Source organism: Paenibacillus sp. L3-i20, assembly GCF_022180385.2.
GTDB lineage: Bacteria > Bacillota > Bacilli > Paenibacillales > Paenibacillaceae > Pristimantibacillus.
In genome coordinates this window covers 57,672-288,357 of the sequence record NZ_BQME02000001.1, presented here as the reverse complement: position 1 = coordinate 288,357, position 230,686 = coordinate 57,672, and the positions used below count along the sequence as shown (strand labels likewise).

General features: G+C 42.2%; 215 protein-coding genes, 1 tRNA gene, 2 riboswitches and 3 other annotated features (1 of these 221 running past the window's edge). Of the genes, 169 read left to right on the top strand and 47 right to left on the bottom strand.

Going from position 1 to position 230,686, the window contains the following annotated elements; all coding sequences use genetic code 11:
* Together MFF31_RS01380 and MFF31_RS01375 are read left to right on the top strand one after the other, a co-directional pair.
* A protein-coding gene (locus MFF31_RS01380) for an ABC transporter permease (RefSeq protein ID WP_238186390.1) crosses the window boundary here: on the top strand, positions 1-389 show its final stretch. The gene continues 415 nt to the left of window position 1, outside the view; only the last 389 of its 804 coding nucleotides appear in the window; its start codon lies off the left edge, out of view; it ends in the stop codon at positions 387-389.
* A gap of 4 nt (positions 390-393) precedes the next feature.
* Positions 394-1,176 carry an ABC transporter permease gene (locus tag MFF31_RS01375; protein ID WP_238186389.1) on the top strand — a complete coding sequence of 261 codons (783 nt, stop codon included), beginning with the start codon at positions 394-396 and terminating at the stop codon, positions 1,174-1,176.
* A 109-nt stretch (positions 1,177-1,285) separates the two neighbouring features.
* On the opposite strand, the gene MFF31_RS01370 is transcribed toward MFF31_RS01375, so the two are convergent.
* Positions 1,286-1,732, bottom strand: coding sequence for a hypothetical protein (locus MFF31_RS01370; protein WP_238186388.1), 447 nt, complete (start codon positions 1,730-1,732; stop codon positions 1,286-1,288).
* Positions 1,733-1,736: 4 nt separating this feature from the next.
* Positions 1,737-1,913, bottom strand: a riboswitch (cyclic di-AMP (ydaO/yuaA leader).
* Between the two features lie 169 nt (positions 1,914-2,082).
* Between MFF31_RS01370 and MFF31_RS01365 the strand changes: the two genes are divergently transcribed.
* Positions 2,083-3,039 (top strand): aldolase catalytic domain-containing protein, encoded by a 957-nt coding sequence (locus tag MFF31_RS01365; RefSeq protein WP_238186387.1) that lies wholly within the window; start codon positions 2,083-2,085, stop codon positions 3,037-3,039.
* Between the two features lie 65 nt (positions 3,040-3,104).
* Here the strand turns inward: MFF31_RS01365 and MFF31_RS01360 are convergent, their stop codons facing one another.
* Complete coding sequence (locus MFF31_RS01360) at positions 3,105-3,419, bottom strand: hypothetical protein (RefSeq protein WP_238186386.1); 315 nt, start codon at positions 3,417-3,419, stop codon at positions 3,105-3,107.
* Between the two features lie 69 nt (positions 3,420-3,488).
* Positions 3,489-4,868: a Glu/Leu/Phe/Val family dehydrogenase gene (locus tag MFF31_RS01355; protein WP_238186385.1), complete on the bottom strand. Its 1,380-nt coding sequence runs from the start codon at positions 4,866-4,868 to the stop codon at positions 3,489-3,491.
* Positions 4,869-5,121: 253 nt separating this feature from the next.
* Here MFF31_RS01355 and MFF31_RS01350 point away from each other — a divergent pair, with 253 nt between their 5' ends.
* The 3 genes from MFF31_RS01350 to MFF31_RS01340 are packed head-to-tail and all read left to right on the top strand — an operon-like array spanning position 5,122 to position 8,024.
* The gene (locus MFF31_RS01350) at positions 5,122-6,420 is read left to right on the top strand and encodes a copper resistance D family protein (RefSeq protein WP_248565374.1); all 1,299 of its coding nucleotides are present in this window, start codon (positions 5,122-5,124) and stop codon (positions 6,418-6,420) included.
* Between the two features lie 33 nt (positions 6,421-6,453).
* On the top strand, positions 6,454-7,299 hold the full coding sequence (locus MFF31_RS01345; RefSeq protein WP_238186383.1) for a sensor histidine kinase: 846 nt from the start codon (positions 6,454-6,456) through the stop codon (positions 7,297-7,299).
* Positions 7,300-7,304: 5 nt separating this feature from the next.
* Positions 7,305-8,024 (top strand): response regulator, encoded by a 720-nt coding sequence (locus MFF31_RS01340; protein ID WP_238186382.1) that lies wholly within the window; start codon positions 7,305-7,307, stop codon positions 8,022-8,024.
* A 111-nt stretch (positions 8,025-8,135) separates the two neighbouring features.
* Here the strand turns inward: MFF31_RS01340 and MFF31_RS01335 are convergent, their stop codons facing one another.
* Positions 8,136-8,642, bottom strand: a complete 507-nt coding sequence (locus MFF31_RS01335; RefSeq protein WP_248565373.1) for a hypothetical protein — start codon at positions 8,640-8,642, stop codon at positions 8,136-8,138.
* A gap of 228 nt (positions 8,643-8,870) precedes the next feature.
* Positions 8,871-9,121 (top strand) — a binding site (T-box leader).
* A 72-nt stretch (positions 9,122-9,193) separates the two neighbouring features.
* Here MFF31_RS01335 and pheS point away from each other — a divergent pair.
* From pheS to MFF31_RS01320, 3 genes are all read left to right on the top strand, one after another.
* Positions 9,194-10,228, top strand: a complete 1,035-nt coding sequence (gene pheS, locus MFF31_RS01330) for a phenylalanine--tRNA ligase subunit alpha (RefSeq protein ID WP_238186380.1) — start codon at positions 9,194-9,196, stop codon at positions 10,226-10,228.
* Between the two features lie 24 nt (positions 10,229-10,252).
* Entirely contained in the window at positions 10,253-12,694 is a 2,442-nt protein-coding gene (gene pheT, locus MFF31_RS01325) for a phenylalanine--tRNA ligase subunit beta (protein WP_238186379.1), read from the top strand.
* Positions 12,695-12,841: 147 nt separating this feature from the next.
* Positions 12,842-16,009, top strand: a complete 3,168-nt coding sequence (locus MFF31_RS01320; RefSeq protein WP_238186378.1) for a cell division protein ZapA — start codon at positions 12,842-12,844, stop codon at positions 16,007-16,009.
* A gap of 141 nt (positions 16,010-16,150) precedes the next feature.
* Here MFF31_RS01320 and MFF31_RS01315 read toward each other — a convergent pair whose 3' ends face one another.
* The 4 genes from MFF31_RS01315 to MFF31_RS01300 all read right to left on the bottom strand — a co-directional run bounded on the left by MFF31_RS01315 (position 16,151) and on the right by MFF31_RS01300 (position 19,242).
* Entirely contained in the window at positions 16,151-16,831 is a 681-nt protein-coding gene (locus MFF31_RS01315; protein ID WP_238186377.1) for an SDR family NAD(P)-dependent oxidoreductase, read from the bottom strand.
* A gap of 141 nt (positions 16,832-16,972) precedes the next feature.
* The gene (locus MFF31_RS01310; protein ID WP_238186376.1) at positions 16,973-17,956 is read right to left on the bottom strand and encodes an ABC transporter substrate-binding protein; all 984 of its coding nucleotides are present in this window, start codon (positions 17,954-17,956) and stop codon (positions 16,973-16,975) included.
* 276 nt (positions 17,957-18,232) lie between these two features.
* Positions 18,233-18,625, bottom strand: coding sequence for a cupredoxin domain-containing protein (locus MFF31_RS01305; protein ID WP_238186375.1), 393 nt, complete (start codon positions 18,623-18,625; stop codon positions 18,233-18,235).
* Positions 18,626-18,882: 257 nt separating this feature from the next.
* Entirely contained in the window at positions 18,883-19,242 is a 360-nt protein-coding gene (locus tag MFF31_RS01300; RefSeq protein WP_238186374.1) for a phage holin family protein, read from the bottom strand.
* A 191-nt stretch (positions 19,243-19,433) separates the two neighbouring features.
* Here MFF31_RS01300 and MFF31_RS01295 point away from each other — a divergent pair, with 191 nt between their 5' ends.
* From MFF31_RS01295 to MFF31_RS01170, 26 genes are all read left to right on the top strand, one after another.
* Positions 19,434-21,800 (top strand): endonuclease MutS2, encoded by a 2,367-nt coding sequence (locus MFF31_RS01295; protein WP_238186373.1) that lies wholly within the window; start codon positions 19,434-19,436, stop codon positions 21,798-21,800.
* Positions 21,801-21,863: 63 nt separating this feature from the next.
* A complete protein-coding gene (locus MFF31_RS01290) occupies positions 21,864-22,286 on the top strand; it encodes a DUF350 domain-containing protein (RefSeq protein WP_238186372.1) in 423 nt (140 codons plus the stop codon).
* A 112-nt stretch (positions 22,287-22,398) separates the two neighbouring features.
* A complete protein-coding gene (locus MFF31_RS01285; RefSeq protein WP_238186371.1) occupies positions 22,399-22,950 on the top strand; it encodes a hypothetical protein in 552 nt (183 codons plus the stop codon).
* Between the two features lie 99 nt (positions 22,951-23,049).
* A complete protein-coding gene (locus tag MFF31_RS01280) occupies positions 23,050-24,270 on the top strand; it encodes an MFS transporter (protein WP_238186370.1) in 1,221 nt (406 codons plus the stop codon).
* Between the two features lie 23 nt (positions 24,271-24,293).
* On the top strand, positions 24,294-25,211 hold the full coding sequence (gene cysK, locus MFF31_RS01275; RefSeq protein ID WP_238186369.1) for a cysteine synthase A: 918 nt from the start codon (positions 24,294-24,296) through the stop codon (positions 25,209-25,211).
* A 346-nt stretch (positions 25,212-25,557) separates the two neighbouring features.
* Positions 25,558-25,782: a hypothetical protein gene (locus MFF31_RS01270; protein ID WP_238186368.1), complete on the top strand. Its 225-nt coding sequence runs from the start codon at positions 25,558-25,560 to the stop codon at positions 25,780-25,782.
* A 44-nt stretch (positions 25,783-25,826) separates the two neighbouring features.
* Entirely contained in the window at positions 25,827-26,219 is a 393-nt protein-coding gene (locus MFF31_RS01265; RefSeq protein WP_238186367.1) for a spore coat protein, read from the top strand.
* Positions 26,220-26,369: 150 nt separating this feature from the next.
* Positions 26,370-26,861, top strand: a complete 492-nt coding sequence (locus MFF31_RS01260; protein WP_238186366.1) for an Lrp/AsnC family transcriptional regulator — start codon at positions 26,370-26,372, stop codon at positions 26,859-26,861.
* Between the two features lie 17 nt (positions 26,862-26,878).
* Positions 26,879-28,093, top strand: coding sequence for an aminotransferase class I/II-fold pyridoxal phosphate-dependent enzyme (locus tag MFF31_RS01255; RefSeq protein ID WP_282570460.1), 1,215 nt, complete (start codon positions 26,879-26,881; stop codon positions 28,091-28,093).
* A 95-nt stretch (positions 28,094-28,188) separates the two neighbouring features.
* A complete protein-coding gene (locus tag MFF31_RS01250; RefSeq protein WP_238186365.1) occupies positions 28,189-28,761 on the top strand; it encodes a cob(I)yrinic acid a,c-diamide adenosyltransferase in 573 nt (190 codons plus the stop codon).
* Positions 28,762-28,780: 19 nt separating this feature from the next.
* Complete coding sequence (locus MFF31_RS01245; protein WP_238186364.1) at positions 28,781-29,761, top strand: RluA family pseudouridine synthase; 981 nt, start codon at positions 28,781-28,783, stop codon at positions 29,759-29,761.
* A gap of 291 nt (positions 29,762-30,052) precedes the next feature.
* The gene (locus MFF31_RS01240) at positions 30,053-30,430 is read left to right on the top strand and encodes an arsenate reductase family protein (RefSeq protein WP_238186363.1); all 378 of its coding nucleotides are present in this window, start codon (positions 30,053-30,055) and stop codon (positions 30,428-30,430) included.
* Positions 30,423-31,655: an aminotransferase class I/II-fold pyridoxal phosphate-dependent enzyme gene (locus MFF31_RS01235; protein ID WP_238186362.1), complete on the top strand. Its 1,233-nt coding sequence runs from the start codon at positions 30,423-30,425 to the stop codon at positions 31,653-31,655. The genes MFF31_RS01240 and MFF31_RS01235 overlap by 8 nt, the downstream gene beginning before the upstream one ends.
* A 74-nt stretch (positions 31,656-31,729) precedes the next feature.
* Positions 31,730-32,596, top strand: a complete 867-nt coding sequence (locus MFF31_RS01230; RefSeq protein WP_238186361.1) for a 5'-3' exonuclease — start codon at positions 31,730-31,732, stop codon at positions 32,594-32,596.
* Between the two features lie 571 nt (positions 32,597-33,167).
* Positions 33,168-33,581, top strand: a complete 414-nt coding sequence (locus MFF31_RS01225; protein ID WP_238186360.1) for an XRE family transcriptional regulator — start codon at positions 33,168-33,170, stop codon at positions 33,579-33,581.
* 103 nt (positions 33,582-33,684) lie between these two features.
* Complete coding sequence (locus MFF31_RS01220) at positions 33,685-34,416, top strand: YveK family protein (RefSeq protein ID WP_238186359.1); 732 nt, start codon at positions 33,685-33,687, stop codon at positions 34,414-34,416.
* Positions 34,406-35,071 carry a CpsD/CapB family tyrosine-protein kinase gene (locus MFF31_RS01215; protein WP_238186358.1) on the top strand — a complete coding sequence of 222 codons (666 nt, stop codon included), beginning with the start codon at positions 34,406-34,408 and terminating at the stop codon, positions 35,069-35,071. The genes MFF31_RS01220 and MFF31_RS01215 overlap by 11 nt, the downstream gene beginning before the upstream one ends.
* A gap of 102 nt (positions 35,072-35,173) precedes the next feature.
* Entirely contained in the window at positions 35,174-37,003 is a 1,830-nt protein-coding gene (locus MFF31_RS01210; protein WP_238186357.1) for a polysaccharide biosynthesis protein, read from the top strand.
* A gap of 25 nt (positions 37,004-37,028) precedes the next feature.
* Entirely contained in the window at positions 37,029-37,916 is an 888-nt protein-coding gene (gene galU / locus MFF31_RS01205; RefSeq protein ID WP_238186356.1) for a UTP--glucose-1-phosphate uridylyltransferase GalU, read from the top strand.
* Positions 37,906-39,069 carry a glycosyltransferase family 4 protein gene (locus MFF31_RS01200; RefSeq protein WP_238186355.1) on the top strand — a complete coding sequence of 388 codons (1,164 nt, stop codon included), beginning with the start codon at positions 37,906-37,908 and terminating at the stop codon, positions 39,067-39,069. The genes galU and MFF31_RS01200 overlap by 11 nt, the downstream gene beginning before the upstream one ends.
* Positions 39,054-40,202: a glycosyltransferase family 1 protein gene (locus tag MFF31_RS01195; RefSeq protein ID WP_238186354.1), complete on the top strand. Its 1,149-nt coding sequence runs from the start codon at positions 39,054-39,056 to the stop codon at positions 40,200-40,202. The genes MFF31_RS01200 and MFF31_RS01195 overlap by 16 nt, the downstream gene beginning before the upstream one ends.
* Positions 40,168-41,091, top strand: coding sequence for a glycosyltransferase family 2 protein (locus tag MFF31_RS01190; protein ID WP_238186353.1), 924 nt, complete (start codon positions 40,168-40,170; stop codon positions 41,089-41,091). The genes MFF31_RS01195 and MFF31_RS01190 overlap by 35 nt, the downstream gene beginning before the upstream one ends.
* Entirely contained in the window at positions 41,072-42,145 is a 1,074-nt protein-coding gene (locus MFF31_RS01185; RefSeq protein WP_238186352.1) for an EpsG family protein, read from the top strand. The genes MFF31_RS01190 and MFF31_RS01185 overlap by 20 nt, the downstream gene beginning before the upstream one ends.
* 54 nt (positions 42,146-42,199) lie before the next feature.
* A complete protein-coding gene (locus MFF31_RS01180; protein ID WP_238186351.1) occupies positions 42,200-42,946 on the top strand; it encodes a glycosyltransferase family 32 protein in 747 nt (248 codons plus the stop codon).
* 30 nt (positions 42,947-42,976) lie between these two features.
* On the top strand, positions 42,977-43,582 hold the full coding sequence (locus MFF31_RS01175; protein ID WP_282570459.1) for a sugar transferase: 606 nt from the start codon (positions 42,977-42,979) through the stop codon (positions 43,580-43,582).
* Positions 43,583-43,644: 62 nt separating this feature from the next.
* Complete coding sequence (locus MFF31_RS01170; RefSeq protein ID WP_238188438.1) at positions 43,645-44,787, top strand: aminotransferase class I/II-fold pyridoxal phosphate-dependent enzyme; 1,143 nt, start codon at positions 43,645-43,647, stop codon at positions 44,785-44,787.
* A gap of 97 nt (positions 44,788-44,884) precedes the next feature.
* Here MFF31_RS01170 and MFF31_RS01165 read toward each other — a convergent pair whose 3' ends face one another.
* A complete protein-coding gene (locus MFF31_RS01165) occupies positions 44,885-45,544 on the bottom strand; it encodes an acetyltransferase (protein ID WP_238186349.1) in 660 nt (219 codons plus the stop codon).
* Between the two features lie 193 nt (positions 45,545-45,737).
* Here MFF31_RS01165 and MFF31_RS01160 point away from each other — a divergent pair, with 193 nt between their 5' ends.
* From MFF31_RS01160 to MFF31_RS01130, 7 genes are read left to right on the top strand one after another with little or no spacing between them, the layout of a single operon-like run.
* On the top strand, positions 45,738-46,922 hold the full coding sequence (locus MFF31_RS01160) for a nucleotidyltransferase domain-containing protein (protein WP_238186348.1): 1,185 nt from the start codon (positions 45,738-45,740) through the stop codon (positions 46,920-46,922).
* Positions 46,923-46,947: 25 nt separating this feature from the next.
* On the top strand, positions 46,948-48,141 hold the full coding sequence (locus MFF31_RS01155) for a glycosyltransferase (protein ID WP_238186347.1): 1,194 nt from the start codon (positions 46,948-46,950) through the stop codon (positions 48,139-48,141).
* A 3-nt stretch (positions 48,142-48,144) separates the two neighbouring features.
* A complete protein-coding gene (locus MFF31_RS01150) occupies positions 48,145-49,305 on the top strand; it encodes a glycosyltransferase (protein ID WP_238186346.1) in 1,161 nt (386 codons plus the stop codon).
* Positions 49,306-49,317: 12 nt separating this feature from the next.
* Positions 49,318-50,346, top strand: coding sequence for a glycosyltransferase family 2 protein (locus MFF31_RS01145; protein WP_238186345.1), 1,029 nt, complete (start codon positions 49,318-49,320; stop codon positions 50,344-50,346).
* Positions 50,343-51,452, top strand: coding sequence for a glycosyltransferase (locus MFF31_RS01140; RefSeq protein WP_238186344.1), 1,110 nt, complete (start codon positions 50,343-50,345; stop codon positions 51,450-51,452). The genes MFF31_RS01145 and MFF31_RS01140 overlap by 4 nt, the downstream gene beginning before the upstream one ends.
* 6 nt (positions 51,453-51,458) lie before the next feature.
* Positions 51,459-52,649 carry a polysaccharide pyruvyl transferase family protein gene (locus tag MFF31_RS01135; protein WP_238186343.1) on the top strand — a complete coding sequence of 397 codons (1,191 nt, stop codon included), beginning with the start codon at positions 51,459-51,461 and terminating at the stop codon, positions 52,647-52,649.
* Positions 52,649-54,190 carry a lipopolysaccharide biosynthesis protein gene (locus MFF31_RS01130; RefSeq protein ID WP_238186342.1) on the top strand — a complete coding sequence of 514 codons (1,542 nt, stop codon included), beginning with the start codon at positions 52,649-52,651 and terminating at the stop codon, positions 54,188-54,190. The genes MFF31_RS01135 and MFF31_RS01130 overlap by 1 nt, the downstream gene beginning before the upstream one ends.
* A 230-nt stretch (positions 54,191-54,420) precedes the next feature.
* Here the strand turns inward: MFF31_RS01130 and MFF31_RS25130 are convergent, their stop codons facing one another.
* Positions 54,421-57,246 (bottom strand): right-handed parallel beta-helix repeat-containing protein, encoded by a 2,826-nt coding sequence (locus MFF31_RS25130; RefSeq protein WP_282570404.1) that lies wholly within the window; start codon positions 57,244-57,246, stop codon positions 54,421-54,423.
* Between the two features lie 217 nt (positions 57,247-57,463).
* Here MFF31_RS25130 and galE point away from each other — a divergent pair, with 217 nt between their 5' ends.
* From galE to sinI, 3 genes are all read left to right on the top strand, one after another.
* On the top strand, positions 57,464-58,501 hold the full coding sequence (gene galE, locus MFF31_RS01115) for a UDP-glucose 4-epimerase GalE (RefSeq protein ID WP_238186341.1): 1,038 nt from the start codon (positions 57,464-57,466) through the stop codon (positions 58,499-58,501).
* A gap of 72 nt (positions 58,502-58,573) precedes the next feature.
* Positions 58,574-59,632 carry a glycosyltransferase family 2 protein gene (locus MFF31_RS01110; protein WP_238186340.1) on the top strand — a complete coding sequence of 353 codons (1,059 nt, stop codon included), beginning with the start codon at positions 58,574-58,576 and terminating at the stop codon, positions 59,630-59,632.
* A 101-nt stretch (positions 59,633-59,733) separates the two neighbouring features.
* Positions 59,734-59,817, top strand: a riboswitch (cyclic di-GMP riboswitch).
* A 14-nt stretch (positions 59,818-59,831) separates the two neighbouring features.
* The gene (sinI, locus tag MFF31_RS01105; RefSeq protein WP_238186339.1) at positions 59,832-59,993 is read left to right on the top strand and encodes a DNA-binding anti-repressor SinI; all 162 of its coding nucleotides are present in this window, start codon (positions 59,832-59,834) and stop codon (positions 59,991-59,993) included.
* Positions 59,994-60,003: 10 nt separating this feature from the next.
* Here sinI and MFF31_RS01100 read toward each other — a convergent pair whose 3' ends face one another.
* From MFF31_RS01100 to MFF31_RS01070, 7 genes are all read right to left on the bottom strand, one after another.
* On the bottom strand, positions 60,004-60,333 hold the full coding sequence (locus MFF31_RS01100; RefSeq protein ID WP_238186338.1) for a helix-turn-helix domain-containing protein: 330 nt from the start codon (positions 60,331-60,333) through the stop codon (positions 60,004-60,006).
* Between the two features lie 97 nt (positions 60,334-60,430).
* Positions 60,431-62,236, bottom strand: coding sequence for an ABC transporter ATP-binding protein (locus MFF31_RS01095; RefSeq protein WP_238186337.1), 1,806 nt, complete (start codon positions 62,234-62,236; stop codon positions 60,431-60,433).
* 40 nt (positions 62,237-62,276) lie between these two features.
* A complete protein-coding gene (locus tag MFF31_RS01090; RefSeq protein ID WP_238186336.1) occupies positions 62,277-62,732 on the bottom strand; it encodes a lasso peptide biosynthesis B2 protein in 456 nt (151 codons plus the stop codon).
* Complete coding sequence (locus tag MFF31_RS01085; RefSeq protein WP_238186335.1) at positions 62,701-63,015, bottom strand: lasso peptide biosynthesis PqqD family chaperone; 315 nt, start codon at positions 63,013-63,015, stop codon at positions 62,701-62,703. The genes MFF31_RS01090 and MFF31_RS01085 overlap by 32 nt, the downstream gene beginning before the upstream one ends.
* A gap of 3 nt (positions 63,016-63,018) precedes the next feature.
* Positions 63,019-63,948 carry a phosphoenolpyruvate carboxykinase (ATP) gene (locus tag MFF31_RS01080; RefSeq protein ID WP_238186334.1) on the bottom strand — a complete coding sequence of 310 codons (930 nt, stop codon included), beginning with the start codon at positions 63,946-63,948 and terminating at the stop codon, positions 63,019-63,021.
* Positions 63,949-64,064: 116 nt separating this feature from the next.
* Entirely contained in the window at positions 64,065-64,190 is a 126-nt protein-coding gene (locus MFF31_RS01075; protein ID WP_238186333.1) for a paeninodin family lasso peptide, read from the bottom strand.
* Positions 64,191-64,204: 14 nt separating this feature from the next.
* On the bottom strand, positions 64,205-66,148 hold the full coding sequence (locus tag MFF31_RS01070) for an asparagine synthase-related protein (RefSeq protein WP_238186332.1): 1,944 nt from the start codon (positions 66,146-66,148) through the stop codon (positions 64,205-64,207).
* A gap of 442 nt (positions 66,149-66,590) precedes the next feature.
* Between MFF31_RS01070 and MFF31_RS01065 the strand changes: the two genes are divergently transcribed.
* From MFF31_RS01065 to MFF31_RS01055, 3 genes are all read left to right on the top strand, one after another.
* A complete protein-coding gene (locus MFF31_RS01065; protein WP_238186331.1) occupies positions 66,591-66,917 on the top strand; it encodes a PqqD family peptide modification chaperone in 327 nt (108 codons plus the stop codon).
* A 77-nt stretch (positions 66,918-66,994) separates the two neighbouring features.
* Positions 66,995-67,789, top strand: a complete 795-nt coding sequence (locus MFF31_RS01060) for a metallophosphoesterase (RefSeq protein ID WP_248565372.1) — start codon at positions 66,995-66,997, stop codon at positions 67,787-67,789.
* A 344-nt stretch (positions 67,790-68,133) separates the two neighbouring features.
* Positions 68,134-69,489: a dicarboxylate/amino acid:cation symporter gene (locus tag MFF31_RS01055; protein WP_238186329.1), complete on the top strand. Its 1,356-nt coding sequence runs from the start codon at positions 68,134-68,136 to the stop codon at positions 69,487-69,489.
* A gap of 575 nt (positions 69,490-70,064) precedes the next feature.
* Here MFF31_RS01055 and MFF31_RS01050 read toward each other — a convergent pair.
* A complete protein-coding gene (locus MFF31_RS01050) occupies positions 70,065-70,343 on the bottom strand; it encodes a hypothetical protein (RefSeq protein ID WP_238186328.1) in 279 nt (92 codons plus the stop codon).
* 52 nt (positions 70,344-70,395) lie between these two features.
* Entirely contained in the window at positions 70,396-70,692 is a 297-nt protein-coding gene (locus tag MFF31_RS01045) for a DUF3055 domain-containing protein (protein WP_238186327.1), read from the bottom strand.
* 238 nt (positions 70,693-70,930) lie between these two features.
* Between MFF31_RS01045 and MFF31_RS01040 the strand changes: the two genes are divergently transcribed.
* From MFF31_RS01040 to MFF31_RS01005, 8 genes are all read left to right on the top strand, one after another.
* Positions 70,931-71,938, top strand: coding sequence for an HRDC domain-containing protein (locus tag MFF31_RS01040; RefSeq protein WP_238186326.1), 1,008 nt, complete (start codon positions 70,931-70,933; stop codon positions 71,936-71,938).
* A 143-nt stretch (positions 71,939-72,081) separates the two neighbouring features.
* On the top strand, positions 72,082-72,543 hold the full coding sequence (locus tag MFF31_RS01035; protein ID WP_238186325.1) for a chemotaxis protein CheX: 462 nt from the start codon (positions 72,082-72,084) through the stop codon (positions 72,541-72,543).
* A 78-nt stretch (positions 72,544-72,621) separates the two neighbouring features.
* The gene (locus tag MFF31_RS01030; RefSeq protein WP_238186324.1) at positions 72,622-73,395 is read left to right on the top strand and encodes an SDR family NAD(P)-dependent oxidoreductase; all 774 of its coding nucleotides are present in this window, start codon (positions 72,622-72,624) and stop codon (positions 73,393-73,395) included.
* Positions 73,396-73,421: 26 nt separating this feature from the next.
* Positions 73,422-74,918: a DEAD/DEAH box helicase gene (locus MFF31_RS01025; RefSeq protein WP_238186323.1), complete on the top strand. Its 1,497-nt coding sequence runs from the start codon at positions 73,422-73,424 to the stop codon at positions 74,916-74,918.
* 110 nt (positions 74,919-75,028) lie between these two features.
* Entirely contained in the window at positions 75,029-76,237 is a 1,209-nt protein-coding gene (locus MFF31_RS01020) for an S-layer homology domain-containing protein (protein ID WP_238186322.1), read from the top strand.
* Between the two features lie 191 nt (positions 76,238-76,428).
* Complete coding sequence (locus tag MFF31_RS01015; RefSeq protein ID WP_238186321.1) at positions 76,429-78,489, top strand: methyl-accepting chemotaxis protein; 2,061 nt, start codon at positions 76,429-76,431, stop codon at positions 78,487-78,489.
* A gap of 115 nt (positions 78,490-78,604) precedes the next feature.
* Positions 78,605-79,354 carry an ABC transporter ATP-binding protein gene (locus tag MFF31_RS01010; RefSeq protein WP_238186320.1) on the top strand — a complete coding sequence of 250 codons (750 nt, stop codon included), beginning with the start codon at positions 78,605-78,607 and terminating at the stop codon, positions 79,352-79,354.
* Entirely contained in the window at positions 79,354-80,601 is a 1,248-nt protein-coding gene (locus MFF31_RS01005) for an ABC transporter permease (RefSeq protein ID WP_238186319.1), read from the top strand. The genes MFF31_RS01010 and MFF31_RS01005 overlap by 1 nt, the downstream gene beginning before the upstream one ends.
* Before the next feature lie 201 nt (positions 80,602-80,802).
* On the opposite strand, the gene MFF31_RS01000 is transcribed toward MFF31_RS01005, so the two are convergent.
* Positions 80,803-82,101 carry an aminotransferase class I/II-fold pyridoxal phosphate-dependent enzyme gene (locus MFF31_RS01000; protein ID WP_238188436.1) on the bottom strand — a complete coding sequence of 433 codons (1,299 nt, stop codon included), beginning with the start codon at positions 82,099-82,101 and terminating at the stop codon, positions 80,803-80,805.
* 241 nt (positions 82,102-82,342) lie between these two features.
* Between MFF31_RS01000 and MFF31_RS00995 the strand changes: the two genes are divergently transcribed.
* Entirely contained in the window at positions 82,343-83,128 is a 786-nt protein-coding gene (locus tag MFF31_RS00995; protein ID WP_238186318.1) for a helix-turn-helix domain-containing protein, read from the top strand.
* A gap of 109 nt (positions 83,129-83,237) precedes the next feature.
* On the opposite strand, the gene asd is transcribed toward MFF31_RS00995, so the two are convergent.
* The gene (gene asd, locus MFF31_RS00990; protein ID WP_238186317.1) at positions 83,238-84,023 is read right to left on the bottom strand and encodes an archaetidylserine decarboxylase; all 786 of its coding nucleotides are present in this window, start codon (positions 84,021-84,023) and stop codon (positions 83,238-83,240) included.
* Positions 84,024-84,168: 145 nt separating this feature from the next.
* On the opposite strand from asd, the gene MFF31_RS00985 reads away from it, so the two are divergent.
* From MFF31_RS00985 to MFF31_RS00975, 3 genes are all read left to right on the top strand, one after another.
* Positions 84,169-84,450, top strand: coding sequence for a hypothetical protein (locus tag MFF31_RS00985; protein ID WP_238186316.1), 282 nt, complete (start codon positions 84,169-84,171; stop codon positions 84,448-84,450).
* 93 nt (positions 84,451-84,543) lie between these two features.
* Positions 84,544-85,212 carry an HAD family hydrolase gene (locus MFF31_RS00980; protein ID WP_238186315.1) on the top strand — a complete coding sequence of 223 codons (669 nt, stop codon included), beginning with the start codon at positions 84,544-84,546 and terminating at the stop codon, positions 85,210-85,212.
* 335 nt (positions 85,213-85,547) lie between these two features.
* Positions 85,548-86,810 (top strand): chitinase, encoded by a 1,263-nt coding sequence (locus MFF31_RS00975; RefSeq protein ID WP_238186314.1) that lies wholly within the window; start codon positions 85,548-85,550, stop codon positions 86,808-86,810.
* Positions 86,811-86,854: 44 nt separating this feature from the next.
* Here MFF31_RS00975 and MFF31_RS00970 read toward each other — a convergent pair whose 3' ends face one another.
* Genes MFF31_RS00970 through MFF31_RS00945 form a run of 6 tightly spaced genes read right to left on the bottom strand, consistent with a single transcriptional unit; the run spans position 86,855 to position 93,602 of the window.
* A complete protein-coding gene (locus MFF31_RS00970; RefSeq protein ID WP_238186313.1) occupies positions 86,855-87,988 on the bottom strand; it encodes a YheC/YheD family endospore coat-associated protein in 1,134 nt (377 codons plus the stop codon).
* On the bottom strand, positions 87,945-88,442 hold the full coding sequence (locus MFF31_RS00965) for a GNAT family N-acetyltransferase (RefSeq protein ID WP_238186312.1): 498 nt from the start codon (positions 88,440-88,442) through the stop codon (positions 87,945-87,947). Before MFF31_RS00965 ends, MFF31_RS00970 begins: the two co-directional genes overlap by 44 nt.
* Before the next feature lies 1 nt (position 88,443).
* Positions 88,444-89,601, bottom strand: a complete 1,158-nt coding sequence (locus tag MFF31_RS00960) for a YheC/YheD family endospore coat-associated protein (RefSeq protein ID WP_238186311.1) — start codon at positions 89,599-89,601, stop codon at positions 88,444-88,446.
* Complete coding sequence (locus tag MFF31_RS00955) at positions 89,598-90,974, bottom strand: YheC/YheD family endospore coat-associated protein (protein WP_238186310.1); 1,377 nt, start codon at positions 90,972-90,974, stop codon at positions 89,598-89,600. Before MFF31_RS00955 ends, MFF31_RS00960 begins: the two co-directional genes overlap by 4 nt.
* A gap of 28 nt (positions 90,975-91,002) precedes the next feature.
* Entirely contained in the window at positions 91,003-92,208 is a 1,206-nt protein-coding gene (locus MFF31_RS00950; RefSeq protein WP_238186309.1) for a YheC/YheD family endospore coat-associated protein, read from the bottom strand.
* 11 nt (positions 92,209-92,219) lie between these two features.
* Positions 92,220-93,602 (bottom strand): YheC/YheD family endospore coat-associated protein, encoded by a 1,383-nt coding sequence (locus MFF31_RS00945; RefSeq protein WP_238186308.1) that lies wholly within the window; start codon positions 93,600-93,602, stop codon positions 92,220-92,222.
* Between the two features lie 220 nt (positions 93,603-93,822).
* On the opposite strand from MFF31_RS00945, the gene MFF31_RS00940 reads away from it, so the two are divergent.
* Positions 93,823-94,140 carry a hypothetical protein gene (locus MFF31_RS00940; RefSeq protein WP_238186307.1) on the top strand — a complete coding sequence of 106 codons (318 nt, stop codon included), beginning with the start codon at positions 93,823-93,825 and terminating at the stop codon, positions 94,138-94,140.
* A gap of 178 nt (positions 94,141-94,318) precedes the next feature.
* On the opposite strand, the gene MFF31_RS00935 is transcribed toward MFF31_RS00940, so the two are convergent.
* Positions 94,319-94,666: a helix-turn-helix domain-containing protein gene (locus MFF31_RS00935; RefSeq protein ID WP_238186306.1), complete on the bottom strand. Its 348-nt coding sequence runs from the start codon at positions 94,664-94,666 to the stop codon at positions 94,319-94,321.
* Positions 94,667-94,822: 156 nt separating this feature from the next.
* Here MFF31_RS00935 and MFF31_RS00930 point away from each other — a divergent pair, with 156 nt between their 5' ends.
* A complete protein-coding gene (locus tag MFF31_RS00930; protein WP_238186305.1) occupies positions 94,823-95,317 on the top strand; it encodes a hypothetical protein in 495 nt (164 codons plus the stop codon).
* Positions 95,318-95,367: 50 nt separating this feature from the next.
* Positions 95,368-96,723, top strand: coding sequence for a DRTGG domain-containing protein (locus MFF31_RS00925; protein ID WP_238186304.1), 1,356 nt, complete (start codon positions 95,368-95,370; stop codon positions 96,721-96,723).
* A gap of 6 nt (positions 96,724-96,729) precedes the next feature.
* On the opposite strand, the gene MFF31_RS00920 is transcribed toward MFF31_RS00925, so the two are convergent.
* From MFF31_RS00920 to MFF31_RS00910, 3 genes are all read right to left on the bottom strand, one after another.
* Positions 96,730-97,044: a YtpI family protein gene (locus MFF31_RS00920; RefSeq protein ID WP_238186303.1), complete on the bottom strand. Its 315-nt coding sequence runs from the start codon at positions 97,042-97,044 to the stop codon at positions 96,730-96,732.
* An 89-nt stretch (positions 97,045-97,133) separates the two neighbouring features.
* Positions 97,134-97,652, bottom strand: coding sequence for a sporulation membrane protein YtrI (locus MFF31_RS00915; RefSeq protein WP_238186302.1), 519 nt, complete (start codon positions 97,650-97,652; stop codon positions 97,134-97,136).
* A 3-nt stretch (positions 97,653-97,655) separates the two neighbouring features.
* Positions 97,656-97,982: a YtrH family sporulation protein gene (locus MFF31_RS00910; protein ID WP_238186301.1), complete on the bottom strand. Its 327-nt coding sequence runs from the start codon at positions 97,980-97,982 to the stop codon at positions 97,656-97,658.
* 112 nt (positions 97,983-98,094) lie between these two features.
* Here MFF31_RS00910 and MFF31_RS00905 point away from each other — a divergent pair, with 112 nt between their 5' ends.
* The 9 genes from MFF31_RS00905 (at position 98,095) to ppk1 (ending at position 109,668) form a co-directional block, all read left to right on the top strand.
* Complete coding sequence (locus MFF31_RS00905; protein WP_238186300.1) at positions 98,095-101,697, top strand: DNA polymerase III subunit alpha; 3,603 nt, start codon at positions 98,095-98,097, stop codon at positions 101,695-101,697.
* An 85-nt stretch (positions 101,698-101,782) separates the two neighbouring features.
* Positions 101,783-102,280 carry a phosphatidylglycerophosphatase A family protein gene (locus MFF31_RS00900; protein WP_238188435.1) on the top strand — a complete coding sequence of 166 codons (498 nt, stop codon included), beginning with the start codon at positions 101,783-101,785 and terminating at the stop codon, positions 102,278-102,280.
* A gap of 97 nt (positions 102,281-102,377) precedes the next feature.
* Positions 102,378-102,566: a glutamate decarboxylase gene (locus MFF31_RS00895; RefSeq protein WP_238188434.1), complete on the top strand. Its 189-nt coding sequence runs from the start codon at positions 102,378-102,380 to the stop codon at positions 102,564-102,566.
* A gap of 42 nt (positions 102,567-102,608) precedes the next feature.
* Positions 102,609-103,478, top strand: a complete 870-nt coding sequence (accD, locus tag MFF31_RS00890) for an acetyl-CoA carboxylase, carboxyltransferase subunit beta (RefSeq protein ID WP_238186299.1) — start codon at positions 102,609-102,611, stop codon at positions 103,476-103,478.
* Entirely contained in the window at positions 103,468-104,541 is a 1,074-nt protein-coding gene (locus MFF31_RS00885; protein ID WP_238186298.1) for an acetyl-CoA carboxylase carboxyltransferase subunit alpha, read from the top strand. Before accD ends, MFF31_RS00885 begins: the two co-directional genes overlap by 11 nt.
* A 100-nt stretch (positions 104,542-104,641) precedes the next feature.
* Positions 104,642-106,396 (top strand): pyruvate kinase, encoded by a 1,755-nt coding sequence (gene pyk, locus MFF31_RS00880; protein WP_238186297.1) that lies wholly within the window; start codon positions 104,642-104,644, stop codon positions 106,394-106,396.
* 110 nt (positions 106,397-106,506) lie between these two features.
* A complete protein-coding gene (locus MFF31_RS00875) occupies positions 106,507-106,971 on the top strand; it encodes an acyl-CoA thioesterase (RefSeq protein WP_282570403.1) in 465 nt (154 codons plus the stop codon).
* Between the two features lie 47 nt (positions 106,972-107,018).
* On the top strand, positions 107,019-107,411 hold the full coding sequence (locus tag MFF31_RS00870) for an FxsA family protein (RefSeq protein ID WP_238186296.1): 393 nt from the start codon (positions 107,019-107,021) through the stop codon (positions 107,409-107,411).
* A gap of 190 nt (positions 107,412-107,601) precedes the next feature.
* On the top strand, positions 107,602-109,668 hold the full coding sequence (gene ppk1 / locus MFF31_RS00865) for a polyphosphate kinase 1 (RefSeq protein WP_238186295.1): 2,067 nt from the start codon (positions 107,602-107,604) through the stop codon (positions 109,666-109,668).
* On the opposite strand, the gene MFF31_RS00860 is transcribed toward ppk1, so the two are convergent.
* Positions 109,665-111,197 (bottom strand): Ppx/GppA phosphatase family protein, encoded by a 1,533-nt coding sequence (locus tag MFF31_RS00860; protein WP_238186294.1) that lies wholly within the window; start codon positions 111,195-111,197, stop codon positions 109,665-109,667. The genes ppk1 and MFF31_RS00860 overlap by 4 nt on opposite strands.
* Before the next feature lie 309 nt (positions 111,198-111,506).
* On the opposite strand from MFF31_RS00860, the gene citZ reads away from it, so the two are divergent.
* The 7 genes from citZ to MFF31_RS00825 all read left to right on the top strand — a co-directional run bounded on the left by citZ (position 111,507) and on the right by MFF31_RS00825 (position 120,240).
* Positions 111,507-112,619 (top strand): citrate synthase, encoded by a 1,113-nt coding sequence (gene citZ / locus MFF31_RS00855; RefSeq protein ID WP_238186293.1) that lies wholly within the window; start codon positions 111,507-111,509, stop codon positions 112,617-112,619.
* Between the two features lie 231 nt (positions 112,620-112,850).
* Positions 112,851-114,146: an NADP-dependent isocitrate dehydrogenase gene (gene icd, locus MFF31_RS00850; protein ID WP_238186292.1), complete on the top strand. Its 1,296-nt coding sequence runs from the start codon at positions 112,851-112,853 to the stop codon at positions 114,144-114,146.
* Between the two features lie 471 nt (positions 114,147-114,617).
* Positions 114,618-115,562 carry a malate dehydrogenase gene (mdh, locus tag MFF31_RS00845; RefSeq protein ID WP_238186291.1) on the top strand — a complete coding sequence of 315 codons (945 nt, stop codon included), beginning with the start codon at positions 114,618-114,620 and terminating at the stop codon, positions 115,560-115,562.
* A 106-nt stretch (positions 115,563-115,668) separates the two neighbouring features.
* Entirely contained in the window at positions 115,669-117,825 is a 2,157-nt protein-coding gene (gene recQ / locus MFF31_RS00840; protein WP_238186290.1) for a DNA helicase RecQ, read from the top strand.
* A 172-nt stretch (positions 117,826-117,997) separates the two neighbouring features.
* Complete coding sequence (locus MFF31_RS00835; protein ID WP_238186289.1) at positions 117,998-118,429, top strand: hypothetical protein; 432 nt, start codon at positions 117,998-118,000, stop codon at positions 118,427-118,429.
* Positions 118,430-118,498: 69 nt separating this feature from the next.
* Complete coding sequence (locus MFF31_RS00830; RefSeq protein WP_238186288.1) at positions 118,499-119,455, top strand: sugar kinase; 957 nt, start codon at positions 118,499-118,501, stop codon at positions 119,453-119,455.
* Between the two features lie 2 nt (positions 119,456-119,457).
* Positions 119,458-120,240: a DeoR/GlpR family DNA-binding transcription regulator gene (locus MFF31_RS00825; RefSeq protein WP_238186287.1), complete on the top strand. Its 783-nt coding sequence runs from the start codon at positions 119,458-119,460 to the stop codon at positions 120,238-120,240.
* A gap of 170 nt (positions 120,241-120,410) precedes the next feature.
* Here the strand turns inward: MFF31_RS00825 and nagA are convergent, their stop codons facing one another.
* Together nagA and nagB are read right to left on the bottom strand one after the other, a co-directional pair.
* Positions 120,411-121,592 (bottom strand): N-acetylglucosamine-6-phosphate deacetylase, encoded by a 1,182-nt coding sequence (gene nagA / locus MFF31_RS00820; protein WP_238186286.1) that lies wholly within the window; start codon positions 121,590-121,592, stop codon positions 120,411-120,413.
* Positions 121,593-122,318 carry a glucosamine-6-phosphate deaminase gene (gene nagB, locus MFF31_RS00815; RefSeq protein ID WP_238186285.1) on the bottom strand — a complete coding sequence of 242 codons (726 nt, stop codon included), beginning with the start codon at positions 122,316-122,318 and terminating at the stop codon, positions 121,593-121,595.
* A gap of 321 nt (positions 122,319-122,639) precedes the next feature.
* On the opposite strand from nagB, the gene fni reads away from it, so the two are divergent.
* Positions 122,640-123,701: a type 2 isopentenyl-diphosphate Delta-isomerase gene (fni, locus tag MFF31_RS00810; protein ID WP_238186284.1), complete on the top strand. Its 1,062-nt coding sequence runs from the start codon at positions 122,640-122,642 to the stop codon at positions 123,699-123,701.
* Between the two features lie 63 nt (positions 123,702-123,764).
* Here the strand turns inward: fni and MFF31_RS00805 are convergent, their stop codons facing one another.
* From MFF31_RS00805 to MFF31_RS00795, 3 genes are read right to left on the bottom strand one after another with little or no spacing between them, the layout of a single operon-like run.
* The gene (locus tag MFF31_RS00805) at positions 123,765-124,856 is read right to left on the bottom strand and encodes a Ger(x)C family spore germination protein (RefSeq protein WP_238186283.1); all 1,092 of its coding nucleotides are present in this window, start codon (positions 124,854-124,856) and stop codon (positions 123,765-123,767) included.
* Positions 124,853-125,953: a GerAB/ArcD/ProY family transporter gene (locus tag MFF31_RS00800; protein ID WP_238186282.1), complete on the bottom strand. Its 1,101-nt coding sequence runs from the start codon at positions 125,951-125,953 to the stop codon at positions 124,853-124,855. Before MFF31_RS00800 ends, MFF31_RS00805 begins: the two co-directional genes overlap by 4 nt.
* Positions 125,950-127,281 carry a spore germination protein gene (locus tag MFF31_RS00795; RefSeq protein ID WP_238186281.1) on the bottom strand — a complete coding sequence of 444 codons (1,332 nt, stop codon included), beginning with the start codon at positions 127,279-127,281 and terminating at the stop codon, positions 125,950-125,952. Before MFF31_RS00795 ends, MFF31_RS00800 begins: the two co-directional genes overlap by 4 nt.
* A gap of 150 nt (positions 127,282-127,431) precedes the next feature.
* Here MFF31_RS00795 and MFF31_RS00790 point away from each other — a divergent pair, with 150 nt between their 5' ends.
* From MFF31_RS00790 to glpX, 3 genes are all read left to right on the top strand, one after another.
* Entirely contained in the window at positions 127,432-128,178 is a 747-nt protein-coding gene (locus MFF31_RS00790) for a class I SAM-dependent methyltransferase (protein ID WP_238186280.1), read from the top strand.
* Entirely contained in the window at positions 128,175-129,158 is a 984-nt protein-coding gene (locus tag MFF31_RS00785) for an MBL fold metallo-hydrolase (RefSeq protein ID WP_238186279.1), read from the top strand. Before MFF31_RS00790 ends, MFF31_RS00785 begins: the two co-directional genes overlap by 4 nt.
* Positions 129,159-129,391: 233 nt before the next feature.
* Positions 129,392-130,360, top strand: coding sequence for a class II fructose-bisphosphatase (gene glpX / locus MFF31_RS00780; protein ID WP_238186278.1), 969 nt, complete (start codon positions 129,392-129,394; stop codon positions 130,358-130,360).
* Between the two features lie 105 nt (positions 130,361-130,465).
* Here the strand turns inward: glpX and MFF31_RS00775 are convergent, their stop codons facing one another.
* Positions 130,466-131,005 carry a phosphatidylglycerophosphatase A family protein gene (locus tag MFF31_RS00775; RefSeq protein ID WP_238186277.1) on the bottom strand — a complete coding sequence of 180 codons (540 nt, stop codon included), beginning with the start codon at positions 131,003-131,005 and terminating at the stop codon, positions 130,466-130,468.
* A gap of 132 nt (positions 131,006-131,137) precedes the next feature.
* Here MFF31_RS00775 and MFF31_RS00770 point away from each other — a divergent pair, with 132 nt between their 5' ends.
* The 3 genes from MFF31_RS00770 to rdgB all read left to right on the top strand — a co-directional run bounded on the left by MFF31_RS00770 (position 131,138) and on the right by rdgB (position 133,739).
* Entirely contained in the window at positions 131,138-132,193 is a 1,056-nt protein-coding gene (locus MFF31_RS00770; protein ID WP_238186276.1) for a GerMN domain-containing protein, read from the top strand.
* A 137-nt stretch (positions 132,194-132,330) separates the two neighbouring features.
* Positions 132,331-133,068 (top strand): ribonuclease PH, encoded by a 738-nt coding sequence (rph, locus tag MFF31_RS00765; protein ID WP_238186275.1) that lies wholly within the window; start codon positions 132,331-132,333, stop codon positions 133,066-133,068.
* Between the two features lie 8 nt (positions 133,069-133,076).
* Entirely contained in the window at positions 133,077-133,739 is a 663-nt protein-coding gene (gene rdgB / locus MFF31_RS00760) for an RdgB/HAM1 family non-canonical purine NTP pyrophosphatase (protein WP_248565371.1), read from the top strand.
* A 91-nt stretch (positions 133,740-133,830) separates the two neighbouring features.
* On the opposite strand, the gene asnB is transcribed toward rdgB, so the two are convergent.
* On the bottom strand, positions 133,831-135,675 hold the full coding sequence (gene asnB / locus MFF31_RS00755; protein ID WP_238186273.1) for an asparagine synthase (glutamine-hydrolyzing): 1,845 nt from the start codon (positions 135,673-135,675) through the stop codon (positions 133,831-133,833).
* 148 nt (positions 135,676-135,823) lie between these two features.
* Here asnB and MFF31_RS00750 point away from each other — a divergent pair, with 148 nt between their 5' ends.
* From MFF31_RS00750 to MFF31_RS00740, 3 genes are all read left to right on the top strand, one after another.
* On the top strand, positions 135,824-136,165 hold the full coding sequence (locus MFF31_RS00750) for a hypothetical protein (protein ID WP_238186272.1): 342 nt from the start codon (positions 135,824-135,826) through the stop codon (positions 136,163-136,165).
* A gap of 114 nt (positions 136,166-136,279) precedes the next feature.
* The gene (locus tag MFF31_RS00745) at positions 136,280-136,870 is read left to right on the top strand and encodes a P-loop nucleotide/nucleoside kinase family protein (protein ID WP_238186271.1); all 591 of its coding nucleotides are present in this window, start codon (positions 136,280-136,282) and stop codon (positions 136,868-136,870) included.
* A gap of 264 nt (positions 136,871-137,134) precedes the next feature.
* A complete protein-coding gene (locus tag MFF31_RS00740; protein WP_375541262.1) occupies positions 137,135-137,377 on the top strand; it encodes a YolD-like family protein in 243 nt (80 codons plus the stop codon).
* Positions 137,378-137,491: 114 nt separating this feature from the next.
* Here MFF31_RS00740 and MFF31_RS00735 read toward each other — a convergent pair.
* A tRNA-Arg gene (locus MFF31_RS00735) sits at positions 137,492-137,568 on the bottom strand.
* A 219-nt stretch (positions 137,569-137,787) separates the two neighbouring features.
* Here MFF31_RS00735 and MFF31_RS00730 point away from each other — a divergent pair.
* From MFF31_RS00730 to yajC, 55 genes are all read left to right on the top strand, one after another.
* Complete coding sequence (locus MFF31_RS00730; protein WP_248565370.1) at positions 137,788-138,669, top strand: hypothetical protein; 882 nt, start codon at positions 137,788-137,790, stop codon at positions 138,667-138,669.
* A gap of 88 nt (positions 138,670-138,757) precedes the next feature.
* Positions 138,758-140,047, top strand: a complete 1,290-nt coding sequence (gene tig, locus MFF31_RS00725) for a trigger factor (RefSeq protein WP_238186269.1) — start codon at positions 138,758-138,760, stop codon at positions 140,045-140,047.
* A 240-nt stretch (positions 140,048-140,287) separates the two neighbouring features.
* Complete coding sequence (clpP, locus tag MFF31_RS00720) at positions 140,288-140,884, top strand: ATP-dependent Clp endopeptidase proteolytic subunit ClpP (protein ID WP_197934382.1); 597 nt, start codon at positions 140,288-140,290, stop codon at positions 140,882-140,884.
* Positions 140,885-140,900: 16 nt separating this feature from the next.
* Positions 140,901-142,157 (top strand): ATP-dependent protease ATP-binding subunit ClpX, encoded by a 1,257-nt coding sequence (clpX, locus tag MFF31_RS00715; protein WP_238186268.1) that lies wholly within the window; start codon positions 140,901-140,903, stop codon positions 142,155-142,157.
* Positions 142,158-142,348: 191 nt separating this feature from the next.
* Positions 142,349-143,458, top strand: a complete 1,110-nt coding sequence (gene ispG / locus MFF31_RS00710; RefSeq protein WP_238186267.1) for a flavodoxin-dependent (E)-4-hydroxy-3-methylbut-2-enyl-diphosphate synthase — start codon at positions 142,349-142,351, stop codon at positions 143,456-143,458.
* Positions 143,459-143,662: 204 nt separating this feature from the next.
* A complete protein-coding gene (lonB, locus tag MFF31_RS00705; protein ID WP_238186266.1) occupies positions 143,663-145,366 on the top strand; it encodes an ATP-dependent protease LonB in 1,704 nt (567 codons plus the stop codon).
* A 37-nt stretch (positions 145,367-145,403) separates the two neighbouring features.
* Positions 145,404-147,764, top strand: a complete 2,361-nt coding sequence (gene lon, locus MFF31_RS00700; RefSeq protein ID WP_238186265.1) for an endopeptidase La — start codon at positions 145,404-145,406, stop codon at positions 147,762-147,764.
* Complete coding sequence (yihA, locus tag MFF31_RS00695; RefSeq protein WP_238186264.1) at positions 147,761-148,348, top strand: ribosome biogenesis GTP-binding protein YihA/YsxC; 588 nt, start codon at positions 147,761-147,763, stop codon at positions 148,346-148,348. Before lon ends, yihA begins: the two co-directional genes overlap by 4 nt.
* Before the next feature lie 215 nt (positions 148,349-148,563).
* Positions 148,564-149,154, top strand: a complete 591-nt coding sequence (locus tag MFF31_RS00690) for a non-ribosomal peptide synthetase module (RefSeq protein WP_238186263.1) — start codon at positions 148,564-148,566, stop codon at positions 149,152-149,154.
* Between the two features lie 336 nt (positions 149,155-149,490).
* A complete protein-coding gene (gene speD / locus MFF31_RS00685; protein WP_238186262.1) occupies positions 149,491-149,889 on the top strand; it encodes an adenosylmethionine decarboxylase in 399 nt (132 codons plus the stop codon).
* Positions 149,890-150,087: 198 nt separating this feature from the next.
* Positions 150,088-151,464 (top strand): glutamyl-tRNA reductase, encoded by a 1,377-nt coding sequence (hemA, locus tag MFF31_RS00680; RefSeq protein ID WP_238186261.1) that lies wholly within the window; start codon positions 150,088-150,090, stop codon positions 151,462-151,464.
* A gap of 66 nt (positions 151,465-151,530) precedes the next feature.
* Complete coding sequence (gene ccsA, locus MFF31_RS00675) at positions 151,531-152,343, top strand: cytochrome c biogenesis protein CcsA (RefSeq protein WP_238186260.1); 813 nt, start codon at positions 151,531-151,533, stop codon at positions 152,341-152,343.
* A 25-nt stretch (positions 152,344-152,368) separates the two neighbouring features.
* Positions 152,369-153,031 (top strand): precorrin-2 dehydrogenase/sirohydrochlorin ferrochelatase family protein, encoded by a 663-nt coding sequence (locus MFF31_RS00670; RefSeq protein WP_238186259.1) that lies wholly within the window; start codon positions 152,369-152,371, stop codon positions 153,029-153,031.
* A complete protein-coding gene (hemC, locus tag MFF31_RS00665) occupies positions 153,028-153,990 on the top strand; it encodes a hydroxymethylbilane synthase (protein WP_282570402.1) in 963 nt (320 codons plus the stop codon). The genes MFF31_RS00670 and hemC overlap by 4 nt, the downstream gene beginning before the upstream one ends.
* Before the next feature lie 3 nt (positions 153,991-153,993).
* Positions 153,994-155,541, top strand: a complete 1,548-nt coding sequence (gene cobA, locus MFF31_RS00660) for a uroporphyrinogen-III C-methyltransferase (protein WP_238186258.1) — start codon at positions 153,994-153,996, stop codon at positions 155,539-155,541.
* Between the two features lie 2 nt (positions 155,542-155,543).
* The gene (gene hemB / locus MFF31_RS00655) at positions 155,544-156,542 is read left to right on the top strand and encodes a porphobilinogen synthase (RefSeq protein WP_238186257.1); all 999 of its coding nucleotides are present in this window, start codon (positions 155,544-155,546) and stop codon (positions 156,540-156,542) included.
* A 2-nt stretch (positions 156,543-156,544) separates the two neighbouring features.
* Positions 156,545-157,846, top strand: a complete 1,302-nt coding sequence (hemL, locus tag MFF31_RS00650; protein ID WP_238186256.1) for a glutamate-1-semialdehyde 2,1-aminomutase — start codon at positions 156,545-156,547, stop codon at positions 157,844-157,846.
* Positions 157,847-157,870: 24 nt separating this feature from the next.
* Positions 157,871-158,842 carry an RluA family pseudouridine synthase gene (locus tag MFF31_RS00645; RefSeq protein ID WP_238186255.1) on the top strand — a complete coding sequence of 324 codons (972 nt, stop codon included), beginning with the start codon at positions 157,871-157,873 and terminating at the stop codon, positions 158,840-158,842.
* 98 nt (positions 158,843-158,940) lie between these two features.
* Positions 158,941-160,221, top strand: coding sequence for a LysM peptidoglycan-binding domain-containing protein (locus MFF31_RS00640; RefSeq protein WP_238186254.1), 1,281 nt, complete (start codon positions 158,941-158,943; stop codon positions 160,219-160,221).
* 184 nt (positions 160,222-160,405) lie between these two features.
* Positions 160,406-160,630: a hypothetical protein gene (locus MFF31_RS00635; protein ID WP_238186253.1), complete on the top strand. Its 225-nt coding sequence runs from the start codon at positions 160,406-160,408 to the stop codon at positions 160,628-160,630.
* 137 nt (positions 160,631-160,767) lie between these two features.
* Positions 160,768-161,009: a binding site (T-box leader), on the top strand.
* Between the two features lie 57 nt (positions 161,010-161,066).
* Positions 161,067-163,709, top strand: a complete 2,643-nt coding sequence (locus tag MFF31_RS00630) for a valine--tRNA ligase (protein WP_238186252.1) — start codon at positions 161,067-161,069, stop codon at positions 163,707-163,709.
* A gap of 29 nt (positions 163,710-163,738) precedes the next feature.
* Complete coding sequence (locus MFF31_RS00625) at positions 163,739-165,130, top strand: bifunctional folylpolyglutamate synthase/dihydrofolate synthase (RefSeq protein ID WP_238186251.1); 1,392 nt, start codon at positions 163,739-163,741, stop codon at positions 165,128-165,130.
* A gap of 7 nt (positions 165,131-165,137) precedes the next feature.
* Positions 165,138-166,538, top strand: coding sequence for a UDP-N-acetylmuramate--L-alanine ligase (gene murC / locus MFF31_RS00620; protein ID WP_238186250.1), 1,401 nt, complete (start codon positions 165,138-165,140; stop codon positions 166,536-166,538).
* 148 nt (positions 166,539-166,686) lie between these two features.
* On the top strand, positions 166,687-168,045 hold the full coding sequence (locus tag MFF31_RS00615) for a hypothetical protein (RefSeq protein ID WP_238186249.1): 1,359 nt from the start codon (positions 166,687-166,689) through the stop codon (positions 168,043-168,045).
* 61 nt (positions 168,046-168,106) lie between these two features.
* On the top strand, positions 168,107-168,349 hold the full coding sequence (locus MFF31_RS00610) for a DUF4321 domain-containing protein (protein ID WP_238186248.1): 243 nt from the start codon (positions 168,107-168,109) through the stop codon (positions 168,347-168,349).
* Between the two features lie 52 nt (positions 168,350-168,401).
* On the top strand, positions 168,402-169,040 hold the full coding sequence (locus MFF31_RS00605; protein WP_238186247.1) for a Maf family protein: 639 nt from the start codon (positions 168,402-168,404) through the stop codon (positions 169,038-169,040).
* A 55-nt stretch (positions 169,041-169,095) separates the two neighbouring features.
* Entirely contained in the window at positions 169,096-169,785 is a 690-nt protein-coding gene (radC, locus tag MFF31_RS00600; RefSeq protein WP_238186246.1) for a RadC family protein, read from the top strand.
* A gap of 41 nt (positions 169,786-169,826) precedes the next feature.
* A complete protein-coding gene (locus MFF31_RS00595) occupies positions 169,827-170,855 on the top strand; it encodes a rod shape-determining protein (RefSeq protein ID WP_238186245.1) in 1,029 nt (342 codons plus the stop codon).
* A 58-nt stretch (positions 170,856-170,913) separates the two neighbouring features.
* Complete coding sequence (gene mreC, locus MFF31_RS00590; protein ID WP_248565369.1) at positions 170,914-171,777, top strand: rod shape-determining protein MreC; 864 nt, start codon at positions 170,914-170,916, stop codon at positions 171,775-171,777.
* Positions 171,774-172,298 (top strand): rod shape-determining protein MreD, encoded by a 525-nt coding sequence (gene mreD / locus MFF31_RS00585; protein ID WP_238186243.1) that lies wholly within the window; start codon positions 171,774-171,776, stop codon positions 172,296-172,298. The genes mreC and mreD overlap by 4 nt, the downstream gene beginning before the upstream one ends.
* Before the next feature lie 62 nt (positions 172,299-172,360).
* A complete protein-coding gene (gene minC, locus MFF31_RS00580) occupies positions 172,361-173,029 on the top strand; it encodes a septum site-determining protein MinC (protein ID WP_375541292.1) in 669 nt (222 codons plus the stop codon).
* Positions 173,030-173,032: 3 nt separating this feature from the next.
* A complete protein-coding gene (gene minD / locus MFF31_RS00575) occupies positions 173,033-173,824 on the top strand; it encodes a septum site-determining protein MinD (RefSeq protein ID WP_238186242.1) in 792 nt (263 codons plus the stop codon).
* Between the two features lie 7 nt (positions 173,825-173,831).
* A complete protein-coding gene (locus MFF31_RS00570) occupies positions 173,832-174,983 on the top strand; it encodes an FtsW/RodA/SpoVE family cell cycle protein (protein ID WP_238186241.1) in 1,152 nt (383 codons plus the stop codon).
* 160 nt (positions 174,984-175,143) lie between these two features.
* On the top strand, positions 175,144-176,130 hold the full coding sequence (locus MFF31_RS00565; RefSeq protein ID WP_238186240.1) for a M23 family metallopeptidase: 987 nt from the start codon (positions 175,144-175,146) through the stop codon (positions 176,128-176,130).
* Positions 176,123-177,004, top strand: a complete 882-nt coding sequence (locus MFF31_RS00560; RefSeq protein ID WP_238186239.1) for a M50 family metallopeptidase — start codon at positions 176,123-176,125, stop codon at positions 177,002-177,004. The genes MFF31_RS00565 and MFF31_RS00560 overlap by 8 nt, the downstream gene beginning before the upstream one ends.
* A 38-nt stretch (positions 177,005-177,042) precedes the next feature.
* Positions 177,043-178,290, top strand: a complete 1,248-nt coding sequence (locus MFF31_RS00555) for an Rne/Rng family ribonuclease (protein ID WP_238186238.1) — start codon at positions 177,043-177,045, stop codon at positions 178,288-178,290.
* Between the two features lie 138 nt (positions 178,291-178,428).
* Positions 178,429-178,511: a sequence feature (ribosomal protein L21 leader region), on the top strand.
* Positions 178,512-178,526: 15 nt separating this feature from the next.
* Positions 178,527-178,838: a 50S ribosomal protein L21 gene (rplU, locus tag MFF31_RS00550; RefSeq protein WP_238186237.1), complete on the top strand. Its 312-nt coding sequence runs from the start codon at positions 178,527-178,529 to the stop codon at positions 178,836-178,838.
* Positions 178,839-178,850: 12 nt separating this feature from the next.
* Positions 178,851-179,186 (top strand): ribosomal-processing cysteine protease Prp, encoded by a 336-nt coding sequence (locus MFF31_RS00545; RefSeq protein WP_238186236.1) that lies wholly within the window; start codon positions 178,851-178,853, stop codon positions 179,184-179,186.
* 46 nt (positions 179,187-179,232) lie between these two features.
* Positions 179,233-179,544, top strand: a complete 312-nt coding sequence (rpmA, locus tag MFF31_RS00540) for a 50S ribosomal protein L27 (protein WP_238186235.1) — start codon at positions 179,233-179,235, stop codon at positions 179,542-179,544.
* Positions 179,545-179,669: 125 nt separating this feature from the next.
* Positions 179,670-180,407, top strand: coding sequence for a Spo0B domain-containing protein (locus tag MFF31_RS00535; protein ID WP_238186234.1), 738 nt, complete (start codon positions 179,670-179,672; stop codon positions 180,405-180,407).
* Positions 180,408-180,420: 13 nt separating this feature from the next.
* Entirely contained in the window at positions 180,421-181,746 is a 1,326-nt protein-coding gene (gene obgE, locus MFF31_RS00530; protein WP_238186233.1) for a GTPase ObgE, read from the top strand.
* A gap of 202 nt (positions 181,747-181,948) precedes the next feature.
* Positions 181,949-182,386: an ACT domain-containing protein gene (locus MFF31_RS00525; protein WP_238186232.1), complete on the top strand. Its 438-nt coding sequence runs from the start codon at positions 181,949-181,951 to the stop codon at positions 182,384-182,386.
* Positions 182,387-182,409: 23 nt separating this feature from the next.
* The gene (locus MFF31_RS00520; protein WP_238186231.1) at positions 182,410-183,696 is read left to right on the top strand and encodes a homoserine dehydrogenase; all 1,287 of its coding nucleotides are present in this window, start codon (positions 182,410-182,412) and stop codon (positions 183,694-183,696) included.
* A gap of 4 nt (positions 183,697-183,700) precedes the next feature.
* A complete protein-coding gene (thrB, locus tag MFF31_RS00515) occupies positions 183,701-184,702 on the top strand; it encodes a homoserine kinase (RefSeq protein ID WP_238186230.1) in 1,002 nt (333 codons plus the stop codon).
* Entirely contained in the window at positions 184,699-185,574 is an 876-nt protein-coding gene (gene pheA, locus MFF31_RS00510; protein ID WP_238186229.1) for a prephenate dehydratase, read from the top strand. Before thrB ends, pheA begins: the two co-directional genes overlap by 4 nt.
* Positions 185,575-185,609: 35 nt before the next feature.
* Positions 185,610-186,491, top strand: a complete 882-nt coding sequence (gene ilvE / locus MFF31_RS00505; RefSeq protein ID WP_238186228.1) for a branched-chain-amino-acid transaminase — start codon at positions 185,610-185,612, stop codon at positions 186,489-186,491.
* Between the two features lie 479 nt (positions 186,492-186,970).
* Positions 186,971-189,238: a LysM peptidoglycan-binding domain-containing protein gene (locus tag MFF31_RS00500; RefSeq protein ID WP_238186227.1), complete on the top strand. Its 2,268-nt coding sequence runs from the start codon at positions 186,971-186,973 to the stop codon at positions 189,236-189,238.
* Positions 189,239-189,565: 327 nt separating this feature from the next.
* Positions 189,566-190,267: a BofC C-terminal domain-containing protein gene (locus MFF31_RS00495; protein ID WP_238186226.1), complete on the top strand. Its 702-nt coding sequence runs from the start codon at positions 189,566-189,568 to the stop codon at positions 190,265-190,267.
* Positions 190,268-190,474: 207 nt separating this feature from the next.
* The gene (ruvC, locus tag MFF31_RS00490; RefSeq protein ID WP_238186225.1) at positions 190,475-190,978 is read left to right on the top strand and encodes a crossover junction endodeoxyribonuclease RuvC; all 504 of its coding nucleotides are present in this window, start codon (positions 190,475-190,477) and stop codon (positions 190,976-190,978) included.
* On the top strand, positions 190,975-191,610 hold the full coding sequence (ruvA, locus tag MFF31_RS00485) for a Holliday junction branch migration protein RuvA (RefSeq protein WP_238186224.1): 636 nt from the start codon (positions 190,975-190,977) through the stop codon (positions 191,608-191,610). The genes ruvC and ruvA overlap by 4 nt, the downstream gene beginning before the upstream one ends.
* A 20-nt stretch (positions 191,611-191,630) precedes the next feature.
* Positions 191,631-192,635, top strand: a complete 1,005-nt coding sequence (gene ruvB / locus MFF31_RS00480) for a Holliday junction branch migration DNA helicase RuvB (protein ID WP_238186223.1) — start codon at positions 191,631-191,633, stop codon at positions 192,633-192,635.
* 41 nt (positions 192,636-192,676) lie between these two features.
* Positions 192,677-194,797 (top strand): SpoIID/LytB domain-containing protein, encoded by a 2,121-nt coding sequence (locus MFF31_RS00475; protein WP_238186222.1) that lies wholly within the window; start codon positions 192,677-192,679, stop codon positions 194,795-194,797.
* A gap of 10 nt (positions 194,798-194,807) precedes the next feature.
* Positions 194,808-195,854 (top strand): tRNA preQ1(34) S-adenosylmethionine ribosyltransferase-isomerase QueA, encoded by a 1,047-nt coding sequence (gene queA / locus MFF31_RS00470; protein WP_238186221.1) that lies wholly within the window; start codon positions 194,808-194,810, stop codon positions 195,852-195,854.
* Between the two features lie 21 nt (positions 195,855-195,875).
* Positions 195,876-197,012, top strand: a complete 1,137-nt coding sequence (gene tgt / locus MFF31_RS00465) for a tRNA guanosine(34) transglycosylase Tgt (protein WP_238188429.1) — start codon at positions 195,876-195,878, stop codon at positions 197,010-197,012.
* A gap of 14 nt (positions 197,013-197,026) precedes the next feature.
* Complete coding sequence (gene yajC, locus MFF31_RS00460) at positions 197,027-197,344, top strand: preprotein translocase subunit YajC (protein WP_238186220.1); 318 nt, start codon at positions 197,027-197,029, stop codon at positions 197,342-197,344.
* Positions 197,345-197,456: 112 nt separating this feature from the next.
* Here yajC and MFF31_RS00455 read toward each other — a convergent pair whose 3' ends face one another.
* Positions 197,457-197,849 (bottom strand): TIGR04086 family membrane protein, encoded by a 393-nt coding sequence (locus MFF31_RS00455; protein ID WP_238186219.1) that lies wholly within the window; start codon positions 197,847-197,849, stop codon positions 197,457-197,459.
* A gap of 240 nt (positions 197,850-198,089) precedes the next feature.
* On the opposite strand from MFF31_RS00455, the gene MFF31_RS00450 reads away from it, so the two are divergent.
* The gene (locus MFF31_RS00450; protein ID WP_238186218.1) at positions 198,090-198,815 is read left to right on the top strand and encodes a DUF421 domain-containing protein; all 726 of its coding nucleotides are present in this window, start codon (positions 198,090-198,092) and stop codon (positions 198,813-198,815) included.
* Here the strand turns inward: MFF31_RS00450 and spoVB are convergent.
* Positions 198,808-200,367 carry a stage V sporulation protein B gene (gene spoVB, locus MFF31_RS00445; RefSeq protein WP_238186217.1) on the bottom strand — a complete coding sequence of 520 codons (1,560 nt, stop codon included), beginning with the start codon at positions 200,365-200,367 and terminating at the stop codon, positions 198,808-198,810. The genes MFF31_RS00450 and spoVB overlap by 8 nt on opposite strands.
* Positions 200,368-200,554: 187 nt before the next feature.
* Between spoVB and MFF31_RS00440 the strand changes: the two genes are divergently transcribed.
* From MFF31_RS00440 to MFF31_RS00340, 21 genes are all read left to right on the top strand, one after another.
* Positions 200,555-200,794, top strand: a complete 240-nt coding sequence (locus MFF31_RS00440; protein ID WP_238186216.1) for a post-transcriptional regulator — start codon at positions 200,555-200,557, stop codon at positions 200,792-200,794.
* A gap of 83 nt (positions 200,795-200,877) precedes the next feature.
* Positions 200,878-202,116: a protein translocase subunit SecD gene (secD, locus tag MFF31_RS00435; RefSeq protein ID WP_238186215.1), complete on the top strand. Its 1,239-nt coding sequence runs from the start codon at positions 200,878-200,880 to the stop codon at positions 202,114-202,116.
* Positions 202,106-203,026, top strand: coding sequence for a protein translocase subunit SecF (gene secF, locus MFF31_RS00430; RefSeq protein ID WP_238186214.1), 921 nt, complete (start codon positions 202,106-202,108; stop codon positions 203,024-203,026). The genes secD and secF overlap by 11 nt, the downstream gene beginning before the upstream one ends.
* 143 nt (positions 203,027-203,169) lie before the next feature.
* Complete coding sequence (locus MFF31_RS00425; RefSeq protein ID WP_238186213.1) at positions 203,170-203,586, top strand: cation transporter dimerization domain-containing protein; 417 nt, start codon at positions 203,170-203,172, stop codon at positions 203,584-203,586.
* Positions 203,587-203,617: 31 nt separating this feature from the next.
* The gene (gene recJ / locus MFF31_RS00420; protein ID WP_238186212.1) at positions 203,618-205,633 is read left to right on the top strand and encodes a single-stranded-DNA-specific exonuclease RecJ; all 2,016 of its coding nucleotides are present in this window, start codon (positions 203,618-203,620) and stop codon (positions 205,631-205,633) included.
* A gap of 41 nt (positions 205,634-205,674) precedes the next feature.
* A complete protein-coding gene (locus tag MFF31_RS00415) occupies positions 205,675-206,205 on the top strand; it encodes an adenine phosphoribosyltransferase (RefSeq protein WP_238186211.1) in 531 nt (176 codons plus the stop codon).
* 251 nt (positions 206,206-206,456) lie between these two features.
* Complete coding sequence (locus MFF31_RS00410; RefSeq protein WP_238186210.1) at positions 206,457-208,634, top strand: RelA/SpoT family protein; 2,178 nt, start codon at positions 206,457-206,459, stop codon at positions 208,632-208,634.
* Positions 208,635-208,648: 14 nt separating this feature from the next.
* Entirely contained in the window at positions 208,649-209,092 is a 444-nt protein-coding gene (dtd, locus tag MFF31_RS00405) for a D-aminoacyl-tRNA deacylase (RefSeq protein ID WP_238186209.1), read from the top strand.
* A gap of 91 nt (positions 209,093-209,183) precedes the next feature.
* Positions 209,184-209,351: a hypothetical protein gene (locus MFF31_RS00400; protein WP_238186208.1), complete on the top strand. Its 168-nt coding sequence runs from the start codon at positions 209,184-209,186 to the stop codon at positions 209,349-209,351.
* Positions 209,352-209,991: 640 nt separating this feature from the next.
* Positions 209,992-211,239, top strand: coding sequence for a histidine--tRNA ligase (gene hisS / locus MFF31_RS00395; RefSeq protein WP_238186207.1), 1,248 nt, complete (start codon positions 209,992-209,994; stop codon positions 211,237-211,239).
* A gap of 56 nt (positions 211,240-211,295) precedes the next feature.
* On the top strand, positions 211,296-213,110 hold the full coding sequence (gene aspS / locus MFF31_RS00390; protein ID WP_238188428.1) for an aspartate--tRNA ligase: 1,815 nt from the start codon (positions 211,296-211,298) through the stop codon (positions 213,108-213,110).
* Between the two features lie 30 nt (positions 213,111-213,140).
* Positions 213,141-213,902, top strand: a complete 762-nt coding sequence (locus MFF31_RS00385; RefSeq protein WP_238186206.1) for a tRNA threonylcarbamoyladenosine dehydratase — start codon at positions 213,141-213,143, stop codon at positions 213,900-213,902.
* 1,087 nt (positions 213,903-214,989) lie between these two features.
* Complete coding sequence (locus tag MFF31_RS00380; RefSeq protein ID WP_375541291.1) at positions 214,990-217,194, top strand: 5'-nucleotidase C-terminal domain-containing protein; 2,205 nt, start codon at positions 214,990-214,992, stop codon at positions 217,192-217,194.
* 100 nt (positions 217,195-217,294) lie between these two features.
* Entirely contained in the window at positions 217,295-217,438 is a 144-nt protein-coding gene (locus MFF31_RS00375) for a hypothetical protein (RefSeq protein WP_248565368.1), read from the top strand.
* Between the two features lie 220 nt (positions 217,439-217,658).
* Entirely contained in the window at positions 217,659-218,006 is a 348-nt protein-coding gene (locus tag MFF31_RS00370; protein ID WP_238186204.1) for a VOC family protein, read from the top strand.
* Positions 218,006-218,761: a class I SAM-dependent methyltransferase gene (locus tag MFF31_RS00365; RefSeq protein ID WP_238186203.1), complete on the top strand. Its 756-nt coding sequence runs from the start codon at positions 218,006-218,008 to the stop codon at positions 218,759-218,761. The genes MFF31_RS00370 and MFF31_RS00365 overlap by 1 nt, the downstream gene beginning before the upstream one ends.
* Before the next feature lie 136 nt (positions 218,762-218,897).
* Positions 218,898-220,202 (top strand): replication-associated recombination protein A, encoded by a 1,305-nt coding sequence (locus MFF31_RS00360; RefSeq protein ID WP_238186202.1) that lies wholly within the window; start codon positions 218,898-218,900, stop codon positions 220,200-220,202.
* A gap of 35 nt (positions 220,203-220,237) precedes the next feature.
* Entirely contained in the window at positions 220,238-220,765 is a 528-nt protein-coding gene (locus MFF31_RS00355; protein WP_238186201.1) for a GNAT family N-acetyltransferase, read from the top strand.
* Positions 220,766-220,918: 153 nt separating this feature from the next.
* The gene (locus MFF31_RS00350) at positions 220,919-221,332 is read left to right on the top strand and encodes a BlaI/MecI/CopY family transcriptional regulator (protein WP_238186200.1); all 414 of its coding nucleotides are present in this window, start codon (positions 220,919-220,921) and stop codon (positions 221,330-221,332) included.
* Entirely contained in the window at positions 221,329-222,207 is an 879-nt protein-coding gene (locus MFF31_RS00345; RefSeq protein ID WP_238186199.1) for a M56 family metallopeptidase, read from the top strand. The genes MFF31_RS00350 and MFF31_RS00345 overlap by 4 nt, the downstream gene beginning before the upstream one ends.
* A 46-nt stretch (positions 222,208-222,253) precedes the next feature.
* On the top strand, positions 222,254-222,799 hold the full coding sequence (locus tag MFF31_RS00340; protein ID WP_238186198.1) for a YdhK family protein: 546 nt from the start codon (positions 222,254-222,256) through the stop codon (positions 222,797-222,799).
* A 103-nt stretch (positions 222,800-222,902) separates the two neighbouring features.
* Here MFF31_RS00340 and MFF31_RS00335 read toward each other — a convergent pair whose 3' ends face one another.
* Both MFF31_RS00335 and MFF31_RS00330 read right to left on the bottom strand, forming a co-directional pair.
* Complete coding sequence (locus tag MFF31_RS00335) at positions 222,903-223,988, bottom strand: copper resistance D family protein (RefSeq protein ID WP_238186197.1); 1,086 nt, start codon at positions 223,986-223,988, stop codon at positions 222,903-222,905.
* A complete protein-coding gene (locus MFF31_RS00330) occupies positions 223,988-224,548 on the bottom strand; it encodes a copper resistance CopC family protein (RefSeq protein ID WP_238186196.1) in 561 nt (186 codons plus the stop codon). The genes MFF31_RS00335 and MFF31_RS00330 overlap by 1 nt, the downstream gene beginning before the upstream one ends.
* A gap of 275 nt (positions 224,549-224,823) precedes the next feature.
* Between MFF31_RS00330 and MFF31_RS00325 the strand changes: the two genes are divergently transcribed.
* Entirely contained in the window at positions 224,824-226,224 is a 1,401-nt protein-coding gene (locus MFF31_RS00325; protein ID WP_248565367.1) for a hemolysin family protein, read from the top strand.
* 14 nt (positions 226,225-226,238) lie between these two features.
* Here the strand turns inward: MFF31_RS00325 and mnmA are convergent, their stop codons facing one another.
* Positions 226,239-227,372 (bottom strand): tRNA 2-thiouridine(34) synthase MnmA, encoded by a 1,134-nt coding sequence (mnmA, locus tag MFF31_RS00320; RefSeq protein WP_282570401.1) that lies wholly within the window; start codon positions 227,370-227,372, stop codon positions 226,239-226,241.
* 154 nt (positions 227,373-227,526) lie between these two features.
* Between mnmA and cymR the strand changes: the two genes are divergently transcribed.
* A complete protein-coding gene (gene cymR, locus MFF31_RS00315; protein WP_238186194.1) occupies positions 227,527-227,946 on the top strand; it encodes a cysteine metabolism transcriptional regulator CymR in 420 nt (139 codons plus the stop codon).
* A 169-nt stretch (positions 227,947-228,115) separates the two neighbouring features.
* Here cymR and MFF31_RS00310 read toward each other — a convergent pair whose 3' ends face one another.
* Positions 228,116-228,637 (bottom strand): ImmA/IrrE family metallo-endopeptidase, encoded by a 522-nt coding sequence (locus MFF31_RS00310; RefSeq protein WP_238186193.1) that lies wholly within the window; start codon positions 228,635-228,637, stop codon positions 228,116-228,118.
* Complete coding sequence (locus tag MFF31_RS00305; RefSeq protein ID WP_238186192.1) at positions 228,576-228,902, bottom strand: helix-turn-helix domain-containing protein; 327 nt, start codon at positions 228,900-228,902, stop codon at positions 228,576-228,578. Before MFF31_RS00305 ends, MFF31_RS00310 begins: the two co-directional genes overlap by 62 nt.
* 259 nt (positions 228,903-229,161) lie before the next feature.
* On the opposite strand from MFF31_RS00305, the gene MFF31_RS00300 reads away from it, so the two are divergent.
* Positions 229,162-229,767: a DUF1492 domain-containing protein gene (locus tag MFF31_RS00300; RefSeq protein WP_238186191.1), complete on the top strand. Its 606-nt coding sequence runs from the start codon at positions 229,162-229,164 to the stop codon at positions 229,765-229,767.
* Positions 229,768-230,686: the final 919 nt, after the last annotated feature.

Here is a 230,686-nt window from a genome sequence, read left to right as displayed (position 1 = left end):
CGCCTACTTTTATTGCGTTTGCATTATTTATTGGTTCCCTCTTGTTAGGCTTGCTGCTAGTCGTTTCTATCTCCATGCTAATCTATATTTCTGTGTTTTGGACAATGTCTCCTGTGGGCTCTATTTTGATGATAGCAGTAGCAGGCGAGTTTTTTGCGGGGATGATTATTCCTATTCCGCTTATGCCATCGTGGTTGCAGACCATGACATATTTACTGCCCTTCCGTTGGACGACTGATTTTCCTTTCCGAGTCTACTCAGGTCATATTCCTCAAGCAGAAGCGATGTGGGGGATTGGTATTCAGCTTGTATGGCTTGTCGTTTTAGTTGGTGTCGGTCGTCTACTTATGAAGCGAGCACTTCGGGCAGTCGTCATACAAGGAGGTTGATGGAATGCATCTATATTTAAAATATTTGAACATTCAACTTAAGTCGCAACTTCAATATCGAGCATCATTTTTACTGCTAAGTTTTGGTCAATTTTTTATTCCGTTTACGGTACTTGGTGGTTTGTATTTTATGTTCCAGCGATTTGGCGAGCTGCAAGGTTGGAGTTTCTTCGAAGTTGCATTATGTTTTTCAGTTATTCATTTAGCTTTTTCATTAAGCGAATGTTTCGCACGTGGATTCGATGGATTTTCGAGTTTGGTAGCGTCAGGAGAATTCGATCGGCTGCTAGTAAGGCCAAGAAGTACGGTAATACAAGTACTAGGTTCAAAGTTTGAGTTTACGAGAATTGGCCGATTGCTTCAGGGAATGATCGTGCTTGTGTGGTCGGTTACTAATTTGCCGGCTTTATGGAGTTTTCCGAAGCTTATCATTTTATTTTTTATGATAATGAATGGCGTGCTGATTTTTACGGGGATATTTATTTTGGCGGCAACTTTTTGTTTTTGGACGATACAGGCAATTGAGGTTGCGAATGTATTTACAGATGGTGGACGTGAGATGGCGCAATATCCGCTTAATATTTATGAAAAGTGGGTGACCAGATTTTTTACGTTCATTATACCGTTTGGATGTGTAACGTATTTGCCGCTCCTGTACATTCTTGATAAAAAGGATGGAGGTATGTTCACCTATATGTTAGTTCCGTTCGGAGGCGCGTTGTTCCTGTTGCCATGCTTGCTTATATGGCGATTCGGGGTCAGGCACTACCGCTCGACGGGTTCGTAACTATAAAAAATATGCAAGCCCGTACCTTCATTTGGGAAGGCTGCGGGCTTGCTGTTCGTAATACGATGCATAATGAATTGATTTACTATTCGATATTAAGCCGTCGTCATTAATCCAATGACAAATAAAACACTGCACGTTGTTGAAGGACAGATTCCTCTGTTGAGCTAGGATCACTGGACGTTGTCGTCGATTGGTCAATTTGTTGAGAAAGCTCATTTACTGCGACTGAAAACAGATTGTAAGCACGATTATCAGGATTGACCGTAGCAGCGATTCGTTCGGTGAGGCGTTCGATAAGCGAGCTGAGGGAGAAGCGTCCAATGAAGGTACGAAGAAGCTGATTCCAACGATTCAGATGAAAGCTGGGATCACTTTCATAAACAAATTGCTCACTCCAACCGTAACCAAGGTCACTCGTCAGGCGCAAGCAAACACGATATCCAGCAGAGTCAATTGCTAGTGCTGGTATTACAAACACTTCGATACGGCTGATGCTTAGTTGTTGGGACAGATCATTAGAGCTCGAAGAATCATTAACAGGGAATGATTGCATATGACAACTCTCCTTTGGTCGCTTACGAGGTTAGCTGTCGGATTCGGGCTAGAGAGTAGACCCTACCGGGGGCACAAATCCCCGGATTCACCCCTTGTGAACAACATCCTGTTTTATAGAATGACTGTTCTCGTTGGTTCCCCCGTTTTCTCAAAATAGAAAAATTCAGCGTTATTGTTTACATAATATTTTACCGCTATTATTTTTATTTGTAAATCACTTACTCGGAAAGTGCAAATTAATGCCTAATTTACCCAAAATGCGACACAATTACTTTGCGTTCCGGGTGCTTTTCAAGTATGATGATACTTAAAAAATGAACTTATGTTCAATCCAAAGGAGCATCAATCATGCAATCGAAAACAAGCCATTGTAAAATTGTCGACTGTACAATCCGTGACGGCGGACTCGTTAATAACTGGGACTTCAGCAACGAGTTTGTTCAGCACCTATATAATAGCTTAAACGAGGCTGGAGTCGATTATATGGAAATCGGCTACAAAAACTCTCCTAAGCTACTAAAAGGTGCAGAAAGCGCGGGTCCTTGGCGTTTTCTGAATGATGACTTCCTTAAGCAGATTATCCCTAATAAAGGAAAAACAAAGCTATCAGCACTAGTTGATATCGGTCGTGTCGATGAAAATGATATTTTGCCAAGAAGCGAAAGTTTGCTAGATCTTATTCGTGTCGCTTGTTACATCCAAGATGTTGATAAGGCGCTAGAACTCGTTCAAGTGTTCCATGACCGTGGATATGAAACGACAATTAACATTATGGCTCTTTCCAATGTAATGGAAAATCAGCTGATTGAAGCATTCAAACTAATAAATGATAGTGTTGTTGATTTTGTTTACATTGTTGACTCTTACGGAAGCTTGAAGCCGGATGATGTTAGTTACCTCGTAGACAAGTTCCAACAACATTTACCGAATAAACGTCTTGGTGTCCATGCACATAACAATATGCAGCTAGCTTTCGCTAACACATTAATAGCGGCTGGCAAAGGTGTTGAGTTACTAGATGCATCCGTATACGGCATGGGCCGTGCGGCGGGTAACTGCAACACAGAGCTACTTGTAACAGAGTTGCAAAATACGAAATACAATGTTCGCCCAGTGCTCGATATGATCGAAAAATATATGATCGCACTTCGTGAGAAGGAAGAATGGGGCTATATTATTCCGTACATGATTACAGGCATATTGGATGAACATCCTCGTTCAGCAATGGCGCTTCGTGCTTCGGAAGACAAAGACAAAGCTGTTGATTTCTACGATCGCTTAACGACACCAGAAATTTCTAAATAATAGAAAGAGAGGTCGTCCTGACTAGGATGACCTCTCTTTTTGTCTTGACTTTCATTTGTAACATACTAGAGCTTATACAGCTCTCCGGCGCCACGAATTGCTGCAGCATTATTCGGTTCATTAGGGTGGAAGTACCCCATACCTTCCCAAACATCACCGTCAATTGAATCGGCACGAACCACAACTGCAATATCTTCGCTTTGACCAAACCAAGCAAGCAAATGACGGTCATTTACCCCTTCTAGATCGATATACCAAAGCCTATCACCGTATTGTGTGACGAATACGAGATCTGCCTTATGAAATTGAACGGGCTGCATTGTTTTCGCTTGATAGTTAATACGTATGCCCTTCAACATTATCGTTTCCATATCCAACATGTCTATCCACCTCCCAAATGGCAACAGAACAGATTTAACCACTATCGCATCCACTTCAGCGTAAAGTGATTAATATAATTTCCCTTGCCGATATAAGACGGTAGATAGCTTCGTCACAGCATGTACAAAACAATTTTGGCGAAGTGAAAGGGGATCGCCGAAGTAAGCTGGCAAGATGCCGTTCATCGTCTTTTGCATTTTGGCAAATAGCTGCTTGTATACTTCTTCTTCGGTATAAAATTGTGTCTCCCGTCCTTGAAGCCATTCGAAATAAGAGACAATTACACCGCCTGCATTGGCTAGAATATCCGGAATAATAATCGCTCCAGAACTTGCAAGAGCTTCGTCCGCATCGCCGGTAATTGGAGCATTAGCCCCTTCGACTATCATTCGTGCATTTATTTGCCCGACATTATCGCCGCGAATTTGATCTTCCAGTGCTGCAAGAAACAGGACGTCAACGTTTAAATAAAGTACATCTTCTCGGTCTAGTACCGCTGCGCTTACACCAATTTCATGCAATTCCCCATCTGTAGAAGGAAGATCACCGCGATGAGTGGCAGCATATTCAACTAGTGAAGGGATATCAAGACCTTCCTCATTGTACAAAGTAACATTGCGATCGCTAACAGCAACGACTTTGCCGCGAAGAGCTGTACATTTGTAGGCTTCCATTGCTGTCACTGAACCGACGTTGCCGAAGCCTTGAACCGCTAAGGAGAGGGGCTTGTCCTTATAAGCAAGCGCCGTTTCGGCAAATATGTTAGTGCTGCCTGACAGCCAGCCGATGTTTTCGTTAAGAAAATCATGCATCATATAACGGAATGTGAAATATACGCCTTTGCCTGTTGCTTCCCTACGGCCCAGTGATCCGCCGCTAACGATGCTTTTCCCGGTAAAGCTGCCAAGGTAAGGGGAGCCTGGATTAATACTTTTATATTCAGCCATCATCCAGTCCATTTCTCTGTCGCCTGTTCCCATATCAGGGGCGGGTATATCTTTATCAGGTCCGAGCACGTCACTGAAGTACTGGACATACTTTTTGCAAATTGAATATAGCTCTTTTTCAGAGTAGCTGCGCGGATTGACGACAACTCCGCCTTTTCCACCGCCAAATGGCACTTCGTGCAAGGCGTTCTTAAGCGTCATTAGAGCTGCTAAATTTGTAACTTCGTCTTCATTGACGGATTCATGAAATCTAATTCCGCCTTTGTAAGGACCTAATGCATCGTTGTGCTGAATACGGAAAGCGGGGATGCGTTCAACATTTCCGTTATCAAGAGCGATACGTAAAAATGCTTTGTGAACTTTGTTAGGTGTAGACAAAATTGCCGCCAACGATTGAAAGACTTGCTCTCTTCGTTGATCCTGGATTTGTGGTAGAAATGAAGAATCTCCCATTAACGCATTTAGGGACTGTTGTACGATGGCTCCTGTTTGGTTTGCCATATGATGACGACCTCCTAGTTGGAAAAATGTTGATGATTCTTGCTTCAGTTGATTGTATCATAGAATGCTCCATTGAAAGAAATGAGACGTATTGAAATTGTCCTTTTAGACATGGTCTTGTAAACTGAAGCAGAATATGACGTAAGGAAGTGACGTAATGACCTCAACTCCTTCTAGGATACATACTAAAAAAATAAGGATATCCCGTCGTATACGATTTTCGTTAAAGGATATGATTATAGCCCTGATCGTAGTGTTTATTGGTATAATATTTTTACCGTCAGATGTATCTGCATATGGGACGCTGCTTACGTCTACTGGACATGAAAGTGGGGCAGGGACAACAAGTAGCGTAACTATTAAAGGCTTAGTTGAAGATATCCTCTTTTATGGAGTTAGAACTTTTTATTACTTCTTTTTATTACTTGCAACAGGAATGATGCTTCTTGGGCTTTCAATACCACCATCTGTTCAAGGAGATCGTCAGCGGGAATTAATCAGGGAGTGGAGCAGGCCAGTAATGAAAGGTTTGCTAATCGTAGTTCTGCTATTTGTTTTTATTCAATCTAATAAAATTATTCGTGGACTTGAAGGTCGTGGAGCTGACTTACTTGAGCTGTTCACGAAGACGCCAACAGGCCAAGCTTGGCTTGCTTTATTAATAGTTTCCTTGCTTGGATTCGTTGTTATTAAGTACAAAGATTTATATAGAGCGAAATGGGCGATGCTGCTATTAGCAGTGGAGAGCTATATAGGGCATGCAGCAGCATCCGAACACGAAATAGTCGCCATCATAACTGACTTTATCCATCTTGCTTGTTCAGCACTATGGGCTGGAGGAGTTCTGCTGTTGTTATTATTTTGGCGTGTTGATCGGAAGGAAGCGGGACGGTTTATGGAACGTTTTGCTTCCATCGCATGGGTAACAATGGTTGTTTTAGTTGTTAGCGGCATTATTATAACGTGGACGATTATTCCATCATGGCTATATTTGATTTATACAGATTGGGGTAACTGGCTAATAGCGAAAATAGTAGTTGTAATGCTCGTTATCGGAATTGGTGCTGGGCTTCGGCACAGAGCTCGAAAGAGGGAGATGCCTAGAGGTATTCTGCTGAAGCTGGATGGTTTATTAATGGCAATTATTATCGTGATAGCAGCTGTCTTTACTTCGATTAGCCCAATGCCGGAAAGTGAAGCATTGAAAGTACACGAGATGGGTGAGACGCTTCATTATACGCTAGAAATTACACCAAATGCACCCGGACCTAATGAAGTATCGTTGACCATATGGCTGCCAGAGGGTAGTGGAGTACCGAAGGCAGTAAGCCTCTCTCTGGAGTCTGTAGATGGGACTAATCAAGAACAGATAGATGTTCCACTTGAGGTGATAACGTCTGAGGTGGGCATCGCTTTTCAAGACTTTACTGAATACAACTATACTGCTGCAAGTGTGAATCTCCCTTCTAAAGGTAAATGGTCGGCAGAGCTTTTGATTACGGATGGGACAGGTACAGATATAAATAAGGTAGTATATTTTCATAATAATTGATCAGGATTCGGCAAATATGGGAGGGTGGGAGAAATGTCTTACAAATGGTTGAAGTGGTTAATATTATGGATCCCTACAGTAGTGATCGGATTATGGGAATACGTTAGACATGCTTTTCTTCTTCCGTATGTATCGATGGAAATAGGTAACTTGCTTGCTCCTGTATTTGTCTTTTTGATTACGCTCACACTTGTTCGTTCTCTGTTTGCAAGATTGGAAGTAATGCAAGAATCGTTAAAGCGTCAGCAAGTTGTGAAGGCAGCGTTCGAGGAGCGGGAACAACTTGCCAGAGAGCTTCATGATGGGATCTCCCAGTCACTGTTTATGTTGTCTGTGAAGCTCGATAAGTTAGATCGAGCCGAATCGGATGAAGATGCTAGTCGTACGATGGAAGGAATTAGACATACAGTAAGACATGTATATGATGATGTGCGCCAGTCGCTTGCCAATTTGCAAAGCATGCCTCTACCATCGGATTCAACTTGGATGCAAAGTATCCATAAATTTGTTGCAGATATGGAGCAAGGTATCGGAATACAAGCAACAGTTGATTCCCGGTTGCACGAAGGATTATTGTCTCATAAGCAAAAGGTTGAGTTGTTAGCCATCATTCGTGAAGCATTGATTAACGTACAGAAACATGCGGGTGCAAGCAGAGTTCTTATCCAAGCTGAGCATGTTGGAAGCTTGAATGTTCCGTCGCCATCTTTTGTTTGCACAATAGTGGATGATGGGAAAGGAATTACGCCCGTCGAGCTTCAAGAACAAGGTAAATATGGTGTAAAGATGATGCGTGAGCGCGCTACTGCAATGGGCTGGAATTTATTGCTGTTGCCTGGCGAACGAAGCGGTTTAAAAGTCGAGATAAGGGGAAGGTGAGCGGAATGATAAACCGGGGCGAGTCTACAGTTCGTGTGATGATCGTAGATGATCATCCACATGGAAGAGAAGGTATACGAGAAATATTGGCTGGCGATAAGCTCTTTCAAGTAGTTGGAGAAGCAGCCAGCGGAGAAGAAGCAATTGCCAAAGCTGCCGAACTGCGACCAGAACTTGTACTTATGGATATTAGAATGCCTGGTATGGGTGGTTTAGAAGCTACCTATCGACTAAAGCTGCTACTGCCATCATTAAAAATCATTATGGTCACTGTTTCTGATGATATTACGCATCTATTCGAAGCGATTAAGCGAGGCGCACAAGGCTATCTTCTCAAAAACTTGGACCCTTCTGCTTGGTTACAGTACTTAAGAGAAGTAGTTGTAGACGAAGCGCCGATGTCAAAGGAAATGGCTTTCAGACTTCTTCAAGAGTTTTCCAGTGGATCCGAAAAAGGGAGTGAGAAGGCTGTTGCTTTTCAGAAACAAAAGGCAAGTACAGAATCGTTTCCTGCCACTCCATTGACCGAACGTGAGAAAGAGGTGCTACAGCGAGTTGCGACAGGTGCTTCTAATCGTGAAATTGCAGGACTATTAAACTTGTCAGAGCATACGGTGAAAAATCATTTGAAAAATATATTGCAGAAGCTGCACCTAGACAACCGTGTCCAGTTAACGAGATATGCGATGGAGAAAGGGCTTGTGAAGCGGGAGTTTGATTTTTAAAGATAGAGGATCAGTTAGTTCCTTTTAACTCGCAAATAGCTGATCCTTACTCCAAAATTATTATTGTGGAATAGTACACTCGCACTGGAGGCTTTAGCTTGTGTTAACATCTCAGTCAACACGTAGCAAGGCTGTTACCTCATCCATTGAAGCAGGGGGATATATTCCATATGCAATGAAATCAGAAACATGCTCTTTTGCGCCCGCAATTAGAAGATCCATTAATTCATTTGCTGGCAAAATATCCGATTTTCTAATAGAACTTTTTCCTTCATTCCCAAACTGTAGCAAAATGCGATCGTCTTCAAGCATCGTCAGATGTATGTACGATTCGTTATAATAAAAAAGTCCACTACCCTGTCCTGTTTTCACCAATCCGCTTAACGCTGATATTATGGCGCTCCATTGGCATGGGCCGTTAAACAAAAAATCCATTAAGTAATAATTATTATGTTTTAAAATAATTGCGGATATGGCATGCTGACAAAGTCCCGCTTTCCTCAATTGATCTCGTTTACTGCTATGAAAGAACCAATTTGCAGCTTCATTAACATAGAACTGAGGATCTCGAAGCTTGTGACCGTACATATTTTGTTCTTCGAGGTTAAGATCTTTCATATAGTACGTTTCTAACGTTATCATTGTATCTCATGCAACTCCCTTCAAACCTAGTATAAAAGAGCTTCCAAGAAATGTCGAAATGCTTTCGCAGGTTTACAAACAGCGTAATGATTTGGTTACTTTAAGAGGTTCTGACTTTTTCTATCTAATGAGGTTATATAAGCATTAACAGTTGCATCAGGTTCTGTCATTGCATATAATAGGGGTTAATATTTAATTAAAAGTTGAAATGCTATGATGGAGAAAAGTAAGCAGTACTTTCGCACAGGGAGAGGGCGCCGTTGATTGAGAGCGTTCTTGTGAAACCAGGCTGATGAAGTTCACTCCGGAGCATGTCCCTGAACGGTGATGGCGTTGTGTCATGACATAAGTAGGAGGGCACGGTTTCCGCCGTTAACGGGGTTTGAGGAATTGCTCGGTGTATATTACAGCGGCAGTTCAAATTAGGGTGGTACCACGGTTCTTCCGTCCCTTAGGGGAGGAGGGGCCTTTTTATTTTGTCCGGATACCCGTAAGGGTTGGGGTTAATACAATTGGAGGCGATGAGGATGAAGGCAAGGCTGGAGGAGCTTCGAGCTGAAGCACTAGCGGAACTGCAAGGAGTAGAATCGCAAGGAACGCTTAACGACCTGCGTGTAAAATATTTAGGCAAAAAGGGAGCACTAACGGAAATTTTGCGTGGCATGGGCTCACTAAGCGCTGAGGAACGTCCAGTTATCGGGCAAGTGGGTAACGATGTTCGTGCAGCAATTGAGTCCGTTATTGAAGAGAAACAAGCAGCTTTCCAACAAGCAGAAACGAATAATCGCTTGCTCGCAGAGACGATTGATGTGACATTGCCTGGCAAGAAGTTACCTACAGGTTCGGTGCATCCACTAAACAAAGTATCACAAGAGATCGAAGATATTTTCATCGGGCTTGGTTATTCCATTGCTGAAGGTCCTGAAGTAGAGACGGACTATTACAACTTCGAGGCACTTAATTTGCCGAAAAATCATCCCGCACGCGACATGCAAGATTCGTTCTACATTACGGATGATATTTTGATGCGTACACAAACATCGCCAGTGCAAGTAAGAACGATGCAGGCGAGCAAGGGCGAGGCGCCAATTCGTGTTATTTGTCCGGGTAAAGTATATCGCCGCGATGACGACGATGCAACACATTCATTCCAGTTTAATCAGATTGAAGGACTTGTCATTGGCAAAGGTATTCGTATGAGTGACTTGAAGGGAACTCTTCTGCAATTCGCACAACAAATGTTCGGATCACAGACGCAAATTCGTCTTCGTCCAAGCTTCTTCCCATTCACAGAGCCAAGCGCAGAGGTAGATGTAAGTTGTGCACAATGTGGTGGCAACGGCTGTCGTATGTGTAAACATACAGGCTGGCTTGAAATTTTGGGCTGTGGCATGATTCATCCGAAAGTGCTTGAGATGGGCGGATATGACCCAGAAGAAGTGACTGGATTTGCATTTGGTATGGGAGTAGAGCGTATCGCGCTTCTAAAATACGGCATTGACGACATTCGTCATTTCTACACGAATGATCTAAGGTTCTTGGGCCAATTCGCTAGAATGTGACTAAGAGAGAAGGGGAGATGAACGATGAAAGTATCCTATAAATGGTTGAATGAATATATCGATTTGGACGGATTGTCCGCAGAAGAGCTTGCTGAGAAAATGACTCGTGGCGGGATCGAGATTGATGTCGTTGAGAAATTAAATAAAGGTGTAACAGGCGTAGTTGTAGGTTATGTAAAATCGAAAGAAAAACATCCTGATGCAGACAAGTTGAACGTATGTAAAGTGGATGTTGGTACTGACGAGGAGCTTCAAATCGTATGCGGCGCCAAAAATGTTGATGCAGGTCAGCTAGTACCTGTTGCTGTCATTGGAGCTGTATTGCCGGGAGATTTCAAGATCAAACGTGCTAAATTGCGCGGGGTTGAATCCCAAGGTATGATCTGCTCTGCGAAGGAGCTTGGCATTAATGACAAGCTGCTGCCGAAGGAACAACAAGAAGGTATTCTTGTATTGCCAGCGTCTACGCCTATCGGAGCATCCATCGGAGATGTACTTGGTATTGACGATGAAGTATTGGAGCTTGATTTGACACCGAACCGTTCTGATTGCCTTAGCATGGTTGGCGTAGCTTATGAAGTAGCAGCTTTAACAGGCCGCGAAGTGAAGCTTCCAAGCAACGATGTACATGATGCAGAAGTGAAGACGGAAGGACTTGTGTCGGTTGATGTTATCGCTACTGAACAATGCACACATTATTCCGCTCGTTATATTAAAGGTGTAAAAGTTGGTCAATCACCGCAATGGTTGCAAAATCGACTTATCGCAGCAGGCATTCGTCCGATCAACAATGTTGTTGACGTTACAAATTTCGTTATGCTGGAATATGGTCAACCGCTTCATGCATTTGATGCTGATCGTGTACCAGGTGGACGCATCGTCGTTCGTATGGCGAAAGAAGGCGAGAAGTTAGTAACTCTTGACGATCAAGAGCGTTCGCTTGAGCCGCATATGCTCGTTATTACAGATGGCAATGAGCCAATTGCTTTGGCTGGCGTAATGGGCGGTGCAAGTACTGAGGTGACAGGCGAAACGGTTAACATTTTGCTAGAATCCGCAAGATTTGATGGTGGAACTGTACGCAAGACATCCCGTCAGCTTGGGCTTCGATCTGAATCCAGCATTCGCTTCGAGAAGGAAGTTGACCCATCGAACGTCATTCCTGCACTTGATCGTGCGGCATCTTTGATTGCTGATCTTGCTAATGGATTGGTAACGGATGGGATTGTTGAAGTTAAAGGTCGCTCGTCAGAACCTAAAACCGTTTCCCTAGCACTTACCAAAATTAATGGCTATTTGGGCACGGGGCTTTCTGTGCTAGAAGTTCGTTCTATCTTTGGTCGTCTTCATTTCCAATATGAGTTGTCAGGCGAAGATGTGTTTACGGTAGAAGTACCGGCACGTCGCGGCGATATTACACGTGATGTTGATTTGATCGAAGAAGTAGCTCGTTTGTACGGATATGATAACATTCCTACGACGCTAATCCATGGAGATGTCATTCAAGGTGCGCTAACGAAACCTCAATCGATTCGTCGCGAGCTTCGCAAGCGCCTATCGGACTCTGGCATGCATGAGGTTATCAGCTATTCCTTCACGAGTCCTGCAAGAACGGTTTTGTTCCCAGCACTAGCTGAGGATGTGAAGGCTGTTCGTCTAGCGATGCCGATGAGCGAGGATCGCAGCGTTCTAAGGACGACTCTTATCGCACAATTAATAGAGACAGCTGTCTATAACCGTAATCGTAGAAATGAATCTGCCGCATTGTTCGAAGTCGGTAGTGTATTCCATACAGATGAAGAGCAGTTAACTCGTTTGCCAAAAGAGAAACATCGTTTTGCAGCGTTGCTTACTGGCAACAAAGGTGAAGCGCAATGGAACAGTAAAGCAGTTGGCTATGACTTCTATGATGCCAAGGGAATCGTTGAAACTGTCGTTGACGTGCTTGGACTAACTTCTGAAGTGTCCTATGTACCAGCACAGCCAGAACATTTCCATCCGGGCAGAACAGCAGCAGTCATTATTGAAACGCCAGCAGGTCCAGCAGTTATCGGTTATGTTGGTCAGTTGCATCCAGCTCTTCAAGTGGAGTGGGATATGGCAGACACCTATTTGATCGAAATCGGGCTTGAAGAACTTTACGAGCAATCGAGCTCAGAGATCGAATACAGAGTGTTACCTAAATACCCTGCTATCGAGCGTGACATCGCTGTTTTGGTCGATACAGAGGTAGCAGCGGGCAGTTTGACAGAAACCGCTTGGAGCACAGCAGGTGAGCTTTTGGAGTCCGTTCGTGTATTTGATGTTTATACGGGTGAGCGACTAGGCGCAGGCAAAAAGAGTATCGCATTGTCCCTTGTATACCGTCATGGGGATCGGACATTGACTGATGAAGAAGTTACAGCTCTACATGCACAGGTTGTTCAAAAATTAGAACAATCTTTTGGAGCAGAATTGCGTAAGTAGGCAGGAAACATCCCACGCCGCATCGAATTAGTTCCTAGTGAACGACGATGCGGCTTTTTTTGTTGGCAATTTGCCAGTTGGAAGAGGCTTGAGCATTTAACCACTACAATTAAAATGTGACATGGAATGATAGGGGGATGTAACTACATGGATGCGGATCAAACTGTAGTAACCGTTGATATATATGGAATTCAATATAAAGTTAAAGGTCATACCAATATCGAATATGTGAAAAGGGTCGCGACTTCAATTGATGAAAACATGAAGAAACTCGCCAAAACGAATCCTAGATTAGATAATCAAAGATTAGCTGTACTTTGTGCGATGCAGACAACCGAGGATGTATTCAGGCTTAGAAAAGATAACACGAGGTTGCTTGAGGAAGAAGCAAAATCTTTGGAAATCCGTCAACAATTGGAGTCAGAACAGGTTAGAAATTCGGAATTGCTTACTAGCATAGAGGAAGCCAAACAAATTGCAGAGAATCATTTACTGGAAGTTCAGGCTGAAGCGGAGAAACAATTAGCTGACTTTCTATTATTGGTAGAAGAGCAGAAGAAAGCTGAGCAGGAAGCCACAGATCAAGCAATTAAAGTTAGCGAGGAACGACTTGCTGGATTGCAGCAAGAGCATGTGGAAGCCATTGCACGATTGCAAGAGGAGCTAACGCAAGAAAAGAAATTGGAGCTTATCCAGCTTAAGAGTAAGCTGGAGACGGAACTTGCAAAGCTTGAATCCGAAAAGGACAAGAAGATCACTGAACTGATCAGTGAACGAGATGAGAAAATTGCCGAACTAACAGCTGAAAGTAATCGAAAAGTAACTGAACTAAGGGACGAAAACAGTCTAACAATTTCCGAGTTAGAAAGTGAGCGAGATCGGCTAATTGCGGAATTAACGAATGAAAATGCGCTGAGGGTATCGGAGTTATTGAGTGAAAGGGAAGCGACGATAACTAGTTTAACTCAGGAAAAAGAGACTGCAATACTTAATCTTTCTAATCAGAAAGAACAAGAACTTAATACATTATCGAATGAATGGCAGTCGAAGTGGGATACACGGGAGCAAGAGTGGTTAACTGCCCAAGGGACCGAAAAGGCGGAACGTGATCGGTTAGCGTTGGAACGTGAGACGCATTGGAAACAGGAAGTAACAAAAATAGAGACGTCAACTCGTGCTGATCTTGAGCGGAGAAGGAACGGCTGGCTGGAAGAGCGAAGTAAATTGCTTGCTCAGTTAACGGAGTTGCAAAAGACGATGACTTCAGAGAAGGAATCTCTTGAAGGACGTATTTTGATCGCAGATGAACAATTGGCAAAAGCAATGGAGCAGGAAGAGGAGCTTAAAAAGTCTATTTCCCTCCTTCAAATTGAACATCAAGCGAATTTAGAACAAATTAGCGAGGCAGAATCACTTGTTACTGCGTTTGCCGATGAGCGCAAGCAATGGACTGCTAATCAAGAAGAACAACGTCTTCAGCTTGTGCATGAGCATAAGAAACATATAGATGAATTGCAATCTCAAATTAAGAGCTTGGAAGGACGAATCGTGGCAGCTGATCAAGCGGAGCAAAGTTATGCTGGCCAGCTTGAACTACTTGCATTCAAAGGGCTAGAGCTTCAAGAACAGCTCGAGAAGCAACATGCAGATGCAAATGGACTGAAAGAACAGCTTGAACAGATGAAAGCAATTGAAGCTGGACTTAAGGAACAATTGGAGAAGCAGCAAGCAATTGAGCTTGTGCTCAAAGAACAGCTGGAGCAACATAAGGCGGCTGAAAAGGATCTCCAAGAATTATTGGAATTACAGCAAATTGAAGAAAAAGAGTTGCAAGTGAAGTTAGAGCAGCAACAGATAGCAGCTGAGCGTAATTTGATTGAGCAATTGGAGCAGCAGAAGATTGTTGCTGAGCGCGATTTGATTGAGCAATTGGAACAACAGAAAATTGTTGCAGAACGAGATTTTGTTAAGCAACTTGAACAACAAAAACTTGACGCAGAACGCGACCTGATGGATCAGATAGAACAACAACAAGTAGTTGAACGTAACTTAAATGAGCAATTGGAAATCCGATTTACTACTGAGCGTGAGTTAAAAGAACAATTGTTATCACTTAAGTCAGTAGCAAATGAATTGCAAGAATTACTAGAATTGCATCAAGAAGAGGATAAAGAGTTGCAAGTGAAGCTAGAGCGTCAGCAAGCAACTGAGCGTGAACTTAAGGAGCAGCTGGAGCGTCAGCAAGCGGCTGAGCGAGACCTTAAAGAGCAGCTGGAGCGTCAGCAAGTAGCTGAGCGTGAACTTAAGGAGCAGCTGGAGCGTCAGCAAGCGGCTGAGCGTGAACTTAAGGAGCAGCTGGAGTGTCAGCAAGCAACTGAGCGTGAACTTAAGGAGCAGCTGGAGTGTCAGCAAGCGGCTGAGCGTGAACTTAAGGAGCAGTTGGAGCGTCAGCAAGCAACTGAGCGTGAACTTAAGGAGCAGCTGGAGCGTCAGCAAGCAACTGAGCGAGATCTTAAGGAGCAGCTGGAGCGACAGCAAGCGGCTGAGCGAGATCTTAAAGAGCAGCTGGAGCGACAGCAAGCAGTAGAGCGTGAACTTAAGGAGCAGCTAGAAGCGCAGCAGTTCGCCGAAACAGAGCTTCAGGAGTTGTTAGAGCTGCAGCAGGAAGAAGACAAAGAGCTGCAAGAGCAGTTGGCTCGTCTATTATCAGTAGAGCATGAGCATAAGGAACAGCTTGCACACTATAAAGCTGCAAATCATGTTTTGCAAGAGCAGTTAAACATGCATCAAAATGATCAAGACAAGTTAACCCAACAATTTGAATCTCTACAAGAGATCCAGAAAAAACTTAAAGAACAAATAGAGGAGCAACAAATCAAAGAACAAACATTAATGGAGCAACTTGAATTAACATCTGCTCGTGAACGAATTGCATCTGGCCAATTGGAAGCCGCTTCAGCACGAGGCGAAGAGCTTAACAAGCGTTTGGAAGCTCAGGAGCAAGTAATAGAGCAGATGAAGCTGGAAACAAAACGTTTGGAGAAAATGAAGGAAACACTAGCTGCTGAGGAGGAAAGTCTCCGCGAGCGTATGGAACTTGCGCTGCAAGAAGTGGCTGCTTCATCAGATAATCAGGGCAATTGGACTGAACACATCGCTGAGCTAGAGCAAGAGAAGGAAGCTGCTATAAGAAGCTCTGCTCAATTGTCAGAGGAGCATACTGCACTACTTGTTCAGCATAATAAGTTGAAGGTAGAGTATGCTAAATTGCAAACGGAATATAATGAATGGATCGAATTGATTGAACAAAGTTAAGCTATTTAGAAATAGTTGATTGCAATAAAATAACCAGTCAAGGATTGGACTGTACCGACAAGATGTACACGGATAATGACGTGTATATCTTGCTAGTTACAGCCTCAAGAGACCTTGGCTGGTTTTTTTGACTTATTAGAATTAACCATACGAATGTATAGTTGCAGTGGGACCACCAAATGAAAGACTCGCAAGGCGAATGAGATCAGGTGTTACGATAGCGGGATCTTTCCCAGTTGCGTGCATCTCAGTGCGTAAAGTACCAGGGTTATAGAGATTGACGAGAATACCGTATTCATGTTCTTCATCAGCCACAGCACGTGTTAATGATTCGAGACCAGCCTTGGCAGCACTATATGCTGCATAGCCACCTGCACCATTCTGAGATAGGCTGGACGTTATATTTATGATTCTGCCGTACCTTTTACCTCTCATCGATGGTATGACGGCCTTAGTTAATAGGAATGGTCCAGTTAGATTCGTCGAAATCTGATTTTTCCATTCTTCGGAAGTTAGCTCGAGTACGGAGCCTTGCTCCAGAACTGCTGCATTGTTAAGCAGTACATCAATTCGTCCCCAATGATTCATTACGGCTTCAATTGAATCTTTTACTTGCTGCTCTTCAGTGACATCAACTTGCAATGTTAATGCTGAGCGTCCTGTTTTGTCCAATACAATTGCCGCAGTTTGTTCTAACTTGTCAAGTCTTCTTCCTAAAAGAACGACGTCAGCACCTTCTGCTGCGAATGCAATTGCGGTAGCACGACCTAGACCGCTGCCAGCTCCACTAATGATAGCAACACGATTTTTTAACGCTCCCATTTGATTTCCTCCATTCACGAGGTGTTGTGATCATATCTTATCAAAGCTAGCTTGGCTTTGGAAGGGAATCATCTATTAGACTAATTTGGACAGGGAGTAAAAAAAAATTATAATGCAAATAGAAGGAGTGATGGTAATCCCCTATTTTTTCGTTAGTTCCTTCACTGCTTGATCCAGCATGATGGAGCTTGCGATAGGGCCTTCACCTTGAATCCATAAACGTTGATCTACGGGGTAAATACGGTTGTTTTTAACGGCATTAATATTTTTCCAGAGCGGGTTGTTTTGCAGCTCTCCCATTTTTTCTTCGGCATCTTCTTGCACGAGTAAAAAGATATGATCTGGATTAAGCTCTGGCATTACCTCTATTGAGATCACTTGAAGTTTCTTATCCATAGGGACACCTTCAGGAGCTTTAAGTGCTAAATCATTATATAAGACGGAGCCCGCAGGACTAACTTTTCCATAAACACGATAATCCTTTTCCAACACGCGAAGAAACAGAACGGATTCATTCCCAATAGTTGCCTTAACAAGCTCAGCTGAAGCTTTCATTTTTTCATCGTAGTTGGCTATAAGTTGAATAGCTTTATCCTCTTTACCAATAATGTTGGCAAATTCATTTAACGTGTGCCGCCAGTCGAAAGCGGATTGGGATAATAAAATAGTATTAGAAATTTTGGATAGTTGATCATATATTTTTTCCTGACCGGGGGAAGTACCGATAATTAAGTCAGGATCTGCCGCAAGCACCTTTTCAGGGTTTACCCCGCCAATTGGTCCTAAAAACGTAATTTCATCTGCTTGTACTTGTTCGGATAAATAAGGAGGTAATTCATTATCAACAAACGAAACAGTAGATCCAGGTTTCATTTCAAGTGCTGTCAAATAATCGATGTAGCTGTAATCCAAAATAGCAATGTTGCGAGGCGCTTCTTTTAGAATCGTTTCTCCTGCTACATGTTTAATGACGCGCTCGAAACTAGACTTCGTCGTTGTATTTACTACTTCTGTTGTTGAGCTTGAAGCAGGAGTTGCAGGTGCTTGATTATTATTGCAGCCAGTAGCTGCAAGGAAGGTAACAGTTAAACAAATGGTTGCGAATGTAAATTGAATTGCTTTCATGTTGTCAGTCCCTTCGAGATTATAGATTCCAAGTAATATGGAAAAAATACTTCTAAAGAATATATGATAATGATATTCATTGTCAATTAAAAGAATGATAATTCCTTCCTTTGCTCCGTATTTCTTAGTAAAAGAACAAAAAACGAGTACCGAGAGCTTCAACCATAAAGAAATGATGGATGAGCTTCTTAGTACTCGTTTGAAGTTTTTGTATATAGATCACTGGATTATAGCGTAACGATAACTTATCACTATAAGAATTGAAAACAATATTGACTATTCAACGATAAGTTTAGCTTTCATTATTCGATGCCCAGCACCACATGGAACGTTGCAAATCATATCGTAAGTGCCAGGCTCATCGAACTTGACGGCAGTAGATTTATTGTTTTTGATTGAGTAATCGCTTTTTACAATAGACACGCCATGGACGCTTCCAACTGATTTTAGAGTCAGGTCTACAGTTTCTCCAGCTTTAATTTTATATTCTTGCTGGTCAAACTCCCAATCAGAAGCAGTGATAACAACCTCGGAAGTGCTTTTTTCACTAGTTTCAACAGCTTCTTTGTTCTCTGAGCCTGCTTTATTCGTTTCTTTGCCATTGGTGCCGCAAGCTGCAACAACAAGTGCTAGTACCAGGACGGATGCAAACGCTAGCCACTTTTTCATAATAATACCCCTTCCAATTTGAACAATGAATGTCGATAGTCTCCCATTATTTTAACCTGAAAATGGATAAAATAAATAAAACCTCGTGACAACACTTTGACAAACTGTTGAAGAAGTGATGAACAAGTGGTGAACAAGCAGGTTCCAGCTCTTGGAGTATAGCAATGAGAGGTTTAGTTTTAGATGAAAAAAGAGTAGAGCCCCTGCTTGCCTGTTAAGACAAGAAGGGGCTAATAATTAATGTGATGGCATTTCGATTAATCGGCATTACGTCTTCCTGATTCATAAGGTGTACTAACTGGAATGAACAGGTCAATAATCCCGATGGCGAGAGCTGCCAATATTGCACCAAGCATCGTTACGTGAACACCGCCAACGATGAATTGGGCGATCCAGATAACCGCCGCACTTGCGATAAAACCGACGATTCCTCGGCCAAATGGAGTTACGCGCTTACCGAATATCCCTTCAATGATCCAGCCAAGTGCAGCGATGACAAGGGCTAGGAAAAGTGCACTCCAGAACCCGCCAACGCTGAATTGCGGAACAAGAAATCCGACAACCATAAGAACTAGCGCAGAAACAATAAAACGTACAACATGACCCAAGAAGCTCATATCGAAGTCCTCCTTCTTAATGTAATGGAACCATCTTTTATTGATAAGCAAGAACTGAAGCTGTTGAATCACAATTAGTGTTGCCAACGTTGTATAAATTATGTGTGGTACGAAATCCATTAAACTAACTTCGACCCGTGCATCATGTCCGAGGTTCGGCTATAATATAAGGGCGAGAGGAGTGTTATTCGTTGGACGCCAAAATATTAACAACACTTGAATATCCAAAAATTATACATAAATTAACGAAGCATGCGAGCACCTCACTAGGAAAGTCGACAACTGAGATGCTTAAACCGGTCACAGAACTTGAAGAGGTTAAGCTTCTTTTGCAAGCCACTGAAGAGGCCTATGCAGCTGATCGACTAAAGGGAAGTGCTCCGTTTGGAGGCATTGTTGATATTGCCTCATCCCTGCATAGAGCTCGAATAGGCGGTACTTTGAATCCAGCAGAACTTCTTGATATTGCATCCACTTCACGTGGTGGTCGCCGCATTAAGAAGCATATCGAAGTCATTCATGATGAACATGCTATTCCGATGTTGCTGTCTTTAACAGAAGGCATAAGTGAGCATAAGTCGCTTGAAGATGCCATATTTGCTTGTATTGATGAACAAGCTGAAGTCATGGATAGTGCAAGCTCTGAGCTTGCATCGATTCGTCGTGAGCTGCGAACCGGAGAATCACGTATCCGTGAGAAGTTGGAATCAATGATTCGCTCATCTTCCGTTCAGAAGATGTTACAGGATGCTATTATTACACTACGTAACGATCGATATGTTATTCCTGTTAAGCAGGAATATCGTTCGAGCTTCGGCGGACTTGTCCATGATCAATCAGGCTCTGGTGCAACTTTATTTATAGAACCGGAAGCAATTGTTACAATGAACAATAAGCTCAAAGAATTAAAAGCCGGGGAACAGCGTGAAATAGAAAAGATATTACAGAAGTTGACCGCATTAGCTTCTGATTATGTAGAAGATTTTTTGCTGAATCAGGATTTGCTAGGCCAATTGGATTTTGCATTCGCTAAGGCGAGACTTGCACATGAGATGAAGGCGATCCAGCCAAAAATGAACGACAGAGGTTTCCTTAAGCTTAAGCGCGGACGACATCCGCTAATTGATAGAAATAAAGTAGTCCCTCTCGACATTGAGCTTGGTAATAATTATTCAGCAATTATCGTAACAGGACCGAACACAGGCGGCAAAACCGTTTCGTTAAAAACAATAGGTTTGTTGAGCTTGATGGCGATGTCTGGCTTATTTGTGCCTGCGGAAGAGGGAAGTCAATTATGTGTGTTTGATGCTATCTATGCGGATATTGGTGATGAACAAAGTATTGAGCAGAGCTTAAGTACGTTCTCCAGTCATCTCACCAATATTATTCGTATTTTAAACGTGATGACTTCAAAAAGTCTTGTTCTACTTGATGAACTAGGAGCAGGTACGGATCCGGCAGAAGGTTCGGCGCTTGCCATTGCTATTTTGGAACATATACATGCAAAGGGAAGTCGAATTATTGCTACAACTCATTATAGTGAGCTAAAAGCATATGCATACAATCGCAAAGGAGTTATCAATGCGAGCATGGAGTTTGATGTTGCCTCTTTGAGTCCAACTTATCGATTGCTTGTAGGAGTTCCTGGGCGTAGTAATGCATTTGCAATTGCCGAGAGGTTAGGCTTACAGCGTTCCATAATCGATCATGCTCGTGGTGAGGTAAGCGAAGAGGATCTGCGAGTTGAAAACATGATTGCATCATTAGAAGAAAATCGTCTCAGTGCTGAAAATGATCGGCAGTCAGCGGAGATGCTTCGATTGCAGATGGAGAAGCTTAATGCAAAACATGAAGCAGAGATGCTTCGTTTCGAGGAGCAAAAGGATAAGTTGCTGAAAAAAGCACAGGAGGAAGCTCGTGAAGCTGTCTCTAAAGCAAAGCGCGAGGCAGAAGTGATTATTTCAGACCTCCGAAAGCTCGCATTAGAAGAGGGTGCTTCTGTAAAGGAACATAAACTCATTGAAGCACGTCGCAAGCTGGACGAAGCTGCTCCTGAGCCGCAAAAGCAGAAGCGAGGCAAAACTGGCTCAGATGGCAAACCTCAAAAAATTGAGGCGGGTGATGAGGTTGTCGTGTACAGCCTTAACCAGAAGGGGATCGTTGCTGAAGTTTTTGGTTCTGATGCAGTTGTTCAGCTTGGCATTATGAAGATGAAGGTTGCCCTTGATGATATGGAACTTGTAAAAGCGAAACCGATTGAAAAGGTTCAGCAACCAAAACAAGCGGCTAGCTTAAAACGTACGAGAGATGAAAATGTTCGTATGGAGCTTGATCTTCGTGGAGAAAGCTTGGAAGAAGCTATAATGGAGGTTGATCGATTCCTAGATGAATCGTTCCTTTCAGGATTCGGTCAAGTGTATATCATTCATGGAAAAGGAACCGGCGTACTCAGAACGGGTATCCAACAATATTTGCGCAGACATACTCATGTGAAGAGTTACCGCAATGGTAATTATGGTGAAGGCGGCATAGGAGTAACTGTAGCTGAATTGAATTAACGATGGACTGCGATGGAAGGGATGTTCCATCGCAAGTTTTCTCTTAGGATAGGGGATGCATCTATGGAAACGGAAATTGAGAAGCTTTTAAGTAACCCGTATGCCTCTTCGTTAGCGTTCGTGTCTGTAACTGTATTATCGCTTATTGTGTTTTTGTCATGTTTTGAGCTTGTAGCAAGGTATAAATGCTGGGATGAAATTAAGCAGGGGAATATGGCTGTTGCTATGGCTACCGGCGGTAAAATATTTGGAATTTGCAATATTTTCCGATTCTCTATCGAATCGAATGTTTCTATCTATCAAAGCTTGATATGGGGAGCATTCGGCTTTATTATTTTGCTTATTGCGTATTTACTATTTGAATTTCTAACACCGGTATTTCGAATTGACGAGGAAATAGCAAAGGACAATCGGGCAGTTGGATTTATTGCAATGACAATATCAGTATCGCTATCATATGTGATTGGAGCAACCGTCATCATTTAATGCGAGGGGCTTATTGATGAAATATTTATGGATAACACTTCTTATCGTTGCTATTTTATTTTTTGTTGTCGGTATTATTTATGTTATGAACAATTAGAGGAGATGTACAACAATGGAAGATCGTCAAGTTTGTCAATGGTGTGTAACGGAAATCGTATGGGATGAAGAGATAGGTCCAGAATCACATTGCCCGCATTGCGACAATGAACTGGGCGGTTATCGCTCGCTGAAAGTTGGTTTAGATAATGACTTTGAGCCGGATTCAGACGAAGATGAGATTCCAGAATCGATAGAAGGTAATGAGGATTGGTCTGAAGAAGAGGAAGAACGTGCGAATGATGCAGGTTGGATGAAGGATAATGAAGGGTTCCGCAGCTCGAATGCAAATTTACTTGCGGCAGAAAGTGTCATTCAGCGTATAGTGAATGAGCAATTTGAGCTTCCAGAATGTCCGTCTTGCAGAGAGTATATGCTTGAAGCAGGCAGTCAATCTATCGGTGGAGCAGGTTTTGAGCCTACAATTGCTGAAGCAATTGGTCACTCCATCGTTCCTAATCCGTTCCGCGTTATTTGGTATGTTTGTCCATCTTGTTATTTAACAACATCGCAGCTTAGTCCATTGGATCGTGAAGCGATGATAGAGAGACTATCAAAAGAGAAATAAGTGGATCTAACAATTGTGACAGGGCATTGGATTGTTCAATAAAGGGCATGTTACAAAACGAATTTCTAAGCGCGTTTATCGTTGGCGGGAGGTATCGTTTTGGCAAAAACACTAGAGAAGCAAGCTGTCTTGCTCTTAATTGTACAGGCACTTTACGGTGTTGGACATGCTCTGTCAGGATTATTTGTTCCTGTTTATTTGTGGAAATCAAGTCAGTCCTACATGATAATTGGTTGGTTTACGTTTGCTCAATATGCACTCGGCGGTATTACCTTTTGGCTTGCAGGCAAATGGGTTAAAGAACATAATAAAATGAATAGCTTGCGTTTAGGAATTGCGTTGTCAGGTTTATTTTATTGTGCTGTGCTCCTTCTAGGAGATAGAGCAATTAGCTGGTCGTTACCCCTTGGTATGTTAAATGGTATTGCAATGGGTTTTTTCTGGATTGCTTTCAATGTCGTTTATTTTGAAGTGACAGATCCAGATAATCGCGATCGCTATAATGGCTGGGCGGGTTTACTTGGAGCTGCTGCTGGAATGGTGGCACCATGGATTTCTGGTATTCTTATTACTTCGATGCAAGGGGAAAGTGGCTACCGTCTCATATTTACGATATCACTAGTTATCTTTTCTGTGTGTGTCGTTCTTAGCTTCTGGCTTAAGAAACGGCATGGCGAAGGGAAGTATGACTGGATGCATGGAATTCATCAGCTGCTCCAAAAGGGTAATCCGTGGCGACGGATGTTTCCTGCCATTGTTGCACAGGGAGTTCGTGAAGGTGTTTTTATGTTTTTGGTCGGATTAACGGTATACACTGCCACAAAGGATGAGAGTAAATTAGGTAATTTTTCATTGATTACCTCACTTGTGGCTCTTATCAGCTTTTGGATAGCGGGGAAATGGTTAAAGAAAGATTACCGCAAATGGTCGATGCTGATCGGTGTTATCATGATTGCGGTCGTCATTCTACCATTATTTTGGAAAGTATCGTACTTTACATTACTTCTTCTAGGCATAGGTACCTCCTTGTTCATTCCGCTCTATAACATCCCAATGACGTCAAGAGTGTTTGATCTTATTGGTCAATCCCAGCAGAGCGCAAGGGAGCGCGAAGAGTTTATTGTACTGCGTGAAGCTGGCTTATCGATTGGCCGTTTGATCGGTACAGCTGCTTATTTGATTTTATTACCGCGTAATGACTCCCCCCTCGCAATTACTTGGCTCTTATTTGCAGTTGGGATCGTGCCTATTGCAGGTTGGTGGTTTATGAAGCCATTTCTAAGTGGAGAGGTAGAGGGGAAAAAGGAAAGTGCCAACTAGAATATAAGGGAGTTTGAACCTATATGGCCAAAATTGTATCTGACATTACTAAGCTTATTGGCAATACACCAGTGATCAGCTTGCAACGAATTGCCGAAGAAGGTAGCGCAGAAGTATGTATTAAGCTTGAGCGTTTTAACCCAAGCGGTAGTGTAAAGGATAGAGCTGCTTTTGCATTAATTGAAGCTGCCGAGCAACAAGGAATTATTAAGCTAGGTGATACGATTATAGAGCCCACTAGTGGGAATACGGGTATTGGGCTTGCGATGACTGCTGCCGCCAAAGGATATAAGCTCATTCTTGTAATGCCGGATAATATGTCCGCTGAACGAATTATGCTTCTAAAAGCTTATGGAGCAGACGTTGTATTAACTCCTTCGTCAGAGCGTATGCCAGGAGCAATTAAGAAGGCTGAAGAGCTTCGAGCTAGTTTGCCAGGCAGTTTTATTCCGAACCAATTCGAAAATGCTGCGAATCCTGACATTCATCGTCGTACAACTGCGCTTGAAATCATGGATCAGACGGATGGACGCTTGGATGCCTTCGTTGCTTCCGCAGGTACAGGAGGAACGATAACGGGAACAGGCGAGAAGCTTAAGGAGCTGCTGCCTAACTTATATGTTGCAGTTGTTGAACCGCAAGGTTCTCCAGTATTGTCTGGAGGCCAGCCAGGACCGCATAAGTTGGTTGGGACAAGTCCAGGATTTATTCCAGCTATTCTCAACGTTTCAGTTTATGATGAAATCATTCAAGTATCAGACAAAGATGCGCTTGATACTATGCGAGCGTTAGCAAGGCAAGAAGGACTATTGCTGGGTCCATCTTCAGGCGCTACAGTTTGGGCAGCTATGCAAGTTGCCAAACGGCTTGGAAGCGGTAAGAGGGTTCTATGTATTGCGCCAGATACTGGGGAACGTTACTTAAGTATGGATATATTCTAAAAACATCGTTAGTTTTTCTATCTAATTCTGCACTAATAATCCTCCGTGTTATTAATTTTGGCATTCACTTTATACAACCATTGGTTGTATAAAGTGAATGCCTTTTTGATAAGCAAGCCCTTCATAATTATCGCTATACTATCAACGGTCCTGTTATCTTATCTGTAGGTGGCACTGATCATTAATTGATTCGTTTTTGCTAGAATACAACAAGAAAGGAAAGATGAAAATTGAATTATTACATACGGATAACAGGCAAATTTGATTTGAACTAAGACACATAAATTGAGCAAAATAGCCCATAATACGGAAGTCATCACATTTTGCAAAATTGAGGAGGGACATCATGTTACAGCCAATGACAGCTAAAGAGCTGGAATATATTGCGGATTCAATGTCAAATGAAGATTTACTTATCAAACAATGTGCGGCAGCAGTCGCCGTCTCGACAACCCCAGCTCTTAGGAATTTGTGTTCACAAATGATTAACACGCATCAGCAGCACTATGATTCGCTACTGCATGCCATTTCGCATCATCAGCAAATAGCTCCGACACAGCCGCAGCAATAGGCTGTTGTTGTATTGAAATTTCAAGCTCAATAGGAGGGAAATCGATGTCTTATCAGCAATCGCAATCGATTCTAACAGAAGAGGATCTAGTATCAACGGTGTTGTCCGACTTGAAACGGGTCGTGCGTGAATACGCAACTGCTGCAACAGAGTCTACATGTCCGGATATTCGCCAGCTGTTCACCAAATTGTTAGATAGCACGTTAACGATGCAAGGGCAGCTGTTCCAAGCTATGCAACAGGCCAATATGTATAATCCTTCCTCCCCGGCGCTGCGCCAAGAGCTGGATAAACAAGCGAAGGAATATCAACAAACAACGCAGAAGACGAAGCAGATGCTGCAACAAAAATTGTATAATGCAGGGCAACAGTCTATATATACTCCTGCTAGTCTGCAACAAACGGGAAACCAAACACATCAATCGTATTTCAATTAAAGACCCTTTGGGGTCTTTTTTGTTAGTTGTGGCGAATTATTTAAAATAAATTGTTCGAACGGGATATATTCTCAATTTTTCTTTGCAGGAAGCGGGAATTCGTTGTAAAATACTCTTTATAATCGCAGGCGCGCTGGAAGGAGTTTTTGAATGAACGAATTACAGTTAAAGGTTTTGGAACTACTGAAGGAAGACGCCCGCAGAGACGCGGAACTAATCGCGACAATGCTTGATGTCTCAGTAGAGGAAGTTAAAGAAGCAATAGCCGCGATGGAGAAGGACCATATCATTGTCAAATATGCGACAGTTGTCAATTGGAGTAAAGTGGATGACGAAAAGGTAACCGCCTTAATCGAAGTTCAAATTACCCCAGAGCGCGGTCGTGGATTTGAAGGTATCGCGGAACGAATTTATTTGTATCCTGAGGTGAAGTCCGTTTACTTAATGTCGGGCGCTTATGACTTGCTGGTTGAGGTTGAGGGGAAAAACTTAAAGGAAGTCGCCTCCTTCGTATCAAACAAGCTATCACCAATCGATGCTGTACTTTCAACAAAAACATTTTTTATATTGAAAAAATACAAACAAGACGGCATCATTTTCGAGGAAAATGAAGATGACCATCGTTTGATGGTTTCGCCGTAATATAAAGGGTGACGGTGATGATAAAAGAGGAATCGGAACAAACATCCATCCCTATGACGCGTCAATCGATGGCTGGTTACTTGTCTCCGCTTGCAAGAGACATGAAACCGTCGGGCATCCGTCGGTTTTTTGATTTAGTTAGTTCACGTAAAGATATTATAACACTTGGTGTTGGAGAGCCTGACTTTGTTACACCGTGGCATGTTAGGGAAGCAGCAGTCTACGCACTGGAAACAGGCAAGACGCAATATACTTCTAACGCTGGTATGCCGGAACTAAGGGAAGCAATTGGGCAATACTTAAACGATTCATTTTCAGTGGCATACAATCCTGCGGATGAAATTATCGTCACAGTCGGAGGCAGTGAAGCAATCGATCTTGCTCTTCGTGCATTAATTGTTCCTGGAGATGAAATATTAATTCCTGAACCTTGTTATATCTCTTATTCACCAATAACAGCACTTAGCGGAGGTGTTGCAGTAGGAATCGAAACTTTCGCGGAAGATAATTTTAAGCTTCGTGCGGATTCGCTTCGCGCTGTTATTACACCTCGTTCAAAAGTACTTATTTTATGTTATCCAAGCAATCCTACTGGCGGTACGATGACGTATGAGGATTGGTTGCCAATTACTAAGCTTGTAGAAGAACATGATTTAATTGTCATTTCTGATGAGATATATGCTGAGTTGACGTATGGTTCCAAGCATGTCAGTTTTGCTGCAATGCCAGGTATGAAGGATCGTACTATTCTTGTAAGCGGCTTTTCCAAAGCTTTTGCAATGACAGGCTGGCGCATGGGCTACGCTTGCGCTCATACCGATATTTTGTCAGCTATGCTGAAAATTCATCAATACACAGTTATGTGTGCACCAGTTATGGGCCAATATGCAGCACTTGAAGCGCTTAGACATGGACAGGAAGAAATGAATCGGATGGTTGAATCGTATAATCAACGACGTCGACTTGTTGTGAAGGGCTTCCGAGATATCGGTTTAGAATGTCATGAACCTCAAGGTGCGTTCTATGCGTTCCCATCAATAGCTTCTACTGGATTAAGTAGTGAACAGTTCGCTCAGCGACTGTTAGAGGAAGCTGGAGTCGCGGCAGTGCCGGGTGATGTATTCGGTCTTGGCGGCGAAGGTCACCTGCGCTGCTCCTATGCCACCTCCGTTTCACAACTAACGGAAGCGTTAGATCGCATCGGACAATTTGTATATAAGATTAAACAATAATTAACGTACAGCAGGTCAGGAGCTTCTCCGGCCTGCTGTTTGTTGTCAGGTTGTTAAAAGAAGCATTGTAAATATGAAGGAGGAGTGTGCAACGTATGCGCTTATATACAAAGACTGGAGATATGGGTGAAACATCGTTAATTGGCGGCAGAGTACGTAAGGATGATTCTCGTGTGGAAGCTTACGGTACAATTGATGAACTAAATAGCTTTGTTGGTGTAGCTGCAGCAGAGACAGGGAAACATGAGAGTTTGCAGGAGCTAACGCATATTTTGATTGATATACAGCAAGAGTTATTCGATTGTGGTTCTGATTTGGCTTATGCCATGGAAGGCGCCCCGCTAAAAGTAAATGCAGAGCCATCAGAGCGATTAGAAACTTTAATCGATCAATACATTGCAGAGGCTCCTGAGCTTACACGGTTTATTCTACCCGGCGGTAGTGCAGCATCTTCGATGCTTCATGTGTGTCGTACAGTATGTCGAAGAGCTGAACGACGAGTCGTTACGTTATCACAGGAGCATGATATCAATAAGGATGTACTTATTTATTTGAACAGATTATCTGATTTCTTCTTTGCTGCGGCACGAGTGGCTAATGCGAAATTGGCTGTACCAGATACTGAGTACGTGCGTAGTGCAGTTGTGTTCGGTAAACGCAAGAAATGATTGGAAGTGGAATTCGTTTATGAAAGCTAATCTGGAGCAATTAGTTGCCCGTTATTATAGACCTCTAGTTGTAGAGGTAAGTGAAGAGGATGACGGCAAAGTCGTAAGAAATATATTGGAGCGACGACTTGGTGTTTCACGCAAGCTGCTATCGCAGGTAAAACTGACAGAACATGGTTTGACTGTGAATGAGGAGCGGGTCTATACAACTGCTAAGGTGTCAGCTGGAGATGTTATCCGTGTACGCATGGAACGAGAAGAGTCAGAAGACATATTACCGCAGCCAATTCCTATTGAAATCGTATTTGAAGATGATGATTTGCTAATCGTAAATAAACCATCAGGTATTATCGTTCACCCCACACATGGTCATTACACAGGCACATTAGCAAATGGTGTTGTTCATCATTGGCGTGAGCGTGGCGAGCGTGTCCGATTCCGTCCTATTCATCGGTTGGACGAGGAAACTTCAGGGCTCGTTGCTATTGCCAAAACGAGCTACGTCCATCAGCAACTATCAGAACAATTACAAGCTGGCACGGTTACGAAGCTGTATCGGGCTTATGTGTATGGCGTACCGCAACCTGAAGCTGGAACAATAGATGAACCAATAGATCGTGATATAGAACGACCACATTTACGTGTCGTTACATATACAGGCTATCCATCTATTACTCATTATGAGGTTTTAAAGAGTTTTAATGGTGAGTTCGATAATGTATCAGGAGCAGCAGCCGTAAAGCTTAAACTTGAGACTGGCAGAACGCATCAAATTCGGGTGCATATGCGTCATATTGGATGTCCGCTAATCGGGGATAAGATGTACGGAATGGAAGAAAGAGCTCAGTTAGAATGGGAAGATACGGTTGGACGACATGCATTACATGCCGAAACGCTGGGGTTCGTTCATCCAATTACAGGGCTGCGAATGGAATGGCATGCACAACTCCCAGTTGAATTGTTAAAATTAGAGCAACTACTTGATCAAGTGGTTGAGTAGTTGATCGAATGACCTAATTCTCTAACGAACTGTATATCACTTAATATATAGAAACAATCGCTATTTTTGTTCTAACGAACTCAGATGGTGTTATTGCTGTTAATTTCGCTTAAACTGACCTTCTTTTATCTAATTAACGACACTGGAGTTCGTAACAACACGAAATGATTTCATTTTTACGGGATAAGATGTATACAGTTCATTAGATACTATTCAGTATGAAAATAAGGTCGGAAGTGTTATGTAGAGCTATAAATGATTCGTATCGGCGACCGAAAGGGGTTTTTTCTTATGTCTACTGTAAATCAAGTTACAATCATTGAATATCCGAAATGCAGTACATGCAGAGCGGCAATCAAGTCGCTAAAAGCCAAAGGGAATGAAGTTGTTACTCGCAATATTGTTGAGCAGACGCCTACCGCTGAGGAGCTTAAACAATTGCTGAAAATAAGCGGTATGGATATTAAAAAATTGTTTAATACTTCAGGTGATGTCTATCGTGAGCTTGGTTTGAAGGACAAGCTGGCTTCGATGTCTGAAGAGGAAAAACTTAATCTTCTTGCTTCCAACGGTATGTTGATAAAACGACCGATTGTAACAAATGGTAAAGTAATAACAGTTGGTTTTAAAGAAGATCTATATGCTGAGGTTTGGGGCAATAATGAATAACGTAAACGGCAGTGGGAAAACGTGGAGATCGGATAGATTATCACAGCTTGGTTCTTCGATTTTTGCAGAGGTGTCCGAATGGAAAAGGGCGGCCTCAGCAAATGGGATGGATATTATTGATCTTGGTATTGGTAGTCCTGATAAGCCGCCATCTGAAAGTGTTCGTAAAGCTTTAAGTGAAGCTGTACTTCGTACGGACATGTATGCGTACCCCTCAATTAAGAGTGGTATGCCATTTAAAGAGAAAGCAGCAGCATGGATGTATCATCGATTTGGAGTAACTGTTGATCCAGCAAATGAAATGGTTACTATACTTGGCTCTCAGGACGGATTAGCTCATTTAGCGCTTGCTATATGCGATCCGGGAGATATCGTATTGCTTCCGAATCCGGGTTATCCGATCTATGCCGCATCACTTGCTTTAGCTGGTGTTCAAGCCCATTACATGCCTCTGCGTTCTGAAAACAATTTTTTGCCCGACCTTGAAGCGATTAGTCAGGACATTTGGCAGAAAGCCAAGTTTATTTTACTGAACTATCCTAATAATCCACTATCAGCAGTTGCGGATCTTTCTTTTTTCGAGAGACTGTTAGAAAAAGCGCGCAAGCATGATGTTCTTGTCGTGCATGATCTAGCTTATTGCGAAATGGGGTTCGATGGCTATAAGCCTCCAAGTATTTTGCAAGTAGCTGGCGCTTCTGAGCAAGTGGTTGAGTTTCATTCCCTTTCTAAAAGCTTCAATATGGCTGGTTGTCGTATCGGATTTATGGCGGGCAATCGAGAAGCGGTTGGCGCTTTGCGTGAACTGAAAGCGAATATTGATTATGGTGCATTTGATCCTATTCAAGAAGCAGGTATCGTTGCGCTGCAGGAAGCAATGAATGAGACAGATTGCACAAATATAGGTACGTTATATGAACGAAGAAGAGACACCTTTATCGCAGCATTGCGAAGAGAAGGATGGGAAGTCGAAGCGCCAAAAGCGACAATGTTCGTATGGGCTAAACTTCCTACTATTTGTTGGGATAGCACTATAATCTGGACCTCTAGAACCATTTCCCGGGAAATGTTGAAGGCGACAGGTGTCGTCGTAATTCCGGGTGAAGCTTTCGGAACGGAAGGCGAGGGCTATGTTCGTATAGCGCTTGTTGAGGAAGAGGATAGATTGTTGGAAGCTGCGGAACGAATTGGACGGTTCATTCGTGGCGAGCATGTGATAAACTAGTAAAGTTGCATTTGTGATTAGAAGGTACGATTCAAAAGTTGATTGTTAAATGATAATAATAGGGGCTGTTATAAATGAGTAAGCAAAGACTGCTTCTCGTAGACGGAATGGCGATTTTGTTCCGTGCTTATTTTGCAACATCGTTTACGGGAAGTATTCGCCGGACAAGCACTGGAATTCCTGTTAATGCAGTACACGGATTTGTTCGATATTTTATGGATGCTGTAAACAAGTTTGACCCAACACATGTTATTTGCTGCTGGGATCTGGGTGGAAAGACATTTAGAATGGATCAATTCGAAAGCTATAAGTCCAATAGACCAAGTGCGCCAGAAGATTTGGTTCCGCAATTTGAATTAGTCAAAGAGGTTGTTGCAAGCTTTAATGTACAGAATGTTGGCATTGAAGGCTATGAGGCGGATGATTGTATCGGAACGCTGGCGTCGATGTTTAAAGATCAAGCGGATATTTTTATTGTAACTGGAGATCATGACTTGCTCCAACTAGTGGATGAATCTGTTTCTGTTGCAATTATGAAGAAGGGAATAGGCAATTATATGGTCTACACCCCAGAGCTCTTGTTCCAGGAACGTCAATTGACGCCAGTACAAGTCATCGATATTAAAGGTCTTATGGGCGATACTAGTGACAATTATCCAGGAGTACGTGGTATCGGTGAGAAGACAGCCCATAAGCTCATTCAGGAATATGGATCAATTGATGCATTACTTGCCAATCTGGACGGAGTATCAAAAACGATTAGGACCAAGATTGAAGCCGACATGGATATGCTGCATCTTTCGCGACAATTGGCTACTATTTGCTGTGATGCACCGCTTGATACGGATATAAATGTTTGTAGTTGGAACTATGACAAGCAGAGCGTATTAGATAAATTTGACGAGTTAGAGTTTAAGAGCTTGATTGCTCTTATTAGCTAAATATAATGGTAGAAGAAAGTTAGAGAGCTAGACTGGCAGCAGCCAGTCTAGCTCTTTTTTTGTATTTCAGCGATATTTTCATCCCAATAAATGACGACTATGATGAATATTTGCATGTAATGATGCAGTTACGCGTCTGTTACATAGGCGGCTTGGATATGTACCGCAAGATTTGGCGTTTATGTATGACCTGTCAGCCTATGAAAACGCAAGGGAAATATAGAAGAAATCGATTTTGGGAATAGAGAGATTACGATGGTTAATGGGCAGAAATGTTATGCATCAAGCAGATTTCTCAAAGGGTTAAAAGATATTATTCAGTAATAATGCAACTCAGGCACGAAGGCTAGTTCGAGCTGAAAATCGGACTAGTCTTTTTTGTTTACAGTATGTAGCAGTTCTATATAAAGAACGACTAATAATGAGTAACAGAAAGAAATAAGATGTAATAAGGTATTGACCTGTTCTCTTTAAAGAACTAAAATAAGATTATTGTCCGTTATAAAGACTCCTGATAATCGTTTGCGCTTGTAAGTATAGTACGGATCTAATCTGACTGAAGGAGAATATTATGATTGGAGAACGGATTAAATCGCTTAGAGAAAAGAAAGGTTATTCGATCACGAAACTTGCTGATCTTGCGGGTGTATCGAAATCTTACTTAAGTTATATTGAACGAAATGTTCAAAATAACCCATCCCTTCAAGTACTAGCAAAAATAGCTTACCATCTCGATACAAACATCGAATTTCTGCTTGGGGAAGATCTTTCGCCAAAAGTATGGGTGGATGAGGTGTTAGACGAAGAATGGCATTCAATTATAAGAGATGCTGTCGATGAAGGAATGAGTAAAGGGGATTTCCGCGCACTAAAGGATCTTGTTCGTTCGAACAAGTGGAAGGAAGAACAAGCAAAGCACAAGGAGTTCGCTGGCATTGATAGTCGGAAGAAATCCAACATCATTATTCTTCATATCGATCATTAATGAATCGAGGAAAAAGAGTGTATGGGGATGTTGACTTGTTCTATATAAAGAACTATAATTACGATAATGTTCTTTATAACTAACAAAATAAGCGGGTGAAATAGTGGAAACGACACGAGTCAAAGATCGAATGAGTGGACCAGCCGGTAAGGAAATTGATCTGCGAAAGTTAGTAATTACACTAAAAAAGAAGTTGTGGTTAATTGTATTAATGACAATAACATGTACGGTATTAGGATTTTTATACAACTCACAATCGGAGCCAGATATTTACTCTTCTTCATCAAGAATAATTATATCAACTACTAATGACATGATGTCGACGGTAAAGGCACTTGTCAAAGAGCCGATTGTATTGAAAGAGGTTATTAAACAACTGGATTTAACTGTACCAATTGGTCAATTGCGTAGTCAAATCCAAGTAAGCAGTGTGGATTCCTCGCTAATTACAGTCATTTCTGTCTTTGATTCAAATCCACAAAGAGCTGCCGATATTTCTAATGCTGTTGTAGACGTATTTAAGAAAGTAGCAGCCGATACACTTGAAGTACGAAATATTCGCTTACTCACATCGGCAGAACCAAATGCTAATCCTATTAATGAAAAAAGCAACACTGTTGTCTATATCGCTTTTATTGTAGGACTAATACTTAGTGTAAGCTTAACATTCCTTTTAGAATCGCTTGACGAGTCGATAAGAAATGAACAAGATGTTGAAATCTTATTGGACATAACTGTATTGGGTCAAGTGTCAAAGATAAGACGCAGGCATACTTCCGGTTCAGCGAAAAAAATAAAACCAGGATTGATTAGGAGTGAGACAATTGGTTCGTGAACGAGCAAAAATAGCTAAAAGAATAGCCAATCGGAGCTTGGTGGCCTATCTAAATCCTACACATAAAATTTCAGAGCAATACAGAACGATTCGCAACAATATCCAATTTGCATCTGATGGTCGCTCTATCCGTTCTTTAATCGTTACTTCTCCGTCCGATGGTGATGGAAAATCTACTGCGGCAGTTAATTTAGCAATTAGTATGGCACAAAGAGGCGAGCATGTACTTCTAATCGATGCAAACTTCCGCAATCCCATGCTTCATAAAATTTTCAGTGCACAAATATCTCCAGGATTATCAAACGTGCTCGCACAGCAGCTTCCCTTTGCTGAAGCAACAGTTGAAACAGAGATCGAAGGTCTTGAAGTATTAACAAGTGGTCTCAGCTATACGAATTCAGCCGATATGCTGGATTCACAAACGATGAAAGAATTAATTAAAGCAGCTGAAGAGCAATTTGATCGTATCGTAATTGATTGCCCTCCTGTTCTAACAGCTCCAGATACAAATGCACTTGTCAACAAATGTGATGGTGTCGTGTTGCTTTTGAACTGTGGAAAAACGACGCATAGCAAAGCACTTGAAGCGAAGCAATCTTTGACCTTTGCGGGAGCGAACATCGTAGGAGCTATATTGAACAAAAAGAACGCATAACAAATAGTTTGCGGAGAAAAGATCGTTCCGCCTTATTGTTCTTTATTAAGAACAATGAAGTCGAACGATTAGATGTACAAGAGGAGAAAGGATGAACCTGTAATGACGTATCGAAGTAGATTGTCACTCTTACTTTTGCTGGATTCTATCATAGTAATATTGGCACTTTACACAAGTTGTTGGTTGCTTGATATTTCAAATACATCAAGCAACTCGTTCTACTTTCTAGCAGCTGCACTACTCTTATTTCATCATAGCTTTTTTCTTTATTTCAAGCTGTACAAGAAAGCATGGGAATACGCGAGTATAGGTGAACTAGTCATTATTGTTAAAGCTGTTGGACTTACGTTTTTGTTTGCTGGGTTAGTTCAATATTTATTAACGGGGCAGCATCAATTAAAGCTGTTATCAGCAACATGGATGATCCACATTTTAATAATAGGCGGCTCAAGACTAGGTTGGCGAGTTGTGCGAGGGAGTCTCACTAAAAGCAGTGGTAAACGCAAGCGGACACTTATTGTAGGTGCAGGTTCAGCAGGTACAATGCTGGCAAGGCAGCTAATGAACAACTCAGACACCGAGTTGTTACCTGTTGCCTTTATTGATGATGATACCCATAAGCAGATGCTCGATATTATGGGTTTGCCGGTAAGCGGCGGTATAGCTGATATCGTAGTCAAAGCAAAGGAATTACATATTGAAAATATCGTTATCGCTTTACCATCCCTTAGTAAGAAGCAGCTTTATGACATTTTTACAGAATGTGCAAAAACGACTGCAAAGACGCAAATCATCCCGATGCTTGAAGATTTAGCAACAGGTCGAATATCTGTTACACAATTTCGTGATGTGCAAGTAGAGGATTTGCTTGGAAGAGAACCAGTCGAGCTTGATATTGACAGTATTTCAGAATATGTAACCCAAAAAGTTGTCCTTGTTACTGGTGCCGGAGGTTCTATTGGATCTGAAGTTTGCCGGCAAATTGCTAGGTTTCTGCCAGAGAAGCTAATTTTATTAGGTCATGGGGAAAACAGTATCTACGCAATAGAACATGAACTTAAGGAGTCATTCAGGGATTCGAATATTAAGTTTTATACGGAAATTGCGGATCTGCAAGATGCTGACAAAATGATGTCCGTTATGATGGCTCTTCGACCTGATGTCGTTTATCATGCAGCAGCACATAAACATGTTCCACTTATGGAACGTAATCCAGAAGAAGCATTCAAAAACAATGTATTAGGCACGTTGAACGCTGCGAGAGCGGCGAGCAAAAGTCGTGTCGAAACGTTTGTGATGATCTCGACGGATAAAGCAGTTAATCCAACTAGTGTTATGGGAGCTACGAAACGTGTTGCCGAAATGATCATTCAACATATGGGGAAAATCAGTCAAACGAAGTTTGTTGCTGTTCGCTTTGGTAATGTGCTTGGCAGCAGAGGGAGTGTTATCCCGCTGTTTAAAAAGCAAATCGCAAATGGCGGTCCAGTTACAGTAACACATCCCGAAATGGTTCGTTATTTTATGACTATTCCAGAAGCATCAAGATTGGTTATTCAAGCTGGTGCTCTCGCAAGGGGCGGAGAAGTGTTTGTATTGGATATGGGAGATCCCGTTAATATTACGGAACTCGCACAAAATGTCATTCGGATGTCTGGTTACTCGGTTGAAGAAATAGGCATCGAATATACCGGCATTCGCCCGGGTGAAAAGTTATTCGAAGAAATGTTAAAAGACGATGAAGTGATGGAAAAACAAGTATATCCGAAAATCTATATCGGCAAATCATCCGATCTCTATTTTGATGAAATTGAGGAATTGATTGCGGAATTCCCCACTATGAACCAAGCGCAGTTAAGAGTGCGACTTCTTGAACTTGCGAATCATGCCCATTCAGAGGCACGAGGGAAGCTCGCAACGATATTTGGATAAAAGGAAAGAGGAGTTGGTCTTAAACATGAAGGTCAGGAAAGCGATTATTCCTGCGGCGGGTCTTGGGACACGGTTCCTGCCTGCTACGAAAGCAATGCCGAAGGAAATGCTGCCAATTGTTGATAAACCTACTATTCAATACATTGTAGAAGAAGCAATTGAATCGGGTATTGAAGATATCATTATTGTGACAGGAAAAGGGAAAAGAGCAATTGAAGACCACTTTGATAATTCTATGGAATTAGAACAAATTTTGACTTCGAAAAACAAGTTCGAGCTGCTTCAAGAGGTTAGAAAGTCATCCGATATGGTTGATATTCACTACATACGCCAGAAGGAGCCGAGAGGGTTAGGGCATGCGATCTGGTGCGCTAGAAAATTTATTGGTGATGAACCGTTTGCTGTTCTTCTGGGGGATGACATTATTTCTGCTCAGAAGCCATGTCTTAAACAAATGATCGAAAAGTATGAACAATACGGCTCCTCAGTTATCGGTGTTCAAAGGGTTCATGAAGAAGCAGTATCAAGGTATGGCATTGTAGACGGGATGGTAATGGAACCGCATTTCCATCGTATCAATCACTTGGTTGAGAAACCTACCAAAGAAGCTGCTCCCTCTAATATGGCGATTATGGGCCGATACATTTTGACACCGGAGATATTCGATATTTTGGGAAATCAAAAGCCTGGTTCTGGAGGGGAAATCCAGCTCACTGATGCGATTGCAGAGTTAAACAAATTTAGAGCGGTGTTCGCTTATGAATTTGAAGGCAAACGATATGATGTAGGTGAAAAAATGGGTTTCATTCAGACAACGATTGAATTTGCTCTGCAACGTGACGATCTGCGTTATGAGTTGCTTGAATATTTGACCCGTACACTCGATAGGGAAACTGCTAGCTATGAAACCTAAAGTATTGCTCTGCGCTACAGTTGATTATCACTTTAAAGCCTTTCATCTTCCGATGATGGAATGGTTTCAAAAGAACGGCTGGGAGGTTCATGTTGCAGCAAAAGGTGAGCTGTCTTTGCAATATGTTGATCGCAAATTCAATATCCCGATACATCGATCACCTATCAGTTTAGATAATGTAAAGGCTTATCGAGAGTTGAAGTCCATCATAGACAAAGAGGGCTACAGTATTATCCATTGCCATACACCTATGGGCGGTGCACTGGCCCGATTAGCGGCGAGGGGCGCTAGAAAACGGGGTGCAAAAGTCGTTTATACTGCTCATGGTTTTCACTTTTATAAAGGTGCACCACTTGCAAATTGGTTGCTTTATTATCCGATCGAGAAATTTTTGGCTACGGTAACGGATTGCCTTATTACCATTAATAACGAGGATTTTCGAAGAGCACTCACGGATCGATTTCGTGCGCGTGAAATTCATCATGTTCATGGTGTAGGCGTACCAACAGGCACGTTTTGTCCACTCTCTGAGGAGGGGAAAAAGGAGCTCCGGAGTTTGTACAATTACTCAGAGGATCAATTTTTAATGATTTACGGAGCTGAGTTTAACGCAAACAAAAATCAGGAGCTGATCATTCGTGCTCTTGCAAAATTAAAAGAAAAAATGCCGGATGCAAAATTACTATTTGCTGGCGAAGGAACCATGCTTGGAAGTTGTCGTGATCTTGCCAATCAGCTGGGTGTCGCTCAGATGGTTGACTTTTTAGGGTATAGAAAAGATATGAAGCAGCTTATGCCCATATGCGACGTTGCTGTTTCCTCTAGTCTCAGAGAAGGACTTCCTGTCAATATTATGGAGGCTATGGCGAGCGGATTACCTATTGTAGCTACAACGAATCGGGGACATCAAGAGCTTATCGAAGAAGGTCGCAATGGATTCCTTGTCGAGCCAAATGATGTCGAAGCGTTCGCTAGCCGCTTACAGCTTCTTTATAACTTCCGCGAGTCTCGATTAGAGATGGGAAGGCGTAGTTTGGAGCGGGTGAAGGATTATTCGATAGATCGCGTTCAAATGGAGCTACAAGAGCTCTATAAGCCGCTGATGGAACAGACGGTGGAAGAAACGGAGAGATTGCAGTGGAACGCCCTTTAAGAGTACTTCATGTAGTAGTCAATATGAATAGGGGCGGTGCAGAGACATTAATTATGAATCTGTACCGCCATATCGACAGGAGCATGGTGCAATTCGATTTTTTAACTTGTATGGAAGGGGTCTTTGACGATGAGGTGGAGTCATTAGGAGGTCGAATTTACCGCATTCCCTATATTAATGAGGTTGGTCATCAGGGATATCGATTAGCGCTTCGACAGTTTTTCGACACACACAAAGACTTTCTTATCGTACATGCGCATATGGATCGGATGAGTGGTCTCGTACTGAGCGCTGCACACAATGCTGGCGTTCCTGTCCGTGTCGCACACAGCCATAATACGAGAAGTGAAGGCAACCTTGTTGCGAGGATATATAAATGGTATGCCGGATTATATATTAGACGCAGCGCCACACACCGTTTTGCATGTTCAAAGGCAGCGGCGAACTGGCTTTTCTCGGGGCGAAGATCAGATGTAGAGTTATTAAAAAATGGAATTGACCCAGAGTGTTTCGCTTACTCCGAAGCGATTAGGGAAGTTGTTCGGAGTGGACTTGGTATTAAACAGAACACACTGGTTTTGGGCCATGTGGGCAGATTCAATCATCAAAAAAACCATGCTCAGTTGCTGACCATATTCCAAGGCATCGTGGAGATTAGACCAAATAGCATGTTGTTGCTTGCAGGGGACGGTCCACTAAGGCAAGAAATGGAGCAAAGAGCAGTTAGATTGGGAATAGCGGAGAAAGTCATTTTTTTGGGCATAAGAGCGGACGTAGAGAACTTATTGCAGGCATTTGATGTGTTTGTATTCCCTTCACACCATGAAGGTTTACCCGTGACGCTAGTAGAAGCGCAGTGTTCAGGACTGCCTTGTCTCGTCTCTGATGCCGTTTCGTCCGAAGCGGATCTGGGGTTTGGACTTGCGAAATTTATCTCGAATCAATCCACGACAGAATATGTGAAGCAGATAGCCAAAATCGAGGTGCATGGAAGCATTCGCTCAGCAGCAAGTGGTATGCTCGCAAGTCAAGGTTATGATATCCGAGAGACAGCACGATGGATACAGAACTACTATTACGCGCAGTGTGAGGTGGAACATGAAGACGTTAACCGTATTTACGCCAACGTTTAATCGGGCATATTGTCTTGGGCGTCTCTATGAAAGTTTGAAACGTCAGACTAGCAGTGACTTCGAATGGCTTGTCATCGACGATGGATCTTCAGACGATACGGAGACGTTAGTACGGGAATGGCTATCAGAGGGAAGCATTTCAATTCGATATATTAGCCAAGAAAATCAAGGTATGCATGGAGCACATAATACGGCATACGCACATATTTCAACTGAACTTAATGTGTGTATCGATTCTGATGATTATATGCCTGACCAGGCTGTCGAGATTATCGTGAATTTTTGGAAAGAGTACGGGACGAACGAAGTAAGCGGCTTCGTTGCATTAGACGCATATACGGATGGAACATTGATTGGATCGCTTCTGCCAGATCAAATTGAACGTTCCTCATTGTTTGCACTTTACAATACCCATGGTGTTACTGGTGATAAAAAGCTTGTTTATCGTTCTGAACTGACTCGTCAATTTCCATATCCACTCTTTCACGAAGAGCGTTACGTTGGACTTGCATACAAATATTACAAACTAGATGAAATGTTGCCGCTGCTACTATTGAACGAGGTACTATGCTATGTGGAATATATGGAGGATGGTTCTTCGCGGAACATGTTAAAGCAATATGTTCGCAATCCGAAAGGATTTGCATTTTATAGGAAAGCTTTAATGGAGTCACCACTCCCAAGTCGTTTTTTTAAGTACCGCCAAGCGGTTCATTACATTTCCAGCTGCTTGTTCGCGCGAAATAAACGTTGGATTTCTGATTCACCGAAGAAGTGGCTGACACTGCTTGCGATTCCGCCTGGTTTGTTGCTGCATATGTACATTCGACGCAAAGTAAAAGACAAAAACGTTCCAAGGGGAAGAACAAATGATTATTCTGTGGGTTAGTTTAGTCGCTGTAACATTCTTTGGTCTTATGTCTAGATACTTTTCAGTGCCAATAGGTATAGGGGCATTACCGATTCAGCCTAACAAACTTGCAGCGGGTCTGGCTGCAGTTACGTTAGTGCTTGTCTCTGGTCTACGCAACAATATCGGAGATACCTATTTTTATATGCATGGATATGAAGTTGATAAAATGACGTGGGAGCTTGTTTTCGAGCGTAAAGAAATCGGATTCAGTATTTTACAGATGATTCTTCAGAAGATAACAAGTGATCCGCAAATACTGCTCGTCACAACGGCAGTAGTAACAAATATTTTGATTGTAAGTGTGTTGTATAAGTATTCAAGGATGCTTGAAATAAGTCTGTTTGTCTACATTACTTCAGGTGCATTTATCGTATCTATGAACGGTCTTCGTCAATTTTTGGCTGCTGCTATCGTGTTCGCTGGCACAAAGTTTTTGCTGGAGGGACGATGGAAGCCATATATGCTGCTCGTACTATTTGCATCACTGTTCCATCAGACTGCTTTGATTATGGTTCCGATTTATTTTGTAGCAAGATACAAAGCTTGGACCAGAGCGACAATGATTTATTTGTCTATTGCAATTATGATCGTGCTTGGCTATAACTACTTTTCGGATTTACTATTCGCAGCAATAGCTGATACTAATTATGGCTATTACCAAAATTTCCAAGAGGGTGGCTCGAACTTTATTCGAGTATTAGTAAGTATCACTCCTCTCGTAATCGCTTATATAGGAAGAGAAAGATTAAGAGAACTGTTTCCTAATTCAGACATTTTCGTCAATCTTTCAATACTATCCGCTATATTGATGATTATTTCGACTCAGAATTGGATATTTGCACGTCTTACGATCTATTTCAATTTGTACCAGCTTGTGTTGATAGGTTGGGTTATCAAGTTGTTTAGGGAGAAGGATCAGCGACTTGTCTATCTAGTTATGGTCAGTTTGTTTGTTTTTTATTTCTTCTATGAAAATGTAATTATATTGGATATTAAGTATGAAAGTAATTATATTAAATGGCCTTTTTAACAACTACACATATGAAGCAAACTATTTTAATACAATCGACTTAGGAGGGGAACTGTGGATAATCAGGAGCAAATTCCGCGAATCATTCATTATTGCTGGTTTGGACGAGGAGAGAAGCCCAAGAAGATCAAAGCGTGTATGAAAAGCTGGAACAAGTATCTCCCAGGTTATCGTTTCATTGAATGGAACGAGGACAGCTTTGACATCAATAGCAATCAATATGTGCAGGAAGCATACAAAGCCCGGAAGTTTGCCTTCGTAAGTGATTATGTGAGACTTCATGCACTTTACCACCATGGCGGTGTTTATCTGGACACGGACGTGGAAGTGCTGAAGCCGCTTGAACCTTTGCTGCATCATGATGCGTTTTCAGGGTTCGAAGATGAAAATTTTCTTCAATCAGGCACGATGGGCGCAACGGCTGAACACCCATGGATTGAAATGCTGTTGAAGTATTATGCAAATCGAGCATTTCTTCTCCCAGATGGCACTTACGACATGTTAACGAATACAGCTGTTATTTCGGATATTTGCAAACGTGAAGGACTTCTGCTTAACGGCAAGGAGCAGATGATCGGAAATGGAGTTGCTATTTATCCGAGAGAGTATTTCAGTCCATATGATTATATCAACGGAGGAAATTTCATAACCGCTGAGAGTTATACGATTCATCATTTCTCACAATCTTGGCTGCCAGCGCATGTGAGGCTAAAGAGCAATATCAAGAGAATGGCAAGCCGGATTGTCGGTCCAAAGTTCATTTCTAGAATGAGAAAGCTTCTGAGTCCTATACCTAAATAAATTAATAGAGATACAGGAGAGTAAACCATGCTGAAACGATTATTAGATTTGAGTATTACAGGCGTCCTTTTGCTCATTGCATTACCAATAATGGCTATTGTTTATGTGTTAGTAAGGACAAAGCTTGGCGCTCCTGTCATTTTCAAACAACAGCGTCCAGGACTACATGGGAAACCATTTTATGTATTCAAATTTAGAACAATGACTAGCGAAAAGGGAGCAGATGGAAATCTATTGTCGGATCATCTTCGTCTAACAGCATTTGGACTTTTACTGCGAAAGTTAAGTTTAGACGAGTTGCCGCAGCTCTTTAATGTGCTTCGTGGGGAGCTTAGCCTTGTAGGACCAAGACCATTGTTAATGGATTATTTGGATCTTTACACGGAAGAACAGGCGAAGCGCCACTTGGTAAGACCGGGCATAACGGGTTGGGCTCAAGTAAATGGTCGAAATGCGGTGACGTGGGAAGAACGTTTCGACAAGGATGTATGGTACGTCGAGCATCAGAGCTTTTGGCTTGATATAAAAATTTTATTTCTCACCGTTATTCGAGTATTTAAATCAGATGGAATCAGCAATGCGAATCATGTTACTATGCCTCTCTTCGAGGGGAAAACGAACAATCAGAAAGGGTGAATATTACATTGTCAGGGATAGCAGAAGGTTCAAATCAACGTATTTATTTATCTCCTCCACATATGAGTGGTAGAGAGCAGCTGTATATAGCTGAGGCCTTTGAGAGTAATTGGATTGCCCCAGTCGGACCTCATTTAACAGACTTCGAAAAACAGATTGCAACTTATCTCGGTGTAGATGGTGCATTAGCTGTAAGTTCGGGTACGGCTGCTATTCATTTGGCTCTTCGCATATTGGGTGTTGGGGCAGGTGATACTGTCCTTTGTTCTAGCTTTACGTTTGTGGCTAGCGCTAATCCAATACGATATGTTGGTGCTGAACCAATCTTTATTGATGCAGACCCTGAATCATGGAATATGTCTCCGGCTGCACTTCAGCGTTCTTTAGAAGATGCGATTCAATCAGGTAATCTACCGAAGGCGGTTATTGTTGTTCATCTATATGGTGGAATGGCAGATATGAAAAAAATAATGGATATATGTAATCGCTATAACATACCTGTTATTGAAGACGCTGCAGAGTCCTTAGGGACAACATTTGAGGGACGTCAAAGCGGCACGTTTGGCCATTTTGGTGTTTTCTCATTTAACGGCAATAAAATTATTACGACCTCAAGCGGAGGAATGTTAGTATCAAATGATTTGGTTGCGCTTGATAAGGCACGATTCCTATCGACACAAGCAAGGGATGAAGCAACTCATTATCAGCACTCCCAAACAGGTTACAATTATCGAATGAGTAACGTACTTGCAGGAATCGGAAAGGCCCAATTAGAGGTGCTAGATAACAGAGTAGAATCTAGGAGAACTATATTTCATACATATACGGATAGTTTAAGCAGTTGGGAAGAGATTGTATTTATGCCAGAGTTAAGTGAAGTTCGATCGAATAGATGGCTAACTACAATAACAGTCGACCATCTTGAGTCGGATCGTATCGTTCAGCAGTTGCTGAAGTCAATGTTTGAAGCAAACATTGAAGTTAGACCGCTTTGGAAACCACTTCACCTTCAACCTTTATTCTCCAGTACTAAGTTTTATTCACATGAAGAAGGTGCAGAAGCTGTTTGTGAGGATTTATTTAAGAAGGGACTTTGTTTGCCATCAGGCTCCAATATGAGTGTAGTTGAGCAACAAAGAGTTTGTACAGTTATTGAAAGTGTACTCCAGTCTATTTGCAAAGAGAGTGCGATTAGCATTTCTTAAAATATAAGAACTTATAAGTTTTTCATCCTATAAGAGGCTTATATTTCTCCACGAAACGAAAGCTAAGCCTCCAAAGGACGGCTTTAGCCCGTTACGCTTAAAGATAACATTCTCCTTGCTTACGAGTACGGATGAATCGGGCAGGTGTCCCATAAGCTACTGTATAAGGCGCAATATTAGATAAAACAGTAGCACTTGCTCCAATGACACAGTGTTCACCAATAGTAATACCATGTATGACAGTAGCACTTATTGCAATTGCGCTAAAGCTACCGATATGCACGTTCCCACCTGTGACGCTTCTTGGAGCAAAACTAACGAAGTTGTCGATAGTGGAATCATGATCAACGGAGACATTAGGATATAGGATGCAATGATCCCCTATTTCTGTGTCACTTCCTACCACAGCACCAGCCATAACAACGGATCCGACACCAATATTGGCACCTCTAGCTATTTGAGCGGAAGGATGTATTGCGGATATGAAAGGAAGAGAGGGCTGGATGCTACGCAACAATTTCACAACTGATCCTCTAATCCAATTATCACCTATGGCTACGATTGCTCCATCAATGGAGGATGCATGTTCTGCAAGCCAGTGGTCATCTCCTAAAATGTTATAACCGTAAACGATTTGACCAACAGGCTTATTGTTATCTAATAATCCAACAATGGTATAAAGCTTTCCTTTTTCAATAACATCTATAACCGTTTTAGCATGACCACCAGCACCGAATACAACAATTTTTTTCGTCATGAGAGAACCTTCCACTCCTTTTATAATTGTTAACATTTCCATTCTAGCATACAGCGCAATTCGACTCATTTTTATTTTCATAGAAATAATTGACAGAATAAAAGACGAGTGTTAATCTTTACATGTGTTCTTTTTATAGAACAACGTTGATCTATTTTGTTCGTTATTAAAGAATTGTGACAAGGAGAAGCTCATGAAAAACGATATCATTCTCCATACAGAGCAATTTTCTCAAGAATTAACACTATTACTTGCGTTGCTAGAGATGGATACAGGCACAGAAATGACTTACGAACATTTGGAATTGATGGAGGATGTGAATTGGCATGACTTCATTGAATTGGCCAGACATCACAGAGTATTTCCGACAATAAGTCGCAAGTTACAGGAAATAAAGTCGAACCATGTTCCTACCTTCGTCATGAGTCTATTTCAACGAGACTATTATCGAAATACGTTGCAGATGCTCGCATTAAGCGGTGAGATGGAACAACTATCCAGCCACTTAGCTGCCTTGCATATTCGCACTTTATTTTTGAAAGGACCGGTCATAGCAGCGGATTTATATGGGGATGTTTCACTGAGAACATCTTGTGATCTAGATCTTCTCATTCCAATCTGTCAATTGGGAGCAGCGGAGAAGTTGCTCGTTTCATTGGGTTATGAGAAGGATGATTATATAACTAGTGTTTTGAATGACTGGAAGTGGAGACATCACCATGTAACGTATTATCATCCAGCGAAAAAAATAAAGGTTGAGATCCATTGGCGATTGAACCCGTCCCCTTCAAAAGATCCAAGTTTCGACGAATTGTGGAACAGGAAACGACAAAGCTCCCTAATTAGTCGTCCAATCTATTATTTGGGTAGGGAAGATTTATTTCTGTTTCTAGTTTCGCATGGTGCGCGGCATGGTTGGTCCAGACTTAGATGGTTGCTTGATATTAAGCAGTTATTGAAGCAGAGAATGGATTGGACGAAGCTTACAAACTTGCTGCGAAAGCATCAACTGCTACATATCGGCGGTCAGGCGATATTTTTGGCTGCGAAGCTTCTTGCAGCGCCGCTTAAAGAAGAGATGAGACCAATTCTGGCTACCCGAAAAGCTGAATGGTTGGCAGAAGATACGATGTTCTACGTACAAAGAATGATCAATCTCCATACCCCACCAGTGCCGAAGGATGTCGAACGTTATCATAAGCGTTATTTACTTGCTTTAATGACAAATCGGCAAAAATTGATCTTTTTTGCAAGCTTTCTATACCCGTTTCCAGAAGATGCAAAGACGCTTCCACTTCCATTGAAATTGCATTTTCTTTATTTTCCACTCAGGCCTTTACTTTGGGCTTGGCGCAAAACAAGAAGGCAGTCCGCCTAATTCATTTCTGTGTAAGGAGATTTCAATGAAAAACGTGTTAATTGCATCCTACGATATGGAAGTTGGCGGCGTGGAACGAAGCATGGCGGGAATGTTGAATGCGTTCGACTATTCTAAGTATGAAGTTGATCTTATGCTGTATCGACATCAGGGCGACTTTATGAAATTACTGCCAAGCGAGGCGAAGCTACTTCAAGAAATAGCTGAATACGCATCGTTTAGATATTCCATATCAGAGACATTTAGGAAGCGGTTGATCACGCTTGGAATGACTCGATTATTATCAAAGGCTCATGCCCTTATCTCTGGGCGCTTGGGGGGCGTCAGCGAACCGGGATATTTGCAGCAGCAGCTCATGTGGCGATACGCCTTGCCGTTTCTACCCGATTTAAATCGAACATATGATGCAGCTATTAGTTATTTATGGCCACATAGTTTCGTAGCGGAAAAGGTAAAGGCGGATCGGAAAATTGCATGGATTCACACAGACTATTCTACAGTAACAACGGATATATCTTTGGATATGAAGATATGGCGGCGATTTGATGCGATTATCGCTGTTTCTGAAGCCTGTAGAGATTCTTTTCTTGCGAAGTATGGGGAACTGTCAGACAAAGTACGGGTTATCGAGAACATAACGTCACCTGAAACGATAAGATTACAGTCATCTCAGCATATTCAGGGTAATCCAATGACTCAGGATAATCGCTTTAAGTTGCTTACTGTGGCGAGACTGTCACATGCCAAAGGAATTGATAATGCGGTAAGAGCACTAAAAGTGTTGTTCGATCGAGGATATGATCATCTCGTTTGGTATGTTGTTGGGTATGGAGGAGATGAGGATGAGATTCGGCGACTAATTGCAGAATTCGGCTTGGAGCACTCTTTTATACTGCTCGGGAAGCAAATTAATCCTTATCCATATATCGCTGCATGTGATCTATATGTACAGCCATCGAGATATGAAGGTAAAGCGGTCACCGTTACTGAAGCGCAAGTTTTAGGAAAACCAATCATGATCACGAGATATTCTACGGCAGCAAGTCAAGTTGATCATGGCGTTGACGGTTATATAACAGAGATGTCAATAGAAGGCATTGCTAATGGGATTGAGGAGTTATACAACTCTAAGGAACTGCGTCAGAAGTTGGCGAATTATTGCATGGGACGGGAGTATGGAAACGGGGAAGAGCTGGAAAAGCTGTACCGCTTGCTCTAAGACGTGGAATATAGGGACGCTGAGAGTGAGGGGATTAAGCTGAAAAAACTGTTTTTCTTTATCGAAAGCTTAGGTGGAGGCGGAGCAGAAAGAGTACTGTCTGATCTAGTTAAAAATCTTGATAAATCGAAATACGAAATTACTGTCGGAACGGTAGTTGATACGGGGGTATACAGGGAAGAAGTAAGAGCTAATTGCAATTATTTCAGTTTGTTACCGAGCTATGAGCCGCGAGGCTACTTTTACAATCTCTTATATCGTATTCGATACAAACTAATCTACACGTTACCTGCAAATTGGATTTACAGACTAGCTGTAAAACAAGCTTATGACGTAGAAGTTGGCTTTGTGGAAGGCTTTGTAACTAAAGTTATATCCAAATCCACGAATTCTCAAAGCACTAAGTTAGCCTGGGTTCATGTAGATCCTATTAATCAAAGCTATGCAGACAACTACTTCTCTAGTTTGCAGCAGCAAAAGGACAGCTATGACAGCTTTGATACGGTCGTATGTGTATCGCAAAGTGTTAAGCAAGCATTCGAGAAAAAAATAGACCGAGGAAAACGAAATGTCGTTTGCTACAATCCAGTAGATAGTGAGGCAGTGTTATCCAAGAGCACAAAGTTGAACATTCAAAAGCCGTCTGGAAAGCTTATTATCGGTTCGATCGGAAGATTGGTTGAGCAAAAAGGATATGACCGATTGCTTCAAGTAGTTAATCGACTGCGGAATGACGGGCTTCAAATTGAGGTCTGGATTTTCGGAGAAGGTGAGGAAAGATCCAAGCTGGAGCAGTATATATCGAGCCATCAATTAGCTGACATTGTTCGGTTAATGGGGTTTCATTCTAATCCATATCCTTATATAGCTAAATGTGATCTCTTCGTATGTTCTTCAAGAGCGGAAGGTTTTAACCTTGCTATAGCAGAGGCGATGGTATTAGGACTCCCCGTAATTAGTACGGACTGTGCGGGACCGAACGAATTGCTAGGTTTTGGTGAATTTGGAATGCTGGTGCCGAACAACGAAGAAGACTTATACATTGGTACAAAAGCTCTATTAACAGATGAGGGTAGGCGGACCTATTACCGGGGCAAGTCGCTAGAACGTAGAGCTATGTTTAATATCCACAAGGCAGTGCAAGCTGTGGAACAACTCTTTTAATAGGTGGTTGCTATGAATCCATTGGTTAGTATAATCGTCCCAGTTTATAATGCAGAGCAGCATCTAGAGCGCTGTATTACTTCACTTCTCCTACAAGATTATAGTCACTATGAAATTCTGCTAATAAACGATGGCTCCACTGATCGCAGCGGAACTATCTGCGAAGAGTTTCATCATTCCAATCCAATCATCAAAGTATTCCATACAGAAAACAAAGGCGTGTCAGCCGCACGAAATTATGGTATCGAATGTGCAAAAGGTGAATTTATTCAATTTGTAGATTCTGATGATGATGTTGAAAGAGATTATATTTCTGGCATGATAAAAGATTCAAGGTCTGTCGATCTCGTTATTAGCGGTTTGCGACAAGTGCGATATCATGATGGGAGTATGACACTGCTGCAAGAGCTAGTTTGCAAGAAGGAAGGCAACTTCGCACAAACCGAGCTAAGCCTATTTTTTAACGATATGATTCAATCGTCATATGTGAATTATTGTTATGGAAAATTAATCCGAAGGCAACTTTTGATAGAACACAACATTCGATTCCGTGAAGATATTAGTTTGGGAGAAGATACGTTGTTTGTAATCGATCTGTTGCGTCGATGCAAGTATATATGTCTAAGTACAAATATTAGCTACAATTACGTCATTCACTCTGATCAGACGTTAACCTATAAATATCGATCTGATAAATTTCTTATTCTTAGTCGTCTACATAAAGAAATCGTTGCGTTTTGCTTGGAACAAAACTGTTATGACTCTGTTAGTGAAACGTTGCAAAAGAGATATATGGAGACGATCCGTTTTTGTTTGGATGAGAACTTCAAAAGTGGATTGTCACGTATCCGTTCTCAATTGAAGCAGCTAAATTCATTACTTGAAAATGAGGATATACAAGCTTTTGTAACACAAGACAATATAGTTCTTCGTCAATATCCTCGGATGCTAGTGCAAGCAATCGCCTCCCAAAGAGGATTTCAATATTATTGCGTTTATTACATGTTGATCATAAGGCGGAAGTTCGGTGGAGGACGATGATAAACGTACTCTTTATTTCAAAAAGCGACATGATCGGCGGTTTAGAAAAAGTACTTGCGGAATATGTCAGATTGTTGAACCCCAAAAAGTACAACATTACAGTAATGACCGGAGATTATACGGAAGAACTGGCTCCTCTGTGGCCAGAACATGTTCGTTATAAAGGATTATTTTCTAAAAGAGTTAGAGGACTCGATCGGCTGCTTATCCACCTTCCAGCCTCGTTGCTGCACAAAGTGTTCGTCAAAGAAACATATGATATTGAAATATCGTTTCAAGAAGGTTACCCGACAAAATTGGTGTCTGGTTCTGGAAGAGGCACGAAAAAAATCTGTTGGCTGCACAATGACCCATACTATTTCGATTTTAATTTACCTTTTTATTTAGAGAAGGGTACGTTAAAAAAGTCATTGATGGGGTTTGATGAGATTGTAACTGTATCTCAGTTTATAGCTGACGCATATCGAAGATATATGGGGCTCGATGAGATGAAAGTTGTTTACAACCCGATAGATATGGATAAGTTAGAAAGACTTTCTCAAGAAGAAAATTGTACATTGCTGCAAAACACGACAGAAAATAAATTTACAGTGTGTTATGCGGGACGGCTTTCCGAAGAAAAGCAGGTAGAGCTTCTAATTGAAAGTATTATCGAGCTGCATGAAACTTATAATCATTTGGAGCTCATAATCATTGGTGATGGTAATCGGCACGATATGCTGGAACAGTTAGTCCGAGAAGCTGATGCTGAAGCCTTTATAACGTTTGTGGGATTTAAAGCAAATCCTTATCCGTATATTGCAAGTTCGTCAGTATTGGTTTGTTGTTCGAGGACAGAATCATTTGGACTAGTGCTTGCAGAAGCACTTGCATTAGGCGTCCCTGTTATTGCGACCAAATGTGGAGGACCTGAAGAAATATTGGATGGTGGAAAGTATGGATTGTTGGTTGATCAAAACTCATCTTCTTTAAGCGCGGCGCTTGAGCGGCTTATGACGGACGCAACCTTATATTCTCAATTTAGAAACGATGCAACTAAAGCAGTAGAAAGATTTCAAAGTAATCAAATTATACAACAGATAGAACAAATATTGGATAAGAGGTGAACGCTGATGAAAAATGTAGTTTTATACAGCCATGGAGGAAGCGGTAATCGAGGTTGCGAGGCCATTGTAAGAGGAACGTTCAAAATAATGAAAGAAGGCCTTAATAATCATCCTGTCTATCTAGGATCTCTCAACAAGCAAGAAGATCTGGATGTCGAATTATCAAAAGATATGGGTATCGTGCCTTATGAAAATTATGTAAAAAGAAAATCGTACGAACATTTGAGGGCGGTTGTTAAAAATCGTCTATTTGGTAATGTCGATAGCTATATTACACTAGCACAACGTAACTTGTACAAACTTTTTAACGAAGATTCGCTTGCTGTTTCTATTGGTGGGGACAACTATTGCTATACCGATTCCAAGTGGCTCTATCTTAGCCATAAAGAAGCTAAAAAAAGAAGAGCTAAAACGGCATTATGGGGCTGTTCTCTTGAAGAAAAAAATATGGATGAGGAAATGATTACTGATCTATCCCAATATGACTTAATTGTCGCAAGAGAAAGCTTAACCTATGAATTGTTGCAACGCAAAGGAATTACTAGAAATACAAAGCTTTATCCTGATCCCGCATTCCAACTTGACTATGAAACTGTTGAGTTGCCAGACTCCTTTGTAGAGGGAAATACGATTGGTGTGAATGTAAGTCCATATATTTTTAAATCTGATCTATCTAAAGAACAAGTTATTGCAATGTATCGTAGTTTTATCCATCATTTGTTGGAAGAAACAGATGCCAGTGTTGTATTTATCCCTCATGTTTTTTGGGATCACAGCAATGACCTAGAAGTTATTCGTGAGGTGTATTCAGGATTCGAGGGCAACAAAAGAGTATTTTTGATCGACAAGCCATACAATTGTATGCAAATGAAATATGTCATTTCTAAATGTCGCATGTTTATTGGAGCTAGAACGCATGCAACGATTGCAGCCTATTCCACTTGTGTGCCTACTTTGGTACTGGGTTATTCTGTTAAGTCCAGAGGAATTGCTAGAGATATATTCGGAACCGAACAAAATATGGTTATAGCTGTTCAAAGTTTGAAAGGGAAAGAAGATTTAATAGAAGCTTTTAACTATATTTTGCACAATGAAAATGATATAAGAGCGCATTTACGCAACATAATGCCGGAATATAAGGAAAGAGCAGGACGCGCAAGCCATGAATTGCTAGAACTCCTGAAACGGAAGTCGTAATGAGCAATCAATTTAAAACCGGAGCAGTTCTGTCTTACGTTACCATTATTTTAAGCAATGTTGTAGGACTAATATATACACCAATTATGCTCCGGATGCTTGGACAATCGGAATATGGTTTATATTCCCTTGTAGGTTCTATGATTGCAACGTTAAGCTTAATTGATCTTGGTTTCGGAAACGCTAGTATCAGATATTTGTCGAAGCATCGAGCCTTGGGCGATAAGGACAAGGAATACAATATGATCGGCATGTTTATGGTCATTAATACTGCAATATGTGTATTGACGATAGTAGCAGGTTATTTCATTTATCAATATGCTTTAGATGGGATGTTCGGCAGAAGCTTGTCTGGAGATGAGTTTACTATTTTCAAAGTTATGTTTCTGCTGCTCGTCTTCAATTTAGCAATTGGATTTCCTTTTTCTGTTTTTGGTTCAGTAATGGTATCACATGAAAGATTCGTGTTCGCTAAGGTTATCGGTTTAATTCGGACCATACTTAATCCTATCGTTATTTTGGCAGTGCTTTACATGGGGCACAAGTCGTTAGGTATGGTAATCGCAAACACAGTAATTAATGTATTATTTTTATGGGTAAACGTGTATTACTGTATGAAAGTTTTGAAAATAAAAGTGTATTTCAAACAGTTCGATTGGAAAGAAATGAAAGAAATATTCGTCTACTCAGGCTTTACATTCCTCGCAATCATTGTAGATAAAATCTACTGGACGAAGGATCAAATGATTCTTGGCAGCATATCTGGTTCTGCTGCAGTGTCAGTATATGCAATTGCTGCTCAGCTCAATATGTATTATATGCAGCTTTCAACTGCGATTTCTGGAATGTTCTTGCCTAGAGTAACTTCTATCGTCGTGAAGGATTCTGATGAGAAGGGGCTTTCGGAATTATTTGTCCGTGTGGGGAGAATTCAATATATCATTCTTGGTCTTATGTTATCTGGTCTTATTTTGTTCGGAAAAGCGTTTATCGTACTGTGGGCGGGGCCAGCATATTCCGAAGCTTATATTATAGCACTTATTCTGATCGGTCCGTTTACAGTACCGCTTATACAGAATATGGGCTTGATCATATTGCAGGCGCAAAATAGGCTTGCGTTTCGTTCCATTATGTATTTAATAATCGCATTAGGTAATCTTGCTGTTAGTATCCCGCTGGCGAAAGCGTATGGGGGTATTGGGTGTGCTATTGGGACCGGTGCTTCGATGATAATTGGCAATATAATCATTATTAACATCTACTATTATAAAAAGATTGGTTTAGACATTCCAGCTTTTTGGCGCGAGATTGGGAAGATGACCATACCGATATCAGCTATTCTTTTATTGGGAGCAGGGATTAATTTAATTGCTCCAGGACAAGCTGTTTGGTTGCTTATTGTTAAAATTGTTCTTTTTATGATTATCTACTGCGTCATCATGTATATTGCTGGTATGAATGCATACGAAAAAGGATTGATTCGTTCAGTAGGAAGAATCATTGTTGCACGTAAAAAGAAGGTAGCTGTTCATTCTCATTAATAATAAATAACACAAAAAGAGGCGAACAATAATAACTAAACTGTAACCCGACAAAAGTGCATTTTTATTGAGAATATAAGAAATTATAAGTTTTTTTACTTATAAATAACTTATTTTTCTCCGCGAAACGATAGCTAAACCTCCAAAGGACGGCTTTAGCCGTTTACGTTTGAGTGTCTATGTTTCGGGTTACAGTTCAAAGTAGTTTGTTTTTTACTTGCTAATGAAAATTAATCATCGTTAATCGGTCCATAAAGCTCAAACTGTGCCAAATCTCCGGAATTTTTCCACACAATGCCGTTATCGTTGACTGTAGCATTTATAATAGTTGGCCAAAGTGGTCTTGTCGCACCTGTTGTTCCCGCATTTTTAGCTTCGTATACTCTTCCATTTGCATTGAGTTGGTCACCCTTATTGACCGCCCAATTTGCCCTCCATTCAGTAGCATTTCCAAATCCTGAAGATATGCATATCCAGCCTTTATATCCACCTGGAACTGGCGCAGCATGACCGTAAGTGTCACCTCTAAACCAATATCTGGATACGGGAGGTTGGAATCCTTCGATATCGGGATCGTAATCGATATATTTTCCAGCTTCACCGGCAGGTAGATTAATGTTTGTGTATCTATTTCGTGCATTAGCAAATGTTTGAATAGCCGTTTTTTTACTTGCTTCGTAATAGGTGAGATTTAATGGACTCGCTCCTGTATACAATAACGTGCTATTTTTTAGATAAACGCTAATTGTATTTGCAGTGCTATAGAAATTAGTAACTAAATAGCTAAAGGAATTGTTGTTAATTTCAATGGAGCAGCGATTGATTTCTACTCGTCCTATGCCAGCGTTTGCTTCATTAAGCACGAGATAGGTAATTGCATTCGTAATAAAGGAGCTATCGACAACTTTTGTTATTGCCGATTGATCGGGGGTGTTAATATTACCGATTTTGATAATCGTATCAGTCATAACGCACGATTGAATAAGCGTATAACGTTGCTTCATCATGTAAATTCGGTTGTTCAGTATGCAGTTAATAAATTTACATTTCATTATGGTGACCTGCTCCGCTTTAGTACCTTGGTTTCTTGTTTCAAGACGAGCATGAATATTTTTCATTACGTTACCAATTTGTTCGTAGACCCTCAAATAAACTTCTCTTTGAGCCCCCAGTCCAATTAGAACAGATCCATCCATTTTGTTGACCGTAACAAAAGGTATACCTACGAAGAATTCAGTCCAGATGAAGCGATTTTCACGGCAAACGTGCTTATCATCGTCCTGAAAAAAGAAATTAGAAACATCGATTAACGTATTGCGTTCAAAAAACAACTCGTAACCAGTACCATTGGTACTTTGATTAGTAACGTAAGCTAACGTATTGCTTGAAATTTCAATATGAGCATTAGATACCATCGTGTTCATTAGGCCAATCCCTGATTGACATCGGTAAAGATAATTAGAGGTAATGCTGGCAGAATGAAGTGTGTATAGATTGATTCCGATTCCACTTAAATTGTAAAAAAGGTTATTAGTAATATCGGAAGACCAGCAACCGAGCAATATGCCATGGTGCATATTATATATCAAATTATTACGAATAATAGAGTGATCGCCGTAAGCGTCCTCTTGATTAATGCCATAACGAGTTGAATCGGTAAATAGAGGTTTTCTGTCCAATAATCCCGTACCATCATGTATACTGTTGTGCTGAAGGAGATTGTAGTTTCCACCAAGCATAATGCCACCACGATGCGTATTATAAATCTCATTGTATTCTACTTTATTATGGTGTGGTGTTAGTCCGTACTTGATCATAATTTGCATGTTTTTAGTAGTTGAAGTCTCATTTCGAAATAATAGTCTCATCTTTTTAGCTTCTGGTGGGATGGGTATCGGAGTATATATTTTTTTGTTGGAGTATCGAGTTACATAGCTGTTATCTGCTCGATAATAAATGACATCGACTTCCTTCATATTGAGAGCGGTAACACGCGTATAACCTGCACCTGCCAGCAGAAAGCTGCTGTAAGGAGTAACCGGCAGGAATAAATACTGCGATACCATTGATTGACTTGTAGTTGGAATCAACGCACCAGTCATTAGATCAACTTCATTAACAGTCAATCCAAGTGCGAACTCTGCATATTCAGAAAATGCTGTGTTGTTAATAGAAATACCATCACCCATATAGCTGCTAATTTGGCAATTGCTTACGGTACAATAAGCAGTACCTTTTGCCAATTGAACGCCGTGAGTCCATTCGACTCTAGCTTCAGTACTATTTGTAAAGCTCCGATCTGCCTTGCATCCAATAAGTACAACGTTTTTCACATGACTATACTGTGCACCTTGAAATAGGATACTAACGCCATCAGGCGTGCCAGAATACATACCAGGAAAATTAAAGTAATCGGAAGCGGAAGGACGCGGGTCGAATGGAGACTTTTGATCGGAATCGAATATAACCTTAAGTGTAGAACCGTTGAAATCTATAGTCATATTATTGTTAGTGATGAGAATAGGGGAGGGATAACAGATGGCGTACGCATTTTTTGGAAATATTACCTTGTTAAAGCCGTTAGTCGCAGCCCATTGAATGGCGTTATTGATACCCGTTACATTGCCGTTCGCTATTAGAAAGGTGTTTGTCGAATAGGGCTTGCTGGGCAGACCACTACTAATTCCCCATCGCTCCACTTCAATTGTATAGCTGTTTCCAGAAAAAATGGTATTTATGCCAGGCGGCCCTTGAGGTCCAGTAGCCCCCGTTTGACCAGGTTGTCCTTGAAGTCCTTGTTCGCCAATTGGGCCTTGCAATCCGGGTATTCCTTGCGGTCCAACAGGGCCAATAGAACCTGTAGGTCCTATAATACCAACGAAATCATCTGGCATAGCAGAAGATTTTATTTTCCCCAGCGACGGATCATAGATCGCCTCTAGCGCGTCAGAAAGTGATGAAGCGTCAAACACTTTAACCTGCTGCCCATTCAAATTGATATATCCGTTTGGAATAGAAGATGACATAGATTCACCTCGCTTTTCTATTTCATTCAACGATATAGTTTATGGTAATGCGCTCATTTATGTATGTGTAAGCGTCCTGCATATTGGACGAATACATCATTTATTTCGAGCTAATAGTGGACTGCTAATACCCAATGAATCTTATTTGAGAAGAAGTGTTCGTTATTAGAGACAAAATTACCTTTATCTGCTACAATGTTCTTAATAAAGAACGTATGATTAAATAAGAATGTTGGAGGAGATAGAGTTGACGGTATTAGTTACAGGCGGGGCGGGGTATATCGGTAGTCATACATGTGTTGAATTATTGAATGCGGGTTTCGATATCGTTGTAGTTGATAATTTGTCAAACAGTCATCCAGAAGCATTAAAACGAGTGTCTGAAATAACGAACAAAAACTTCTCTTCCTATTTCATCGATTTGATGGACCGTGAGTCACTTGATTATGTATTTAAGGAACATCAGATTGACGCAGTTATTCATTTTGCAGGATTAAAAGCAGTAGGAGAATCGGTACAATTTCCGCTTAAGTATTATCATGAAAATTTGATGAGTACGATGACATTATGTGAGGTTATGGAATCGAATGGTGTTAGACAATTAATTTTCAGTTCTTCCGCAACCGTCTATGGCGTTCCTAAGCAAGTGCCAATTGACGAAAATGCACCGATTGGCGCAATTAATCCATATGGACGAACGAAACAAATGATTGAGCAGATGCTTCATGATCTCGTGTTATCTAATTCAAATTGGAGTGTCGTTATATTGCGTTATTTCAATCCTGTTGGAGCTCATAGCAGCGGCCGAATCGGGGAGGACCCAAGTGGCTTACCTAATAACTTAGTACCATACATCTCCCAAGTTGCGGTGGGTAAACTATCAGAGGTGAACGTTTATGGGAACGACTATGACACGCTCGATGGAACAGGTGTGAGGGATTACATCCATGTAGTCGATTTAGCTTTAGGACATTTAAAGGCACTTATTAAAGTTGAGCAGACTACGGGAGTAAGCATATACAATTTAGGCAATGGACGGGGTTATAGTGTTCTGGAAATGATCAAATCATTTCAAGAAGCATCGGGACGCTCGATCCCTTATCGTATTGCAGACAGAAGATCTGGTGATATCGCGATATGTTATGCAGAAACAACAAAGGCTAATACGGAACTCCAATGGGTTGCGGAGAAGGGGATCGAAGAGATGTGCAGTGATACTTGGCGCTGGCAATCTATGAATCCAAACGGCTATAAGGAACTGGTTGCATTTGGACAGAAGGGTTAATTGCGATTGATTAATACGAATTGTACTAACCATTGAAGATGAGCAGATGAACATACAATGCGAGGTGTAAAGGTGAGTAAGATTAGTATCGTCGTTCCTATCTATAATGTCGGTGAGAAGCTGCATTGCTGTATACAATCTATTTTGAATCAGACGTTCAAGGATTGGAAACTATTGCTTATTGATGACGGCTGCAGTGATAACAGCGTTAGTATAGGGAGACAATACGAAAAGAGCGATGATAGAATTCACATGTATCAACAGCACAATTCAGGAAGTATAGCTGCTAGACGCAGAGGCGTAGAGTTATCAAATTCCCCCTATATTATGTTTGTTGATGCAGATGACTGGATACATCCAGCAATTGTTGAGAAACTAGTAGGCATAGCTGAAGTAGAAGATATCGATATTACTGTGTGCAATATAGTTAAAGTACTTAGAAGTTCTAGATGGATAAGGAAATACAATAATAGTTACTATTTTGAAAAAGAGCAAGTGTATGCCGAAGAAGAAATTTTTAATGACTTGATTCCTGCTTTCCTACATGGTCATCCTTTTCCGGTACAATTGCACGGCAAGTTATATAAACGTGAGCTGTTACTTACAAGTAATCATTTTGTATCTAGGCTGCACTTTTTCGGAGATGATCTATTTAACAATTTAGAGATGTTCATTCAGGCTCAAAAGGTCAAAATTATTCCCGACGCCCTTTATTATTACCGATTAGGTGGTTATACAAGTCGTTACATGCCTTATCTATTTCACGATGTAGTGACTGGATATGAAATTCAGAAAGAAGTTGTACTTAAACACTATGCTCATGATCAAGACTACCACTTATTTGGCATTAGATTGATGCTTCTCAACTCGATCAGTGCCTGCTTAAAAAATCTATTTCTTAGCAATTTATCCAAAGAAGAACGCATCTCATTGATCGCACAATATTGTATTCACCCTGTAGTAATGGAAAGCGTAAATTATGAACCTGCAGCAATCCGATGCTCACCACATTTTGTTAGGGCTATTCGGGAGATGGGATATGACCATTTATATAAGCTGGGACGGAAGTACTACTTAAAGAGCGTATTTAAAAAAACAGCAATGAATGCGATTTCAAAAATAAGTTTCTAATATTTTCGACAAATTAAGAAGCAATATATCAAAAAATGGAGACATGAACCGACAGTAAATGCAATTTAAGTAGGCTACTATAGTTATGTAGTTAAAATAAATTGGAATTGGGAGACGAGGAAATGCGTTTATTATATGGGCACCTTAAGCGCATGGAGTCAGTGGTGCAACCGGCCCCAATAAATTGGGGGATATGAGGATGACACTATTTAATACGGACAATCAAATGGAACTGGATGAAGAATGGGTAGATCTTATTTTGCGCGCACGCGCAAAGGGGCTTACTATCGAAGAAGTGAGTAAGGCACTTCGTGTTCTTCAAGAAGAGGGGAAAGATAGATTACAGGAAAGCGCTGTATAAGAATACGGCGCTATTCGCGATTGGATTTCCATTTGTTGAATTCCAGAAATTCTTTGAATTGTTCTTTGCTGACGCCGGAAGCCATCGCTTCCCGGACTAATTCTCCCCATTCTTTATCTAGCCCGTCAGCAGGACGATCGGATTGATCACTATTAACAAATTCTTCAACAGGGATGTTTAATACTTCGCCTATTTTTTCTAGAAATTGTATGGAAGGGTTTTGCTGGAGTCCTCTTTCGATGGAGCTTAAATAAGATTTAGCGACTCCAGCTCGCAGTGACAACTCCGTTAACGATAAGCCCTTCCGTTTGCGAAGCATCTGAATACGTTGTCCGATCAAATTAGACTCCCCCGTTAATGCTTAGCTGCATTATTTTTTTCTATTATAACGAATTTATTGAAAATACGAAAGTAATAGTGAGGGAATCATTACTTATTTAAAATGATGATACTACCGATTCAGTTTGAAGATGAAGCGAACGACCGAAGTAACCCTCTTGATCCCCCGCTAGTTGAGTAAATTTCCCTTGTTCCACGAGTTCTCCATTTTGTAGTACATAAACCTGATCAGCCCCACGCAATGTAGACAATCTGTGAGCAACGATGATAATGGTCATTGTTCCTTTTAGTCGATCAATAGCTTCTTGAATATTTCGTTCGTTCTCCGCGTCAAGTGAACTGGTAGCTTCATCAAGAACGAGGATAGAAGGTTTGCGAATAATTGCTCTTGCAAGTACTAGTCTTTGTCTCTCCCCACCAGATAGTCGAACTCCCCGATCCCCAATAAGTGTATCTAGTCCATTCGGAAGCCCCTTTATAAACGTATCGCAAGAAGCAAACATCAAAGCTTGCCAAATTTCTTCATCAGTAACACCCGGTACGATCAACTCCATATTTTCTCTAATTGTTGTATTGAACAAAAAGGGGTCTTGTGACACATAGCTAATTGTTTGGCGGTATGCGAATAAATTGTTATCTGTAACTGCCTGGCCATCGATAAGAATTTGTCCTTTGTCAGGACTAATTAGTCCCATGATCAAATCAATCAGAGTACTTTTTCCAGCACCTGAAGCACCAGCGATTGCAGTTGTTGAATGAGCTTTAATATAGAGGCTGATGTCCTTCAAATTGTATTGGGAATCCGCTTTATTATATTTGTAGCTGAGCTTGCGGCATTCAATATGTTGTGTAATGGTCAGTCGATTGCTCGTAGTTAAGCCTACAGACACATTTTCCGCAGATTGCACACATTCTTCTTTTAATTCCATTAAAGCTCTGCAAGAGGGGATCAATGAAGAAAGAGATTCCAGGTTGGATTGTATGGACGTAAATCTCGGCCATAGCCGTGCAAATATAACAGTTATCGTTAAAAGTTCTACACCTTGCGTTTTGAAAAGCGCAAAACAAGCTATGATAAAACCGGCAATGAGCAAAATGGATGCTGTTTTGTAGAGAAGATTGGAGTTCATCCTTAATTTAATATAGGCCATCTGCTCTCGGAAAATGCTTTGTGTTAAATCATCCATCCATTCCAGCCTAGCATGTTCCATTGTGTTGCTTTTGATGTCTTTCATCCCATTTATTTGATCAGTTATTCCTGCTAAGTAGTTTTGAGCATTAGTGGATGTTTGAGCTCCAAGTCGCCTAGAAGTCTTAATAAAGTGATTGGATGCTAGTGCTAAAATTCCGCCACATACTAATACAAATATAGTGAGTAGAGGGGATAGCCAAAACGCAATTCCGATCTGGATAACGGTAAAGATGACCGAAGCGAGTAGCTGTAGTGATGTATTAACGGCGCCTAGCACTCTTGCAAGCTCAAGAGTAAGCACATTGACAAGATCTGATCCTCTTTTGCGCAGAAAGAAAGGCCAATCCGATTGTAGCAGCTCGCGATAGGTATCGAGACGAAGCTGCCTACCGAATTGACCCTGTATCGCTACATTTCGGATCATAACATGACGATGAATAAGATTGTGCAGAGTAGTTGCGGAGACATAAATGGCTAGGACAATAAGTAATGCTACCATTGGACTCACTTGACTTAAACGATCAGATATCCAAGTGAAATACCCTCCGCCAACGTCAAGACTCACAAGACCAATGAGACCAAGTAGTGGTACTAATAGTAAGACACCAATACTTTCCAAAAAACTGCTGCTCACCATACCAAATACGTTGCGATATAAAGCGGCACCTGAATACTTGTGCAGCTTTTTAATGAAATGCATAATATATTTCATGGTGATCCCCTTCCGTTTCAATAGCCAATATGAATGATCATTAGGCTGTAAAACTTGCCTTACTCGCGAAAGTTTCAACCACAACAAATTCTTTCATCACTTCAGCACCGCTTAAATAGATAGGACCACTGCGAAGCCAAGCATGTGCGATTAGTTTGCCATGTTCATCTTTCCCAGTACCTAAATAAATAGTGCTAGAGATGTTTCGCCGTTTAAGCATTTTCATACATGCTATAGCACGAACAAAACATTTGCTTTCCCAAAATGTATTGCGACTCATAATGTCGATTGCTGAAGCTATTTTCTTCAATTGACGTTGAACTTGCTTATCCTCGCAAATTTCCGGGGTTACTTCTGTACGAGCACCAAGCGAGGGGGCAATCTTCATAAATGGACGCAGTAATAGCAGGCGAGCAATCGCTAAATAGATAAAGGCCTCAATGAATAAGAGGAGAGTATGTTGATCAAGCTTTAACAGCACTCGAATCTTGTTCATGAACAAGGATTAAACCTTCCTTTCGCAAATGATCTAAAAATGATTCTACATGACTTTCACATTGCTCCCGATCCACTTCAAACTGTTCCATTAATGTATTGATTAGCTCTTCAATTGAAATTGGCTCAGCAATCGCATCCCAGATATGACCGCCAATATGACCTAAATTATAATAGTTTCCGTTTGTAACACTTAACATCACTTTCTCGCCACCCATATCGCTAACTATATTTTGCTTAGAGGATGACACGATTGATGTTTTGGAAAGTTGCTCCGTTTTCATTTTTTATTCACTCCTATGGATTGATTGAAGCAGTAATTCGCCCAATTCATTTAAGCTGTCACCTGAAATTGGTCTAGATAGTCGATTCATTGTGATTAAATTGGCAAATCGTGTTAGTGTATGGAAGTGCCAATCGAGGAGACCTAATTGTTTGATCAGAAAACTGCGAAATGTATGTTGAAGCAGAGTATGGAATCTTTCCAACCCTTGAATTGGAGAGAGACTGGCCGCGTCATTGTCGTTTTTAACTAGTTCAAAGATGCCAGCTAACGGCAATTGTTCGCTACAGAAGCTTTTAACTGGAACAGCAAATTTTGTTTCCCGATCAAATAAAGGTTTTAGCCCTTCATTGTTCATACCAAGCATATCAATTGTTTGTTGCCATATTTTCTGCTGGGGATAAGCAGGCATGACAAGAGCTCTATTATTGTTATCGAATGTAACTGCGATCAAATCATCGCTCAATAATTGATAACCTCGTTCAATTAAATAGGAAGTAAGTGTAGTTTTACCTGCTCCTGAATGTCCGACTATGGCATAAGCTTTTCCATTAAGCGCAATTGCGCTGCCATGCAATGGAAGGATGTTTTTTTGCATTAAAATAATACCCATACAAGTACCTAATATATAGAGTCTTATTTTGTCCATATTGGCGTGTGGTACGGGAGAAATTAGAATGGATTCGCCTTTATGCATGGTGAATATTGCTGTGTCGGGTACTCGAAGATAAACCGAATCGTCTACTATAGCAATGTACTCACTTATTGGCTGAAGATCACTCCAGTTTGTTGTAAGTTGTTGCTTTGAAATAGTAAGCGCAGGAGCATTCTCAAGTTGGCCATACCGAGAGCTCGGCAATTCAGGTAGTTCTGGTAATGGAAGTTCACTCAGAATGTGTAGCCCGAACGAATGGTAGCAGAACTTGTGTTCCAAAATTATCAGGATGATCGCCTCATTTATCGAACCTTATTTTTGTGTGGTGGGAGATGCCCTTATTTGAAATAGAATAAGGGCATCAGGTTGGTTATACTACGAGGATTGCAGGTTTACTAGCTGTAGTTTACCGGCTCGTCAGGATCTGTTTGCAGCGCATCTGGTTTTGCAGTACCAGGGCCGGCCATTGTTTGATTGACGTTTAGAACCTCCAATTGAGGTTGTTGCCACGTTTTTTTCATGAAATCACCTCCCTTCATGTGTATTTGCTAATAAATCGGTGAAAGATTAAACCACGCATTAGCGTTTTGAAATTGGCATCGAAGATAAGCTCAGGCCGCGGCGAATGCTCGAACATCGATAGCGCGTTTTTCATTTCATTTATGTTGAGGTATTCGGATACAGCAGAATCTTTGACAACCTGACTAATTTCATGCAAAAACTGTTTCCATGAAGGTAACATCCGATGAATACCGTCGGCACCCTGGACGCCCCGTTCCTTCTGATTGAGTCGAATACTATCTGGCAGATAGTTTTTTGTAGATCGACGAATTAATGAACGACCGAATCCATCTTGTACAGATTGTTCTTTTGGTAGGGACAAGCAGAATCGAATGACACGAAGATCATTTGTTGCATCACGCTCCCATAATGAATGTCTGAGCGATTGTTTACAACCAACCGTGCCGGTAATTGTCCAATAAAAGAGCTTTTCAAATTGTTGATTTCTAATATCGTAGATGTCTCCAGTGCTTTTCCCCCAGAAGTCATAGCCATATTCATCAAGTCGTTCGTATACTGCTGTTTTCTTGGCGAAATCTGGGTTAATCAAGTTGGGTAGCTCAACTGCTTGTTCCGAATTTCTCGCAAGTAACTTTACAAGCGATGGAAAAGCTTTTCTGCCTAAATGTCGATATAAACGAGATTTAGCAATACCAAGATTGTTGCTGTATAATGACATTTCTCTATTTAATTTGAACCAATTCATCTGTCGCAAAAGCGATGCTTGGTAATCCATTACTGGTCCCCAAGAAACGGTCCAATTCCCTCGATTACCAGTAAGCAATACACCAGCATTGGTCCGTTGTGCTTGCTCATAGATTCCCTTTATCCAGAAAGAATTTTCGAAGAATTTGTATGGAGATTCCATTAAATCCAACCAATCATCAATTTCGGTTAAAGGATTCATCGTTGGAAAATCGAAATATTGATCATTAATATTTCCGACGAAATTTACGGTTTCCTTAATATGTGACTTCTCATTAGCAACTTGGCTTCGATGGGTCCAGTCTTGGAAGTCCTCTACAGGAACATAGCTGAACGTATGAAGCTTTTTATTTTCCAGTTGAAGTTCTTTAGCAGCGATACTAACTACTGAGCCAGAATCAAGACCGCCGCTTAAGTTAGCGCCAACTTCACGGAATGTACGGAGCCTTGAAGTAATAGCTTTCTTATACACTTCACGAAAAGCTTCTTCGTATTCCCCGTTAGAGCGTAGTTTAAGCGTCTTCTCAGGAACAATCGTACAGTAGCGATCAAAAGTTAAATGTCCATCCTTCAATGTAAAGCTGTGGGAAGGAGGCACTTGCCGCACACGCTTGTAAACAGTTGTAAACAAATCTACTGCTTCAATTGTGATTGGGATGGCAAGAAATTCGGATATCCATGTTTCGCATAGTTCTTTTCCCATTCCAGGAAGTGTCAGAAGGGGGCGGATCATCGTACAGAAACCAATTAGTCCTTCGCTTTTTGCGAAGTAGAGTGATCGAGCCCCTGAGAAATCTCTTGCACCAAATAAAGAAGATTCACGAGGGTCCCATATAATGAAGGCAAAATCGCCTATCAAATGTTTTGGAGCTTGCTTTCCCCATTTTTTGTAAGCAATCATAATTAAAAGGCTATCCGTCATTTCTTTACGATCAGTAATTGGAATCTGCAGCTTTTCAAACAGTTCATCACGATTGTCAATAATGGCATCCGAAGTAATCGCAAGATCCAAATCAGGGTGATAGAAAGGAAGTTTCTCATGTCTCGATTCCGGAGTTATCCATTGATTATGGCAACCTAGGAAGATATCATCTTGCTGCCAGGTATCAATGTTGTCTGCAGGATATCGCAATAGTTCTTTCATGAGAGTTGATCCATGCTCATGAGAGATAGACTCGTTATGGATGTGACAAATACTGCTTATGGCGCTCATGATTTCCTCCTGATAACGGTGTCTAATCCTTATGTGGATCTCGTTTCTTCTTCTATTGTTACAGGACGAAGTGTTCTTGGTATAGAACAACTCTTTTGTCCACTATAATGCTCATTTAGTAGTGCTAAGGAAGTGATTTATTAACCAACGAACTTAGTAAAGAACCACTTCCGCAAACTTGTTCTTTATTGAGAACTAGGTATAAGGTTATCATCTCCTTTCGGCCTTGTCAACAAATTATTGATGTGTAATTTCGAGTAATTTCTTTTGTTTGATTGGGAATTTCAGGATGGTAAATTGATGTATAGATTGATCATTGACATGGGTCAAAAAGTAGTGATAGAATCCTAATACGTTCTCAATAAAGAACATTTATTTATGATCAACGACATAATAATGGCTATGGATATTTGTTACTAATATAGAGGAGAGATTGATAAGCATGCTAAGCAATCAAGAAATTATTATGCCTTGCGAATTGTCGATGTCACTTTCGACACATTTGCTAATTATAAGAAATAAAGAACTGTTATTTAGCGTATCTTGTGACGTGACAACGATCATTCTAATTCCTTCAAAAGGAAAGTGTTATGAGCTTGTAAATACAGGAACTCGTATATGGGAGATGCTTCAATCTCCAATTACTGTTGGACAGATAGTCGATACTTTACTGAGCGAATATGATATTGATCGAATGAGTTGTGAGGCTGAAGTATTTTCGTTCCTTGTGCAGTTATCAAGAGAGAAGTTAATTTATTTCGGGATTTAAGTCATAATCATCAGTTATTAGCGTTCATTGATGATCTCCTCTATACTTATCTTAGTGATTGAATTCTAAGTTAGTTCATGAGGAGAAGTGCTGAATCGATGGAATGGCATGAAATAATACTAATTCTCGTCATTGGTGTCATCTCGCTTTACGTTTTGTTTATTTTTCCCACGCAATGGTTAAAGGTTGAAAAGGTTCATTATCCTCTCGGAATAGGTGCACGCATTTTACAAATTAGTGATCTGCATGTTAACATGCTCCGAATTTCCCCATACAAACTAAAGTCCACAATTGAGAAAATCAAACCCGATTATATTTTTCTCACCGGCGATTATACCTATAAAAATAAATATTTACCGAAGCTGGAACGTTATATAAAGGAAATTTCATCTTGCAACGTACCTATTTATGCAGTGCTTGGCAATCATGACCATCAGTTGCCTTCATTAAAGCGTCTGAGTCATATATTTAAATCCTATAATGTAGTGCTTCTTTGTAATGATTCAATAGAGCTTCCGACGTTCGAGTTGGTTGGTATCGATAATTACGGAACAGGGCATAGCCAAGTCCAAAAGGCATTTAGAAAAGTAACAGAGCGTAAGCCCGTCATCATTATTACACATGATCCTGAACTCTTGCTGACATTAAGTAGAAGTTACAGCTATTTATTAGGAGGACATTTGCACGGAAAACAGTTTAATGTACCGTTCGTTTTTTCCATTAGACGTAAAGGTAAGCTTGCTTCTCAAGGTATTTATAAAGGATTTCACAAGGGCTCGAAGGGTGCTTTTTACATATCAAAGGGAATTGGGCAAGCCGGTGTGAATGCAAGATTTATGGTTAGAAGTGAAGTTACCGTTCATGAACTTTAAAGCGAATTTTTTAGTGTGTTTAATTGATGATGGGAAAACGGGTTAGCTATGTCACTCTATTTACTTTCAAATTGAAAGTGATTGACAAACAATTGGAGCGCTGATATCATCAACAGATATCCGAGTAAACTCATATGATATAGCGGCATATTGACATCCAAATAAGACACAGCTACTCTGCATAACGTAGAAAAACCGTACCTACGGAGGTGTCCATATATTGGGAACCTCTGTTTTTAATTTTCTAGATTAATCTTGTTGAGTAGATTTCTTGTGTCAGGAATATAATAGAAGAGAGTGGAGACTTTCGTCGCTAAAAAAGTAGAAGGAGTGTTCCAATCATCATGGAAAACAATTTATTAACAGCATTTGAGAACAATGGTATCTCATTGCTTGTATCGGCCGTATTTTTAGGTATTCTCTATTTTCTAGCCAAAAAACGGGTAGGTTTTGGAACTCGCGTCCTTCTTGCGTTAGGATTTGGACTTGGAGCAGGCCTTGTATTTAATAACTTTCAGCTCGAGACTGAAGGTGTAGGTACGATTGGTTCCATATATATTAACTTTATCCGTATGATCGTTATACCACTTGTATTTGTACTTGTCATAAACAGTATCATTTCTATTACGAATTTAAATTACTTAAAAAAACTCAGCATAAAGACGATCGGTTGGTTTTTAGGCACGACAGGAATTGCAGCTATTATAGGTTTGCTTGTTGCGACAGCGATGAACCCAGGAGCTGGCTTCCAAGCAGCACCGCCTGCTGACTTCGAAGCACGTGAGATTCCGAGTTTTTTTCAGGTCATTTTGGATCAAATGCCTTCCAATCCGATTAATGATGCGGCGCAAGGAAAAGTTGTACCAATTCTAATCTTTGCACTATTTATTGCCATTGCAATTGTTAAAATTGGAGGCAAAAAACCTGAGGCAGTTCAGCCAGTTAGAGCATTTATAGGATCGGCTACTGAAATCATGCACCAAGTCGTTAAATTTGTCCTTCGTTTTACACCGTACGGGGTTTATGCACTTATAGCGGTTATGGCTGCAAAATACGGCTGGGAAACGTTAGAGCCGCTAGCGATGCTAATTTTAGTAAGTTATGTTGCTTTGGCCATTCATTTTGTGTTTGTGTTCGGTGGGCTTGTTTCACTTGTTGCAAAGGTTAACCCACTGAAGTTTTTCAAAAAAGCGTATCCGACAGTAGCTGTAGCTTTTACAACACGCAGCAGCTTTGCAACTTTACCAATTAACCTTGAAGTCATTACGAAGCGCCTTCGTGTTTCACCGAAAATAGCAAGTTTTGTTGCACCGCTTGGAGCATCGATGAACTTTAATGGTTGTGGCGGAATATGGCCTGCAGTAGTATCGGTATTTGTAGCTGAAGTATATGGAGTGACACTTAGCCTTACAGATTACGTTCTCATTGTTATTGTAAGTGTTATTTCGTCCATTGGTGTTGCTGGTGTACCTGGACCTGCTTCAATTTCGACAACTGTTGTACTTACGGCTATTGGTCTTCCATTAGAAGGGATTGCACTTGTAGTTGCGGTAGAAGCTGTAATCGACATGGGTCGTACAGCAGTAAATGCAACAGGGACGACAGTTACAGCGTTGCTTGTAGCTAACTCCGAAGGTGAATTCGATCGAGAGTCTTTCAACCGTGGTGATGAGGATGAGCTGGAGCTTAATCCTGCGTAACCAAAAATTGTAATGAAACAACTTAACGGGGCTGTCCCATAATAAGCGGAGTAATCTACTTGGGGCAGCGTGTTTTTGTTGTTGCAGGGGTGCTTCTCGCACAGCACGGAGCGGTCAACCCTTGTAACGTATCCTATGATGCCAATTGCGAAAAAAACGCTCTTTTTTCATTCTAACGAAACCGAGTAGCGTTATTAGTTACTTTATAGTAAAAACTGAGCTGCTTTTATCGAAATAGTTATTCTGGAGTTCATTAGAATACGAAATAGGGCAATGTTGATCAAATAAGAGTTACTGGGTTCGTTAGCTATGGGAGATGGGCTATTTCATCGCACCCCAATCTAGAATTCAGACGTTTTCTTCTTCGATGCTTACCGAATGCGAGCCTTGAGGTCTAATGACTTTCACTCGCCTACAATTTGCTCAAGAAGGCGGCAATAGACCAAAAATCAGAAAGGGCAGTGCAGGGATAACATCCCCTAGCACTGCTCTTTCTGATTATAGTCTATTTTTCATAAAGCGAGCTTTACCCTCAAGTAAGGAAACCTGCTTTTGGGACAGCCTAATTATACGTTTTAAGGTTCGTCTTGAACTTCAGGAATTTCGGTTTCATAGTTGTCTTCACCGGGATAATGTCGACTAAGCCCTGCATGAAGGGAACGATTTTCATAGTCGAAACGGTTGGATGAACGTTGATCACTCCGCCAAGGCGAACTTTTTCCGAGTGATTCGCTTAACAAGTCTGATCCATACGGACCTTCTGGAAATTCTTCTGCAATGAGATCATTCCGCTGCGATTCAACAGTTGAAACATCCGTATACGGCTCACGATCCTCTTGAACAAACCGATTCATTAACAAGCACCTCCTGCGTTAGTCATGAACTACCACATTAGACTTGCCATTTTTAATCAGTAAAATTCACCGTTCCGATGACGAAGTATAGAAATTGAGTCAACTCAACAGCTTCCTCTTCTGTAATTTTGAAAGTAAATGCTAAGTACCCGTCTTCCTCCAAATCATCTGCTCCAATGATAGCAGTTTTCCCTGACTGAAGATCGGTAACAAGTTTTTTGCCATAGAAGCGACTAGTTGCTGTTACTGCAAGGTCAAATCTTTTTAGGCTTGGTGTAATAAAAGTTACGAATCGAGTAATTGTCTCCTCGGTCGTATCCGACATAAAATCGTAATCTGGTAGTTGCATAGGATATCCCTCCGAAGTGAATTTGTTAGTTTTATTATACCTTATTCCTTATGTAACAACTATTTAAAAACTGCTTGTCAATTATATTTTATTGTGATAGCATGTAACCAATCGAATCAACGAACGTTTGGGGAAGCACCTCTTCTGCATTGGCAGGAGGGGTGCTTTTTTGCGTTTTCCTTCGCGATTACGTTCTATTGGCTCGCTATTTTAATCCATTGAAGGGTGAGTGAAAAGTATGCAAATCGTTTTTCTAAACACGTTTGAGAAGCTGGTGGAGGGCAATCAAATAATGAGTGCTCAGTTATCTATCTGCGAGGAGCAGGGACTATGGTCTGTTCATTGGGTAGAGGATAAAGAATTGGCAGATGGTAATGTTTCAACTGATATTTGGTTTGAGGGTACATCGTGGGAAGAAATGATTACAACTTTCCGTCACGGTGTAGCTAAGATGATGGGTCAAGGCTTTACACCTATTATTGAAAGTATGCTAGACAATGGACGTTCATCAAGTAGCAATAGTGTGACGATGCTTCAATGTTATGGTGAGTTGAACGCTGATCCTGAATTGTTTCAACTACTTAGAGAATGGCGTCGGAATACTGCTTCTGCAGAGAAAAAGTCGGCATATCTAGTCGCAACTAATCGGATGTTATGGATGATCAGTTCATATGTTCCGCAGACAGAAGAGGAATTAATACAACTTCCAGGTTGGGGGCAGACCAAACACGAAGCATATAGTTCATCGATATTAGCTATAACATCCTCAAAGGAAAGGGAAACGGTATTTCCACTTGATTGGGTATCGAATAAGCTAGACTCAGATGTGTATACAGCTTGGCTCTATAAGCAAAAGGAAAATAAATATAAGAATATGTTAGAAAGACAACAGGAAAAGAAACGTATACTGACGCTTCTCGGGCAATCTGTTACATTGGATCACATTCAATCAGAACTTTCTATTCCAAGACGTGAGTTGCTTTTACGAATTGAACAGCTAGATCAGGAAGGATACGATGTTGAACCGCTAATTGATAGGGAATTAGTAGCAGTTCCTGATTCGGAGCAACAACTCATTTTGGAAGCGCTGACAACAGTCGGAGATCGTTATTTGAAACCAGTACTAGAGCAAGTGTATGGGAATAATGTCGATAAGAGTAAAGAGCGTCCTATAGAACTTTTGTATGAGAAATTACGCTTAGTAAGGATGCGTTTTCGTAGAAATATGCAAGAAAAAGCAGTTTAATGTAATAATGAGCCGAACATTCATATAGGTCTAAAGATCGATATACGTCTTTTCTAGTATACTTGTCCTATTATTTCAAGTATAATAGTTGCAAAATAGACAAATTGCGAATTTTGTCGAGAAAAAGGAGCGTAACCTCTTCTATGAAGGCAGAATATATAAATCCGTTTCTTGAATCAGCAAAAATCGTAATTGAGCAAGTCGTACAGATTAAGCCTGCGACAGGCGAGTTAGGGCTCAAGGACATTAAGTTTGTTGAGAATTATATTTGGATCCAGATCGGACTTAATGGACAAATGAACGGTGATATCGTATTCGGTCTTAGTGAACAGGTAGCTCTTAAGATGGTATCGGCTATGATGGGCGGATATGCTATTTCTGAGATCGATGAGATTGTAAGAAGTGCGATCTCTGAGCTAGGCAACATGATAAGTGGAAACGCAAGCACGATATTGTTCAATCAAGGTGTCAGAGTCGATATTACACCGCCAAAGCTGATTCAATCGGCACAATCGGCTGGCTTCAATGCTACACAAGCATTAACGATTCCGCTCATTATGGAAGGGATCGGAGAATTGGACATTCAAGTGTTAATCGCTTCCTAAAGCGCAAGAAGCTCCTTTTGGGAGCTTTTTTTGCTTCGAAGGCATTGTTGGAGTAAAATTGTGAGTGGGTGATGTTGAATGTTGAACGGAAAAGTTGTATTCATTTCAGGAGCTTCAAGCGGGATAGGTGCTATAACAGCATCTATGCTTGCAAGCCGTGGTGCTATTCCAGTATTGACTGGTCGGAACTTGGAAAAGTTGAAGGAGCGAGCAGCGGTAATTGGAGGAAATTGTTCCTATTATGTAATGGACGTTACGGACATGAAACAAGTTGAGGAGACAGTGCAAGCTGTTATCGCTAGGTATGGGAAGATAGATATTTTACTCAACAACGCAGGATACGGACAATTTGAGTCCTTTACAGATATGCCAATAGAAAGCTTCGAAGCAATGATGGATACAAATTATTTGGGCATCGTTCGTTGTACGAAAGCTGTTCTGCCATACATGCTGAAGCAGGGCAATGGTCATATTGTTAATATTGCGTCAATGGCTGGGAAGATCGGCTCGGCCAAGTCAACTAGCTATACGGCGACGAAACACGCCGTGCTTGGCTTCACCAACGCTTTGCGAATGGAGCTTAAGCCAAAAGGAATTTTTGTATCTTCTATAAATCCAGGACCAATTGATACGGGGTTTTTTGCAATTGCAGATCCATCTGGCTCTTATGTAAAAAATGTGAGTTGGTTTATGATGAAGCCGGCTTATGTGTCAAAAGCGATCATTCGTGTGATGGAACGGAAAAAAGCAGAGCTTGATCTACCGCATGCTGCCTCAGTTGGAATTAAGCTTTACGGTTTGTTCCCGCGGCTAGCTGATCGGATGTTCGGTGGATTGTTTAATCGAAAATAGTGTTAACGATAAGTGAGGGTATTAGAATGAGTGGAAAAACGTGGAGTGAAATAGGAATTAATGATGCATTGTGCCAAGAGCTAGAGAAGAACGGCATATTACATCCAACGGAAGTGCAAGCAGAGACGATACCTGTGCTGCTTTCTGGTGCGGATGTATCAGCACGATCACAAACGGGAACGGGCAAGACACTTGCTTTTTTACTACCGTTGTTACAGAAATTGAATAGAGATTCTAGTGCAATTCAAGCAGTTATTTTGTCGCCTACGCAAGAGCTGGCTATACAAATTTTCCGAGTTGCACAAGTTTATGCTGAGCCGCTTGGTATTCGAGTTCAGCAATTAATTGGTGGAGCGGCGATGAAACGTCAAGTAGAAAAGCTTAAATTGCGCCCACAACTTGTCATTGGGACACCTGGACGGATTCATGAGTTGTACAAAAATAGGAAGCTTAAGTTGCACGATGTACGGAATGTCGTTATTGATGAAGCGGATCAAGTATTCCAGTTAGGATCAACAAAAGAAGTAGAGGTATTGCTTTTCGGAACAGGAAATAATCGTCAAATGGCATTTTTCTCAGCTACCTATCCAGAACAGATGGCTAGATTTGAGGGTCGCTGGATGAAGGGACCTTCACGCGTGCAATTGACGCCGGAGCATACCGTTTCCCAAACGATTGAAAATTATTATATTTTAAGTGACAAACGAGATAAGACTGATACAGTAAGACGAATCATCAGATTGCTCAATCCAAAGTCAGCTCTGCTGTTTCTAAATGATACAGATAATATATCTAACTGGGAATCGAAGCTTGGTTATGAAGGTTTTACAGTTGAAGCATTGTATGGTGATTCTGATAAGCAGAGAAGAGCGGCGACACTAACTCGTTTCCGTGATGGTCGTTGTCAGTTACTGCTGGCAACAGATGTTGCGGCAAGAGGATTAGATATTGAAGGCTTGCCTCTCGTCTTGCAGCTTGACCCTGCTGTTGATGCCGATCATTATGTTCATCGGGCTGGCAGAACGGGAAGAATGGGCAAAAGTGGAACAGTTATTTCGATCGTAACGCCTCAAGAACTTTTTATTATGGAAAAGTTCCGGAAGCAGCTTGGCATAGATCTCAGCGAGCGAGCGATGTACCGCGGCAAACTACTGTCAGAAGAAGAGCTTAGAGAAGCAACTAAACCTGGTGCGGCAAGAAATGCACGAGAGCATAACCAGAGCGTGAGAACGAATGAACGTCCAAGCACAAACAAACCAACATCGGTTGGTGTTTCTGCAACTAGGCCTGCTGCTGCAGTTCAGGACAAGCCTGTAATTAATGGGACAACACGCCCTGTGAGGAAACCTCTGGAAAGTAAGCTTATCGCAAAGACATCTGTTGGAGCAGCAGCACCATCTTCAAAACCAGCACCTAAGCTACAAACAAAAGCTAAATCGAATGCGCAGAAGAAACGCGAAGGTAAAAATAAAGGCGCACCGAAGTGGTTGAAAGAGAAACAATTAAACCCAAAAACAGAATAAAAATCTTTTTTTGAAAGCCACCCCCTTTAAACGATCCTTACCTTTCGAATAGTATTTGCGAAGGTAAAATGCGGCAATTCCGCTATCGAAACCAAAGGAGAGTGGCTTTCTTGACGAAAAATACGTTGTGGAAAAAAACAGCAATCACATCTATGGCATTGATCATGTTAGTAACAGGAGCAACTTCCGCATTCGCAGATGCAAAAGGCAATCATAACGGAGGCGAACACAGCAAAGGGAAAGGCTGGCATGATAAGTTTGATCGTGATGACGACGACGATGATGACGATGATGACGATGACGATGACGATGACGACGATGATGATAACGATAGAGACAGAGATAGAGATGATTATTTTGATGAAATCAAAAACAAGGATAAAGTATCTCGCATCGACACGATAATTGCAGCTGTTCGACTGATGGGTCTACGTAGCCAAGCGGAATCTGCTGCTGAGATGAGCACAGTGCTCAACTTTGCAGATGCGGATAAACTAAAGAAAAAATATCCTAGAGCTATTGGTTATGTTGCCGTAGCTCTTGAAAATGATCTTTTCTTAGAATCAGATAATGAAGTTAAGGCTGATCAATACGCTTCTCGATTGTGGGCAACAATTTTGGCTGTTAAGGCAATGAAACTAGAGGATGAAGCAAAGGCATTAAATAATACGAAACTTGATTTTAAAGATGCTAAAGATATTCCTGCTGGTTCAGTTGGTTATGTTACGGTTGCTCTTCAGAAGGGTATTATTAAAGGATCTACAGATAAGCACGGAAACAAATACTTTAATCCAAATCAATCGGTTAACCGTGATGAGCTAGCCATTTTACTTAATCACGTTGATGTAGAAATTCCTGATGTGGACTTAATTGCGATAAACGGTCATCTAAAAGCTTTGCCGAAGGATGGTAAGCTAACGATTGTTAAAGCAGACAAGACAGAATTGACGCTAGCGATTGATCCTAATGTGTTTATCTTTAGAGATGATAAAAAAATACCGTTATCTTTACTGCAAGCAGGAGATAAGTTGTTCGTTCGTACACATCAACAGAAGGTAATTTTTATTGAAGTTACGGAGAAAGCACCAGTGACAACAACTTTCACCGATGTTGGAGCTGTTCATACACTTGGATTCAATTCACAAGCTAGGCTTTCGTCTATCTCCCTCTCTCGTACAGAGAACGGACAAAACATTACAGTAACGTATGTTGTTGATCCTAATGTAACGATTATCGGTGATGCATCTAAACTTAAAGCGAACCAAGTTGTTATCGTAAAAGGTGATAATGGAATCGTTAAGACAATAGAAATTAAGTAAAAATCAAATAAGTTACGAAAAAAGCATCCTATATGAAGCGTATATAGGGTGCTTTTTTGTACCATAAAATAAGCTTTTTCATCATTAAGTTATGATTGATTGTGCTACTTACTGAGTGCTCTTCACTAATGATAAAAACTATCCGATATTATTGAGTGATCAATTTTTTACACATCATGGGGGGCATACGATTGAGTATTTTGATGAACAGAGTGAAAGGGCTAAGAAATTTGTCTTTAAGGGTGATTCTTCCGACATTAATTAGTTTGTTAGTGATTATTGTACTGGTTGGATCAAGTGTGTTTATGTACATGTTTGGATCTTCGTTGCTGCTGGATAAAAGCATTGAGGAGATTGAAGTAAGCTCCAATCTTATTGGGGAAGGGTTATGGTCCACTGTCCAATCGGGGCAGGAGTCTGCTTATTTGGTTTCGCTCCATCCTACTATTAAAGACTTATTGAAGCTGCGAGCTAGCGGGACGATGAGCGACAAACAATTTTTCTCCGAAGACAACAGTTTGTTTGTACAATCGAACAAAATTTTAAATGAAAGTCTAAAGGGGTTAGATGATAATGACTCCATATTAATCATTGATCGCGGCGGTGCAATTGTCGCTGGAACAAATCCGGACACGTTAAGTGATTCCCGATCTGATCGTGAATACTTTCAGCAATCGTTAAAGGGAACTCCTTTTATCAGTGATGCAATATTGTCCAAGTCGAAAGGAACCTGGTTGGTTGCTTTTTCTGAACCTATTCGAGATGAAAAGGGTAATGTTATCGGTGTATTCGCTACAACCGTAAATACGGCTTCCTTCTTAGATAAACTATTGGGAACCAAAAGTGATAGTAATGGAAGCATTATTGTGACTAGCAGGGGCGGTACAATGATTTATAACTCCAAAAATATAGAGGCAGTTGGACAAAAATATGAGGATCAAGGTGTTTCGGAGCAGCTTCAAAGTAAGTCTGCGGATAAACTTATACAAGGAAGTATAGAAACGGATGAAAGCTACATCCGATATACAAAAATTCCTGTCGCGGATTGGAGCGTTGTTGTCCAAGACACATTCAAAAACATTAAAGAACCGCTTAATGCATTGATGAACCGAATGTTGATGATCACTTTATGTGCGCTGTTACTTGCGATCGGTCTAGGGATTTTATTGTCTCGATATATTTCACGACCAGTTATCGAATTGACACGCTTATTTAGCAAGCTTGCTGACGGTGATTTAACAGTAGTCTCAGATAAAAAATATGATAGTGAATTCAAAGATTTATCAGATAACTTTAATATAATGGTTGCTCAAAATAAAAGGCTTGTCGTTAATATGAACAATTCTATTGGCGTATTAAATATAAGTACAGAGCAGTTGGATCGTTCTTCCAAAATAGCTGCACAATCGGTGAGTGAAACGTCAACAACAACGTTGGAAATTGCAAAAGCAATGGAAAACCAAGCGTCAGAAACGGAATCCATCTCAGGTAAATTTTACGCTATCAGCCACAAGATTGATGGGATTAACACAAAATCAATTTCGATTGGCGAGCGATCTGACGATATTATTGAAGTGTTCGAGCGGAGCAAAGATGTTGTTTCAGCCTTAATTGAAAACAATAGTCGAAATGAACAAGAGGTACTTAAAATTTCGGCAATTACAGACCGTTTAGAGGACAGCTCAACCCAAATTCGTCAAATTACAGGGGCGATTCAAGAAATTGCGAACCAAACCAATTTGTTAGCACTGAATGCTTCTATTGAAGCTGCTCGTGCAGGAGAACATGGCAGAGGTTTCGCAGTTGTAGCGAGTGAAATTCGTAAATTAGCGGAGCAAAGCGCCAAGCAGTCGTATGGAATTCGTACAATTATTGAACAGAATTTAGCCCATGTAGGTGAAAATAATGAAAGTGTTAATACAATCAAACATATTTCAGTAAAGCAAGATGAATTTGTAGGCCAAACGAAAGAAGCGTTTGAATCGATATTCCAACATGTACAACAAATTTCAGAACAAATAAAAGAGATGTCGAGTGAAGTTTCATTTGTAGAGAAGGAAAAAGAAGAAGTCATGTCATCAGTAGAAGGTTTATCTGCTTCTGGTGAAGAGGTATCTGCTTCAATTGAGGAAGTGACTGCTACGATGCACGAACAGTCTGTTATGGTGCAGGAATTGGCGGATATGGTGAAATCTATCGATGAGTTATCACTTGATTTGAAGAAAACATCTTCTGCCTTTAAACTGGAATAAAGAGTAAGCAGCACGGGTTCAATTATGATGCATTCACTGTTTTTTTGATATTATCGGATAAATTCGATATGCTGGTAGTTGGCAGTATACTATTGGCAGATTGAAGGTGAATTCATTGACGACGATATTGAGTGTAAATCAACTGACAGGCGGTTATAGCCCGCGTAGACCTGTGCTGCATGATGTATCTTTCCAGTTAGAGGCGGGAGAGATGGTTGGTTTGATCGGTCTTAACGGAGCAGGGAAAAGTACTACGATTAAACATATTCTTGGCTTAATGACACCGCATCAAGGAGAAGTGAAGGTCGCAGGAGTAAAGCTTGAGGAGTCACCTGAGCAGTACCGTGAAGCATTTGCTTACGTGCCAGAGACGCCCCTCTTATTCGATGAGTTAACGGTTGAAGAGCATCTTCGGTTAAGCGGGATGGCTTATAACGTTAACGAAGAGGATTATAATCGTAGAGTGAATCAGCTGCTTGTGCAATATCAAATGCTTCCGAAGCGGAAAGCATTCGCTTCCCATTTATCGAAGGGGATGCGGCAGAAGGTTATGATTATGAGCAGTTTGCTCGCTGCACCTCCGCTTTACATAATAGATGAACCGTTTCTGGGACTTGATCCACTTGGTATTCGTTCATTATTGAACCAGCTTGTAGAAGTGAAAGAGCAGGGCGCGGCAATACTAATGAGCTCTCATATATTATCGACAGTTGAAGCTTATTGTGATCGTTATATCGTTATGCATCATGGTCGAATAGTTGCTCAAGGAAATATGGCAGCGATACGGGCAGCGGCAGGTCTGGATGCTAGAGGTGGAAGTTTGGAAGACGCCTTCTACACGTTGGTTGCTGGGGGAGAGGTCTAATGAAAGCAAAGAAGGGAACAGAGCAACTTTGGCGTGAGAGGGCAAGAGCATTTCGAAGTGAAACGATGCCCTATTTCCGTTATATGGCGCAAAGTGGTTTTCCCTCTTTTCTATCGCTTATTTTGATTGCGTCTACGATTAGTTATATAACGCTTATCAAAAATTTGCCTCAGGATTTCCCGATTATATGGATTGGTGTATTAGTATTGACACCAGTTGTAAGCTGGAGCCCGCTCCGAACTTTTTTGGTGATGGCTGACACTGTGTTTTTAATGCCCAGGGAGCATGAACTAGTACCTTATATTCGTCGTTCATTCCAACGTTCTATTCGGGTAAGCGGACTAATTGCCGCTGCTGTGTTCCTGTTGTATGTACCGATTTACATACAAGGTGAAGAAATAAGCGGTCCATGGCTGCTTGGATTCATCTTAATCTTACTCAAAGCAGGTAATGTAGTGGCAGGCTGGAGAGAGCGCAGCATGTCTTGGACAAGCATTAGAAACACATTTCGAGTGCTGCGCTGGATATTGACGGGTTTAACGATAATGGTTTGGTTAATTGCCCTTCCGTGGCAAGCTCTCCTATTTACGATTTTGTGCAGTATATTAGTAGCGTTTTGTTATCGACTTCCACAAAAACAGCGTTTTCCTTGGGAGCGACTAATTGCAGAAGAGAGAACGACGCGCAGGCGATATTATGTTTTTTTCGGTATGTTTATTGACGTGCCAACGTTGTCTTCAAGCGTATCAAGGAGAACCTATCTTGCGTGGATACTTCCACGAATCCCCTTTGCGCAAAGAAATACGTTCGTGTATTTGTATGCCGCTTCTTTATTTCGAACGGAAATTGGCGGTATATTAGTTCGTATTTTGCTGCTTGGTTCTCTAGTTATTTATTGGCTAGCTGATGCCGCGAGCTTGGCAGGTTGGGGAGCGATATTTGTTTATGGGATAGTTGCGGTAGTTTTCGGGCTCCAGACAGGTGGTCTAAGAGCAGTCCACCGTTATTCTGTGTGGAAGCATGTATTCCCATTACCGGCTGGCGAACAGGTCGAGCAGTTACTTCGAATTGACCGTGCTACATTAGTTACAGGACTAATGTTGCTATGGCTGCCAGCAGCACTGCCATTGCTATGGCATGGAATATTATTGCCTCCAATCGTAGCTATTGCTGTAATGCTCCTCTACATAGGCATTCGTCCGTCGAGGTATCGGAAGAAGGTGCTAACTGAGGCAGAGGAAGAGTAGCAACAATGTTCCTTAAGGGATTTGGACCATAAGAGAAGCCTCGTATTCCGATTGAATCGGACTACGAGGCTTTTTTGTTTAAAATATAAGAAATTATAAGTTTTTCATTATATAAGAGACTTATATTTCTCCACGAAACGAAAGCTAAGCCTCCAAAGGACGGCTTTAGCCGTTTACGCTTGTAACATTAAAAGTGTAAGATCAAGAAGCAGTAAGATCAGTTACTGCCTTATAAATCGTATCGAAAAGTTCTTCTAAGTTTTCTTCTTCAATACAGGAGAAAGCAACGCGCAGGTCAGTTTCACCTAGAGCAATTGTCCCAATTCCGTATTCGTTCAAAAGATGGGTGCGAACAGCTTCGGCAGTTATGTTGCTCAACTTGAGACACATGAAATAACCTGAGTTAAACGGGTAATATCCCCATACATCGCCATATCGTCCACTATCGAGCAAAGATTTAACTTCATTTGCACGACGTTTCATAATGTCATATTTTTCAGCTTTTTGCTCTTCGAACAGAGGTGATTGCAGCGCATGAAGCACAAACGTCTGGGAAGGATGCGGACCGCTGGAAATAGTAGAACGAATAATACCGAGCGTTTTCTGCTCCAAAGCAGCTAACGTTGCTTCAGAATTAGATGCGTAAGTAATAAAACCTACACGGAATCCCCATACATACTCTTCTTTAGTAGCTCCGTCGACTTTCACAGCAAGCACTCGCGGATGAACTTCAGCTAGTCTAGAGAACAATGATTCTTGAAGGGAGTTTTCAAAGAATAAACCGAAATATGCATCGTCAGTAACGGCTACAATGTTAACACCTGCGTCAGCAGCATCACGAATTGCTGCGACAATTTCATCGCCTTCTTGTTGGCCTGGTGTATAGCCCGTTGGATTGTTCGGGAAATTGAGAATAACAATCGCTTTACCTTTATCCTTCTGAGCAAGCAATGCTTCACGCAATCCAGCACTATTAAATCGCATATCTTCATTGTATAGCGGATACTCTACAATGTTAGCTTCACGGCGAACGCCGAAAGTTAATTCGTAGTTTTCCCAATTTTTATTAGGGATGACTACGGAATCTCCCTTATCCGCGAATAAGTCAGCAACTATGCTTAGGCCATGTGTCAGCGCATTTGTTACGACAGGATTACCGAATCCGCCAGAAGTTAAAGAAGGATTTTCTTTAATCATCTTAGCACGCCATGCACTTCGCAGCTCAGGTTTACCGCCTGGTGGAGCATATTCATATATATCTTTTGGATTATAAGCGCTAAGTGTATCTTGAATGACCTTTAGATGCATCGGCTGTCCGCCTTCTGTAGCGATTCCTATCGTTGCATTAAATTTGGTCGCTTTCGACTTCGCTTCAGCGGACTGACTAAGAATGCCCTCCTTCGGGAAATAGATTGCTTTGCCTAAGTTTGACAACATCGCATAGACGTTTGGACTTTCTTTCTGCAACGTCTCATTTAACTGCTGAGCCAGTGGGTTCATCGACTTCATTCCATCCTTCCGAAATCACTCATTTTAGTATCTTTAAGGTTCGTGATATTATAACATTTTTGATCGGTGCAAACCATTGTCGAATAGAATTTTTTTCGGAATATTGCAACTCTTCACTTCAAACGTTTCCTATTGAATGATAGCGATGTTGTTTTATAATAGTAGGACAAGATTATCGTAAAATAGTAATTAAAACGGTTAAGCAGTATTTGTAATGGAGGGTGTATTAATTATGCTTCAAATATCGCCGGACAGTTTGAGTCTGTTGCCTGCGTTCGCCAAAATTGTGTGCGAGCCAGGATGGAGATGGGCAAGACGTGAAAAACCGATGGCAAATTTCGATCTTTTTTATGTATGGAGCGGTGAAGGAGAAGTCGAGGTCAATGGTGTTCATTATAAAGTAGGACCAGGCAGCTGCTTTTTATTTCGTCCAGGCGACTACACAAGTGCAACACATCATCCGCAGAGGCCGTTTGTGTTAACGTATATTCATTTTGCAGTAAACGAACAAATTGATCTAATTCCAGTACGTTATCGTATGCTAAGTGATACGGTGGATTTTGAATATATGTTGTCGAGATATGTAAGACTGTTTCTCGTACAAACTTATGCAGCACAGGAAGAAGCGAAATTGGTTCTAAAAGCGCTGTTGATCCAGCTTCTAAGGGCCGACCATCAGGCGCCTGTCGAGAAGAAGGGCAGCAATCAATTGACTGAGGCCATACATGAGATTGCTAATTATATTCGACAAAACCCAAGTATCGCTCACCGGGTTGAGGATCTTTCAAGTCGAGCACAATTGTCACCACGATATTTCTCTATGAAGTTTAAAGAAATGATTGGAATGTCTGTGCAGACGTATATGATACGTACACGCATTGAGCGAGCACAGCATTTGCTTATGCATGCGGGCATGAATGTGACAGAAGTAGCGGATGCGCTTGGTTATCGTGACATCTTTTTCTTTAGCCGCCAATTCAAGCAGTATACTGGACGTAGTCCTTCAGAAATTAGATAAATATCCCCAAGTTATATTTCAAAAAGAACAGACTGCCGTTTCACACCACGTAAGTGGTTAGAAGCGGCAGTCTGTTCTTTAATGCTGACATATTCTAGGCATGAATCAATTACTCGCTAAGCTCTCCTAGGTATTCGCCCATCTTCACCTTTAGCCCAACTTGCAAATCTTTGCGTGGTGTGTAGGTATTGTCCTCAAGCACTAGAACAACTGTTGATCCAAATTCAAAGTAAGCTAGTTCATCGCCTTTTTCTACGGAATTAACGATTGGCTGGACGTATTTGATACTACTAACGTTCATAGCACCAACCTTCACAACAGCAGCTTCGCCGCTATTATGTTTAATATACGTGATAAGTCGCTCATTTCGACTTAGTACTCGCTTCATATGCGTAAGCCCAAAATCGTTGACGGGATATACTTTTCCACCAATATGTTCACGTTCGACTACTTGACCAGTAACAGGTACATGAATTCGGTGGTAATCAGTAGGGCTTAAGTAAAGAACCATATAGTATCCATTTTTATAATTAGCTGCTCGTGGTGATCCGTTCAAAAGCTCATCGATAGTATAATTTTGTCCTTTAACATTAACGATCGTACCCTCTTTTATTTCCCCTGCACCTGTTACAAGAGCATCGACGGGACTAACTAGCGCATGAGTACCACTATGTATATTTCTCATTCCCGGCTTAAGCCGTCTAGTGAAAAATTCGTTTAACGTGCTATAGTGCGACAGTTCCTTCTCTGCTTCCTCGATCGAAATGCCGTACAGCTTGGCGAAACGGGGAATCAGGAGGCGGCTGGGAGCCGACTGTGCAAACGTTCCAGTTACTCTAGAAATCCATTTACGAGAAGTTAGCTCTGTCATAGAGCGTAGCAGCCATTTGGTCATAGCTATACTGTCACATCCTTTCTTTACGAGGATTTTATAAACCCTTTGTCCACCAAACAGTGTGACATATTAGCCCGATTTAATCAATAGCACTAGGTTTATGTAAGTGGAATAATACACAAACTAATACAAGAGGTGACTGTGGATGATTGTAATGGTTAGTGCTGTCTTTATTGTTTTCACTACAGCTTTAGCTGTATTAAGCTGGAAGTGGGAGCGAGCTAGACAAATAGTCGATGGGGTTGCATGTCTTGCGATGTTCGTTTTTTTTATTATTGCTGCAACCGCTGTGCTACGTACCGTATTAGACGGAACTGTTTTTATGACAGAAGTGCACAGCGTTCTTACAGAGCCTGCTTTTCTAGCAAGCGGCGCTTACTTAGGCACTTATGGGGTAGGAAGAACGGCGTTTATAGCATTGCGGTGAGTCAATTAGTTTGTCGAATTATTTCATTATAGGTTGCGATGCTCGTAATACGTCCAGTATGATAAGTAGAAGAGATGGGAGGAAGATTACTAGATGAGTAGAGAGAAAAGTTTACAACCAAAAGCAGTCATATTTGATATGGACGGCACGTTATTTGAGACGGATACGCTATTAATCCCCGTGCATAAACGTGTATTTCAAACTCTTCGTGAAGAACATTTATATATGGAGAAGACGCCGCCTGTTGAACAACTTCTAGGTTGTCTAGGCATGATATTAGAGGACATTTGGAAGCAGTTAATGCCAAGTAGTACCGAAAAAGCTCGCGAGCGAGCAGACGTTCTTCTGTTGCAATATGAGCTAGAGGGACTTGCAGCTAATGAAGGTCGACTATATCCTCATGTGCAAGAAACGTTGGAAAGATTGAAGGGCAATGGGATAAAGCTATTTGTTGCAAGCAATGGTCTTGAGGAGTATGTAAAGGGAGTAGCAGAACATCGGGGGATTGCGGATTTGTTTGACGGCATCTATAGTGCGGGTCAATATAATACAGCGAGTAAGGTTGATCTAGTCTCTATATTATTGAAGGATCATAATCTTAACCCTGAGGAGACTTGGATGGTAGGCGATCGTTCATCTGATGTGGAAGCAGGAAAGGCTAACGGCTTGAAGACAATAGGCTGTGCTTATGCTCGCTATGGGCGGGAGTCAGAGCTGGCAGACGCAGATGTACATATATTCGACTTTAGGGAGCTCTTATAGGGTGATTAACTTGAAATAGCACTTAAATTTCGCAGGAGTACTAAATAATACACTATAACTGTCGAGTCTCATTCGACAGTTATTTTTTTTGTATTTTCCTCTATTACTAATGTATGAGCGGCAATAGTTCTAGGGGTCGATCCTATTTGTCGGGCAGCGCTTTTTTCGACATCAGCCATGCCAACCGCATACCTAAGCAGTCATTTAGTCGGTTGAAAAAATAATCGGAATAAGGAAACTATGTCTTTAAGCGCATGTGTTTGGCTCTATGTACAATGGGATCGGCAATGATTAAATTGGAAAAGCAATGAATTTTTTTTAAAGGAGACCTGCACATGCCAGAATGGAGCAAGCTGTTATCCGGTAAACTTATTCACCGCACGATCTGTTGTTCACTTGGAGTAGCTTTAATTTTGACACCGCTTACAGTATCAGCCGCATCATCTTCGAATGGCAAGCAATCAGCGCTAAGTCACGCATCGCAATTTGCGGTGAAGCATACTGACAAGGCAAAATTCGAAGGAAGTCTACTGGCGGTAGGAGAAAATCGGTTCCTTACTCTGAATGAAATCGGACAGCAGTGGGACGGAATCGATCCAGAATATAAGCCAGATAAAGCTGTGGAGGCTGTCAAGAGCTTACTGTCGCAAAAGGATTATGAAGCACTTTTTCCAAATCGGTTAGGCTCCCCAGCTTGGTATGAAGTAGCAAAAGGTAAAGAGTATTTTAAAGGGGATCAAAAGGATTATTTTTCGTATAATAACCTGATTGATGCTGTTACCGAAGTTGCGAACATTAAGCTGAAAGTTAGTTCACGAAAGGGCAGTCCAGGTGTACAAGAAATTTATAGGCTGGATAAGGATGCTCGAATTGAGACATTAGTTGCTCGTTCCAGTGATTTCAATTCAACGAAAAACAAGAAGCAAGAAATTGTAACCGCTATCATTGATTTTGGGACGTTCCTGAAGGAAGGTTTTAAGAAGGATCGTAAACGTGAATTAGCTGCATTCCTCGCTAATCTCTCACATGAAACTGGTGGAGGATGGTCCACTGCTCCTGGCGGTGAACTGAAGTGGGGTCTGTTCTGGAATGAAAATATTGCGGGCAGAACAGGCACCAATCCGTCTGCATTCGTTGATGAGGCAAGTGCTGCACTATATCCGGGCGTAAAGGATAAACGTTATTATGGACGTGGTCCAATCATGCTTAGCTGGAACTTCAACTATGGCTTGTTCAGCTCGATCATTTATGGCGACAAAAATGTATTGCTAAGTAATCCGGAAATTGTCGCAGCGGATGGGAAAGTAGGTTTCATGACAGCTATCTTGTTCTGGATGACACCTCAAGATCCAAAGCCTTCAGCTCACGATGTAATTATTAATAAGTGGAAGCCTACAAAAGCACATATCGCTAAAGGGCTTGGTCAGCCAGGGTTCGGCATAACGATTATGGTTCTTAACGGCTTGGAGGCAAACTTGGGTGAGACGGAAGGCAGCTCGGTGAAACGACGCGCAGGTCATTATCGTGATATTACGAAGACGATGGGCGTAGACATTACCGGTGAAAAAGTAGATACACTTGGCATGCAGCCATTTTAATAAGAAGGTAATAATTCATATACAACAAACAGGCAGACCGTGAATTATTCTCGGTCTGCCTGTTTGTTGGTCTTGACAATGTTTTCCTTTTGTTGGAACTTCCAAATTGCATACTCGAGCGGTTTAACAATCGCGTTACGATAAACATCCCTTTCACCAGCACGAATAAACACCTCGCGCGCAGGCTTTGGATTAACTTCGATCATCCACACTTTACCTCTTTTATCAATTGCGATGTCGATTGCAAGCTCACAGAGAGCGCTGTAGCAAAGTTCCAAATATGTCGCAACTTCAATACCAAAGCGCTCTACATCGGCTTTGATGCTACTAATTTTTTGATCATCCTGAAACCATTCTCCCAGCAGTTGATCAAACTTAACTGCCCTGCCCCCGCCGTGCAAGTTTGCTGTAATGCTTCCCGGAGCTCCAACACGTCCTGCACAGCCGGTTATTCGCCATTGACCGCTTCCATCCTTCTGAACGAGCAAACGATAATCATGAACCCGTCCATTTCGCAGCTTTAGTTGAATTCCTTGCTGCACAATATATCGTGTTTCCTTCAAGTTCCAATCTGAGAGGTAACTGTCCAGTTGACTGCTGCTCATTCTTTTTGGCTGTACGATCCGGCGCAACTGATCTCTGCCTTGAACAAGAAGGGAGCCATCCTTTCCCTTTTCGATTCGCAAAATGCCGCGGCCTCCAGTACCGTTTACTGGTTTTAAATAAAGAAGCGAATGGATGCGCAGCATATCATGCACGTCCTGTGTTTTTTCGATAAAACGCGTCTTAGGCAAAAATGCACTCAACTTCGCATCTTTAGATAATATAGAATGAATCGCCCACTTATTGCGAAGCGGGCGATTAAGGAATCGTAGATGGCTATATTTGGAACGAAACTTCAACAGTTGCTCATAACGGTGCGATTTTTGAATTCGGCAACGGTCAAAGATAAGATGCGGGAAGTTGGTCCATTTTCTGCTCCATCTGCTCGTTTCGGGGTCGTAAAATAATGCGTAAATGCGATTTTTATTGTAATTTACATCCTGTGGAGTGAATACGAATAGTTGTAGACCAAGCTTTTTTCCCTCTATGGTCATCTTTTGATAAATAGCCCTTTCTTCCAATGCACCGAAATCATTGAGATATAGCGTCAATATGCCCAGAATGGGCTGAGTCATGATGGATTCCCCTTTCAAATCGAAGCGTTGATTTGCCGGTAGGTCCTTTATGGATAGATACAGCTCTCATACCTAGCCCAAAACAGAGAGCCATACTTGGTATATTGTCAGCAGCAACATGGCAAGCCAACTTTCCGAGGGTATTCATCATTGCCATCATAATTGCACTTCCTGTGCCTGTTCTGCGAGCACTTGGATGGACGACGATCAAACAACCACCGTCTCCTCCATCTGAAGCGAAGCCTAAGCCAGTCAATCTTCCATTTTGTTTTGCTATGATGACAGTTGCCCTAAATAGGCCGCTCTCGTCAACTTTAAGCCAAGATTCATCAAGGCTGCGCAGCGCATGAAGAGCAGCGACGGTAATTCGCTTCTCCCCGAATCGAACGATAAAGCCAAGTAGTCTTCTCCGTTCCTTTATCCAAACTTCAGGTGTCAGCGACTGCAGCTCCATATTATGCGCCTCCTGCTGGCTTTAGTTTTTTTCTAGCGACTAAATAAGCTCCATATTGAAAAATTCTCTCCAATGATTTTTGACGAATATGAGGTTCGTCGAACTTCATCGGTTTGGAATTTGCTTCAAAAAACCACAGATGACCGCTGTTATCAACCCCAAGATCCATTGACATTTCAACTAATCGTTGGCCGGAAGCGCGTTCGATTTGCTTGGCAATCATAAGTGATACCCGTTTCGTTTTTTGTAACAGCATATGTGCTTGCTCTGAATTGAATGAATAGGTAAGCAGTTTTTCGGGATCTTCTATTTTCCCACCTCGAGGAACGTGAGTCGTTATGCTAGAGGCACCTGCAATACGTGCTCCAAGACCTGTTAGCTCCCATATGCCTCGCCTGTTTTTTTGCACGAGAGCTCTCAGGTCAAATCGACGTTCATTAATTGAAGCAAGAGGTATTCCTTGTTGTGCAATATAGGCTTCGCCGCCGCTTTGCTTCTGGATGCGACTCCATAGTTTTTGTATTGAAGAACAGTTGTAAGTTGAGCTGCTTTTGTTTTCTTGTATTTTTAGTCGATAAGGGAGTGTTTTTTCTCCGTGTACTTTGACGGTCATAATGCCGTTTCCGGCTTTTCCGCTTTCTGGCTTTAGATAAAGATAGTTATGCTTACGAATCATCCGTCCAAGACCACTTACGCTCATTAATCGGCGTGTTGTTGGGATAAATGGTTTAGTTGTCTTCGAACCTCTGAGCCATTCAAATAGATCCCATTTATTGAAGAAGGAAGGATTGAATAACATCACTTTCGAATGTTTACGGCAAGCATTAATTTTTTGTCTCACTTCGGGCTGCATCTCATCTTCACGCTGAGGAATGCGATTATAAATAATATCAGGGAAAGGAAGGAGCTGTTTTTTCCAGCTATTCGTTTCTTTGTGATGTATAAATCCTCGCAGCATTCTGCGGCGCAAGAATAAATTTTTTATAGTGAGTACATAAACAAGAAAACCCATCGATTGTCCGGTTCGTATGAGGTCAGCGAAGTTACTTCGATTGCCTCTGAACTCTCCGCTTTCATCATCAACTGTAAGAATAGCTAGTACAGGCGAGCTTTTGCCAATATCATGCGATAGGTTTTTCTCTAGGACAGGGATTCTCATTGACCTTTGCCCCCTTGGAACCGGCTTAAATAAAGGCAATGTTCAAAAATATATGAAACAGAAGCTTTACCCTCCGAACGGAGTGCAGGATGTTTAAAGATTGAACGTCCTGGTTTGGCATTTGCTTCGAACATCCAGATCTCACCAGACTTGTCGATTCCGATATCCAAGCCGAGTTCGCCTAACCGATGAGGATAATTTCTTTCAATCGCTTCTGATAGCTTAACTGCAACCCGCTTCGCTTTTTCCAAAATAGCATTTGCCTCGCTGCCAAAAGCTCGGCTCAGTGCATGTTCCGGTGTCATTAACGAGCCTCCGCTTTTGACATGGGTTGTCACACTACCGCGTCCTGCTTTCTTGGCGCCAATACCTGCTGCGATCCATTGATTGTTCCCGTTTTTATGCATATGAAAACGAAAGTCGAGCTGACATTTGTCTATCTCTAACAAGCGAATACCTTGTTGAGCGACATATTGATTTAAGCGGCTTCCATGTCTGTTTTGCAACATTTTCATCATGCTCTGAAAGCTACTGTATCTCGCTAAAACGTTTTGACTGCCTTTGCGGTATCTGACGAAGTAGCCGCGGGTCGGGTGGTAGGTTAGTCGGTAAATGCCGATACCTAAACTGCCGCCGCCTGGTTTATAGTATAGAAATTGATATTTTTCTAACATCTCTTTAATTTTAGTGGATGATGGGTTTGACACGGACTCAGGAAGATGAGCAAGCGCCTCTGGATCTTTATCCAGTAGTGTATAGACATCAGCTTTGTTTAGAAAGCTCCAGTTGAACAATGGAATTTTTCGTTTAACAAACCGTTCTCTTATCGTACTTATAAAAGCAGAGGTTTCCGCTTTACGATTAGGAAGCCGATTGTAAACGACATCGGGTAAAGGCACAATCTTGCGGAACCAATCCCCTTGTGGATTCAGGAAATAACCGTTAACTGTTTCTTGCTGCCAGTTGATATCGTTAGGGGTGAAGCCGAACATATACGCTTTCCGATCCCCTGTTCGGATAACCTGTTTAATAAAACTAGAGCGTGAACCAAAGGGATAGCTCTCGGCAGGATGGATGGTGTCAGTTAGAATGCCGACCAACGGTCCAATCTGCAGCTCATTCTCTCCGGTACTTAACAAATAGACATTTCCTGATTTCGGCACGCGGATAGAATTACGGACACCCGCGGAAAGATACAGATGATTACCTGAACGACTAAGCTGTCTTACACTAGCAGTAATGATTTCATTGCCCAGCTTGAGATGTATCGACCGTTTTCCAGACAGCTTGAGCTGCTTGTAGAGCGGTTTGGACAAATAGACGATTTTATCGGATTGCTGTGAGAAGTGTACGTTGCAAGTTGTCAAACTCATCGATGAACCTCCTGAACGTTTAAAGACTTCATCTTATTTGTGAAATGTTATCTAGCTCAATAACTGGAGCAGGTTGAAAAACGGATAGGTTGGAAATTATCGTTGGTTCTGAACGATTAGATAAAAATCTGGCATATTGCAGTGGCCGTATAATAGAAAGTTTCTGAGCTTCTGAATCATCAATTAATCGAAAGGATTCTCTACCGGGTTTTGCGTTGACTTCTAACAGCCATATTTCCCCACTCTGATCAACGCCAAAGTCGAAGGCAAGTTCTCCGAATCTGCCTAAGTTTTGCTCCAAGCGTTTTGCTGTACGTCCACTTATGATATGGATTTTGCGGAGTAAACGTTCTGCATGCAGCTTGCCAAAGTATGCTGAGAGTAGTGAGCCAGCAGCCTGAGCAGTGCCACCTCCATGAAGATTTGAGGTAAGTGTACCTCTTTGACCCAGCCTCGCAACAGAACCGGTAACTTGCCAGCGACCATGTTCATCCTTCTGAAGCAATGTCCGAATGTCAAACGGCTGGTTAAACGTATTGGATAGGGATAAATAAGGCTGAACAAGAAAAGAAGAGTTCCCCATAAATCGAGCCAGCCACTTCGCAAAAGGCTCTCTATTTTTGAATAAAACGGTAAATGGCTCATTATTTCGCATACGCCCGCTTCCAACTATTTCTCCGCTCAATGTCTCATAAGTAAGATGAACGATACCTCTGCCCTGCATTCCTGCCGCAGGCTTAAGAATAGCGCCAGCCGGGTACTGGTTCATTAGTCCGAGTAGTTGGTCAAAAGAGGAGTAGTGGCTAGTTGGAGGCAGATGTGGGAGTAGATCAATGTCCTCACACAAAACGTCATAGACATGAAGCTTTGACGGTAGCTTGTTATTTAACAGCTTATAATTTTTTCGTAATTGCATATGGGAGAGGGCGATAGCATTGGATCTGCGATCTATTGCTGTTTTGTAGAAACTACGATCATAAACGACATCGGGCAAAGGGACCGGCTGCCGCCTCCAGCTCATTCCGACCAAGCGATAACCGTACAGCAGCCCTGTCTTAACGTTATAATCCTCCGCCGAAAATACATAAACATCAATGGCAAGAGGATGGGATGCTAGAGTTAGTTCTTTGCATAGCAGCGGTTCAGACGGTACTACTTCTTTATCTAGTGCAAGGCGCCGTTCGCCCTGACTTGATGCAGTCATAATACCAAACGCAAGCAATCTCAGCGGCATGGCAACCTCCCTTAGAAGCCTGATAGAAAGCGGGCGTATTGAATCATCATCCGCACTGATGGGCGGATTTTCCCTTCATTCAAAGGGGTATTATCATTTTTTGATGGCTTTGAATTGACTTCTAACAGCCACACTTTTCCATTCGTATCCATCGCTAAATCGATGCCAAGCTCGCCAAAGTGAGCTGGTATGTTTGTGTCGATGCCGTTAGCAATAGTAAGCGCAGCTTGTCGTAAACGACCAGGTGCTTCGAGACGATTAATGTTCGTGTTTAGGTTGCTCTTGCCAACAGCTGCACTGACGGTACTAAGTGAGCCGCCACGAGCTAAGTTTGAAACAAAGTGTTGACTCCCTGCAGTTCGAGCCACAATGGAAGTTATCATCCATTTTCCCGTCGCATTTTTTTGTACGAGAGCACGGAAGTCAACGGGTCGCTTCCCAACTTCAATCAATTGAAGCCCCTGTTGAATTTGATAACGGGCTGTTTTCATTTTGACCGACAATGAGGAATATAGCCTCCCAAGACTTGGGTGAATTTGTCGCTTTGATCCAGTGGGCGTGGCGTGTAGTGCCTGATAGCTTTCACCTTCTAAATGGGACACACGGATAATGCCTTTACCTAAGCTGCCGCGAACGGGTTTTAGGAATACGTTGTTGTACTTGGTGCACATGGATTTGAATGTAGCGTAACTGCTCAATTGATGGGATTCAGGTAAATAACGATCAAGGGCGTTATCCTTTTTTAGAGCGTCGAAAACTTCTGTTTTGTCTAAAAACTTTTCATTGAATACGACAGTGGAATAAATGCGCTTCGTTTCTTTGAAAAAATGCTGTACATCCGGGTTGTTCTCAAGCTTTCGTGTAGTTAAGCGATTATTAATGATATCGGGCGCGGGCATTGTGACTTGCCTCCAACCATCAGAATAGATCCATCCCTGTACCGAACTGACAGAATCACCAATATGATTAGGGGTGAAGAAGAATACGTAGGCGCCATGTGCCTTACAGGCTTCTACTAATTCACTACAAAACATGGTGATGGAACCGAAAGGTTTATCAGGAATGTGAGCGAAGTCACGGCTTATAAGTACGCCGATCAGAGGGCCTAGTGCTAATGTGCCTGTGCTCGCAGCAAAATGTATCCGAAGGTGAAGGCGCGATTTGCTTTCCGTTGGCAAACCCATCTTAATTGCAACGGATTGGCTTACACGAATGCCGTTAAGCTTGGCTACTGGAATAATTTTCACATACTGTCTGAAGGCTCCGAACTTAAAAAGTACATGTTGACCTCTCGGGATCTTCCATTGTTTCACATAAAATTCGCCAACCATAATCGTATCTTCCGGCAATGTTCCGGAACTGATCACCTGTATGGCAACTTTAGATTTGAGCATTCCTATTCTCCTTCCAAATCAGGAGGTATTGCGAATGGAGGCATGAGGCCTATAGGTGTATTACACGAATTAATTCATCATATGAATATGCCTAATGGATTGTGATTCTAATTAAGCAGTATAGGCGATAAAGAAAAGACGTTTAAGACATATGTGAATCGATATATTCATAGAATGATATGAGATGTAGGACGAGAGTAGGAAAAGGGGCTGAATGCGGGTGGTGAAGAAAGAAAAGGTGGCAGGGAAAGGGAAACATATCTTTTATTTAGTAGCAGCTTCAGGCATGCTTTTTTATGCTTTATCTGTGCTTGGACAGGGAAGCCTCGACGGAGGCGCTAAACTTTTTTGGTATGTGTGGCTAGCGTTTACCGCCGTTATTATTGCTGCAAATATCAATATGCTGTTGTTCATGAATGAGAAGAAGCGCAAAGAATTAGCGCGGATTAAACGGGCTAAAGCAGTACATTTTGAACAGGCGCTTGAGAAGGGAATAACGAAATATATGACAAATAAGCGTAAGGTAAGAGGAGAATAAAGGGACCAACTTCAATTGCCGGACGAACAAACCATCTACCTGCGATAAGCAGGTAGATGGTTTGTGTTTTGTTTCAAATGTAAGCCTTCTATACGGTTGTTATCTTATAAAAGGCTTATATTTCTCCGCAAAACGATAGCTAAGCCTCCAAAGGACGGCTTAGCCGTGTACGCCTGGATCATTCCATTTCCTTGAACTGAACGAGCTGCTTGACGAGTTTATAAACGGCCTCTTGTTCCTTCAAGGTAAGTCCGTTCAGTTGGTTGGCGATTTTGTCTACATATCGTGTTGAGCTTTCATCTGTTTCATGATTGACCTCAACATTTACGATTCTTTCTAATGGCGTTTGCAGCGCAATAGCAATTTTGCTGAGCACATCGATAGTGGGATTTTTTTCTCCCCGTTCAACCTGCCCCATATAAGAAGCATTAATATCGGCACGAAGTGCGAGCTGCTCTTGGCTGAAGCCTTTAGATTTGCGTAAATCTCGAATGTTGTCGCCAATTAGTCGCCCAATAGTACTCATTTTGTCACCTCAGCCTAACGATAGGGTTTTGTGAGAGGAGCAACAACATTATATAGAATGTATCTATTTTAGTTACTATAGTCATTGACTTAAGGGTGGATTATTTAATATAATTAACATAATAATTACAAATGTGTTAGAATGGTGGAATAATCAATGAAGGAGCAGGGTGAAGGAAGGATGCTGGTAGAAGAGTTTGAATTTTACCGTAAAGTTAGATCTTATTATTGCAATGTTTCCTTTAAGTTAACTTTTACATACCGCTTCTCGCACCGACATCTAAAGACTGCTACAGCGAAAGGTTCATTTAGTTGCGGGGTTAACGCACATACTCAGACGGTTGAATATATGATGCAGTTAAAGTCTGATTCCATCGAAAGACCTCACACCGAGAGCAACTCATTTCTGTTTTCTAGCGTGTATGAAGAGATTCCTCCGCAAGTTATAGAATTCGTAAATTACCCAATTTTGAAACTCCGTTATCGTGTGCCGATTGCTTATGATTGGCAAGAGTTTATTGTTAAGGGCGCTGAAAGTGCAATTAACAATAACACTATGCAAAGTCTATTCAAAAAATGGAGGATTAATGGTACAGGCGGAGAAGCTGTGGAAGCTAAGTTTAAGGTGACTAAGGTTGAATTTGACTGGTAGTCGTTATTTATTGCAGGATCTCCTATAATAAATACAAGGAGTGATACGCATTGGCTACGAACCATGATTCAAGCAATGAAACAAGCACAAAACATGAACAAATTCTTCAACATATACAAAGTCTCAAAATTGGCACGAAAATTTCTGTAAGAGCGTTAGCTAAAGCGCTGAGCGTGAGCGAAGGAACTGTCTACAAAGCATTTAAAGAAGCTGAATCGTCAGGACTTGTCAGCACCAAAGAGAGAATTGGTACTGTTCGAATCGATCGTAAGAGAAGAGATGCTTTGGATCAATTGACTTTCGGGGAAGTTGCTCAAATCGTAGATGGACGTTTGTTTGGTGGAGCTGACGGACTGGACAAGTCACTGCATAAATTCGTCATTGGCGCTATGGAGCTTGATGCGATGCTTCGTTATATTGATCAGGGTAGTTTGCTTATTGTTGGCAACCGGGTAAGTGCACATCGATGCGGATTAGAACAAGGAGCTGGCGTTTTAATTACGGGTGGATTTGAGCCAAGTCTAGAAGTTATTAAGCTCGCCGATGAGTTGTCGCTACCTATACTTTCCTCGAGACATGATACGTTTACAGTGGCCTCACTGATTAATAGAGCGATGTACGATCGACTTATTAAGCGTAAAATTATGTTGATAGAGGACATTGTGACATTTAGTCGACCTGCTGATGTACTGCGACTTGGAGCAACAGTAGCTGAGTACAATAAGTTGACAAAGGAGACAGGCTATTCTCGGTTTCCTGTAGTTGACGATCGTAGAAAAGTTATTGGTATGATGACTGCCAAGGACGCAGTAGGTTTCGTTGATGATATTGCCGTTGATAAGATCATGTCAAGGCAACCCATTACAGCAGCTCCGAACATTACCGTCACATCGGCAGCCCATACAATGGCAGCAGAAGGAATAGACTTGCTTCCTATCGTGGACCGACATCGCAAGTTGCTTGGAGTTGTGACTCGTCAAGAAGTGCTTGACGCTATGCGATTCGCAGGCAAGCAGCCGGAATCGGGTCAAACGTTTGAAGATTTAATGTGGGCAGGTTTTATGCAATCGGAGGAGAACGGTACCGAAGAAGCGGGAATTAGTTATAAAGGATCGATTACACCGCAGATGTCGGGAGCACTTGGTATGGCATCAGAAGGATTACTATCGACGTTAATGATGCAAGCGGCAAGACGTATGATCAGAGAGACAGGGAAACGTGACTTCCTTTTGGAGAGTATGACCTCATATTACGTAAGGCCAGTTCAAATCGATAATGTCATTACGATAAAGCCGAAGGCTCTTGAGATGAGTAGAAAATTTTCGAAGTTGGAAATAGAGGTGCTTGATCGTCAAGGTCTGGCCGCCAAAGCTATGATGACGGCACAGATGATTGATCCTTATTAATATGGGTTATGGACGGTGGGCTTCTTCCTGTCCACGTGAGCTATACGCACTAAGGTTTCGGAAACCTGCAAAAAGATTAAACAAACCTATAACGATAAAGATCGCACCAATAATGATGCGTAGAGTGGACTCCGCGGAATAAAACAGTTGTACGGATGCAAAAAACAGGAGCATGAAACCCATGCTTATATTCATACGTGCTGTGTTAATACCGCGAGTTCTTGGTTCCTTGGAACGCCGTGATTTCAGACTAAAAAGCAATGATAGAGCTAGCGTAATAACGATGCCTGGGAATAGCACCCATTGAAGAATTTGGTCCATTGTAGATGAGGCTCCTTTTAGAATTAATTATGTCAATTCATTAGAGTGTCAATTGCAATCTATTGTAACAGATTTAGGGATAGAATGCTTCAAGTTGCAGGTGGTTTTACATATACTCGTGCATCGAGCCAAATTTGCAGCACATTGTCAGCCAAAAGGACGGTACGGATATCAATAAAATAATCTTTTCCGTTTACATCCAAGTATACTTTGCGCTGGAGAAGTCTCCTTGCGAATTTGGCGTCTGAATCAATTTCATAGATGCTTTGACCGAGGAAAATCGACAAGTCTTCTTTGACAAGTTTAATCAATTGGGTTTCTGTTACTTTATCTATTTGTGTACGTGCAATGCCTCCGCCTGAATCTTCTGCTATACGAAGCTGAATACTTTTGATAACAGTATGCTGATTTTTATATTGATTCAAGTTTTTAATATCTTGTTCGTATTGCTCGAGCTTTACTTCAAGTTCGTTGCGAGTATGGTATAAAGCCTCAAACTCCTCGATGAATAACGTATTAAGAACAATAGCTCCCGCTAACATTCCGATTAGAAAAACACCTACCAGCTGCATGCCCCTTACATACCGCTCAAATGTAGGCATACGCATACGTTACACGGCCCCCTTACAAATTAATTTCACTAATTCAGTCGCGACATGTGCACCAAGAAATGCAAACATTATAAAACAAATTTGTTGTGCAACAGGAGACAATTGTCCGGCAGCAAAATTACTTTCGATAACTTTAACGGGATCGATAGAACCGCCAATTGCGGCGACGATAGCCCATATCTTCAGCCTCAAGGCTGTATCAACCATAACAGTGGCCGGCGGCAGCAACATAAATACCGAACCAAGACCAGCTAACATAGAACCACCAATAACAACTCCAAAAGCGATAAAAAAATCGAGTCCGGCCTTTGACAAAAAGTAAGTCATTCGTAAAACCTCCTTTAAACCCCATTCCTTACTACCATTCTATGGGCGTGTCCAACTCGATTATGATAAAATAGCTGTAACTTAACATTTTTAAGTCAAGAGCAAGAAGGGAATGAAGAACACGATGGATGGCAGGAGTGGAACGGCATTTGTGCACTTGCATGCGCATAGCGAATATAGTCTGCTCGATGGTGCTGCTCGTATTAGAGATCTGACAGCAAAAGCAGCGGATCTTGGGATGAAGGCGCTCGCTCTGACGGATCATGGTGTGATGTACGGTGCAATCCCCTTCTATCGCGCTTGTCGCGCACAAGGAATTAAGCCGATCATCGGCTGTGAGCTATATTTAACCGCTGGCTCCCGATTTCAGGGAGGCTCGCGTAAAGATAACCCAACGTATCATTTAATTGTACTCGCCAAAAATGAGGCCGGTTATCGTAACTTGATGAGACTGTGTTCCGTTGCCCATTTGGAAGGATTTCATTACAAACCTAGAGTGGATATGGAAGTGCTGGCTCAATATGCTGAAGGGCTGGTATGTCTCAGCTCGTGCTTACAGGGTGAAGTATCGCAGCATTTGCTGCATGACCGTAAGGACGCTGCAATAGAAGCGGCTAAGCGTTACGAAGCTATTTTTGGAGACGATTTTTATTTGGAGATCCAAGATCATGGCATGCTTGAGCAGAAAAAAGTTTCTACAGCTATGATCGAATTGTCAAAAGAGACTGGTATCAAACTGGTTGCCACCAATGATGTTCACTATTTACAACCGGAAGATGCTGAAGTCCAAGATGTGCTTATTTGTATCGGTACGGGAAAGTCCGTCGATGACAAAGACCGGATGCAAATTTTGACAGACCAATTATATTTAAAAACCGGCGATGAGATGGTTTCATTGTTCCGACATGTACCCGAGGCTATCGCAAATACGATCGAAATTGCTAATAAATGCAATCTGGAGCTTTCACTTGGCCGTGCGGCACTTCCAGTCTTTCGTCCTGTTCCGGATGGTACTAACTCTGCACAATATTTGGCAGAGCTTTGCCGTGACGGACTCAATTCAAGATATGCGGGCTTGGAAGATTGGACCGAAAACTCTGCTTTCAGAAAAACTGCAGAGGATAGGCTTGCTTATGAGCTATCGGTTATCGAAAATATGGGCTTTAGCGACTATTTTTTAATTGTGTGGGACTTCGTTCGATTTGCACATGAACGAGGAATTCGCACAGGTCCTGGTCGGGGTTCCTCAGCAGGCAGTCTAGTTGCTTATACGCTGCGTATTACGGATGTAGATCCGTTGAAATATAAGCTGCTCTTTGAGAGATTTCTTAATCCCGAACGGATATCTATGCCGGACATCGATATTGATTTTAATGACGAGCGAAGAGATGAAGTTATTGCTTATGTTGCTGCTAAGTATGGTGAGGCGCATGTCGCACAAATAATCACTTTTGGTACTATGGCGGCTAAGGCAGCGGTAAGAGATGTTGGACGAGCGCTAAATGTACCTTTCCAGGAAGTTGATAGAGCTGCCAAGCTTATTCCAAATCAGCTTGGCATAACACTAGAGGAGGCTTTGCGTAGCGGAAGCGGGCTAAGGGAAGTGTACGAAAATCAGCCCAAAACAAATAAGATGCTCCATATGGCGATGAAGGTCGAAGGAATGCCAAGGCATGCGTCCACACATGCAGCTGGGGTAGTCATTTCCCAAGAACCTCTTACCCATTACGTTCCTCTTCAAGAGGGCAGTGACCAAATTCCTTTGACGCAATATTCAATGGAGCATCTAGAAGCGATTGGTTTGCTTAAGATGGATTTTCTTGGACTTCGAACGTTATCTATATTGGAGCGTACTCTTAATTGGGTAAAGGAATTGTTTGACAAAGACATTGATTTCCGCAAAGTGAGTGACTCCGATACCGAGACGTATACGATGCTTGGAAAAGGGGAAACTACCGGCATCTTTCAGCTGGAATCAGCTGGTGTACGTAGAGTGCTTCGTGAAATGAAGCCATCAACGTTTGAAGATATTATATCTGTGCTTGCGTTGTATCGCCCGGGCCCAATGGAGTTTATACCCAAATACATTGGCGGTAAACATGGTTCACTCGTAGTTGAATATCCACATCCTTCTTTGGAGTCCATTCTGTCTGATACGTATGGCATTATCGTGTATCAGGAACAGATTATGCAAATCGCTTCTCTTATGGCAGGTTTCTCGTTAGGTGAAGCAGATTTGCTGCGGCGAGCAGTGTCTAAGAAAAAGCGAGAAGTACTGGATGAGGAGCGGGCTCACTTTGTAAAGGGAAGCTTAACGCAAGGATATAGCACAATCGAAGCTAACCATGTTTATGATATGATTGTTCGATTTGCTGATTATGGCTTCCCTCGTGCTCATGCTGCTGCTTATGGCGTGCTCGCTTTCCAGACTGCCTGGCTGAAGGCTCATTACCCTGTTCCTTTTATGGCTTCTATGTTAGCGTCTGTAACAGGCAATATGAGGAAAACTGCGGAATACGCCGATGAATGTCGAAGAATGGGTATTAAGGTGTTGCCTCCGGACATTAATGAAAGCAGCACCTCATTTACTCCGATTGGTCAAGCCGTTCGTTTCGGACTCGCTTCTATAAAAAACGTGGGTTCTCAAGCTATCGATGCTATATTGAAGGAACGACAAGAGAAACCTTTTGAGAGCTTGCTTGATCTAGCCAAACGTGTAGACTTACGGGTAGTAAATAAACGTGTGTTAGAGTCTTTAATCCAAGCAGGAGCATGTGATTCGTTGCCTGGACATAGAGCTCAACTGCTGGGCGCACTTGAGGAAACGGTAGAAGTTGCTCTTAAGTGGCGGAAGGAACGCGAAGAATTACAAATTGAAATGTTCGGCTTTGACGAGGTGCAGAACTGGGATGTCGAATTACCAGAAATTCGACCATTTACAACAACGCAGATGTTGGATTTTGAAAGGGATTTACTCGGAATGTATTTATCTGGGCATCCGCTTGATGCTGTTGCTACGCAGCTAGAGGGACTTGAGCTCGATCGGTTAGTAGAACTATCTGATGCTCAGGATGGAACGATTGTTATAGTAGGCGTAATGATTGCTGGACTCAAGCCGTTTACGAATAAAAAGGGCAATGCGATGGGCTTTCTGGAAGTTGAAGACCGTGTAATGCGTGTCGAAGCTGTCGTTTTCCCAACTGTATGGAAACGGTGCGGAGATAAGCTCGAGAGGGATGGACTATACATTGTTCAAGCAACTGTACAGCAGCAAGACGACGACTATAAACTCCTTGTGGAAGATGTAGTTCCATTTGCTGGGTCAGTAGAGAACATGACTGCGCACGTACGTCGCCTTCGTCAATGGGCCAAGTCGCGGACCGCTCGGATGAATAATTCAAAATTGCAGCAGCCTGTTATCGAAGCAAAGCCGATCGAAGCTTTAGATACTAAAAAAGTGTCTTCGAATGTGGTAGACGGGAAGAAGCGTCAGCGTATTTACATAAAGATCACAGCGGACAAGGAACATTCTGTAGTGCTGGGTCAACTGAAACAATTGCTTTTTGCCCATCCAGGGGGGCTTGATTCGGCACTTTTTTATGAAAGAGAGGGCAAACTCATTGCGCTTAGCGACAGCCACCGTGTAACCCCGACGCCCGATCTGTTAAAGGCTATAGTGGAGTTGCTGGGAGAAGGTACCGTTGTCATTAAATAGGGATCTCGTCACATGTTGATCTTTTATGCACATAAGAGCTTGTCTACGCATATGCATAGAGATACTAGCGGGTGCGAGAGGAATGATGCATGTGAACGGGATTGAGAAGTGGCTTGAGAGGCGTGGGGTAGTTATTGATGATATCGCAGAAATTGTTTTAGCACTGCAACATCCATACAACGCAGATTTAACGGTGGAGGAATGCCGCCTCAGCGTTCTTGCAGTACTTGATAAGCGTGAAGTGCAATATGTTTTGTATACGGGAATTGCATTAGATGAACTGGCTGAGCGCAAACTGCTTCCAGAGCCGCTTCAATCCATAATGGAGAAGGATGAATCCCTATACGGTGTAGATGAGACATTGGCACTTGGAATTACGAATGTATATGGTATGATCGGTCTTACAAGCTTTGGTTATTTGGACAAAATGAAGCCAGGAATCATCCGACATTTGAATGTAAAAGGTGAGCGAATTCACGTGTTTCTCGATGATTTGGTGGCAGGTTTGGCGGCGGCGGCGTCTGCTCGAATCGCTCATGGAGATCCCAAGGCTATCCAATATCATTTGCCGGATTCGCCATGACTATGTTATCATTATTAGATCATATGGCCTTTGGCGGGACTTCAGTAAAGTTTAACAGGTGAACTTTGCAAACGTAAAGTTTTCAGGAGGTACCATGATGTGGACGGTAATTTATATCGCACCAACAGCTAAGATGGCAGAAAATATCAAGAAACGGTTAACGGATGAAGGATTTTTAGTTAAAATCAGACCCGTTAATCTGTCTAAACAGCAATTTGAGATTTTAGTTCCATCAGGCGAACTTGAGGAAGTGCAAGAAGTGTTTAACGCCATCATTCGCCCTTGATGACTAGCTCTATACTATTGCGCCTTGAGAGGTGTCACAAACGTGCAAATTAAGGACCTATTTTCAAAGAAAAAATACGCAACAATTCCTTCGGAGCGCACTAAGCGCGATATTCCGGAAGGTTTAATGAATAAGTGCTCTAAATGCGGCACGATTCAGTACAGCAAAGAATTAGAAAAAAACTTAAAAGTGTGCTCGTCTTGCGGGCATCATTTCAGGCTGAATGCTTGGGAACGTATCAGAATGACGCTCGACGACGGGCTTCTCTCTGAATATGATGCTGAGATGGAGTCGGTTGATCCGCTCTCTTTCCCAGGCTATGCGAATAAGCTGGAACAACAAAAGGCAAAATCGAATCTTAAGGATTCTGTAATTACTGGAGACGGTAAAATTGGCGGATTTCCGGTTGTAGTAGCAGCAATGAGCTTTGATTTCTTTACAGGTAGTATGGGTTCCGTAGCTGGGGAGAAAATAACAAGGGCAATTGAAGCTGCTCATGAGAAGCGTCTTCCGCTTATTATTTTCTCTACCTCAAGCGGAGCTCGTATGCAGGAAAGTATACTAAGCTTAATGCAAATGGCTAAGACTAGTGCTGCACTTGCGAAATTCCAAGGAGCTGGCGGTCTTTACATTTCGGTCTTCACAGATCCGACTACAGGTGGCGTTTCTGCCAGCTTTGCAAGTCTTGGTGATTACAATTTGGCCGAGCCTGGCGCATTGATTGGATTTGCAGGTCGTATCGTAATCGAACAGACGATTCTTCAGAAGCTTCCAGATAACTTCCAGACAGCAGAGTTTAATCTTCAACATGGTCATCTAGACATGGTTGTCCATCGGAAGGATATGAAAGCTACGCTTACGAAGCTGCTTGACATGCACTGTGTGAAGGAGGAGTCGTTCCATGGCGAATGAATTGCCTTTTGAGAAGCCAATTAATGAACTCCGTCAAAAGATAACTGAGCTGAAGAGCTTAAGTGTAGAAAAAGGCATCGATTTCTCGGAAGAGATTTTGCGTCTTGAAGAACGCTGCAAACAACTGGAAGAAGAACTTTATAGTGAGTTGTCGCCTGCACAAAAGATGCATCTAGCCCGTCATCATCAGCGTCCAACTTCTTTAGATTTTATTACATCCATTTTTACTGATTTTTTAGAAGTGCATGGTGATCGATTGTTCGCGGATGATCTTGCGATCGTGGGAGGACTTGCTAAGCTGAATGGCGTTCCGGTAACGGTTATCGGCCATCAACGAGGTAAGGATACTCGGGAAAACATCGCTCGGTTTTTCGGCAGCCCACATCCAGAGGGCTTCCGCAAAGCACTGCGTATGATGCAGCAAGCGAACAAATTCAATCGACCAATTATAACATTTATAGATACGAAGGGCGCTTACCCGGGCAATACGGCAGAGGAACGCGGACAATCGGAAGCGATTGCTCGTAATCTGCGGGAGATGGCTGGTTTCGGTGTGCCTATCATTTGTGTAGTAATTGGTGAAGGCGGTAGCGGGGGCGCACTAGCTTTAGGTGTAGGCAATCGTGTACTCATGTTAGAAAATGCAATTTATTCCGCAATTTCACCTAATGGTGCGGCATCTATCCTTTGGAAGGATGCTTCTAGAGCGGATCAAGCTGCTGAAGCTATGAAGATTACAGCAAAAGATTTACTTGAATTCGGCATCATTGAAGGTATTATTAAAGAGCCGCAAGGCGGTGCTCACCGCGATCTTGAATATCAAGCAGAACAGATTAAAGAAGGTCTATGGAGTCATTTACAAGATCTGCTTGTTATGAATGCAGAGCAATTGATTGAAGATCGATACAATAAATTCCGTAAGGTCGGCTATTTCAAAATGAGTGAGCCAGCAATAAGCGATAATGGTATTGATGAAGAGGAAAGTGCCGACTTGGACGCGAGTACAAGTTTTGTGGCACCATCTGTTACTGAGGGCCAGGAAGCTGCATCAACCTTGAAGTAATGTTGTGTACAATCGTTTTTCCGGGAGGACAAGCTTCTCGGAAAACGTGTATTTATAGTTTTAAAAAAGACATTTAGGCACTAATCGGAGGAAATCAAACATGCGTAAAACTAAGATCGTCTGTACAATCGGACCTTCCAGTGAATCTCTGGAAAACACAAAAAAATTAATCCAAGCGGGAATGAATGTAGGCCGTTTGAACTTCTCACACGGTGACTTCGAAGAGCATGGTAACCGAATCAAAAACATCAGATTAGCAAATGCAGAACTTGGAACTTCGGTAGCAATTTTGCTCGATACGAAGGGACCAGAGATTCGCTTAGGTAAATTGAAAGAAGAGCCGATTGAGCTAGTACAGGGCGACGCAATCACTTTAACTACTGAAGAGATTTTGGGTGATCGCACTCGTATTCCAGTTACTTACAGCAATCTTCCGCAAGATATCTCACCTGGATCTACAGTCCTAATTGATGATGGATTAATTGGTCTTACAGTTGAAGAGATTGTTGGCACGGAAATCCATTGCCGTATTGTAAACAGTGGACCGATCAAAAGCAAAAAAGGTGTAAACGTACCAGGAGTAAAAATTTCCTTGCCAGGTATTACTGAAAAAGATGCAAATGACATCGTATTCGGTATTGAGCAAGGCGTTGACTTTATAGCGGCATCGTTTGTTCGTAAAGCAAGCGACGTTTTGGAAATTCGTGAATTGCTTGAGAAACATGGTTCGAGCCACATTCAAATCATTTCCAAAATTGAGAACCAAGAGGGCGTAGACAATCTTGATGAAATTCTTGAAGTTTCTGACGGATTGATGGTTGCCCGTGGAGACCTTGGCGTAGAAATTCCAGCTGAGGAAGTTCCTCTTGTTCAAAAAATGATGATCAAAAAATGTAATCGTGCAGGCAAACCTGTTATTACAGCAACACAAATGCTTGATTCCATGCAACGTAACCCACGTCCAACACGCGCAGAAGCAAGTGACGTTTACAATGCAATTATAGATGGAACGGATGCAATTATGCTTTCCGGCGAAACGGCTGCTGGTAAATATCCAGTAGAATCGGTACAAACGATGTCCCGTATTGCTGAACGCGCTGAAGATGCACTTGAGTATCGTGAAATTTTCACGAAACAAGCGAATGCACAACAAACTTCTGTTACAGAAGCAATCAGCCAAGCAGTTGCAAATTCCGCTCTTGATTTGAATGCAAAAGCGATCATTACGTCTACTCAAAGCGGCTTTACAGCACGTATGGTAGCAAAATATCGTCCAAAAGCGCCAATTATTGCAGTTACAACGGATGAAAGAGTAATGCGTCGTTTGGCTCTAGGCTGGGGAGTTATCCCGGTTAAAGGTGCTGAAGCAGAAACTACAGACGAAATGTTCAAAAACTCCGTTAAAGGTGCAATGGGCACTGGACTTTTGAGCCTTGGCGATACAGTTGTTATTACTGCAGGTGTTCCAGTTGGACATTCTGGTACAACTAACTTGATGAAAATTCACCACATTGGTGAGTTGCTAGCTAAAGGTCAAGGTATCGGAAGCCAAGCGACTACAGGCAAACTAGTAGTTGCACGTACACCACAGGAAGCAATCGCTAAAATGGAGAAAGGCGATATTCTTGTCGCTATTTCTACTGATAAAGAGTACATGCCTGCATTCGAGAAAGCTGGAGCAGTTATTACAGAACAAGGCGGCATTACGAGCCATGCGGCAGTATGTGGTCTAAATCTTAGTATTCCAGTCATTCTTGGCGTAGAAAATGCAACAGATGTTCTGAAAGACGGCATGGAAGTTACCGTTTATGCAGAAACTGGTGTTATCTACTCAGGTCAATCAAAAGTTATATAATCTTTCAACAACTGTATATATACAAAGAAAAGCGATGGTGATCTCACCATCGCTTTTTGTTAAATTATTGCGATTAATTTATTACTTTTCGTTTAATAAGGGGGATTCTCGTGTCGTTCTCTGATTGGAAATTACACCCTATTCGAGTGCGTTATCAAGAAACGGATCAGATGGGTGTCGTTTTTCATGGTAATTATGTAACGTGGTTTGAAGTTGGACGTACAGAATGGATTAGGAATGCAGGTTATGACTACAATACGATTGAAAGAAACGGATTGCTTTTACCAGTTGTTGATTTGCAATGTCGTTACGTAGCTCCTGCCAAATATGATGATATGGTGCTAGTATGTACTCGAATTTCTGAAAGCACGCCACTTCGAGTCACGTTTGAATCACAAATTAGAAGGGTAAATGTTGAACATTTTTATTCTGCGGAAAGCAAGTATGGGGAACCATTACTAGGGGAATTGTTGGTAGAGGGCGGAACTAAACATGTATGGGTCAATACGGAATGGCATCCTACTCGTCTGAATAAAGTAATGCCAGAGCTATATTCGTTTCTAAATGGAAAGTAGCCCGTATCCATGAACAATCAGCATTCATTTAATGAGGGGGGAATAAGATGTATAAGTGGATTCTTGCGGCATTTCTTATTGTGCCTGTTGTAGAGTTGTGGGGGATATTGCAAGTTGGAGATTGGATAGGCGGTTGGAATACTTTTTTGATTATTATTGTGATGAGTGCAGCAGGTGCATATTTAGCGCGCTCTGAAGGACGTAAAGTGTGGCAGGAAGCGCAGCAGCAGCTTCAAACAGGACAAATGCCAGGACGCGCTTTAATTGACGGGATATGCGTTTTACTCGGCGGTCTGCTGTTACTGACTCCAGGATTTTTTAGCGATCTTATCGGAATAGTGATGCTGTTGCCCATCACAAGACCGTTTATTCGTCATATGGTATTACAGTGGTTAGAGAAGCGGATGCGAAACGGTAATTTTACTATAAATAGATTTTAAAGATTGTTTTACATTAAAATTTTTAGTTTATATGTTGCGTATAGGATTGCTACGCAAACCTAAGCTTATGCTTACGAAGAGTGTTTGTTACACAAACCTAGGCTTATGCTTTCGATGTAGGTTTGCTGCGCAAACCTAAGCTTATGCTTACGAAGAGTGTTTGTTACACAAACACTGTAGGAGGAGCAAGATGACCAAGCAACTATCTAGATATGTTAATCGTGATTTGAGTTGGATTGAATTTAATCGGAGAGTACTTCAAGAAGCCCAGGATGAAAGAAATCCTTTGCTGGAGCGTGCTAAATTTTTGTCGATCGTCTCAAGTAATCTAGATGAGTTTATGAGTGTTAGGGTTGCTGGAATTCAAGATCAAATGAGAGCAGGACTAACCAAAACAGATTTTACAGGATATACCCCTATAGGGTTATGGAAGAGGTTAATAAAGCGGGCGACAAACATCGTTTACGAGCAATACAGCACTTATCGAGATGTGTTCAGCTCACTTGAAAAAGAAGGCATTATCATCCATGCCATTAAAGATCTCAATATTGTGCAACGTAAGGCAGTTTCGGAATATTTTCATGAAATTGTCTATCCTGTGCTAACCCCAATGGCAGTTGATCAGAGTAGACCATTCCCGCTCGTACATACAAGGGAACTCTACTTGGCTGTGTTGCTTAAGCGAGATGTTGATGCGGATGATGAAGAAACGTTGTTTGCGATCGTTCAGGTACCTTCGATATTAGCTAGATATGTTCCTGTACCAGGTCGATTCAATAATAAAAAACTGGAATATGTTCTCTTGGAAGATGTCATTCAACAATATATCGATACATTGTTTAATGGATACACCCCATTTTCTGTAAACCCATTCCGCTTGACTCGTAATGCAGATTTAACCCTTAACGAAGAGGGAGCAGAAGATCTGCTCGAAGAGATCGAAAAGGAACTGCGCAGACGTCGCTGGGGGATTCCAGTACGTTTGGAAGTGGCAAAAGGAATACATCCTTTAGCTCTAGAAACGTTAAGAGAAGAGCTCGAAATTGAAGATAATTTATTCGAAATCGATGGACCTATGGATTTAAGCTTTTTGCTCAAATTTGTGAACAGTTTGCCCGGACACGACAATTTGCGTTATGAAAAGCTAGAACCTGTCTATCCAAGAGAGTTCGATGAAACGGATAATATGTTCGAGGTTATACGTAATCGCGATGTTTTAATGTACCATCCTTATGAATCATTTGAAGCGGTTAATGATTTTGTATTGCAATCAGCTTACGATCCAGAAGTGTTAGCGATCAAGATGACATTGTATCGTGTAAGTGGTCAATCGGCACTAGTGCAAGCTTTGGCTAAAGCAGCAGAAGCAGGCAAGCAAGTAACAGTTGTCGTTGAGCTTAGGGCGAGATTTGATGAAGAAAGAAATATTGCTTGGGCTAGACAACTTGAGAAGGCAGGTTGTCATGTCGTATATGGTTTAGTCGGATTAAAAACACATGCAAAAATATTGCTTGTAGTGCGCCGAGAGCAAGGGACACTTAGGCGGTATGTGCATGTGGGCACAGGAAATTACAATGACAACACAGCTACTTTATACACGGACATCGGATTATTTACTTCTCACCCTATAGTTGGAGGGGACGCATCTGCCCTTTTTAATGAAGTGACAGGGTATTCATCACCTTATGAATGGAAAGCATTTGGTGTTGCTCCAACTGATTTGAAAGAGAAATTATATCGATTGATTGATCGTGAACGAATGAATGCGATAGCGGGTCGCAAAGCACATATTATTGCAAAAATGAATTCATTATCTAATCAAGAAATAATCGATAAGCTTTACGAGGCTTCGATGGCGGGTGTGAAAATTGATTTAATTGTGAGGGGCGTTTGCTGCTTGAGGCCAGGTGTGGAGGGACGAAGCGATAATATTAAAGTTATCAGCATCGTCGATCGTTACTTGGAGCATGCGAGAGTAATGTATTTTCATAATAATGGCGATGAAGAGGTATTTCTATCCAGTGCAGATTGGATGACTCGTAATCTACTGAAGCGCATCGAGCTTATTTGTCCGGTATTTGATCCAGCGTTGCGAGTCATGCTAATTAATATGCTAAAGCTGAATCTAAATGATAATGTGAAAGCTAGAGAGTTGAAGTCTAGCGGCCTTTATGAGCATGTAAGTAAAGAGAACGAGAAGCCTTTCCGTAGCCAGTTCGAAGCAGGACTGATAACGTTATGGAAAGGCCAAGTTTAGCTATAGTTTTCGTATTGTCTGAGATTAGGGGAAAGTCCCCAGTGCTTGTTGAAGTCAGGGGAAAGCTCTTCCACTTCATGGCTCTCTACTGCAAGGGAGCCCCTGGCATTTAGCGGGCGAAGCAGTAAGTGAGATTCTGTAGTACGTATAGCAAGAATTCCGATTGATTGCATCTCGCTTCGATCTAATGCTGCCGCAAGTTGCAACAACATGCCCAGCTTGCAAATAAGTTCAAGATCAGCGCTACTGATTAATGATTTGTAAGGTGCTAAGAGTCCTTTCGCACGTCCCTTACTCTTGAACGAAGCAATAGCCGCAGTCATGATGATTTCCCGATGGGACAATCCGTTCAGCTGTGAATGAATAATTAGATAAAAAGTATGCTTAGCATAATTATAATAATCGATGGATGCCCCAATTCTATAGAGTTGAGAGGCAGCGTCCAACAGGGTGCGAGTTCTACTTTCAAGTTGTTCTCGTATATGTAATTCATCAAAAAGCTCAAGTGCTAGTCGGTTCACTTGCTTAACATGCTGCCTGGGTGCTTCTGCATGCAGTGCACATAAATTTGTAAGACTGAACATTAATGGATCGTCTAGTTTCGGTCTGTTTGGGAACCTTGTAGCATGGAACAATCCGTCTCTAAGCCCAGCTCCGCAAATTTGATAATGTGATGCTTGTATTGCTTTAAATATAGTGCGCAGCACGGCAATACCAGGTATGATGATATCTGCACGATCTTTGGACAAGCCCGGTATTTTGCGTCTTTGTTCTAGCGGTAATGATCGCATTAGCTGAAATAACACTTCAACTTGTGACTCGTCAACATTGTAATTATGCGTTTGCGATAAAGGATAACCGTTTACGGCTTGATGCACTTTTCCAAGCGCGCGGACGGTACCGCCGACCCCAATAAGTGGCATATCTGGTGCTTCAAAGATCCATTCGAACTGTTTTAATGACTTAGTAATGAGGTTCTCAATGGTCTCTAACTCCTTATTATTAAATGGCTGGCCCGAAAAATTCCGTTGATTCAGACTGACACAACCAAAGGGGAATGAAACAGAATGGAGAATCGTTCTATTTCGAAACAGGGATAATTCAGTGCTCCCTCCACCAATATCAATGAGATAGCCGTCATTTACATCTAAAGAATTGATCATGCCAAGAAAACCATATTCTGCTTCTTGCTGCCCTGAAAGTAATTCGATCTCAAGTGCAGTTTCTTTGCGAATACGTTCCAAAATATATGGTTGATTTGTAGCATTACGTATAGCAGCAGTAGCCACAGCACGCATATGATTTATTTTGTGCAGTGAACAAATACGAACGAAATGTTTAAGTATGTCGATTAATTCGAACAAGGCTTCATCTGTAAGTGAGCCAGTGTTATCGACTTTACCGCTTATTCTTGCCGAACGTTTGCTGCCATCTACTACGCGATGAGCACCAGTTTCAGTTTTTTCATATACGACGAGTCGTATAGAATTAGAGCCTATATCAATAATTCCGATGCGTTGACTTGTCATAAGAAACCTCCAGCGCTGCAATAGTGTCGACGTTAGTATTTTTCTAAATTATAGTGAGTTAATTAACTAAGTAACAAAGTATATTGTTTTGGATGTGTGGAATAATTAGACGTCGCAACAAGTGGTGAATACTAGATAACAAACTATTTTCTTACATAGGCGATTTAAAATATCAATGAAGCCGATAAAGCAATTTTATGTCCGATTTTGTTGGCTTAGTCGGTAAAATCATTTATGATTAGATGTGATGATACAGATTCGTACCTATTCATTAATAGTAACTATTTCAAGTATAAAGGAGAGAGAACGATGACAGCAACTAAAGGTCTTGAAGGCATTGTCGCGGCAGCGTCGTCCATTAGTTCCATAATTGACGGAGTTCTGACTTACCGCGGTATCGATATTGATGATCTTGCAGAGAACGCTTCGTTTGAAGAAGTCGCTTACCTGCTTTGGTATGGTAAATTACCGAATCGTTCCGAGCTTGATAGGCTGCAAAAACAGCTTGATCAATATGCAGTCGTTCCAAGTGCGGTAATTGAGCAAATGAAATTGTATCCTACAGATACAAATTCAATGGCAGCTCTTCGTACAGCAGTGTCCAGCCTTGCATTGTATGATAGTGCAGCAAACGACATGTCTGTTGAAGCCAACCAAATGAAAGCGATTAAATTACAGGCACAGATTCCTACAGTTATCGCAGCATTTGCCCGTATTCGTGAAGGTAAAGAGCCAGTTGCACCGAAAAAGGGTGTTTCAATCGCTTATAACTTTTTGTACATGCTTACTGGAAACGAACCCGCAGAAGTAGCAGTTAAAGCTTTGGATCAGGCACTTGTTTTGCATGCAGATCACGAACTTAATGCTTCTACGTTTGCAGCACGTGTCACAGTTGCTACTCTTTCTGATATTTACTCCGGTGTTACATCGGCAATTGGAGCTTTAAAAGGCCCTCTTCATGGCGGTGCTAATGAGGCGGTTATGGTTATGCTTGAGGAAATCGGTTCATTTGCAAACGTAGAACCATTCATTAACAATGCTTTAGCAAATAAATATAAAATTATGGGCTTCGGACATCGCGTTTACAAAAACGGAGATCCACGAGCTAAACATCTTCAGAAAATGTCCCGTGAGCTAGGCAAGCTGACTGGCAACATGGAACTTTACGAGATGTCAGTGAAAATTGAAGAGCTTGTAACTGGTCAAAAGGGTTTGAAGCCAAACGTTGACTTCTACTCTGCATCCGTTTACACGGCGCTAGAAATTCCACGTGATTTGTTCACGCCAATCTTTGCAATCAGCCGTTTGTCCGGCTGGAGTGCACATATTCTTGAGCAATATCAAGATAATCGCTTGATTCGTCCACGTGCTGATTACGTTGGTCCAGTTAATGCGAAGTACATTCCAATCGAACAACGTTAATAGCTGGATGGAAACAACATCTATTTTTTTGAGAGGGGAAACAGGACGTTAGTTTCCTTTTCGAGAAGTTGCTGCTTTCGGAATGCTTAATGCTTTAAGATTGTTATAATGTATTTGTTTAAAAATAAAACTACCAAACTAAGCAGATGCTTCCGAAGCAAGTTTTGTTCTATAATTGCTATAGTATTAGCTTATTATCTAAACCACAAAAACTTTTAGGAGGAATTATTCATGGCTACTTTCGAAAAATTCGCACTACCAACTGAAGGCGAGCAAATCACGATCGACAATGGTGTTCTTCAAGTTCCTAACAATCCAATTATCCCTTTCATCGAGGGTGACGGTACAGGCCGTGATATCTGGCGCGCATCGAAACGTGTTCTTGACGCAGCTGTTGAAAAAGCATACAGCGGTTCAAAATCGATTGCTTGGTACGAAGTATTTGCCGGCGAAAAAGCATTCAACAACTACGGTGAGTGGTTGCCAGCTGATACACTAACTGCAATTCGTGAATACATCGTTGCAATTAAAGGACCTTTGACTACGCCAATCGGCGGTGGTATTCGTTCCTTGAACGTTGCTCTTCGTCAAGAACTTGATCTGTACACTTGCCTTCGTCCAGTTCGTTACTTCGACGGCGTTCCGTCTCCAGTTAAACGTCCTGAGCTTGTTAACATGGTTATTTTCCGTGAGAACACTGAGGATATCTATGCTGGTATCGAGTACCAAGAAGGTTCTGCAGAAGTGAAAAAAGTAATCGAGTTTTTGCAAAAAGAAATGAACGTTAAAAACATTCGTTTCCCTGAAACTTCTGGTATCGGCATTAAGCCAGTATCCGCGGAAGGTTCGAAACGTCTCGTTCGTGCTGCGATTGAATATGCAATCAAGCATGAGAGAAAAACAGTTACTTTGGTACACAAAGGTAACATCATGAAGTACACTGAAGGAGCTTTCAAAAACTGGGGCTACGAAGTGGCTGAGCAAGAATTTGCTGAGCAAACATTCACATGGGGTCAATATGACCGCATTAAAGATGCTGACGGCGTAGATGCTGCTAACAAAGCACAAGCTGATGCTGAAGCTGCTGGCAAAATCATCGTTAAAGATGCAATTGCTGATATTGCACTACAACAAGTACTTACACGTCCAACTGATTTCGATGTAATCGCTACACTTAACTTGAACGGCGACTACTTGTCCGATGCACTAGCTGCACAAGTTGGCGGAATTGGTATCGCTCCAGGCGCGAACATCAACTACTTGACTGGACATGCTATCTTCGAAGCTACTCACGGCACAGCTCCTAAATATGCTGACAAAGATCTTGTGAACCCAGGTTCAGTTATCCTTTCCGGCGTTATGATGCTTGAGCACCTTGGCTGGCAAGAAGCGGCTGACCTTATCTACAAAGGAATGGAAACATCCATTAACAATAAAACGGTTACTTATGACTTTGCACGCCTAATGGAAGGCGCTACAGAAGTTAAGTGCTCGGAGTTTGCTAACGAAATTATTAAAAATATGTAGTTCTAACCCTAACCCTTTCCAAGGGCGTTTCGAACCCTCCCAAACCCTCCCTTCCAAGGGAGGGCCCCAAGGCGCTGCGCCCTCTGGACACCCGCCCTGAGTAACGTTGGAGGGAAAGAGGCGCGTATGTGTGGGGTTGGTGGGCGGTTGCCCCTGTGGGACAACCATGCCGAGGTTACTGCGAGCGCTATTGTCCCTGCGGGACGCGATAGCGAAGAGCGGCGCTATTGTCCCTTGCGGGACGTGATAGCGAAGAGCGGCGCTATTGTCCCTTGCGGGACGCGATAGCGAAGAGCGGCGCTATTGTCCCTTGCGGGACGTGATAGCGAAGAGCGGTGCTATTGTCCCTGCGGGACGTGATAGCGAAGAGCAATTTTTGTCCCTGTGGGACAAGATAAACACATATTATATCGATGCATAGGAGAGCCTTTGGCTCTCCTTGTGTGCATTAGAAATAGGAGGATGAGAAGAATGGCTATTACACGCAAAAAGATTACTGTTGTTGGTGCAGGTTTCACAGGTGCAACTACTGCGCTTATGTTAGCGCAAAAAGAGCTTGGTGATGTGGTATTGGTTGATATCGCGCCACTTGAAAACCCAACTAAGGGTAAAGCGCTGGATATGCTTGAAGCCACTCCTGTTATGGGTGTAGATGCGAATATTAGTGGTACGTCCAACTATGACGACACTAAAGATTCCGATGTAGTCATTATTACTGCTGGTGTTGCTCGTAAACCAGGTATGAGCCGTGATGACCTTGTAAACATTAACGCTGGTATTGTTAAGTCTGTATGTGAAAACGTAAAGGCGACTAGTCCTAACGCTTATGTTATAATATTGAGTAACCCGGTTGATGCTATGACTTATGTAGCTTTCCAAGCACTTGGTTTCCCTAAAAACCGTGTTATTGGTCAGTCTGGCGTTCTTGATACGGCTCGTTATTGCACGTTTATCGCGCAAGAGCTTAATGTTTCTGTTGAAGATGTTCGTGGTTTTGTTCTTGGCGGCCATGGCGATGATATGGTTCCACTTGTTCGATATTCCAACGTCGCAGGTATTCCAATTGAGAAACTGATCTCTGCGGAACGTATCGAAGCAATTGTACAACGCGCTCGTGTTGGTGGTGGAGAAATAGTTAATTTACTTGGTAACGGCAGTGCTTACTATGCACCTGCTGCGTCTATTGTACAAATGACTGAAGCGGTTCTTAAGGATAAGAAACGTATTATTCCAGTTATCGCATACCTTGAAGGTGAGTATGGCTATGACAACTTGTTTATGGGTGTACCTGCTGTAATCGGTGGCGACGGAATCGAAAAAGTTATTGAGCTTGAATTGACTGCTGAAGAGAAAACTGCGCTTGATAAATCCGCTGATTCTGTGCGCAACGTAATCAAAGTTGTTTCTGCTGGCTAAACAATAAATAAACGAATATACATTCGTTACTAATATGTACGGGAGAACCCTGACACAATGCTGCCGGGGTTCTTTCTATTTTAAGTGAAGAAGGAGGGAAAAGTCATTGATCGAGCAAGCTAAACAATTGCTGAAGCGAATATATGGCTATGATACGTTTCGAAAAGGGCAGGAAGATATCATCTCAGCTATTTCAGAAGGAAGTGATACGCTTGCTATTTTGCCAACGGGCGGTGGTAAGTCGATCTGTTATCAGATTCCGGCGATGCTCCTTCCAGGTACGACCCTCGTCATTTCACCATTAATTTCACTGATGAAAGATCAAGTAGACAGCTTACGTCGTTTAGGTGTATCTGCTGCGTTTCTTAACAGCTCGTTAGGAGCACAAGAATATCGGGAAATTTTGAGAAATGCGATGTTAGGTGAGTATAAGCTGCTATATGTAGCGCCCGAACGATTGGATGCTCCTATGTTCCAATCGCTGTCAGAGCAACTTCATATTCCCCTTATTGCAATAGATGAAGCCCATTGTGTATCGCAATGGGGGCATGACTTCCGTCCAAGCTATAGGCAACTAGCTGGTCATCTTAGCAGAATGCCTAATCGGCCGATTGTTGCAGCATTCACAGCGACTGCTACTACTGAAGTGGCTGACGATATTGTGGCTATGTTAAAACTGCGTGATCCTAACCGATTTGTTACTGGATTTGCAAGACCAAATCTATCTCTATCGGTTGTGAGCGGAGTGGATAAGAAGCGATTTTTGAGGGAGTTTGTCAAAGAACGTCAGGAACAATCCGGTATTATTTATACAGCTACTCGTAAGGAAGCAGAGGAAGTGTGCTCTTTGCTGCAACAAAGTGGCTTGGAAGCTGGGAAGTATCATGGCGGATTATCAGATTCTGAGCGGGCAGAAACACAAGAGAAATTTCGGTTCGATCATATTCGGATAATGGTTGCAACAAACGCATTTGGTATGGGGATCGACAAACCTAACGTTCGTTATGTACTTCATTGGCAGTTGCCTGGTGATCTAGAGTCGTACTACCAGGAAGCTGGCAGAGCGGGAAGGGACGGGGAGGAAAGCGATTGTGTTCTTTTGTTCGAGCCCGCTGACATGCAGGTGCAACGATTCCTTATTGAGCAAGGAACAGGTGATTCAGATCGTAAGTCCATACAATTGTCCAAGCTTCATCTAATGATGAATTACAGCCGAACTCAGCGTTGCCTGCAACAATTTATCGTCGATTATTTTGGAGAATCTAATGTTCCGAATTGTGGGAAATGCAGCAGTTGCCTTGATAAAAGTGAACCAATCAATCGTACCGAGGATGCTAAGATGGCACTTTCTTGTGTAGGCCGGATGAAGGGGCGCTTCGGTGTTATGATGGCGGCGAAAGTGCTAAAGGGCTCTCGTGACAAACGTTTGCTGGAGTTTGGCCTTGATCGACTATCAACGTATGGATTGATGCGCCACTTGCCTGAGAAAGAAGTTGCTGATTGGCTGTATTGGCTCGTTGCAGAAGGATATATGCGATTAAGTGAAGGTCAGTACCCAATGGTTTCTCTTACTAGCAACGCACTGCCAGTGCTTGAGGGTAGAGAAGCAATTACACAGAGAGTACGAGCAAGCGTGCGTCAGACGAGTGGAAATGATAGTGGATCAACTTCACCTTTGTTCGATGCATTGAAGCAATGGCGCAGAGAGGCTGCTTCCGTAGAGGGTGTGCCGCCATTCATGATTTTCTTTGATGCAACATTAAGAGAAATAGCTAATGCAAGACCTCTGTCTATTAATGAATTGCTGAGCATTAAAGGGATCGGTACGGCGAAAGCGGATAAGTATGGGGAGGATATCATTTCGGTTGTTAGCAGCCAAGATGGAGAGCCCGGAAGCACTGTCAGTGCAATGAATAGTGGGCGATCACGTAAAGCACCAACAGCTCATCGTGAGGGTGACGAACTTCCGAGCCATATGCTTTCTCTTGAGATGTTCAATAATGGAATGACACCATCTGAAATAGCTAAAGAACGAGGTTTTAGCCAAGTAACGGTGGAAGGTCACATTATTCGCTGTACGGATGAAGGCCATGAGGTAGAGTGGGAGCGTATTATTCCATCTCATCAAGAAGATCTCATTTTGGGAGCAATTGAGAAAATAGGTATTGAACGGCTCAAGCCAATTAAAGATGAGCTTCCGTCAGAGATAACTTATTTCGCTATTCATGGTGTAATTAGTAAACATGGTATGAAAGAGGGCTAAAAAAGTCACCTTTATTAATGGCAAAATCATTTGTTTTGATCGAATATTACAATAGTTTTGTACAAAAGTGAAACGACTAAAATTGTACAAAAAATCGAAGGACCTCTCATTTGAAATATAGTTTGTTTCTGATAAACTACTAAGTAGAGGCTTAAAAATAGGAGGAAAAAAGATGTATAAAATTATGTTGTTGCTGCATATTTTAGGTGCTGTTGGAATGGGGTTCTACATTATCCTTCCAATTATGATTGGAAAAGCATCGAAACTTGCAGGAGCAGGTCAAGAAGGACTTGCAACAGGTCTTTTGTCAGCTAACAGAATCGCTCAATATTTCCTTATTTTGCAGCTGCTCACAGGCGGTTATTTGATGACTGAAGCTGAGTATGCAGTTATTTGGATGATTATTGTAACGTTATTGTTTTTGGGAATTGCTGCTATTGGCGGTATCATTACGAAGCCGCTGAAGCTGATTGTAACTGCTGTTAAGTCAGGACAAAGCGCTACGGCTCATATTAACAAAGCTAGAGTGTTGAGTTTTGTTGTTTTGGGACTGTATGTTGTTAATATTTACTTTATGGTATTCAGAATTTACGTGGAGCAATAGTTAGAAAAGGGGGTGCAGATTCATAGCTTTAACAGTAATGAATCTGCAAGCCATTAGGGGGATTAAGTTGTGCGTGAAAGTTCACCTGGAATCGTAACATTTGGAGAATCTATGGCATTGTTTATGCCACAAGAGCATAAATCAATTGAGCGTGCTGCTACACTTGAACAAAGCTTTGGGGGAGCAGAGAGCAATGTTGCAATTGGACTAGCGCGACTTGGAGCTTCTGTTGGTTGGTTTGGAGCACTTGGCGATGATCCATTCGGCAAACTGATTTTGAAAGCGCTGCGAGGCGAAGGTGTAGATGTCTCCAGAGCAAGATTGAACAAAGAAGCACCGACAGGTATGATGTTCCGAGAGCATGTTGCAGGTAAGCTTGGGGTCCATTATTTCCGCAAGCATTCAGCAGCCAGCCAAATGTGTCCTGAAGATTTAGATGAAGACTATATTCGCGGAGCTAAGTTGCTTCATGTTACAGGAATTACTGCTGCATTAAGTGATAATTGTCGCAAGACGATTCGCCGTGCTATTGATATTGCTAAAGATGCTGGTGTACTTGTTAGCTTTGATCCGAACTTGCGCTTGAAGCTATGGTCCATTGAGGAAGCAAGAGAGACCCTTCTTCCACTGGCAGCAGATGCAGACTACTTCCTTCCGGGTTGGGACGAGCTAAAGCTTCTATACGATACGGATGATTATGCGGACATTAAGAAACGGTTAAACGATTTAAAGGCCATTACAATTATTAAAGGTATGGGCGACTCTACAGTTGTGTTGGACAAAGAGACCGAGATATCTATTCCATTTTATCCTGCGGAACAAGTTGTTGATACAGTTGGCGCTGGTGACGGTTTCTGTGCTGGTTTCCTTGCTGGAATTATGAAGGGAATGCAGCCAGTTGAGGCAGTACGACTCGCGAGCATTAATGGTTCGTTAGTTGTTCAAATGCGCGGCGACTGGGAAGCATTGCCGGAGTGGGATGTTGTTGAACAACGGATGTCGGCTAAAGCATGGGTGGAGCGTTGAAGATGACTGAAGGAAATGGATCAAAAGGACAACGCAGACGCGAAGCTATTTTGCAGCTGCTCAAAGGTCAAGGCCGAATTACGATAGCCGAGATAGTTGAACGCTTCGGTTGTTCGGAAGCTACTGCTCGAAGAGATCTAGAGCAGATGGAGGAAGTTTATCCTGTCATCCGAACGATTGGCGGAGCGATGTATGATGGGATGGGCACGATGAGAGAGCTTCACTTCGCTGAGAAGGAAGGCTTGTCCATTCTGGAGAAAGAAAAAATCGCCGAGCTGGCTGCAGCCCTTATCGTTGAGGGTGATGTAATTGGCATGTCAGGTGGTTCAACGAACTTTTTGTTAGCTAAGCTGCTTAAGTCACGCAAAGGCATTACAGTCGTAACCAATGCTGTGAATATTGCAATGGAGCTGGCTGGAAGTCAGATTCAAGTTGTGGTGACAGGCGGTATTATGCGTCATAACAGCTTTGAGTTATGCGGGCCGCTTGGTGAAGGGATGATTTCTCAACTTCACATTGGGAAAATGTTTATCGGCATTGATGGTATTTCAGCGGTAGGCGGCATATCCAGCTATTCAGAGCAAGAGGCTCAAATAGCTAAAGCGCTCATTAAGCGATCACAAGAAACGTATGCTGTGTTCGACCATACGAAGACAAATAGGACTTCCTTGTTTTCAATTGCAGCGTTGTCAGAACTCCGTGCTGTCATTACGGACTCGCCTTTAACGGGAGAAGTTGCAGAGGAACTAGGGCGTCATGATGTATCTATTTACATAACTGATTAACGAGAAATACTCTATTAGAGACAAAAAGGTCAGTAATTCCAATAACAAATGGAATTGCTGGCCTTTACGTTTAAAATAAATGAATTTATAAATTTGTTATCCTATAAATGACTAATATTTCTCCGTGAAACGATAGCTAAGCCTCCAGAGGGAAGTCTTTAACTAAGCAATTATTTACTAAATACTGAGCGTCCTTGTACCCACGTTTGAGCTACGTTGAACTCGGAATCTGTTAATACTAGATCTGCATGTTTTCCTACAGCAATAGAACCTTTAAGTTCATAGATGCCAAGTTCTCGTGCTGGATTTGCACTAGCTAGTTGGCTAACTTCATTGACTGTTAGCTTCGTATTTGTGAGCATATAGCGGAATGCGTCAATCATTGATAAGCTGCTGCCTGCAAGGGCATTGCCATCTTGAAGACGAGCGGTCCCTTCCTTCACAACAACAGCAAGACCGCCGAGAGAGTATACGCCATCTGGCATGCCCGCTGCTTCAATTGCATCAGTAATCAGAATGATCTTTTCAAGCGGCTTGGCAGCAAGCATAATCGCTATAGCAGCAGGATGAACATGTTCTCCATCCGCTATAATTTCAGCATAGATGCGGTCATCGGTCAATACTGCACCTAGGGTACCTGGCTCACGATGGTGAAGGCCCCGCATCGCATTATAAGTATGAACAGCATGAGTAAGGCCAACATCCGCAGCAGACTTTATCTCTTCATAGAGAGCGTCTGTATGACCAGCAGCAGCGATAATACCTGCTTCAGCCATCCAAGCGATTGCTTCCTTAGCACCTGTTCTTTCAGGAGCGAGTGTAAGTAAACGAATTAGTCCGGGATATTGCTCAGTCCAAGTTTTAAGCCAATCCAACTGAGGATCCAAAATATAAACAGGATTTTGTGCTCCTGGCCACTTCTCACTAATGAATGGGCCTTCTAAATGCACACCCAATAATGATGCATACGGCATAGATTCATTTTGATACTCAGAAACAGCACTTAGAACAGCTTCGATTGCTTCTTTAGAAGCAGTCATAGTTGTTGCAAGCATTCCAGTCGTACCATTGGAAGCATGAAACTTAGTAATACGGTCATAACTACTGCGATTAGCGTGCATGAAGTCTCCGCCAAAGCCGCCATGAACATGCACATCGATGAAGCCGGGCAGAAGCCAGCCTCCTTTGCCGTCCACAGTAATCGCACTTTGTTGTTCGGAGCTGCCAACAGACCCATCCGCAATAACTTCTGCAATAACTCCGTCTTTTACATAGAGGGTTCCTTTTACAACCTCATTCTCAAGAACGACATTAACATTGCCAATGTTCCAAGATGAAGCGTTACTTTTCATTTAACTCAGCATCCTTCCAGCTTCTTGATCTAGCAATACGATAACTCTTGGATGTGTCTGCAATAGGGAAGCAGGCACTTGTGTCGTAATAGGTCCAGTTAGCGCTTCTTTAACAATTCGAGCCTTATCGGACCCACGGACAACAAGCAATATCGTATTAGCCTTCAATATAGAGCCAACACCCATCGTGAATGCTTCTGTAGGCACTTCATCCATTGATGCAAAGAAGCGTGCGTTAGCTTCGCGAGTCTCTTCTTTTAGCTTCACGACATGTGTTGCGCCAGAGAGATTTTCGTCAGGCTCATTAAATCCGATGTGACCGTTATGACCAAGACCGAGGAGTTGGATATCGGCTGGACGAGCAGTAATCATTGCTTCATAGCGCGCACATTCCGTTTGTGGGTCCTCTGCCATTCCATCAGGAAGATGAGTCTGAATTGCAGGAATGTCGATATGAGAGAATAGGTGTTTATTCATATAGTAGGCATAGCTTTGATCGTTGTCGGGTGTTAAACCTACGTATTCGTCAAGGTTATACGTTGTCACACCGCTGAAGCTTACTTTGTTGTTATTGTGGTTCTCTACTATTTTGGCATAAATGCCGATAGGTGTCGATCCAGTTGCAAGACCTAACACCGCATTAGGTTTTTTAATAATAAGTTCTGTAAAAAGTTCAGCAGCGTATTGATCAAGTTTTTCTGTTGTTTCAAATATTTTAATGTCCATGGTTGTTCCTCCTGATTAGTTATAATGAAGTAATATCCGAATAATAATGTGATGATGCTATGATCTAAGTGTAAATGAAAACTGCTGATTGCACAATAAAAATGATTGGTATTATCAAATAAATGATTGAAATGATCATAAATTGCTGCGGACAGCGAAATACAGAGAAATATGCTATGCTGTAGTGGATAAATTTCGTATGTATCATCTAGTTAAACGAAATCAATGACTAAACCAAATATGGAAATCTCTTTGGAAAATAAATCAGTTAGCCTATATATAAGTAACCCTCAAGATGGGGTATGAATCGGAGGTAATATCTTGAATCAGAATATTCAGGACGATGGAAATACAGCAAAACGAAAAGGAGAGCATATCCGTATCTGCTTACAAGAAGATGTAACCGGCACCGATATTACTACTGGTTTTGATCGATATAGATTTAAACATCAGGCATTGCCCGAACTTGCCTTTGATGATGTGAAGCTAGATACACTATGGTTCGGACAACCATTGGAAACGCCCCTATTAGTCAGTTCTATGACTGGAGGCACTGACGAGGCAGGTGCTATTAATCGCAGACTGGCAGTCGCTGCAGAGGAACGAGGTTGGGCAATTGGGTTAGGTTCCATGCGAGCAGCTATTGAAAAAGAAGATTTAGCCCCAACGTTTTATATTCGAAAAGAAGCGCCTACTATTCCTGTCATCGCTAATATTGGAGCGGTACAGCTTAACTATGGGTTTGGTGTGGAGTCCTGCCAGCGGGCAGTTGATATAGCTGAAGCTAGTGCGCTTGTCCTCCATTTAAACGCATTACAGGAAGTTTTCCAGCCAGAAGGAGATACCAACTTCCATGGTTTGCTTTTAAAGATTGAGGAAGTTTGTAGGAAAGTAACTGTACCAGTCGGAGTGAAGGAAGTAGGATGGGGTATAGATGGTGAGACTGCTCGTCGTTTAAGTGATTCTGGTGTATCATTCATTGATGCTGCAGGGGCAGGTGGGACTTCTTGGAGTCAAGTAGAGAAGTTTCGCGTAAAAGATCCAGTTCGTAGAAATGCAGCGGAAGCTTTTGAAGATTGGGGTATCCCGACAGCAGAAAGTGTAGTTGATATAAAAGCAAACGCACCAAATACATCTATTATAGCCAGCGGCGGTTTACGGACCGGTGTAGACGCAGCAAAGGCCATTGCTTTAGGTGCTCATTATGCAGCATACGGCCGTATTCTTTTGCCGCAAGCAGCGAATGAGGACAAGGAGTTATCTCTCCAAAGTTTATTGCTACAATTTGAAAGAATCGAATTTGAACTGCGTACAGCAATGTTTGGTATTGGTGCAAGTACGATTGAACAACTTAGAAATACTAATCGTCTACTGCTTAAATAAGCCATTAAGGTGTTATAATCTACAAATGATGGGCAAGCCATTCTATATAAGAAGGCTTGTCCATTATTTGATTAAACCGGTCCCCTGAATAGATAGATTTACTTTAACATTGAATTGCGCCTCTTCATACAAATGCCCCCACGTATCACCATTCCTCTCCTTTGGATGATTTGCACGATAACGTAGTCCGAATCCGAAGGGATCAACCTTAGCCCCTTGTATTTTTTTGAGCAACGCTATACTTTGTTTGACATATTCATCTGATAGCTGTTGTTCAATTGGTTTCCAGTCCATATCAAATAGTCCCGTTGGAGCTTCCTCGAATATAACATCCATTCCTACTTTCATTGTGATCAGAGGTTGCTCATTTTGATTTTTGATTTTAAAGCTTGAATGGAGATTATTGATCGCAACGATAAGTGGAGAACCTCCAACCATGCCATGCATGGAAGCTTTGGTGAAATGATCAGACAGTTGATTAAACAATTGAGTTTCTAGTGGTGTTAGAATGAGCTTTATTTTCTTTTTGTCGAACATAGCAACTTGATTAATGATATAGCTGTCGTTGTTATCACTTGTAATAATGGAAAGAATGGGATCGATACCTTTTTCGGATACACGCCGTGCAAATCCTGATAATGTTTCTGCATAACTATAGGAGGACTCCGTTCCATCAGCCCCAAAGGACAACAACAAAGAATTGCCGGGATATCTTTCTGATACGGGCTTCACATGAAAAATGGCTTCGGCAGTTGGTCGTCCAACCGCAAGATTAGCAACGTTCTGAATATCCCTCCGGCGGAGCATCCAATCTAGGAGTTTGCTAATATCTTTACGTGCGAACGATTCACCAATAATAAACATTTTACAATGTCCGAAATCAAGCTCTTTGTCCACGTATGATTTCAACATGCGAATACCTTCCGCAATACTTGGAGCATCTATAGTTTCATATTGAATTTTGGAGGCACCTGGTTCAATTTTGGGTGATGGAATAGCAAGCTGAAGCGTGATTCGATATGGTTTGCTCTCATCGCCAGACCAATCTATTCCTGTACCTACAACAAAAAAACGTTTATCAATATCTTTGAATCCACAGCCACCGACAAGCAGAAGGATGAGCAGAAATAGTACTAATCGTAATATATCCTTCATTTCGTTGATTGCCTCCTTCGGCTTAAATAGAAAACCATAAATACGGTGAAAACTTCAGCAATAAATCGAACGATCATCCAATTAGTAGTTATTATGAGATTGAGTTTTTCATTGCTCAAAAACCAATATATTAATGTAGCAGAGGTGAAAATGACAAGCAAGACATAATTAATGATTGGTGTCTGGGGAGTGTCCAGATCAGGCTTATATTTTGGCAATACACTTTTCACAAAATCCATAGCTACATGCAAACCAATCATCGTATAGACTAATGTTAAGTTCAAAAAAACGATTAAAAACAGGAACAATACTCTTTCGATAAATCCGTATTGCATCGTAATCGAATCGGCCGTAACCGTCCAAAGATAAATATAGTTGTCTACACCTTCCGTTCCATGAAAACCAATTGGAATAAAAAACGTAATGAGCAGAATAAAAAAACCAAGCAATGGATACATCCATCGATGTTTAATTCGGAAATTTGGCGGCATTAAACGATTAAACAACGATAGATTAATGTAACCGGTAAAAATGAAGGTTGCAGCTGAAATCGTTGTAATTGTGGGCATTTCGTTCACATAGCTCGCAATAATTCGAATAGCATCCATATTCAATTGAGGGTTTTGAACCATTTTGAACAGAATAAACAAAATAATTGGTGTGTTTATAATGATACTGATCTCTAGTATCAACATTACAGTTAGAGTGGAACGACTAGCACCATATGCCGCTGCCAAAGTTAAAAACAACAAAATAATCGTTGTTTTTGAGTCTGGATTAAAGAAACGATTAATTAATACAGCATAAGCGACGACAACGGAAGTTGTAGAAAACCACCACATGACGGCATAGAACAACATAATGGGAGAAACAATCCACTTCGGCATAAACATGCTCAATATTTCAGGTATGCCTTTACCTGGGAATCGTTTTAATGCACTAGTGAACATATAGATGAAAACAGCGCTAATGATCGGACTAATAAGAAGCGATGCAACAGCGCCAGAAGTACGCTGCTCGATTAATATTTGTGGAACAAAAAGCAGTAAATTCATAAGGCTGACCATCAGAAAATGATAGAAAAAGTAGCGGCTCACTTTATTCTCACCTGCCCAATATCACCTTCAGCAGGATTGACTTCCCCGTGCAGACGGAAATAAGGCTTACCGAAGCTGCGTAGATTGCATAGATATGCAATGTACAGAAAAACACCAATAGCTACGCCAGTAATACCAAAAAATATAGAGATAGCTATGAGCGGATATTTCAAAAACCTAACAGCAAAGGATAGTGAATTGATTGGGATGACAAAGTTCGAAATGGCAACAACGGAAGTGACAATAATCATGATCGAACTTACTAGACCTGCTTGCTGAGCAGCTTGTCCCAAAATAAGACCTCCAACTGTAGTTGCAGTTGAACCAATATAACGTGGAAGCCGAGTACTGGCTTCTATCAATGTTTCAATCATAAATAACATAATAAACACCTCTATAAACGAGGGATAAGGTACAGCAGAGCGGCTGGCAGCAATGGAAAAAGCAAGCTGAACTCTAAACAATTCTGGATTATATGACACAATGGATATGTAAAGTGCTGGCAGTGTGATCGTCAATATAAGCGAGGAATAGCGAATAAAGATTAAAAATCGGGTCATCCAATACGCCTCGTAGTTATCTTCAATGGCTTGCATAAAATCGAAGAAAACAGCGGGCATAATGAGTGCAAACATACTGCCTTTAATGAGGACGACAACCTTGCCTTTCCCTATCGCTCTTGCTAACCGATCTGGTCTTTCTGTTATGAGTACAGTAGGAAATAGATGGCGCTTTTTGCCAACCATCAGTTTCTCTAATTCACCTGCAGCTTGAACAATATCTACGCTTATTTTAGAAAGTTTTGAGCGGACATTATCAAGTACAAACGGATCGACATGCCTCTGATCAAAAAGTATATTGAGCGGAGTTTTGGAAGTATAGCCAACCGTATGTTCTTCTATTACTAATTCGGGAGATGGGTACATACTGCGAATGAGATTAATTGACTTATTTAGATCCTCACTAAGTGCAAGCTGCGGGCCTTGAATAGCATTTTCCACTTGGGTTTGAGGACTTTGGTTACAAATAACATCGCCAGTAAATAACGAATAAATAACACTTTCATTTTCAAGGAGTACATTTCCGCGCAAAATGAGATCTTGCCATCTAGCGGGATCTTCGACTTTGACAAATTGAGGGTTGGTACCAAGATGATTACGATAAGAAACTTCTTCTTTAATAAAAGGAACAGTAATAAAGTCACTGATCATCTTTTCGTCACAGAGAGGGGCAATATATGCAATTTCGATCGTCATCTCACTGTTTTGCAACGTATAGGTTTTTAGATCAATCGCATCAGCAAATAACAAGCGGATACGCTCATTCATATGTAGTGCCTCCTAATACAAAAAAATATGCCGAATTGTCCATGGTACAAGCTTCCTTAGTTTGCGCCAACTGCGAAGGAATATGCTAAGATAAGATATCTTAACTAGTTTCATTAGAAATGGAACAACGAAGAAAGAAGGCTAATCGTTATGAAACCGTGGTATGAACAGAGCTTTGGCAGCGACTATATGATCGTTTATAAACATAGAGATTGGAATAATGCGAGTCAGGAGGTTCGAAAGATGGCTCAGTGGCTAGAGCTGCCAGAAGGAGCTAGCATTCTTGATGTAGGATGCGGGATGGGCAGGCATGCACTAGCTTTAAATGGGGCTGGATTCGCTGTGACTGGTTTGGATTTGTCGGAAACGCTTCTAGATGAAGCAAAAAAGCATGACATCGAGGGAAGTGTGGAGTGGGTACAAGGAGATATGCGACAGTTTCCATTTTCGGATAGCACTTACGATGCTACCGTAAACTTGTTTACCTCGTTTGGCTATTTCTCCGTAGAGGAAGACAATGTAAAGGTTCTGCGCAATATTCGAAGAGTACTGAAAGAGGGTGGCTCCTTCTTAATTGACTTTCTTAATCCCAATTACGTAGCAAACAATCTTGTTCCAAGGTCCGAACGATTGGATGAGGAAAGTGGACTTACAATTGTAGAAGTTCGCACGATAGTTGATGGCTGGGTACAAAAAGAAATTACAGTATCCGAATCAAATGATACGGAGCGGACAAGACAATACTTGGAGCGGGTACGATTGTTACCACTGGAATGGTTCGAGCAACATCTTGTTAAGGAAGGTCTTGGACTTGCAGTAGTGTATGGCAATTATGATGGATCAGCATATGATCGAGAACATTCACCCCGAATGATAATGGTGGGGAAGGCACAATGATGAATGAAGTTACTACTCTAGCAAATGGATGGTTGCAAGTAAAGATTCCACTTCCGTTTTCGTTAAAGTGGATTAATAGTTACGTTATCCCTGAGCAGGAAGGTTATACAATTATTGATCCCGGTTTGCGCACGGTAGAAGCAATAGAACTGTGGGATAAAGTGTTGCAGCAATACAATATTCAATGGAATAGTATTGCACGGATTGTATTAACTCATCAACATCCGGATCATTATGGATTAGCTGGATATATGCAAATGAAAAGTGGATGTTCAGTTTACATATCAAAAAGATCACATCAGTATGCTCTGCGGCTATGGGGAGAAGAGAGTGACTATCCCGCTGCTTTACGAGAGCTTTATTTGGAACATGGCATGCCAGCGCATGTAATGGACTCCATTGCGGATAATCTTGCAAGCTTTATTGAAAAAGTATCGCCGCATCCGAAGGTGAGCTATATTGAAGCGGGCGAATCGATTATGCTGGGCGGAGTATCCTGGGTGCTTATTGATGCACCGGGTCATGCATTCGGCGGGCTATGCTTCTATCAGATCGAGTGGGGTTGGATGATATGCGGAGACCAGGTGTTGCCTCGTATTACACCTAACGTAAGCGTTGTTCCTGGTGAAGAGAGAGATCCACTGGCGGCATTCTTACAAAGCTTAGAAGAACTGAAGTCTTATGAAGTCAAACTAGCACTTCCCGGGCATAGAGATCCGTTTACAGATTTTCAAGGTCGAATTATTGAGCTGCAAGCACATCATGCAAGAAGACTTAAGGGAATGGTCGAGCAGTTGTCCGAGCAACCACGTAACGCATTTGATCTATGTGAATCTTTGTTCGGGGGCAGGTTGCGTGACAATCCCCATAATCTTCGGTTTGCAATGTCTGAGACGCTTGCGCATCTATTTCATTTGGAAGAACAAGGTTTAGTACACTCAAAGCGTATCGATGATCTTCTTATATTCTCGACAGAATGAATAAGTGTGTTCAAAAATGATCAAATAACCCGAATCCTCGGGTTATTTTTTTTGTAATTGTACAATGAGGAACAAATTGGTGAAATATCCCGCAATAGTGATGATTTAATGAAGAAAATCAAACATATATTGCGTCACATTAAAATATATGATACATATTAATAGATATAATACGTATTAAATAAACCATATAATCCTATCATTCGAATTGGATTTACGAGGGAGTGCTGAAAATGGAAAGAGAATTGGCATTGGAAATCGTTCGTGTAACGGAATTGGCAGCACTTGCTTCCGCTCCATGGATGGGTAGAGGTGATAAGAATAGCGCTGATGGTGCGGCTACATCCGCTATGAGAGCTATGTTTGATTCCGTATCGATCAGGGGAACAGTTGTAATTGGTGAAGGTGAAATGGACGAGGCTCCAATGTTATACATTGGTGAAGAGGTTGGTAGCTTGAATGGGCCTGAAGTGGATGTAGCGGTAGATCCGCTGGAAGGAACGGACATTGTTGCTAAAGGATTAAATAATGCACTGTCTGTTATTGCGGTTGCAGGAAAAGGGCAGTTACTTCATGCACCGGATATGTATATGGAGAAGCTGGCTTACGGACCAGCTCTTGTTGGCAAGCTCAGTATATCGGACCCAATGGAGATTACATTACAAAAAGCTGCTGATGCGCTAAATAAAAAGGTGTCTGATCTAACTGTCATGATATTGGACCGCACTCGTCATGATGCAATAATAAAGGTGCTTAGAAAAGTAGGTGTGAGAATCAAATTTTTATCAGATGGAGACGTGGCAGGAGCAATGGCCCCTGCTTTCCCAGAAGCTGGTATTGATCTATATGTTGGATCGGGTGGGGCCCCTGAAGGTGTCCTTGCTGCTGCGGCGCTTAAATGTCTTGGCGGTGAGTTGCAAGCTCGTCTTATGCCAGCAGATGCTGCTGAATATGAACGTTGTATTCAAATGGGAATTGAAGAACCGTATCGTGTTTTGACGATGGACGACATGGTTGGTACGGAGGATGTTATATTTGCTGCTACCGGAGTTACGCCTGGAGAATTTCTCGGTGGTGTGCGTTATTTCCCTGATGAACGTGCCGAAACACATTCTATTGTAATGAGAGCGAAGACAAAAACAGTCCGCTTCGTTCGTACTTTGCATTATTTGCCGAACAAAACGCTGCTGCAACAAACGTAATAATTATATAGGAAGTATAAACAAATAAGAGCTCCAATGATGCCCGTTTTAGATGGACGTCGTTGGAGCTCTTTCGTATTTCAAAGAAGTTTAATGTTGCATTGCTTAATCGAGAGGCGGTGTTGTAACGTTCTCGCGTTCTGCTTGCTTGCGATGGGCAATCCGACTGGCTGCAGAAGCGGCAATTGCTCCTACAATATCATCAAGGAACGTATGTATTTCCCCATCAGATTTACTATTCAGGCGAACGAGGATACCCGGTTTAAGCTTATCAATATAACCGAAGTTGGTAAAACCAATACTGCCATACACATTCACGATGGAAAGAGCCAATATTTCATCACAGCCGTACAAGCTTTCGTCATGTTTAATCATGTCTTGTAGAGGTGCTATTAGCTTACCTTCCTCCGCCAAGATGTCTAGCTGGATGCCGGTAAGTACTGCATTCTGAACTTCACGTTTTGACAATACCGCATCGACATGGACGATACAATCCTCTGGAGTTAATCCGGGGAAATAATCCTTCTGCAAGAAGTGAACAAGCTCAGCAATAGCAAGCTTCGTCACACCTCGTTTGGCCAGCCATTCGTCTGTTGCTGCTGCTACTTTACCGCTGTTAAGGCTGTAGATTTCGGAATTACTCATCGTTGTATTTCCCCCTAATGATTTTATGGACAAAACTGGTCTAAAAAAGGGAAGGGCTCGTATACATAATACTACAAATGAGGAGTTGTACAAAGCCGAAAGGCTAATATCAATTGGGGAGGAAATGTAAAAATGATTCAAAAACGATGGATTCGTCATACTGCCTTAGCTGCTATTCTGGTGCTGCCTGTTCTTACCGCGGGATGCGGATTGTTTTCTCAGCAAACGAGCAAATCGATTGATCCACCAAAAGTTGAGGTAACAGAAGAAGTGGAGGGAGAACCTACAGGACAGGTTGATCCTACTGGTAAAACTGGGTCGAACATGACGATTTATTTGCAGGATATCAATGGATATGTTGCACCAGTAGCCGTACCTTTGACACTCGGTGAAAATGAAACTGCCGCTCAGAAGGCACTCGAAATGATGGTAGATAACGGAGCATACGCGTCCTTGTTGCCTGCCGATTTCCGAGCGCTTATACCTCAAGGGACACAAGTGTTGTCCTATCAATACGACAAGGAACAGAAGGTCGCCAAAGTAAACTTCTCAAATTCATTTGTCGATTATAACCTCCAAGACGAAAGAGCGATTGTAGAGGCGATTACATGGACTTTGACAGCGATGCCGGGAATCGAAGGTGTTGAGCTTTCTGTGGAAGGCGAATTGCTACAAGAAATGCCTGTTGCCGCATACCCAATTGAAGGTAAACTTACACGTGCCATCGGTATTAACCTAGAAACAGCGGAAGGTGTTAATGTCTCGAACTCATCACCGGTAACGCTTTATTTCTCTGCACAGACGCTTAACCAAGAACAATACTATGTTCCAGTAACTCGCCTTGTTGCACGTTCAGATTCCACTGCACATGCTGCAATGGAGCAACTGCTTGCAGGCCCGCTTAATAAAAAGGAGCTAACAAGCGTCATTATGCCAGATGTGAAAGTGAAAGAAATTGTAGAGAAGAACGGAGTCGTAACGATCGATCTGCAAGATGATGCTTATGAAACGGGGCAGCAGATTCCTTCGGAAATGCTGGATGCACTTGTTCTTTCATTAACGGAAAACACGGATTCTGACACTGTGCAAATACGTGTGAATGGTGAAACGAACTTAGTAGATGAAAAAAATAAATCTTACAGCGAGCCTGTTGGCAGACCTCATCATGTCAATGCATTAAAATCTTAGTCATCAATAAATAGATAGAAATGTACTGACGAACCGGGCAATTGTCTGGTTCGTCTTTACGTGGGTGCATTTCATCAGCCACTTTGTTAAAATGAATAGGATTGAAATTGGATTTTACTTTCAGGAGGCACACTTTAATGAGAAATGACAGTCGGCAACCGAATCAACTTCGGCCGCTCACAATAACAACGAACGTAAATAAACATGCAGAAGGATCTGTACTAATCGAGGTTGGCGATACGAAGGTAATTTGCACCGCGAGCATTGAAGAGCGCGTCCCTCCGTTTATGAAGGGACAAGGCAAAGGGTGGATTACTGCGGAATACGCGATGCTGCCTCGCGCAACACATTCCCGTAATCAACGTGAAGCTTCCAAAGGGAAATTGACTGGACGCACAATGGAGATTCAGCGTCTCATTGGCAGAGCCTTGCGTTCAGTTGTTAATTTGCAAGCATTGGGTGAGCGTACAATTACACTTGATTGCGACGTCATTCAAGCAGATGGCGGCACTCGTACTACCTCCATTACAGGGGCATTTATCGCTTTGGCGATTGCTGTTCATAAAATTTCGGAAAAAACGAATTTTGCAAAATATCCAATTACAGATTTTCTGGGCTCTGTCAGCGTAGGCGTTATTGGAGAGCGTGCACTTCTAGATCTAAACTACGAGGAAGATTCTAAAGCTAAGGTCGATATGAATGTAGTTATGACTGGCAACGGCAAATTTGTTGAAGTTCAAGGAACAGGTGAAGATGCACCATTTTCACGTGAGGAACTTAATCAATTGCTTGCGCTAGCGGAAGCGGGCATAGAAGAGCTGATTGAGAAGCAACGTGAGGTTCTTGGTCCGATTGCGGATCGTATTGGCAACTAATTGGGGGCATGGATGAAATGACGAGCTTAGGGCTTAGCGGGGATATAATCGTTGTCGCTACGAAAAACAGCGGTAAGGTTAAGGAATTTGCACATGCGCTAGAGAAGTTGGGTAAACGAATGACGAGTCTGTATGATTATCCGGAAATACCGGATATTGTAGAAGATGGAGATACATTCGCAGCCAATGCAAGGATCAAAGCAAAAACGACTGGAGATTTGCTTGGTGTTCCTGTATTAGCAGATGATTCAGGTCTTCGGGTAGAAGCGCTCGGTGGAGATCCGGGTGTCTATTCGGCTCGTTATGCAGGGGAAGAGGCTTCAGACAGTAACAACAATGCAAAGTTATTGAAAGAATTGGAATTGTTAGGCTCGATTTACTCTGATGAAGAATTATCAGATGGCTCGAAGCTGCTTAGCAAAGCGCAATTTGTATGTGCGCTAGCGCTCTATGATCCGGCGACAGGTGCATTCGTAGAGGCAGAGGGCACTGTCGACGGCATTATAACGGACAAGCCGCATGGCGACGGAGGTTTTGGTTATGATCCGTTATTTTGGTTGCCTCAGCTTGGCAGAGGTATGGCAGAGCTCACCAAGGATGAAAAGGGCGCGATTAGCCACCGAGGTGAAGCGCTGAAAGTGTTGCTTGCAAATTTAGAAGCTGCTAATTAGTGTGAAATAGATAGGGGCGTCTCTTTTCGAGGAGACGCCCCTTTATTGTGTGTTGCTAACTGAAATTTATAAAATGACTATTGCTATGACGTTACTTAATCGAAACGTTGTACTTTGTAAGCCACAAATTCACTTGATACAAATAAGCGAATAGTTGGGGTCCAGACATTAATTGACCGAACCATGGAATATTGGATTTAGCAGAATCCGATTCAACAAGCTCTCGTACTTTTTTGACATTAATAAGTGGCAGCAGCGGCGAGCTTGGATCGTTAAGCACATCTAATAGAAGTCCTTGAACAGCTGCTAGATAAGCTGGATTATGTGTTTTCGGATAAGGACTCTTCTTTCTCGTTAACACATCTTGTGGCAGTATGCCGGTTAGTGCTTTTCTTAAAATACCCTTCTCACGATCACCAGCCGATTTAATTTCCCAAGGGATATTCCAGACGTACTCAACTAGACGATGATCGCAAAATGGGACACGAACTTCCAGTCCCGCAGCCATGCTCATCCGATCCTTACGATCAAGCAGCGTAGGCATAAAGCGGGTAATGTTCAAATAAGACATTCTACGCATCCGCTTACGTACTTCATTTTCCCCATCAAGCAGCGGAACTTCTGCGACGGCATCGGCATATCTGTCTCCGATATATTCCTCTGGTCTAATCCACTTTGCAATATCGGGTGCCAATAGTTCTCCACGCATCGATGTTGCAAGTGACCAAGGGAAAGTATTTGCATTTAACGCTTCTTCTCTGTGAAACCAAGGGTAACCTCCAAATATTTCATCAGCAGCTTCACCAGAAATGGCGACGGTCGCACCTTTCTTAATCTCATGACAAAATAGAAGTAGAGATGCGTCGACATCAGCCATGCCGGGAAGATCACGGGCGAAGGTAGCATCTTTAAGTGCAGCTACTAGTTCCGGTGTATCAAACTGAATTGGATGATGAATGGTACCGAGATGTGACGTCATTCTCTCAATCCAAGGTGCATCACTATTCGGCTGAAAAGCATGAGCTTGAAAATGTTTGTCATTATCTCGATAATCAACAGAATAAGTATGCACATTGCTTTGACCATTCTTTTTGTAATAGTCGACGGCTAATGCAGTCAATGCGCTGGAATCAAGTCCTCCTGAAAGCAGAGTGCACACAGGAACATCGGATACCAACTGTCTTTCAACAGTATCTTTTAGCAAAGTTCGAACTTGTTCTGCTGTTTGCTCAACATCATGTTCGTGCGGGCTGCTCTGAAGTTTCCAGTACGTAATGGTTTTCACCCCGACATGATTGACGACGATACATTGCCCTGGCCTCACTTCACTTATCGCTTTGTAGACGCCATGCCCTGGTGTGCGCGCGGGTCCAATAATAAACACTTCGGCAAGTCCCTCTGCGCCAACTTCAGCCTTTACTGCATCATGTTCTAGAATACATTTAGGTTCCGATCCGAAAATAAACAACTCATTTTGTTTGCTATAGAACAATGGCTTTACTCCAAGACGATCACGAGCGAGGAACAGTTCTTGAGCGGCAACATCCCAAATAGCGAATGCAAATATGCCGTTAAATCGTTCTACACAAGCTCTGCCCCATTCCATAAAGGATACTAGCAGAACTTCTGTATCACAGTTTGTCGTGAACGATCTGCCTCTGCTGACAAGCTCTCTTTTTAGCTCAGGTGCATTGTAGAGCTCGCCGTTATAAACTACGACATATTTGTCGTCGCCCGTATACCTAATCATAGGCTGGGCGCCGTTCTCCGGATCAATGACGGATAGACGACGATGGCCAAGCGCACAGTGTGCTGATATCCAAGTTCCAGCGGCATCGGGTCCGCGAGGGGCTAGTGTATCTGTCATCCTCTCCAAATTATCACTGTCTTTGGTCAGATCTCTATTCCAATCAATCCAGCCGGTTATTCCGCACATCCATCTCATTCCTCTCTTTGCTGGACTCCAGTAGCGATAGTAACAGCTATATGCTGAAAAAAGGGATAAAATGTCTGTCCGAAGGGGGATGCTAATGAGGTTGAATCATCCGTAAGCAAATTGAAGCAAGAAAGGGGTGGAATGAGTTATGCAAGGACAACAACATGATTCAAGCCTAGGCGGAGAGAAAAAGTCTTATTTTGTTTCGGTACAAGCGGGACAAATTCTTGAAGATCCTGAAGCAGCTTCCTATGAACTTGAAATTGAAGCGAATGAAGAGGAGCTTAGCAAACTGCATGAATTGTTTAAGGAGATGAATTCCGAGGACAATGCGTCGGTGCTTTATTTTAATACTAGACTATTCTCAACAAATAATGATGTGGAACTAAACGGTGCATCGGATGAAATTATTAGTCGAATCTATCGGCAGCTATATGAATGTGGTACATCGGATACAAAGAAGCATATAGAATCGATGGGCATCTTGTAGTACCAATGAATAAGTTGTCGAAAGGGCGATGCAGATGTCATTATAAATGACGATGAATCGCTCTTTTTGCGCTTACATGGTATAATGTCAAACAAAAAAGTGGAGGCGTACATATTGCAAAAGTTAATATTTTTTGTTGGAGTAGCTGGTACAGGGAAAACGACAGTAGCTAAGAGGCTCAGTGCCCTAATTCCTGCAGCTTTTCTTGATCGAGATACAATTGGAGGACGGTTCGTAGAGGCGATTTTGGAGATGAAGGGTCTAGATAAAAATGATCGTGATTCCGACTTTTACAAAGCAAATTTACGTGATTTGGAATATGATACGGCGAAGGATGTTTGTATCGAAAATTTGGCGGCAGGCCAAAACGTATTTATGATTTCTCCTTTTACTGCTGAGCTTAAAAACAAACTGTGGATTGAAGATGTAATTACAGCAGCTGGTCTTAACAAGGAACTCGTAGATGTAAAGGTTATCGTTGTAACGTTGCAAGATATGAATCTGCAAAAGGATCGTATCGTTGGTAGGCAAACGGAGCGAGATCAGTGGAAACTTACAAATTGGGGAGACTTTCAGAAACGCGTAGATTTTGTTCCAGAAATTAATTGGGACATTCCTGCATCCTCAATATTAATTTTCGACAATAGCGGTGAGCTGACGCCAGAAAAAACGGATATTCTAAAACGCTTTGCCGCTGGAGTATAAGATAATCTGCATGTACTTACTATGAAAAAGGGGATACCGTTAACGGATTTCAAATATCCGCAAGGTATCCCTTCGTTTGTAATTATGACGCATTTTGTATAAATGTTGTGAATTAGAAATATTAACTTGATATAAGAACGTTTGTTTGGTGTATAATTAATGCGACGAACAATCGACATAGTGATGCGGAGTTATTGAAGTGGTAGTCCGGTATTGCTCATCTTGGATATGTATTTTAACGTACGAAAATTGGAGGAGATTAATATGGCACGAGGACCAAAGAGACCAACTAGAGATGAATTTGAATTAGAGGAATTAGGTGAACGATTAGTCGAGGCTTACCAAGGAGAGACCGAGTTACAGCTAACTGTTTGGAATTGGGATGAGCCGGTTAATGGAAAGATCGTAAGAATGGATTCACGTACGAAGCTCGTTCATGTTGAATATAATGGAGATATTACGAAGGTTCCATTTATGGATATAATGAAGGTAGCGAGTTCATCCTAGTACAAATTGATACTTTTCTACAAGTATCGACATAATAAAAAAACCCCCGAAACCATTGTTGTAACAAGGTTTCGGGGGTTTCTATCTTTTAAAACAATGCTTTAGAAAAGTTAATGGCGTCCCAGGAGGGATTCGAACCCCCGACAACTCGCTTAGAAGGCGAGTGCTCTATCCGACTGAGCTACTGGGACGCGTAAGTAGTACTATAACATGTGGTTAATAAATAGTGCAAGTCTTTTTTAAAATATTTATAAAAAAAGTCTACATTTTTTTCTTGGCTAGCATCATGGTATAATTTATCGCAAGATTACAAGGTGATTCATATGGAGATACCTTAAGGCGGTGTTATCATTACAAATCCTCAGGATCCACAGACAGAGGGCAAGGAAAACGTATATTTGTTTCCCAGCATGCTTGATCAATATCAGATTCAATTAACCCGTATGCTGGAAGCGGAGCAATATAAAGAAGCAAAGGAATTGCTTCGCTTTCTTCTTCAATGTCAAGGACAAGAGAAGAAGAATTATGAAGAATGGGAAAGTTTGCTGAACTGGCTAGTAATGGCTTTTCCAGATTGGGATGAAAGCAGCCAAGAGGGGATCGTACAAAGCGAACCGGAAGATGAAGCTGCCTTGAGAGAGCAATTGCTCAATCCGCAAATTCAGGATGAAGCATACATCAATCAAGTTCTATACATTATGCAGAATCATCCGATGATTGACCAGCAGATGCTCGCATTAGAGAGGGTAGTTTACATTGAAGCTGCTAATGTAAACTCAATTATTATGGATTGGCTCAAGAGGGATGATATTCATCCTATGGTGCAATTCAAAGCATTACAATGTTTGCGCAAACGGGGACTGACGGGACTTATTTCTATTGTTCGTTTGGAGGAAAAGGTGGAGCTCGAGATTGAGTCTACCCCTTTGTCGATGGAAGAATTTCCTGAACCAATCGGTAGGATTCTAGAGCGAACTGAAGCAGTAGCGGAGATAGATGACCCGACGCTACCTCATTTTGCCAGTGAGCTATGGAAAGAAAGTTTGCAATATTTGTACGGCACTTCAGCTTATCAATGGATGCTTAGAGACAATGACGAGACGGTGGATTGCTTTGCTGCAGCCCTTCATCTCACACTGAATCTAACCGTCTATGGTTCAGCCAATGATGATGATATTCGTGATACATACGGGATTACTGATACGATGCGTTTCCGTTATGAGCAAGCTTGCAGATCACTTCGAAGTGTTGCAATGTTGCTACAAAGAGGCGAAGATGAACATCAGCCTTGAAAAGATCGGCTATCTTGATTATAATAGAATGGTTTATGTAACGTGAAAACATGTGATGCATGCGCATTTTTGGAGGGGAAGGCATAAAATGAAAGCAACTTGGGAAAAAATAGACAAGAACGTAGTATCGATTGACGTTGAGGTTAGTGCAGAGAAAGTAGCAGTAGCATTGGATCAAGCCTTTAAGAAAGTTGTAGCAAAGGCTAACGTACCAGGATTCCGTAAAGGTAAAGTACCTCGCGGTATTTTTGAATCCCGTTTCGGAGTAGAAAGTCTTTATCAAGATGCAATTGATATTCTGTTGCCTGAGGTTTACACAGCAGCAATTAAAGAACATGGTCTTGAGCCAGTTGATCGTCCAGAAATCGACGTAACTCAATTTGCTAAAGGTCAAGAATTCAAATTCAATGCTAAAGTAATCGTTAAGCCAGAAGTAACACTTGGCGAATACAAAGGCTTGGAAGTTGAAGCTGTTAAAGCTGAAGTAACTGAAGAAGAAATCTCAGCTGAGCTTGAGCGTCTGCAAGGACGTCACGCTGAACTTTCCGTAGTGGAAGATGGCGCTGCTCAAAACGGAGATATCTCAGTAATCGACTTCGACGGATATGTAGACGGAGTGCAATTCGACGGCGGCTTTAGCGAGCGCTACTCCTTGGAGCTTGGTTCAGGTTCCTTTATCCCTGGTTTCGAAGAGCAAGTAGTTGGCATGGAGCTTGGTGATTTCAAGGATGTTGAAGTAACATTCCCTGAAACTTACCATGCAGAGCATCTTGCTGGTAAACCAGTAGTGTTCAAAGTAAAACTTCATGAACTAAAACGCAAAGTTCTTCCTACTTTGGATGATGAGTTCGCTAAAGATGTTAGCGAGTTCGATACTCTAGAAGAGTACAAGCAAGATTTGACAAGCAAATTGCAAGAGCGCAAAGAGAAGGAAGCTGAGCAAGCACTTGAAGTTGCAGTCGTAGACAAAGCAACAGCAGCTGCTGAAGTTGAAATTCCTGATTCGATGATCGAAACTGAGACTGATTACATGGTTAAAGATTTCGAAAGCCGTCTTAAAATGCAAGGTATGAACTTGGATCTTTATTTCCAATTCTCTGGTCAAGACGAAGCAGCTCTTCGTGGTCAAATGCGTGCTGACGCAGTAAAACGCGTTAACAACAACTTGGTACTTGAAGCAATCGCTAAAGCAGAAGGCTTTGAAGCTACTGAAGAGGATCTTGCTGCTGAGCTTGAGACTTTGTCAAAGTCTTACAACCGTCCAGTAGAAGAGCTTCGCGATATTTTCGAGAAAAACGGAAATATTAGCAACCTTCAAGAAGATATTCTTGTACGTAAAACAGTTAAGTTCTTGCTTGAAAACAGCAAAACGGTTTAATAACACCCGGTTAATACTGGAATAGAAGAATAAGATTTACTCCAAGATAAGGCGCGTGTTCTATACGTGCCTTATTTTGACCCTACATAATTGATTTTCTGTATTTGCAATCACGCATAATGCGTACATATCGCAAGACCATTACCGTATACTGTAGTAACTGGAAAAATGACATCAATAAGCGTACGTGTTACAATGGGTAAGCATTACAAATGCCAAAAAAGAAAAGAGGTTGGTCGCATGAATCTGGTACCGATCGTTGTTGAACAGACGAATCGTGGAGAACGTTCCTACGATATCTACTCCCGGTTGCTGAAGGATCGCATTATTTTTCTAGGAAGTGCAATTGATGATGACGTCGCAAACTCCATTATCGCTCAGCTTCTATTTCTGGCGGCCGACGATCCTGAGAAGGACATTCATCTCTACATTAACTCCCCTGGTGGTTCTGTAACTGCTGGTATGGGGATATTCGATACGATGCAATATATTAAACCGGAAGTATCTACGATCTGTATGGGTATGGCGGCTAGCATGGGTTCTCTATTGCTCACAGCAGGTGCAAAGGGCAAACGTTTTGCACTTCCTAATGCTGAAGTTATGATTCATCAGCCTCTCGGTGGCGTACGCGGTCAGGCAACTGACATTAAGATTCATGCCGACTGGATACTTAAGACGAAGCAAAAGCTTAATCAAATCTATGTAGATCGTACAGGTCAACCATACGAAAAAATTGACCGTGATACAGATCGCGACTATTTCATGAGCGCAGAAGAAGCTCTTGCATATGGTTTGATTGATAAAGTGATTACATCGCCTGGTATCGTAACGATTTAATAGAAGGGGTGAGTACATGTTTAAATTCAATGATGAAAAAGGCCAATTGAAATGCTCATTCTGCGGCAAATCGCAGGATCAGGTTCGTAAATTGGTAGCCGGCCCAGGCGTCTATATATGCGATGAATGTATCGAACTATGCACGGAAATCGTTGAAGAGGAGCTCGGTAATGAAGAAGAGCTTGATCTAAAAGATATTCCGAAGCCAATAGAAATTCGCTCCATTCTTGATTCGTATGTAATCGGACAAGATTTTGCGAAAAAGTCCTTGTCAGTAGCGGTTTACAACCACTATAAACGGATTAATTCAGGCAGCAAAATTGAAGATGTTGAGCTTCAAAAGAGTAACATCTTGTTACTAGGTCCGACTGGTTCTGGTAAAACACTTCTTGCTCAAACAATGGCTAAAATTTTGAATGTGCCGTTTGCAATTGCAGATGCTACTTCTCTTACTGAAGCAGGTTATGTTGGTGAAGATGTAGAAAACATTTTGCTTAAACTCATTCAAGCAGCTGATTATGATGTGGAGAAAGCGGAACGCGGTATTATTTATATCGATGAGATTGATAAAGTAGCGCGCAAATCCGAAAATCCGTCCATCACAAGAGATGTTTCTGGAGAAGGCGTTCAGCAAGCACTACTTAAAATCTTGGAAGGTACGGTAGCTTCTGTTCCGCCTCAGGGTGGTCGTAAGCATCCACACCAAGAGTTTATACAAATCGATACAACGAATATTTTGTTCATTTGCGGTGGTGCCTTTGATGGCCTTGAGCAATTGATTAAACGTCGTATCGGTAAAAAGGTTATCGGTTTTAATTCCTCTGGCGAAGCACAGAAGGATTTGAAAGCGGGCGAATACTTAACGATGGTATTGCCTGAAGATCTGCTCAAATTCGGTCTAATTCCTGAATTTGTAGGTCGTCTGCCGGTAATTTCTACGTTGGAGCCGCTTGATGAGCCAGCATTAGTTCGTATTCTTTCCGAGCCGAAGAATGCGCTTGTGAAGCAATATCAGAAGTTGCTGGAGATGGATAACGTAAAATTGGAGTTCGAGCCTGCTGCACTTGATGCCATTGCAAAAGAAGCAATCAAGCGTAACACTGGCGCACGTGGACTTCGTGCCATCATCGAAGGCATTATGCTTGATGTGATGTATGAAGTTCCATCTCGCGACGATGTGAGTACTTGTCTCATCACGGAGAAATCCGTCCAAGACAAAATCATGCCGGAGCTTTCAACGAAAAAAGGTAAGAAAAAGGAAGAAAGCGCCTAAGTGATTTTTATTTTTCTCAAGGTTTCCACCCTATGTCAAGCGGATTTCCGTTTTTCATGGGGTGGACTTTGGCGTTTATATATAAGAAAATCTATTCAATTGGCCTAATATCGTTCTTATAGTTCACTGCGAAACGAATGTTTCCGCTCATTCGGTACAAATCGTTTACGCTTGATAGGAGAGATTGCTAAATGTATTTACGCCATGATACGGTAGCGGTGAAAGTCGGCGATTTGACGATTGGCGGCAGTAATGAAGTGATTATTCAAAGTATGTGTACAACGAAAACGGCAGATGTAGAAGCTACTGTAGCGGAGATTTTGCGCCTAGAGGAAGCTGGTTGCCAAGTTGTACGGGTAACTGTTAATAACAAAGAAGCTGCTGAAGCTATCAAAGAAATTAAAAAACGGATTCATATTCCGCTAGTTGCGGATATTCATTTTGACTATAGACTTGCTCTCTTGGCTATCGAAAATGGTATTGATAAGGTTCGGATTAATCCTGGTAATATCGGACGCCGTGAGAGAGTTGAAGCAGTTGTAAAAGCGTGTAAGGAACGTGGTATTCCGATTCGAATCGGTGTAAATGCGGGTTCACTTGAAAATCATTTGCTCGAAAAATACGGATACCCAACGCCTGAAGCAATGGTAGAAAGTGCTTTGTTCCACATCGGTATTTTAGAAGAGCTTGATTTCCACGACATTATCGTTTCCCTTAAAGCTTCGGATGTACCGATGGCAATTGCTGCATACAGCATGGCTGCGGAGAAAATTAAATATCCGCTCCATTTGGGTATTACAGAGGCAGGAACTCTTCATACAGGAACGATAAAAAGTTCAGCGGGTATCGGAGCTTTGCTTGCACTCGGTATTGGAAATACAGTAAGGATTAGCCTTAGCGCAGATCCTGTAGAAGAAGTCAAAGTAGCTCGTGAGCTGCTTAAGACGTTTGGTCTCATTACAAACGCAGCAACACTTGTTTCTTGTCCAACTTGTGGTCGCTTAGACATTGATTTGTTCACCATTGCTAATGAAGTTGAAGAATATATTTCAAAAATCAAAGTACCAATTAAAGTTTCTGTTCTCGGTTGTGCTGTTAACGGCCCTGGTGAGGCTAGAGAAGCTGATATTGGCATCGCAGGAGCACGCGGCGAAGGAATGTTATTCCGTTATGGAGAGTTGATTCGTAAAGTGCCTGAAGCTGAACTACTGAGCGAGCTTAAGAAAGAAATTGATGAGATTGTAAGAGTTTTTGAGGAAACAGGCGAAATTCCTGGACGCAAAAACCACGCTCATGCGTAACTTTTATGATATAAGCTTGACTCGATAGAAACGTTTAGGATGAAATATATTCAAAACGATAAGTGTTGATGCAGGAGGGTGATTCCTGTACAACACTTTTTTTGTTTGATAGAAGGCGATTATTCCTACTCCCATAAGGTAATACTGTCTTAATACGGATATATATGACGGTAACCCCTGTAAGATTTGAAAGGAGCGGTAGGAATGAGTTTAAGTCTTGTGTTAATGTTGATTCAAGTGTTTTTTGCGGTTGTTATCGGCCTGTATTTTTGGAATTTGCTTCGTAATCAGAAGACAAACCGTTCTGCCGTTGATCGGGAGTCAAAAAAAGAGATGGATAAGCTGAGGAAATTGAGATCCGTTTCCTTAACGAAACCACTTGCTGAGAAGACTAGACCACAAACAATGGGAGACATCATTGGTCAAAGAGACGGGCTCAGAGCTCTGAAAGCGGCTCTTTGCAGTGCGAATCCTCAACATGTTATCATTTACGGTCCACCTGGTGTAGGGAAAACGGCTGCCGCTCGTGTCGTGCTAGAGGAGGCCAAAAAAAATCCGACATCACCTTTTCTTCCAGAAGCGAAGTTTACAGAAATTGATGCAACAACTGCCCGCTTCGATGAGAGAGGCATTGCGGACCCTTTGATTGGATCTGTGCATGATCCTATTTATCAAGGTGCGGGAGCGATGGGGGTAGCGGGTATTCCTCAACCTAAGCCTGGTGCAGTAACGAAGGCGCATGGTGGAATATTGTTTATTGATGAAATAGGCGAATTGCATCCTGTACAGATGAATAAGCTACTAAAGGTGCTGGAGGATCGCAAAGTCTTTTTGGAGAGCGCCTATTACAATTCGGAAGATGCCAATATACCGATGTACATCCATGATATTTTTCAAAATGGACTGCCTGCTGATTTCCGACTAGTAGGAGCAACTACACGTTCACCACAAGATATTCCGCCAGCTATTCGCTCACGTTGTATGGAAGTATATTTCCGCCCTCTTTTGGGGGATGAAATTGCATCAGTAGCCGAAAATGCTGTCAAAAAAATTGGATTCGCTCCATGCCCAGAAGCTATTGATGTCGTCAAAAAGTACGCAACTAACGGGCGAGAGGCAGTAAACGTAATCCAATTAGCAGCGGGTGTGGCACTATCTGAGAAGCGTGACCGAATATCGGCTGCAGATATTGAATGGGTCGTTAACAGCAGTCAAATTCCGCCGCGTCCAGATCGTAAAATTCCTTCTGCACCACAGGTTGGGTTTGTGAATGGGCTTGCGGTATATGGCCCGAATTTGGGAACTCTGCTTGAGATCGAAGTTAGTGCAATACCTGCAACAAAGGGGAAAGGTCTTTTTACGATTACGGGTGTTGTTGATGAGGAAGAACTTGGCGGAGGTTCGCGTACGCTGCGCAGAAAGAGTATGGCAAAAGGATCAGTGGAAAATGTACTGACTGTTCTTCGCCGAATCGGTCTAAATCCACAGCATTATGATCTCCATATAAATTTCCCAGGCGGTACGCCAATCGATGGCCCTTCTGCGGGAATTGCTATGGCTACTGCAATCGCTTCTGCCATCATTGGTGTGCCGATAGACAATAAACTAGCTATGACTGGAGAGGTTGGCATACACGGCAATGTGAAGCCTGTAGGTGGTGTGCTTGCCAAAGTTGAAGCTGCGTTCCAAGCTGGTGCTACTCAGGTCATTATCCCAAGAGAAAATTGGCAAGTTATATTTGCTGATTTAGAAGGATTAAAGGTAATTCCTGCTGATCGAGTGGAAGAGGTATTTGACTATGTATTTCCGCAGTCCATATTGGTTGCGAAATCTATTGAAACGCCAATGGTTTCTGATCCATTTATTGGGTCTAACATTCCCTATTTGCAGGCTGATTCCGCTGAATGATAAAATAAGGTAGATGTTAATGAATGGAGGTGCTGGCATGGGACCTAGTAAATCGAAAGGTCGTCGGCTGCCCTTGCTTCCGCTGAGAGGGCTACTCGTTTATCCCAGCATGGTTCTCCACCTAGATGTGGGAAGGGACAAATCGGTTCGCGCACTAGATCGCGCGATGGTCGAAGATCATATGATATTGCTTTGCTCGCAGTCTGAGGTGAATATTGAAGACCCGACTGAGGAAGATATTTATAAGGTCGGTACAATTGCAAAAGTTCGTCAGATGCTTAAGCTGCCTAATGGTACGATACGAGTTCTTGTAGAAGGTGTTGTGCGTGCTGAGGTAATAAGTTATGTGGAGAACGATCAATATTATGAAGTGCAAGTGAAAGAGCTGCGTGAGGAAGAGAGAGATGATCCAGCGGTCGACGCATTAATGCGGTCGGTGTTGAATCAATTTGAGCATTATATTTCTCTTTCGAAGAAGGTAACACCGGAAACATACGCTGCTGTTTCTGATATTGATGATCCAGGCAGGTTAGCAGATGTTATTACAAGTCACTTGTCGCTGAAAATTAAAGATAAGCAAGATATTTTGGAAACAATTGACGTGGCGGCAAGACTTGAGTTGCTTCTTGATTTGCTCAGCAATGAGCGAGAAGTGCTTGAGCTAGAGCGTCAAATAAATCAGCGTGTGAAGAAGCAGATGGAGAAGACTCAGAAGGAATATTACTTGCGCGAGCAAATGAAAGCAATTCAGAAGGAACTTGGAGAGAAGGAAGGTCGCGCTGGTGAAGCGGAGGATCTTCGAACTCAGCTCGAAAAAGCAGGCGTTCCAGATGAGGTTAAGGAGAAGGTCAACAAAGAAATTGACCGTCTTGAGAAAATGCCTCCATCCTCTGCTGAGGGTGGTGTCATTCGCAATTATATCGATTGGTTACTTGCATTGCCGTGGAAAAGCACAACGGAAGATGATCTTAGCTTAGCAAAGGCTGAGGAGATATTGAACGAAGATCATTATGGTCTTGAGAAGCCGAAGGAGCGTGTACTGGAGTACTTAGCCGTACAACAGCTTGTTAAGAAACTGAAAGGTCCCATTCTTTGTCTTGTTGGACCTCCGGGTGTAGGTAAAACATCGCTAGCCCGTTCGATTGCAAAGTCGTTAGGACGCAAGTTTGTACGGATCTCGCTTGGTGGTGTTAGAGATGAAGCTGAGATTAGAGGACATAGACGTACTTACGTAGGTGCGATGCCTGGCCGAATCGTACAAGGAATGAAAACAGCGGGTAGCTCAAATCCTGTTTTCCTGCTCGATGAGATTGACAAGATGGCAACAGACTTCCGTGGTGATCCTGCATCGGCGCTTCTTGAAGTGCTAGACCCAGAGCAAAACAACACGTTTAGTGATCATTACATTGAAGTGCCATTTGATCTTTCCAACGTTATGTTTGTTACGACAGCGAATGCTCTGCACAACATTCCTCGTCCGCTTCTTGATCGTATGGAAGTTCTCTACATACCGGGTTACACGGAGCTGGAGAAGCTGCAAATTGGTATTAGGTATTTATTGCCTAAACAAAGACGCGAGCATGGATTAAACGAAGAGCAGCTTCAAGTGACAGACGAAGCGTTGCAGCTTCTCATTCGTGAGTACACGCGTGAATCAGGTGTTAGGAATCTCGAACAGCAGATTGCAGCTGTATGTCGCAAAGCAGCGAAACAATTTGTGTCGAATGCTAGTACAGAGCTGATGAATGTAGATGTTGAGCTAGTTAAAGAATGGATTGGACCGCCTAAGTTCCGCTACGGACTCGCAGAAAGCGAAGACCAAATTGGCGCTGTTACAGGGCTTGCATGGACGGAAGTTGGCGGTGATACGCTTGTTATCGAAGTTACCGTTATGCCGGGAAGCGGCAAGTTGACATTAACGGGCAAGCTTGGCGACGTAATGAAGGAATCCGCGCAAGCGGCTTTCAGTTATACACGTTCAAAAGCAGATGAACTAAAGATTGATCCAAGCTTCCATGAGAAAAACGATATTCATATCCATATTCCTGAAGGTGCGATTCCTAAGGATGGCCCTTCGGCGGGTATAACGATTGCAACAGCATTAATTTCTGCGCTCACCAATCGGTATGTATCCAAAGAAGTTGCAATGACTGGCGAAATTACACTTCGCGGCAGAGTTCTTCCGATCGGCGGACTGAAAGAGAAGTCTCTTGCGGCCCATCGCGCAGGTATTAAGAAGATTTTGCTTCCGAAGGATAATGAGCGTGATTTAAGGGATATTCCTGAAAGCATCCGAGGAGATCTGGAATTTGTTCCAGTGAACCATATGGATGAAGTGCTGCAGCATGCTTTGCTGGCAGCTGGAACGGTAGAGAGGGCAGGGACAACAACTTCATGAAAATAATGGACGCACAATTTATTATAAGCGCGGTTAAGCCGCATCAATATCCTGAGGATGCTTTGCCAGAGGTAGCTCTGGCAGGGCGTTCTAACGTTGGTAAGTCATCACTGATTAACAAAATGATTATGCGCAAAAACTTAGCTAGAACAAGTTCTCAGCCTGGTAAGACACAGCAGCTGAACTATTACCGTGTGAACGACATGGTTTATTTTGTCGATTTCCCGGGATACGGTTATGCCAAAGTGTCTAAGACACAGCGTGAACAGTTCGGCGAAATGATTGAGACGTATTTACGTGAACGGGAACCACTTAAGCTGCAGCTTTTGATCATTGATATTAGACACGAGCCGTCTAAGGACGATATTTTGATGTATCAGTGGCTGAAGCATTATGAAATTCCAACTTGTATCGTTGTGACCAAAGCGGACAAGATCCCGAGATCGAAATGGGATAAGCATATAAAAATGATCAAGACATCTCTTGAGACGGATGCTAGAGATACTGTTGTCATGTTTTCGTCAGAGACAGGCCTTGGTCGGGATCAATTATGGGATGTTATTACGACTGCGATTGCTACATAAGGTAGAAAGTGCAGGGAGTTCTTCTATAAAGCAGAGAATACAGTGTAATTGTAAGGGTTCTTCGTGAAATCCACCGATATTTATTGAAATATGCGCAAATATCGCAACTGGAGAGCAGGAATAAATCGTTCCGATCACGTATAATAAAACTAAGCAATGCTGATAAGGCTGTCACTGAACAAACGGTGGGGTCTAGAAGAATTGAGGAGATTTTTATGGCTAAGCGGCTAGCCACGGAATATGTAAATGCCAAACTGCAGCTAAAACATGAAGAGATGGCCCGATTTATTACATTTATGGAGGATCAACAATTGCGATTGCAGGTGTTGGTACTTGATAATGGCAATCAGGAGCTTGTTCTTCAGGATGTAGCAGGGAGGGAAGAAGTCCGACTGACCTTTGAACGTCAACAAGACTATTATGTTTGCGAGCTTTCATGCCGTCTTGTAGAACCAAGGCTGACAAATGCAATGCGCAAGGCGGTATCCGCTTATAGAGGCAACGCCATTGTCAACCGAATATACAGCCATTATACGATGATCTATTACTATAGGAACGGTGCAGTTCATAAGATTGTTGAAAGCATAGCATCTGGCGAACGTGTTGTGTTCGAGCATAAGGACACACTTGGTCAGTTGGAGCGAGTATTTAACAGTCGATTGGTTGAACGGGAAATTGGTTTAATTAATGGCGCTGTGAATGAATTGCTTGATTTGCGTAATCAAACGATCGATAGGGCTGAGATTGCTGAAATCGACGGAAGATTAAAGGAATTAACCCATAAGTTATTTGTACTTGAGGCTTAACAGATGTACTGAATTGAAGAAAAGAAGCTGATTTAACATGCGGCTTCTTTTTTTATTTTTATGGGTTTCAGGACGTGTAAGTCTTTCATACATTGAAACGGAGCCGCTTTATTAATTGGTCTGTCCTCCCGAGGCAAAAAAAACTATTGCATTTATCTCGGATAGATGTTATTTTTATTCTCGTTGAAAACATTATTACAAACAAAAATTAGGAACCAGGATTCACTCAGGACATGGTTATGTTGCGAGAGATTAATCCCTCGGGAAGTGAATGACGTAGGTCCTAGCGGATGAAATTTCTTAAATATTTTATTCCTAGGAAGGGGGAACCGGAAGATGGAATACTCAACTTTCGGAAGACACGTTGCTGTTGATGCTTGGGGTGTAGATTTTGATTTGCTGAACAGCGCGGAATTTTTGCAATCACATATGGTAGAGGCTGCCGAAGCGTGCGGCGCGACTGTAATGTCCGTGCAATCCAAACAATTTGATCCTCAAGGCGCAACGGTACTTGTGCTGCTGTCAGAGAGTCACCTCTCGATCCATACGTACCCTGAGAGAGGTTTTGCTGCGCTTGACTGTTATACCTGCGGTGAAACTGTTGATCCTCAGCTTGCGATCGATTACATGCTTGCTGTACTGAAGCCGACGACGACTCATGCGAAGAAGCTAGTTCGCGGTATGGGCGAGTTGCAAGTAGAAGAACCAAAAATGAAACAAATTGAGCTCGTGTAAGAGAGCTCCTTATTGTAAGATATGGAAATAACCATGGAGCCAATCCATGGTTATTTCTTTGTGAAATAAGGCAATAATATAGATGTAAATTTCAAACATTATTCATAAATGAACCCTTTATGAATGTCGAACTATGCTATACTATTTCATAACATCTAGGCTATCGTACTAGCTAAAGAAGGAGGCAGGTGAACGCACATGCACATTATTGCCGTTGGACTCAACTATCGGACAGCTCCCGTGGAAGTGAGAGAAAAATTCACATTCGCAGAAAAAGATTTGCCGAATGCGTTGAAAGGACTCATGGAAACGAAGAGTATTATGGAATGTGTCATTGTAGCGACTTGCAACCGGACTGAGTTTTATGCTGTCGTCGATAGACATCAATTGTGCGGGCATTATATCCGCAGCTTTATGGAAAAGTGGTTCAATTTGCCGAGAGGCGAATTTACGAACCATTTATATATGTACGAAGATGAGAAAGCGATCGAACATTTATTCCGAGTTACGAGTGGTCTTGATTCCATGGTTATTGGAGAGACGCAAATACTTGGTCAAGTAAAAAGTGCATTTCTATTGTCACAGGGACTTAAAACGACGGGTACCGTATTTAACATGTTGTTTAAGCAAGCTGTAACAATGGCCAAACGCGCACATTCCGAAACAATGATCGGGGAAACTGCTGTGTCTGTCAGTTATGCTGCAGTTGAGCTGGGCAAGCAAATATTCGGCCAGTTTAACAAAAAAACAGTCATGATTCTCGGAGCAGGAGAGACGGGTGAATTGACGGCAAAACATTTGTATGCAAATGGTGCTGATCGTGTCATCGTTGTAAATCGTACCTTCGAGAGAGCAGCTAAACTAGCAGATAAGTTTAATGGAATTCCATGTTCTATGGAAGAGGCGATTCAGAAACTTCCTGATGTCGATATTGTGATCAGTTCTACAGGCTCTGATGGATATATTCTTAATCGTGGACAGGTACTAGCAGCCATGCAGAGAAGAAAGTCAAAGCCACTTTTTATGATCGATATTGCAGTGCCAAGAGACTTAGATCCTTCAATAGCAGCAGTAGAGAATGTGTTTTTGTATGATATTGATGATTTGGAAGGTATTGTGGAGAGCAACTTGGAGCAGCGTCGTCAGGAGGCCGCCAAAATCGAAGTTATGATCGTGGAAGAAAAGAAACTGTTCGAACAATGGTATAAGACGCTCGGAGTAGTTCCACTCATTCGTGCTTTGCAGACTAAGTCGGCAGAGGTTCATGAAGAAACGATGCAAAGTCTCGCCAACAAGCTTCCTGAGCTTGGTGAACATGAATTAAAAGTGATTCGAAAGCTTACAAAAAGCATCGTAAATCAAATGATGCAAGATCCTATATTGCGGATTAAAGAAATGGCAGGCGAGAAACGAGCAGATGACGCAATGGACATGTTCGTGAAGCTGTTCGCTCTGGAAGAGCAGCTTGCTCATTCGAATAAAGCTGAGCAAAAAGCAGCTCAAACATCAATAGCTGCTGTCCAGACTAACAACGTTCATACTCATGCGAGTGTTCCGGCATTTGCTCGTACTTAATAGGCCCGTCACCGGCATTGAATTGATTGCCTATCATCCCTTGAAGGGCTGTAAAGTGGAGGAACTATGGGAACAGCTAACTGGATGTATGACGCAATAATTTATATTTACGCCCTGAGCCTACTGTTTTATTTCTCCGACTTTATGAATGCAAGCCGGAGAGCGAAGCGGATAGGTACAGGGCTCCTTATTTTTGTTTGGATGTTGCAAACTGGTTATCTTGTAATGAAAGTAGTATCTAGTGTGGATACGCCTATTCTTACTACATTTGAATATTGGCTGGCATTTTCATGGTTGCTAGTAACGATATCATTAGTCATAAGTCGGTTCTTCTTTATTGATTACATCGTATTTTTTGTTAATGTGGTCAGCTTTGCTGTACTGGCTCTTAATTTATACAGCGGGACAGTTGAAGGGGAAACCTATGACATTTGGCAAACAACCAGAGATTTGCTATACATACATATCAGTCTTATCCTATGCGCATATGCTGCATTAACGATTGGAGCACTGTTAGCTGGGATGTATTTATTTCTACACCACAGATTAAAAGTAAAACGTTGGTCTAAATTTGTTCGTCGTTATCCGAGTCTTGATACGATAGAAAGATATGCCGATCGAGCTGTCATTATTGGTGTACCGCTTCTTGCAATGTCACTGGCTGTAGCAGTAATTTCTTTGCTAGTCGAAGGGAGACCAATGCTGCTGCTGGACTGGAAGGTATTAACTTCATTTGCGGCACTGGTTATGTACATCACTTATGTGTATCAACGTGCGGTGAATAAGAGACCGGGCAAGCAGCTGGCGAAGCTCTATATATTATCGTTTACTATGTTGTTGCTAAATCTTATTACTAGCTCCTTCTCCTCATTTCATTAGTCCACAGTAAAGGAATGAAGCAGCAATGGAAGATAACACTCCAAACGGTTATTATCCAATTGTTATACAGTTGAAGGGTCGCCATTGCTTAGTAGTAGGTGGGGGAAGAGTTGCCGAACGAAAGCTTAGAGGTCTAGTAGAGGCAGGGGCTGATCGTGTAAGTGTTATTAGTCCTGAAGGAACTAGTTACATTAAGGAAATGGCAGATAGAGGGCGTATACATTGGCAGAGGAAAAGATTCCAACGGGCTGATCTAACAGGCGTAAGTCTAGTTATAGCTGCAACGGATCAAAATGAAATTAATGAGGAAATTACAGGAGAAGCCGAGAAGCTGGGCATATTGTCAAGTAATGCTGGTTCCGGAGTTAAAGGTAGCTTTATAACTCCTTCTGTAATGCGTAGAGATGAGCTGTTAATCGCTGTGACGACTTCAGGTGCAAGCCCTTCCCTCTCAATTTTAATAAAGAAGGAACTTGAGGATCGTTATGGTGATCGTTATTTGGGAGTTATGAGAAGGCTGAGGCAATTGAGGAAACTAGTCATTGCTTTAGTTGAGGATGAAACACTCAAGGAAGCGATTTTACTACAAGCAGCAAAAGAAGCCATGGATACAGCTTTCGATAGCATGAATGCACAGGACTGGATGAATAGCTTACTTGAACGGATGAATGGGAGGCAGCATAAGTGATAAATCAATCTACAGAACAACGTGTCATTGTTGTAGGTACTAGACAAAGCATGCTTGCACTTACGCAAACAGGTCAGGTTATTGATGAGCTGAAACGGATTAGCGAAAAGCACGGCTTTAATTATACTTTTGAGATTCGAAAAATCATTACAAAAGGCGATCGTATTCTTGATGTGACGTTATCAAAGGTTGGCGGCAAGGGACTTTTTGTAAAAGAGATCGAGCAAGCACTGCTTGACGGGGAAATCGATCTTGCAGTACATAGTATGAAGGATATGCCTTATGAACTGCCAAATGGTCTAATTAATGGTGCTACGCCAAAACGTGTAAATCCATTTGATTGTCTCGTTATGAAGGAAGGCAGTAGTCTTGATGACTTGCCTCTGGGCGCTCGTGTCGGAACGAGCAGTCTTCGTCGATCTTGTCAGCTTAAGAACATTAGACCTGATCTGAAGCTGGAGTCGATAAGAGGCAACATTGATTCACGCATTCGGAAGCTTGAAACAGAAGGTTTTGATGCAGTAGTTCTTGCTGCTGCTGGTTTGACAAGAATGGGCTGGGAAGATAGAATCTCTGCTTTAGTATCGGAAGATGTATGTATTCCAGCAGTTGGACAAGGTGCATTAGGGATAGAGTGTCGTGAAAATGATGATGAGATAAGAGAGTTGCTTGACCTTTTCAATGATAAAGAAACAGAGTGGACTGTCCGTGCTGAGCGTAGCTTTCTTGGAACGCTGCATGGTGGATGCCAAGTGCCAATCGGTGCTTATGCTGTCATCGTTTCAGATGATGGCGACAAGCCGCTGCTGGAGCTTACAGGGATGGTTGGATCACCAGATGGTGTTACACTACTGAAAGAAATGAAGCGTGGCAGAGATCCAGAAGAGCTAGGCAGAGAAGTAGCGAACGCACTTATTGCAGGTGGTGCAGACCGCATTTTAGCGGAAATCGGGGGATAACAAATGAACACGGGGAAGGTTTATTTGGTTGGTGCGGGTCCCGGAGATCCTAAGCTTATTACTGTGCGCGGCTTGCAATGTTTGAAGGAATGCGATGTCGTTGTTTATGATCGATTAGCCAGTCCGAGATTGCTGCAGCATGTTAAGCCGGGGACAGAACTCATATATGTAGGTAAATTGCCTGACAGACATACGATGAAGCAGGAGGAAATTAATCAGCTTCTTGTAGATTTGGCACTTGCGGGCAAAACAGTTACTCGCTTAAAGGGCGGAGATCCTACCATTTTTGGACGTGTAGGGGAAGAAGCAGAGCTACTGTATGACAATGGCATTACATTCGATATCGTACCAGGTATTACGTCGGCTATAGCAGTTCCAGCCTATGCAGGAATTCCAGTTACCCACCGAGACCATGCTTCCTCTCTCTCGATTGTTACAGGTCATGAGAGCCCAGATAAACTGGACAAATCCATTCATTGGGATAAAGTTACAAATGCTACTGGAACGTTAATATTTTTAATGGGAGTAGCCAAAATCGGCTATATTGCAGACCAGTTAATTCGCCATGGCAAACCAAAGCACACCCCTGTTGCCTTAATCCGTTGGGGGACAAGAATAGAGCAGAAGACGATAGTTGGGACGCTTGAGACGATCGAAGCAATCGTTAAAGCGGCTAATTTCCAGCCGCCGGCTGTTATCGTTGTTGGTGATGTTGTGTTGCAAAGAGATAAGCTTCGCTGGTATGAATCGAAACCGTTATTTGGCATGCGAGTTCTTGTTACTCGTGCAAGAGCACAAGCAAGCGAGCTTGCTGATCGAATTGAAGATTTGGGTGGAGAACCTTGCGAGTTTCCTGTCATTGAAACCCGCGAACCTTCGGAGCCAGAAGAACTTGAAGCACTTCGTACACATTTGGAAGCAGCGGAAAGTTATCAATGGTTAATGTTTACAAGTGTAAATGGTGTTATTTATTTCTTTAATTTCTTAAGACGATTTAATATTGATGTGAGACGATTCCATGGGGCAAAAATTGTGGCAGTTGGACCTAAGACGGCTGAGGCGCTAATGGATAGAGGTTTAACCGTCGAGGAATTACCAGTGAAGTTTCATGCGGAATCGTTGCTTGAAAGTTTAGAAGGCAAGTTGCTTGCAGGTGAAAAAGCATTGTTGCCACGCGGTGATCTTGCTCGCGATGTTCTCCCAAGTGAACTTCGCAGATGGGGAGTAGAGCCGGTCGAAATTGATGTTTATGAAACGGTAATAGCGACGTTTCAAGATGAACTGGCGCTAGAGTGGATTCGTGAGGGCAGTATCGGCATGATTACTTTTACGAGTTCGTCGACTGTAACGAATTTGCTTGAATTGCTGAGACGCAGAGGGTTTGAAGATCCTGTGAAGTTGCTGGCAGGAATCCCTATCGCTAGCATAGGACCGATCACGTCCAAAACGATTATAGATGCGGGTCTTCAATTAACGGTGGAGGCAGAAGCTTCTACAATAGATAGTTTGCTTGAGGCTATAATAAATTATAACGAAAAAAGGAGAATGTAAGGATGAGTTTCCCAATTGTTAGACATCGCAGACTCCGTAGGACAGCAGCATTAAGAAGTATGGTTCGTGAAACGGTGCTAAGTGCCGATGACTTTATATACCCGATTTTTGTAACTCATGGTAATGGTGTGAAGGCGGAAATTCCTTCTATGCCTGGCGTGTTCCATCTTTCGATGGATTTACTTGAAGAAGAAATTAATGATGTTGTTGCAACAGGTATTAAGTCTGTATTGTTGTTTGGAGTACCAGACTATAAAGATGCAGTTGGATCTTCCGCATATGATACAAATGGTATTGTGCAGCAAGCGATTAGAGCGGTAAAGGGCTGGGCACCTGAACTTCTAGTCGTTGCTGATACTTGTCTATGCCAGTTTACTGATCATGGTCATTGCGGTATCGTTCATCTCGATGATGCGACAGGGACTGCGGTTGTTGATAACGACAGATCACTTGAGTTGCTAGTACGTACAGCTGTATCCCAAGCGAAGGCAGGCGCTGATGTAATTGCTCCTTCCAACATGATGGATGGGTTCGTAGATGCGATAAGAGCCGGTTTAGACGAAGCAGGTTTTAGTGACATTGCGATTATGTCATATTCCGTGAAGTATGCTTCAGCATTTTACGGACCGTTTAGAGACGCAGCTCATTCTGCTCCACAGTTCGGGGATCGTAAAACGTACCAAATGGACCCAGCTAATACAAGAGAAGCGCTTCGTGAGGCCCAATCGGATGTTGCTGAGGGCGCAGATATGCTGATGGTTAAACCAGCACTCGCTTATTTGGATATTATTAAATTGCTTAAGGAACAATTCGACCTTCCAGTAGTAGCTTATAACGTAAGTGCTGAATATTCGATGGTCAAAGCAGCGGCAGCAAATGGTTGGATTGATGAGCGTTCCATTGTACTTGAGAAGTTGACTAGTATGAAGCGCGCAGGTGCGGATATTATAATTACATATCACGCCAAAGATGCTGCAAGATGGCTGAGAGGAGAAGTGTAGTCATGGGAGAAGAGACTCGGGTAAGGAAAGATGAACGTTCTGCTGCAGCTTTTGCTAGAGCTAAGAAAGTTATCCCTGGCGGAGTAAACAGTCCAGTACGTGCATTCAAATCGGTAGGTCTTACACCTGTATATATGGAACGCGGCAAAGGAAGCCGTGTTTATGATATTGATGGTAATGAATATATTGATTATGTTGCTTCTTGGGGTCCGCTCATTATGGGACATGCTCATCCGGAAGTAGTCGAAGCAATTCGCAAAACTGCGGAAAAAGGAACAAGCTTTGGAGCTCCTACTGAACTTGAAACATTGATGGCGGAGCTTGTATGTGAACGAGTCCCATCTGTAGATGTAGTGCGTATGGTGAACTCAGGTACAGAAGCAACGATGAGCGCTATCCGCCTTGCGCGCGGCTATACGAAGCGCAGTAAAATAATGAAATTCGAGGGCTCATACCATGGTCATGCTGATAGCTTGCTAATAAAAGCTGGTTCAGGTGTTGCGACACTAGGACTGCCAGACAGTCCGGGCGTGCCTGAGCATGTAGCATCACATACGATTACGGTTCCTTATAACGATATCGAATCCGTAAAGCTTGCATTCGAACGTTTTGGTGAAGAAATTGCTTGTGTCATTGTCGAACCAATTGCAGGAAATATGGGTGTTGTACCTCCGTTGCCTGGTTTCCTTCAAGGGTTGCGAGATATAACGACTCATTATGGAAGTGTCTTAATTTTTGATGAAGTTATGACTGGTTTCCGCGTAGGCTATCAGTGTGCACAGGGTCTTTTTGACATAAAGCCGGATCTGACATGCTTCGGTAAAGTAATTGGCGGAGGTTTGCCAGTTGGGGCATACGGTGGTAGACGTGAATTGATGGAAATGATGGCACCAAGTGGTCCAATCTATCAAGCTGGGACGCTCTCAGGTAACCCACTTGCGATGGCAGCAGGTTATACGACGTTGAAACTGTTAACTCCTGAAACATACCAGCAGCTTGAGAGGCAAGCGGTGAAATTGCAACTTGGCTTTGAGGCGAATGCGAGCAAGCATGGTGTAGAAACAACAATCAATCGAGTTGGCTCCATGGTATGTCCATTCTTCACGGACAAAGTAGTTATTAACTACGATACAGCTAAGACAGCTGATTTAGAGAAGTTCAAAGCTTATTTCTCTTCTATGCTTGATCTTGGCGTAAGTGTAGCACCATCTCAGTTCGAAGGCATGTTTGTATCGGCGGTTCATAGTGACGCTGATATTACTGCAACGATCGCAGCGAATGACGAAGCTCTGAGTCGTTTGTAAAGAAAGCTAGGAGGCTTAGTTTTAATGCTCATGCTTAATCAATATGTAATACGAAAGGGAGAGTGGCTTGTACTGGACATGGATGGAATCATCCTTGATCCTGCATACAGCGCTCCCTCTCATGAGCTTGCACAGCCACGGGCCGGCAGCCATCCGCATCTTGTGCGGCAGTGGCTTCTGGCCCATTCCTTTTTCCCGTTAAAGTGGGTAAATCGGATATTTTCAGTTGGAGGAATCAAGTGGCAGGATGATCAAGTTCTACTTCATGCCTTCCCTGCTCTGAATATGTCTAAGGATAAACTGTATTGCAATGCACTAAAGAACATGGATGCTGCTATTCCACCACTTCTATATGAGGATGACTATTGCCTCGTTATAAATAAACCAGCGGGGATGCCTGTACATGCTTCCTACGAGGGGCAGACGGGTATGCTGGATGAAGCAGTTGCAAGACACATGATACTGAAGAAAGACCCATTGCCTGTTCGACACATTCATCGACTCGATGACGATACCTCGGGACCAGTGCTCTATTCCAAAAATGACTTGGCTCAGCTCAGACTCGATGAAGCGATGCGTGAAAAGTTGATTGGCAGAATCTACATTGCCGTTGTACAGGGTCGGATGAAGCGTAACGCTGGCACAATTAATCAGCCGATTGGTAAAGACAGGCATCATTCTGCCAAGAGGCGAGTTACGCCGCACGGAGATTCTGCGATTACTCATTATGAGGTTATTGAGCAGAGAGAGAATTTGACTGTAGTAAGAGTCCAACTTGAGACCGGAAGAACACATCAAATACGAATCCATATGAGTCATATTGGACATCCATTAGTGGGCGATACTTTATATGGCGGCTCTTCCAAAGAGCTTGGACATCAGGCGCTGCATGGTGAAGAACTGCAATTTGACCATCCGCTTACAGGTAATCGAATTAATGTACCTGCTCCTTGGCCGACTTGGTTGCAAAAGTTAGCAGGCATAGTTCATCCTTGACGAAAAAGACAGTCATGCTCCTGCCTTATCTACCATATAGATAAGTAGTGAATGTATAGCTAGCCCAAGCATTCAGTACGAGAAGGGAGGAATATGGCATGTCTAATCAGTCGAACGGTTTACGCTTTGATGTATACGAGCGAGTCCATTTACCAGACGATGTTGCAGCAATTGATGAGCTGGAAGAAATTGAATTAGTACCTCGTATCCAAGTGATTGATCAAGGGGACCAAGCTATATTAAGGGGACAGTTGCTCCTAAGCGGTATTTATCGCGGTCAAGGTGGAATTGGAGGTCCTTTGACACTCGAACATTGGATTCCAGTCGAAATTTCTTTACCGATGAACCGCGTATCTAGACTGGATGACATCTCCATTGAGATCGACAATTTTGACGTAGATTTATTGTCTGCCCGAACATTGAATATTACGGGGGTATTGTCCCTTAGAGGAATCACTGTAGAATCAGCGGAGGAGCATAATAATGGGCAATGGGCGGATGAGTCCTTTACCGCGGTTCATCAGCGTGAAAACTTCGGACAACAGGGGTTCATCTCTGCATCAGAACAATATGAAGTTGCTCAACTAGCGGAATCTCACCAACATCATTATGAAGCAGGTACAGAAGGTAGACATGCTGATGAGCAGGTACAAGAGCAGCATTACATAACGGGGCATGAAGAGTTAGCGCAAATTAGTGAAGAGGAACGAGAATTGTTTTTGGCATCCGAGCAAGCGAGTCAAGAGAGCTGGTTGCACTGGAATGCTAATCAGCAGCCTCTACATCAACCTCTACATCAGCCTGATAGTAGTCTATCAGATTATGAATCGCAGCAGTTATTGGAGCGTACATCAGAGGAAGTTCTTTTGCCGAACTCAGAGCTGGAAAGTGAGTGGGAACTATCCCGAAATGATGCGAATTTGCAAGTAGTAGAAGAAGTCCTGCAAGGGGAAGTAGTTCAGCAAGGAGAACAAGAACAAGGGACTAAAAAACAGCAGGAAGTACAGATTGCATTTGCAGGTAAGCCTACCGGGGCAAGTGACGAAGGTCAATCCAATCTCGGGTTCCGTACACTCCTTCAATCAAGCAAGCGAGAGCAAGCAGCACGTGAAGCCGTTGAGCAGAGTAAATCGGTCCAACAAGCGGAAGAGGCTGCTCGTGCTAATGCTGTTGAAGAAGAGATTGAATGGAAGAGGTTATTTCTCAGTAAGCAATCTGAGGATAATGCATTCCGCAAAATAAAGATGTGCATCGTTCAGCGGGAAGAGACATTAGAGCAGATCGCATTGCGTTATAGCCTTAATCCAAGGGAACTGCTCATACGTAACGGACTGCATGAATCAGCAGTTGCGGAAGGACAGTTGTTGTATATCCCTTAAGTGTTTTATTTAATAGCAGTAAAGTAGGGGGCTGTCCCAAAAGTCATCGATTGATGGCTTTTGGGACGTCCCTTTTCTTTGTGGCAAATACGAAGAAACGTTAAGTTTTTGAAGTCATACGCATGAGTCCCGCTCCATGATATAATTGTTATTAGACTTAGAATGTGCTAAGGAGTGTCAACAAATGAATAGTGTCTGGGAATTAATTATACCCGTATTAATTATTGCGTCATCTTGTGCTTACATGGCTGTAAAAAGAGGAAAAAGTCCGCTCCTGTGGTTCGGTCTTGGTCTTTGCTTAAATGTGATTGCACTCGCTATTATTGGCGGTACACCATATTCAGATGGTTCACGTAAAGATCACTGGGGCGGCCAAAAAGGAAGTAGTGTTCCACTAGACAAGTCATAAATAACATTACGGAATAAGCGGGGGAAACCATCCTTTTTAACAGCGATTAAAAGTTACAACCACTAGGAAACTATGGGCTTTAAGGGATCAGGTTGACTACTTTCGCGAACAAAGGTATGATTAAACATATATATGTTTCAACAACGTTGAAGGGGAATAGTACGCAGCGAGCCTTCAGAGAGTGGAACCGTTACGCTGAGAGGTTCTGCAGGATGTGACTGCATACGGGTCGCCCCGGAGTTGCCCGATTGAAACGTGAGCGGCTAGCGCTCCGTCTAGATTAGGCCGGTAGCAGCCGTTATCTGTTCGAGTGCCGTGTGATCTAAGTTTCATGCGGAACAAAGGTGGTACCACGGAAGCTTGACCTTTCGTCCTTTATCAATAGGACGAAAGGTTTTTTTGTTTGTTTAGAACGACTTGTGGAGGATGGAAACGAATGTCAGATAACGAAATCAAACCGGCAATGCCTACGACCTATGATCCTAAAGCGGCAGAACAAAAATGGTATGATTACTGGGTAAAAGGTAATTACTTTGAAGCAGGTAAACGACCTGAAGCAGAGACATATACGATTGTTATTCCGCCACCAAACGTTACTGGAATGCTGCATATCGGTCATGCGCTTGATTTTACGTTGCAGGATATTTTGATACGTACCAAAAGAATGCAAGGTTTTGATACGCTTTGGCTGCCTGGTACTGACCATGCAGGAATTGCAACTCAAACGAAGGTGGAGCAGAAGCTCCGCGAGCAAGGGCAAACCCGCCATGATCTAGGACGCGAAGCATTCCTTGAGAAAGTATGGGAGTGGAAAGATCAATATGCAGATACGATTCACGAGCAATGGGCGAAGATGGGTCTTTCTCTCGATTATTCAAGAGAACGTTTTACTTTGGATGAAGGACTGTCAAAGGCAGTTCGCGAAGTATTCGTTAAGTTATACGAAAAAGGCTTAATCTATCGCGGCAAAAAAATTATTAACTGGGACCCGGCAGCGCGCACCGCACTATCGGATATCGAAGTTGAACATAAAGAAATAAACGGTCACTTGTACCATCTTCAATATCCGCTTAAAGATGGATCAGGTCACATCACAGTTGCAACGACACGTCCGGAAACGATGCTTGGCGATACAGCAGTTGCTGTTCATCCAGAAGACGATCGTTACAAACATTTGATTGGCTCAATGATCGTATTGCCGATTGTTGGCAGAGAAATACCGATTATTGGCGATGAGTATGTTGAGAAGGAATTTGGATCAGGTGCTGTTAAGATTACACCTGCGCACGATCCTAATGACTTTGAAGTTGGCGCACGCCATAGTTTGCCGCAAATTATTGTTATGGATGAGTCTGGGACGATGAATGCGGAAGCAGGTCCTTATCAAGGTATGGACCGCTTTGATTGCCGCAAGCAGCTTATTAAAGATTTGCAAGAGCAAGGCGTTTGCATCAAAATTGAAGATCACGTGCATCAAGTTGGACATAGCGAGCGTTCTGGTGCTGTTGTAGAGCCATATTTGTCCACACAATGGTTCGTTGCGATGAAACCTCTTGCAGAAGCTGCGATTGCAGCTCAGAAGTCGGGCAAAGGCGCGAAGTTTGTACCTGAACGATTTGAAAAAGTGTATTTGAACTGGATCGAAAATGTACACGACTGGTGTATTTCCAGACAATTATGGTGGGGTCACCGCATCCCAGCTTGGTACGATGATTCAACAGGAGAGATGCACGTTTCTCGTGACGATATGGCAGGCGACCATCTTCGCCAAGACAATGATGTTTTGGATACATGGTTCAGTTCAGCTCTTTGGCCGTTCTCGACGCTTGGCTGGCCTGATGAAACAAATGATTTAAAACGTTTTTACCCAACAGATGTGCTCGTTACGGGCTACGATATCATTTATTTCTGGGTTGCACGTATGATCTTTACTGCTCTTGAGTTTACGGATGAAATGCCGTTTAAGGATGTTCTTATACATGGTCTCGTTCGTGACAAAGACGGACAGAAGATGTCGAAGTCACTTGGAAATGGTATTGATCCGCTTGACATTATCGAGCAATACGGTGCAGATGCGATGCGTTTCATGATCTCGACGAGCAGTACGCCAGGTCAAGACTTGCGTTTCCGCTTGGAGAAAGTAGAACAGGCTCGCAACTTTGCGAACAAAATATGGAATGCTTCCCGTTTTGCGCTTATGAACTTGGAAGGTTTCCGTGCGGAAGATATTAATATAGACGTGAAGCTCGGAACAGCAGATCGTTGGATTCTTCATCGCTTAAATGAGACTGTTCGTGACGTTACCCGTCTTATTGATGGATACGAGTTCGGTGAAACAGGTCGTGTCCTTTATAACTTTATTTGGGACGATCTTTGCGACTGGTATATCGAGTTCTCGAAACTTAGCTTGAATGGAACGGACGAGGCGGCAAAACGTGCAACACAATCGGTGATTGCATACGTGCTAGATCGTACGCAGCGTCTTATTCATCCATTCATGCCATTTATCAGTGAAGAAATATGGCAGCATCTTCCTCATGAAGGCGAGACAATTACACTTGCATCATGGCCTGTATTTGAAGCGCAGCTTGAAGCTCCTGAAGCAGTGAAAGAAATGGAACTGCTTATGGAAATGATTCGTTCCGTGCGCAATATCCGTGCTGAAGTAAACGTGCCAATGAGCAAAAAAGTTGAGCTATTGATTAAGCCAGCTGGAGAAGCAGAAGCTGCTATTTTGACTCGCAATGAAGAGTTTATTAAACGGTTCTGCGGAACTTCCATGTTAGAAACAGGAACACATATTAGCGCTCCTGATAAAGCAATGTCTTCTATCATTACAGGGGCGGAGCTATACTTGCCACTGGCTGGCTTGATTGATATCTCGCAAGAGATCGTGCGCCTTGAGAAGGAACATCAGACATTGACGGCTGAAGTTGAGCGTGTTGAGAAGAAGCTTAGCAACGAAGGATTTGTAGCTAAAGCTCCTGCAAAGGTCATTGACGAGGAACGCGCTAAGATGAATGATTACGCGGAGAAGCGCGATAAAGTGTTGGCAAGAATTGCTGAATTACGTGGTTAATAGCTTCTAACGGAAGAAGGTAACTATTGATGATAGAAGATATAAATAGACAAGGACTTGGGGAAGCAAATACGCTTCCCTCCTATCAGTCTGCTGTAGATTGGATAACTGGACTTATACCATTTGGCATTCGTCCAGGTCTCGATAGAATAGCATCTTTGATGGAACGACTTAATAATCCTCATAGACGTCTTAAGTTCATTCATGTTGCTGGGACAAATGGCAAAGGTTCAACTTGCGCTTATTTGACTAGTGTGCTAGTGAAAAGCGGTTACGATGTAGGTACATTTACATCGCCATATATTACTAAATTCACGAATCGTTTTCAATATAATGGCCAAGACATCGAAGAAGAAACGCTTCGTGTTCTTGCCAATGAACTGAAGCCCCATGTAGAGGCTATTGCGGATACTGAGCTTGGTTCTCCGACGATGTTTGAAGTATCGACTGCACTAGCCATTCTTTATTTCGCCAGAGTAGTATATCCAGATTATGTCGTATGGGAAACTGGCCTTGGCGGGCGTATGGATGTAACGAATATAGTCCATCCTGTGTTATCCGTTATTACTAACATTGGGCATGATCATATGGATCGTCTTGGCAATACACTTGAAGAGATCGCTGGGGAGAAAGCTGGTATTATTAAGCCTGGCATCCCAGTAGTTAGCGCAGCAACGCAGCCTGAGGTAATCGAAGTGTTGAAGCGTACGGCGAGTGAGAGAAAAAGCTCATTGTATTTGATCGGAGAACAATTCAACGAATTGCCAATATCAATAGAAGAAGACCAGCAAACGTTCCGCTTTGATGGGTTATTCCGAGCAATCGAACCTCTTACTATTCGGTTGAATGGCGCACATCAAAGAACCAATGCTGCTGTAGCTGTTATGGCACTTGAAGTGTTAAGACAGTACAATGCGCTAGTCGTAGAGGATGAAGTGTTGCAAGCTGGTTTGTTAGCAACATCTTGGCCTGGAAGACTTGAAATGGTTATGAATGAACCTCGTATTCTGATCGATGGCGCCCATAATCCAGAAGGTGCAGAGATGCTGGCTGATGCCCTAAGACATACATACAGCTATGATCGTCTACATCTTATGATAGGGATGCTCGAGAATAAGAATCATGAAGATACATTTAAGCATATACTACCAATAGTGGATACGCTTATATTAACTGAGCCTGATTATCGGATGAAGAAAGAAGCGCAGAACTTAGCTGAGATTGTTCAGAAGATGCGTCAAGATATACCAAACGCCAAACCTTTCGAACTTATTGTAGAGAGGGATTGGAAACAAGCTTTAAACAAATTACAACAGTTAACCGGGGATGGAGAACTTGGGGTCGTAACAGGTACGCTATATTTAATAGCAGACGTGCGTTCCCGAATATTATACAACTCGGATGCTGAAAAAGGTTGGTGAACCGTCTTTGAACACGGCAGAACACGTTCATTTCATCGGAATCGGCGGTTACGGAATGAGTGCCATTGCCCGCGTAATGCTGGAGATGGGCTATAAAGTAACAGGCTCCGATGTCGCAAAACAAGAGTTAACAGAAAAGCTTGCTGCAAAAGGGGCTAGCATCTTTATCGGTCATCAGCCTGAACATGTGAGAGGTGCGGATCTCGTCGTTTATTCCACAGCACTTACAAGTGATAATGTGGAACGAAGGGCTGCTGAAGAGCTTAACATTCCAGTTCTGCATCGGTCTCAGATGTTGGCACGATTAATGAATGCAGGCAAAGGTGTCGCAGTTGCTGGAGCACATGGCAAAACAACGACATCATCGATGGTTGCTCTTGTTATGGAAACCTGCGGAGCAGATCCTACTTACATCATTGGCGGCGAAATCGTTAATGTCGGTACAAACGCCAAAGCTGGTAAGGGAGAATATGTAGTAGCAGAAGCAGATGAAAGCGACGGTTCATTCCTTCAATATCATCCAACGATTGCGATTGTTACAAATATCGAACCAGATCATTTAGAAAACTATGACGGTGATTTCGAAAAGCTGAAATCCGCATACGTTCAATTTCTTCGCCAAGTGAAAGAAGGCGGCAAAGCAATTGTATGCGCTGATGACAAGACGGTTCAGGAATTGCTTCCTAGAATTTATTCGGATGATTCACAAATAGAAGCATCTCAGCTTGTCACTTACGGTATTCACGATAATGCCCACTTCAAAGCGGAAAATATCGTTTTGGGAGATCGTAAAGTTTCCTTCGATTTGCTTCATAACAAAGTTTTATTAGGATCGATTGAACTTTCTGTTCCAGGGTTGTATAACATCTACAATGCAATGGCAGCAGTCATTACTTGTTTGGAATCGGGTCTGTCTTTCGATAAAATAAAGGGAGCTATTAAGCTGTTCCGCGGTGCAAAACGTCGGTTCCAGGTGCTAGGTGAAGTTAACGATATTCTTGTTATCGATGACTATGCTCACCATCCAACTGAAATTCAAGCAACGATTAGCGCAGCGAAGGCAACAGGGAAACGGATTATTGCCGTATTCCAACCTCAGCGATATACGCGAACCTTTTTCTTATTTGAACAATTTAGCAGAGCTTTCCCTGAAGCAGATCAGGTTATAATAACCGACATCTACTCACCAGCTGGCGAAAAGCAAATTGAAGGTGTCAACTCAAGCAAGTTAGTTGAATTGATTCGAAACAACAGCAATGCAAATGCGGAATATATTCCGACGAAGGAAGAAGTTCTAGAAGTACTAAAAACGCGCGTTGTTCCTGGTGATCTCGTCATTACGATGGGTGCAGGGGATATTTGGAAAGTTGCGGATGCACTAGCAAAATCGTTGCAACCGGAACAATAAACAATATAGCTTATAAATGAATGTAGCGAGGCTGCTCCCTGGAGTGGCCTCGCTTCTTTATGCTCATTTTCTTTCTCTCAAATCTCGTCATAACTCTCTTGGCAATTTCATAGACTAGTAGTAGATACTAGGACGAGGAGAGATGGGCATGAATCCAAACAATCGGATCACGTATCGATTCGACCAAAAAGGCAAGCAAGTGGAAAAAAACGCGGAAATAGTGAAAGTTATTCCTGAAAAATTGAGTAGACAAGCACCAATAAATAATGTTGTCCCCTTATATTCAGTAAACTCTACGAATGTTATAAATGAAATCCATCCATGGGACAATTCTCTTCAAGAAGAGTTAGGTGCTCTTGAGCAGCTTATAAGAGAGTCTGGACAGCGTAATGCGGAGTATATCGATAGCTCTGTTTCAAATGAACGTAAACTAAAAAATACAGATGCAGATAAAAAAACTGCGTCAAAGAAAGAGCATAGGGATGTAAGTAATGAAAGCTGGGTAGAGGAATCTCAATATGTAAATCATTCAAAAGCTTTCACAAGCAGAGATTTGCCAAGGCAGCAATTATTTGATGATGAAGAAATTATTGTTAGAAAGTCGAATGGTCCTTCGTGGTTTAATGTTTTTTTGTCGGTGGCAGGGGCGTTGGCAACAGGTGCGCTGTTTGGGTACTTAATCCTATCATTGTTTGTTGGTGGAGACATGTGGCTGTTTAGTAACAAAACTGATGTAAGTACTTCAGTGACAGGAAGCAAAGATCAGAATGTAAGTGTGGACGAAATTGTTGCACTGCCTTTGTCGAGTGAGTCGGGTGAAAAATCGGGTCAATTAGTAAACCCAGAGAGATCAGTTGAATCGACTGCAGTATCTTCAATAAGTTTGGGTGGGGAAAGGTACTCATATACGTTACTCCAATATGGCGTCTTCAGCCATTCAGCGGGACGAGACGAAGCAATTAAGCAGCTTGAGGCTAAGGAGCTTGCGTCAGCTTCTACTCAGACTGGTGTGAAGTTCCCGGTTTATGCAGGTATAGCAACGGATACTGTACAAACAGGGGCATTGGTAAAATTACTTCCGGGGCTTGAAGTTTACAAAAAGGAAGTTATAGTCCAAATACCGGACAAGCTTGTTTTTAATGGAAGCAAGGAAGAGGCTAGTCGATATTTCGAGAGAACAAATGAGCTTCTATCATCATGGACTAGTCTTATTGTTACTCAGATGGAGCAGCCGTCATTGTCTGCTTTAGAAAAAGCGGCATCAACTGCATGGCAGGAGAAATTTAAGCTGTGGAAGGAAAGTTCTCTTGCAATGAAAGAAGGCATGGAAAATGAAAAAGGAAAAGTATTTTTAAATCGTTTGAATCAAGCGATTGAAAAAACGGCAGCTCTAATGCTAGATTACGATAAACAACCGAAAATAACCTATCTATGGTCGGCCCAATCAGAGCTGATGAACGCAGTACTTTCGCAAAAAGAATGGTTTGAGTCCATGAGCGCATTGTAAACATAGGATAACCTGCGTATAATAGACATAGGTGTCATCTCGTGGCGAAAGGGATTGAACGATGAAGAAAAATGGGTGGATCCTTTTCTTATTTATCGTACTTGGACTAGTGGCTGGTGCGCTGTTAGCTCGTTGGCTCGAAAAAGTTCCAGGCATTTCTTTTTTAACAAAACCGATAGTAACGACTTGGTCACCTGCTGTTGATCTGTATGTGCTTAGCTTTAATATGACGTTACAGCTTCAAATCAGTATGTTCAGCATTATAGGAGCTGTTATTGCCGTTTGGCTTTATCGCAAAATGTAGCTTGCTATCAAATACAGTCACAATAGGTATACGTAAGGAGTCGAAGTTCGAAATGGAATATCAATCAAATGAACATGAACCGATAAGCCGAATTGTATTGGCTTCATCGTCGCCGCGCCGGAAGGAACTGGTCGCATCTTTCGACCTTTCCTTGCCGGTTTATATTTTGTCTACCGATGCGGATGAGACGGTACAAGCTGGCTGGTCACCGATAGATGTTGTGGAGAAACTGAGTATTCTTAAAGCTCAAACAGCACAGGCGCTTCTGAAGGATCATGTTCACGCTGGCAACAGCTTTTCTGATCTAATTATTGCTGCTGATACGATTGTTGCCTTGGATGGTGAAATTTTGGGCAAGCCGCAAGATGATGATGAAGCGTTCGGTATGCTTACAAGACTGCAGGGCAGACAACATGATGTCTACACAGGGATTGCATGTATTGCCGCTCGGTCAGGTAAGCTGACAGTTGCGCATCGAAGAACGAAAGTACGCATGAAGCCATTAAGAGCTGATGAAATTAAGCGATATGTCAATACCGGAGAGCCAAGAGACAAAGCAGGTTCATATGCTATACAAGGACTCGGTTCAACGCTCGTAGACGAAATAGAAGGTTGTCATTCCAATGTAGTTGGACTACCTTTATCACTTCTATCGGACATACTTAAAACTTACAATATTTATGTTATTTAATCTGATAATTGAATAGTAATCGATAATCACTCTTAACAGAAGGCGGGAATGGGACATGAGTCCGCAATCATCGAATATGCGAGATGTCCCCCATGAAGAACGTCCAAGAGAGCGCATGATGCGATATGGGGCAGAGTCACTTAGTCACGCGGAACTACTAGCTATTTTGTTGCGAACGGGAACACAGCGGCAGTCCGCTGTACATTTGGCAGGAGCAATATTGAAGCAATGTGGCAATTTGCGTAATCTAATGGATATGAGTATGGATGAACTTACAGCTATACGTGGGATTGGACCCGCCAAAGCGCTGCAATTGCGTGCTGGAATAGAGCTTGGTAGAAGAATAACGAAAAGCAAGTTAGGTGATTTGGTCACTGTTCGCAGGCCAAAGGATGCGGCTGATTATGTGATGGAAGATCTTCGGTATTTGAAAAAAGAACATTTTGTATGTCTGTTTCTTAACACAAAAAATCATATTATTGCCCGGGAAACATTGTCGATGGGAACATTGAATGCTTCATTGGTTCATCCTAGAGAAGTGTTCCGAGCTGCAATCAAATGTAGCAGTGCGTCTATTATTTGTGCACACAATCATCCAAGTGGTGATCCGACGCCAAGTCCGGAAGATATTTCTCTTACGAAGAGACTAGCAGAAGCGGGACAGCTTGTTGGAATTGAGGTACTGGATCATCTGGTGATTGGTGATGGACGATTTGTCAGTTTGAAGGAGCAGGGTCATTTGTAATATAATAAAAGGGATTGTCGCAATTAGAAGGGAGCAACAACATGTTTGGGAGTTTTTCGAAAGATTTGGGAATTGATTTAGGTACAGCAAATACACTTGTTTTCGTTAAGGGTAAAGGAATTGTTGTAAGAGAACCATCCGTGGTCGCTCTTCGTACAGATACAAAAACGATCGAAGCAGTCGGTGAGCAAGCAAAAAAAATGATCGGTAGAACACCTGGAAATATCCGCGCTGTTAGACCGATGAAGGACGGCGTAATTGCTGACTTCGAAACGACAGCAACGATGATCAAATATTTTATTCGCGCTGCACAAAAGCAACGTTCACTATTTCCACGTCATCCAAATGTAATGGTTTGTGTACCATCAGGCATTACAGCGGTAGAGCAAAGAGCTGTTGAAGACGCTGCTAAACAAGCGGGAGCACGTGAAGCCTACATTATTGAAGAACCATTTGCAGCTGCAATCGGTGCGGACTTGCCTGTTTGGGAACCGACGGGAAGTATGGTTGTTGATATTGGCGGTGGAACAACTGAAGTTGCTGTCATTTCACTGGGAGGCATCGTAACTAGCCGTTCGATTCGTGTTGCAGGTGACGAGATGGACGAAGCTATTATGCAATACATCAAGAGACTGTACAATCTCCTGATCGGTGAAAGAACGTCAGAGCAGCTTAAGATGGAGATTGGTTCTGCATTGCAAATGGATAAGCCGGAAACGATGGAAATTCGTGGACGTGATCTCGTTACGGGTCTTCCGAAAACATTGGCTATTACTTCTGATGAAATTACAGATGCGTTGACAGATACAATCAATTCTATTGTTGAAGCTGTAAAAGTAACGCTAGAGAAATGTCCACCAGAGCTTTCCTCTGATATTATGGACCGTGGTATCGTCTTAACTGGCGGCGGAGCATTGCTTCGTAATCTAGACAAGCTATTGCAACGTGAGACAGGAATGCCAGTAATTGTCGCTGACAATCCACTAGATTGCGTCGCGATAGGTACAGGTCGTTCATTGGATCATATTCACTTATTTAAAAGTAGAGGAACTGGACGTTCCAAGCGTTAATATGTAACGGACAAACGAACGGATATGAGATGGGCAGGTGGTCGGGCTGTTTAATCTAATGAGGAATAAGCGAGTCATAATGCTTATGATCGGGTTGATATTGTTCATTGCGATCATCGGCTTCTCGCTGAGTGATCGCAAAGAGCTGACATGGCCAGAGAAATTTATTAAAGATGCCTCTGGTTATGTGCAGCAGTGGTTTTACAAGCCCGCTGGCTATATAGCGGGCTTCTTTGAGGATATAAGAAATTTGGATGAGCTTTACGAGGAAAATGAGCAGCTTCGACTTACTGCTGCTGCCTACGCACGAGACAAAATGGCATACAATTTTATCGAAGATGAGAATGAGCGTCTGAAAGAAGAACTTAAATTTACCGAGCAGCAAAAGCAGTTATACGATTACAATTATATAATTGCACAAGTTATTTCGGTAAGTAATGATGCGAACAATCGTACGATGAATATTAATGTAGGTTCAAAAAATGGCATTAAACCGAATATGGCAGTTACAACAGTAGATGGTCTTGTTGGACTAGTTAGTTCCGTTACACCATTCACTGCAACAATTACACCTATTACGGAGCTGAATGAAACATCACCAACCTTTAATTCCATTGCCGCTACAATTGAGGGCAGAGAAAATGAATCATTTGGTATTCTGAGCAGTTATGACAAGGAAACAAAAAGACTTGTTATGACAAAGATTGCAGAAAATGACAAAATGGAAATTGGTGATACGGCTATAACTTCAGGGCTTGGTAATGTGTATCCTAGGGGAATTCGTATCGGAACGATTGAAACGAAGCAGGTTGGTGATTTTGGTCTTACCTATACAGCAACGATCAAGCTTGCGACAAGTTTTGATCATTTAACGGAAGTATTTGTTGTTCAAGTTCCCGAAGTAGAGGGGCAAGATCAATGAGTATGAACCGGATCGTTTGCCTTATCTTGCTTCTGTTTGTTATAGAAGGTACGCTCATTCCTTGGTTCATTCCGGATGGGTTCGGCGACCGCATCATACCGCATTTTGTTTTTGTGATCGTATTATTTTCTGCCCTGTACGGCAGCCGACACCAAGCTCTTTTGTTAGGAGCAGGTTTTGGATTGTTGCAAGATATTGTTTATTACGGTCATTTGCTTGGTGCGCATTTCTTTATTATGGGATTAATAGGCTATTTTACTGGGATGCTGCTTGAACGTAAGCGGGTAACGATAATGATGGCGTTAACTGTAGTAGGATTTGCTTGCATTCTGTACGACACGACCTTATTTTTTATTTACAAAGTGTTCAGAATTTCAAATGTTGACTATGCATGGGCGTTGCTTAATCATATTTTACCTAGTCTATTTCTACAGCTGGCGTTTGCTTTGCTTTGTTATGTGCCAGTTAGACGGATGTTTGAGTCGAGGGTTGCTTCTAGCTCAGAGAAAGATGAGGAATAAATGGGTAGTTAATGCAGGAAAACTGGTCAGTTAGCAAGAATTCAATAGGTTGGGGAGGGACGATTGTGACCGAGAAGCAACATATAATGATTAAAGGTGTCAAGGAAGGTCTTCTGTTCCTTCTCGACGATCAATGTGCATTCGAAACATTGCTAGCCGAATTGCAATATAAATTGGAAAAAACCCACCAACAGCTTTTGACTGGTCCGCTTGTACATATCCATGTTAAGCTTGGCACAAGAGAAATAACGGATGAACAAAAGGAACAGCTTGCTGCTATTATTCGCGCTCAAGGAAACCTAATGATCGGCTCCATAGAATCGGAGGCAACATCGGCTCCCAATGAGGCTGCATTAAAAGTACAACCGCACGTAGTAACTTCAATTGTTCGTTCCGGTCAAACTTTAGAGCATGACGGAGATCTGTTGTTGATTGGTGACGTAAACCCAGGTGGCACTTTGTTGTGTACAGGTGATATATATGTGATGGGTGCACTAAAGGGAATGGCACATGCCGGAATAGGGGGACGTCAAGATGTTATTATCGCGACGTCATTAATGCGTCCAACTCAATTGCGGATAGCGGGTGTCGTTAGTAGACCACCGGAAGAATGGCTTACCGGCGATGCTGCTATGGAATTCGCTTATCTCATTGAAGGACAAATGCAGATTGATAAACTTTCGCAATTATTCCGCATAAGGCATAACCCTATAATGTTTAAAGGAGTGTAGAGCATGGGAGAAGCGATTGTTGTAACTTCGGGTAAAGGTGGGGTTGGTAAAACGACTACCTCGGCGAATGTCGGTACTGCCTTGGCACTACTTGGGAAAAAAGTATGTTTGGTAGATACTGATATTGGCCTTCGCAACCTTGACGTCGTAATGGGTTTGGAAAATAGAATAATATATGATCTAGTTGACGTAGCTGAAGGTCGATGCCGTCTTAATCAAGCTCTTGTAAAAGATAAACGTTTCGACGAGCTATATATGTTGCCAGCAGCACAAACAAAAGATAAAGATTCCGTTACTCCTGAACAAATACGAGAGATTGTGCTTGAATTAAAACAGTCGCATGATTATGTAATTATTGATTGTCCGGCTGGAATTGAGCAAGGTTTCCGTAATGCAATAGCTGGGGCGGATCGTGCAATCGTAGTTACTACCCCTGAGAATGCAGCAGTGCGTGATGCAGATCGTGTAATTGGCTTGCTTGAAGGGGAGAAAATACCATCCAAACTTGTCATTAACCGTATTCGCCATGCGATGGTGAAGAATGGAGAAATGCTGGATATTGATGAAATTTGTCAAGTTCTTGCTATTGATTTAGTTGGAATTGTACCTGATGATGAAAAAGTAATTTCTGCATCTAACAGCGGTGAGCCTACCGTTATGAACCCTGCTTCACGAGCAGCTATCGCATATCGGAATATCGCCCGTCGCATACTAGGGGATATGGTTCCGCTTATGCTGCTTGACGAGAAAGCGGGGGCATTCAAACGCTTCCGTAAGTTTCTTGGAATAGGATGATCGCCTAGTGCTCAACAAATTGAAAAAGCTAGATTGGGGTATTCTGTTCATTCTAGTTTGTCTTATGCTGATTAGCACGGTTGCTATATACAGTGCTACTGCCAATGATCCCAATCCAACCTATCACGGCAAAGAAAAGTTACATCTCATTTATTTTGGTGTGGGATTTGTTGTAGCTATCGCATCTGTTCTATTTGATTATCGAATCATATTGAAGTTGTGGCATGTACTGTACGGAATTGGTGTTACGTTGTTAATCCTTGTTTATTTCTTCGGTGCAGAAGTTAACAGCGCCAAGGGTTGGTTTAGGTTTGGTAGTTTTTCATTTCAGCCAGCAGAGCTGATGAAAATTATTTTGATCATTGGGATAGCTTACTTATTGGGTCGACGACAGGGCGATAAGCTAAACTTTACTAATGATTTGCTCACGATTGGGGCATTTGCATTCCTGCCGTTTTTACTTGTCATGATTCAGCCGGACTTGGGGAATGCGATCATTTTCCTAGTCATTGTATTAGGCATGTTGTGGATTGGTAATGTGAAATATTCTCATGTCGCAATGGGTCTCGGAATCGTTGTGGCAGGCATTATGTTGTTTATGTTTCTGTTCAATACGTTTAATGAAGAAATTAAAGACTATATGATTGAAAAGAATAGGTACCATTGGTATGAGCGAATCAACACTTTTGTCAATCCAGGCGAAGCAAGCACTAGCGCTTTACATCAGTCGAAAAATGCTCAAATAGCTATCGGCTCTGGTGGACTTAGCGGAGATGGATTTATGGAAGGCGATATGAAAAACGGTGGATTCGTTCCATACCCATATTCAGATTCGATTTTCGTTGTTATCGGAGAAGAATTTGGTTTCCAAGGATCAGCGATATTACTAATGCTTTATTTCTTTCTTATTTATCGGATGATTATGATTGCATTTAAATGCTTCGACAGGCGAGCCTCTTATATCATTATAGGAATCGTGTCCATGTTTGTGTTCCAAGTATTCCAGAACATTGGAATGATGATTGGTTTGATGCCGATTACTGGTATTACGCTTCCTTTCATTAGTTATGGCGGTACTTCGTTATTACTGAATATGGCGTCTATCGGCCTTGTATTCAGTATAAAAGCACATCAGGAAGTATACGAGCTTGCTGAATAAGAGCCCATTCATTAGCATTACTTGCTAGGAGTTTCTCCTAGTCGGGTAATGCTTCTTTTATTTGTCTCCCCCGCATACTTGTCTATTTGAACTCATAACTATGTAGTATGAGAACAAGCTCTCAAATAGAGCTTAATGGAAGAGGCGGGGTGGAATTTAAATGGGACTAATTGATGATGTGAGACAGCGCAGGCATCAGAAGATAAGGAGCTTGCTTGATGAATACAATAACTTATCACCCGAAAGTGAAGCAATAAAGAAGCAAAGTAATGAGGATGATTTCCATTCAAAAAAGAAAACAAGTCTTACATTCGAAGATGAATTTCCGTATCATTCAATAATTGATTTAGAAAAAATACCGTTGCCGCCACCTTCCTTCAGCGCTGTGGATGGCCTTGACCCAGAACTTTCATGGAAGAGGAATCCGAATCCTTGGGCAGCCTGGGACGAGGAGAAAGCTCATACGAACTCACCCCGAAGCTTTGTGAAGTCTGCTCCGCTGTATAATGAGCGAAGTGATCCGCCTAAAAATGGCCGGGGAAGATTTCAAAAGGAAATGACTTGGAAGCTCGTCATATCTGCGCTTCTCTTTGGCGGGGTGTGGGCTATGTTTCAATATAATCATGAATGGACTGCCAAAGGTCAAACTTTTGTGAAACAGGCGTTGACTGATGAAATTGATTTTGCTTCAGCGGCGTTGTGGTATAGGGAAGTTTTTGATGGAGCGCCATCATTTATTCCGATATTTGGCGAAGAGTCCGGAGATGCTACCCTCGTAGATGGGACAATCAAGTCTTCGGTTATCTCTCCGCTTGCAGATGCTTCGATTATTAGAAGTTTTGCAGATCTTCTAAGTGGAGTGGAGCTCGCAGGTGCTTCACAAGCGGAAGTTGCAGCAGTAGAAACAGGTAGAGTTATTCAAGTTACAGCGGAACAAGACCGCGTTCTTATTCAACATGCAAACAGTCGGATAACGATTTATGGGAAGTTAGCCTCAACGAATGTTGCGGTCAATGATTGGGTGGAAGCAGGTGACACAATAGGTCATTTGCCCAAATCAAAGGCAGGTGAACATAGCCTACTGTACTTTGCTATTAAGCAAAATGATCGATACTTGGACCCGGTGGACGTGATACCGATTGATTAAATGGCGAGGCATCATTTGGTCGGTACACCCTCTGTTTGTAATGGTTATGCTTGCATCGGCAATGACGGGATATTTTGTAGAACTGCTTACGTTGTTCGTAATCGTTGTGGTACATGAGCTAGGTCATGTTGTAGTTGCAAGAAGCTTTGGGTGGAAGATAAAAGAAGTGAAATTGCTACCCTTTGGCGGAGTTGCAGAAGTTGAAGATGCAGGAGGACTATCAGCGAAGGAAGAGGCATTAGTAGCGATTGCTGGACCATTGCAAAATGTGTGGATGGGGTTGCTTGCATGGGGACTAGGTGCATTAGGTCTTTGGGATAACCAGTGGGGACAATATGTAGCACAAGCTAATCTAATGATCGCTTTGTTCAATTTGTTACCTATCCAACCGTTAGACGGAGGCAAGCTGTTGCATGCATTGCTTTGCTATTGTCTGAATTATTATCGTACATTGCGGTGGACCGCCCGAATTAGCTTGTTGTTCAGTGCATTAATGATTGCAGGAGCCTTTCTGCCATTGTTAATGGAAGGTAGAGGAATACAAGCTAATTTACTTGTTGTCGGCATATTTCTACTTGTAACGAATTGGACTTATAATCGAAATATTCCGTTTCTTTTTTATCGCTTCTTAACACATCGTGAGGCAGCATCAGACTTCGCGCAACATAGGGGAAAGCCGGTAAGCCCTATAATCGTTAGCGGGCAACAGTCTATTTTGTCAGTTACTCGGTTATTTAGAAGAGAAAGATATCATATCGTTTATGTGATCCAGCCTGCCGCAGTAGAATTGCAAGTGTTGACAGAGCAACGAATTGTCGAGGGTTGTTTGTCTGGCCTTAATCCCCATCGTGCAGTAAAGGAACTTTTCAGTTAAACTATAAGAAAAGTAATGATGGGGGTGACTATCTGATCATGAAGCAAATGCTGATGCATGTAGATGGGGAAATGCTGCAAACAGCAGTTCTGCATGACGGTAAGCTCGTTGAATTTTTTATGGAGCGTTCTGGCGGAGTCAGCCTAGTTGGCAATGTTTACAAAGGAAGAATAGTAAATGTCCTTCCGGGTATGGGAGCCGCTTTTGTAGATATTGGACTTGGGAGAAATGCTTTTCTTTATATCGATGATATGCTTCATCCTCATGCGGACAAGCAATCTCATAATAAACCGGAAATTAGTGAACTTGCTGTAGTGGGACAAGAAATCATTGTACAAGTAATAAAAGATCCGCTTGGCGGCAAGGGTGCTCGGGTAACAACGCATTACAACTTGGCTGGTCGCTGGCTTGTTTTTATGCCTTGTGCTGATTACGTAGGTATTTCCAAAAAGATCGGGAACGAGGGGGAGCGGGAGCGTCTTCGTCTACTTGGCGAGAAGTTGCGTACTGGCGAAGAAGGCATCATTATGCGCACAGCGGCATTAGGTGAAGATGAAGAAGCACTCGGTGCTGATGTTACGAAGTTAAGAGAACGTTGGATCACGATTCAAGGGTCAATTTCTAAAGCGATTGCTCCACAGCTACTACACTCTGAAGCAGGTTTACTACATAGAGCGTTTCGCGACACGTTAACTCGTGACATGGACGAAGTGTGGATTGACAATTTTGCTAAGTTTCAAGAAGCATCTAAGCTGTTGCAAGATATGACTCCTACACTTAAGGAGAAACTTAAATTATTTGAGCAACGTGGTAAAAGCAGTATGTTTCAACAATTTAAAGTTTCAGAACAAGTTACGACGGCTTTCTCTAGGCGAATTCCAATGGGGAGCGGCGGATATCTTATTTGGGAAGATACTGAGGCACTAACTGTAATTGATGTTAACACTGGAAAATATGTTGGTAGTGATAATTTAGAGGACACTGTATTCCAAACGAATATGGAAGCAGCACAGTTGATCTCAAGACTGCTTCGTGTGAGGGATGTCGGCGGAATTATCATTATTGATTTTATTGATATGCAACGTGAAGAGAGCAGACAAAAAATATTGTTATGTATGACAGATGAAGCGAAGCTGGATGGAACCAAATGCACAATTGTTGGCTGGACGAAGCTTGGTTTAATGGAACTAACAAGGAAAAAGGCGAGAGAAAACGCTATTCACCAGATGAAAGAAAATTGTAAAGTATGCAGCGGTACGGGCAAACAGTCGAGCTTTACTAAATAGTGCTTGAACTTATCTTGCTATCCATTAGGATACATAAAGTATAATAAATAGGACACATCATGATAAAAAGGTTGAACAGCGCCTATTAATATGATAAACTGATTGGGTGTGTGTTTCGTATTGCCTTTTGATACAGACATGCAGGTACCGCTCCGATCAGGTATACAAGCGCATCGGCGATTGCTGAATGCCACCTAAATTAGGCGAGTCTTCGAAAACAAGGAGGTGCACCAACTATGTTCGCAATTATTGAAACTGGCGGAAAGCAATACAAAGTTCAGCAAGGCGATGTTATCTACATCGAGAAACTGGATGGAGGCGAAGGTGAAAACGTAACTTTCGACCGCGTATTGGCAGTATCCGGCAAAGACGGATTGGTAACAGGAGCTCCATTAGTATCTGGCGCTACAGTTACAGGCAAAGTCGAGAAACACGGCAAAGGCCAAAAAATCATCGTCTACAAATACAAAGCTAAAAAGAACTATCGCCGCAAGCAAGGTCATCGTCAGCCTTACACGAAAGTAACAATCGAAAAAATCCAAGCGTAAGAGGATTTTATTATGATCTCAGTTACATTTGTTAGGAATGGCAGTGACAAGCGCATCGTATCATTCGCGGTCATAGGACATGCTAAATATGCGAAGCCCGGTAAAGATATCGTCTGTGCCGGCGTGTCGACAGTATCTATCGGCACGGTTAATGCAATAGAAACGTTGGCGGGTGTAGAGCTGCCGGTCACGATGAAGAACGGTTGGTTATCTTCGGATATACCTATTCTGCCGGATGCTGATGCAGACGGACGGATGCAACTGCTTCTGGAGTCGATGGCGGTTATGCTCGAAACTATCGCTAAATCATACGGCAAGCATGTCGTTGTACATGAGCAGCTTCGCTGAAGCTGTCCTTGTACAACGTAACATTTAAGGGAAGGAGTGATACACCATGTTGAAACTGAATCTTCAGCTTTTCGCATCCAAGAAAGGTGTAGGTTCCACAAAGAACGGTCGTGACTCACATTCGAAGCGTCTAGGCGCTAAACGTGCTGATGGTCAAACCGTTTCTGGCGGAAGCATCTTGTTCCGTCAACGCGGAACGAAGATCCACCCAGGAACTAACGTTGGTATCGGCAAAGACGATACACTTTACGCTAAAGTAGACGGAGTAGTTAAATTCGAACGTTGGGGTCGCGATCGCAAAAAAGTGAGCGTATACCCTGTTGTTCAAGCTCCAGTAGCTGCAGCTGTAGAAGCATAAATAAACAAAAGCCCCGGCCGGCATTGCTTGGCACGGGGCTTTCGTTATATTTATGAAGATGACCGGAAATATGAAGCATGATATACTAGATAAGCTAGGAATATCGAAGAAGGTAGGTTCTTGGAATGGGACGCTTTACAACAGCGAAGCATTATGTAGCAGCATCTTGCGTGCTCCCAAGCTGCACAGCGCTAATATGGCCAGACAATCGCCCGCTTATAGTTATTTTGATTCTATGGATTATTACTGCGGCAATATTTTGGACTCGGGCAGAGCGCAAGGACAACCAAGAGCGAATGACCAGAACGATTCAAGCTATGCAAACGTCAAGTATAAGAACATTAAATCACCACCGTCATGACTGGATGAACGATCTGCAAGTACTTTTTGGTTATGCAAGATTGGGAAAGCCGGATAAGACGATTCAATATGTGGAAAAAATAATAGCAAGAATGGCTGTGGAGACCGCAGTAGCGAAGCTTGGCGTGCCATCTTTGATCAGCTTCATTCAATCTTTCCGAACGGTAACAAACTCACTTTCCCTTGAACTCGATATAAAGGGTGATCTTAATTTGAGTGAGCTGTCACCTGATGCGGAGAGCATTGCAGAGACGCTTATACATATAATAAATGCTTACCGTTTCTCCGTGAAATCGGGAAATGGTGAATTGTCAGTTCTTAGGTTGGAGCTAGGAGCGGATGAGGATGGGCTTTATGCGGCATTTTATTATGAGGGCGAGCTTATGAATGAGCAGCAATTAAACCAAAAAATTAAACAGCAGTTGGAAGGCGCACCACTTACGAAAGTGGACTCCGTGCAGTCCTTTTCCAAATTGCTGCTAAGAGCGGAAATGTGCGCTTGAACGGAGGCAATACATGTTTGTCGATAAGGCGAAAATATTTGTAAAAGGCGGCGACGGTGGAGATGGAATCATTTCGTTCCGTCGTGAAAAATATGTTGAAAATGGTGGACCAGCTGGAGGCGACGGCGGGCGTGGCGGAGATCTCATATTCCGAGTAGACGAAGGTTTGCGCACACTGATGGACTTCCGTTATCAGAAACACTTTAAAGCGCAGCGTGGCGAGCGCGGTAAGGTAAAGGGTATGCATGGTGCTGGTGCTGAAGATATGACTGTTCGTATCCCGCCAGGTACTATTATTGTTGATGACGATACAGGTGAGGTCATTGCTGACTTAACTAGAAACGGTCAACAAATTGTTATTGCGAAGGGCGGACGAGGCGGACGAGGAAATATTCGTTTTGCTACTGCTACGAACCCTGCCCCTTATATTTCTGAAAATGGTGAAGAAGGTCAAGAACGCTGGGTCGTGCTTGAGATGAAGGTCATGGCAGATATTGGCTTGGTCGGTTTCCCGAGCGTAGGCAAGTCTACTTTACTTTCCGTTGTTTCTGGAGCGACTCCTAAGATTGGTGCTTATCATTTCACAACAATCACCCCTAATCTAGGTGTTGTCGATGTAGGCGACAGTCGTAGTTTTGTTATGGCAGATTTGCCTGGACTAATCGAAGGTGCACATGAAGGCGTAGGCTTAGGACATGAGTTTTTGCGACATGTAGAGCGGACCCGAGTTATTATTCATGTGGTTGATATGGCTGCATCAGAAGGACGCGATCCTTTCGATGATTGGCTGAAGATTAACGCTGAGCTGTCCCTGTATAACGAGAAGCTTATCGATCGTCCACAAATTATTGCAGCAAACAAGATGGACATGCCTGAGGCTGAAGAGCAACTTGAGTTGTTTAAGCAGAAGCTTGCTGAAGTAAGCGGCGACGGTCAATACCAGATTGTTCCAATTTCTTCACTTACGAAGCAAGGTGTTCAGGAGCTATTATATAAAGCGGCAGATGTATTGGATACGATTGCTGTCCATACGGAAGTTGAAGAAGTAAAAGCTAACGATGAACGCAAAGTTTATGCGTTTGAGAAGAAGGAAGACATTACTTTCACTATACATCGTGAAGATGAAGTGTTCGTCGTGGAAAGCGATGGCATTGCACGTATGATGAAACGTATGAATTTAAATTCTTACGATGCAGTTATGCGATTTGCACGTATAATGAGAAAGCTTGGCATTGATGAAGCATTGCGTAAGCAGGGTGCTAGAGACGGCGATATGGTAAGAGTCGTAGACTATGCATTTGAGTTTTTTGAGGGCAGTGACTATAACCCATACGATTAAACTGAGTGACGATGGAAGTCGTTTTCAGACTGACGAGAAACCCACGTTTTTACAACGCAGGGTTTCTTTTTGTTTAGACACTTTTACAAAAGATGAAGATGACGTGATTCGTCTTTTTTCTATGCTGCCTATTGCCGATGATAGCTTATTCCGATATAATGTCCACTATAGGAATACAATTGTCTTTTTGAGGAGGACTGAAGTGGCTGATCGCTATTATGTCGTTCGCGAAGACATTTTGCCGGAAGCAATTCTAAAGACGATTCATGTCAAAGAAATGTTGAGCACTGGCGGAGCGGCTACTGTACATGAAGCAGTAGAACGTGTCGGACTTAGTCGAAGTGCTTTTTATAAGTACAAGGATGGCGTTTTTGCGTTAAATGAGAAGACAGAAACGAATATTGTGACAGTTTCCATGGACTTGGATCATCGCGCAGGTATTTTATCGAGTGTTTTAGGTCTGGTAGCAAGCCAAGGGGGAAATGTGCTTACAATGAATCAGAGCATCCCGCTCCAAGGTTTTGCTAATGTCGTTTTATCTGTAGATATTTCGCAAGTTACCGGTGATGGATCACATCTCGTGGAATTACTGAAGAGCCAATCAGGTGTGCGAAAAGCAATGGTAATTGGTCGAGGTTAATATTATAGCAACGGAGGGAATACATGAAACCAGTTAAGGTAGGATTATTGGGGCTTGGAACAGTCGGAACAGGTGTCGTTCGTATAGTTGAGGGGCATCAAGAGGATTTGCAGAGCCAAGTAGGTTCACCAATTATTATAGAGAAAATACTTGTACAAAATATAAGTAAATTACGAAATGTATCCATAGCTGAAGGTAAACTAACAGAAGACCCATGGGATGTTATCCGCAACCCGGAAATTGATGTAATCGTTGAAGTAATGGGCGGTATTGAGCACACGAAGGAATATATTTTGGAAGCTTTATCTCTTGGGAAACATGTTGTAACAGCTAACAAAGATTTGATGGCACTGCATGGTCCAGAGATTTTGGCTAAAGCGCAAAAACATCGCTGCGACGTTATGTATGAAGCGAGTGTAGCTGGTGGTATTCCAATTATTAGAACGCTTGTGGAAGGATTCTCTTCTGATCGCATTACGAAAATTATGGGTATCGTGAACGGTACAACAAACTTTATATTGACGAAGATGAGCCAAGAAGGGGCATCATACGCTGATGTTTTGAAAGAAGCACAAGAGCTTGGCTATGCGGAGTCAGATCCAACTTCTGATGTTGAAGGTATTGATGCAGCTCGGAAGATGACGATTCTATCAACACTTGGATTTCGTGTCAATGTTGCTTTGGATGATGTGTCTGCAAAAGGTATTTCTTCTGTAACAAAAGATGATATCTTGTATGCTAAGCGACTGGGTTATGTTGTGAAGCTGCTAGGTATTGCTGAGCGTCAGGACGATGCAATCAGTATTAGTGTTCAGCCAACAATGGTAAAACATTCACATCCAATTGCAGCTGTAAATGGTGTATTCAACGCAGTTTATGTGTATGGTGAAGCGGTAGGCGAGACGATGTTCTATGGTCCAGGTGCGGGCGAGCTTCCGACTGCTACTTCTATCGTAGCTGACTTGGTTGCAGTTGTGAAAAATTTGAAGCTTGGTGTTAATGGTCAACACGGCGGTATGGCTTACAAAGAGAAGAAGCTGAAGACAGACGAGCAAATAACGTCAAAATATTTCATGTTGCTTCATGTAGCTGATCGTGCTGGCGTTCTCGCACGTATAACACAAGTATTCGCTGAGTTTGAGGTTAGCCTAGAATCGGTGCTGCAGCAACCGAACGCAAGCAACCCTGAGGCAGAAATTATTATTATTACTCACGATGCCAATAAGGCGGCAATTTCGAAGGTACTTCATACTTTTGAAACGCTTGATGTTGTTCATAAAGTGAAGAGTGTTTATAGGGTCGAAGGTTAGTCCCATGATAAATCGCCGAGTTATCGTCAAAATTCCGGCAAGCACAGCTAATTTAGGTCCAGGCTTTGATTCTCTTGGAATGGCTTTGTCTCTATTTGCATGGATCGAGATGGAGCAGTCGCATACAGGGATGACGACATTCCAGCTGCATGGAGACGGGATGGACGGCCTGCCCACGGACAAATCGAATTTGGTTTATAAAGTCGCTCAACTTGTTTTCAAAGAAGCGGGTGTAGAAGTACCTGAGCTTCATATTGCGATGTATAGTGAAATTCCGTTGACACGTGGACTTGGCAGCAGTGCATCAGCCATTATCGGTGCTCTAGTTGCGGCAAATGCGCTAATTGGCAGTCCTCTGAGCGATGATAAGTTATTCCAAATCGCAACAGAGCTTGAGGGGCATCCTGATAATGTCGCTGCTTCATTATTCGGAGGCATCGCTGTATCGGCTTGGGATGGGGCGGAAGCGCAGCATGTGCGGATCGAGCCGCATCCTTCACTTGAAGCGCTGGTAGCTATTCCAGCGTTTGAGCTTTCTACTGAGAAGGCGCGCCATGCGCTGCCTTCACAGATTTCCATGGCCGACGCGGTATTCAATGTCGGCCGCACTTCTCTGCTCGTCGCGGCGCTTGCGAGCGGCGAGCTAGGTTTGATCCGTCATGCTATGAAGGATCGGCTGCACCAGCCTTATCGTGCAGCGCTTATTCCCGGCATGACAGAAATATTGGAGCGCGCCACAGACTTTGGCGCACTCGGTGCTGCACTCAGCGGTGCTGGGCCTACGCTGATTGCGTTTGTAGATGCAGCTAGCCCAGATAAAGCTGCGCTTGAGAATTTTCTTCGGGCGACGCTGCAGAAGGAAGGTATTACAGCCGAGACAATGTGGCTAGCGCCCTGTATGAATGGTCCGGAAGTGACGACTTGGGAGCTTCCTGTCGGAAGTGAAGCTCTATCACAGGAGCGTATGTCGCTGCTGGAGAGAATTAAAGGAGAAGTCAAAGCATGAAGACGATAGCGTTATTGCCAGCGGGTTCAGTTTCTGACGAAGCAGCTAAGCAGCTGTTTTCTTTAGAGGATATGGTTGTATGGAAGCATCACCGGCTTATTGCAGATGTGTTTCAATCTACCGTAAGCGGAATTAGCGATTATAGTATCATTCCGATTGAAAATACGATTGAAGGTTCTGTTAGTCTCCATATGGATTGGCTAGTCCACGAAGTGGATTTGCCTTTCCAGGCGGAGTGGGTTTACCCCTCCATTCAAAATTTGATCGGAAGACGATCAGAGCTTGAACTTGAGTCGGGAGAGCTGGATTTTTCACGGATCACAAAAGTGATAAGCCATCCCGTTGCGATGGCGCAATGTCTGCAGTTTCTAAGGAAACATATTCCTCATGCCGAGACTGAACATGTGAGTAGTACAGCGGAGGCTGTTCGTATCGTACGTGACAACCCTGGTCAAGGCATTGCTGCTATCGGTACTCGAATTGCTGCAGCTAACAACGAACTTGACTTACTTGCCAGTGAAGTGACTGACCATGACAATAATTATACCCGTTTTATGTTAGTAGGCTCAGAGCCGTATACGGCTCGTAAGTCGGAAAGAATTAAGACAAGTATCTTAATTAACCTTCCCGAAGATTACCCTGGAGCACTACATCAAGTATTGTCTGCATTTGCTTGGCGGCGTATCAACTTGTCGCGGATCGAGTCGCGTCCGACAAAGAAGAAACTCGGCAGCTATTATTTTTATATCGAGATCGAGATGTCGATGGATACTGTTTTATTGCCGGCAGCGTTTCAGGAAATTGAAGCAATTGGCTGCCATATACGTATATTAGGATGTTATCCGAGCTTTTCATACGAGCAATTATTGTAATAGTCATACAAAATAGCGGAGGTGTAAGTTAGGTTATGGCACAACAGTATATTTATTTAAATGGTGAGTATGTATCAAAAGAGGATGCAAAAATTTCAGTATACGACCATGGTTTCCTTTACGGTGATGGCATTTTTGAAGGAATTCGCATTTATGATGGCAACATTTTTAAATGTAAAGAGCATTTGGACAGGCTTTATGATTCAGCAAAATCGATTATGCTTGATATCCCTCTGTCGATTGATGAAATGCAAGACGCGCTAGTTGAAACGATTCGCCGCAATGAGATGCGTGATGGTTATATTCGTCTAATCGTATCACGTGGACCTGGTAATCTTGGCCTTGATCCGAAACGTTGCCCTTCAGCATGGGTAATCATTATTGTGGAGCAGCTTGCAATCTATCCAGAGGAAGCGTACATAAACGGACTTGTGTCGGTTTCCGTATCGCAGCGCCGCAATATCCCGGATGCACTTAATCCAAAGATTAAGTCGCTTAACTATCTGAACAACATTTTGGTAAAAATTCAAGCGAATTTGGCTGGTGTTGGGGAAGCAATCATGCTTAACTCACAAGGTTATGTAGCAGAGGGCTCCAGTGATAACATCTTTATTATCAAAAATGGTACCGTATATACACCTCCATGTTATGTCGGAGCACTTGAAGGTATCACACGTGCAGCTATTATGGAGCTTTGTGAAAAACATGGTTACAAACTTAAAGAAGAGCCTTTTACTTTACATGATGTATATGTCGCGGACGAAGTGTTCTTTACTGGAACAGCAGCTGAGGTTATCGCGGTTCGTGAAGTTGATGGCCGTACAATTGGTTCAGGACAAGCAGGTCCAATTACGACACATCTTCTGCAAGAGTTCCGCAGCATCGTAACAGTTGACGGTGTGAAAGTTTTCGACTAGCGAATAAGGGATACGGAGCAAAGGATACGGGCTGAGTAACTAACTCATTGTTTAATGCCCATCTTCTGACCAAAGAACTGTACGATGCTTATTATGGAGAAAACCGCTTTTTTTTTGTTCTAACGAACTCCAGTGGCGTTATTTCATCTTATTTAGCGGAAACTGAGCTGGTTTTGTTGGAATAGCGAATCTTGAGTTCGTTACAGCTTAAAACCACTGTTTTTTGTAGATCATTACCCATATTTGTGTAAACCACTAGCTTATAAAGCCCCTTCCAATGAGATCAGCGCGATGAAAATTGCTGCATTCTCGATGGAGGGGCTGTTTTTGTTTCCTGAAAAAGAGTAATTATGTGAACTCTATAGGTATTTTTTTGAGAAAGTGGAGACACCTGCCCATATTCTGCATAGGATGTAAAGATCGATAACAGGCATAAGATTTGCCGAGTTATTCAGAACGTGACAGGAGGTTATCAGCGGGTGAAAATCCATATTGTAAAAAAGGGCGACTCGTTATACTTCATCAGCCAGAAGTACAATGTTTCCCTTGAAGAAATTTTGCAGCTGAATCCCGGAATTACGAATCCGGATGTACTTGATGTTGGTATGAAGCTCAAAATTCCTTCAAGTCATACCGCACAGAATGGGGTAAATGGGATGATGATTATGCATCAACATGTCGTGAAGCAAGGTGATACACTTTGGAAGCTATCTAAAGCTTGGGGAGTTCCGCTTGCTACAATGGTGCATGTGAATCCGCATCTAAAAAATCCAAATGTGCTCCTAACAGGTGAAGTTGTTAACATTCCGAAAGCTGACGTGGCGATACCTAACTCAGTAACTCAACAGGGACACTCTAATCCGGGTTCACAAACAGGATCATTTATGCAAGGTGTTCAAGGCTTTGTTGGTAAGTTGTCGACTGCACCAATTATTGGGAAGACACTTACAGGATATGTGACGGAGAAAAAGAATACTGCACCAATTCAAGAGAACAAACCTATAGCACCTATTGTAACACCAGTACCACCTGCGCCAGAACCAAAACCAAAGGCTGTTGTTGAGCCAGCAAAAAAAGAAGCGGAGAAAAAGGTGGAACCAATTGCTGAGAAGGTAGAACCAATTGCTAAGAAAGTAGAGCCTCTTGCTGAGAAAAAAGTGGAGCCACTAGCTACCAAAGTAGATCCTATTGCCAAGAAGGTTGAACCCCTTGCCAAGAAAGTAGAGCCTCTTGCATCTAACGTAGAACCTTATGGCGGGAAAATTATGCCGCAAGCAGGTGGAAAAACATTGCCACTTTCATCTAATGCTGCGCCATACTCGTCTAACGTAGCTCCTCTTTCGTCCAATAATGTAGCACCATACACGTCTAACCTAGCTCCTCTTTCGTCTAATAATGTAGCACCATATTCGTCTAACGTAGCTCCTCTTTCGTCCAATAATGTAGCGCCATACTCGTCTAATGTGGCTCCACTTTCATCTAATAATGTAGCACCATACTCGTCTAACTTAGCTCCTTACTCATCAAATGTAGCGCCATATTCGTCTAACGTAGCTCCACTTTCATCTAACAATGTAGCACCTTACTCATCAAATGTAGCACCTAACAGTAACGTTGGCCCATTGGCTAATACTTCTCCAGCAGCAAAAGTGTCACCTAGTGGGAAAAAAGCTCTGCCGATTGAAAAGCCGGTAGAAAAGAAGCTTAAAGCAATTCAGTCGGAATACATGCAAAGTGTTGATTTGTTCCAGCAATATGGCACACCGTCATCAGAGATTATGTCACTTTACGATCTTCCAAATTATCCAGATGCCAATTACTCGAATATGATGGATCCTTATTATTCCGCACCAAATCAAGCGATGCCTTATGGTATGAATGCAGAGTCAAATTTGGCTCCGTACAGTAACATGCCACATTTAAATCCATACGAGGCTAGCCCAAACAGCTATATGATGGGTTATCCATCGCCTGCTTTAATGCCATATGGTGGAGCCCCTGATTGGGGTTACGGTAATGTGATGTATCAAGGGCTAGGCGGAAATATGCCGATAGAACCACTATCGAACGCATCGAATGCAGGAATAGTATCACCATTGTCGAACGCATCGAATGCAGGAATAGTATCACCGTTATCGAACGCATCGAATGCAGGAATAGTATCGCCGTTGTCGAACGCATCGAATGCAGGAATAGTATCACCACTATCGAACGCATCGAATGCAGGAATAGTATCACCACTATCGAACGCATCGAATGCAGGAATAGTATCACCGATGTCGAACGCATCGAATGCAGGAATAGTATCACCGCTGTCGAACGCATCGAATGCAGGAATAGTATCACCGCTGTCGAACGCATCGAATCCTGGGATTATATCTCCGTATTCATATGAGCCGAATGCTAACATGTCTACACACTCTGCGATGTATCCCACACAAGGATACGATTCATATAATCAAGGTTATCCGCCGGGTTATCCTCCTGGATATTCACCATATACGACATATCCGACATGGGGAAATAATTCAGCGCCAGTCTATGATACAAAAGCAGGTAAAGGGGATTGCGGTTGTGGCGGCAAAAGAGAAGACGACATCATTGGTGGAGAGCTAACCAATTCGTTAATTTCGAAAGGAACGTCAGCTAAACCAAAGAAAAAAGGTAAAAAGGCAGTGGTTCGCACGATCGCCCCACGTCCTAAGAAAAAGACGACGACTAGCAGTCGTCCGTGGCTGAATCGATAAATTTAAATGAAGCAATAAAATGATAATGTTGTGTAAACGCCCCAACGGCAACCAGTTGGGGCGTTTACATTGTAGAGATATTCTTTAAGATCAATATAGATTCTAAGGAATATCCTTATTAGAAAAAACGGTACATATATGATTACATCATTTTTGTGATCTTGATTTTTCGTAACTGCTTGTACAAATTTCTAAAGTAAAATGAAAAGTGTGGGAGAATACAATTCCTCAAAGCCCTCCATTATCATCCAACGTCACAATTATGCCTTGAATAATTATGTAAAGTTGGAGCACACTATCATAAAACGCAATGAAGGGGTCTTCCTCATGATGATATTCAGCCTGTGGAAGCAATTGAAACGACGAATTCGCCGGCAACGCCGCTCACTTTGGAAACTTGGTGGAATATCGCTCTTTTTGTTAGCGAGCATCGGTGCTGTGACTTTATTTATGTCGGGAATTGCACATGCAAACGGGGATCTACGTAAGGACAGCATGACAGGAAACTCATTTAAGCTCATTAAGACAACAACAAGCAATGATGCAGATCAGCCATCTGTTAGTCAGAAGCTACAGGATAATAGGGCCGCTGTTTTCGTCGTACTGCAACGTATTTTCGTCTGTGGAGAAGAAACAGAACCGCTTGGTGAAATGGCATCTGAAGATGTTATGGGTATGTTGCAGGAGCATCCTGAGTGGAGTGCTACTCTACAAGAGGATGGGAAAACGGTAATGCTAGAGCAAAGGATTTACGATTTGTCGAATCACTGTAAGAGCCATGCGTATTTCGGAGTTGATAAAAGTGGAAACTTCTCGTTATTCGACGGAATACCAAAGGAAGAGAAAGTGATGCGTACATTTTTTCAGTTAGATATTCACTTTATGGAAAGCAGTTTGCCGCATGATCAATTAGACCAGTTGACTCAAGGCATCCGAGTAAGTGATATTGATGAATATAATAGTGTGTTATCGACATTTAGCGACTACGCACTCCAGCAAAGCGAGAAGACGATGAAACAAGCCTATTAGAAGCAATAGGTCATTAAATAGATTAAATGATAAAGAGTCGTTCATTCCATGGGCGGCTCTTTCTGCTTTCGTTCACATTACTATCAAACGTCCGTTCTCATTCTCGGTAACTTTTGTTATAATGGAGGACAGGCATTCATAATATTACCCTATTCATTTGATCATTTCTGTAGGTATTTGCTTGATGTGAAGTTAGGAGTTGGCGTTTTGCGTATTCTAGGAATTGACCCCGGCATAGCTATTGCTGGCTTTGGTTTTATCGACAAAGTTGGGCATAAGCTCACCCCGGTACAATATGGTGCGATTCAGACGGAGGCCCACACACCGCCGGAGGAGCGTCTTGTACAAATTTACGAGTCAGCAGGCGCATTGATGGATCGTTATAAGCCAGAAGCGGTTGCTGTCGAGAAGCTGTTTTTTAATCGGAACGTATCTACTGCTTTTGCTGTAGGACAAGCGCGAGGAGTTATTATTTTGGCGGCTGCCCAGCGGGGTTTGATCGTTGCAGAATATACACCATTACAAGTGAAACAATCAGTAGTCGGCTACGGCAAAGCTGAGAAACGGCAAGTACAGGAGATGGTAAAGGTATTTCTTAGGCTATCCGCCATTCCGAAGCCTGATGATGTAGCAGATGCTCTTGCTGTTGCCATTTGTCATGCTCATTCAGCCGTTATGAAACAAAAAATAGATGAGGTGACCCGTTCATGATCGATTTTTTGCGAGGTCCTGTTGTACATATGGAATCCGAATTTATTGTTTTGGATGTTAGAGATATTGGTTATCGCGTGTTTACTCCAAGTCCTTATGCATTTGCTGGCAAGGATGGGGCAGTTACTGTATATATTCATCATCATGTACGAGAAGATGCTATTTTATTGTATGGATTTGAATCTAGAGAGCAACAGACGTTATTCCGCAAGTTGCTAGAAGTTTCTGGCATAGGTCCGCGTGTTGCTATAGGCATTTTGTCTGCCGGCAAACCTGAGACGATTATTGCTGCTATTCAGCAAGAGAACATTGCGTTCTTAACGAAACTTCCTGGGATAGGTAAGAAAACAGCGCAACGAATGATTTTAGATCTAAAAGATAAGCTTATCGGTGCAGGCTTGGATGGAGGATTATTATCGGCTGCTGGAATTCCTATCGAACTGCCAGGAAGCAGCGGCAAAGGTGAAGGAGCGGGAACTGCGTGGCAAGAGGCGCGTGATGGACTTTCTGCTTTGGGATACACAGCAGCTGAGCTGGACAAAGCTTGGAATAGCTTGAAAGAAAGCGTCACAGCTGATGAAACGGTAGACTCGCTTATGAAGCGAGCATTACAGCAGTTGTTTAAAGGGTAACGGAAAGGAGACTTATTGTTATGGACGATCGAATCATTTCCGCGAACCTTATGATGGATGAACAAGCGGTTGAGCTTAGTTTGCGGCCGCGTTATTTGGCAGAATATATCGGACAGACGAAAGCCAAAGAAAATTTAACGATCTATATTGAAGCCGCTAAGATGCGGAAAGAAGCACTGGATCATGTTTTGTTATATGGCCCTCCGGGACTTGGGAAAACAACATTGTCCAACATTATTGCCAATGAGCTTGGTGTTAACTTAAGGACAACATCAGGTCCAGCCATTGAAAGACCTGGAGATCTTGCTGCACTTTTAACGAATCTTCAAGAAGGCGATGTCCTTTTTATTGACGAAATTCATCGACTTCATCGTACAGTAGAGGAAGTTTTATATCCTGCTATGGAAGACTTTGCTCTTGATATTATGATCGGAAAAGGACCAAGTGCACGATCAGTTCGTCTTGATCTAGCACCATTTACACTAATCGGCGCAACAACGAGAGCGGGACAGCTGTCTGCTCCGCTGCGTGATCGATTTGGTGTTGTAAGCCGTCTTGAGTTTTATACAATTGATGAACTGGCATTCATCGTATCGCGAGCTTCCGAAATCTTGAACGTTGCCACTGTAGGAGAAGCTGCTTTAGAGATTGCTATGCGCTCTCGGGGAACGCCTAGAATAGCGAATCGTTTACTTAAGCGTGTTCGCGACTTTGCTCAGGTGCGGGGAGACGGAGTTATTACGCATGAAATTGCTCGTTCGGCGCTCGAATTGCTTCAAGTAGATCCAATGGGTCTTGATCATATCGATCATAAGATGCTCCATGCCATGATGACGACATTTTCTGGAAGACCTGTGGGACTTGATACAATTGCAGCGACGATTGGGGAAGAAAGTCAAACGATTGAAGATGTGTATGAGCCATATTTAATGCAGATCGGATTTCTACAGCGTACTCCAAGAGGCAGAATAGCAACAGATAGTGCTTATAACCATTTGGGATTGCCACTTCCGAAACGACAGTAACCCATACATCATGAATAACCAGAATAGGAAGGAGTTCAATAATGTATTACAAAGGGTCAATTAAACGACTGACGTTAACATCTATTGTACTGATGATGCTTGTGTCGATCTGGTCGGTACAGCCCTCGCGCGCTGCTGTTCCAGTCTTGGACACCATTAGAGTAGGATTGTTTATGCAGATACCGGGCAAGTATACTTCAAATACACCAGCAGCTACTCTCCACTCTCCAGGTGGGATGAGTATTGGCGCTCGTGAGCCAGCTGGCGTACAGAGCTGGTTTACAGTTCCAGCTTCACAACAAGTTCGTTTTGCTGTAGATGATTATAAGGTAAATGTGTTAGAATCAAGCGATTTTAACGTTGCTCTTACAGTGTATCGACATATCGTTGCACTCAAAGGATCGGCTTATTTAACCTCATCTATAAAAAGTGGCGTCCTTCAGTTTCAAGTTTCTGAGGGAGCGTATATGTCTGTTGCAGAAGGTAATGCAGCTATCAGTCGTTGGAGTACAGATACAAAGCTTGCAGCACTAGTTGCAGGTTACAAGCCAACACTACGAGGTCCCTTGCATTTGGAAACTCCCCAGCTAGAGAACAAAGCAGCTGCGCAAGCAACTGTCGACGCATTTGGCGGTGTGGGGCTTGATGCATACATTGCATTAAGAGCGAATGCAAAGGGAGGAGCAGCATACTCTGTTATGGTTGGTTCAGCAATTACAGAGGATGAGTTAGCCAAGATTAAGACAGCTGCCGCAAGTCTTCCAAATGGAGGAGCACTTAAGGCGGTTGCTAAAGACTCTAGACATATGCTGCTACGGAATGATCATTCGCTAAGTGCAAAGGGAAATAGCTCAAATGATCTTTATTTGTTCCCTGCGAACGATATGAAGTTATGGATATCTCCTGCTGGAACCGAAACAATTGGTTTGCTCGAAAGAAGTAAACGTACATATCGTGGTAATTTTGAGCTTAGTGTTCTAAATGGTAAGCTAGCAGTCGTTAACGAACTTCCGTTCGAACAGTATTTATATTCCGTTGTAGCGATAGAGATGTATCCAAGCTGGCCGATAGAAGCGCTTAAGGCGCAAGCCGTCGCCGCCCGTTCATATGCACTCAACAAAGGTTTTGGGTTCCAAATTGCCCATGTAGTAGACACAACGTTAAGTCAGGCCTATTATGGCTCAGGAGTGGAGAAACCTACTTCCACTGCTGCAGTAGACGCAACGAACGGAGAAGTTGCACTCTACAATGGCAAAGTAATCGAAGCTGTTTTTTCGTCAAATGGTGGGGGGAAAACGGCTGATGCTGTTGATGTTTGGAGGAATGAAATTCCCTATTTAAAATCTGTAACAAGTACTGATGATTCAGCACAAGCGGGATTGCTTAACTGGTATCGGATAGTGCTGCCGAACGGTCTGCTTGGTTATATCCGTGAAGATCTTGTGAAGGATACTGGAAACAAAACGGAAGCAGGCAGTGCTATTCTAGAAATAACGACTGACGGAACGAACATACGTAGACATCCTGTTATTCAGGATACTGTGCCAGTCGTAGCTCAGTTGCAAAAGGGCTCAAAAGTGATTGCGTTAGAGAAAATAATCGAATCTAACCCAATGAACTGGGTGAGAGGTCCATTTACACATAATGAGCTTTTGACTACAATAAATGCACGTGTTAATCCTAAGCTGACTGCTCCTATTACATCCATTGAAGTTAGTGGCAGAGGTATTTCGGGCAGAGCAATTGAATTAAAGGTAAATGGTCAAATTTTGAAAATATCATCCCCAGATAGTATTCGATCTATTTTGGGACATGGTGGATCATTACCAAGTACATTGTTTAATATTGAAGAAACAGCTAAAATCGTAATGCAAGGAGCAGAAGAAGCAAAAAGCACGAGAGTGGATAACACACGTAAGCTTTATGTAATGGGTGTAAGTGGGAAATCTGCTGCATGGAGCGATGAGCATTTGTATGTGCTTGACGGCAATAAAAATGTGAGAGTTGCTACAAAGGAAGCTGCTTTTCAATTTAAAGGGACTGGCTACGGACATGGGGTTGGTTTATCCCAGTACGGTGCGCTCTCTCTTGCTCAACAAGGGTATGACTATCAATATATTTTGAAATACTATTATAACGGGATAACCATAGCTAAGGAATGATTGCGACGATATGAATGTAGAATGGTTTAATTTCGACTTACCGGAAGAACTGATTGCACAAACTCCGCTGCAAGAGAGAACAGCATCTAAGCTGCTTATGTTGAATAAAAATAGCGGAGATATCGAACATGGTGTATTTACAGATTTGGAAGCAGGGCTACATGCTGGAGATGTGCTTGTATTAAACAATACAAGAGTTATACCGGCTAGACTTGTAGGGATGAAAAGCGACACTGGAGCAAAAGCGGAGCTGCTACTCTTAAAGCAGCTTGGAGACGATCGGTGGGAGACGCTGGCTAAGCCAGCTAAACGTCTAAAGATAGGGACGATCATCGCATTTGGCGATAATGGTAACGGCGAGCCTCTTATGACGGCAGAAATTGAATCGCTTGGTGAGATGGGCTCACGAATTATCCGCTTCCGCTATGAAGGCATATTCCAAGAGCTTCTTGATCGTCTAGGAGAGATGCCCCTTCCGCCATATATTAAGGAACGGCTAGATGAAAGGGAGCGCTATCAGACGGTATATTCCCGTCATGAAGGTTCAGCAGCTGCTCCCACAGCAGGACTGCACTTCACAGAAGCTTTCCTTGATAGGTTAGAGAAAAAAGGGGTAAAGCTAGCCTATGTGACGCTGCATGTAGGTCTAGGGACTTTCCGTCCAATGTCCGTAGATACGGTTGAGGAGCATGAAATGCACGCCGAATATTATGAACTGGATAAAAGTACAGCTAACATTCTTAATGAAGCAAAAAGAAATGGTGCTCGTATCGTTGCAGTTGGAACTACTTCTGCACGGACACTAGAAACAGTAGCTTCAAGATTCGAAAATGGAGCAATTGAAGCTTGCAGCGGCTGGACTTCTATATTTATTTTCCCGGGTTATACTTTTAAACTGGTAAACGCGTTGTTGACTAACTTCCATTTGCCAAAGTCGACGTTGGTTATGCTTGTAAGTGCGCTTGCTGGCAGAGATGAAGTTATGAAGGCCTACCATGAAGCAATAGAACGGGAATATCGTTTCTTTAGTTTTGGGGATGCAATGTTTATATACTAACTAAGTAGAATGGAAGCGTGAATCGTGGCTGTAAAATATGAATTTATAAAGCAATGTAAACAATCGGGAGCTCGGCTAGGCCGCGTTCATACACCTCACGGTATTATCGAAACACCAACCTTTATGCCAGTAGGCACACAGGCAACAGTGAAAACGATGAGCCCTGAAGAACTAAAAGCTATGGATGCTCATATTATTTTGAGTAATACGTACCATCTGTTTCTTCGTCCTGGCCATGACATTGTAAAGCGTGCTGGCGGCCTGCACAAGTTTATGAATTGGGATCGACCAATTCTTACAGACAGCGGCGGATTTCAGGTGTTCAGCTTAAGCGAGATGCGTAAAATTACAGAGGAAGGTGTTCACTTCCGCTCACATCTAAATGGCGATAAGTTGTTCCTGTCACCCGAAGTAGCGATGGAAATTCAAAATGCTCTTGGACCAGATATTATGATGGCATTTGACGAGTGTCCACCTTATCCTGCTGAATACGAATATGTGAAACAATCGACAGAGCGTACATCGCGTTGGGCTGAGAGATGCCTTAAAGCACATGCTCGTCCAGATGACCAAGCCCTGTTTGCAATTGTACAGGGTGGGATGCACAAAGATTTGCGTATTCAAAGCGCTAAAGATTTGACTTCCATGGATTTCCCGGGGTATGCTATTGGAGGATTAAGTGTAGGTGAGCCTAAGCATCTGATGTATGATGTGTTGGATTACACGGTTCCTATACTTCCTGCGGACAAGCCGCGGTATTTAATGGGTGTTGGTTCACCGGATGCGCTTATAGAAGGCTCCATCAGAGGAATTGATATGTTCGATTGCGTATTGCCTACTCGAATTGCTAGAAATGGGACAACCATGACGAGCAACGGAAGACTTGTCATTCGCAATGCGAAGTATGCAGAAGACTTTGGTCCTTTGGACCCGAACTGCTCATGCTACACATGTCAAAACTATTCCCGAGCGTATATTAGACATTTGCTGAAGGCTGATGAAACGTTCGGAATTCGATTGACGACGTATCATAATTTACACTTTTTGCTCCAACTCATGAGGGATGTGCGTCAAGCGATTATGGAAGACCGACTTCTCGATTTCCGGGATTCTTTCTTTGCGACGTATGGCCTTAATGATAACGATAAAGGATTTTGAAAGGGGTGAAATCGATGTCGATACTACAAGCAGCTGAGCCTGCTACTGGCGCAGCCGGTATTTTTAACATGATTTGGCCGTTCATTCTTATGTTCGCAGTATTTTACTTCTTGCTTATTCGTCCACAACAGAAGAAACAAAAGCAGCGTACTGCAATGCTAAATCAGATTAAAAAAGGCGACAAAATTACGACAATTGGCGGTTTGCATGGCACTGTCGTGGAACTTGCTGATGATACAGTTGTTATTCGTGTAAACGATACAACAAAAATGACGTTTGAGCGCAGCGCGGTCAATGCGATCTCCGCATCTGCACCAGCGGCAACTGAATAATGGTACATAGAGAAAGGCCGGCAGATTATTCTGCCGGCCTTTTTTTGCTGCATAATAACTACTGATGATTCAACCTAGGCAATACACTATTGCCCTGGTTGAAAGAATTTGTTCATCGTTTTAAATTAACTCCTACCATGCCGCCAAGCGCACCAGATAGCAGTGCAGACCCAAGCATTGTGACACTGTCCCAAGAGAAGGTAGCATCAGCAGCTAAGAAGCTAACGATGATTACAATGATGCCATAAAGTAAACCGAGAACGCCGCCATTGTACCATCCCTTGCGTTCGGAGCGTTTGCCTGAGGTGAAACCTCCTGCTAGAGCTGAAAAGGCATGTACAAATAGAGCATATGTACCTAATTCACTTTCCTTCATATTTGTAAGATGTAACATGAATGAAAGCAGCAGCGCACCAATGGCCAGCCATATTAACGAAAAAACAACTCCCGCCAATAATGGTGAACCAATAATTGGCAGTTTAGGGGCTTGCTTGATGGAGCTCATCCTATTCCTCCTAACACTATTTTGTTGGTCTATCAAATTGAATGTATTACTTAACCATATGGTCAAGCTTAATGGAATAGTACAGGTTATATGTGAAATAGTGTCTGTCATCAATTAGGAATTGCCATAAATTCACGCCTTTGATTTCGTATGATGAACACTGTAGGAGGTCAGAATACCTTTACAAGTTTAAGGCTGGCTGACCAGTCAATTTGCTACTTTCGAGGAGGCGCTTACCACTTGGAAACGTGGAGCCTGTTGATCCGAACGACGGTTATATACATCGTTGTATTTTTGATCATGCGGTTTATGGGAAAGCGGGAGATCGGCAAGCTTTCTGTGCTCGATCTCGTCATTTCGGTTATGGTTGCGGAAATAGCGGTTATTGTTATTGAAGATACAGATCGACCGATGTGGGATGGAATAGTTCCAATGGTTGTTTTGTTGCTCATCCAAATAAGTACCGCCATGATTTCCATGAATAATCGTAAGCTCCGATTGCTATTTGATGGAAAACCCAGTGTCATTATTGCCAAAGGGAAAATAAATAGGGATGTTATGCGTAAGCAACGTTATAATCTTGACGATTTAATGTTACAGCTTAGGGAGAACAAAATTACGTCAGTAGCTGATGTTGAATTCGCGATTTTGGAAACAAGCGGCAAGCTGTCTGTCATTCCACGAGAAAAAGCGGAGGAAACCGGAGGAGTCGCAACCCAAGCTGCATCTACTTCCGCACGCGAGAAGATTATACCGATAGGCTACCGCTATGAAATATTGCCGATTCCCCTTATTATGGACGGTAAAGTACAAGATGAAAATTTGGAAAAGATTGAAAAAACCAGATTTTGGTTAAAAAATGTACTTCAAGAACAGAAAGTTACCGACTTTAAAGAAGTATTTCTTTGCACGATTGATCACAAAGGGAGATTGTTTGTAGATGTCAATCAAAGGAGACTTACTTAAACAAGGTTCCAAGCCATGGAATACGCGCCATGTCATAACGATCGATAATTCGCATTAAGACCATAAGAAGAAGATACACAATTGTGCCGACAGCACAAGCTAACAGGAGATTGATCCATTCTTTTGGTAGGGGCATCTGATTCATTATCCAAGACGCTGCTGCTCCCATAATGATCATAGCTGCCCCCACTTTCAAGAAATCAAGTATATTCATGCGGAAACCGATGAATCGCATTACGCTGATGCCATGTAGAATTGTAACTAGCACTACATTAACATTAATGGCGATTAAAGCACCATAAATGCCTAAATCGGGATCAGATGCTAATTGGACGATTAATATTAATTTAACTGCTGCGCCTATGAATGTGTTCATAAGAGCCGTGCCTGGTTTATTCAAAGCTTGTAAAGCTGCTTGAAGCGGTGCCTGCAAGTAAATAAATATACCGATCGGAGCCATCCACTGCAACATAGGAGCGATCTCTGTATGTGCGTAAATCATTCGGCATAATGGTTCAGCGAACAATGTCATGACGACAACAAATGGTGCTCCAGATACTAAAGCAAGCCGCATAGATTGATGTAGTCTTTTGTGTATGAGCGCTTTATCTCCTCTTGCAGCAGCCTCCGAAAGGGATGGAATGAGTGATACGGCTAATGAAGATGTGAGTGCAGTAGGAAGTAAAAGCAATGGAATGATCATTCCTTGCAATGCACCGTATTGCGAAGTAGCGACACTCGTTACAATTCCAGCAGCAGCTAAGCTGCGGGCGGTGAAGATAGATTCCAATAAGTATGAAATTGAGCCAACCATCTTACTGGCTGTGACAGGGATAGACAATCCAAGCAATCGTTTTAAAATAGGCTTTGATGTTACAGCAGCCCCTTGTGTCCCTGAATCAACTTCGAAATGGATCGGTTTTTTTTCACGTTTATATTTCCACAGCATAACAGCTAATCCTCCAACCTCGCCTGCAACTACGCCGAGCATAGCGCCTGCCGCTGCCCACTCTAATCCGTACGGCAACATGAAGTAAGCTAAGAAAAGCGAACCGATGATTCGAATAACAGTTTCAGTAATTTGTGATACAGCGCTAGGAATCATATTTTGTTTACCTTGAAAATAACCCCGATACACAGAAGAAACCCCGATAATAAGCAATAGTGGAGTCATCATTAAAAATGCGCGGTAAACACGTGCATCTGGCAGCACATGCCTAATAATAAATGGTGCAAATAATAACATAACAATAGTTAATACAGTAGCAATAGTGATTGTCAAAATCATTGCAGTACGGAAAATATGTTTTACTTGCCTTGAATTACCTTGTGATTCAGCCTCAGCGATCCACTTGGCGATAGCAAGAGGAATTCCTCCCGTAATGATCGTTAACATAACAATAAGGAAGGGATAGGCAAGCTGATAAAGTCCAACGCCTTCCGCTCCAATAATTCGAGGAAGTGCTATTCGAGGCACAAAGCCGAGTAGGCGATTGATGATGCCAGCGGCGAGCAGAATCATAGCTCCTTTAATAAATGTTTGCTTCGTCATAATTGACGACCTCATCTCCTTTTAGATAGACCGGGCGACTTCATCTGTACATGCCTTATTATCACTTTATGCTCAGCATGTCCCTTTCCATGTCTGTCATTTTTGCTCAAGGATTTTTATAGTGCAGGAGAATGAATACTAGGTATCGAATACGTATGGAACAGCATTGCAAACGAGGAGGTGTGGCATGTCGGACGAAGAATTAGCTGCAACGATTGAGGAGTTATGTCAGAGCAAAGCCGAGGAATTTAGATTAATCGGTTATGAGCACGTTACTGGTAAGGAAGTATGGGAGTGCGTAAATGCCAAATATGTGAAGACAGGACAGCCAGAACTACATCAATTAGTTAACGACATCCTCTCACTCAAGGTAACTCAATTCATGAATTTTATGACGATGAGCGCATATAAAGGGAACCCATTCTAAATGAATTGGGTTCTTTCTTTTTGACTCGTTTTTACTGCATCTGTATAATAGGCATATTGAGATCATAAGGGGGATTAATACGTATGTTCGGGAAGAGAATAGTTGCCTTCCTTGCGGTCGTGGTTGTCGTGTTCGCCGTAATCGTTGGGACAAGCCCAGCAATACTGAAAGATGTTAAGTTAGGCCTAGACCTGAAGGGCGGATTTGAGGTGTTGTTTGAAGCCTCGCCGTATGAGGGAGGTCAAGCTGTAACGCCAGAATCATTGAAGCAGACTGCTCAAAGTTTACAGAAGCGGATTGATGCATCAGGACTGGTAGAGCCTGAAATTACGACAGAGGGAAAAAATCGAATTCGCGTTAAGCTTCCGGGAGTAGAGGATGAAAATGCAGTTCGTGAATTGTTATCGAAACCAATTAATTTAACTTTCCGTGCACCAGACGGTAAAATTATGCTGACCGGTACAGATTTTAAAGAAAATGGTGCAGCCGTTGTAACGGGTCCATTGAATGAACCTATCGTCACGATCCAGTTAAAGGATGCCAATAAATTTGGCGATATTACAAAAGGTTTGATTGGTCAATATTTAGCTATCTATTTGGATGAAGAGGAAATTTCCAGCCCTAGAGTTGAGCAGGAAATTCGTAGTGAAACTGCTCAAATCGGACTTGGTCCAGATGGTACGTTGGATGAAGCTAAGGAATTGCGCGATCTCATCAATATGGGTTCACTTCCACTTAAGCTAGAGGAAAAATATACCCAAAGCGTTGGCGCTAAGCTAGGTATGGAATCGTTAAAAGATACCGTTACAGCTGGTATAATCGGCTCGCTTATCGTTCTTGTGTTTATGGTTGTTATTTTCCGAGTTCCAGGTGCTGTGGCATCTATTACAATTATCACTTATGCATGGTTGCTAATCCTTGTACAAAATTTGATGAATGCAACGTTGACATTGCCAGGTATTGCGGCATTTGTTCTTGGTGTAGGTATGGCGGTTGATGCCAACATTATTACTGCAGAGCGCATTAAAGAAGAGATTCGCAGTGGTAAAAGTATGTTCTCTTCTCTAAAAGCAGGTTCCAAAAACTCGTTCCGTACAATAATGGATGCGAATATTACGAGTATTATTGCCAGCGGAGTACTTTATGTTATCGGTGATGGTGCTATTAAAGGTTTTGCTCTTACGATGATTTTCAGTATTCTTGTTAGTATCTTAACGAACATATTCTTCGCTCGCTTCTTGATGACACTGCTTGTTCGGAGCAATAAGTTTATGAAACCGAGCTACTATGGTGTGAAGGAGAGTGAAATTCGTGAACTATAATACAAAGATTCGATATGATGTAGTAGGAAATCGCAACAAATTTTTCACTTTCTCTATCGTTCTAACGATCGCTGGTATTTTATCGCTATTGTTATTTCAATTGAATTTGGGAGTCGATTTTAAAGCGGGTTCCAATATGGATGTATCCGTAGGTAAATCAATTACTCAGGCTGAAGTAACTGAAGCGTTGACGTCTGCAGGTCATGGCAATGCTGCCCATACTGTAGGAGGAACGGATAACGATCGGATATCTATTCGTTTTGACGATGTCCTGAATCAAGATCAATCTAATAAAGTGTTAGACGTATTGAAGTCTAAGTTTGGAAATGATATTTCTGCAGAGGTAAATGTAGTTTCACCTGATATTGCCCGCGAATTAGGCATTAAAACCATCTGGGCAATATTGGTTGCGAGCTTCGGAATTATGCTTTATGTGATGGTTCGTTTTGAATGGCGTTTTGCATTAGCAGCTAATATTTCTATTTTGTATGATAGCTTCGTTGTAGTTGCGGTATTCTCGATCTTCCGCTTTGAAGTTGATCTTCCTTTTATTGCTGCAGTGCTAACAACACTTGGATATTCTATCAATGATAAGATCGTTATTTTTGACCGAATTCGTGAGAATCAGCGGTTTGCGTCAATTAAAAGTCACAGCCAATTAGCAGAATTGGTTAATGCGAGTATTTGGCAGACAATGGCAAGGAACTTATATACCGTTTTGACGGTTGTTATTGTAACGCTATGTATATTCCTTCTTGGAAGTCCATCTATCAAAATGTTCTGTCTAGCACTTCTTATCGGTTTGTTTAGTGGAGCTTACTCCACGATCTTTATTGCAAGTCCATTGTGGTACTTGTTGAAACGTAATCATAAGCCGAAGCCAAAAGTTGCTACAAACGCTACTCCATAATGGAGTAGCGTTAATGCTTACGAAGTAGGTTTTGCTGTGCAAAACCTTAGGATAATGCTTACGAAGTAGGTTTTGCTGCGCAAAACCTTAGGATAATGCTTACGAAGTAGGTTTTGCTGCGCAAAACCTTGTAGGAGGTACAAATGTCAACCAGACAGCGAGACGTGAAGAAGTATCCTGCAAGCAGGAAACGCTTATGGGAAAACGTGTTGGACGATCTGCTTCGGAGTGTTCGTAGAAGACGCAAGGAAACGGTTATTGAAGAATCTGCAGATGAACTGATGCAGGTTATTCAACGTGTAGAAGGCGTCGTTACTGTACAATCACTCCGTGCTAAGGAGCATGGACATTATGTAATTGCGGAAGTTGTTATTAGTGTGAATCCGCGTATATCAGTTTTAGAAGGACAAGAAATTGCAAAGAAGGTCAAGTTGTTATTGATGCATCGCTTCTTGCATCTTTCTGATGTTTCGATTTATGTCGAACCTTATGACCCGGGATATCCGTATAAATCTAATCATGAACTAAATCAGGAGCAGATGCCGACACTGCTGCAATAAAAAGTACGACAGCAGAAAGGGAGTTGACCTGATGATCCATAGAACAACCCGGTGGGATGTTGCAACTTGGGGGGACGCCGAAGAGCAAGCTTCTCAACAACTGTGCAAGGAACTGGGGTTACCGCTTTTAGTAACCCGTTTGCTCGTTCAAAGGGGCTTTAGAGAGCAACTCAGCGCTCGTCAATTTCTTTATGGCGGTGAAGAGTTGCTTCATGATCCCTACTTATTACATGGGATGAAGTCAGCTGTTGATCGTATTCAAACGGCTAACGACAATGGTGAAAAAATACGCATTTATGGCGATTATGATGCTGATGGAGTATCGAGTACATCATTGCTTGTTCATGTGTTTCGCGAAATGAAGTTGAATTTCGACTATTATATTCCACATCGCGCTATCGAAGGTTATGGGCTCAACATCAATGCAATTAAACAAGCAGCGGATGCTGGTGTTAAGTTAATTGTAACCGTTGACACTGGTATAAGTGCGTATGATCAAATCGAATACGCAAGGCAATTAGGAATAGATGTCGTCGTGACTGATCATCATGAGCCGCCTGAAGTGCTTCCAAATGCTTTTGCCATTATAAATCCTAAACAAGAGCATTGTACTTACCCGTTTAAAGGATTAGCAGGTGTTGGTGTTGCCTTCAAGCTCGCTACAGCCTTGCTTAATCGTCCACCTTTAGATCTTACGGACATTGTCAGTCTAGGTACAGTAGCAGATTTGATGCCGCTAGTTGATGAAAATCGAATTTTGGTTCGTTACGGACTAGAGAAAATGCGAAACGATCCGAGCATTGGATTCCGCGCATTAGCAGAAGTTACAGGACTAGAGTTAGATGCGTTAACATCTACCAGCATTGCATTCGGTATGGCACCTCGTGTGAATGCCGCGGGCAGGTTGGATCATGCCAAGCGAGCTGTGGAGATGCTGACCACACCCGATTATGATGTTGCCATTCTTCAGGCCATTGGTTTAGATAATCTCAACAAAGAACGCCAGAGAATTGTTGAAACGATAGTGAAGGAAGCCGAAGATAAGTGGCAGTCAAAGCGGGAAGCGCTAGTTGCTACTGGTGATGCAGAGCCGGCAGTTATTATATTGGGGGCAGAGGGCTGGAATGTCGGAGTTATCGGTATTGTTGCTTCGAAACTGCTGGAACGTCATTATAAACCGGTTGTCATCTTTGGAATTGATGAAAAAACAGGGATGTGCAAAGGGTCGGCTCGTTCGATTGCAGGCTTTGACCTACATGCTGCATTGACGGAGTGCGAATCTTTGCTGGATCATTACGGTGGTCATCAGGCGGCGGCAGGTATGACTTTGCACCGTGATCATTTGGAGCAATTGGAAGCTCGCATGTCTCAATTAGCGATCGATTGGCTAAGTGAAGAGGACTGGATTCCTAGAACTGCTATTGATATTCAATGCACATTGGAAGATGCCAGCATTGAGACGATTACACAGCTTGCTCTTCTAGAGCCATTCGGAATAGGCAACCGAGCTCCAAGGCTGCTGTTCGAAGGAGCAGAGCTGGCAGATAAACGAGCAATCGGTAAGGAAGCCAAACATTTGAAGCTTGCTATTGGAAGTGGTAGGAAGCTTCTTGATGTGATTGCCTTTGGCAAGGGTGATATGGCGGTTAGACTTCATAAAGGTTGTGCTATTGATATTATCGGTGAGCTTTCCATTAATGAATGGAATGGGCAAAAAAAGCCTCAATTGCAATTACATGATCTTCACTATGAGCCAGCTCCGCTACCTGAATTTCCAAATCGTGAACAGTTTGGAATCGTATATCAGCAGCTGCGAAGAATAGGTCAAGCACCACTATATGGATTGACAGAAAAACTGGCAGAGCAAATCGGCTTGACGGCAGATGCAGTACGGCTTATGCTTGACGTATTCGAAGAGTTGAAGTTTATCGAAATAAAGGATGGTAGCTTCAATGCTGTCTCTTCACCTGAGAAGCGTGAATTAACATCTTCGCAGTGTTACTGCGCTGCTAAGGAACGTTCTGATCGTTCTCATGTACCAATTTAAAGAACAGATTATTTTGTACGTAAAGAAAGGGTTGACCCATCGTGTCCAAAGTCACTTACAATTTCAAAGATTACATTCGCGTTATACCGGATTTCCCACAGCCAGGTATTCGCTTTAAAGATATTACGACCTTGTTAAAGGATGGTCCGGCATATCGTGCTGTTATTGAAGAGATGAGAGCTGCTGTAGAACATCTTCAAATTGATGTTATTGCAGGTCCAGAGGCTCGTGGCTTCGTTGTTGGCGCTCCGCTTGCGCTTGCATTAGGCGTTGGTTTTGCTCCAATTCGTAAGAGTGGCAAACTTCCTGGTGAGACAATTTCAGCAAGTTATGACTTGGAATATGGTAATGATCAGCTTGCTATGCATAAAGATGCAATCAGCCCAGGCCAGCGTGTCTTGATCGCTGATGATCTACTTGCTACAGGTGGAACAATTGCTACTTCGATGAACCTTATTCGCCAGCTTGGTGGAGAAGTGGTAGGCGCAGCATTCCTAATTGAGCTTTTATATTTGAATGGCCGTGAGAAATTAGATGGCATCGAATTGTTCTCACTTATGACATATGAATAAAGATAACCGCTCTTTAAGTCATTAAATAAGAGCCGCCATTTGTTATCGCGTCTAGTGACGGGATGAAGCTGGCGGCTCATTTTTTATTATGGAAGTTGACGGGGCGGCTTAGTTAAAGGCATAATATTAGAAAACTCGGAAAATGTCTGAACGGAAATCCGCTAACCGATGTGCAAGCATTAGGTATAAGCGGTTACATTTGGAAGAGAAAAAGATGGCGTTAACCGTTTACGCTTGGAAAGGGACGTTTCATGGGCATAGAGCAGTTACTTGAGAAGGCATCCGTCTATATGAAAGAGCAGGACCTCATACGCATCAAGGAAGCCTATGATTTCGCAGAGCAAGCCCATCACGGACAAGTGCGGAAATCGGGAGAACCTTATATTTTGCATCCTGTGACGGTTGCAGACATATTGGTGGATATGGGTATGGACGTGCTGTCGATAATCGCAGCGCTTCTTCATGATGTTGTTGAAGATACGACGGTTGATTTGGGGACCGTCCGCGCGAAATTTGGCGAAACTTGTGCCATGCTTGTTGACGGACTGACCAAGCTTGAGAAAATAAGGTTTCAATCTAAGGAAGAGCAACAAAACGAAAATTACCGCAAAATGTTTGTAGCAATGGCACAAGATATTCGAGTAATACTTATCAAACTTGCTGACCGTTTGCACAATATGCGTACATTGAAATATCAATCAGAGGAGTCTCAGCGGAGAATTGCATATGAGACGTTGGAAATCTTCTGTCCTATCGCTCATCGACTTGGTATATCGGCTATCAAGTGGGAGATGGAGGATATTGCACTTCGTTACCTTAATCCGCAGCAGTATTACCGCATTGCCAATCTGATGAAGAAAAAACGAGCGGAGCGCGAGCAGTTTATCGATGACGTTATTTTAAGGATTCGGGAAAAACTTGATGAAATGGGTATCGAAGGTGATATTTCTGGAAGGCCGAAACATTTGTATAGCATTTACAAAAAAATGACGGCCCGCAACAAGCAATTTAACGAAATCTATGATTTGCTTGCTATTCGGATCATTGTTGATAATATAAAGGATTGTTATGCAACACTCGGTATTATCCATACTCTATGGAAACCGATGCCTGGCAGGTTTAAAGATTATATTGCAATGCCGAAGGCTAATATGTATCAGTCGTTGCATACGACAGTTATTGGACCAAAGGGCGAACCGACGGAAGTTCAGATTCGTACATGGGAGATGCATCGCACTTCGGAATACGGGATTGCCGCGCATTGGGCGTATAAAGAAGGCATGATCGTACCTGATGGCAACTTTGAAGATAAGATGTCATGGTTTAGAGAAATTTTGGAGCTGCAGCACGAAGCACGTGATGCTTCCGAATTTATGGAATCACTCAAAATGGACTTCTTCGCTGATCTTGTATTCGTATTTACTCCAAGCGGCGAAGTTATCGAGCTTCCGGCTGGTTCTGTTCCGCTTGACTTTGCTTATCGAATTCATACCGAAGTCGGGAACCGTACAATAGGCGCGAAGGCGAATGGCCGAATTGTACCGTTAGATCATAAGCTCAAAACCGGTGATATCGTAGAAATTTTGACATCAAAACATTCTTACGGACCGAGTCAGGATTGGGTGAAAATTGCTCAGTCCTCCCATGCTCGGAGTAAGATTAGACAATGGTTTAAGAAAGAGAAGCGAGATGAGAATGTTGCGAAAGGCCGTGATCTGTTAGAGCGAGAGCTTAAACGGTTGGGACTTGAGCCGTCAGCATTTTTGTCAGAAGATAAACTTCAGGAAGCTGCTGGGAAGTTCGCCTTTAACGATACGGAAGATATGATGTCTGCAATCGGCTTCGGCGGCATTACAGCTGCTCAGATCTGTACCAAATTAACAGAAAAGATGCGCAGGGAAGCAGAAGAAGCGAATCTTATCGAGCTTAACGGTGAAAAGAAAGAAATTAAGGCTTCTAATCGTAAAAACAGGCCGAATCATGGTGTAACGGTTAGAGGTGTTGATAATCTCCTTGTTCGATTTGCCCGTTGCTGTAATCCGGTTCCAGGTGATTCCATTGTCGGTTATATTACTCGAGGTCGCGGTGTTTCCGTTCATAGAATGGATTGTTTAAACATTCCATTCGGAACGGATGATGAAGAAGCAGAACGTGTTATCGAGGTGGAGTGGGAAGAATCTATTGAGGCCAACTACAGCGTTGATATCGAAATTACCGGCCATGATCGGAGAGGCCTCTTAAACGAGGTGCTGCAGGCCGTATCGGAGAGCAAAACGAACATTTCGGCTGTGACTGGTCGTTCTGTAAAAACGAAGATGGCTCTCATCCATATGACCGTTCTGATTCGTAATATTGAACATTTGTCAGCGGTTGTAGAGAAGATTAAACGTGTACAGGATGTTTATTCCGTCCAGCGCATCATGCAATAGAGGAGAGTTATTCATTGAAGGTTGTTGTGCAGAGAAGCAAAGGCGCAAAAGTTACTGTCGATGGCATTGTGACTGGCGAGATCCAGAGTGGCTTAGTTTTGCTCGTTGGCATTACGCATGAAGATACGATGTCGGATGTACGTTGGATGGCTGACAAAATTGCAGGTCTTAGAATTTTTGAGGATGAATCCGAAAAAATGAATTTCTCAGTTCAGGATGTTGGCGGATCAATTTTGTCCATATCTCAATTCACTTTGTACGCTGATTGCCGTAAAGGGAGAAGACCTAACTTTATGGCAGCTGCAAAGCCAGAGCAGGCGAAAGAATTGTATGACGCATTTAATAATGCTCTCAGTCAGCTTGGATTACAGGTTGAGACAGGAATATTCGGTGCAATGATGGACGTGCAACTGACCAATTGGGGTCCAGTAACGATCATTTTGGAAAGCGGCGCTTAGGATTATCGTTGCTGGAAACAATAAGAATAAGCCACATGGGAAATGACTTAGTGTCTTTCATGTGGAAACTCTTGTTGGAGGAATGCCAGCGATGCATCAATCTAGGAAAGAGCAAGGGCTTGAACGTTCTTCAAACATTTTGCTTAATCCCGATCGCAGAGAAGCTCGAATAATTGCTGAGATCGATACAAACATGGAAGCGGCTGAGGAATGGGAAGGAAAGCGTGAGCCTTCTCGTCGTGCAGGTTTTGGAGAGTAGATCATTATTGTCAGGGCTATAAGCCCTGACCCTACTTTATCGAACAAATTATTAAAACGCTTTCTAATTTGTAATCTTTTTGTAATCATTCTATAACGTTCTATTAACATGGCTAGCCTATAATAAAACTCGACCCCCTTTTTAAAAATATAATTTATTTTGGACCTGCAACGAGTTTGCAGGTTTTTTTCTGTCTTTAGGAGGTTATTAGTGGAATCCGCACCTTTCGACATTTCAATTCTTGACTTTCCTCCAATCGCCGAGTAAAATTAACAATCAGAATAATTAAATAGAGATTCATTGACGGGAAGAAGTAATTTTACACGTGATACACAGAGAGGGATGCCAATTGGCTGCAAGCATCCTTATACCGGTAGAATGAAAGACCTCCCTGAGAACAGACGGCGAACGGCAGAACGACGCTTTATGCGACGAACCTCCTCACTAGCTGTACTGCGTATAACGGACGTTACCCGTTTTGAAGCGAGTGTTCTAGTTTGATTGAACCACTCGGAATGTGGGTGGTACCACGGGAGATATACTCTCGTCCCTACGGCGATGCCGTTAGGAGCGGGAGTTTTTTGTTTTCAAAAATAGGTATAGGAATCATTTGTGAAGGAATAAGTGAGGAGGTATTGTTATGAAATTTCAAAAATCACCTGGAACACAGGATATTTTGCCAGGTTCAGTTGAGAAATGGCAATTCATCGAGGATAAAGCTCGTGACATTTGCAGACGGTTCAACTTCCGTGAAATTCGTACGCCAATCTTTGAGTCGACAGACCTGTTTCGCAGAGGTGTTGGTGAAACAACGGATATTGTCGAAAAAGAGATGTATACGTTCATCGATCGCGGCGATCGCAGTCTAACGCTTCGTCCTGAAGGAACAGCGGGTGTTGTACGCTCCTATGTGGAGAACAAGTTGTTTGGCGATCCTGAAGTAAGTAAGTTGTTTTATGTCGGACCTATGTTTCGTTATGAACGTGCTCAAGCAGGACGTTATCGTCAATTCCACCAGTTCGGCATAGAAGCGATTGGTTCTGTTGAGCCAGCTTTGGATGCAGAAGTGATTGCTCTTGGCTACACGTTTTTTACTGAGATTGGTCTTAAGGGAGTAGGAGTAGAAATCAACTCGGTTGGAACGCCTGCTGTGAGAGCGGCATTCAGGGAGAAGCTATTGGCATTTTTGGAGCCGAAGCGAGAGATTCTTTGCAAAGATTGTCAATCTCGTATTGACCGTAACCCGCTTCGTGTGCTGGATTGCAAAGTGGATCAGCAACACTTCACTGATGCGCCGTCCATTCTGGATAGTTTGGATGAAGAGTGCAGCATTCACTTCGAGAAAGTGAAGCAAAGCTTGACTGATATGGAAATTCCGTTCACGATCAATCACCGTCTAGTTCGTGGATTGGACTACTATACACACACAGCATTTGAGTACAAAGCCGAAGGCATTGGCGCTATTGATACGATTGGCGGCGGCGGTAGATACAATGGCTTAGTTTCCGACATTGGCGGTCCAGAACAGCCGGGCGTCGGTTTAGGGCTTGGCTTAGAGCGAGCAGTATTGCTGCTGGAGCACCAACAAACGGAGCTTCCTAATTTGAATGAAATTGATGTTTACATCGTTGCATTAGGTGAAGCAGCAGACAGAGAAGCTACTAAGCTGGTGCATCAGCTAAGACGTCAAGGCATTCGAGCGGAACGTGATTATCAAGGTCGTAAGATGAAGGCACAACTTAAATCCGCTGATCGTCTAGGTGCACGTTTTACAGCGATTTTGGGCGATGACGAGATTGCTCGTGGAGAAATAGCGCTTAAAGATATGTCCAAAGGTGAACAACGCATGGTTGCTTTTACAGCAATAGCTCAAGAGATTAAAGGTTAATCAATAGTCATTTAGTCTATACAATTAAAATGAGACGAGGAGAATAATACATGACGATGCTAAAAACGCATAACTGCGGAACATTAACAAAAGCAGAAGTAGGACAAACAGTAACTTTGAACGGATGGGTACAACGTCGCCGCGATTTGGGTGGCGTATTGTTTATTGACTTGCGTGACCGTACAGGAATTGTTCAAGTTGTATTCAACCCTGATTTTTCAGGCGATGCTCTAGCTGTTGCAGATCGCGCTCGTAACGAGTTTGTCCTTGCAGTTAAAGGTGAAGTAGTTGAACGTAACCCGGAAACATTTAATGCAAACCTTGCTACTGGTGAGATCGAAATTCGCGTAACAGAAATCGAAGTGTTGAATGCAGCCAAAACACCTCCGTTCCCAATCGAAGATGGAGTAGAGGTAGATGAATCCCTTCGCTTGAAATATCGTTACCTTGACCTGCGTCGTCCTGAGATGCAAAAAACGTTGTTGCTTCGTTCAAAAGCAGCTAAAATATTCCGTGACTACTTGGATGGCGAAAACTTTATCGAAGTAGAAACACCAATTTTGACAAAGAGTACTCCAGAAGGCGCTCGTGATTATTTGGTACCAAGCCGTGTGCATGAAGGCGAGTTTTTCGCTTTGCCGCAATCGCCGCAAATTTTCAAGCAGTTGCTAATGGTAGGTGGACTTGAGCGTTATTATCAAATCGCACGTTGTTTCCGCGATGAGGATCTACGCGCAGACCGTCAACCTGAGTTCACGCAAGTCGACATTGAAACATCTTTCCTTTCCCAAGATCAGTTGCTTGGTATGATGGAAGAGTTGTCTGCTAAATTGCTTCGTGAGACGATTAATGTTGAAATAGAGCTTCCATTCCAACGCATCACTTATGCAGATGCAATGAACAAATATGGTTCAGATAAACCAGATCTTCGTTTCGGTCTTGAAATTGAAGATATTACAGATATCGTTGCAAGCAGCGACGTGAAAGTATTCGCAAGCGTTGCAGCTGGCGGTGGTGTTGTTAAAGCACTAAACGCTAAAGGCTGCGCTAGCTGGAGCCGTAAGGAACTAGATGATCTACAGCCGTTTGCAGCTCGCTACGGTGGTAAAGGTCTTGCTTGGATTCAAGTGAAGGACGGCGAATGGCGCGGTCCAATCGTGAAGTTCCTTAAGCCGGAAGAAATTGCTGCTCTTACAGAGCGTCTACAAGTTGAAGATGGCGACTTGCTTACTTTCTCGGCTGACAAAGCAAAAGTAGTTGCAGATGTTCTTGGCAACTTGCGCCTGAAGCTTGGTCGTGACCTTAAACTAATCGACAATTCCAAATTCAAATTTGCTTGGGTTGTTGACTTCCCGCTACTTGGTTGGGATGAAGATGCGAAGCGTTACGTTGCAGAACATCATCCGTTCACACGTCCAAACGAAGAAGATCTTCATTACTTCGATACTGATCCAGGCAAAATCCGTGCACAAGCTTATGACCTTGTGTTGAACGGATATGAAGTTGGCGGCGGTTCAATGCGTATTTACAAACGTGAAGTTCAAGAGCAAATGTTCCAAGCACTTGGTTTCTCGAAAGAAGAAGCGCAAGAAAGATTCGGCTTCTTGCTTGATGCATTTGAATACGGAACACCTCCACATGGCGGTATTGCATTCGGATTTGACCGCTTGGTAATGTTGCTGACTGGTCGCACGAATCTAAGAGAAACGATTGCATTCCCTAAAACAGCGAGTGCTACGGATCTACTATGTGATGCGCCATCTGAAGTTGAACTTTCTCAGCTTGAGCAGCTTCATATTCGTACAGTTCTTAAGCCTAAGCCAGTAGCTGCAGCGGCAGTTGCTGCTCCAGCTGAAGGCACTGATAAATAACGTTCCAGGTAAAAAGGAGACGGCAGCCCTATGCTACACCAATTTTCACGAACTGAGCTGGCGATAGGCCCTGAGGGACTTGAGCTGATGAAAAGGAGCACGGTTGCCGTGCTCGGCATCGGCGGCGTTGGCTCTATCGCAGCGGAGGCGCTGGCAAGAACAGGCGTCGGCCGCATTATATTAATCGACAAAGATGTTGTCGATATTACGAATATTAACCGTCAAATTATGGCGCTTACGACTACGGTAGGTCAGCCGAAAGCTGACCTGATGCGTGATCGTATTAAGTTGATCAATCCTGAATGTGATGTCATTTCATTGCGTATGTTCTATACGGAAGAAACCTATGAGCAACTGTTTGAATATGAGCTTGATTATGTTGTAGATGCTTCGGATACGATCATCTATAAAATTCATCTCATCAAACAATGTTTGGAGCGGGGCATTCCTGTTATTTCGAGCATGGGTGCAGCGAACAAGATGGACCCGTCGAGATTCAAAGTTGCGGATATTTCCAAGACGCATACGGACCCGATCGCTCGCGTCGTAAGAACTAAGCTGCGCAAGGATGGTATTAAGAAGGGCGTTAAGGTTGTATTCTCCGACGAGGAACCAATGAAACCTCGTGAGGACGTTACCCAGCGTATCGTACCTGACAATGCACCTGAGATACGTAAAGCACAGCAACCTCCTGCAAGTAATGCATTCGTTCCACCAGTCGCAGGACTCATCATGGTAAGTGTAGTGGTGAAGGATCTGCTAGTCATTGGTGAATCGAAGGCGCAAGGGTAGAATAACAGTGAAAAGACGTTGCCGCAGATAATGTGCTGGCAGCGTCTTTTTTTTACGTTCGAAAATAGTTAGATAGATTTATTAAGAAAATATTTGAACTTAGTCAAGTTTTAAAAATAGTATGTTTTAGTGAAGTATTCTCTAAATATAGAGATATATTGTAAATTGAAAGGTATTACTCTTTAAGTGAAAGTTCATAAGCAAGAATCAGAGGCTAAGAGCAGTTTCACGAGTATGAAAAAATTTATGACAATAGATATTTTGTTATTTGGTGACACAAGTGGTTCTAAATATATACTATCTTTTACTTCGTCTAGATTGAGATTGCTAAATGGTGCCCCGTAAATTTATGAATTGTATCTCGTAATCCAGTTGATCTCGAGAACTTCATAAGCAAGATAATTACAATGTATTTACTTTTCTTGAGTTAATAAAATTATTTATTGGCTTTCTTTTTTTGCATAAAAAATACTCGAACTATGCCCAAAATTATAGCTATGCCTAGTAATATCAGATAAGAAAAGTTAGGCTCATTGAAAAGTACCAGATGTACTACATTGATTAAAACTAGAAATGTTATAACAAATTTAATAACAAAATTAGAATTCAAACGAACACACCCTTCTTACTTTATTTAGAACAAACCTTAATTCATAATGCTTTATAGGCATGGACTAATCCTAGCTCTGATGACTGATCCCATCCCGATTACTCAATATCTTCTGCAGCTTTAGTAATAATCCTTCTAAATCATAACTTTATAGTGTGGCCTCTGTTCGGGATTACATAAATGAGTAGTGTAAAACTTGTTCGCAAAAACAAGAAATAATCCGATAAGGCTTACAGAGAGAGGTGTCATGAATTCAGTATTTTATAATTGTTAGCATGAAAAATAATTATTACTATAACTATGTGCAAGACAGTTGTTTTACTATAGAATGAGTAAGTCGTTATCAGTGATAGGGGAAATATGGTAGATAACCTATTCGGGACAAACTTAATTGCTTTTTTGTACGGTAATCCAACACGCCGAAGGAGAGTCATCATGAAAGTTAAGAAAACAGTAAGTTTGGTCATTGCAGCTTTAATGTTTTTTGGAAGCGTTGTCACCTATGTCCCTGCATCTGTGAAAGCGGCAGAATCCGTTAACGAGGACACCCAGATTTCCATTTTAGGTACGTCGGATATTCATGGACGATTTATGCCATGGGATTATGCACTGGATGGTGCCAATCCAAGCGGAAGCTTAACGCAATTGTTTACGATTGTTAAAAATGTACGCAAAGAAAATCCGAATACGATTTTATTGGATGCAGGAGATATGATTCAAGGGAATTCCGCTGAGTTATTTAATGATCAGCCGAAGTCTCCAATGATGGTTGCAATGAATGAAATGAATTATGATGCATGGGTTATGGGTAATCATGAATTCAATTTTGGACTTGATGTATTCAAAAAGGTGACTTCCCAATATAAAGGCCAGATGCTTGCGGGCAACATTTATAAAGACAATGGAGATCGCTTCTTGCCGGCTTATACGATTATCGAAAAAGCTGGAATAAAGGTTGGTATTATCGGAATGGATACACCAATGACAACTGAATTTGAAAAGGGCACTGACCATTTGGATGGTCTCGTATTCAAAAATCCAGTTGAAGAAACGAAAAAAGCGATCAAAGAATTAGAAGGCAAAGTAGACGTAATGGTAGGTCTAATGCATATGGGGCTGGAAAATGAAAATGGTATTCCAGGCACAGGTGTAGCTGATATAGCTAAAGCTAACCCAGAGCTAGCTGCTATATTCGCTGGTCATATGCACAAACTGATTAAAGGGGAAACGGTAAACGGGGTTTTAATCGTAGAGCCGGATAAATACGGAACGCACGTTTCTCGTATTGACCTCACATTTACGAAACAAGGCGATAAATTTGTTCTGAAGGACAAAAAAGCAGCGGCAATGCCTGTTAAAGCTGAAGATGGAACGTTTGCTACATCAGATGCGGCTTTGGAAACTACGTTGCAACCGTATCATGATTTTGCTAGAGCTGATGCCAATATCGTAGTTGCTCAGCTTAAAGAAACGAACCTAGTACCTAAAAATGAGATTGACGGCATTCCTGCGGTGCAAATTCAGGAAACTCCGTTATCAGATTTTTTCCACGAGGTTATGCTCTATTATAGTAAAGCAGATGTAGTGGCTCACCAGATTGATAATGATAAGGCGAGATTGGATGTAGGTCCAATTAAGAAAAAGGATATTGCTTACAACTATCAATTCGCACTTGGTGAAGTGACTGTTTACGAAGTAACAGGTAAAGATTTAAAAGATTATATGGAATGGGCGGTTGGGTACTTTAACTCAACAAGACCTGGCGACGTAACCGTTAGTTTTGATAAAACACGTCGTGCTTCCAAATATAGTACTAATGACTTTTTTGGCGGCGTCAAATATGAAATAGACCTAACGAAGCCTAATGGCAGCCGAATTACAAACTTGCGTAAAATGGATGGTACATCTATCAAATCTGATGACGTAATCAAATTGGGTATGAATGCTTATCGAATGGATGCACTAAAAGCAAAAGGTGGAGCGCTTGAAGGACGGAAATTCGAGCAAGTTTGGTCTTCAAAGGATGCTAGCGCATTTGGCGAAATGGATGGAACAATTCGTAATCGTGCGATTGCTTATTTGAAAGATGTGAAAAAGGGTGTATACGAGCCTGTTATTCAAAACAACTGGAAAATTACAGGTGTCAATACGACTTCGCCTGCACGTAAAGATGTAGTCGAGCTAATTAATTCTGGCGTATTGGAAGTTCCTAAAACGGAAGATGGCAAATTTACGAATATAGCTTCCATTAACATTTTGGATGAGGTAACGAAGGAAGAAATCACTGCATTGTCACAAAAAGCAAATGTGAAACAGGAATTATTTGCCGGCATCAAAACTAAAGGTGAGTTTTATCAAAAGCTTAATGCTGCAATTAAAGCAGCTAAAGAGCCAAAACCAGAGCCTAAGCCAGAAGTGAAGCCAGAGCCTAAGCCACAACCTAAACCAGAAACAAAACCAGAAACAAAACCAACGGTAAAACCGGTCGTTAAGAAGGAAGCTAAAGTAACAGCATACTTTTTGAATGTTCGTGCTGAAGGTTCTGCAAAAGCGAAGATTTACACTGCCGTTCCGAAAGGCACTGTTTTTGAAGTGTTAGGAACTGAACACGGCTGGGTGAAAGTAACTTATAATGGAAACGTTGCTTATGTGTATGGCGAATATGTAGAGATGCTGAAATAATTGAAGAATGCTTAAAAATCAATATGATGATCAGTACTTGATTTATTGTGGACTTATTTTAAAGGACATAGCTTCCGTTATCTGAACATATCGATTCAACATGGGCTTCGTGAACATGGATACTCTATTGGTCCGAGTGGAAGTTCATTTGCAAAACGTTCCGCTTAAAAAGACTCTTATGTTCGCGAGCAGCTCGAAATACGCTAGTTTGTCTCAAATCAATAACGCCATCTGGATTCGTTAGAGGGATGTCGATTATAATCAATACTGAAAACTAAGATTCTATAATGAAACGCAACCCGCGAGATGAGTACTCTGACAAGAGCTACTTATTTCACGGGTTATTTTGTTTTGATCCATATGTACGTTTACGAACGACAATTTGGTATTGTATTACATTTGAAAAAGGAGTAATATATTCTTAAATATGAAACTTTGTTTCATCTAATGAAACAAAGGGAAGTGTGGTTGCTCAATCTCTAACACACAAAAATGCAGTTGCTTTATCTCTAACATACAAAAGTGCACTTACTCTTTCTCTAATATACAAAAATTGGTTTGTTTGTGGAAGCCATGAAGTTCATATTGGTGTTCAGCAAGATTTTCATGCCGCGCGCAAAGCTCATCCTGCATTTGCTGTTCGCAACTTACATTTGCTAAAAAATCATTTACTCGGTCAAGGCATGACAATCATTGAAGATGAGCATAGAAAAGAAGAAGGGTATTATAGATTTTTCTTGAATGATCCGTTCGGAAATCGAATGGAGTTTCTAGAGCTAGTTGAACTGAATATAGAGGGAGTTGAAGGCTAATGAATAGCAAAGAAATATTTTCTAACCGAGTGGATGACTATGTGAAATACCGCCCTACTTATCCGAAAGAAGCGCTAGATTTTTTGTATGAGGAAGTTGGTTTCAAAGCGGACAGTGTAATTGCAGATCTCGGAGCAGGTACAGGTAAATTCTCAAAGCTGCTATTGGAGAGAGGCAGTGAAGTGATTGGAGTCGAGCCCAATAAAGCGATGGCTGAAGCAGCGACTGCATCGTTGAAAGGGGAAGCACGCTATCGTCAAGTGAATGGTGCTGGTGAACATACCGGGTTACCGTCTCAATCAGTTGATTTCATCGTATGCGCACAAGCCTATCACTGGTTTGATCGTGATGGGGCTAGAACAGAATTTCAACGCATTCTTAATCCGAATGGAAAAGTCGTTTTGATCTGGAACTCACGGAAACTAACCGGTTCACCGTTTCTTGAGCGATATGAGCAGCTGCTTAGAACTTATGGAACGGATTATGAGAAAGTATCCCACAAAAATATTACGATCGAGACGTTAAGACCTTATTTTTCAAATGATAGTCTTAAACTAAATCAATTCTCATACGATCAACAGCTGGACGAAGCTGCGCTGAAGGGAAGATTGTTGTCTTCCTCTTATACTCCAGCAGCAGGCCATCCCGATCACGAGCCGATGATTGCTGAGTTAAGCAATATATTTAAGGATACGCAAAGCGGCGGTGTAGTTGCATTCGAATATGTGACTGAACTCTATTGGGGCGAAGTATAGGAGACGAAGGAAACTCATCATTCATAGAAGTGATAGAAGAAAAGCGAATGTCCTCTGAAGACGGATGAATGTGGCGAACATTTGTGCTTGTATGCTATGATCATGGTATACCATCATAAAAGGATTGAGCGCTGGCATGGATCTGTTTACTTATCAGGAAGAGGAATTGCCTCGAGCGCGCCTGCTGGCGGATCGTATGCGCCCGCAGACGCTCGATGAATATATAGGACAAGAACATATTGTAGGTCAAGGCAAGCTGCTTAGACGGGCGATTGAAGGGGACCAAGTATCGTCCATTTTGCTATATGGTCCTCCAGGTTGTGGGAAGACGACGCTTGCTCATATCATTTCGATGAAGACGGAAGGGGATTTCGTCAAGCTCAATGCGGTTGAGGCTTCGGTTAAGGATGTTCGGGAAGTAATAGACCGGGCCCGGAGCAACAAAACTTTATACGGGAAAAAGACGATTTTATTTCTCGATGAAGTACATCGCTTTAACACCTCCCGTCAAGATGCATTGCTTCCAGCTGTTGAGCAAGGAATTATAATATTTATCGGCGCTACAACGGAAAATCCGTTCCATCATGTGAATGGCGCTCTCTTGTCCCGCTCCACTTTATTTCAACTAGAAGCATTAGAAGAGAAGCATTCGCTTGACGCTATGAATAGAGCAATTGCGGATCGTGAGCGCGGCCTTGGATTTATGACGCTGCATGTGGAGGAAGAAGCGCTTGAACATATTGCAGCCATGTCTGGCGGAGATATTAGGCGTTCTTTAAATGCGCTTGAGCTTGCAGCAGTTACAACACCTTCCGAACCGGATGGTTCTGTGAGAATTACATTAGAAGTGGCACAAGAATCTGTTCGAAAGCCATCCATTCGGGCCGATCTGTCTACACAATATGATGTGCTGTCAGCATTTCATAAAAGTGTGAGAGGTTCAAGCGATGCGGCGTTGTATTGGTTTTTGTATGCAGTAGAAAGACTTGGGATGGACCCAATGACTTTCCTAAGAAGGCTGATCGTTGCTTGCAGTGAGGATATTGGATTGGCAAATCCACAAGCAATGGTGCAAGCTGTGACAGCGATGGATGCTTATCATAAAATCGGTTGGCCTGAAGCCAAATACAACATTGCACAAGCGATTTTATTTGCAGTTGAGAGTCCGAAGTCCAACGCAACAGCCGTTGCAATCGGCAATGTCATGTCGGCTATCGAAAGAAGCGGAAATGCAGAAGTGCCGCTCCATCTTCGCGATACACATTACAAAGGTGCAGCAGAGCTTGGACATGGTGGATATCAATATCCACATGACTTTCCTAACCACTATGTGAAGCAGCAATATTTGCCTGATCCACTTGCTAAGGCAGTATTTTATAAAGCTTCCGATCAAGGTATGGAGGATAAAATAAAACAAAATCAACAGCGACGCTTGAAGTGAAGTTTGTTCCCAAATTCTTTATTCGGAGGTGTGCAATGATTTATATAGAAACGGCGAGATTGCAATTACGTGACTGGGAACAACGAGATTTAGAGCCATTTAGTCAACTAAATGCAGATGAAGAAGTTATGACTTATTTTCCAAAAACGTTGTCTATCGAGGAAACTGAAACATTTTATCAATCCATTATGTCGGAGTTCAAAGACAGTGGATTTGGGTTGTATGCGGTGGAAGTGAAGGAAAACAAAGAGTATATCGGGTTTATAGGATTTCATAAGGCAATATTTGCGGCTGATTTTACACCTTGCATAGAAATTGCTTGGCGATTGAAGCGGGATGCTTGGGGAAAAGGGTATGCGACAGAAGGAGCGGCAGCCTGTTTGCAGTATGGATTTGGTGAATTAGGTTTTAAAGATATTTATAGCTTCACAGCTGATATTAATACTCCCTCCAAAAAAGTGATGCAAAAAATCGGTATGAAGTTTGTAAATGAATTCAACCATCCTAAAGTTGAGAAGGGTAGCCCTCTCTATAAGCATGTTTTATATCATGTTAGCCAATAATAGATTAGTAATGAAGATCAATAGTGGTATCAAACAAACAGCGTCTTTTTATAAGGCGTTTTTTTTGTGATTAAAAAATGGAAAAAAGCTAAATTTGACATTCCACCTCCATTTCACTACAATATGTAGTGAAATGGAGGTGGAGGAGAAAGAATGAGTAATTACAAGGCTGATGGAGAAGGTTTAACACAGTTTTTTGGGGCATTAGAAGCAAAAATTATGAATGTTCTTTGGAATTCTAAGCCGCTCACGATTAAGGAAGTGCAAGCGCGATTAGAGCCGGAAAAGTCAGTTGCGTTTAACACGGTTATGACGGTCATGAACCGTTTAGTTGAAAAAGGTCATTTGCGCAAAGAAGTAAAAGCTAGGAATGGCTTGTTTGAGCCGATACAAACAAAAGAACTGTTTTTGGAAGAGCAAACAAAAGCAGTTGCTACTGGGTTAATCCAAGAGTTTGGTAACATTGCTGTTTCACAATTTGTAGAAGCTATCGAAGACATCGAACCATCATTGCTTGAGCAGCTTGAGAAGAAGCTGAATGAAGCGAGGGAACGTAGACAAAAATGAAAACAAAAATAAAACCATCTATCGGAATGATAGCGGCTTTTGCAGTTGTCTCTATGTGCGGTCTGTTTATTATTTTTCAAATGGTTATCTTTTTTTTGCATCACTTTACAAACTTATCTCTGCCTTGGCTCACAATGAGTAATATGACAAGCCAGCAATCCATAATCGGGACAAGCATCACCGTTGCTTTTGTTATGCTTCTTCTGAAAGTAATACCAGCATTCAGTTTACGTGTTTATCGTACGATCCAATTCAAACATCGGCTGTTATCATGTAGGGATAATGTATTAACAACGACTATTAACAAACAATTTTCATTGTACGGAAATAGGGTTGTCGTCATTAACGAACCAAGCTTCGTCGCATTAACGATTGGTTTTTTTAGCCCGATCATTATCATCTCTTCACAAGTGATCCAGCATTTCACTAAGCAAGAACTTGAGTCGATTTTGCTGCATGAATATCATCATGTAAATATGCGTGATCCTTTGAAGAAGGTAATCGTTGATTTGTTCGGGGAGTTTGTTTTTTTTGTACCGTTAATGAAAAGGTTGACGGCTTATTATCACACTAAGGTGGAGTTATTAGCAGATCGATTTGCTATAGAAATGATGAAGTCTAGCGAACCCTTGGGGTTTGCAATTTTAAAATTGGCAAAACTAAATGTAAAAGAGAGATCCTCCTATTTTGTTAGTGGATTTACAGAAGCTACTAACAATTACCGCATTCAGCAAATACTTGAGCCTGATGAAGAAATACGATTTTCGGTATTTCAGCCGCGATCGGTATCGGTTTCTATCATTGTATGGAGTCTTAATATCGGCTTGTTTATTAGCTGTTTGAGCAGTGAGGTATTGATGCATACGATTCTATAATAAATGCACGGAGAAAGTACATACAACAAAATGGAGTGGATAATTGATGAAAAAAAAGATAATTATTTTTGGTATAGCAGCTGCATTAGTATTGAGTGGTTGCGGTAAAGAATCTAATGGAGAAAAAGTTGAAGGCAACATGGGTGGAATGGATCACGGATCACATTCCAGCTCTGGTGAAGTTCCGGAAACTCTTGAAGCAGCAAAAAATCCACTATACCCAGTCGGCAGTAAAGCAACGATAAAATCAGATCATATGCATGGAATGAATGGGGCAGAAGCGACGATCGTAGGAGCATATGCTACTACTGTTTATGCTATTTCATATACACCTACTACAGGCGGGGATCGTGTAACGAATCATAAGTGGATTATCCACGAAGAAATCAAAAGTGGAAGCAATGAGCCGTATAAACCAGGAGCAGAAGTTGTGATAGACGCTGACCATATGCCTGGAATGAAAGATGCAGTTGCGATTATTGATACTGCCGAACAAACGACAATCTATATGGTTGATTACACGCCAACAACAGGCGGGGAGAAAGTGACCAATCACAAATGGGTGTCAGAAAGCGAGCTTGCAGCTAAATAAAGAATAATCTGATAGAATATCAAAAACCCATCAACTCCACATTTATATGTGAAGAGGATGGGTTTTTTGAAACGACAATCATTTGTAAGTTTGATATCACTTCTTATGCAATGGAAAACATGAGGCCGAAATAAACAAATACTGCTGATAACATCCCCATTATAAAAGAAGGAATAAGTCGATTTGATTTGTGGGTCCAAATAACGCCGGCAATCATAAGTAGTGCAGCGACAAACATTAAAACACTTTCCATATGCAAAGTAAATTGTAATAACATATCAGGGCTAAATGATCCTTTGTATATGGCCGTGAAAAGTGGTGAAGGAGAGACAGTTTGCAGCGTTTCCTGAATCTTATGCGGCGGTGCTTGTTGCCCTAATATAGCGGTCGCACCCAGTACAAGAAGAGCAATAACACTTTCTACCTTCAGCCATCTCTTAGGATTAAATCCACTATTCAGCTTTGCCGTTCGCTTATAGCCGAACCCGTTTGTATAGGCAAATAAGAGCAAAGGCAAGATGAGTACATGTTTAATGAGCAACATTTGCCCATATGGAATCATCCAAGCATTAACGTATTGAGGTGTTGTAAAAGTCATTAAAGTAAAGCCTGCAAGTAAAGTAACAATTACCGCACCAATTGCAACCGGGGAAAACCAGTTTAGGAAAGCGGGCCAGTTCCGTTCATCCTTTGAAAACCAACTAACGACAAATAATATGCCGATCCATACGCTGAATGCTAAGAAATGTGCCGTATGAACGACTAGTCCTTTGAGTGAGCTTAACGCAGAAGCATGGCTTGCATAACCTAACCATACAATTAGCAGAAAGGTAACAAATAAAGCTACCTTCGGCATGTGCTTGTCGTTGCGGAACGATTTGAGACCAAGTAGAACAACGAGTCCGCTTGAGCCGACTAAAGTCCATATCCAAGCTTTTCCCGAGTTAACGTCAAGCAATATGCTTTTTAGCATATCAATATAAGCTAGTTCAAAGTTTTTTGCGAATAGTTGAGCTAACTGGTGAATTGGAACGAAGGATAATATCGGAATTGCAATTGCACATGCGAGTAGCAAAGTATTCGGCACATGAACAGTGGGCCGCACATGCTCCGGCACAAGCCGGAGCAGCAATGCTCCTATTAGAATGGCAAAGCAAATGTACAATAATCCTTCAGAGAGGTAAATCATTATTTGCGCCTCCGTAGCAGCATAACAATTGCAGCAGCGACAAAGATGATACCTGCGACAATAAGGATTGAACTAAAGTTTGAACCCTTCTCTTCCGTAGAATCAACAGGTGCCTTTGTTGGCTCTGGTGCTACAGTTGGTGAAGGTGATGGAGTAGCACTTGGTTCTGTACTAGTTGTTGCATCCGGAGACGGCTCAGCTGTAGCAGGTGCATTTACCGTAAAGGAATAATCACCATCTACTGAATGACCATCTGCTCCAATAATTGTCCATTTAATTGTGTACGTTCCATTTTCAAGCGTGTCTGTTAGGGAGCCCTTCATACTAGAGCCGTTCACTTCTGCTTTACTAGTTTTGATCTGATCACCAGCAGCATTAAGCAATTTAAAGTTGCTGAGTGATTCAATTTTTGTGTCGAAGCTCATCTCAATTGTAGTTGGAGATACCTCTACTGTAGAATCTTTGGCTGGGACTGCTGATTCTAGCTTGGAATGAGCCATAGCTGCTCCAGGGATAAGAAGAATCAACGTTAAAAGCATAAATACAATTCGTTTCATCATTATAAAATGCCACCTTTCATCTGTTGCGAACATTCGATTTCGCTATTCATCTCTTGCATTATAACAAACTTGTTCACTTGTAGCTTCTTTAACCGTGAGCATTTCGTAGCAGAGTTATGAACATTCCTTGAATGGAGCCATCATGAGAAAAAGCTTCTAAACATATTATACTGCGCATAAAGGTTAAGCTACTATGAATACATATGATTAACTACGCAAAGCTTTTAGCCAGCTTTGTTTTCAAAGGGAGGTGCTCCTGTCGTCGTATGGTCTGTTTGTTAGACGCGGTTGACAGGGATGCGTTGGGTGAACCGTTACCATTAAGTTTATTGGTGTTGCTCGTGCTGTTGTTGATTGGAGTAAATGGTTTTTTTGTTGCATCGCAATACGCAATGTTAAAAGTAAAGATGAATCGGATTGCACTCATTTCGGTAGAAGTGGATGACAGAGTGGAACTCACAAAAGGTATTATGAGCAGAGTAGATCGGTATCTCTCTATTTGTCAGTTGGGTATTACGATTGCATCGCTTGGAATAGGCTGGATTGGTGCAGGCATAACCACACAATGGTTGGAAGCATGGTTTATTTCATTAGGTATAATGAGCAGTGACGCAACTCGAGTGACCGCTTTTTTGCTCGTATTCGGCTTCATAACCATGCTTCATCTCATTATAGGTGAACTTGTCCCCAAAGCGATTGCGAGTGCTCTCGCTGAGAGAACAGTATTAACTACAGCAAGACCGCTGTATGTGATGTACGCTGTACTTTCACCCTGTATACGTTTGGTTGATTCATTGACAAATTTTATGTTGAAGATGGTTGGCATGAGATTGGTGAGAGAGCAGGAATCTGCCAATACGGAAGAAGATTTGAGAAATCTTTTGAAAGAAAGTCATCAAAGGGGTTATATTGATCAGACTGAGCTTACGCTAGTAGACAACATATTCGATTTCACCGAAACGACAGCCCGCGAAATAATGATCCCACGTACAGAAATGATTTGTCTCCGTGCAGGTCTTTCACTCCAGGCTAATAAGACGATTGCCATTCAATATATGAGAACGAGATATCCCGTCTGCGAAAATGATAAAGACAATATTGTTGGTTTTGTTCATATAAAAGATTTGCTCAAACATTCGATGCAGAGTGCAGATGATCTTTCCATATTGATGAGGCCAATTACTACTGTTCCGGAGTCGATCTCAATTAGTACATTGCTCAAGCTTATGCAGAAAAAAAGGACACAAATTGCAATTTTGATAGACGAATATGGAGGAACTTCTGGTTTAGTTACCCTTGAAGATATTATGGAAGAAATTGTAGGCGATATTCAAGATGAATTTGATCCAGATGTAACAAGTATTGTGAAGCGAGATGATGGAGCATATTCCGTTAGTGGACTAATGTTAATTGAAGAGATAAATAGCTTCTTTGGGACTTCAATTGAGACGGATGAATATGACACTATCGGTGGCTGGATGTACGCTCGAATGCACTTCCCGCCGCAATACAACGAACCAATTTATATGGAGAACGGATTTGAATTTCAAATTGAGGAAATGCAGCATTTGCGTATTTCGCGAATACGTATCACATATAGAAGAGAGATTGTACAACCTGAACGGAGAATTGTAGAAAAGAAAGGACTCAATGGGGAACGTAAGTTTCCTTATTGAGTCCTTTTATCTTGTTAGATCGGTAGAGATGCCTCAGGGGCAATTTTATTTACAACATCAATCGTCCCACCGCCAAGACAAACGTCCCCATCGTAGAGAACGACTGCTTGTCCAGGTGTAACAGCTTTCTGGTGCTTATCAAATACGATAGTAGCGCCACCATCAGGTTCGATTGTTACTGTAACGCCTTGATCAGGCTGACGGTAACGGAACTTTGCAACACAGTGGAAGGTTTCTCCTTGTTCCCGTGGTACAATCCAATTCATCCCGCTTGCGATCAGGCTCTCCGAGTAGAGACTATGATGACTTTCGCCTTGCACGACATAGAGAATATTTCGCTCCAAATCCTTATCAGCGACGAACCATGGCTCGCCTGATCCTGTACCTGAACCACCAATACCAAGTCCTTGCCGCTGGCCAAGCGTATAATACATAAGTCCATCGTGACGGGCTTTTTTCTCACCTGTACGAATATCGATCATATCGCCAGTTTGTGCGGGCAAGTATCCGCTTAGAAATTCTTTGAAGTTGCGTTCGCCAATGAAGCAAACACCTGTACTATCTTTTTTCTTCGCTGTATAGAGGCCAGCTTCTTCTGCTATTCTCCGAACTTCTGGCTTCGGAATATGTCCGATTGGAAACATTGCTTTCGCCAGTTGCGTCTGATTCAGTGCACTAAGGAAATACGTTTGGTCCTTATTCGAATCGATACCTCGCAACAGTCTTGTCGTTCCATCAGCATCACGTTCAACACGTGCGTAATGTCCTGTTGCCAAATAATCAGCGTCAAGTTCTAGCGCTTTGTTTAGGAAATCACCAAATTTGATCTCACGGTTGCACATAACATCCGGATTTGGTGTCCGTCCCCGCTTATATTCATCTAGGAAATAGGTGAATACTTTATCGAAGTACTGTCGTTCGAAATTAACGGTATAATAAGGAATGCCAATTTGGTCGCATACCCGGCGTACATCTTCAGAGTCTTCCTCTGCCGTGCAATGACCGAACTCGTCAGTATCATCCCAGTTTTTCATAAATATACCGATTACATCATATCCCTGCTGCTTTAGAAGCAGAGCAGTGACTGAAGAATCGACGCCTCCCGACATCCCAACGACAATGCGGGTTTCAGCGATTGATTTTTCCACCTGTACCACCACCTAGTTGATTGAAACTGACTTTATTGTACCATATGGTGAGAAGATTTTCATGAAGAAGTAAACCTTTTTGCACACGACGAATGGATAATATGTTAACATAGATGGATAATGGGAATACAGTGAATTAAAGAGAGGTGCTACCTTGAAAATATCAACAAAAGGCCGTTACGGTCTTACTATTATGATGGAGCTTGCATTGAAATTTGGAGAAGGCCCAATTTCTCTGAAAAGCATAGCAGAGAAAAATCAACTTTCCGAACATTACTTGGAGCAATTAGTCGCTCCACTTCGCAACGCAGGGCTTGTAAAAAGTGTCAGAGGCGCTTATGGCGGCTACATTCTATCCAAGGAGCCATCCCAAATTACGTCAGGCGATATTATTCGTATTTTGGAAGGGCCAATCTCTCCTGTAGATTTTACAGAAGAAGATGACCCGGCAAAGCGTAATCTGTGGCTGCGAATTCGTGACAGTATTGCAGAAGTATTAGACTCCACAACGCTAGAGAATATGATTGTGTACAAAGAGGAAGACAAGAAAGATAGCTATATGTTCTACATTTAGGGGATTATTCCCATCCTCTTAAAGTCATCAGCAAATAAGCCTATCCGTGATTATATCTCGGGTAGGCTTATTTTGTATCATTATTAAATGTGCTGTAATCTATAAATAAAGAACGTATGTTCTGTTGTTTGGCATAAAATAAAAGCCTTAAGGCTAGTGGTTTCACAAATTATTCAATTAGAGCAGTCACTGACAGTGGCTCGAAATAGATGAGTGTTTGTCCATATGCTGCATATAATCCGTATTTACGTTGATAGTGTACGATCGTATGCTGTAGGAAATCCTCTGTAACTCCCAAAAATTCTGCGATATTATGTCGTCCTTCAATGCCGGCGTTGCAAGCTTCTATAATTCTCATTAATGGAATCAAGTGTTGATTAGCCCATTCCCGTGCCCGTCGTTCCTGTTTGCGATTGTTAAGTTCAGTTTGATCCAAAATATCGCCTACTGTAGTGTGATAATGTCCAATCTCTTCTGCGAGGATACATGTTTTCTCTGTTATCGTTTGGATACATTGATTGATATAGATGACATTGTCTGAGTAAAGACCTTTCAGTCGCTCAGGCATCTTTTTTTCAATTACAATAACATCTTGTGAACATGCCTCCAAAATAAGATTTTCGTAATTGTTATTTCTTCTTTCTGGAGCGAACGAATTGTTTGAAACTTTCGATCTCTTCCCTTTCCTCATCAGTCCAATCCTCTCCATCATGGTGTGCCGCTATCGTTCCGATTTCATAATTTTCACAATTGGTTTCTGCTAATTGCTCAAGTTCTTCAATAGATATATTGAGGGCTTTGCAGACTTTTAGAACATTATCGACAGCAGCTTTTCCGATTCCTCTCGTAAGTATGGATTGTAATGTTGTCGGTGGTAGTCCTATTTCCTCTGCAAATGATCTTCTGCTACCTCTTTTATCAATAAGATCAGCTAGAATCTTTGCTCTTTTATCCAACGTACACACCTCATAAACATAAATTTGCGCACGCTTTTTCGTACACACAAATATCCTACATTATAATTACCTGGCTGTAAAGCGAGTGTTGAACGTCATTGCGTTTAATTCTCCAAAATACTATTGACTTTGAACGAAAATGCGTATACATTTAACGAAGTGATGAACGCAATTGCGTTTGATTATCCGAAAGTAAATACCTATTAATTATTCAATCGAATCTATTCATTATTAATAATATAAAAGGCGGGGATCGACAATGACCGAGCAACAAGTAATTGATCAGTTAAATCAATATCGGCAATTGAAGGCACGTATTCAAGTTTTAAGTACATATAATATTGGTTCAGGAATTACAGTGAGCAGGTTAAATCAAGATGATCAGCTTCAAGAACTGCACAGTCGTTTGCGGGGAATGCCTAGCTATATGTATTTGTCTGCAAAGGAGCAGAAACTTGAAACAGTGGCACATGCTTACCTTAAGCAATATCCTGCAGGCATTAAGAGTCAGTTAAAAGCAATTCCGCTAGAAGGAAATGACGTAGAAGATGACAAGCTATTGAAGGAACTACGGGGCAAGATTGATAATGTAATTAAAGCTCGCGGATACGGTATTCGTGATGACATTGATATGGTATTGGATAGATTATCAGAGCTTCAAGATCTTCAGGAACAATTGCAAAAGGTTGACAACGTACTTGTAGCGCTTGAAGAGTATAAGCCTGATTATTCGAAATTACTAAGGTTGAAATATATAGAAAGTAAAAGTGTTGATGAAACTTGTTATCAACTTTCGATTGTGAAGCAAACCTATATCCGTTGGCGAACGAAAGCAATCAGCGAGTATATTAAATTGTCTTGTTAAAATAATCGCTATACCAGCATGTATACTGGAATGTATACGGAGTGTGTACCACAGGCTCGAATTTCCGTGTTATTATGATAGTATCAAACAAATAGTAAATGAGTGAAAGTCGTCCAGAGATCATGGGCGGCTTTTCTTTTTTCAAGCCATGAAGATTCAATAAATGAAAGTTACAAGTAAACGCTGTGCATTCGTTATTCATGATGCTTGTACCAGAGTGTATACTGAAATGTATACCAAGTGTGTACCACAAGCTCAAATTTCCGTGTTATTATGATATTGTCAAACAAATAGTAAATGAGCGAAAGTCGTCCAGATCATGGACGGCTTTTCTTTTTTCTAGCCACAAAGATTCAATAAATGAAAGTTACAAGTAAACGCTGTGCATTCGTTATTCATGATGCTTGTACCAGAGTGTATACTGAAATGTATACCAAGTGTGTACCACAGGCTCGAATTTCCGTGTTATTATGATAGTATCAAACAAATAGTAAATGAGCGAAAGTCGTCCAGATCATGGACGGCTTTTCTTTTTTCTAGCCACAAAGATTCAATAAATGAAAGTTACAAGTAAACGCTGTGCATTCGTTATTCATGATGCTTGTACCAGAGTGTATACTGAAATGTATACCAAGTGTGTACCACAGGCTCGAATTTCCGTGTTATTATGATAGTATCAAACAAATAGTAAATGAGCGAAAGTCGTCCAGATCATGGACGGCTTTTCTTTTTATCAACTTAAGTGAAAATAGCAAATGAATATTATTAGTAACCGACATTCTTCATCTAATAAGGATGTTTTTTTATTTTCAGTAGCTTGGGCTTCGGATGAGACTTCCGAGGCCCTTTCCATTTTCACCGGACTAAACCGGAAAATCGATTGGAGGGTGATGTAAATGTTTGCATGACTAAGTTTATG

What these genes read in the sequence shown, in the direction of transcription:
- yajC (WP_238186220.1), top strand. Translation starts at nt 197,027, where the DNA reads ATGTCGATACTACAAGCAGCTGAGCCTGCTACTGGCGCAGCCGGTATT.
- MFF31_RS00955 (WP_238186310.1), bottom strand. Translation starts at nt 90,974, where the DNA reads ATGAGTTTGACAACTTGCAACGTACACTTCTCACAGCAATCCGATAAA.
- MFF31_RS01130 (WP_238186342.1), top strand. Translation starts at nt 52,649, where the DNA reads ATGAGCAATCAATTTAAAACCGGAGCAGTTCTGTCTTACGTTACCATT.
- MFF31_RS01285 (WP_238186371.1), top strand. Translation starts at nt 22,399, where the DNA reads ATGGAAGATCGTCAAGTTTGTCAATGGTGTGTAACGGAAATCGTATGG.
- ispG (WP_238186267.1), top strand. Translation starts at nt 142,349, where the DNA reads ATGTATTTACGCCATGATACGGTAGCGGTGAAAGTCGGCGATTTGACG.
- MFF31_RS00750 (WP_238186272.1), top strand. Translation starts at nt 135,824, where the DNA reads ATGCAAGGACAACAACATGATTCAAGCCTAGGCGGAGAGAAAAAGTCT.
- MFF31_RS00360 (WP_238186202.1), top strand. Translation starts at nt 218,898, where the DNA reads ATGGATCTGTTTACTTATCAGGAAGAGGAATTGCCTCGAGCGCGCCTG.
- MFF31_RS00615 (WP_238186249.1), top strand. Translation starts at nt 166,687, where the DNA reads ATGAATCCAAACAATCGGATCACGTATCGATTCGACCAAAAAGGCAAG.
- MFF31_RS00770 (WP_238186276.1), top strand. Translation starts at nt 131,138, where the DNA reads ATGATTCAAAAACGATGGATTCGTCATACTGCCTTAGCTGCTATTCTG.
- pheA (WP_238186229.1), top strand. Translation starts at nt 184,699, where the DNA reads ATGAAGACGATAGCGTTATTGCCAGCGGGTTCAGTTTCTGACGAAGCA.
- MFF31_RS00595 (WP_238186245.1), top strand. Translation starts at nt 169,827, where the DNA reads ATGTTTGGGAGTTTTTCGAAAGATTTGGGAATTGATTTAGGTACAGCA.
- recJ (WP_238186212.1), top strand. Translation starts at nt 203,618, where the DNA reads ATGATCCATAGAACAACCCGGTGGGATGTTGCAACTTGGGGGGACGCC.
- MFF31_RS00645 (WP_238186255.1), top strand. Translation starts at nt 157,871, where the DNA reads ATGCTCATGCTTAATCAATATGTAATACGAAAGGGAGAGTGGCTTGTA.
- MFF31_RS00915 (WP_238186302.1), bottom strand. Translation starts at nt 97,652, where the DNA reads ATGCGTATGCCTACATTTGAGCGGTATGTAAGGGGCATGCAGCTGGTA.
- citZ (WP_238186293.1), top strand. Translation starts at nt 111,507, where the DNA reads ATGACAGCAACTAAAGGTCTTGAAGGCATTGTCGCGGCAGCGTCGTCC.
- obgE (WP_238186233.1), top strand. Translation starts at nt 180,421, where the DNA reads ATGTTTGTCGATAAGGCGAAAATATTTGTAAAAGGCGGCGACGGTGGA.
- MFF31_RS01235 (WP_238186362.1), top strand. Translation starts at nt 30,423, where the DNA reads ATGAATAACGTAAACGGCAGTGGGAAAACGTGGAGATCGGATAGATTA.
- MFF31_RS01255 (WP_282570460.1), top strand. Translation starts at nt 26,879, where the DNA reads ATGATAAAAGAGGAATCGGAACAAACATCCATCCCTATGACGCGTCAA.
- MFF31_RS01045 (WP_238186327.1), bottom strand. Translation starts at nt 70,692, where the DNA reads ATGCAACTACCAGATTACGATTTTATGTCGGATACGACCGAGGAGACA.
- MFF31_RS01005 (WP_238186319.1), top strand. Translation starts at nt 79,354, where the DNA reads ATGAAAGCAAAGAAGGGAACAGAGCAACTTTGGCGTGAGAGGGCAAGA.
- MFF31_RS01355 (WP_238186385.1), bottom strand. Translation starts at nt 4,868, where the DNA reads ATGGCAAACCAAACAGGAGCCATCGTACAACAGTCCCTAAATGCGTTA.
- MFF31_RS01345 (WP_238186383.1), top strand. Translation starts at nt 6,454, where the DNA reads ATGTCTTACAAATGGTTGAAGTGGTTAATATTATGGATCCCTACAGTA.
- MFF31_RS01090 (WP_238186336.1), bottom strand. Translation starts at nt 62,732, where the DNA reads ATGAACAAGATTCGAGTGCTGTTAAAGCTTGATCAACATACTCTCCTC.
- MFF31_RS01075 (WP_238186333.1), bottom strand. Translation starts at nt 64,190, where the DNA reads ATGAAAAAAACGTGGCAACAACCTCAATTGGAGGTTCTAAACGTCAAT.
- MFF31_RS00870 (WP_238186296.1), top strand. Translation starts at nt 107,019, where the DNA reads ATGTATAAGTGGATTCTTGCGGCATTTCTTATTGTGCCTGTTGTAGAG.
- MFF31_RS00495 (WP_238186226.1), top strand. Translation starts at nt 189,566, where the DNA reads ATGATGATATTCAGCCTGTGGAAGCAATTGAAACGACGAATTCGCCGG.
- MFF31_RS00425 (WP_238186213.1), top strand. Translation starts at nt 203,170, where the DNA reads ATGTCAACCAGACAGCGAGACGTGAAGAAGTATCCTGCAAGCAGGAAA.
- MFF31_RS00355 (WP_238186201.1), top strand. Translation starts at nt 220,238, where the DNA reads ATGATTTATATAGAAACGGCGAGATTGCAATTACGTGACTGGGAACAA.
- MFF31_RS00775 (WP_238186277.1), bottom strand. Translation starts at nt 131,005, where the DNA reads ATGAGTAATTCCGAAATCTACAGCCTTAACAGCGGTAAAGTAGCAGCA.
- MFF31_RS01040 (WP_238186326.1), top strand. Translation starts at nt 70,931, where the DNA reads ATGCAAATCGTTTTTCTAAACACGTTTGAGAAGCTGGTGGAGGGCAAT.
- MFF31_RS01000 (WP_238188436.1), bottom strand. Translation starts at nt 82,101, where the DNA reads ATGAACCCACTGGCTCAGCAGTTAAATGAGACGTTGCAGAAAGAAAGT.
- MFF31_RS00670 (WP_238186259.1), top strand. Translation starts at nt 152,369, where the DNA reads ATGGAAGATAACACTCCAAACGGTTATTATCCAATTGTTATACAGTTG.
- MFF31_RS00980 (WP_238186315.1), top strand. Translation starts at nt 84,544, where the DNA reads ATGAGTAGAGAGAAAAGTTTACAACCAAAAGCAGTCATATTTGATATG.
- MFF31_RS01315 (WP_238186377.1), bottom strand. Translation starts at nt 16,831, where the DNA reads ATGGGAGCGTTAAAAAATCGTGTTGCTATCATTAGTGGAGCTGGCAGC.
- MFF31_RS00690 (WP_238186263.1), top strand. Translation starts at nt 148,564, where the DNA reads ATGGCTAAGCGGCTAGCCACGGAATATGTAAATGCCAAACTGCAGCTA.
- MFF31_RS01290 (WP_238186372.1), top strand. Translation starts at nt 21,864, where the DNA reads ATGGAAACGGAAATTGAGAAGCTTTTAAGTAACCCGTATGCCTCTTCG.
- MFF31_RS01155 (WP_238186347.1), top strand. Translation starts at nt 46,948, where the DNA reads ATGAAAAACGTGTTAATTGCATCCTACGATATGGAAGTTGGCGGCGTG.
- MFF31_RS00475 (WP_238186222.1), top strand. Translation starts at nt 192,677, where the DNA reads ATGTATTACAAAGGGTCAATTAAACGACTGACGTTAACATCTATTGTA.
- MFF31_RS01365 (WP_238186387.1), top strand. Translation starts at nt 2,083, where the DNA reads ATGCAATCGAAAACAAGCCATTGTAAAATTGTCGACTGTACAATCCGT.
- MFF31_RS00375 (WP_248565368.1), top strand. Translation starts at nt 217,295, where the DNA reads ATGGGCTTCGTGAACATGGATACTCTATTGGTCCGAGTGGAAGTTCAT.
- MFF31_RS00625 (WP_238186251.1), top strand. Translation starts at nt 163,739, where the DNA reads ATGATAGAAGATATAAATAGACAAGGACTTGGGGAAGCAAATACGCTT.
- MFF31_RS01185 (WP_238186352.1), top strand. Translation starts at nt 41,072, where the DNA reads ATGATTATTCTGTGGGTTAGTTTAGTCGCTGTAACATTCTTTGGTCTT.
- MFF31_RS01260 (WP_238186366.1), top strand. Translation starts at nt 26,370, where the DNA reads ATGAACGAATTACAGTTAAAGGTTTTGGAACTACTGAAGGAAGACGCC.
- MFF31_RS01370 (WP_238186388.1), bottom strand. Translation starts at nt 1,732, where the DNA reads ATGCAATCATTCCCTGTTAATGATTCTTCGAGCTCTAATGATCTGTCC.
- MFF31_RS01065 (WP_238186331.1), top strand. Translation starts at nt 66,591, where the DNA reads ATGCTAAGCAATCAAGAAATTATTATGCCTTGCGAATTGTCGATGTCA.
- MFF31_RS00995 (WP_238186318.1), top strand. Translation starts at nt 82,343, where the DNA reads ATGCTTCAAATATCGCCGGACAGTTTGAGTCTGTTGCCTGCGTTCGCC.
- MFF31_RS00790 (WP_238186280.1), top strand. Translation starts at nt 127,432, where the DNA reads ATGAAACCGTGGTATGAACAGAGCTTTGGCAGCGACTATATGATCGTT.
- MFF31_RS00605 (WP_238186247.1), top strand. Translation starts at nt 168,402, where the DNA reads ATGGAATATCAATCAAATGAACATGAACCGATAAGCCGAATTGTATTG.
- MFF31_RS00300 (WP_238186191.1), top strand. Translation starts at nt 229,162, where the DNA reads ATGACCGAGCAACAAGTAATTGATCAGTTAAATCAATATCGGCAATTG.
- MFF31_RS01170 (WP_238188438.1), top strand. Translation starts at nt 43,645, where the DNA reads ATGAGTGGTAGAGAGCAGCTGTATATAGCTGAGGCCTTTGAGAGTAAT.
- lon (WP_238186265.1), top strand. Translation starts at nt 145,404, where the DNA reads ATGGGACCTAGTAAATCGAAAGGTCGTCGGCTGCCCTTGCTTCCGCTG.
- MFF31_RS00945 (WP_238186308.1), bottom strand. Translation starts at nt 93,602, where the DNA reads ATGCTCAAATCTAAAGTTGCCATACAGGTGATCAGTTCCGGAACATTG.
- ilvE (WP_238186228.1), top strand. Translation starts at nt 185,610, where the DNA reads ATGGCACAACAGTATATTTATTTAAATGGTGAGTATGTATCAAAAGAG.
- MFF31_RS01245 (WP_238186364.1), top strand. Translation starts at nt 28,781, where the DNA reads ATGAAAGCTAATCTGGAGCAATTAGTTGCCCGTTATTATAGACCTCTA.
- ppk1 (WP_238186295.1), top strand. Translation starts at nt 107,602, where the DNA reads ATGACCAAGCAACTATCTAGATATGTTAATCGTGATTTGAGTTGGATT.
- thrB (WP_238186230.1), top strand. Translation starts at nt 183,701, where the DNA reads ATGATAAATCGCCGAGTTATCGTCAAAATTCCGGCAAGCACAGCTAAT.
- MFF31_RS00520 (WP_238186231.1), top strand. Translation starts at nt 182,410, where the DNA reads ATGAAACCAGTTAAGGTAGGATTATTGGGGCTTGGAACAGTCGGAACA.
- rplU (WP_238186237.1), top strand. Translation starts at nt 178,527, where the DNA reads ATGTTCGCAATTATTGAAACTGGCGGAAAGCAATACAAAGTTCAGCAA.
- sinI (WP_238186339.1), top strand. Translation starts at nt 59,832, where the DNA reads ATGACACTATTTAATACGGACAATCAAATGGAACTGGATGAAGAATGG.
- icd (WP_238186292.1), top strand. Translation starts at nt 112,851, where the DNA reads ATGGCTACTTTCGAAAAATTCGCACTACCAACTGAAGGCGAGCAAATC.
- MFF31_RS00640 (WP_238186254.1), top strand. Translation starts at nt 158,941, where the DNA reads ATGTCTAATCAGTCGAACGGTTTACGCTTTGATGTATACGAGCGAGTC.
- hisS (WP_238186207.1), top strand. Translation starts at nt 209,992, where the DNA reads ATGAAATTTCAAAAATCACCTGGAACACAGGATATTTTGCCAGGTTCA.
- MFF31_RS00805 (WP_238186283.1), bottom strand. Translation starts at nt 124,856, where the DNA reads ATGAAGGATATATTACGATTAGTACTATTTCTGCTCATCCTTCTGCTT.
- MFF31_RS00365 (WP_238186203.1), top strand. Translation starts at nt 218,006, where the DNA reads ATGAATAGCAAAGAAATATTTTCTAACCGAGTGGATGACTATGTGAAA.
- MFF31_RS00350 (WP_238186200.1), top strand. Translation starts at nt 220,919, where the DNA reads ATGAGTAATTACAAGGCTGATGGAGAAGGTTTAACACAGTTTTTTGGG.
- ruvB (WP_238186223.1), top strand. Translation starts at nt 191,631, where the DNA reads ATGGACGATCGAATCATTTCCGCGAACCTTATGATGGATGAACAAGCG.
- pheS (WP_238186380.1), top strand. Translation starts at nt 9,194, where the DNA reads ATGAAGGCAAGGCTGGAGGAGCTTCGAGCTGAAGCACTAGCGGAACTG.
- MFF31_RS01145 (WP_238186345.1), top strand. Translation starts at nt 49,318, where the DNA reads ATGAATCCATTGGTTAGTATAATCGTCCCAGTTTATAATGCAGAGCAG.
- ccsA (WP_238186260.1), top strand. Translation starts at nt 151,531, where the DNA reads ATGGGAACAGCTAACTGGATGTATGACGCAATAATTTATATTTACGCC.
- MFF31_RS01050 (WP_238186328.1), bottom strand. Translation starts at nt 70,343, where the DNA reads ATGAATCGGTTTGTTCAAGAGGATCGTGAGCCGTATACGGATGTTTCA.
- MFF31_RS00345 (WP_238186199.1), top strand. Translation starts at nt 221,329, where the DNA reads ATGAAAACAAAAATAAAACCATCTATCGGAATGATAGCGGCTTTTGCA.
- MFF31_RS00860 (WP_238186294.1), bottom strand. Translation starts at nt 111,197, where the DNA reads ATGACAAGTCAACGCATCGGAATTATTGATATAGGCTCTAATTCTATA.
- MFF31_RS01300 (WP_238186374.1), bottom strand. Translation starts at nt 19,242, where the DNA reads ATGAGCTTCTTGGGTCATGTTGTACGTTTTATTGTTTCTGCGCTAGTT.
- MFF31_RS01070 (WP_238186332.1), bottom strand. Translation starts at nt 66,148, where the DNA reads ATGAGCGCCATAAGCAGTATTTGTCACATCCATAACGAGTCTATCTCT.
- MFF31_RS01095 (WP_238186337.1), bottom strand. Translation starts at nt 62,236, where the DNA reads ATGAAATATATTATGCATTTCATTAAAAAGCTGCACAAGTATTCAGGT.
- MFF31_RS00895 (WP_238188434.1), top strand. Translation starts at nt 102,378, where the DNA reads ATGTGGACGGTAATTTATATCGCACCAACAGCTAAGATGGCAGAAAAT.
- MFF31_RS01270 (WP_238186368.1), top strand. Translation starts at nt 25,558, where the DNA reads ATGTTACAGCCAATGACAGCTAAAGAGCTGGAATATATTGCGGATTCA.
- MFF31_RS00905 (WP_238186300.1), top strand. Translation starts at nt 98,095, where the DNA reads ATGAAGAACACGATGGATGGCAGGAGTGGAACGGCATTTGTGCACTTG.
- MFF31_RS01230 (WP_238186361.1), top strand. Translation starts at nt 31,730, where the DNA reads ATGAGTAAGCAAAGACTGCTTCTCGTAGACGGAATGGCGATTTTGTTC.
- ruvA (WP_238186224.1), top strand. Translation starts at nt 190,975, where the DNA reads ATGATCGATTTTTTGCGAGGTCCTGTTGTACATATGGAATCCGAATTT.
- glpX (WP_238186278.1), top strand. Translation starts at nt 129,392, where the DNA reads ATGGAAAGAGAATTGGCATTGGAAATCGTTCGTGTAACGGAATTGGCA.
- MFF31_RS01200 (WP_238186355.1), top strand. Translation starts at nt 37,906, where the DNA reads ATGAAACCTAAAGTATTGCTCTGCGCTACAGTTGATTATCACTTTAAA.
- MFF31_RS01310 (WP_238186376.1), bottom strand. Translation starts at nt 17,956, where the DNA reads ATGAAAGCAATTCAATTTACATTCGCAACCATTTGTTTAACTGTTACC.
- cysK (WP_238186369.1), top strand. Translation starts at nt 24,294, where the DNA reads ATGGCCAAAATTGTATCTGACATTACTAAGCTTATTGGCAATACACCA.
- MFF31_RS01030 (WP_238186324.1), top strand. Translation starts at nt 72,622, where the DNA reads ATGTTGAACGGAAAAGTTGTATTCATTTCAGGAGCTTCAAGCGGGATA.
- MFF31_RS00385 (WP_238186206.1), top strand. Translation starts at nt 213,141, where the DNA reads ATGCTACACCAATTTTCACGAACTGAGCTGGCGATAGGCCCTGAGGGA.
- MFF31_RS00330 (WP_238186196.1), bottom strand. Translation starts at nt 224,548, where the DNA reads ATGATGAAACGAATTGTATTTATGCTTTTAACGTTGATTCTTCTTATC.
- MFF31_RS01085 (WP_238186335.1), bottom strand. Translation starts at nt 63,015, where the DNA reads ATGAAAACGGAGCAACTTTCCAAAACATCAATCGTGTCATCCTCTAAG.
- mreD (WP_238186243.1), top strand. Translation starts at nt 171,774, where the DNA reads ATGAGTATGAACCGGATCGTTTGCCTTATCTTGCTTCTGTTTGTTATA.
- galU (WP_238186356.1), top strand. Translation starts at nt 37,029, where the DNA reads ATGAAGGTCAGGAAAGCGATTATTCCTGCGGCGGGTCTTGGGACACGG.
- pheT (WP_238186379.1), top strand. Translation starts at nt 10,253, where the DNA reads ATGAAAGTATCCTATAAATGGTTGAATGAATATATCGATTTGGACGGA.
- MFF31_RS00635 (WP_238186253.1), top strand. Translation starts at nt 160,406, where the DNA reads ATGAATAGTGTCTGGGAATTAATTATACCCGTATTAATTATTGCGTCA.
- MFF31_RS00545 (WP_238186236.1), top strand. Translation starts at nt 178,851, where the DNA reads ATGATCTCAGTTACATTTGTTAGGAATGGCAGTGACAAGCGCATCGTA.
- MFF31_RS00380 (WP_375541291.1), top strand. Translation starts at nt 214,990, where the DNA reads ATGTTTTTTGGAAGCGTTGTCACCTATGTCCCTGCATCTGTGAAAGCG.
- MFF31_RS00975 (WP_238186314.1), top strand. Translation starts at nt 85,548, where the DNA reads ATGCCAGAATGGAGCAAGCTGTTATCCGGTAAACTTATTCACCGCACG.
- MFF31_RS01165 (WP_238186349.1), bottom strand. Translation starts at nt 45,544, where the DNA reads ATGACGAAAAAAATTGTTGTATTCGGTGCTGGTGGTCATGCTAAAACG.
- aspS (WP_238188428.1), top strand. Translation starts at nt 211,296, where the DNA reads ATGCTAAAAACGCATAACTGCGGAACATTAACAAAAGCAGAAGTAGGA.
- nagB (WP_238186285.1), bottom strand. Translation starts at nt 122,318, where the DNA reads ATGGACATTAAAATATTTGAAACAACAGAAAAACTTGATCAATACGCT.
- MFF31_RS01250 (WP_238186365.1), top strand. Translation starts at nt 28,189, where the DNA reads ATGCGCTTATATACAAAGACTGGAGATATGGGTGAAACATCGTTAATT.
- MFF31_RS01055 (WP_238186329.1), top strand. Translation starts at nt 68,134, where the DNA reads ATGGAAAACAATTTATTAACAGCATTTGAGAACAATGGTATCTCATTG.
- mdh (WP_238186291.1), top strand. Translation starts at nt 114,618, where the DNA reads ATGGCTATTACACGCAAAAAGATTACTGTTGTTGGTGCAGGTTTCACA.
- cobA (WP_238186258.1), top strand. Translation starts at nt 153,994, where the DNA reads ATGAACACGGGGAAGGTTTATTTGGTTGGTGCGGGTCCCGGAGATCCT.
- MFF31_RS00310 (WP_238186193.1), bottom strand. Translation starts at nt 228,637, where the DNA reads ATGAGGAAAGGGAAGAGATCGAAAGTTTCAAACAATTCGTTCGCTCCA.
- MFF31_RS00565 (WP_238186240.1), top strand. Translation starts at nt 175,144, where the DNA reads ATGGGACTAATTGATGATGTGAGACAGCGCAGGCATCAGAAGATAAGG.
- yihA (WP_238186264.1), top strand. Translation starts at nt 147,761, where the DNA reads ATGAAAATAATGGACGCACAATTTATTATAAGCGCGGTTAAGCCGCAT.
- MFF31_RS00935 (WP_238186306.1), bottom strand. Translation starts at nt 94,666, where the DNA reads ATGAGTACTATTGGGCGACTAATTGGCGACAACATTCGAGATTTACGC.
- MFF31_RS01240 (WP_238186363.1), top strand. Translation starts at nt 30,053, where the DNA reads ATGTCTACTGTAAATCAAGTTACAATCATTGAATATCCGAAATGCAGT.
- MFF31_RS01160 (WP_238186348.1), top strand. Translation starts at nt 45,738, where the DNA reads ATGAAAAACGATATCATTCTCCATACAGAGCAATTTTCTCAAGAATTA.
- MFF31_RS01035 (WP_238186325.1), top strand. Translation starts at nt 72,082, where the DNA reads ATGAAGGCAGAATATATAAATCCGTTTCTTGAATCAGCAAAAATCGTA.
- MFF31_RS01340 (WP_238186382.1), top strand. Translation starts at nt 7,305, where the DNA reads ATGATAAACCGGGGCGAGTCTACAGTTCGTGTGATGATCGTAGATGAT.
- clpX (WP_238186268.1), top strand. Translation starts at nt 140,901, where the DNA reads ATGTTTAAATTCAATGATGAAAAAGGCCAATTGAAATGCTCATTCTGC.
- MFF31_RS00740 (WP_375541262.1), top strand. Translation starts at nt 137,135, where the DNA reads ATGGCACGAGGACCAAAGAGACCAACTAGAGATGAATTTGAATTAGAG.
- MFF31_RS00910 (WP_238186301.1), bottom strand. Translation starts at nt 97,982, where the DNA reads ATGACTTACTTTTTGTCAAAGGCCGGACTCGATTTTTTTATCGCTTTT.
- nagA (WP_238186286.1), bottom strand. Translation starts at nt 121,592, where the DNA reads ATGAAAAGTAACGCTTCATCTTGGAACATTGGCAATGTTAATGTCGTT.
- MFF31_RS01265 (WP_238186367.1), top strand. Translation starts at nt 25,827, where the DNA reads ATGTCTTATCAGCAATCGCAATCGATTCTAACAGAAGAGGATCTAGTA.
- lonB (WP_238186266.1), top strand. Translation starts at nt 143,663, where the DNA reads ATGAGTTTAAGTCTTGTGTTAATGTTGATTCAAGTGTTTTTTGCGGTT.
- spoVB (WP_238186217.1), bottom strand. Translation starts at nt 200,367, where the DNA reads ATGACGAAGCAAACATTTATTAAAGGAGCTATGATTCTGCTCGCCGCT.
- MFF31_RS01305 (WP_238186375.1), bottom strand. Translation starts at nt 18,625, where the DNA reads ATGAAAAAGTGGCTAGCGTTTGCATCCGTCCTGGTACTAGCACTTGTT.
- MFF31_RS00900 (WP_238188435.1), top strand. Translation starts at nt 101,783, where the DNA reads ATGCATGTGAACGGGATTGAGAAGTGGCTTGAGAGGCGTGGGGTAGTT.
- MFF31_RS00970 (WP_238186313.1), bottom strand. Translation starts at nt 87,988, where the DNA reads ATGACTCAGCCCATTCTGGGCATATTGACGCTATATCTCAATGATTTC.
- MFF31_RS00985 (WP_238186316.1), top strand. Translation starts at nt 84,169, where the DNA reads ATGATTGTAATGGTTAGTGCTGTCTTTATTGTTTTCACTACAGCTTTA.
- secD (WP_238186215.1), top strand. Translation starts at nt 200,878, where the DNA reads ATGTTCGGGAAGAGAATAGTTGCCTTCCTTGCGGTCGTGGTTGTCGTG.
- MFF31_RS01225 (WP_238186360.1), top strand. Translation starts at nt 33,168, where the DNA reads ATGATTGGAGAACGGATTAAATCGCTTAGAGAAAAGAAAGGTTATTCG.
- speD (WP_238186262.1), top strand. Translation starts at nt 149,491, where the DNA reads ATGGAATACTCAACTTTCGGAAGACACGTTGCTGTTGATGCTTGGGGT.
- pyk (WP_238186297.1), top strand. Translation starts at nt 104,642, where the DNA reads ATGCGTAAAACTAAGATCGTCTGTACAATCGGACCTTCCAGTGAATCT.
- mreC (WP_248565369.1), top strand. Translation starts at nt 170,914, where the DNA reads ATGAGGAATAAGCGAGTCATAATGCTTATGATCGGGTTGATATTGTTC.
- radC (WP_238186246.1), top strand. Translation starts at nt 169,096, where the DNA reads ATGAGTCCGCAATCATCGAATATGCGAGATGTCCCCCATGAAGAACGT.
- tig (WP_238186269.1), top strand. Translation starts at nt 138,758, where the DNA reads ATGAAAGCAACTTGGGAAAAAATAGACAAGAACGTAGTATCGATTGAC.
- MFF31_RS00920 (WP_238186303.1), bottom strand. Translation starts at nt 97,044, where the DNA reads ATGGACCAAATTCTTCAATGGGTGCTATTCCCAGGCATCGTTATTACG.
- asd (WP_238186317.1), bottom strand. Translation starts at nt 84,023, where the DNA reads ATGACCAAATGGCTGCTACGCTCTATGACAGAGCTAACTTCTCGTAAA.
- MFF31_RS00535 (WP_238186234.1), top strand. Translation starts at nt 179,670, where the DNA reads ATGGGACGCTTTACAACAGCGAAGCATTATGTAGCAGCATCTTGCGTG.
- MFF31_RS01335 (WP_248565373.1), bottom strand. Translation starts at nt 8,642, where the DNA reads ATGAAAGATCTTAACCTCGAAGAACAAAATATGTACGGTCACAAGCTT.
- MFF31_RS00965 (WP_238186312.1), bottom strand. Translation starts at nt 88,442, where the DNA reads ATGGAGCTGCAGTCGCTGACACCTGAAGTTTGGATAAAGGAACGGAGA.
- clpP (WP_197934382.1), top strand. Translation starts at nt 140,288, where the DNA reads ATGAATCTGGTACCGATCGTTGTTGAACAGACGAATCGTGGAGAACGT.
- queA (WP_238186221.1), top strand. Translation starts at nt 194,808, where the DNA reads ATGAATGTAGAATGGTTTAATTTCGACTTACCGGAAGAACTGATTGCA.
- MFF31_RS00825 (WP_238186287.1), top strand. Translation starts at nt 119,458, where the DNA reads ATGACTGAAGGAAATGGATCAAAAGGACAACGCAGACGCGAAGCTATT.
- MFF31_RS00795 (WP_238186281.1), bottom strand. Translation starts at nt 127,281, where the DNA reads ATGAATGAGCGTATCCGCTTGTTATTTGCTGATGCGATTGATCTAAAA.
- MFF31_RS00400 (WP_238186208.1), top strand. Translation starts at nt 209,184, where the DNA reads ATGCATCAATCTAGGAAAGAGCAAGGGCTTGAACGTTCTTCAAACATT.
- hemA (WP_238186261.1), top strand. Translation starts at nt 150,088, where the DNA reads ATGCACATTATTGCCGTTGGACTCAACTATCGGACAGCTCCCGTGGAA.
- MFF31_RS00335 (WP_238186197.1), bottom strand. Translation starts at nt 223,988, where the DNA reads ATGATTTACCTCTCTGAAGGATTATTGTACATTTGCTTTGCCATTCTA.
- rdgB (WP_248565371.1), top strand. Translation starts at nt 133,077, where the DNA reads ATGGATGAAATGACGAGCTTAGGGCTTAGCGGGGATATAATCGTTGTC.
- MFF31_RS01140 (WP_238186344.1), top strand. Translation starts at nt 50,343, where the DNA reads ATGATAAACGTACTCTTTATTTCAAAAAGCGACATGATCGGCGGTTTA.
- MFF31_RS00555 (WP_238186238.1), top strand. Translation starts at nt 177,043, where the DNA reads ATGAAGCAAATGCTGATGCATGTAGATGGGGAAATGCTGCAAACAGCA.
- MFF31_RS01025 (WP_238186323.1), top strand. Translation starts at nt 73,422, where the DNA reads ATGAGTGGAAAAACGTGGAGTGAAATAGGAATTAATGATGCATTGTGC.
- MFF31_RS00885 (WP_238186298.1), top strand. Translation starts at nt 103,468, where the DNA reads ATGGCGAATGAATTGCCTTTTGAGAAGCCAATTAATGAACTCCGTCAA.
- MFF31_RS00410 (WP_238186210.1), top strand. Translation starts at nt 206,457, where the DNA reads ATGGGCATAGAGCAGTTACTTGAGAAGGCATCCGTCTATATGAAAGAG.
- MFF31_RS00630 (WP_238186252.1), top strand. Translation starts at nt 161,067, where the DNA reads ATGTCAGATAACGAAATCAAACCGGCAATGCCTACGACCTATGATCCT.
- MFF31_RS01320 (WP_238186378.1), top strand. Translation starts at nt 12,842, where the DNA reads ATGGATGCGGATCAAACTGTAGTAACCGTTGATATATATGGAATTCAA.
- MFF31_RS00835 (WP_238186289.1), top strand. Translation starts at nt 117,998, where the DNA reads ATGTATAAAATTATGTTGTTGCTGCATATTTTAGGTGCTGTTGGAATG.
- MFF31_RS01190 (WP_238186353.1), top strand. Translation starts at nt 40,168, where the DNA reads ATGAAGACGTTAACCGTATTTACGCCAACGTTTAATCGGGCATATTGT.
- MFF31_RS01375 (WP_238186389.1), top strand. Translation starts at nt 394, where the DNA reads ATGCATCTATATTTAAAATATTTGAACATTCAACTTAAGTCGCAACTT.
- MFF31_RS01360 (WP_238186386.1), bottom strand. Translation starts at nt 3,419, where the DNA reads ATGTTGGATATGGAAACGATAATGTTGAAGGGCATACGTATTAACTAT.
- MFF31_RS01135 (WP_238186343.1), top strand. Translation starts at nt 51,459, where the DNA reads ATGAAAAATGTAGTTTTATACAGCCATGGAGGAAGCGGTAATCGAGGT.
- MFF31_RS00455 (WP_238186219.1), bottom strand. Translation starts at nt 197,849, where the DNA reads ATGAGCTCCATCAAGCAAGCCCCTAAACTGCCAATTATTGGTTCACCA.
- hemL (WP_238186256.1), top strand. Translation starts at nt 156,545, where the DNA reads ATGGGAGAAGAGACTCGGGTAAGGAAAGATGAACGTTCTGCTGCAGCT.
- MFF31_RS00930 (WP_238186305.1), top strand. Translation starts at nt 94,823, where the DNA reads ATGAAGGAGCAGGGTGAAGGAAGGATGCTGGTAGAAGAGTTTGAATTT.
- minD (WP_238186242.1), top strand. Translation starts at nt 173,033, where the DNA reads ATGGGAGAAGCGATTGTTGTAACTTCGGGTAAAGGTGGGGTTGGTAAA.
- MFF31_RS00610 (WP_238186248.1), top strand. Translation starts at nt 168,107, where the DNA reads ATGAAGAAAAATGGGTGGATCCTTTTCTTATTTATCGTACTTGGACTA.
- MFF31_RS00785 (WP_238186279.1), top strand. Translation starts at nt 128,175, where the DNA reads ATGATGAATGAAGTTACTACTCTAGCAAATGGATGGTTGCAAGTAAAG.
- hemB (WP_238186257.1), top strand. Translation starts at nt 155,544, where the DNA reads ATGAGTTTCCCAATTGTTAGACATCGCAGACTCCGTAGGACAGCAGCA.
- MFF31_RS01060 (WP_248565372.1), top strand. Translation starts at nt 66,995, where the DNA reads ATGAGGAGAAGTGCTGAATCGATGGAATGGCATGAAATAATACTAATT.
- rph (WP_238186275.1), top strand. Translation starts at nt 132,331, where the DNA reads ATGAGAAATGACAGTCGGCAACCGAATCAACTTCGGCCGCTCACAATA.
- rpmA (WP_238186235.1), top strand. Translation starts at nt 179,233, where the DNA reads ATGTTGAAACTGAATCTTCAGCTTTTCGCATCCAAGAAAGGTGTAGGT.
- asnB (WP_238186273.1), bottom strand. Translation starts at nt 135,675, where the DNA reads ATGTGCGGAATAACCGGCTGGATTGATTGGAATAGAGATCTGACCAAA.
- MFF31_RS00950 (WP_238186309.1), bottom strand. Translation starts at nt 92,208, where the DNA reads ATGCCGCTGAGATTGCTTGCGTTTGGTATTATGACTGCATCAAGTCAG.
- MFF31_RS00440 (WP_238186216.1), top strand. Translation starts at nt 200,555, where the DNA reads ATGTCGGACGAAGAATTAGCTGCAACGATTGAGGAGTTATGTCAGAGC.
- MFF31_RS01210 (WP_238186357.1), top strand. Translation starts at nt 35,174, where the DNA reads ATGACGTATCGAAGTAGATTGTCACTCTTACTTTTGCTGGATTCTATC.
- MFF31_RS00960 (WP_238186311.1), bottom strand. Translation starts at nt 89,601, where the DNA reads ATGAGAATCCCTGTCCTAGAGAAAAACCTATCGCATGATATTGGCAAA.
- MFF31_RS00730 (WP_248565370.1), top strand. Translation starts at nt 137,788, where the DNA reads ATGCTTGATCAATATCAGATTCAATTAACCCGTATGCTGGAAGCGGAG.
- MFF31_RS00340 (WP_238186198.1), top strand. Translation starts at nt 222,254, where the DNA reads ATGAAAAAAAAGATAATTATTTTTGGTATAGCAGCTGCATTAGTATTG.